Below are 230,686 nucleotides of genomic sequence, written 5' to 3' on the forward strand. Positions count from 1 at the left end.
GCGGCGTTCGCGTCGTGCGCGTCGACGAACTCGTTGTAGCGATCCACAGCCGTGCCCGTCGTCTTGCGGAACGGTGTGCAGTTGTCGGTGATCGCCTTGGCTTGCGCCGCCGCCTTTTTGGATGACGTCGCCGCCGCGGAGGAGGCGGAGGCGTCGGCCTTGTACGACGTCGCCTCGGCCTCGTTGAACGTGGCGGTACCCTCGACCGTGTTGGCGCACCCTGCGAGAACTAGCCCGGCGGACACCGCCGCGGCCGCGCACAACAACCCGAACCCACGCGGGTTCAGCAGCTTCATTGTCCTCCCCGTTCCGCCTCGGCCGGTTCCCTGGAGAACCGTACTGGATTCTCGGCTGACATGATGACCTGGGACGCACTCTCGACAAGGATGTGAGGTGCGCCCCAAACCAATCGTTACGGGTATGCCGCCCACCAGCGGCTACCCGGGGTAATGACGCCATCAGATGTCCCACCCCTGTGTACGAGGAGCAAACGTCTTGACCGACCTGATGCACCCGATTTCTTCGTCGAGTCCCACAAACGGCCCGGCACGCAACCGCCCGGCGGGGGGCCGGGTACGAGTGATTCGCGAGGGGGTGGCGTCATACCTTCCGGACATCGATCCGGAGGAAACCAGCGAATGGCTCGACTCGTTCGACGAGATGCTGGAACGAGAGGGACCGGGGCGCGCCCGCTACCTCATGCTGCGCCTGCTCGAACGCGCCGGTGAACGCCGCGTCGCGATTCCCGCCCTCACCTCGACGGATTACGTCAACACCATCCCCACCGAGAACGAGCCCTGGTTCCCCGGCGACGAGGAGACCGAGCGCCGCTACCGCGCCTACATCCGCTGGAACGCCGCGGTCATGGTGCACCGCGCGCAGCGGCCGGGAATCGGTGTCGGCGGCCATATCTCGACCTACGCGTCCTCGTCGGCGCTGTACGAGGTCGGCTTCAACCACTTCTTCCGGGGCAAGGATCACCCGGGCGGCGGTGACCAGATCTACGTGCAGGGTCACGCCTCCCCCGGCATCTACGCGCGCGCGTTCCTGGAAGGCCGGCTGACCGAAGACCAGATGGACGGCTTCCGCCAGGAGTACTCGCACGGCGGTCCGGGCCACGGCCTGTCGTCGTACCCGCACCCGCGGCTCATGCCGGACTTCTGGGAATTCCCCACGGTGTCCATGGGCCTGGGCCCGATGAACGCCATCTACCAGGCGCGTTTCAACCACTATCTGAACGACCGGGGTATCAAGGACACCTCGGATCAGCATGTGTGGGCGTTCCTCGGCGACGGCGAGATGGATGAGCCGGAGTCGCGCGGCCTGATCCAGGTCGCGGCCAACGAGGGCCTGGACAACCTGACCTTCGTCATCAACTGCAACCTGCAGCGTCTCGACGGACCAGTGCGCGGCAACGGCAAGATCGTGCAGGAGCTGGAGTCGTTCTTCCGCGGCGCCGGCTGGAATGTCATCAAGGTCGTGTGGGGCCGCGAGTGGGATTCCCTGCTGCAGGCCGACCGCGACGGCGCGCTGGTCAACCTCATGAACACCACGCCCGACGGCGACTTCCAGACCTACAAGGCCAATGACGGCGCGTACGTGCGCGAACATTTCTTCGGTCGCGATCCGCGCACCAAGGAGCTGGTCAAGGGCCTGTCCGACGGCGATATCTGGAACCTCAAGCGCGGCGGCCACGACTACCGCAAGATCTACGCGGCGTACGCGGCGGCGATGGCGCACAAGGGACAGCCGACGGTCATTCTCGCCAAGACCATCAAGGGCTACGGCCTGGGCAAGCACTTCGAGGCCCGCAATGCCACGCACCAGATGAAGAAGATGACCCTCGACGATCTGAAGGCGTTCCGCGACGTGCAGCGCATTCCGATCACCGACGAGCAGCTGGAAGCCAACCCGTACCTGCCGCCGTACTACCACCCCGGCATGGACGCCCCGGAGATCCAGTACATGATGGGCCGCCGTCAGCAGCTGGGCGGTTTCCTGCCGGAGCGCCGCACCGCCGCCAAGCCGCTGCCCCTGCCCGGTGACGAGCCCTACCGCTCGATCCGCAAGGGTTCGGGCAAGCAGAGCGTCGCCACCACCATGGCCTTCGTCCGCCTGATGAAGGAACTGTTGCGCGACAAGGAGATCGGCAAGCGCATCGTGCCGATCATCCCGGACGAGGCCCGCACCTTCGGTATGGACTCGTGGTTCCCGTCGCTGAAGATCTACAACCGCAACGGCCAGCTCTACACCTCGGTCGACGCGGAACTGATGCTCGCCTACAAGGAGTCGAGCGTCGGCCAGATCCTGCACGAGGGCATCAACGAGGCCGGTTCGACGGCGAGCTTCACCGCGGTCGGCACCTCCTACGCCACGCACGGCGAGCCGATGATCCCGCTCTACATCTTCTATTCGATGTTCGGTTTCCAGCGCACCGGCGACGGTATCTGGGCGGCGGCGGATCAGATGGCGCGCGGTTTCGTGCTCGGCGCGACGGCGGGCCGCACCACGCTGACCGGTGAGGGCTTGCAGCACAACGACGGTCACTCGCTGCTGCTGGCGTCCACCAACCCGGCGTGCGTCCCCTACGATCCGGCGTTCGCCTTCGAGATCGCCCACATCGTGCGCGACGGCATGCGCCGCATGTACGGCGGCGGCGTCACCTCGGGCGGCTACCAGGAGGCCCTGCCGGGCACCGATCCGGAAGCGCACTCGCAGCACCACGAGTTCGGTGGCGAGGACATCTTCTACTACATCACCCTCTACAACGAGCCGCAGCAGCAGCCGACCGAGCCGGACAACCTGGATGTGGAGGGCCTGCTGCAGGGCCTCTACCTCTACAAGCCCGGTGCGGCGGGCGATCTGCGCGCCCAGATCATGGTGTCGGGCGTGACAATGCCCGATGGTCTGCGCGCCCAGCAGATCCTGGCCGAGGAGTGGGGTGTGCAGGCCGATGTCTGGTCGGCGACCTCATGGGGTGAGCTTCGTAAAGAGGCTCTCGCCAAGGAGATCCAGAAGCTGCGCCACCCGGATCAGGACGCGGGCGTGCCGTACGTGACCAAGGTGCTGTCCCAGGCCCAGGGTCCGTTCGTCGCGGCGTCGGACTGGATGCGCGCCGTGCCGGATCAGATCCGCCAGTGGGTGCCGGGCGAGTACATCACCCTGGGCACGGACGGTTTCGGTTTCTCCGACACCCGTCCCGCGGCCCGCCGGGTGTTCAATGTCGACGCGCATTCCATTGTCGTCGCGGCGCTTTCGGGCCTGGCCAAGCAGGGCCGGATCGACCAGGGCAAGGTCGCCGAGGCCGCCGCCCGCTACCGCATCGACGATGTGAACGCCGCGCCGAAGGCGGCACCCGGTACCGAGGGCGGCGACGCATAACGCACGATTAACACTGTGGAACGTAAACCGCCGAGGCCGCGCCGGATCAACGAAGGCTCCTCCGAACACGAGGTCTACCTTCCGACCGGCGCACTCTCCCCGAACCGGCAGACGCGCGATCCGCTTCCGGACACGCTCCTGAAGAGGGTCAAACAGTTCTCGGGCCGCTTGTCGACCGAGGCCGTGTCGTCCATGCAGGATCGGTTGCCGTTCTTCGCCAATCTGGACGCCGCCCAGCGGGCCGGCGTCCAGATGCTGGTGCAGACGGCGGTGGTGAACTTCCTGGAGTGGCTGCAGGATCCGGAATCCGATATCCGGTTCTCCCTGGACGCCTTCCAAGTGATCCCGGACGATCTGGCGCGGCGGCTGACGCTGCGCCAGACCGTCGACATGGTCCGGGTGGCCATGGAGTTCTTCGAACAGTGGCTGCCGGCGCTGGCCCGCAACGACCGGCAGCTGGTGGCGTTGACCGAGGCGGTGCTGCGCTACGGGCGTGAGCTCGGTTTCGCGGCCGCCTCGGTGTACGCCTCGGCGGCGGAGTCGCGTGGCGCGTGGGATACCCGGCTGGAGGCGCTCGTCGTCGACGCGGTGGTGCGCGGCGATACCGGCCCGGAAATGCTCTCGCGCGCGGCCACGCTCAATTGGGATGCGACAGCACCGGCGACCGTGATGGTTGGGACTCCTCCCAAGGATCAGGTGGCCGTTGTGGGATCCGTACATTCGATCGCCGCCCGGCACGGCCGCAAAGCACTGGCCGTGGTGCAGGGTTCGCGGCTGGTAATGGTAGTCAGCGGACATCTCGGGGAGACGATGTATCCGTCTCCGTTCCTCGCCGACATCCTCGCCGAGGCTTTCTCCGATGGTCCCGTGGTGATCGGTCCGACCATGCGCACGCTGTCGGCCGCGCACTACTCCTCTATAGAGGCGATGGCCGGAATGGAGGCCGTGGTGGGCTGGCGGGGCGCGCCGCGTCCGGTGCACGCGTCGGAGTTGCTGCCCGAACGCGCCCTGCTGGGCGACCGGGCGGCCATAGACGCTCTCAACGAGCACCTCGTGCTACCGTTGGCCGCCGCCAGCGCCGATCTCTCGGACACGCTGGATGCGTATCTGGACTGTGGTGGAGCCGTCGAGACGTGCGCCCGCCTGCTGTACGTTCATCCAAATACCGTGCGTTATCGGCTGAAGAAAATCGCCGACATCACTGGCCGCGATCCGGTTAATCCGCGCGATGCCTACGTGTTACGAGTCGCTGCCACAGTAGGCCGACTGACACGAACTCGTAACGAACCTCCCTCACCTGCCACTGGAGTGACTCCCGTCACAGAGCCGAAAGATGGGATGTAACGCTTCGCGGAATCGGACGATCCGGGCGAGCGACTTGCGCTTTTGTGGACTCCCCACAAAACTGCTCCGCATGGTTCATTCGTGCCGACATCTCGAGAGACCCGCCTCACAGTGTTTTCTTAACACCGTGATCGCGTTGTTCGCCCCTGGACAGGGCTCTCAGACACCCGGCATGCTCAGCCCGTGGCTCGAACTCCCCGGTGCGGCCGACCGCATCGAGATGTGGTCGAAGGCCTCCGGACTGGACCTGCTGCGGCTGGGCACCACTGCGACCGCTGAAGAGATCGTCGATACGGCTGTCACCCAGCCGTTGGTCGTTGCGGCTGCCCTTTTGGCTTTCGCGGAAATCCCGCAGGATTCCCTTCCCTCGGATACCATCGTCGCCGGACATTCGGTCGGCGAGTTCGCCGCCGCGGCTGTCGCCGGAGTCCTCTCCGCCGACGACGCCGTGGCCCTGGCCGCCATCCGCGGAGCGGAGATGGCCAAAGCGTGCGCACTCGAGCCGACGGGCATGTCCGCGGTGCTCGGCGGTGACGAATCCGCCGTGCTCGCGCGGCTCGAGGAACTCGACCTGATCCCGGCCAACCGCAACGCGGTGGGCCAGATCGTGGCTGCGGGTAGGCTGGACGCGCTCGCGGAGCTTGCCGCGAACCCGCCCGAAAAAGCCCGCATCCGCGCACTGCCGGTTGCCGGCGCCTTCCATACTCGGTTCATGGCTCCTGCCCAGGATGCCGTGGCCGCGGCTATCGCCAAGATTGCGCCTGGCGAGCCGTCGCGGGTGCTGCTGTCGAACTTCGACGGGCAGCCGGTCGTATCCGGTAAGGATGCGGTCGAGAAGCTCGCGGCTCAGGTCACCCGGCCCGTGCGCTGGGACCTGTGCACCGAAACCGTCCGTGCGGCAGGGGTTTCCGCGGTGGCAGAGCTGCCACCGGCCGGCACCCTGGTCGGCATCGCCAAGCGGGAGCTCAAGGGCACCCCGAATCTGGCGCTGAAGACACCCGCGGATCTCCCCGCGCTGGCTGAACTGACTGTCACCAGCTAGCTTGACTCGCGGTGCTCCACCAACGGCGATGGAGCAAGCCCCGGATTTTCGGGGCACCGCAAGGCAATACAACACAATCCGACCCACAACAGCTAAGAAGGGAGCCACCAAAGTGGCCGCTCTGACCCAGGAACAGATCGTCGAAGAGCTCGGCAAGATCATCGAAGAGGTGACCGGTATCGAGCCCTCCGAGGTCACGATCGAGAAGTCCTTCGTCGACGACCTGGACATCGATTCGCTGTCGATGGTCGAGATCGCCGTCCAGACCGAGGACAAGTACGGCGTCAAGATCCCGGACGAGGATCTCGCCAGCCTGAAGACCGTCGGCGACGCGGTTGCCTACATCCAGAAGCTCGAGGCCGAGAACGCCGACGCGGCCGCTGAGCTCAAGGCCAAGTTCGACGCCGAGTAGGACCGCCACCGTGACCACTCCTTCCACCTTGAACGGGAACTTCCCCAACGTCGTCGTTACCAGCATGGCGGCGACCACGTCGATCGCCGGTGACGTCGATGCGACGTGGAAGGGCCTCCTCAACGGCGAGAGCGGTATCGACACCCTCGAGGACGACTTCGTCGAGGAGTACGACCTTCCGGTTCGTATCGGCGGACACCTGAAGGTGTCGCCGGACACCCTGCTGAGCCGTGTCGAGATCCGCCGCATGGCGTATGTCGAGCGGCTCGCGACCGTGCTCGGTCGCGAGGTGTGGAAGAACGCCGGCAGCCCGGAGGTCGACCCGCTGCGTCTGGGTGTCGCCATCGGCACCGGCCTCGGCGGCGGTGACGCGCTCATCGATTCGGTCGACAAGCTGAAGAACGGTGGCTACCGCAAGATCTCGCCGCTCGCTGTTCAGATGGTCATGCCGAATGGCCCGTCCGCGGTTGTGGGTCTCGAACTCCAGGCTCGGGCAGGAGTGATCACTCCGGTCTCGGCGTGTTCGTCGGGTTCCGAGGCCATCGCCAATGCCTGGCGGATGATCGTCATGGGTGACGCCGACATGGTTGTCACCGGTGGTGTCGAGGGCTTCATCGATTCGGTGCCGATCGCGGCCTTCTCGATGATGCGCGCCATGTCGACCCGCAACGACGATCCGAAGAGCGCTTCGCGTCCGTTCGACAAGGACCGCGACGGCTTCGTCTTCGGTGAGGCCGGCGCGCTCATGACGATCGAGACCGAGGAGCACGCCAAGGCCCGCGGTGCCACCATCCACGCGCGACTGCTGGGTGCGGGCATCACCTCGGATGGTTTCCACCTGGTTGCTCCGGACCCCGAGGGTTCCGGTGCGGCGCGCGCGATGCAGCGCGCTATGCAGACGGCGGGTCTGTCCCCCAAGGACATCACCCACGTCAACGCGCATGCGACCGCCACCCCCATCGGCGATACCGCCGAGGCCAATGCGATCCACAAGGCCGGGGTGCAGCATGCATCGGTCTACGCGCCCAAGTCCGCCCTGGGCCACTCGATCGGCGCTGTCGGCGCTCTCGAGTCGGTGCTCACGGTCCTCAGCATCCGGGACGGCATCGTCCCGCCGACGCTGAACCTGGAGAACCAGGATCCGGAGATCGATCTCGATGTGGTGCACGGCGTTGCCCGTCACCAGGACATCGAGTACGCGATCAACAACTCTTTCGGTTTCGGTGGGCACAATGTCGCGCTCGCCTTCGGCCGGTACTGATCACCGAGCAGTACCTCGTTAAACCGGTCGAAAGACAAGCGGTCCCGGCAGGGGATTTCGGATGGAGATCCCGCATCCGCCCCTGCCGGGACTTCGACATTTTCGCAGCCGCTCTGATGCGACCGCGCTTCCTTATATGAGGAGAGTTCGCGATGACCACAATGGCTCCCGCACATGCGGATACCACGACAGATCCCCGTGACCCGCTAGGTCGCCTGCAGCGTTTCTTCGATCCCGGAACCGTGCTTCCGCTGCACCCCCGTGACAAGTCCGGCGTGCTCGCCGCCATCGGTGAGGTCGACGGTGTGCGCACCGTGGCCTACTGCTCCGATGCGACCGTGATGGGCGGCGCCATGGGCGTCGAGGGGTGCAAGCACATCGTCGATGCCATCGATACGGCCATCGACTCCAAGATTCCCGTTGTCGGCCTCTGGCATTCGGGCGGCGCCCGGCTCGCGGAGGGCGTCGAGGCGCTGCACGCGGTCGGCCTGGTCTTCGAGGCCATGGTCCGCGCGTCCGGCCAGGTCCCCCAGATTTCCGTGGTGCTCGGCTTCGCCGCCGGTGGCGCCGCCTACGGTCCCGCGCTGACCGATATCGTGATCATGGCTCCCGAGGGGCGCGTCTTCGTCACCGGCCCGGACATCGTCAAGACGGTGACCGGCGAGAGCGTCGACATGGCGACCCTGGGCGGCCCGGTCACCCACGGCAAGAAGTCCGGCGTCTGCCATATCGTCGCCGATGACGAATCCGATGCCATGCATCGTGCGCGTCGCCTGGTCTCGATGTTCGCCGAACAGGGCGAATTCGACCTGGCCGCCGCCGCACACGGCGACGTGGACCTGAAGGCCATGATGCCGGAGTCCGCCAAGCGCGCCTACGACGTCAAGCCGATCATCCACGAACTGCTCGACAATGTGGACGGCGAAAGCTCTTTCGAGGAACTCCAGGGCGGCTACGCCCGCTCCATGGTGGTGGGCCTCGGCCGCCTCGGCGGCCGCACCGTCGGTGTCCTCGCCAACAACCCCATCCGCCTGGGCGGCTGCCTCAACTCCGAAAGTGCCGAGAAGGCATCGCGTTTCGTGCGCCTGTGCAACGCTTTCGGCATCCCCCTGATCGTCGTCACCGACGTGCCGGGTTACCTGCCGGGCGTCTCCCAGGAGTTCGAAGGCGTAGTCCGCCGCGGCGCAAAACTGTTGCACGCCTTCGCCGAAGCCCGCGTCCCCCGCGTAACCCTGGTGACCCGCAAGATCTACGGCGGCGCCTACATCGCCATGAACGCCCGCGCCCTCGGCGCCACCGCCGTCTACGCCTGGCCGGGTTCGGAAGTAGCGGTCATGGGCGCGAAGGCAGCCGTAGGCATCCTCCACAAGAAGGCCCTCGCGGCCGCCCCGGAGTCGGAGCGCGAAGCCATGCTCGAGCGCCTCACCGAGGAGCATGAGAAGATCGCCGGCGGCGTCCAGCGCGCCATCTCCATCGGCGTCGTCGACGAGGTCATCGACCCCGCCAAGACCCGCTCCACCATCGCGGCGGCTCTGGCAGCAGCCCCGGCCCGCCCGCAGCACAACAAGAACATCCCGCTGTAATCGGTTCAGCGGCAACGCAATAGCGGGCGGTCTCCTCCGGGAGGCCGCCCGCTTCGCCGTGCAGGGGAACGTTGTCGGCCGCACCCGATAGATTGCTCGGGACTTACCGCACGACAGCTGGGGGAGATCCGACACCATGACACATGCCGACGAAGCGTGGAATCCGCCTACTACATGGTGGGCGAAGGGCGTTCCGTCCCGGCTCTGTGGTCCGCGTCCGGCCCTGGATGGGGATCACGCGGAGGCGGATCGAGCGCTGCTGCTCACGTCGGACCTCGAGAAGTTGCGAGATGCGTTGGTGGGGGCGCTGAGTCCGTCCGCCAGATTGTTCCGGCTGCGTCGCACCCTCGTCGCGCTACCCGAGGACGAGTATCGGACCGTCGTCGCACGGCTGGCTGAGCTTCGGACGTCGGTGGGTTCCTGGTACATCAGGCTGGCGAGTTCGGTGCTGGCGGATGCCGAGCAGCAGTGGGTGGACGAGGACGTCCGCACCGAAGAATCGGTGGCCTACCAATATCCGTTGCTCGCGGCATCACTCACCACGCGCGAGCAGTTGGAGATCTTCAGCGCCCGATCGGCGTTCCCCCGAACCGGCGAGCAGGGACTCATGCTCGCCTATACCGCGGCTGTCCGAATCGGGCCGGATATCGCCTTCACCATGCGTGACAAGCCGGACTGGGAGTGGGGCGGGGACGACGAGCCGGACCTGCGCAAGTACGCGGATATGCTGGCGCACTTCGCGACCGGCGAGGCGCTCGATGTGCTGTGGTTGCATTCCACCCGGCCGTTCGTCACCGCCGCATTTCTCGCTGCCGCCGACCGCTCACCGCGCGAGGCCATGCGGGTGCTCGCCACCGCCGAGGATGATTCGGCCAAGGCGAGACGGCTGCGGGACCGGCATGCACGCCTCCATCCTGACGTGGCACGGGAATTCGGTATCGCGCCCGAGCCGATGTCTACAGCCTTCCCGGATGATCTGCCCGCGGTGTTGCGGGAGCCACCGAAGAAGACATCCGGGCGCGCCGATGCGTTGGTGCTCAGCGGATTTCACGAGCCGCAGCCGATGTCGCTGTCCTGGAAGGACGAGGAAAGAACGCAGTGGGCGAGCGCCTGCGCCGAGCAGTACCAGAGTTGGCAGGATCCCCAAACCGTCGCGGAGTGGCGGTCGGTTGCGGCCCGGACGCGTCCGAAGCGGCACGGCGGCAGCAACGGATACGAGTTCAGCCACCTTCTCGCCCTGGCTCCCGAGGAAGTCGCTCTGGAGTACCTGGGTGATCTGAACGTGGACTCGGGATTCTCCTTCGATGCGCTTACCCGGCTTGTCGCCCGGTTGGGTTCTCCGGCAGTCGATCTCCTGTTCGCCGCCGCGCGGGTTCGCTACGACGAGTCACCGGCGCTGCTCATGCCGCTCACCGGGGCGGAACCCGCGAAGCTGATGGCCCGCTGGCTCACCGGGAAGACCTTCCAGGATGACGCGTGGTCATGGTTCGACCGGCATATCGATTCCGCCGCACCGGATCTCATCGCCTTCGCGTTGGCCAAGAAGGCCGCTGATCGCAAGATCGCGAGCGCGGCACTCCGTGCCCTGGCCGCGCGTCACGGCGCAGTGATCCGAAGGGTCGCGGCCGAATTCGGCACGGAGGTGAAAGCGGCGGTCGACGCGCTGCTGGCGACTCCCGAATCCGCACAGGTCCCGATACCCACTCCCCCGCGGTGGTGCTCGGCGGCCGGGCTGCCGCCGGTCTTCCTCAGCGAAAACCGCACTGCCCTACCGGAATCAGCGGTCACCGCGGTGATCGTCCATCTGATGATGTGTGGGGGCGACGCCGCCCACCCGGGGATCACGGCGCTGCGTGATATCGCCGACCCGGCGTCGCTGGCGGAGTTCGGCTGGGCGCTGTTCGAGGATTGGCAGCTGGCCGGATATCCGATCCGGGACCGGTGGGTGCTGCACGGCCTCGGATTGTTCGGGAACGACGACACCGCCGACCGATTGACGCCGCTGCTCTGCGAGTGGCCGTTCGAGTCGGCGTACGCACGGGCGGTGTACGGGCTCGAGGCGCTCACGGCGATCGGCACCGAACGGGCACTGCTCCACCTGCATCGGTTGTCGGAGAACAGCAAGATCGGCACCCTGAGCTACGACGCCGGGAAGAAGATCGACGAGATCGCCGCACGGTTGGATCTGACCACCGACGAGCTGGCGGATCGGCTGGTGCCCGCCTTGGAGTTCGACGATGACGGAGCGCGCACTTTCGATTACGGCACAAGGGGATTCATCGTCCGCCTGGATGATCAGCTCGGGCTGACCGTCTTCGACGCCGAGCGCGGTACATCGGGCGCGTGGATAGCCTGTGCCCGCCGGAAGGGTATACCCGCGCCGGGAGTGAAAGATGACAGTGCGCTGGCTCCGGCTGCCCACGCTGTCTACCGCGCCCTGCGCAAGAATCTGAAATCCGAGACGGCGGAACAGATCCGACGTCTGGAGCACGCCATGGTGAGCGGCCGTCGCTGGACACCACCGGTGCACACCCGGCTGTTCATCGAGCATCCGCTGCTGAGCCGCCTCGCCCGTCGGCTGGTGTGGGCGACCTTCGATGCGAAAGAGCGTGTCACTCAGGCATTCCGGATCGCCGAGGACGGCAGTTACGCCGCTCTCGACGACAAGCCCGTCACCCTGCCCGCCGATGCCGCACTCGGCATCGCGCACCCGGTACATCTCACCGGCTCGGTTCCGCAGTGGGCGGAGGTGTTCGCCGACTACGAAATCCTGCAACCCTTCGAACAGCTACACCGCCGCACCTTCGTTGCCGATGCACCGGAGAATGCAGCGGGCCTGCGTCCCTTCGTCGATCGCACGGTATCGGCCGGTTCGCTCCTGGGTCTGCTGCGCCGGGGCTGGAGCGACGAACGGACGAGGGATGGTGTCGTATACCGATTCTCCCGTCATGTCGGCGGTGAGCCCTGGGTGGCGCTCGAGATCACTCCCGGCATACCGCTGGGCGTTCACGCGTCATCGTGGGAGCGCCAGACGATCACCACCGCAGCGCTTCACGGTGCGAACAAGCTGTCGAATCTGCATCCGGTCGCTGCTGCCGAACTACTGCGTGATCTCGAATCGCTGCGCTGAGTCAGGCGGATTCGGCGTGGTCGGGGGCTGGTTCGGGGGCGGCGGGGTAGAGGCGGTGCACGGTGAGGGCGGCGGCCAGGAGGCGGGAGTCGTGGGGGTCGCTGGGGTCGAGGCCGGTGAGGTCGGCTACGCGGCGGAGGCGGTAGCTGTGGGTGTTGGGGTGGACGTGCAGGATGGCGGCGGCGGCTTTGCGGTCGGAGCCGAGGCGGATGTGGGCGTCGAGGGCTTCGAAGAGGTGGGGGTGGCCGAGGATGGGGGCGATGCGTTCGGAGAGGCGGTCTCGGGCCGGGCCGGGGCGGGTGAGCTGGTATTCGAGGAGTAGGTCGTCGAGGCGGTAGACGCCGGAGGGGCGGCCGAGGAGGCGGGCAAGGTCGGCCAGGTCGGTGACGTGCCGGGCGGCGGCGGGGAGGTCGGCGCGGGCGACGGCGGAGTATTCGGCCAGGTGGACGTCGAGGCCGAACTGCTGGGCGAAGGTGGCGGCGAGGTCGTCGTAGGGTTCGCCGGATCCGGTGGGGAGCAACGCTATTCCGGTGCTGCCGTCGAAGGTGTGCAGTGGCGCGGTGCCGGTGCGGTCGGCGAGGGCGCGGTGGACCAGGCGCAGTCGGCGCCGGGCGGCCAGGGTGTCGGCGACGGGGACCAGGGGGCCGGTGCGGGCGTGGATGGCGAGGACGTCGTATTCGTCCTCCAGGGCCAGGTCGGCGCGGGCCGCGAGGTCGTCGGCGGGGGCGCCGCGGAGCAGGGCGGTACAGAGGGCGCGCCGCGATTCGCGTTCGACGGTGTAGACGGTTTCGCCGACGTCGGCGTGCACTTCGGCCATGGTGACGGTGAGGTGCATGAGGAGTTCGAGGGCGTAGCTGCCGAGGGTGATGAGTTCCTCGAGATCTTCGGGGCGGGCTTCGCTCGCCATTTCGAGCCAGCCCTGGCGGGCGCCGCCGAAGACGGAGATGAGCAGCAGTCGCAGGGGAATTCGGTCTTCGGCGTTGCGTTCCACCACCGGCACCACGAATTCGGCGACCTCTTCGGCGGTGACCGGTCGCCGCTCCTCGATGACGCGCAGGAAGGAGACGAAGCCGCTGACCATGTGCGGCAGCACCTCCTCGGCGAAGTGCTCATAGGGCAGTTCGGCGGTTTCGGGCACGGTGCGGAGCCCGGCCTGGAACACGCTCTGTGCGATATCCCCCAGTCGCGCAAGCAATCTCGTCATGATCGGCGAGTCCAGAACCGGAAGAGAATCAGTGTGCGACATAGACCGATTGTGAACAACCACTGGCGTCCGCGCCAAAGCATGTGACAGGAACACAAAGGTTCCACGGCAATCTTTGTCACGCGGGACAAATGACGCGCGCCACTTGCTTCGGAGGTAGACTATCGGCTCGCCGCCGCGGTGGCGCAGGTCATTCATCTGGTCTCGCGAATACAATTTCCGGGCGCTGCTTTGTCTCCTAAAATAAAGGTGCACAATGTAATTCGCCGTATTCGAATTTCGGGGATACGCTGCGCAAGGTGTCCGTTTCGATTACACGCCCGCTGTCCGTGGACGACCTTCCCGGCCCCGGCGGCTGGCCGGTGCTCGGCAATCTCCCGCAGATGCCGCCCGCCGCGCTGCATCGCCGATTCGATTCCTGGGCCGACGAATTCGGTCCGGTCTACCGGCTGAACGTGGCCGGGAAGCGCGTGATCGTGGTGAGCGATCCGGAGCTCAACAAGGAGATCCTGCGCAATCGGCCCGGCGGATTCCGCAGGCAGTCCTCGATCGAATCGATCATGGACGAGATGGGCTCCAACGGGCTGTTCTCCCTGGAGGGCGAGTCCTGGCGGCGACGCCGCAAACTGGCCATGCCGGCCTTCAACGCCGCACACCTGCGCGGCTTCCACCCCACCCTGGAGACCATCACCGAGCGGCTGCGCAGGCGCTGGGAACGGCAGGCCCCCGGTGATATTCGCGCCGAGCTCACCCGTTACACGGTGGATGTGACCGCGAAGCTCACCTTCGACTACGACATCAACACCATCGAGCAGTCCGGCGATGTGATCCAGCGGCACCTGGAACTCATCTTCCCGATCATGAATCGGCGGCTCGGCATGCCGTTCCCGTACTGGCGCTACGTGAAGCTGCCGCAGGATCGCGCGCTGGACAAGGCGCTGGCGGCGCTGCGGGAGGATCTGACCGGTGTGATCGCGCGGGCGCGGGCGGCGCTGCCCGAACGGCCGACGAACTTCATCGAGGCGCTGCTGCTGGCGCAGGACGGGCAGGAATCCTTCACCGACGAGGAGCTGTTCGCCGAGGCGCTGACGATCCTGATCGCGGGCCAGGACACCACCAGCAATGCCACCGCCTGGCTGCTGTACCACCTGGCGGGCAATCCCGATGTGCAGCAGCGCATTCGGGAGGAAGTGGCGGAGATTCCCTCGGTCCTGGACCGGCAGCCCTACCTGGAGGCGGTGGCCGCCGAATCCATGCGCCTGCAGCCCACCACTCCCCTGCTGGCCATGGAGGCCATCGGCGATACCGAGATCGGCGGGATCCAGATCCCGGCCGGCACCTGGGTGATCGTGAACGTGCAGCACGCCGGGGTGCAGGCACGGAACTTCAGCGACCCACTGACTTTCGATCCGGAGCGCTGGCTGGGCAACCCGCACGGCAATCACCGCCCGGACGCCTCCATCCCGTTCGGATCCGGTCCGCGCTTCTGCCCTGGTCGCGGGCTGGCCATGCTGGAGATCAAGAGTGTGGCCGCCATGGTGTGCCGCACCTTCGACATCAGCCTGCCGGCGAATGGCGAAAAGCCCAGGGACCAGTTCCATTTCGCCGTCATCCCGATCGGGATGCGGCTCGAGCTGCAACGCCGCAGCGGCGACTGATATTCGATAGCTCGAGGAGCAGTATGTCCATCAAGAGGTTGTCCGCGACCGACGGCATCTGGCTGTCGCTCGAATCCCCCGATATGCCCATGCATGTCGCGTTCCTGCTGGAGTTCAGCGCTCCCGACGGCGATGCCGCGCGCTATGTGCGGCGCTGGCGGGCGGGGCTCACCGCGCCCATCACGGTGCCGCAGCCGTGGAATCTGGCCCCGGTGGGCGGGCCGCTGACCCGGCTGGTGGCGTTGATGCGGGAGACCGAGGAGATAGACCCGCTGCAGCACATCCGGAGCTGGCAGTTGAGCCGGAGCGGGGATCGCCGGGAACTGGTGGAGCTGGCCACCCGAATCCACCGTGAGCAGCTGGATCCGGCACGCCCGCAGTGGGAGATCCACATTGTCGAGGGCCTCGCCGCCGATCGGTTCGCGGTGATCCTGAAGGTCCATCACAGCCTGTTCGACGGCGCGTCGCTCATGCGGCTTTTCACCGAGACCTACTCGGAGGATCCGCACGCGCGGGATACCCCTGATCTCTTCAGTATCGGCCGGTCGCAGCCCGATACGCCGCGTGAGGCGTCGAATCCGTGGCGGGGGCTGCTGATCGCCCTGCGCGGTGTGCTCGAACTGCTGCGCGGATTCGGTGGCGCGACCCGGGATGCGTTGCGGCGCAAGCGCGGGAGGAAGGATCTCGCCCAGCGCGCGTACCAGCAGCCACCGTCGATATTCGACGGTCCCATTACCGGGGCACGGGAATTGTCCCTGCGCCGTTACGATCTCGCGCGGTTCAAGCGGCTGGCCAAGGCAGCCGACTGCACCATCAACGACATCGTGCTGTATCTCGTCGGGTCGGCGCTGCGCGAATACCTCAGCGAGCATTCGGAATTGCCGCAGGAGTCGCTGACCGCCGGTGTGCCGGTGGATCTTCGGGACGAGGGCGATGACCGGGTCGGCACTCGCGCCGGGATGATGTTCACCGCGCTGGCCACCGAGGTAGCGGATCCGCGCGAGCGGCTGGCGGCGGTGCGCGCGTATATCGGTGCGGCCAAACAGCATATGGCCGGGCTGCCCCCGAACGCTGTCATCGGCTACGGCCTCGCGGTGACGCTGCCGTGGATCATGGGTCTGAGCTGGGGCCTGCGGCGTACGCCGTCCTCGCATCCGATGGGCATCTCCAATGTGCCGGGACCGCGTAATCCGCTGTACTGGAACGGTGCTCGCCTGGAGGCTCTGTATCCGATCTCGCTGCTCATGCACGGCAACCCGTTCAACGTCACCTGTGTCGGCTACAACGGCGCACTGCACTTCGGCGTACTGGGCGCCTCCGATTCCCTGCCGCCGATGGAATACCTGACGCAGGCCCTGGATTCGGCCCTGGACGAGCTGACCGAGCTGCTGCTGCCCGCCGAGCGGAAACCACTGCGGTCGGTGGGCTGAACGGTCCGGACAGCGGAACGCTCCCGGTCTTCCGACCGGGAGCGTTCTCGAGTCAGCGCTCAGGCGAGGAGGGCGGGCAGGCCGCCGATGGACCGTACCCAGTCGATGTACCGTTCGGTGCCCTCACGCAACGAAACCGTTGGCTCGAACCCGAAGTCGCGGCGAGCGGCCGAGGTGTCGTAGGTATTGGACACCGTCAGCGCGGCCACGGTCCAGCTGGACAACGGTGGAGCCACCCGCTCCTGCAGGCCGGGGATCTTCCAGATGGTGTCGAAGACGGCGATGGCCGTGTCCAGCACCGGTTTCGGGATGGTGCGGGTGGGCGGCGTGAGGTCGAAGGCGGTGGCCAGATCGCGGGCGAAGCCCCACAGGTCGATATCCTCGGCATCGGCGAGGAAGTACGCCTTGCCCGCCACCGCGTCCGAGCGGGACGCCTGCACGCAGGCGCGCGCGGCGTGCTCGCAGTAGGTGATCGACACCATGACCGGCTTGCCGCCCGACAGATCCGGCAGCCGTCCGGAGCGGATCTTGCTGAGCAGCAGCGTCATCCAGCCGCCCGAGCGCGGCCCCCAGATCATCCTCGGCCGCAGCGCACAGGTGGTGAAGTCACCGCTGTCGGCGGCCAGCACCTCGCGCTCGGCGACCGCTTTGGTTTCGACGTAGTAGCTCTTGGGGTTGCGCACATACGGTTCCGATTCGTCCATGCCGAACCGGTCGCGGTCGTATTCGGTGGCGACGCTGGGGCTGCTCACGAAGACGAACCGCCCGACTCCCGCGCCTCGCGCGGCATCCATGAGCCGCCGGGTGCCCAGCACGTTGGCGTCCCAGAACTGGTCGCGGCTGCCGGTCTCCTCCACCCGTCCGGCGCTGTGGTGCACCACGTCCACGCCCTTGCACGCGGCGGCCAGGGATTCCGGATCGCCGAGGTCGCCGTGCACCACCTCGATGTCGGGCAGGGTCTTCAAGTGCCCGAGATCGCTGGTGGGCCTGGCCAGTACGCGGACCTCGTCGCCGGCGGCGAGGCTGTGGTCGACGATATGGCTGCCGAGGAAGCCGGTGGCTCCGGTGACGAGGACTTTCATCGCGGGTTTCCTTCGGGGTCGTAGCCGAGCCGCTGGGCGGCCCACACCGCGAGCTGTTCCCGGCCGATCTTGGCGTTGTGCCGGATGTCGACGGGAAAGCCGGTGTGGTGCAGGAAGGTTCGGATGGGCGCGGTGAGTTCGCGGGCCGCCGCCAGCCGCCACAGTTCGCGTTCGATGCGCGGGATCTCGGCGGTGTCCACGCCGTCGCGCAGTTCGTAGCACAGCACCGGCACCTGCGCGCCGGGCCGCCCGACGCCGACGAGGGCGGTGCGGTGCACGTCCGGATGCGCGGTGAACACCTGTTCGCAGCGCACGGTGAACAGGTCGCCCGCGGCGGTGCGCACGCGCTGGGAGATGCGGCCGCAGAACCAGAGTCGGCCGGTGTCGTCGCGCCAGGCCAGGTCGCCGACGCGATGCCAGCGCCGGACGGTGCCGTCGGGCAACTGCTCGTCGATCTTGGCGCGCGCATTGGCGGCTTGGTTGTGGTGATAGGACCGGCTCACCTGCGCACCGGTGGCGACGATTTCACCGACCTCACCGGGTGCGACCTCCAGATCGTCACTCCAGGAGGGGATGTCGTCGTCGGTGATGCGGATGAGCCGAATCCTGGTGTCGCTGTCGGCTTCCGGGAGCGCGCGGCCCACGCAGGTGCCCGCGCCGTCGAGGGTGCGGGTGCGCATCTCGTCCAGCTCCGTCCACTCCAGGGTGGTGAGCGGCAGCGCCTCGGTGGCGCCGTAGGTGGTGAACACGCGCGCCTCAGGGCCGAGGGCGGCACGGATGCCGCCGAGGGCCGACAGGTTGGCGGGTGCGCCCATGGAGATCACCGTGGTGAGGTCCGGCAGCCGGGTTCCGCTGTGGCGCAGGTGTTCTCCGAGCGGTCCGAGCAGTGCCGGGGAGGCGGTCAGATCCGTCACCCGGTAGTGCTTGGCCACCGCGGCGAGCAGTGCCGGGTCGGCCTGGGAGACCCGCACCGGATCCACGGGTCCGAGGATCAGGTGCGCGCCCTGCAGCAGATCGAAGATGCCGAACAGCGGCACGGTCACCAGCGAGGTGAATCCATCGGCGCGCCCGTGCAATTCGGTGACCACGCGCAGCGATGCCGCGAATCCGGCCCGGGTGAACTCCACGCCCTTGGCCGGTCCGGTGCTGCCGGTGGTGAAGGCGATCATGAGCAGATCGCCGGGCCGGTGCGCGGGAGTCACCGGCGCACTGTACTTTCCGCGCTCGGCGAGGTCTTCGAGGCTGTATCCGCCCCAGAACGAGCGGCCCGCCGTGACGTGCATGCGGATCTCGCGGAAGGTGCGCCGCGCGGCCAGCCGGACGGCGTGGGCGCGCGGTACGCCGATGAAGGCCTGCGCCCCCACGCTCTGGAAGCAGTGCAGCATGCGCCGCACGCCCATGCCCGGATCGACCACGACCGGCACCGCCCCGACCCGGAACAGCGCGAAGATCACCGCGAACAGGTCCGGGTCGGGCCGCACCATGACAATCGTCTTGACGCCCCTGCCGATTCCGATCTCGGCGAAGGATCGTGCGTAGGCGTCGATGCGTTCGCCGAGTTCGCGGAAGGTGAGCTGCTCGACGGCGAGCGCCTCGGCGGAGGCGGCCCGGTCGGCATTGCGCACCGTCGGATAGGTCACGGCGGGCAGGTCGGCGTACTTCTCGAGCTGTCGGCGCAGCAGGACGTCGAGGTCGTCGGACACCGCCTTCACGCGGCTCCCGCCACGCGATAGGTGGCGGCGGCGGCCATGGGGCCCGACCCGGCCGCCAGCAGCACCAGCCGGGTGCCCGCGCCGAGTGCACCGCTCTCGTGCAGCTGGTGGTAGGCGATGGCGAGACCCGAGCTGCCGGCGTCGCGGTCACCGGTCATGGCCTGGTAACCGCGGGCGAATCCGAACCGCCCCGCGAGGTCGGCGGCCAGCCCGGGTACCGGGTTGTTGGTGACGAGAACGGCTTTCGCCGCGTCCAGCCCGGACCGGTCCAGGTGTGCGCGCAGGGTGTCGGCCGCGGTGTCCGCCAGCACGGTGGCGTAGTCGTCGGCCACCTGCACCGTAATGCTCTGCTGCCCGGCGTTTCCCATGGTCTTCAGGTCCAGGAATCCGGCGACGCCCGGGTTCGTCCCGGGTGCGCGCCCACGTGCGGGCGTGATGGTGATGTCGGAGAATCCGGCGTCGACGCCCTTGCTCAGCAGCCAGGCCGCGCCGACCGTCGCGTACCGGAATCCTGCTCCCGCGGCGGAGATTCCGCCCGGGTGCGCGTCGCTGCCCACGATCAGTACCCGCTGTGCGGTCCCGTTGCGCAGGAGCGCGGTGGCCGCCTGGGCGGCGTTGAGCACCCCGCACGCGCCGTTGCGCAGATCCAGCGAGAAGGTGGAGCGCCCGGATCCGGCCTCGTAGTCCAGGTGCATGCCCAGCCCGAGCTGGATGAGCGCCGAGTTGGCGGGCTCGACCACATTGCCGTCGCGGTACACGCCCACATTGATCAGCACGTCGATGTCACCGGGCTCGATTCCGGCCCGCTCCAGGCACTCTCGGCCCGCGGCGACGGCGAGGTCGATGGAGCCCGACCCCGCGGGCGCGGTGCTGATCGAGGACTGTTCGATGACTACGGACACTTCTCATCCCACCAATGCGTCGACGGTGGCCGACATGACGCCGAAAATCATTCCGGACGCGGTCGGCACGAAACAGATCTTGGAACCCTTGGGTATTTCTCCGCGCGAGATGTAGTCGTAGAGCGCGAGGAAATGCGTACTGGCCCCGGTATTCGCGTATTTGTGCACGGTGGCCAGGCGCGGCGGCATCTCGGCCTCGTGGATCTTCGCCCCGGATTCGGCGAGTTTCTCGGTGAAGGCCACGCCGAGCTGGTGGAAGACGATGAAATCGAACTTCTCGTCGGCGAATGTGCTGCCGCGCTTTTCGAGCAGATCGCGATGCAGTTTCGCCCAGGTTTCGCGGCGCGGCGCGGCCTGCATGGTGATGTTGTCGGTGAGCATGATCATGTTCTCGCTGGCGTCGCTGGGTTTGGCGATGCACAGCGGCGAGAATTCCGCGCTGCAGATCATGTCCACGTAGTGGATGCGGTCCCGCTCGTCCTCGGCGCGGTCGACCAGGATGGCCACCGCCGCGTCGGCCAGGGTGAGCGCCGGGAACTGGAGATCGCGGATGTCCTTGGCCTCGGCGAGCGCGCCCTCGGTGACCGGGGAGATGATCTCGGAGGTGACCACCATGCCGGTGCGCACGATACCCGCGCGAATCATGTTCTCCAGCAGGTAGATCGCGGTCATGGTGCCACCGCAGGCATTGACGACGTCGTAGCCGGTGGCATTGTCGGCGCCGATGCGGCGGGCGATCTCGTGCGCGGCGGCGGGCTCGAAGACCATGTGGAAGCCGTCGTGCACGGTGGTGCCGGCGCTGATGATGATGTCGAGGTCGGCGGCCTCGTACTTCGACCGGGCCAGGCAGTCGCGGGCGGCGCGCTCGCCGAGGGACAGCGTGTCCTCCCCCGCGCTCCGGTCGACCATGCGCCGGGTGCGGATGCCGGTGATCCGCTCGACGTCGAATTGCCCGCCGCTGGACATTCTTTCCAGCACTTCGTCCGTGGTGTATTCGCGCTGGGGCAGGGCGGCTCCGAGCGCACCGAGGCGTGCAGCACTCACAATCGTGACTCCCGCTTCGTGGGGTGTTAAGGGAAACGGCGATATGGCCGTCAATGGGGACTACCGAGGCGATCAATGGCTCGGGCCGTATTTCTCGGACGGTAGGAGCCGGAACCATACGGTGTCAAGGAAATCCGCGTGCGGGAGCGACCCATATCACCGTCATAGCCGGATTCGTACTCCCGCGAGAACAATTGCGGTGCCGCGTTCTGTCGCGGGAGACAAATCCCGCGCCACGGCTACGACTTCGGCGCGCACCTCAGCTAACCTGGCCCCATTCGGACTTCGTGGCCATTCGGCTATTCGCCTGTAGCGCAGCAGATTTGGAGCTTGTCGCGATGACACTCATAGGTACGGACCATTCGACGTCCACCCGCACCGCTCCCACCGCACCCGGCGCGCTGCCGCTGCTGGGCCATTGGCCGCGCTTCGGCCGCCGCCCGTACCGTTTCCTGTCGACGCTGTCGGCGGTGGGACCGGTTGTGCGGGTGCGCATCCCGGGCTACGACACCTATGTCGTGACGGACCCGGAGCTGGTGCGCGAGGCCTTCGTGGCGCTGTCCGACCAGGGCATGATGATCGAGCGGGCGGAGGCGTTGCTCGGCGAGGGCGTCACCGTGCTGCAGGGGCAGCGGCACCGGCGCGAGCGGCGCATGATCGCGCCCGCCTTCGCCAAGGCCCGCATCGCGCGGTACGCGGAGGTCATGACCCGCCTCGGCGCGCAGCGCGCCGAGTCCTGGCGGGCGGGCCAGGTGCTGGCGGTCAACGAGCAGATGCACGATCTGGCGCTGCGGACGGTCGCGGGGGCGCTGTTCACCGGTGAGCTCGGCGCGGAGACGGCCGAGCACATCCATCGGCTGCTGCCGCCGGTCATGACGCTGCTGTCGCGGCGGGTCACCCGCCCGGCCTGGATCGACCGGCTGCCGCTGCCCGGCAATCGCCGTTTCGACGCGCTGGTCGCGGAGATGAAAGCGGCCACGGGCGCGATCATCACGGCCTACCGCGCGGAACTGGCGGCCGATCCCGACCTCGATCACGGGGATCTGCTGGACACGCTGCTCAAGGCGCGCGACGAGAACGGCGACGCGCTCACCGATTCCCAGGTGCACGACGAGCTGATCAACTTCCTGGTGGGCGGCACCGAGGCCATCGGGGCCACCCTCGCCTGGGTCTTCCACGAACTGGCCGTCAATCCCGAGGTGGAGCGGGCACTGCACGCCGAACTGGACGCAGTGCTCGAGAACGGTCGCGCGGCCGAATTCACGGATCTGGCGCGGCTCGACGTCACCAAGCGCGTCGTGCTGGAAACGCTGCGCAAGTACTCGCCGTGGCTCACCGTGCGGCACGTCCCGGAAACCTATGTGCTGGGCGGGGTCGAGATACCCTCGGGCAGCATGCTTTTCGTCTGCCCGGTGGCGGTGCACCGCGATCCGGCGATACATCCCGATCCCCTGCGCTTCGACCCGGACCGGTGGCTGCCGGACCGGATGGCCGAACTGTCCAGGGGCGCGCACATCCCGTTCGGCATGGGCGCGCGCCAGTGCCCGGGCAATATCTTCGCGCTCACCGAGATCGCCCTCCAGGTCGCCACCCTCGGCGCGCGCTGGCGGCTACGACCCATGCCGGGAATTCCGGTGCGGGAGACCGTGATCGGCGCGCTGGTGCATCCGCAGCGGCTGCCCATGCAGGTGGAGGCGCGCCGACCGTGATCGACTTCGTGATGCGCCGGCACCGGCTGGTGCTGACCGTGGCGGCCGTGCTCGCCCTGCTCGCGGGCGCGGCGGGGATGACGCTGTTCGACAGGCTCCAGGGCGGCGGCTATTTCGACCCCGGCGCGGAATCCACCGCCGCGAGTGCCGCCCTGCGTGAACATTTCGCGCAGGGCGCACCGAACCTGGTCCTGCTGGTGGAAACCGGCGGCTCCGTCGACGACGCCGAAACCACCCGGGCCGCAACAGCACTCGTCGATCGACTGCGCGGCGAGGCGGATGTCTCCGGCGTGCTGTCCTACTGGACCTCCGGCAAACTGCCCGCCCTGCGCGACAAGCAGGGTGATACGGGTCTGGTGGTGGCCACCATCCTCGGCGACGAGATGCACATCGACGACCGGATCGCCGCGCTGGCACCGGCATTCGCGGGCGCGCACGACGGCCTCGACATCACCGTCGGCGGCTACGCCATGATGGCGCACGAGACGGTGAAGCAGGGCGAGAAGGACATCATCGCCGGTGAGGCCATCGCCTTCCCACTCACCCTGATCGCGCTGCTGCTGGTGTTCGGCAGTCTGGTGGGGGCGGCGCTGCCGCTGCTCATCGGCACCGTCACCACCATGCTGACCATGGGCGTGCTCTGGTTGATCGCCGCGGTCACCGATCTCGGCGCGACCGCCTCGAATGTGGCGTCACTGCTGGGCCTCGGCCTGGCCATCGACTACAGCCTGCTCATCGTCAACCGGTATCGCGAGGAGCTCGCCGGGGGTGCGGAACCGCGAGAAGCGTTGCGCACCACCATGTCCTCCGCTGGACGGACGGTGGCGTTCTCCGCGCTGACCGTGGCGGCCGCGCTGTCGTCCATGCTGTTCTTCCCGCTGCTGGCGGTGCAGTCCATCGGGTACGCGGGCATCGCCGTGGCGGTGATCGCGGCGGTGGTGTCGCTGACCGTGCTGCCCGCGGTGCTGCTGCTGGCGGGACCGCGCGTCCAGCGTTCCAGATTCGGCCGGAAGGGGTTGTCCGGCACCGAGTCCCGGGCGGTGGACGAGGGCTTCTGGCATCGGCTGGCCACCATGGTGATGCGCCGGCCGGTGCCGGTCGCCACGATCACGATCGTGGTGCTGCTGGCGCTGGGGTTGCCGTTCCTGCAGTTCAATGCCGGGTTCCCGGACTACCGGTCGATGCCGGGGGACACCTCCGCGCGGCAGGTCGCCGAAACCCTGCGGACCGATTTCGACGCGGCCGAGCTCAGCGGACTGTTCGTGGTGCTGCCCGACAGCAAGGACGGGCTCGGCGATTATGCCGCCGCCCTGTCGAAACTGGCGGGAGTGCGGCGCGTCGACACCGCGACCGGCAGCTATGCCGCGGGCGCACTGGCGATTCCGCAGGCGGCCATTCACGCACGGTTCCAGAACGACTCCGCCGCATATCTTTCCGTCATTCCGACGGAGGCGGATCCGGAGACCGTCAACGGGGTCGTGCGGGCGATCCGTGACACCCCGGCACCCACACGCGCCCTGGTCGGCGGCGTGGACGCGGCCAATCTGGATGCCATCGCGGCGCTGACGGGCAAGGCTCCGCTCGCGCTGGCCTACGTCCTGGTTCTCATGCTGGTGCTGCTGTTCCTGCTCACCGGAAGCGTTTTCGTGCCGGTGCTCGCGCTGGTGCTGAGCGCGCTGAGCCTCACCGCCACCTTCGGCGCGCTGGTGTGGATCTTCCAGCAGGGCCACCTGTCCGGGCTGCTCGGGTTCACCGTCACCGGCGACATCTCGGCGGTGGTGCCGGTCATGCTGTTCGCCATCGCCTTCGGGCTGGCCATGGACTATCAGGTGTTCCTGCTGGCCCGGATTCGTGAGGAGTATGAGCACACCGGTGATCCGGTGGGCTCGGTGGCGGTCGGGCTGGAGAAGATCGGCAGGATCGTCACGGCCGCGGCGATTCTGATTTCCATTGTGTTCCTGGGCTTTCTGGCCTCCGACATCACCTTCATGAAGGCGTTCGGCATCGGCCTGCCGCTGGCGGTGCTGGCCGACGCGACGCTCATCCGCGGCTTCCTGCTGCCCGCCGCGCTGCGGCTGGGCGGTCGGTGGACGTGGTGGGCGCCGGGGCCGCTGCGCCGCCTGCACGATCGCATCGGCATCCGCGAAGGCGGTTCGCCGCCCGCGGAAGTCGCCGTGCACGCCTGAAACACACCACCGCACACCCTGTTTCGACGAGGAGCCGCATGACCACCGCCCCCGAGCACTACGACGTCGCCATCATCGGCTCCGGTTTCAGCGGGATCGGGGTCGCGATCGAACTGCGCCGCCAGGGCATCGACAACTTCGTGATCCTGGAGCGGGCGGACGCGATCGGCGGCACCTGGCGCGACAATGTGTATCCGGGCTGCGCGGTGGACGTGCCCTCGGTGCTGTACTCGTATTCCTTCGCGCCCAACCCGAATTGGACTCGACTGTATGCCACGCAGCCGGAGCTGCGCGGCTATACCGAGGCCGTGGTGGACCGGTTCGACCTGCGCGGGCACGTGCGCTTGCGCAGTGCGGTGACCGACGCCGACTTCGACGAAGCCGCCCACCTGTGGACGGTCCGGCTCGCCGACGGCCGGGAGGTGCGGGCTCGCGCGGTGGTCATGGGCTATTTCTCACTGCACGCGGAAGCGGTGCCCGATATCCCCGGGCGCACGGATTTCGCTGGGCCGCAGATGCATTCGAGCAAGTGGGATACGACCTTCGAACCGGCGGGCAAGCGGATCGCGGTGATCGGCTCGGGTGCGAGCGCCGTGCAGATCGTCCCGGCGCTGGCCCGCACCTCCGCCCGGGTGCTGTCCTTCCAGCGGTCCGCCGCGTGGGTGCTCCCGCGTGGTGACCGCCCGATTCCGCCGGCCGTGCGGAAACTGCTCCGGCGTGTCCCGCCGGTGCGGCTGGCCGCGCGCGCCCTCGTCTTCACCTTCCTGGAGGCGCTGCACCTCGCCGAGTTCCACCCGCGCCTGGTGTCGGTGTACGAACGGATCTGCCTGGCTGCGCTGAAACGGCAGGTCCCCGATCCCGAGACGCGCCGCAAACTCACGCCGGACTACCGTTTCGGCTGCAAACGGCCCATGGTGTCGGACGAGTACTACGCGGCCTTCGCCCGCCCCACCGTGGATCTCGTCACCGAGAAGATCATCGAGATCACCGAGAACGGTGTTCGCACCGCGGACGGCGTGCACCACGAGGTCGATGCCATCGTGTGGGCCACCGGCTTCCACATCCAGGATTCCATCGCCCGCTTCCCGGACTTCCGCACCCCGGCCACCTCCACCCGCCGCAAGTTCGCACGGGACGGCTTCACCGCCTACCGGGGCATCGCCTTCGCCGGGCTGCCCAACCTCTTCGCGGTCACCGGACCCAACACCGCACTCCCGCACACCTCGCAGTTCCTGGCCATCGAGCCGACCACCCGGCTGATCGCGCGCACCATCTCGCATATGCGCGCCCACCACATCACCCGGTACACGCCCGACGCCGCCGCCGAACGCGAATGGGTCTCGCGCGCACGGACTCTGCTGAGTTCCCGGGTCTGGTCGGTCGGCGGCTGCACCAACTACTTCACCACCCCCGACGGCACCAACACCCTCACCTTCCCGGGCGGCACCTGGACGCTGCGCCGCGATCGCGGGCAACTGCGGCTCGAGGACTGGCGGCTGGGCGACGCCGTCTGACCATCCCGCACCCTCGAATCTCAGTGCGCGCCCAGTAGATTCACATCCTCCACGAAGTCGATGATGCGTCCGTTCTCCAGCAGGAAGACCCCGAGGGTGATGGGCGCGTTGCCGTACGAGTCGTCCTCATAGGTGAGGGTGACCAGCCGCTGGAACACCATGAGCTGGCGTTCGTCGAGCTCGTAGGGCACGGCGAGCAGACAGGTGCGGCGCGGCGTCGAAACCCAGAGCCGGGTGCTGTCGAGGGCGTCATGCGCACCCTGCATGGCGCGCGGGTCGAGCACCTTCTCAGCGGAGAAGTCGTGGCCGGAACAGTTCACGGTGGGGAGGCCATACAGCTCGTCGGTCTCCCAGGGGTAACGCTGCAAGCCGGACAACCTGGCAATGGCCGCGGGCAGCAGGAAGTCGTTGCCGGGCGCGTCCGGGTCATAGCTCTGCATGGCGTAGCCGTCGCCCATGTCGGCGGTCAGCACGATGAGCGGCGCGTTCCCGGAGGCGCTGGGCCAGTGCGGAATCAGGTGGCGGTGCGGCCAATCCGCGGGCTGGAGCAGCGGATAGGGGTCGAACGGCAGCTGTAGCTCGATCGGTTCGGCATCGCCGGCCGGGGGCTGGGGGGACTGGGGTGCCGCGGCGGACGGCTCGTAGGAGATATCCACGGCGGCAGTGGTTTCGGGCGGTCCGAACACCGGCTCGAATTCGTAGTAGCGCAGGCTCTTGTCCGAATCCATGACGATCAGGGTGTAGTCGACCCGCATCCGGCCCTGGGCCAGTGCCTCGGCCAGGTGCGGCCGCTGTTCCAGCACCGCTCGGAAGTCCGGATCGGCATGGATCATGGACCAGATGTAGGCGGGGTCGCCCTGCTCGACGAGGCCGCCGTCGACCTCCCGTCGCACGAGCGGAATCTCTTCCAGATCATCGAGATTGGGGAACACGTCCACGACGAGCAGGGTGTCCGGCCCCTCCAGCCCGATGAAGTCCACGGTCCGGTCGCGCACCGGCCAGGTCATATCGCTACCGGTGAGGATCTCGAGCCCCCGGTGCTGAAACAGATTGTTGCCGCAGATCATCCGGAGCTGATGTTCTGCCTCGGCACCCTGCCGGCGCGCGTCCAAACCCAGGCGGCTCATCTCCACCGCGTCGGCGATCTCCTCCGGTCCCGCGGCCCGTATCGCGGCAGCGTCGGCATCGTGGCCCAGCCCACCCGTGGACAGCACCTCGCCGGTGTCGTCGATCCATGCCCGCGCGATGAACTGGGCCGGCAACCAGACCTCGAACCGGGAGCGCAATTCCCTTGCGACATAATCCCCGACGCGGAGGTACTCCTGGTAGCGGGCGGGCCAGGGCAGTCGCTGCCTGCGCACCGCGCCCTGGTCCGCCCGGTCCGGGTCGAGCACCCATGTCAGTGCCGCACCGCCCCGCTCGAAGCGCACGACCTCCCGGTCCCGCAGGGACAGGCAGACGCATCCCTCGACCGGGAGCATGAACAGCTGCAGCGCTAATTCTTCCGAAAACACCTGCCAGGCAGTGCTTTCCACTGCCAGCCAGCGTTCGTCCGCAGCCTCCGCCGAGCCGGTCAGCCCACGACGCCACAAACTACCCAACCCCACCGAAACTCCATCCGATCCAGAACAATCGCCGCAAACTAGCACGGTTGCCTGAGGATTCCCCGTGGATCAGGAGACGAGCCGCACCTTGTCCGCGGACTCGTTCTGGCTGCCGCATTCCTGGTACGGGTTGGGGTCGCCCTGCCGCTCGCCGCAGACCCAGCGGATGTTGTCGACGGTGACCGCGATATCGCCGTCGGGCTGCTTGGCGCGGTCGGAGGCGTAGGCGGCGGCGACAGCGGTTGCGGTGGAACAGAATTCGGAGCCTTTGGCGGTGGCGACGACGACGGCGAGGCCCCAGGGACCGGGACCGCAGTGGACGATCTCGTGGCCCGCGGCGGGGAACGGTGCGGGGCTCGTCGCTGGGGTCGCTGCCGTGGAGGAGCCGGATTTCGCTGGGGCACTGGTGTTTTCGCTGTCGTCACCACACGCCGCGAGCGGGAGCAGCAACGCACCGGCAGCGAGCACGGTGAGCGGACCTCGGGTCCACCGCTTCACAGGAGACTCCTTTCGGGAACCACGGAATTCGAGTGGATGGGCTGTTCGGATCGGCGGGTTCGCCGCGACGGCGCGACAGGGATCCGGGCCGCGCGTCAGCCGACGTCGCGGCGCAGCCAGGTGACCTCCGCGCCCTCACCGCCCATGCGGTAGGGCTCGAGCGCGTCGTCCCAGGCCGTGCCGAGCGCACGGTCGATCTCGGCGGCGATGTCGGCGGCGGAGTGACGGCCGTGGGCGCGGGCCTCGGAGACGATGGTGCGCAGGCGCATCTCGCCGACCATGACATCGCCGTTGGCGCTCATGGCCCCGTTCCACAGGCCGAGGCCGGGGACGAAGCTGTAGCGTTCGCCGTCCACGCCCTCGCTGGCGTCCTCGGTGACCTCGAAGGCGAGAACCGGCCAATCCCGCAACGCATTGGCTAATCGGCTGCCGGTACCGACCGGGCCGTACCAATCGGTGGTGGCGCGCAGGCTTCCGGGGGCCGCCGGCTGGGCGGTCCACCGCAGTTTCGCGGGCGCCTTGAGGGTCGAGGTGAGCGCCCATTCGATGTGCGGGCACAGCGCGGCCGGCGACGAATGGATGTAGACGACACCCGACGTCGCGTCCGCGAACTGACTCGATGCGCGCACCACTGACACCTCCGGCTCGACGAGGGACGTCTTCCCCAACGACCCCTGACAGCCGACGATGCCCGAGTGTACTGGAGTGCCCGGTGTTACGTGTGTTACTTGCGGGCCGTGTCGGCGCGCTACGCGAACTCGGCGATCACCGCGTCACTGAGCGTCGGCCACGCCGCGCGGGCCCAATCCCCGAAATTTTCGTCCGCCAAACCGAGACACGCCATGCCGACTTCCGGGTCGACCCACAGGAAAGTTCCGGATTGCCCGAAATGCCCATAAGTCCGCGGAGAGTTCGCGCCACCGGTCCAATGCGGCAGTTTGTGATCGCGGATTTCGAAGCCCAGACCCCAGTCGTTGGGGCGCTGCGAGCCGTATCCCGGAAGTACGCCATTGCGATCCGGGAACTGCACTGTGGATGCCTTCGCATACAGCTCAGCGCTCACCAGAGTGGGATTCAGCAATTCTTCGGCGAACCGCAGCAGATCGGCGACCGAGGCACGCGCGGCATGCCCGGCGGAACCGGACAGCACCGCGGTGCCCATACCCAGCGGCTCGAAAACGGCCTCGTGCAGGTAGCGATCGAAGGCGATCTCGGTGTGCTCGGCCACGAAATCCGCGAGCACCTCGAAACCGGCGCTCGAGTAGATCCGCTTCTCGCCCGGTTTGGCCAGCACCTCGTGCGAATCGAAGGCCAGACCCGAGGTGTGCGCGAGCAGATGCCGCACCGTGGACCCGGGCGGGCCCGCGGGCTGGTCGAGCTCGACCGCGCCCTCCTCGACGGCCACCAGAACCGCGTACGCCACAAGAGGTTTCGTCACCGAGGCGAGCCGGAACACCCGGTCCACCTCACCCTCGGTATCGACGGTGCCCTTACCCGCCAGCACCACCCCACCCGCCGCATGAGGGACCGGCCACTGTCGCATCAGATCCAGCGCTCGCACGCCGTCGAGCCTACGTGGTGGGGTCGCGATGGCGGGCAAGCAGGGAGCGGCGGCGGGTCAGATCCGCGATCTCGCCGCGAGCATCAGACGGTCTCGCGCTCGGCCACGCGGTTGAGGGCCGAACGGCGACGGCCGTAGCCGAAGTACACGACCAGCCCCACCCCCGACCACAGCGCGAAGGCCAGCCAGGTGACACCCGGCAGGTGTGCGAGCAGCCAGACGCACAGTCCCACACCGAGAATCGGCACCAGCGGCACCAGGGTGCGGAAGGTGCGCGGCAGATCCGGCTTGGTGCGGCGCAGCACCAGCACGCCGATATTCACCAGCGCGAAGGAGACCAGGGTGCCGATATTGGTGGCGTTCACCAGTTCTCCGAGCGGAACGAGCGCGGAGAGCACCGCCACCACGCCGCCGACCACCAGGGTGTTGACGGTCGGCACCCGCTTGCGCCCGACGCGGGACAGCACCGAGGGCATGAGCCCGTCGCGGGACATGGAGACCAGGATGCGGGTCTGGCCGTAGAGCACGGTCAGCACCACCGAGGCGATGGCGATCACCGCGCCCGCCGCCAGAATCGTTGCGGGCCAGCCCCTTCCGGCGACCTGCTCCAGCACCGTCGCCAGCGACGCGCCCGAACTGCTCACATCGTCGACGCCGACGGCCGCCACCGCGGTCAGCGCCACCAGCACGTACACCAGCGTCACGATGCCGAGCGAGATGATGATGGCGCGCGGCAGATCCCGCTGCGGATTCTTGGCCTCCTCACCGGCGGTCGACGCGGCGTCGAAACCGATGAACGAGAAGAACACCATGGACGCCGCCGCACTGACGCCCGCCACGCCCATGGGCGCGAAGGGGTGCAGGTTGTCGGAGTTGAAGGCGGTGACCGCGACGACCACGAAGAAGATCAGCACCGCGATCTTGATCATGGTGGTGACGGTGGTGACGCGCGCGCTCTCCCGGATCCCGTCCAGCAGTACCGCGGTCGCGATGAGCACCACGACGGCCGCGGGCAGATTGATGATGCCGCCGTCACTGGGCGCACTGGACAACGCATCCGGAATCCGCCAGCCGATGGTCGAGCCGAGGAACTCGTTGAGATACGACCCCCACCCGACCGCGACCGCCGCCACCGAGACGCCGTACTCCAGCAGCAGGCACCACCCGCACACCCAGGCCACGATCTCGCCCAGGGTGGCATAGGTATAGGAGTAGGCCGATCCGGACACCGGCACGGCCCCGGCCAGTTCGGCATACGACAGCGCCGAGAACAGGGCGGCCAGCGCCGCCACCGCGAAGGAGACCACGACCGCCGGACCCGCCAGCGGGGCGGCCTCGCCGAGCACCACGAAGATGCCGGTGCCCAGGGTCGCACCCACCGAGAGGGCGATCAGCGAAATGAGACCCATGCTGCGGCGCAGCGCGGTGTGCTCACCGTCGGAGGTGAGCTGCTCCACCGGTTTGGTTCGCAGCAATGATGCGGTAATCGGTTTGAGTCCGGGCACGTACTGCGACGCTACCGGGTGAATGGGCCCTCACCGGCAAACGGGTGTCGTGTCCACCGCCGACCTCGAGACAACAGCAACGACATGGCATTCGATCGCCCGGGAGGACTGGGCGGTACGGCGTATACGATCGGGCCACCATGAGTGAGCAGGTCACTATCCACGGCGAGGTGGATGCGGGTTTCGGACCGGTGGCGGATGCCTTCCGCCGCAACTTCCGGCAGCACGGCGAGATCGGGGCGGCCGTGGCCGTCTACGCCGGGGGCGAGCCGGTGGTGGATCTGTGGGCGGGTCATCGGGATCGCACGCGCACCCGCGCCTGGGAACGCGACACCATGGCGCCGGTCTGGTCGTCCACGAAGGGTATGACCGCCTTCGTCTTCGCCGAGTTCGTCTCGCGCGGACTGCTGGATTACGAAGCGCCCGTGGCCCGGTACTGGCCGGAGTTCGCGGCCAACGGCAAGGAGTCGATCACCGTCCGGCAGCTGCTCGATCATCAGGCCGGACTGGCGGCGCTGGATCGCCCGGTGCGGCTGAAGGATATGGCCGATCTGGACGGGCTCGCGCTGATCCTCGCCGAGCAGAAACCACTGTGGCGGCCGGGAACCCGGCACGGGTACCACCCGATCACCGCGGGTCTGTTCCAGGGTGAGCTGATCCGCCGCGTCGACCCGGACCACCGCACGCTGGGCCGCGTGTTCGCCGAGGACTTCGCCGCGCCGCTGGGGCTGGACTTCTATATCGGTATGCCGGAAGAGATTTCGATGGACCGCGTCGCCACCCTGTCGGCGACCGAGGGGCTCGACATCCTGCGCTACGAGCGAGATCTGCCGCTGCGCATCGGCATTCAGCTCTACAGCAAACGCGGCCTGTCCTTCCAGGCGCTGAACAGCCCGCAGGTGGGCGCTCCCGCGCGCGCCGCGCGGCGGGAATTCGTATCGGTGGAGAGCCCGGCCGCCGGCGGTGTCGGCACGGCGCGCTCGCTGGCCCGCGTCTACGGCGCGGCGGCGGCGCAGACCGGCGAGCTTCCCATCGAGCGAGATCTCTTGGACCGCTTGGCTTCCGCGGACACCGCCGACGACGTCCCCGCCGAGGACCTGGTGCTGCTCACCCCGAGCCGCTACCACCTCGGCTTCCGCAAGTCGCGTGGCGGCTTCCGCTTCGGGACCGACAAGCGCGCCTACGGCACCACCGGGTACGGCGGATCCTTCGGATTCGCCGATCCGGCAACGGGTCTCGGCTTCGGCTATGTCATGAACCGGCTCGGCATGGCCGTGCTCGACGACGTCCGCTCCCGCAATCTGCGCGACGCGCTGCGCCGCTGCGGCTGACCCGCTACCCGAATTCCGCCGGGTTTCAGGCGTGCTCGACGTCGTGCACGTGATGCACCAGATCGTGCACGAAGTACCGGGCCAGGGTGTCCACGGTGAACTGTGATCCGTTGCTGCGCCGGGCGATCAGGCCGCGCTCGGCCACCGGCACGGATTCGAAAGCGCGCGCGGCGGATTCGGCGACGGCGACCAGGTCGGCCGCCACGGCGGTGGGCTGCTGCGCCCCGTAGTTCTCCGCCACGGCGGTCTCGTCCTGATCCCAGTTGGCGAACATGGGGATGCCGTCGGCCACCGTAACCGAGGGGTCGTAGCCGCCGATCACCGGACCGGGGCGGCCAGACGCCGTGCGGGTGATGTCCAGGCGGTGTTCGAAGATGCGGCACACGTCGCGGACGTGCGCGGCGTACTCCAGGGCCGACCAGGTCGAATCATCCGGGCGCACAGCGGCGTTCGGCGCGGTGAGGGCGACGCCCAGGCGCCGGGCGCTGCCGCGGACCAGCCCGGGGACCGCCTCGTAGGAGGTGGCCGCCGGGTCGAAACCGCATTCGGTGCAGGTGCGCTCGAGCACCCAGGTCCAGTCCTTGGCATCGGGAACGATCGACATGACCGTCAACCTATCGTGGCGAAAATTTATCTACCACAAATATTCTGCCAATAGCCGCCGAGATCGCGACAGGCCCACTCACTCCATGAGCTGATGCGCCTTCTCGAACAGCTCCAGGGTGATGGCGTGCAGGAAATCGCCGACCTGCTTGGGCGCCTTGCCCGCCGCCGCGCGGGCATGCGTGCCCTCCAGCACGATGCCCAGCTTGAAGCAGGCCAGCACCGTGTACCAGGTGACATTGCTCAGATCGCGGTCGGAGAACTTGCCGTAGTGCGCGATCATCTCCTCCGGCGTGGGCAGGCCGCCGACCTCGCCGAGCTTGCCGACCAACGCCGCGCCGACCTTGCCGGGCTCCGGGCGGGTGCAGATCTGCCAGCCCAGGTCCAGCAGCGGGTCGCCGATGGTGGACATCTCCCAGTCGACCATGGCCGCCACTTCGGGGCCGTCGAAGGAGAACATCATGTTGGCGAGGTGGCAATCACCGTGCAGGATGCCGGGTTTCCACTCGGTGGGGCGATTGCGGTCGAGCCAGTCGCCGACCTGCCGCACGCCCGGGATCTCCGGGCCGCCGTAGCCCTCGTTCGCGCTGTAGCCCTCGAGCTCCGAGAGCCAGCGCGGGACCTGACGCTCGAGGAAGCCCTCCGGCTTGCCGTAGTCGGCCAGACCCAGCGCCACATGATCGAGAGAGCCGAGGCGGGCAATGGATTCGACCGCGGACAGGCCCATCTGCCGACGGATCTCCGGATCCCCGGCGTGCAGGGCGGGCAGTTCGTTCTGCGGATTGAAACCGGTGATGGGCTCCATCAGATAGAAGGACGCACCGATGAGCGACTCGTCCGGGCAGGCCGCGATGACCTTGGGGTGCCGCACACCGGTGCCGTCCAGCGCGCCGAGGATGCGGGATTCGCGGCGGATGACATTGTTGCTGGCCGCCCGCAGATGCTTGGGGCCGCGCCGCAGCACATAGTCGCGACCACCCCGGGTGAAGCGCAGCATGATGTTCTGCGTGCCGCCGCCGAGGGGTTTGACATCGGTGAATTCACCACCGGTCAAGCCCTGTTCATCCATCCAGTTACCGACGATCGCGAAGTCCACGACCTCGCGGTCCACCTCGAGCGGCTGTGCTACAGACATGCCCCACATTGTGCCGCAGGCCGCAACCCGAACTGAAGGCATATGCCCGCAGTAGTGGCGGTGACCTCGTTCACGCAGGTCGGAGCACGGTGCACGAGACCGCGTGGCGTAATGTGCGAGCCAAATGCGCACGCTGCTGATCGACAACTACGACTCGTTCACCTACAACCTGTACCAGCTCATCAGCCAGGTGAACGGGAACGAACCCGTGGTCGTGCGCAATGACGAGGTCGACGCGCTCGCGGCCCTGGACCTGCGATCCTTCGACAACATCGTGATCTCCCCCGGACCCGGCCGCCCCGACGTCCCCCGCGACTTCGGCATCTCCGCGGCGGTCATCGCCGAAGCCGACCTCCCGCTGCTCGGCGTGTGCCTGGGCCACCAGGGCATCGTCATCGCCGCCGGCGGATCGGTCGTGCGCGCCCCCGAAGCCCGCCACGGCTACCCGGACCTGATCACCCACGACGGCCGGGAACTGTTCGCGGGCGTACCCCAGGGCTTCCAGGCCGTCCGCTACCACTCCCTGTGCGCCGCAACGCCGCTGCCGCGCGAACTGGAGATCACCGCCACCTCACCCGACGGCGTCGTCATGGGAATCCGGCACCGCACCCGGCCCCGATGGGGCGTGCAGTTCCACCCGGAATCCATTGCCAGCGAACACGGTGCGACCCTGCTGCGCAATTTCGCCGACCTGACGCGGGCGCACCGGCGGGCAGCGAATCCGCACGGCCCCACCACGACGCGCACCGATTCCAGGCGCGCGACGAGCGGCAGCAGCACGGCAGAGCTCATGTCCAGAGCACCGTCTGCGGCGGATTCGCCATCGGCCACGAGCAAGACCATGACCGTGGAATACCGCGTGGAGCACACGGTTGTGGAGCGGGCGGTGGACGCCGAGGCGGTGTTCCTGCGGCTGTATCGGTCGTCCCCGACGGCGTTCTGGCTCGACAGTGAGCATGTGGAGCCGGGGCTGGATCGGTTCTCGTTCCTGGGTGATGCGTCGGGGCCGCTGGCGGAGGTAGTGCGATACCGGGTCGGGTCGGGCGAGGTGTCGGTCGAGTCGGCGGCCGGGCGGCGCACGGTACCGGGGGGCGTGCTGGACTACCTATCCGGTGAGCTACGCCGGCGGCGGATCGAATTCCCGGCTGTGCCATTCGATTTCGTCGGCGGGTACGTGGGGTACCTGGGTTACGAGATGAAGGCCGACTGCGGGGCCGAGGCGGTGCATCGCGCGCCGACGCCCGACGCCCAGTGGGTGTTCGCGGATCGGCTGATCGTGGTGGATCACGAGGTGGGCCGCACCCATCTGCTGGCGCTGGCGGAGACGGATTCCGTTCGGGCCGCGCATGATTGGCTATCGGTCACGAAGGCCATCGTGGAAACCCTTCCCACCTGGGAGAATCCGCCGGATCTGGCGCTGCGGGCGGAGGAGCGGACGGTAGCGCCGCTGCTCACCCGCGGGCGCGAACGCTACCTCGCGGATGTCGCCGCCGCGCAGGAGCAGTTGCACGCGGGCGAGTCCTACGAGATCTGCATCACCGACAGCGCGTACCTGCCCGCCGACAGCGACGGCCTGAGCGTCTACCGCACGCTGCGCCGCTGCAACCCGGCCCCCTACGCCGCCTTCCTGCGCTTCGGCGACGTGGAGGTGGCGTGCTCCTCTCCCGAGCGCTTCCTCAAACTGGATCGCGCCCGCACCGTCGAGAGCAAGCCGATCAAGGGCACCGCCCCGCGCGGTCACACCCCCCTCGAAGACGAGCACCTGGCCGCGGAACTGGCCCGCAGCCCCAAGACTCGCGCCGAGAACCTCATGATCGTCGACCTGCTCCGCAACGACCTCGGTCGCGTCTGCGAGATCGGCACCGTCCACGTCCCCGAACTCATGGCCGTCGAGACCTACACCACCCTGCACCAGCTCGTCTCCACAGTGCGCGGCACGCTGCGCCCCGATCTGGACGTAATCGACTGCCTCCGAGCCTGTTTCCCCGGCGGCTCCATGACCGGCGCCCCCAAACTCCGCACCATGGAGATCATCGACGATCTGGAAACCGAAGCCCGGGGCATCTATTCGGGCACCATCGGCTTCCTCGGCCTCGGCGGCACCGCCGACCTCAATATCGTCATCCGCACCGCGGTCCGCCACAACGGCCGCTGGCGAGTCGGCGCGGGCGGCGCGATAGTCCTCGACTCCGACCCCGAAGACGAGTACCACGAGATGGTCTGGAAAGCCGCCGCCGCCCTGCGCGCTCTCCCCGGCATCGGCGTAGCCCCCACCGCCCCGCTTCCCTCGGCCTGACGACGGCTGAACTCATCCGAGCCCGACAACACCGCAACCGCTCGACGCGGACCCGCGTGGGGCTTCGGTCCCCGAGCCGCTACTTCTTGCGCGGGTCGCGGCGTGACTTCGGCTCGGGCGCTTCGGGTTCGGGTGTTTCGCGGCCGCCGGTGAAGCGGCCGAGCAGGCCCGCGCCGGGCAGCCGGTCGAGGCGGGCGAAGACCTGGTCGGTCAGCGCCATGACCTGTTCGATGCGGGTGAGCATGTTGTCGTAGGCGACGAAGGCGGGTTCGGCCAGCGCGAGGGTGCGGTCGAGGCGGTCGATGGTGGAGTTGAGGCGTTCCACGGCGGTGGTGAGGTTTTCGATGAGGTCGGGGAGCTGGGCGGCCAGCTGGACCGAGGCCGGCGGGAGGCGGACCGCGGTGTCGAAGGCGGCGCTGGCGGTGACCTGGGCGGAGTCCAGGGCTTGCCCGGCGGCGCTCTGGGCGGCTTCGACGGCGGCCTGGGCGGCGGCGAGGATGTCGCCGGCGGTGGGGACGCGGGGCTGGGGTTTGCCGCGCGGCGGTGGCGGGGTGGCGCGCGGCGGCTGCGGGTCGCCGCCGCGGCCCTTGGGGTTGGTCATGATTCCACTGTGCCGCAGGTTCGGCCGGATGCACAGCACGATGGAGACCGATCGGTTCGCGCGCGCGGGATCGCCGGGTCAGGGGCCCTGTCCTCGGCGAACGCTGCGTGTCGGAGTCGCGTGGCAATATTCGATCACAATGAAACTCACCAAGGGTGGCAATACGCCGGTTCCGACATCGCTTCTGACGGTTGTCCTTTCGTGGCAGTCCGATCACGAGGTCGATGCGCATGCCTTACTGCTGTCCGAGTCCGGCCGCGTGCGCTCGGACCGTGATTTCGTCTTCTTCAACGCGCCCCGCCACATCTCGCAGGCGGTGACGCTGGACCAGGAACCGGCCCCCGGCACCGCCCGCCTGTCGATCTCCCTCCCCCGCACCGAATCCGACGTCACCCGCATCGTGGTCACCGGCTCGGTCGACGCGGCCCCCTTCGCCGACATCCCCGGCCTCATCCTCACCGTCTTCGACCACAACCGCCCCGTCGCCTGGTTCGAGATCACCGACCCGGACTCGGTGCGCGCCATGATGTTCGGCGAGTTCTACCGCCGCGACGACCAGTGGCGCTTCCGCGCCGTCGGCCAGGGCTGGGCAGGCGGCCTGGCGAACATCATCACCGAATTCGGCGTCCAGATCGACGATCCCGGCGACGCCCCGTCGAGCGGGTCCGGGACCAACCCCTCACGGCGCACGGGCGACGGCCCGGCATCGCGCACCGGCAACGAGAGCGCGATGCAATCCGCGCGACGTGGCACCTCGCTCGCGCGGGAGCGCCAGGAAGCCCCGCCGCCACTGCCCCCGCCGAATCCCGACACCGCCGATTGGCATGTGGATCCCGAGCATTCGGGGCTGCTGCGATGGTGGGACGGCGAGGAGTGGACCGGCTCGACGCGGCCGGTGCCGTCGGCGGATGCGCGGCACTGTCATCGCTGCGGGCGGCCGCGCCGGTGGCGGCTGTTCGGGCGGGCGGCCACGTGCGGGGAGTGCGCGGATGAGATCGGCCACTACCTGGCCGGGTGGCGGGGGCGGGCCGAGCGGGTGCTGCGCACCACCGGCCCGCAGGGCGGCGACTGGGATGGGCTGTGGGTCGCGCTGCGGTATCAGCGGATCGAACGCGCCGCCGCCCAGGAGGTGCTGCGGCCGGTCGGGCACGACTATGTGGAGCGGCTGGTGGCCTTCGCGTTCGCGGACGGGGCCATCGAGCAGTCGGAGATGGACGCCTTCGACGCGGCCGTGGGCGATCTGGGGTTGACCGGGCCGCTCATCGAGGATCTGCGGCGGCGAATGCTGCGGGGCCGCATGCTGACTCGGCTGCGGTCGGGTGAGCTGCCCGTGATCCAGGTGGCCGGATTGCATCTGGATCCGGAGGAGCGGGTGCATCTCAATGTGCCCGCGATCCAGATCCGCCAGCTCGCGCGCGGCCCGAAGCTCACCGAGGGGCGTTTGATCTGCAGCAATAAGAAGCTGCGCTTCACCGGCGTCGACACCGGAGCCGAGATGCCCTGGGGCCGAGTGGTTTCGGTGGTGTCCGAGGGCGGCCGGGTGGTGCTGGCCGCCACCTCCGCGCGTGGCGGCGCCACCTTCGACGTGGCCGATCCGGATCTGGCGGCCGCCACCATCGAGGGCGCGCTGCGGGTCGCGAAACGCCTCGCACTCACCCCGGGCCGCCGCGACACCCGCAGCATCCCGCAGGAGGTCAAGGCCCAGGTGTGGCAGCGCGACGGCGGCAAATGCGTGGAGTGCGGCGACAGCCACTACCTGGAGTTCGACCACGTGATCCCGATCAGCCGGGGCGGCGCGACCAGTGCGGCGAATCTGCAGATCCTGTGCCGTGCCTGCAACCGCTCGAAGGGCGCCCGCATCTAACCCCATCGACACGCGGAGAACCCCGCATTGTGCGCGATCGGACACCATGCGATGAATCATGTTGAGCGCCACGGCGAACGGTCCTACCGTCCGAAGAGGAGTCGGAAAGGGGATTCGACATGCAGGTAGCGGTACTCGGCGGAACCGGAACACTGGGGACGCCGACGGTGCGGGAATTGGTGGCGCGCGGCCATACGGTGCGGGTGCTCACGCGCAGCGCCCCCGCGGACCCGGTGCCCGGCACCGTGCACCACCCGGTGGACCTCGCCACCGGCGCGGGCCTGGACGAGGCGCTGCGAGGCGCGGACACCGTGGTGGACGCCGCCAATCACCTGGGCCTGCGTCATGCGAAAGTACTGGTGGACGGTGTGCGCACCCTGCTGGCCGCCGAACAGCGCGCCGATATCGGCCATCATGTCGAGGTGTCCATCGTCGGCTGCGACCAGGTCCCGTTCGGCTACTACCGGACCAAGGTCGCCCAGGAGCAGGTGGTGACCTCCGGCCCGATCCCGTGGACCCTGTTGCGCGCCACTCAATTCCACGAACTCATCGACGAGATCTTCCGCACGGCAGCGAAATTCCGGGTGGCCCCGCGTGGCCCCCTGCGTTTCCAGCCGGTCGATGTGACGGCGGTGGCCGCCCGCCTGGCCGATGCGGTGGATGCGGGCCCGTCCGGTCGGCTGCCCGATGTGGGCGGCCCGATCGTGCAGACCCTCACCGACTTGGCCGCGGCCCGCCGCGCCTTCCTCGGAAAGACCGTCCTGCCGGTGCCGGTGCCCCCGCTCGGCCGGGCCGCCCGACGGTTGCGCGACGCTGCGCTGTGCCTCGACAACGATGGCGAGACAGTGTCGTTCGACTACACCGAGTGGTTGCACCGGCGCTATCCGAAACCGGCGTCCTGATCTGCCTCAATCTTCCGTCCGGCAGGCGATTCCGGGAATCCGGGTTCACCCCTAGAGTCTCCCGGATTCGTGGTCGCGCCCGCGTCCGTCCGAAAGGTGATTCGACTGCCCGGCATTGTCATCCGAAAGAAGGTCATCCGGTGGACGGAGGCGTCGTCAGCGGTACATGACCCGCGTGACGACGGGCTCCGCGCAGAACTTCGCGCGCGCCGCGGCCTGTGATTGCACACCGGTCGAATACAGTCCGCCGTCGTCGACCACCGTGCACTGGTTGTCGACGACCTTCTGATTGCCGTCGTAGACGAAGGTGACCTGCGCGGTGAGCAGCGGTGTGAGCGTGCCGGATTCGAAGGTCCAGAAGCTGATGTCCCAGCCCTGCGTGCCATTCTTGGCGGAGATGGCGGTGTATCCGTCCGGCGTGGACTCGATGCCGAGCCCACTCACCTCACCGGCGCGCGTGTACTCCACGCCGTCCGCGGAGTGGTAGATGGCGTAGGCGGTATTGGCGCCCGCGGCCTGCAGCGGCACGATGAGTTCGTCGCGCCCGTCGCCGTCGATATCGCGCAGTTTCGGATTGTCGGCGAGCGCCTGCGTATCCGGCTCCGAAATCGTCTGTGTCGCAGTGCCGTCCGCGTCGAACACGTCGATGGTGAGCGTGATGGCGTTGCCGATGCCGGTGCGCTTCACGTCGAAGGTGCGGCCCGTCGCGTCGTGCGATTCCAGTGTGCAGTCCGGCAGCGGCACGGCCGAGCCCAGCGCGCACAGCGGAAGCCCTTCCGCCGCACCGTCGTTCGGCTCGGGCGGCGCGGCCGGGGCGGTCGTGGGCGCGACGGCCGTGCTGGTCGACGACGCGGGCGATGCGTCCGGTACGCCGGCGACGCTGTCACAACCCGCGACGGCGATGGCGGCAGCGGCGATCATCAGGCAGACCGTGGAGTTCCTCCCCATGCCGGAGATCATAGGTGGTGCCCGCCTTTCCTTCGCTGTCGCATTCGTCGTGATCGCTACACTGGCTGCTACGGCCCGCAGGAGAGGTGAGTCATGGAGCGCAAGCGGAAAACCGAGGCGTTGCACTCCCCCAGCCTCACCCACCCGGGCGACCCCGATCAGGCCCGGCTCGAGGCCGCCACCGCGACCTTCCGCATGCTGGCCGATCCGACCCGCCTGCACCTGCTGTGGATTCTCGCCCAGGGCGAAGCGGATGTCACCGCGTTGACCGAGGCGTGCGGCGCGTCCCGCACGGCAGTGAGCCAGCATCTGGCCAAGCTGCGGTTCACCGGCCTGGTGGACACCCGGCGGGAGGGCCGGCGCATCATCTACCGCATTCGCGACGGGCATCTCTCGCGGCTGGTGCGCGAGGGCCTCAATCACGCCGATCACGTGGTGACCGGCGAGCCCGCACACGCGTAGATCTCTGCTCCTGGTCAGTGGGACCAGCGCTCGCGACCTGTCGCACGCGCCGTGACGATATGCCTAATCGAAATATCGTCAGAGGAATAGCGAGAGGTCACGCATGTACCCCAGCGCCGGGCAGGGCAGTCCCCACGATGTGATCATCATTGGCGCCGGATTCGCCGGACTCTACGGCGTCCATCAGGCCGCCCGCGCCGGGCTGAACGTGCTCGGCCTGGAGGCCGGCGAGGATGTGGGCGGCACCTGGTTCTGGAACCGCTATCCGGGCGCGCGCTGCGATGTGGAGAGCGTCGACTACTCCTACTCCTTCGACGAGAACCTGCAGCAGAGCTGGACCTGGACCGAACGCTTCGCCGCCCAGCCGGAGATCCTGTCCTACATCAATCACGTGGCCGACCGCTTCGAGCTGAAGCAGCGCTACCGGTTCAACCAGCGGGTCAGCGCGGCCCGCTTCGACGACGACACCGCGCTGTGGACGCTGCGCACCGAGCAGGGCGACGAATACCGTTCCCGCTTCGTGGTTTTCGCCACCGGCTGCCTGTCCGCTCCGATCAAGCCGAACATCCCGGGCGTGGAAACCTTTGCGGGCGAGGAACTCTTCACCGCGCGCTGGCCCGAGGAGGGCGCGGATCTCACCGGTAAGCGCGTCGGCGTGATCGGCACCGGCTCCTCCGGCATCCAGGTGTCGCCGATCATCGCGCGGGAAGCGCTGGCGCTCACCGTCTTCCAGCGCTCCCCCAATTTCAGCGTGCCCATGCCGAACCGGCCGTGGAGCGCTGCGGAGCAGGAGCAGATCCGCGCCACCTACCGGCAGCGCCGCGAGAAGTCCTACTACGCCCCGGCCGCCACCCCGCACCCCAGCATCCAGACCAAGGCCCTGGAGCTGAGCGCACAGGAGCGCGAGGCGGCCATGGAGGACCGCTGGAATCAGGGCGGCGTGCTGTTCAACAAGGTGTTCCCGGATCAGAACAGCGATCTCACCGCCAATGAGCTGGTGCGTGATTTCGCGGTGGCCAAGATCCGCGCCAAGGTCGAGAACCAGTCGGTGGCAGACGATCTCATTCCCACCGATCATCCGATCGGCACCAAGCGCATCTGCACCGACTCCGGCTACTACGAGATGTTCAATCAGCCCCATGTCGGCCTGGTGAACCTGCGGCGCGAGCCCATCGAGGAGATCACGCCCACCGGCATCCGCACCGCCGAGAAGTTCATCGAGCTCGACACCCTGGTCTACGCAACGGGATTCGACGCCATGACCGGCGCGCTGCTGCGCATCGACATCCACGGCTCGAAGGATGCGAAGCTGGGCGACACCTGGGCCGACGGACCGGTCACCTACCTGGGTTTCGGCATCCCGGGATTCCCGAACATGTTCAGCATCAACAGCGTCGGCACCCCGTCGGTGATGGCGAATATGGTGCTGCACTCCGAACAGCAGCTGGACTGGGTGCTCGACCTGGTGGAACACTGCCGCGCCCAGGGCATTTCCCGCGTCGAGGCGCGTGACGAGGCCGCGGTGAAGTGGACCGACCACCTGCTGGAGGTCGCCGAGGGCACCCTGTTCGTGCAGGCCAACTCCTGGTACATGGGCGCGAACGTCGAGGGCAAGAAGCGCGTATTCATGCCCTACATCGGCGGTTTCGGCAACTACCGCCGCTTCTGCGACGAGGAGCGCGACAACGGCTACCCGAACTTCGAGCTGACGAAGTAGGGCCCGGAATGTGAACGGCTCGCCACCCCGTCATGGTGGCGAGCCGTTCGCTCGCCTGCGCGCTTCCTCGGACGCGCAGGTGAGATCAGTTGGCGGGCAGGCCGAGTCCGGCGGCCAGCACCGGCCACGACTTCACCAGGTCATCCTGCCAGTAACCCCACGAATGGGTGCCGGTCGGCTCGAAGTCGAAGGTGGCCGGGATACCCAGCTGGTCCAGTTTGGTCGCCAGGTTGTGCGTGCAGTAGTTGGTGGCCGCTTCCAGACCGCCACCGAGCAGCACCTGATTGGCCAGGCCGCCCGGTCCGGGCAGAGCGTGCGCGCCATCGAGGGTGTCGTACCGGCCGGGCAGCCCGGATCCACTGGAGATGAACAGGTTCAGGCCGCGCAGCCCTTCGGCGTTCACATAGGGATCATTGGCCGCCCACATCGGATCGCCCTTGGGGCCGTACATGTTCTCCGCATTGCCGCCGCCCATCGCGACCACGGTATTGACGAAGTTGTAGCCGATCGGGTCACTGATCTGCGCGCAGCCGCTGTAGGCCGCCACCGACCGGTACAGTCCCGGCGCGGCGATGGGCAGCTGCAGCACCGAAGTGCCCGCCATGGACAATCCGGCAATGGCGTTGAGCCCGTTGGTGTTCAGCGCCTTGTCGACGAGCGGCGGCAGCTCCTCGGTGAGGAAGGTCTTCCACATGTTCACGCCCAGCTTGGGATCCGGTGCGCGCCAATCGGTGTAGTAGCTGAACTGCCCGCCCACCGGCTGCACCACATTGACGTTCTTGTCCTTCAGGAAGGTCAGCACATCGGTCTGCTTCTGCCAGGTCGCCGAATCCTCGCCGCCGCCCGCGCCGTTGAGCAGGTACAGCACCGGGGCGGGGCCGGAGGTGTCGGCCGCGCGCTGCACGTCGACCTCGATGTTCTTGTCCATGGCGGCCGAGTAGACCTGGAGTTTCAGCGTGCGATCGCCGGTGCTCTGGCTGGAGACGATGCGCGAGCCGTCGGCCGAGGTGCCGGACGGATTCAGCCCGCCGATGGGGGCCGCGTGGGCCGTCCCCGCCGCGATGGGTAGCAGAACAGTTGCCGCTACCGCCAGGACCGCACTGCCCCACCTCGTCGATACGCGCACGCCGGACTTCTCCTTCAAGTGATGACTTCGACTATTTCCAATCGGAACAACCCGACGATCCAGGGTGGACCAGTGCGCTGAGCGTTAGCTGGCCTGAACCTTACGAACGGCTTAGAGGGGCCGGTCAGCCGCGGGAAATTGCGGCCGGCCGACCCCGGGCCGGGCGTCGTGGATCACTACTGGACGCGCAGGAAGAGGCGTCCGGCCAGGTCGGCCCCGATGATCCGGTCGTTGTCGTCGCGGGTGAAATAACCGCGCGACCCTTTCAGCCCGCCCTCGGTGACGATGAACTCGTCGCCCGCACCCGGCAGCAGGCCCATGGCGGCGGCCGGCAGATCCGGCGGCAGCTCGACCGGCGAGGCCGCGCGGACATCGGCGTTGATCCCGGCCGCCATGGTCAGGCGTGCGCCGTCGACCGCGATCGTGACCGTCATATCGTTGACCGCGTAGTCGCCGACGATCTCCGCGGCCCGCGCGGCGTCGAAGGGCAGCGGCTCCGGATCGGGCTCGACCAGGCCCAGGTAGTGCTCCAGCGCCCAGCGCACCACCGACTGATTGAGCAGCAGACCGTTGTCCGGACCCGAGTTGGACAGCACGATCACGGCGAAGTCGTGCTCGGGAACCATGAGCAGTTCGGCGAATTGGCCGTTGCCCGAACCGCCGTGGCCGAAGGTGGCCGCACCGGCGATGTCCTCGAGGAACCAGCAGATGCCGAAGGCGTCGGCGAGATTGCTGCCGCGCAGTTCCACGGTGGGACGGCGCATACCGTGCAGGGCGGCCGTGCTCAGCAGCCGCTCCCCGTTCGCGGTGCGGCCGTCGCCGAGGTGGAATCGGGCCCAGCGCAACTGATCCGACACCGAGGAGGCCAGACCGCCACCGCCGTTGTCGGCGCGGGAGTTCTTCCAGGCGCGCGCCACCGACAGGGTGCCGTCGGCATCCACGTTGTGCCCCATGGCGAATCGCCGCGTCATGACCTCGTGGGCCAGGTAGGCACTGTGTTCCAGCCCGAGCGGCTCGAAAAGCAGTGTGGCGACGGCCTGTTCGTAGGTCTGGCCGGTGACCTTCTCCACCACCCGGGCCAGCAGGTTGTAGCCCGCCTGGCTGTAGGAGGCGCGGCCGCCGGGCTCGCCGATGAGGTCGAGTTCGGGCAGGTGCTCCACGTAGCGGGCCAGATTGTCATCGCCCTCACCGCTGTCGACGACGACGCGCACGGCCAGGCCGCCGGTGTGGTTGAGCAGGTGCATCACGGTCAGTCCGGCGGCGACCCGCTCATCGGCCAGCCGGAGTTCGGGCACGTACCGCCGCACCGGCGCGTCGAGTTCGATCCGGCCGTCCTCGACCAGTCGCATGATGGCGGTGGCCGCATAGCTCTTGGACACCGACCCCAGCACGAACAGCGTGTTCTCGTCGACCGGGACCGGATTGTCGATATTGGTGACGCCGCAGGTCGCGTAGGTCTCCCGGCCGCCGTGGTACACGCCGACCGCCACGCCGGGCACGCCCAGCTTCTCGGCCAGGCCCTCGATGAGCTGCTGCAGTTCGGTGTTCGTCATGTCCTTCACCCCTTCGGTGTTCTCGGTTGGTGAGGACAACGATGCGAGGGGCCGCTGACAGCACTCCGATAGCGTGCTGACAGCGGCCCGTCAGGGTGAATATGCCTTGGTGGAAGGGGGTTTTCAGGCTCCCACGTAGGCGGCCAGGTGCTCGCCGGTGAGTGTGGAGCGGTCGGCCACGAGATCGGCCGGGCTGCCCTCGAAGACGATCTTGCCGCCGTCATGGCCCGCGCCGGGACCGAGGTCGATGATCCAGTCCGCGTGCGCCATGACCGCCTGGTGATGCTCGATCACGATGACCGACTTGCCGGATTCCACGAGTCGATCCAGCAGGCCGAGCAGGTTCTCCACATCGGCCAGGTGCAGGCCGGTGGTGGGCTCGTCCAGCACGTAGACCCCGCCCTTGTCGGCCATGTGCGTGGCCAGCTTGAGCCGCTGCCGCTCACCGCCGGACAGCGTGGTCAGCGGCTGGCCGATGGTCAGGTAGCCCAGGCCCACATCCGCCAGACGCTCCAGGATCGCGTGCGCGGCGGGGATTTTGGCCTCACCCTCGCTGAAGAACCGCTCCGCCTCGGCCACCGACATGGTCAGCACCTCGCTGATGTCCTTGCCGCCCAGGTGATAGTCGAGCACCGAGGCGTCGAAACGCTTGCCCTCGCACACCTCACAGGTGGTTTCCATCCCGGCCATGATGCCCAGATCGGTGTAGATGACGCCCGCGCCGTTGCAGTTCGGGCACGCGCCCTCCGAATTCGCGCTGAACAGAGCGGGTTTCACGCCGTTGGCCTTGGCGAACGCCTTGCGGATGGGCTCGAGCAGGCCGGTGTAGGTGGCGGGATTACTGCGCCGCGAACCCTTGATGGGCGTCTGATCCACGGCCACAACGCCTTCCGAGGCCGGAATGGAACCGTGGATGAGCGAGCTCTTACCCGAGCCCGCGACACCGGTGATCACGCACAGCACGCCGAGCGGGACGTCGACGTTCACGTTCTGCAGATTGTGCGTGTTGGCCTTGCGGATCTTCAACGCGCCCTTGGGTTTGCGCACCACGTCCTTGACCGCGGCCCGATCGTCGAAGTGACGGCCGGTGACGGTGTCGCTCGTACGCAGGCCCGCCACATCGCCCTCGAAACAGATGGTGCCGCCGCCGGATCCGGCCCCCGGACCGAGATCCACGATGTGGTCGGCGATCACGATGGTCTCCGGCTTGTGCTCGACCACCAGCACGGTATTGCCCTTGTCCCGCAACTGCAGCAGCAGATTGTTCATGCGCTCGATATCGTGCGGGTGCAGCCCGGCGGTGGGCTCGTCGAACACATAGGTGACATCGGTGAGCGAGGACCCCAGATGCCGGATCATCTTGACGCGCTGGGCTTCACCGCCCGACAGCGTGCCCGAGGCGCGATCCAGCGAGAGGTAGCCGAGCCCGATCTCCACGAACGAGTCCAGGGTCTGGCCGAGCGCCTCCAGCAGCGGGCCCACCGACGGCTCGTTCAGCTCCCGCACCCATTCGGCGAGATCGCTGATCTGCATGGCGCAGGCGTCGGCGATGCTGATCTTCTCGATCTTCGAGGAGCGGGCCAGCTCACTGAGCCGGGTGCCCGCGCAGTCCGGACAGGTCTGGAAGGTGACCGCGCGCTCCACGAAGGCGCGCACATGCGACTGCAGCGAGTCGATGTCCTTGGCCAGCGTGGTCTTGCGCAGTTTGGTGATGACGCCCTCGTAGGTGAGGTTGATGCCGTCGACCTTGAGCTTGGTCGGCTCCTTGTAGAGCAGATCGCTGAGCTGCTTCTTGGTGAACTTCTTGATCGGCTTGTCCATGTCGAAGAAGCCGCTGCCGCTGAAGATCCGGCCGTACCAGCCGTCCATGCTGTAGCCGGGGACGGTCAGCGCGCCCTCGTTCAGCGATTTGTTCTCGTCGTAGATCTGGGTCAGATCGATGTCGTTGACCGCGCCGCGGCCCTCACAGCGCGGGCACATGCCGCCGGTGATGGAGAAACTGCGGCGCTCCTTCACCGTCTTGCCCGCGCGCTCGATGCTCACCGCGCCCGCACCGCTGATCGAGGCCACATTGAACGAAAAGGCCTGCGGGGAGCCGATATGCGGCTTGCCGAGGCGGCTGAACAGGATGCGCAGCATGGCATTGGCGTCGGTGGCGGTGCCGACCGTGGAGCGCGGGTCCGCGCCCATGCGCTGCTGGTCCACGATGATGGCGGTGGTCAGGCCGTCGAGGACGTCCACCTCGGGGCGGGCCAGCGTCGGCATGAAACCCTGCACGAAGGTGCTGTAGGTCTCGTTGATGAGCCGCTGCGATTCCGCGGCGATGGTGCTGAAGACCAGCGAACTCTTCCCCGAACCGGAGACGCCGGTGAAAACCGTGAGCCGGCGCTTCGGGATCTCGATGCTGACGTCCCTGAGGTTGTTCACGCGCGCGCCGACCACGCGGATCAGGTCGTGGCTGTCGGCGGGGGCGAGCGCCGCTCCGGCTTTCGCGGCGGTCTTCTTCTTCGCGCCGTTTCTCGTGGCCGTGGTCATCGTGTCTCCCTCTGTGTCCGCGGGGCCTGCGTGGTCTCGGTCGACGTGGCCAGGCTCGATTCAATCAGCGGCACCGGCCCCCCGGTGCGATTTGTCCGGGTGGGTCGGTGCCGGGGCTGGATTCAGAATGACCGGGATTCAGCTCGCCTGCTGGAGACGGACCATATTGCCCGCCGGATCGCGGAACGCGCAGTCCCGCACGCCGTACGGCTGGTCCGCCGGCTCCTGGATGATCTCGGTGTCGGTGGCCTGGATCTTCTCGAAGGCGGCATCCACATTCTTGGTTGCCAGCACGATGCTGGCGTAGGTGCCCTTGGCCATCATCTCGGTGATGGTCTTGCGCTCGTCATCGGTGATCCCCGGGCTGGCCTCCGGCGGATACAGCACGATATTGGTGTCGGTCTGGCCGGCCGGGCCGACGGTGATCCACCGCAGGCCGTTGTAGCCGACGTCATTGCGCACCTCGAAGCCGAGGACATCGCGGTAGAAGGCCAGGGCGGCGTCGGGATCGTCCTGCGGGAGGAAGCTCGCTTGAATAGTGAAGTCCATACAGATCAGGCTAGGTTCGCCGCCGGGGCCTGCGCTTCTCGATTTCTGATCGGTCTGGTGACCTGTTTGGCCACGCACGACGGAATGCCCTCGGTCTCCTGCGCGGCATCCTTCTTGTAGACGCTCGGCGAGACGCCCACCAGCTCGGTGAAGCGCGTGCTGAACGTGCCCAGCGACTGACAGCCGACCTCGAAACACACCTCGGTGACGCTCAGATCCCCGCGCCGCAGCAGGGCCATGGCCCGCTCGATCCGCCTGGTCATGAGATAGCTGTACGGTGACTCGCCGTATGCGGCCTTGAACTGCCGGCTCAAATGTCCCGCCGACATATGCGCATCCCGGGCCAGCCTCTCGACATCCAGGGGCTGTGCGTACTCCCGGTCGATCCGATCGCGAACCCGGCGCAACTGCGCGAGATCGCGCTTGCGCTGTTCAGCGGCGGAGTTGCTGGTCACTTCCCCGATCGTAGACCAGACCACCGACGAGGACAGTGCGCCGAGCCGGTGGCGATTCACCCCATGATCAGGCCGAACCGGCCACCGCCGCCAGGAATGCCAGGGCCTCGGAACGACTGAAACCGGCCCCGCGCGCGTATGCCGAGCGATAGCCGTCCTCGCCGAGTCGATCACCGATGGCCGCGACGAGGGCCCGCAATTCCGGCTCACCGGCATCGACTACGCCGCGTATCACCGCGGTGACGCCCATCGCGATGGCCGCCGATTCCGGATCACCGTCGAGCAGCAGCAGTTCGGCCCACAGCTCGACCGCCTTCGCCAGGGCGAGGGTGACGGCAACCGGATCGCCATTGCGGAACGCATCGCGCACGGCCGCGACCAGCAGTTCGTACCCCCGACTGCGCACCTGCCCGTCGATCCTCGCGTCGGCCGGCGGGGTTGCGTCCTGACCAGTGGCTGCGAGATCGATTCTGAGCCGCGCGACATTGATCCGGTTGGCGGCGGTGGGATCCGGGTGAATCTGGCGGCGCAGCCGGTGTTCCAGCTCGGCGAGCGTGTCGGCGGCAGGACGAAGCTCGCCGCGGCGGCGGTGAAGTTCATTCCGGCAGAAGAGCATTGCGATGGCCAGGCGGGACAGTCCGCCGTCCGCAGCCAGGCGCTGGGCCGCGTGGATGTCTCGTTCCGCACCGGCGAGGTCGCCGCCGCGCATGCGTTCGGTGGCCAGTTCGGTTCGCGCGGCGAGGATGTCGTCCTCGGTGCCGAGTTCGGAGGCCAGGGCGACCGCGCGGGCGAAGGTGGCCAGCGCCTGATCGTGGTCGCCGTGCAGGGACAGCGCGCGGCCGACCGCGATCAGCGCCATGCCCAAACCCCAACGGTCGCCGACGGTTTCGAAGCCGTGCCGGGCGGCGCGGCGGGCTTCGGCACCGGCGGGCAGTTCGCCGCGGCCCGTGAGAGCCATGTCGCGGGCCAGGTGGGCGCTGGCTCGCACCCAGGGATCGGGCCAGTCCAGGGCGGTGCGCTGCTGGCGTTGCTCCAGATCGGCGTCCCCGGAATGTCCGGCGAGCAGGGCGGTCCAGAGCGGCAGGGCGGGGTGGAACTCGAGCGCGCCGGTGCGGTCGCACTCCGCGAGCATGGCCTGCGCCGAGGGCGGGTCACCGGCCGGGTTGCCGCCCATCAGATGAATCACCCGGAAAGCCGCGCGCGCATCGGCGGGCAGGGCTTCTCCCAGCCGGAGCACATCGGCCAGCGCTGTCTCGAACTGTGTGCTCATGCCGCGAATTCCCCAGTACCAGAACAGGGATCGCACGAACCTGGCCGCCAGTACGTCACCGGCGTTCACTGTGTTCCGCAGGGCAGCCGCGATATTCGCGTGCTCGGCGTCGAAAAGCGCTATCGCGTCCAGCTGTTCGCCGGTCCGCAGCGCCGGTTCATGGGCTTCGGCGAGGTCGAGGTGATACCGCACGAACCGATCGGTGAGATCGTCACCGGATTCCGCCAGCCGGTCGGCCGCGTAGGCGCGGATGCTCTCCAGCATCCGGTAGCGCCCGTCCGCGCTCACCACGATGGACTTCTCCACCAGCGCGTCCAGCACGTACACGATATCGCAGGCGGGCAGGGCGGCGTCCGCGCAGATCCCCTCCAGCGCCTCGACCGTCGCGCCGCCCGGGAACAGCGAAAGCCGCTGGGCCAGTAGCCGTTCCTGCGTCTCGAGCAGATCCCAGCTCCATTCGACCAGGGCGAGCAGGGTGCACTGGCGGGGCAGCGCGGTGCGGCTGCCCGAGGTGAGCAGCCGGAAGCGATCGCCCAGCCGGTCCGCGATCTGATCGACCGTCAGCGAGCGGAGTTTCGCGGCGGCCAGCTCCAAAGCCAGTGGGATGCCGTCGAGTTGGCGGCAGACCTCCACCGTCGGACCGACCGTGCCGTCATCGAGGGCGAACCCGGGCCGGACGGCCGCGGCACGGTCCAGGAACAGCCGGACGGATTCGAATCCCGCGGCCCGCACCGGATCCGCGTCAGCGGGCGGCAGCCCGAGCGGCCCCAGATGGCACAGCGCCTCACCGGTGATCGCCAGCGGCTCCCGGCTGGTGGCCAGAATTCGCAGTTCGGGCAGGCTGTCGAGGAGCTGCTGCGCGAGCGCCGCGGCCGCCTCCACGACATGCTCACAGTTGTCCAGAACCAGCACCGCCGGACCGACATTCAGCAGTTCCGTGAGCCGGTTCGTGCGGTCGGGACCGTCGGTGTCGAGCGCCCCCGCGATGGCGTCGGCCAGCTGATCGGGTGTGCCCACCTCGGCCAGCGGCACGAAGAACACCGCGCCCTCGTCATAGCGATCCATCGCCTCGACCGCCAACCGGGTCTTCCCCGCCCCGCCCGGCCCGACAATCGTTACCAGCCTGGCGTTTTCGAGCTGCTCACCCACCCCGGCCAACTCGTCGTCGCGCCCGACGAACCTGGTGAGCCGCGCGGGCAGCTTCTTGGTGGCGGATTCGATGCGCACCGGCGGGATGTCGATCTCCCCGCGCAGCAACGCCAAATGCGTGTCCCGCAACTCCGCGGACGGATCGATCCCCAGCTCCTCGTCGAGCCGCGCCCGCATGTCCTCATACACGGCAAGCGCGTCCGCCTGCCGCCCGGCCGCGGCCAGCGCGCGAATCCGCAACGCCGCCACCCGCTCACTCAGCGGCTGTTCCGCCCCCGCCGTCTCCAACTCGGACAGGATCCCCACATGCCGCCCCAACCGCAGTTCGGCCTCGAACCGATCCACCTGCGCGGCGACCCGCAGATCCTCCAGCCGAGTAGCGCTGACCTGTGCGAACGGCGCATCCAACACATCACTCAGCGCCGGCCCCCGCCACAGCCCCAACGCCTGACCCAGCACCCGCGACGCGGCCTCGACCCGCCCCGCCGCCAGTTCCTTCCGCCCCTCCGCGACCATCTCCTCGAACCGCCGGGCATCGGTCTGCACCCCCGCCAGCCGATAGCCCCCTGCCACCAACTCCACGGTTCCCGTGCCCCGCAACGCTTTCCGCAACCGCGACACCAGCGCCTGCAACGCCCCCGCCGCCTCGGCGGGCGGCTCCTCCCCCCACAACCCGTCGATCAGCGTCTCCACCGGAACAGCCCCGCCCTCGGCCACCCCCAGCCGAGCCGCCAGCATCCGAACCCGCACCCCGCCGATCTCCACCAGCGATCCATCCGCCCAGACTTCCACCGGACCAAGCACACCAACCCGCACCCGCCCGAGTCTTCCAGACGCCGAACCCCCCGGTGGATACCGCATTACCCCTCAGGTAATCGACTCACCGCACCCCCTCCGGCACAGTCGATTCCATGACCGACACCGCCCTGGACCCCACCGGCGCCCAACTCTTCGCCACCATGCCCTTCACCACCAAACTGGGCATAGAAGTCCTCGAACACTCCGCCGACCTCGTCCGCACCCGCCTGGCCTGGCACGAATCCCTCTGCACCCTGGGCAACACCATCCACGGCGGCGTATTCATGTCCCTGGCCGATTCGACCGCAGCCGTCTGCGCCTACCTCAACCTCCCCGAAGGCTCCCAGGCAACCACCACCGTCGAATCCAAAACCAACTTCCTGCGCGCCATCCGCTCCGGCCACGCCACCGCCACCTCCCGCCCCCTCCACACCGGCCGCAAATTCATCATCATCGAAACCGAAATCCACGACGACGCAGGCAAACTCGCCGCCAAAGTCACCCAAACCCAAGCCGTCCTCTAACCCAGCGGACGAGCGACCAGAAATAATGCGGCAGATCGACGGTGCCGCCGGGCGATACGCACTCGGGCAACACCGAAAGATGTATCTGCCTGTGCAGATCGGAAGTACACGGCTCACGGTGATCGGGCTGGTCGCAGTCGGCAGCGGCGCACGACTCGACCTGTACGACAACGGTTTCGTCGTCTACCGCGGCCAGCGCGTGAGAACAGTGCGCTACGACACCACCTCGGTCAAGGCCATGGTCACCCGCCACACCGGAGCCCAACAGAACCACATCAGCTACGACCTCACCTTCACCGACGTGAACGGCGCGAAATTCCTTCTGCACCAAGGCTTCCACCCCCCGCCGAGTGGAGCGCCGCCACACAGGAAAGCGTGGCCCGCGCCCAACTCCCCAAGGCCGCCGCCGAGATCCAACGCGGCGGAACCGTGGACTTCGGCCGAGTGCGCCTAACCGCCCAGGCCCTCATCACCAAAAAGCGCACCGTACCCTGGTCCCAGGTAGCCCGCCTAGACATCCGCGACGGCACCCTCTACATCGACGACGCCCAGGGTCGAACCATCGAGGTCCTCATAGTCTCCGACACCCCGAACTTCTACGTCTTCCACACCCTGGCCCGACAACTACGCACCCAGTCCCAGCCGACCTCGTCATAGTCGAATCCGGGACATGAGCGGGAAGAGAAGTAGAGGAATGTGGTGCCCCCGGCCGGGCTCGAACCGGCAACCGACGGATTATGAGTCCGCAGCTCTAACCCATTGAGCTACAGGGGCGCGCCACCGGCACATTAGCAAGTGCGAACCCAACCGACAAACCCAACACTATCGGGTGGATGGACGGTTCAGGTGAGCCGCGTCGCAGGAGTAACCGACTGAGCTACCGCTGATATCGATTCGTGGCGACGAGTCGATATCCCCGGCCTTTCGGAGGGGGAGGTCCGTAACGGTGTCACCGATATCCGTAGCGGGCACGGTGTCCTGATGACGGTCTCTCGTTTCTGCCCGCTGATGCGGGGTTTCGCCGACTGCCCAGCGCTCCCTGCCGGGACGCGCACCGCGGGTCTTCTGGTCGGCTCCACGAGGCTTCGGAGCTGACGCTCCCCGGTCTCCGGCCACTCCGGTACCGGTTGGATCGTATGCGGCCGCGAGGGCGGCGAGGTTGCGGGCCGCGTTCTCATCCCGGTCCAGGCCCAGGCCGCAGGCGTCGCAGGTGAACTGTCGAATGTACAGGGGCAGCTTGGTTTTCACCGCTCCACAACGTGAACAGGTTTTCGAGGACGGATACCAGCGGTCGGCCACGATGGTGTGGCCGCCTGTCCGGTCTCCCTTGTAGGTGAGCTGGTGCCGGATTCGGCCGAAGCCGGCATCGGCGATGTGACGGGCCAGTCGGCGGTTGCGCAGCATGCCCGTGACGTTGAGATCTTCGATCACCACGGTTTCGTACTCCGCGCGGATTGCCGTGGTGAGCTTGTGCAGGGCGTCGGTGCGCAAGTTGGCGATCCTGTGGTGCACTCGGTTGCGTTCGGCATCAGCTTTCGACCAGCGACGAGACGGTTGCCGCCCGGTTCGGCGATCGGGGCCTCGACGGCGAGACACCCGACGTGAGCGCATCCTGAGCTCGGCATATGCACGGTTGAAATTGCGAGGGTTCGGTATGAGCCGAACCCTGCCCTGAGAATCTGCGATGACCGCCAGGTTTCTCACTCCGAGGTCGATCCCTGCAATCCTTCCCGCGCCTGCGGCAGGAACTGGGGAGCGTTCGACCTCGGTCTGAAATGAGACCCACCAGCGCCCGCGTTCGAATCGAACGGCCGCCGACAGGATCCGGGCGGTCCCCTTCACTATGCGCCGCTGCAGCTTTCGAGTGGATTCGTGGGTCCGAATAGCCCCCAGCCTCGGGAGGGTCACATGACGACCGTCCTCCTCGACACGAATGGCCCCGGTGGTGAACCGGCACGCTAGCGTGGTGCGACGCTTCGCCTTGAAGCGGGGCATACCTACCCGGCCCGCGCGCCGACCGGCTTTGGCCTTGGCGTAGTTGTCGAATGCGGCTGCGGCATTTGCCAATCCGGTGTTGTATGCCTCCTTGGAGTTCTCCTGCCACCAGGACGAGAAACGCGGGTCGGCCTTCTTCTCCCGGTTGAAGACCTTGCGCAGCTCGGGCAGCGACCACGGCCGCCACGGAGTCAGGTCGGCCTCGTCGATACCGTAGGACAGCTCGGCCTGTCGCTGCCGCCACGAGGCCGACACCCATTGCACGGCCCAGTTGTAAGCGGCACGGGCCGCACCGCAGTGAGATTGAAGTGCCATTGTTTGGGTGACGTTCGGGTCAAGAGCGAATTTGTACGCTTGGAGGACGCAGTTCGGTCGCGCCTGGAACGCCCTGGCCACTCGCCTCCCCCTCCGTCGACGGGCATCGATGTTAGACGACTATCGCCGTGCCCCGCGTGGTTTGAGCCGATCCGGGCCTAGGGTGGCGGATGGAGCGAATGACCAGGAGGAATGATGGCGGATCTGTTCGTGAATGTGCTTCGGGCGCATCAGTGGATTTATGAGAACAGCAAGGGGGTGGTGGGGCATCGGCTGCTGTTCGGTAACCCGACGCTGTTGCTGCGGACTGTGGGGCGGAAGACGGGGCAGGAGCGGACCAATGCGCTGACTTATGGGCGGGATGGGAAGGACTATTTGGTTACCGCTTCCAATGGGGGGTCGGCGCGGGCGCCGGGGTGGTTGGCGAATCTGAAGGCCAAGGCGGACTGTGAGATTCAGGTGGGGACTACGCTGATTCCGGTGACGGCTAGGGCTACCTATCCGGATGATCCGGAGTATGCGCGGCGGTTCGCCATCGTGGACAAAGTGAATCAGGGGCGGTATGCGGAGTATCAGAAGAAGACTTCGCGGCCGATTGCTGTGGTGGTGCTGAGTCCCCGGTAGGCGGGTGTGGAACTGGACAGGTGAGATAAGGGTCGGCTATCCTCGGCCGCAGAGGGGAGTACTTCCCACGAATCATTCCGGTCAATACGGACAGCGCCGTCGCTGATCCCCGGGTGGTTGCCCACGGATGCGGGTGAAGGAGACCTCGGCTGGTTTTCCATGTCCGAGGAGGTCCGTTGAGTTCCGCTCTGTCTTATGTCGCTGCGGGTAGCAGCATCGAATCTGTTGGTACGCCCTGGTTGTGGGGTGGGACCATCGCTGTCGTGCTGGCGCTGGTGGTGCTGGACTTCGTGTTGACGCGGAGGCCGCACGAGGTGTCCATGCGCGAGGCGGTGGGGTGGACGACGTTCTATATCGCGCTGCCGGTGGCGTTCGGCGTGTTCCTGTGGGTGAACAGCGGGGGGACGGCGGCGACGGAGTACTTCACGGGGTATCTGCTCGAGAAGTCGCTGTCGGTGGACAACCTGTTCGTGTTCATGCTGCTGCTGTCGGCGTTCGCGGTGCCGAAGGTGCTGGCGCAGCGAGTGCTGCTGTACGGGATCGTGGGCGCGCTGGTTTTGCGTGGCGTGTTCATCGCGCTGGGTGCTGCCGCACTGGCGACGCTGGACTGGGCGTTTCTGCTGTTCGGGGCGATTCTGCTGCTGACGGCGGTGAAGCTGCTGGCGGATGCGGCCGGTGGGTACGAGGCCGAGGTGGACATCTCCACGATGCGGTCGGTGCGGGTGCTGCGCCGGTTCTGGCCGGTGACCGATGACTATCGCGGTACGAAGCTGACGGTCGTCGAGAAGGGCAAGCGGGCGCTGACCCCGCTGGCGCTGGTCGTCGCGGCCGTGATGGCCACCGATCTGGTGTTCGCGGTGGATTCGGTGCCCGCCGTGTACGGCGTGACCGGGGATCCGTTCCTGGTGTTCGCGACCAACGCGTTCGCGCTACTCGGTTTGCGCGCACTGTATTTCGTGCTGCACGCGGCGCTGTCGCGGCTGGTGCACCTGGCGTACGGCCTGGCGACGATCCTGGCCTTCATCGGTGTGAAGCTGGTGCTGCACTGGGCGCACGGCGTCTGGAGCGGCGTGCCGACCATTCCGACGGCCGCCTCGCTGGTGGTGATCGTGGTGGTGCTGGCGACGGTGACGCTGACCAGCCTGTACGCCACCCGCAACAAGCAGCAGGAGCCCACGGAGCCGGAGGTCGAGGCGTCGACCAGCTGATCGGACAAGCGACAGGGGCGCTGCCGGTACCCATCGGCAGCGCCCCCTGTCGTGAACCGGTTACGTCAGCTTGACCCGCGCCGCGAAGAACCGCGCGACCGAGGGCGCGAACCGGTTGAACCGGTACTGCAGCCACGCCTCCGGCGTCACGGGAACCACGGCCTTCCCGTTCTCGACGGCCTTGACGATCTGCTCGGCCACCTTCTCCGGCCCGTAGCGCCGCGCCGCGTACAGCTTGTCGAACTTCTGCTGCTTGGCGGCTTCCTCATCGGCGGAGACGCCGGCGAAGCGGGTGGTGGCCACGATATTGGTGTGCACGATGCCGGGGCAGATGGTGTGCACGCCGATGCCCTTGCCGTTCAGCTCGGCCCGCAGGCAGTCGGAGAACATGAAGACCGCCGACTTGCTGGTGGAGTACGCGCTGAACCCGCGCTGCGGCGTGTAGGCCGCCATGCTGGACAGGTTGACGATATTGCCGCCCAGCCCGCGTTCGGCCATGGCCTTGCCGAAGGACCGGCAGCCGTTGATCACCCCGTGCAGGTTGATATCCAGCACCCGGTTGAATTCGGCTGCGGGAGTGTCGAAGAAGTCGCCCGCCTGCCCGACGCCGGCATTGTTGATGAGGATGTCGGGCACCCCGTGCGCCGCCACGACCTCGGCCGCGTGGGCATCCACGGCGTCCGCGTCGGCCACGTTCAACTGGTAGGCATGCGCCGTACCGCCTTCGCGCGCAATGAGTTCCGCGGTCTCCTTGGCGGAGTCGAGGTTGATATCGGAGAGCACCACCTCGGCCCCGCGGCGCGCGAATGCCAGCGCGGTCTCGCGCCCGATGCCGCTGCCGCCGCCGGTGATCACCAGCAGCTGATCCTCGAAAGGCCGCTGCTCCCGGCCGACTTCGGCGCGCCGCAGCGTGCGCGGGACGGCCCCGGTGCGCACGGCGTCGACGAGTTCGATGGTGGAGGTGGCGAGCAGTTCGGGATGGGAGAACGGAAGCCAGTGCCCGCCACCGACTTCGCGGCGGTACAGGTTGGGCGCGTACTCCTTGGTGTCGGCGTATCCGGCGGGCCGCACGGCCACATCCCGGCGCGCGATGATCAACTGCACCGGCACCTCGGTGCGGCGCTCGCGCGGATCGGCCATGCGCTGCGGGATGTTCGCGCGGTAGATGCGCATCCCGTCGAAGAAGTCACGCCGGAACTCGGGCCCGAATTTGATGTTCTCGGGCGAGGTGTCGTTCATGATGCCGACGAACCGCGACCAGATCTTCTCGGTGCCCAGCGGCTTGAGCACCACGCGCGGCACGCCGGGCGTCATGAACAGGCCGGTGTAGAGCGAGGAGAGCAGCTGGGTGAACGGCCCCCACACCTTGCCGCCCGACAGCTCACCGCGCACCCACGCGCCCAGGTGGTCGAGGTTGGGCCCGGAGACGGACGTGAACGACGAAATCCGTTCGGCGGCCTGCGGTTCGCACACAGCCTCCCACATCTGGACCGAGCCCCAGTCGTGCGCCAGCACGTGCACGGGCTGATCCGGGCTCACGGCGTCGGCGACGGCGAAGAAGTCCGAGGCGAAGTGCTCGAGCTTGTAGTCCTCGGTGCGCGAGGTGCGCGTGGAGCGACCGTGCCCGCGGGTGTCGTAGGTGACCACGTGGAAGCGGTCGGCGAGCAGCGGCACCACCCGATCCCACAGGTGATTGTCATCCGGCCAGCCGTGCACCAGCACAATGGTTTCCGCGGATGGCTCACCGTATTCGTAGACGGCGATATCGAATTCACCATTGCGGACGAGGCGCTCGGCGGCCGGGATGATGGTTGTCTGATCGGTCATCGATCTTCTCCTGGAAGACGGGTGCTCAGAGGTCGAGCACCAGACGGTCGCCGTCGCAACGGGATACACAGATGAGCATGTCGCCGGCCGCCCGCTCGTCAGCGGTGAGCACGGTGTCGCGGTGGTCGATGTCGCCGGTGAGCACGCGCACCTTGCAGGTGCGGCAGAAGCCCTGGCGGCACGAATACGGGCTGTCGGGGCGGGCTTTGAGCACTTCCTCGAGCACGGATTTGTCGGCGGGGACGTCGAGGGTCTCGCCGCTGCGCGCCAGGGTCACCCGGATCGGCTTCCCGTCCACCACGGGCGGCGCGGAGAACCGCTCGGAATACATTTCCACGCCCGGCATGTCGCGCACGGCGTCGGCGATGACCTTGGTCATCACCACCGGGCCGCAGCAGTACACCGAGGTGTCCGGCCCGACGCCGGACAGCAGCGCGGCCGCGTCCGGGATGCCGTGTTCGTCGTCGGTGCGCACGGTGACGCGGTCGCCGAAGCTCTCCACCTCGGAGAGGAACGGAATGGTGTCGCGGCTGCGCCCGACGTACACCATCGACCATTCGACCCCGAGCCCGTCCGCCATCCGGATCATCGGCAGGATCGGCGTGATCCCGATGCCGCCCGCCACGAAATGCACTCGGGCGGCGGAGGATCCGTGGCCGGGCAGTACGAACGGGAAGGCGTTGCGCGGCCCGCGTACGACCACCGGCGTGCCGACCTTCAGGGATTGGTGGACCTCCACGGATCCACCGAGCCCGTCCGGAATCCGCCGCACCGCAATGCGATACGCGTGCCGGTCGGCCGGGTCACCGCACAGCGAGTACTGCCGCACCCTGCCCGACGGCAGTTCGATATCCAGATGCGCGCCGGGCCGCCATTCCGGCAGCGCGCGGCCGTCCGGCGCGGTGAACAGCAGGCTGATCACGTCGGTGTCGTGCGCCTCCACGCGTCGTTCCACCAGCACCAGCGGGATCCGGCGGTCGTCCACGCGGGCAGGCGGTTCCTTGCGGTTGACCAAAGTGGTCCAGCGCAAGCGGGTTTCGGCGATGGCGTCCAGCACCCGGGTCGCGCGGTCGGCGCGACCCTTGCCGAACAGGTCCAGCGGCGGTTGCGCCGGAACCGGTCGAGTCACGTTCACGACGCCATGATCCGGGCGGCCGGGGACTGCGCCAGGTAGGCCACCGCCTGCGCGGTCGAGCCCACCGGTTCCGGGCTGTATCCGGGCTTGAAGGTGGACAGCCCGCTCCACAGCAGCGACGGGATGCCCGGCACCGAGCCCCGCCACATGGCGGCGAAGATCCGCAGGATCAGCATCGGGTACCGGTGGTTGGGCAGCGAGGGGTCCTGGTGCACAAGCCATTTGGTGCCGCGCAGCAGCAGCGTGATGAAGATCGGGAACACCAGCAGCATGAGCGCGCCGCGCCGCACGTAGCCGACGCCGAAGTATTCGGCGACATCGTGGGCGACCATGCGGTGCTCGACCTCTTCGGCCCCGTGCCAGCGGAACAGGTCCAGCATCTGCGGGTCGGAGTCGAAGCTCTCCAGGTCGGCGTTGAGGATCCAGTCGCCGAGGAAGGCGAAGAAGTGCTCGAGCGTGGCGATGACGCCGAGCCGCTCGACCAGCTGCTGCTGGCGTAGCGCCCCGGTCGCGCCCTCGCGCGGGCCGAGCGTCTTGCGGAACAGGTATTCGGCCTGCCGCACATACGGTTCCACATCGATGCCGTGGGTGGCGAGCACCTGCTCCAGGGCGTCGTTGTGGCTTTCGGCGTGCATGGATTCCTGGCCGATGAATCCGATCATGGCCTCGCGCACCTTCTCGTCGCGCACGAGTTCGAGCGCTTCGGTGTAGGTGACGATGAACATGCGTTCGCCCTCGGGCAGTAGCATGCTCAGCGCGTTGAGCACGTGGGAGGCGATCGGTTCCTTGGTCATCCAGACCGGTTTGGTCTCGGTCCAGTCGAACCGGACGTTGCGAGCCTGCAGGGCTACCTCACCGGGTTCGGTCACCGAACGGCGGCCCAGCGTCGGAAGTAGCTTCATCGATACTCCTGGTTTCGGTATGCGCGTTTGCTGCGTGAGCGTAGCAATATTCTACGCGTGTGTGAAACCTGGAGTTACATCTAAAACGTATCAACTGTCGACATGCACGTGGGGCCGCTGTGACCGGCGCGGGACGGCACGCCGCAGGATCTCCCGGGTGACCGGTGCGACCTCGCCCTCCCCGAAGAACAGGAACCGCATCAGGTTGACGATCGGATTGCCCTCGGTCCACTCGAAATAGACGTGCGGCGGCACGCCCGTGCGGTCGCGAATCGCCAGCAGAATGGCCGCGACGGAGTTCGGCACGGCCGCGGCCTCCACCGAGAGGATGTGGTACTCGCCCACGTCGACCACGGTCACCAGCAGTTCGGTGCTGAATTCGGAGGGATCCTTCACGATCACCTCGAGGAACAGGATCGGGTCGTCCGCGGGGATATGCGATTCCCGCCGCTGGTCGGCCTCCTTCTCGAAGTACTCGTGCGCCTGCCGCTGATCCACGTCGTGGGTGACGATGCGGACCTCACCGCGCGCGGCCATCTCGTCGATGAGCTGCCCGGCGCGCTCGTCGAAGGTGACCTCGATGGCCCGCAGCTCGAACGCGCGCCGGGTCCGCGAGGCGAACGACACCACCAGGATGGCGAGAATGAACAGTATCGCCAGGTGCACGCCCTCGGGCTTCTCGATGATGTTGTCGATGGTGGTGTAGACGAAGATCAGCGACACCAGCCCGAAGCCCAGCACCCGCGACCGCTGGCCCTTCTTCCACGCCGACACCGTCACCGCCACCGCCGCCGAGGTGATCAGCACCAGCACACCGGTGGCATAGGCCGCGCCCTGCGCATCGACGGAGGCGTCGAAGTACCAGGTGATCCCGAAGGACACCACCGCGAAAACCAGTACCAGCGGCCGAATCTGGCGCGCCCACTCCGGCGCCATGCCGAACCGCGGCAGATAGCGCGGCACCAAATTCAGCAGGCCCGCCATGGCCGAGGCTCCCGCGAACCACAGGATGGCGATGGTGCTCACGTCGTAGACGGTGCCGAAGGCGTTGCCCAGATGCTCGTGCGCGAGATACGCCAGCGCCCGGCCGTTGGCCGCGCCACCGGGTTCGAAGGCGGCCTGCGGGATCAGGATCGTGGTGATCAGGCTGGACACGATCAAGAAGCAGCTCATGATGAGGGCCGCCGTGGTCAGCAGTTTGCGCGCCCCGATGATGCGCCCGCGCGGGAACTCCCGGGTGTCGCCCGGCCCGCCCTTGATCTGCGGCATGACCGCCACACCGGTCTCGAACCCCGAGAGGCCCAGCGCCAGTTTGGGAAACACCAGCAGCGCCACGCCGATCATGGCGAGCGGGCTGCCGTGCTGTGTGGTGAGCAGATCGGTCCAGTCGCCGACGAGTTCGGGCTGCCGCAGCACCTGCGCGATGCCGGTCACGGCCACCACCACATTGAGCGACAGGTACACCCCGACCAGCACCACCGCGATGCCGATGGCCTCGCTGAACCCCTTGAGGAACACCGCCGCCAGCAGCGCCAGCAGCACCAGGGTGATGGCCAGGTTGTGCCCGTGCAGCGCCGCGGGCACGAACGGGTTCTCGACGATATGCGCTGCGCCGTCGGCCGCGGACAGCGTCATGGTGATGGTGAAGTCGGTGGCCGCGAACCCGAGCAGCACCAGGATGAAGATCTTGCCCCACCATGCGGGCAGGAAGTCGGCGAACATGGCGATGGATCCGCCGCCGTTGGGCGATTCCCTGGCAACCCGGCGGTACACCGGCAGCGCGCCCAGCAATGTCAGGGCTACCAGCACGATGGTGGCCAGCGGGGAGAGCACGCCGGCCGCCAGCGCGGCGATGCCGGGCTGATAGCCGAGCGTCGAGAAGTAGTCGACGCCGGTGAGGCACATGACCTTCCACCAGGGCTGCCGGTGCTCTTTGGGCCCGGGTTTGGCCATCGGCCCGGGGAGCTGCGAGTGCCGTTCCCCGGCGTCCTCGAGCAGCCAGGTGGCGAACCGCGAGCGGGACCGTTCCTCGGTGGTGGTCAAGTCCAGTCCTCCCCGGAACCGGAGCGTCCGGCTGCTCCGAAATCGGCTGTGTCGGGGCCAATGTACTCACGGCAAACCGGGCAGTTGGTAACCACGCGCCGGAGTTCTATCGGACTGTTGCGCCGATCGCGCCCCGGGATTCAGCCGACGTAGCCCGCGATCGCGTTCGTGATGGCCTCGGCGATGCGCGCCCGTCCCTCGGGAGATCGCAGGATGTCGATATCACCGGGATCGCGCATGTTGCCGCATTCCACCAGCGCCGCAGGCACTTCGGAGAAGTTCAGCCCCGCCAGATCCGGTCGCGGATTCAGCCCCTCGGACCCGACATAGGTCGACGGCACGAAGCCCGAGCGAACCAGGCTGTCGCGCAGCGAGGTGGCCAGCCGCACCGACGGCTCGCCCTGCGCGGCGTTCAGCGGCGGATTCGAGTAGGCGACATGGAACCCGTGCGCCCCCGCCGGCGCGCCGTCCGCGTGGATCGACACCACGGCCGCCGCGCCCACCCGCTGCCCGAGCGTGCCGCGGTCGTTCACGCACGGCCCGGCCCCGGCGTCGTTGTCCCGGGTCATGACCACGCGATAGCCGCGCAGGGTGAGCAGATCCCGCACCCGGGTCGCCACATCCCAGTTGAACTCGTGCTCGGTGTATCCGTCGTCGGCACTGGTGCCCGTGGTGTTGCAGGACTTGCTGCCGCCCCGCCCGTCGGGCACCGAGGCATTGATGACCTCCGGCTGTGCCGCGCCGCCGCCGTTGTGCCCGGGGTCGATGACCACCGTCCTGGCGAACGGCACCTGTGTCCGCGCGGGTTCGTCCTGTGCCGAGGCCGTCATCTGCCCGCTACCCCCGATCAACAGTGCACCGCAGATCGCCGCCATTGCTTTCCAGTGTCGCTGTCGCACCCGGCCCACCCTACGTCCGCGGCCGTGCGCTGTCGGCACACCCGGCCGAATCAGTCCTCGGGTTCGAGCTTGCGCAAAAGGTCACGCAGGGTGCGCAACTCGCTGCCGGAGAGTTCGGCGATGGGCGGCGGCGCGGGGTCGGGCACGGACTTGGCGAAGGCCAGCATCCGCTCGCCCTCCTCGGTGATGGACACCAGCTTCTGCCGCCGGTTGCGCGGGTCGATCTCGCGCACCACCAACCCGCGCTCCTCGAGATCGTTCACCGCGACGGTGGCCGCGGGCGCGTCCATGCCCGCGGAGTACGCGAGTTCCTTGAGCGTGATGGGCCCCGGCCGCAGTCGTTTCAGGACGCGAATCCGGCTGAACGGCAGTCCGGTTCGATCGGTGACCGCCCGCCGCCACGGATCGCGGCTCTCGATCACCACGTGGGTGAGCAGCCGCCAGACCTCGTCGGGTGTGGGTGTGTCAGGCATGGGCGGGTGCTTTCTGTTCGAGAAGGGGTGCGACGCGATCGCTGGAACGATAGGCCCACGCGGTGTTCGCGGCTACTCCGAGCCCGACCACGGCGAGGGCGAATCCGGTGATGGTCCACCACAACCCGGCCCCGGACAGCGCGCCGCACAGGGCGACGCCGAGGCTCACGCCGACCTGGCGGCTGGTGGAGGCCACCGCGGCCGCCGCGCCCGCGCGATCGAGCGGCATCCCGCTGACCGCGGCGGTGGTGATGGGCGCGTTGACGGTGCCGAACCCGATACCGAACAGCACGAACAAGACGATCAGCAGCCAGATCGGCGTGTCCGGCCGCAGCTGGGTCAGGCCGGCAGCGGAGAGCGCCATGAGGCTGCCGGAGATCAGCAGGGAGGGCCGGGTGCCGTAGCGGCCGACCATGCGGCCCGACAGCGGCGAGAAGATCAGCATGCCGAGCGCCATGGGCAGGTACAGCAGGCCGGTGTGTACGGCCGAGAAGCCGCGCTCGCCTTGCAGATACAGCGAGATGTCGAACAGGAACGCGCCCAGCGCCGCGAAGGCGCACACGGCGATGACGGTGGCCGAGGTGAATGGGAAGCTCCGGAAGAAGCGCAGGTCGATGAACGGCCACGGATGCCTGGACTCGTGCCGGAGGAATCCGGCCAGCGCGGCGGCGGTGAGGACGAAGATGAGCGGCTCCCGCTCGATCAGCCCGAACACCAGCGTGAACAGCACGATGACGGCGAGCACCTGCCCGACCGGGTCGATGCCGCGGAAGGTGGCCGACTTCGATTCGGGCACATAGACGGTGGTGAGAACGAGTGCGACCGCGCAGATGGGCAGGTTGATCCAGAACACCGACTGCCAGCCCAGCGAGTCGATGAGGGTGCCGCCGACGATGGGCCCGGCGGCGGTGGAGATGCCGACCACCGCACCCCAGATGCCGACCGCCCGCGCCCGTTCCACCCGGTCCACGAAGACCGTCGTAATGATGGACATGGCAATGGGATTCAGCATGGAACCGCCGACGGCCTGCAGGAACCGGGCCCCGATCAGCACGTCGACGGTGGGCGCGAGGCTGCACAGCAGCGAACCGAGCGCGAATACGACCAGTCCGATGCGGAACATGCGCTTGCGGCCGAAGCGGTCGGCGGTGGCGCCCGACAGCATGAGCAGGCTGGCCAGGGTGAGGGTGTAGACGTCGACGATCCACTGCAGGCGCGACAGCGGCGCGCCCAGATCCTGCTGGATGGTCGGGAGCGCGACATTGACGATGGTGGCGTCCATCGACGAGATGAGCAGGCTCAGGCAGCAGGTGATCAGGATGATCTGTTTGCGCCGGGCGCTCAGACCCTCAACAGTTGTATGCACACAACGATTGTGAACCTACAACTGTTCAGGGCGCAACCCCCAGCCGACAGGGCAGCGGCCACGGCAGGCAGGTCACATACAGATCCCGCAGCACCTCGGGCACGACCGCGAGCACATCCTGGGTCTGCTCCTCGGCCGTCCCGTAGGTGTGCGCGCTGACCGTGAACCCCGGCCCGACCGACGCCGACGCCACCTCCGGCACGCCCATATCCGACCAGCCCCATTTGCTCCCGGTGACGCCCGGCAGCCGCGCGGTCCCCCAGTCCTGCCGCGTGCCGTCGGCGGCCACCTCGCCCGGATTCGCCATCCACAGCAGCAGCGGAGAATCCGGGTCACTGCGCTGCTTGACGGCCAGGAAGTCGGCGACGTCCGCGGTACTGGTGGACGACATCCCCCAGCCGCCCGCCCCGGTCGTGGCCGTCAAGCCGTACTCCTGCGCGACCGCGTCGATGGCGTAGGGATACTTGGCGGCCATGGCCTCGGCCGCGCCGTCGTCGGAGTAGCGGATCATCCGCTCCCCCAGATCCCGGTCCTGCGCGGAACCGTCCCCGTGCCGCAGCGCGTAGTCGGCCAAATACAGCTTCGAAATGGACAGTCCCCCACGCGATTCCGTCTCGTTCGCGGTCCCCCACCGCACCCCCGGCACCGTCGACCGCAGTGAGATGGAGGTCCGCGACGGCACCTCCGCGGGATCCACGATCTCCCCGGCGGCGGGTCCGGCCCCGAGCGTCACCGCCGCCGCGACCACCCCGACCACGCCTGCCCGATAGCCCATCGCCACCTCCGTGTCGTGTGCGCCCAGCTCCCACCATGCCGGGCGAAACCGGCGGGAGCTGGGAGAACAGCCACGACACGCCGACCGGGATCAGACCGTGAGGATGGTGCGGCCGAAGGTTTCGCGGGCGGCGATGGCGGCATGTGCGGCGGCGGCTCCGGCGAGCGGGAAGGTGTGGCCGATCACCACCTCCAGGCGGCCCGCCGCGGCCTCGGTGAGGGCGCGATCGAACAGGGTCGTCCAATCCACCTCGGTGGCGGTCAGTTCGAACAGGGGAACCACGGTGACCCCCTGGGCGGCAGCGGATTCCACGTCGATATCGGCGAATCCTCCTGCGGCATTGCCGTATCCGATGAAACGCGCCCCCGGAACGGCCGCGCCGATCGCCGCGGCGCCGATCGAGCCGCCCGCGCCGTCGAGGATGACCCGCACGCCGCCGGTGGCCGCGCGGACCCGCTCGACCCAGTCCGGGGCCGAGTAGTCGATCACTTCGGTGGCTCCCAGGCGGCGCGCGAGGGCGAGCTTCGCCGCACCGCGCGCGGCCGCGATCACCCGTGCACCCGCCGCCCGCGCGAGCTGGGTGAGCAGGGTGCCGAGGCCGCCCGCGGCGGCGGTGACGAGAACCCATTCGCCGGGCTGGATGGCCGCGCGATCGGCGACGGCGAGGGCGGTGCGCCCGTCGTGCACCAGGGCCACCGCCCGGGTGAGGTCGAGGCTCTCGGGGACCGCGGTGAGCTGATCCGCCCTGACGAGCGCCTTCTCGGCGTAGCCGCCGATCGGGAGTCCGCCACCGACGCGGCTTGCCGCGGTGTTCGAGGCCACCCGGCGGCCGATCCACGCGGGGTCCACGCCCGGGCCGACCGATTCGACGACGCCGGCCACCGCGCCGCCGGGAACGAAGGGCGGATCGACGGGGAAGTACTCGGCGGCAACCCCGGAGCGCATCATGGTGTCCAGGAACATGACGTCGGCGGCGGCGACGGCGACGAGGGCCTCGCCGGGGCCGGGGACGGGGTCCGCGATCTCCGCGAGGGTCAGGACCTCCGGATCGCCGAATGCTGCGGCCTGTATCGCGCGCATTTCCCCGCCTGCCTTTCCTGTTCGAGGACGATCGATGTTCGATCGACTGCCCCCAGCCTCCAACCTCGAGGACTGTTGAGGTCAAGCCGGACCGACGGGATTACGCGGTGGGCGAACTCGGGAACAGCGCGGCCGCTGACGCACCCGGCACACGCTCGGTTACCGTCGCCGAAACTGCTGCGGTACACCGGGTTACAGCGCTCCCAACGACCGGGACGGCCGGTTGCCGCACGGTTCGCTCTCGGGTAGCGCCAACTTTCCCAGACGCCTATGCTGCTCCGCTAGATCCGAATCTGTTTGCCGATCCACCTATTCGACGCGGATCGGCGGGCGGGTGCGTCGATCGCATCGGGGCGTTCATCCCCGATGAACGTGAGTGCGGAAGTGCGGAGTGTCGGAGTCATCGAATCCACCGGGCGGCGAGCGCGACGCCGTCCGGAGTGTACGGCTACCGTACGAGGCCATGCTGACCTCCGCGGCGGCCGGAGTCGCGGTGGTCGGCGCGGCGGTTTTCTTCGCGCCCAGTGATTTTCGTATTCCCCTGGCGGCCGGGGCGAGCGTGCTCGCGGTGCTGTGCTGCGCCGCGGTGACGGCCGCGGCCTACTGGCGCGGGGAGGCGCTGCGGGCCCGGCGGTCCGCGGCCTCGCACGGCACCGAGACCGAGGCGCGCATCGCCGCCACCGTGCACGAGGCCAATGCGCGAATCAGCAACGCACAGGCCCATTTCGAAGCCCTGAACGCGGCGGTCGCGGCGAAGACCCAGGAGGTCAAGGCCGGAGAGAACCGGCGGGCGGCCGCACTGGCGGCCTTCGCGGGCGCGGCCGGGCGCATGCAGGCCATGAGCACCTCCATGCTGGCCGAACTGCGCGAGATGGAGCATCGGCACGCCGATCCCAAGGTGCTCGCGGATCTGCTGGAGCTGGATCACCGCACCGCGCAGGCCGGGCGGCTGGCCGACAGCATCGCGGTGCTCAGCGGCGCGCGGTCGGGCCGCCGGTGGGCGAAACCCATTGCCATGGAATCGATTCTGCGCGGCGCGATGGGCCGGGTCGCGGGCTATCAGCGGGTGCGGCTGCGGGCGGTCACCGATATCGCCATCGCCGGTCACGCGGCCGAGGGTGTCATGCACGCGCTGGCCGAGTTGCTCGACAACGCCTGCAACTTCTCCCCGCCCACCACCGAGGTGCACGTCTACGCCGCCGAGGTGCCCGCGGGCGTGGTGATCACCATCGAGGACAGCGGCCTGGTGATGAGCGAATCCGCCCTGCGCCGAGCCGAACAGACCGTCTCGAAGCAGCAGGGCAGCGCCGACCTCTCCTCGCTGTCGGGCACCCGGCTGGGCCTGGCCGTCGTCGGGCACCTGGCCCGTAAGCACGACCTCACCGTGTCCTACCGCCCGTCGGCCATCGGCGGTACCGCCGTGGTCGTGGTGGTCCCGCGCGAGCTGACCACCCGCGTCGAGCGGCAGACCGGAACCCTGGCCACGCTGAGCCCGGTGTCCTCGGGCGAGTTCGCGGCGGTAGGGACGCCGGAAGTAGCTGCGGCACAGCCTGTTCCGGAACTCGTGGCCGCACCCGCCGCGGCGCCCGAGGTCCACGAACCCGCACCCGCCGGTCTCGACGACCTCGCCCAGCGCGCGGGGGCCGCCGCGGCCGGGGGCCTGCCGCGCCGCCGCCGGGGCAGCACGCTGGCGGCGACACATCCGGGGGGCTTGAACGATCAGGTGGCCGCGCCGGTGCGCCCGGCGTCGCCGCCGTCCGCGCTGGGCGCGTTCCAGCGCGCGGTGAACGGCCGTGGGAGTTCGGCCGATCCGTCCCCGTCCCAAGGCATGGAGAGCGAGTGATGACACCGTCCGCGACACATTTGAGCTGGCTGCTGGAGCAACTGCTGGCGCGCACCCCGCACGCCCGGCATGCGCTACTGCTGTCCGGGGACGGGTTGAAGATCTGCCATACGCCGGAACTCGGTAACGACAGCGCCGATCAGCTGGCCGCCATCGCCGCCGGTATCCAGAGCCTCTCGCACGGCGCGTCGGTCGAATTCGGCGACGGGCGCGGCGGTGTGCGGCAGTCCATGACCGAGTTCTACGGCGGCATCCTGTTCATCGTGGAGGCCGGGGTGGGCGCGCACATCGCGGTGGTCGCCGCCGAGGACGCCGATGCCGGGCTGGTCGGCCACAATATGCGCGAACTCGTGGAGCAGCTCGCCGATCATCTGACCGCCCAGCCCCGAGTGCGGGGAGCGAGCGTGTCGTGACCAGGCCAGACGAGAGTCCGGACCGGCTCTACACGGTGACCGGCGGACGCAGCCGCCCGGATTCGGATGCGTTCGATCTCGTGACTCTCGTTGTCTCCGAATGTGATCCGACGCCGGGCATGCAGTCCGAGCATCGGGCCATCCTGGACATGTGCCGGGCGCCGACGGCCGTCGTGGAGATCGCGGCGGAACTGCGGCTCCCGGTCGGCATCACCACCATCCTGCTGTCGGACCTGCTGCACGCGGGCCGGATCACCGTGCGACATCCACGCCACAACCCTGGCGCGCACTGGAATTCACTGCCCGACACCACCACGCTCGAGAAGGTGCTCGTTGGACTCCGCAAGCTCTGACTTCTGGAACCCCCGGGGTCGCGACCCCCGTCCCGCCCGCGCGGATTCGCCGCTGCACGCCGACACCCGGCACGGTCTGAAGATCGTCATCGTGGGTGGCTTCGGCGTCGGCAAGACCACCATGGTGCGCTCGGTCAGCGAAATCCGGCCCCTGGACACCGAAGCCACCATGACCCAGGTCGGCGTGGGCGTCGACGATCCGGCCGGTGCGCCCGGAAAGACCACCACCACGGTGGCTTTCGACTTCGGCCGCATCACCATCGACGACGAGCACGTGCTGTACCTGTTCGGAGCGCCCGGCCAGGAACGGTTCTGGTTCCTGTGGGACCGGCTGTTCACCGGCGCGCTGGGTGCGATCGTGCTGGTGGACCAGCGCCGCATCGAGGACTCCTGGTACGCCATCGACCGTCTCGAACATCAGCGCACGCCGTTCGTGGTGGCGTGCAACAACTTCGGCGGCGACGCGGACCCGGACCAGGTGCGCGACGCGCTGGATCTGGATCCGCATGTCCCGCTGATCGATTGCGACGCGCGCAACCGCGATTCCTGCCGCGACGTCCTGATCGCCCTCGTCGAACACCTCTACACCCCGGAGACCGTCGAATGACCTCGCCCGCGCCCGGCTCGTCCGCCTGCCCGGTACCGCACGACTCCGGCGTGGTTCCGCTGAGCGGTCCCCGCTTTCACACCGACCCGCACAGCCTCTACCGCGAGATGCGCCGCGATCACGGTCCGGTGGTGGCGGTGGAGCTACCCGGCAATGTGCCCGCCTGGCTGGTGATCGGCTACCGCGAGATGCATCAGGTCACCAGTTCGCCGGAACTGTTCCCGCGTGATGTGAGCCTGTGGAACCAGTGGGGCAACATCCCGCCGGACTGGCCGCTGCTGCCCATGGTCGGGCAGCCCATGCCGTCGATCTACTTCACCGCCGGGGCCGAGCACCTGCGCCATGTGGCCATGGTGGAGCCCGCGCTCGAAGCCGCCGACCCGTTCGAATTGCGCCGCGTCTGTGAGAGTTTGGCCGACCGCCTGATCGACTCCTTCTGCGGGCGCGGCACCGCGGACCTGGTGGCCGAGTTCGCCGAACCGCTGCCGGTGCTGGTGCTGGCCTGGCTGCTGGGTTTCCCGGACGCGGAGGGCCCGGAACTGGCGCGGGCCATGAAGATCATGGCCGACGGCGGCGCGGACGCCCAGGCCGGATACATGGCCTTCATGGGTCATATGCAGAATCTGCTGGCCCGCAAACAGGCCGTGCCCGGCGACGATCTGGTGTCGCGCATGCTGGCGCATCCGGATCAGTTCACCGATACCGAGTACGTGCTGGACCTGATGGCCATCACCGCGGCCGGGCATCTGCCGACCTCGGACTGGCTGGTGAATTCGGTGCGGCTCATGCTCACCGACGACCGTTTCGCGGCCGCCCTGGGTGGCGGCCGCCGCAGTGTCGGGCAGGCCATGAACGAGGTGCTGTGGGAGGAGGCCCCGTCCTCCATCCTGGCCGGCCGCTGGGCCGCCCGGGACACCCCCCTGGGCGACAAGCTGATTCGCGCCGGTGATCTGCTGCTGCTCGGCCTGGCCGCCGCGAATACCGATCCGCATGTGCGCCAGCATGTTTCCGACAGCGCCGTGCACAACGGCAACAGCGCGCACTTCGCGTTCAGCCACGGCGAGTACCGCTGTCCGTTCCCGGCGCAGCAGATCGCCGAGACCATCGCCCGGACCGGCATCGAGGTGCTGCTGGACCGGCTGCCCGATATCGATCTGGCCGTGCCCGCCCAGAACCTGGTGCGGCGGCCGTCTCCGTTCCTGCGCGGAATGACTTCTCTACCTGTCGTTTTCACACCTGTTCGCGCCGTCGGAGGTTTTTCGTGAGTTCTGCATGCCCGCACGCCATCGCCATCGATCCGATGGTGGGTGATCTGGCCGGGGAGACCGCCCGGCTGCGCGCCGCCGGATCGCTCGCCCGTATCGAACTGCTCGGCGTCCCCGCCTGGACCGTCACCGACCACACCGTCGCGCGCCAATTGCTCACCGACGCACGGCTTGTCAAGGACATCAACCACTGGGGGCTGTGGCAGTCGGGTGCGGTGACCCGGCAGTGGCCGCTCATCGGCATGATCGATGTGGGCCGCTCCATGTTCACCGTCGACGGCCCGGAACACCGGCGGCTGCGCATCAAGACCACCCAGGCGCTGACCCCGCGCCGGCTCGAGGAGATGCGCCCGGCCATCGAGGCGATCACCGCCGTACTCCTGGACGATCTCGAGGCGGCCGGGCGCGACGGCGCGGTGGTGGACCTGAAGCAGATCTTCGCCTACCCGCTGCCCATGCGCGTGATCAGCGACCTCATGGGCGTCCCGCGCTCGGACGGCCCCATGCTGCTGGAGAGCTACAAGGCGTTCTTCTCGGTGATGACCCCGCAGGACGAAAGACTGCGCGTCATCGAGCAATTGAACGTCTACTTCGCCGAGATGGTGGCCCGCAAGACCGCCGAACCCGGTGACGATCTCACCAGCGCGCTCATCCTGGCCGACGAGGGCGGCGAACCGCTCACCCCGGAGGAGGTGGCGGGCAATCTTCAGGCGCTGGTGGCCGCGGGCCACGAGACCACGGTCAGCCTCATCCTGAATGCGGTGCGCGCACTGCTGTCCCGTCCCGAACAGCTCGACAAGATCCGTTCCGGCGATATCGAGTGGAAGCAGGCCATCGAGGAGACCCTGCGCTACGACGGTCCGGTCACCCACCTGCTCATGCGCTTCGCCGCCGACGATATTCCGCTGGGCGACACCGTGATCGAGAAGGGCGAGGGCGTGGTGATCTCCTACCGCGCCGTCGGCCGCGACACCACCGTGCACGGCGCGGACGCCGACGATTTCGATGTCACCCGCCCGACGGCGAGCCGCAATATCTCCTTCGGCTACGGTCCGCACATCTGTCCGGGCGCGGCCCTGGCCCGGCTCGAGGCGGCCATCGCCCTGCCCGCCCTGTTCGCGCGCTTCCCGGATATGAAGCTGGCCGTGGCCGCCGAGGAGATCGGCAACCTTCCGGTCATGACCCAGAACGATCTCACCGGGCTGCCGCTGCATCTGGGCTGATTCCAGAACGTCGATTCCGCTTCGCCGCCCGCCCCCTTCCCCTAGGCTGCAACACGTTACAACTCGCCAGGGGAAGGGGGCGATGGTGTCGAGGCGTATCCGCACTGCGGCCGCAGCCATCGCAGTGGCGCTGTGTGCGGGGGTCATGCCCGCCGCGACACAGGCGGAAACCTTCACTTCCATGGATATCGGCTCGACGGCCGTGCCACGGGCGGATTGCGGGCCCGGCTCGTCGCCGGAGACCGGCCTGCAGGGGGATGTGCCCACCGAGGATCGCAACAGCGGGCGCAGCACCCTGGGCTACTCGTGCAACTTGTTCCAGATCGGCGGCCTACAGGAGCAGGGTGGCGGGATCCTGTCGGTCACCTACGACCACTGCTCCTACACCAGCACCTTCTTCCCCGGAAACCTGCTCGACCCCGCCGCGCCCGGCGTGCACGTCCTCGACGTGTCCGATCCGGCGAATCCGGTGCGCACGGCGTCGCTGGACGAGCCCGCCATGCTCGGCGGCACCTGGGAGTCGTTGAAGGTCAACGAGGAACGCAAACTGCTCGCGGCGACCGCGGTGCCGGTGGCCATGGGCACGGGGTATTTCTCGGTCTACGACATCTCCGACTGCGCGCATCCGCGGCTGCTCAATGCCGGGGTGGGCACGAATCTGACCATGCCGCTGCCGTTCCTGTCGCACGAGGGCGGGTTCTCCCCGGACGGCATGACCTACTGGGTGTCCGGGGTGGGGCCGGGGGTGCTCAGCGCCATCGATCTCGCCGATCCGGCGAATCCGCGCATCATCTGGCAGAGCGTGCAGGCGCTGACCGAGCACGGGTTCGGGATCAGCCCGGACGGCAACACCATGTACCTGTCGGTGCAGACCGGCATCAATATCCTCGATATCAGCGCGATCCAGCGCCGGGATCCGTATCCCGCTGTGCCGCAACTGGCTACGCAGCTGTGGGCGGACGGGCTGTTCAATCAGCACAGCGTGCCGGTCACCTACGGCGGCAGGCCCCATATCTTCACGCCGGACGAAGCCGGTTCGGGCGGTGTGAAACTCATCGATGTGGCCGATCCGCGCAACCCGCGGATCCTGCGGACGCTCAAACTCGAGGTGAACCTGCCGGGCAATATCGACGACCAATGGCGTTCGGCCATGGGCGGTTCCGCGTACTCCTACGACTCGCACTACTGTGCGGCCGACCGGATCGACGATCCGACGGCGCTGGCCTGCTCCTGGGGGCAGGGCGGGATCCGGGTGTTCGATGTGCGCTCGCTCGCCGATATCCGCGAGATCGCCTACTACAACCCGCCCGCGCAGACGGGAAGGCAGGCGCTGCTGCCGAATTCGCCGCACGTGCTGTCGTCGAACCTCGGCGTTCCGCTGTTCGGCCTGGTGCCGCTGGTGCGGGATGCGCTGCAGGGCCGCATCGATCCGAATGTGCTGTTCGGGCCGCGTATGAGCCAGACCGTATTCGGAGATCTGTCGGCGGATTGGTGCCTGTCACCGCCGGAGTGGCACGGCAGCCAACTCTGGACCACCTGTTCCGACAACGGATTCATGGTGCTGCAACTCGATCCGGCGGTGTATTCGCCACCGGCGAACCAGGATTCGACCATTGGTTCCTAGGCTGAATACGCGGTTCACCCGCGTGGGCGCGGCCCTGCTGGCGGTGCTGGCGGTCTTCACGCTCGGGCGGTGGAGCGCGCCCGATGCCACCGACCCGGGCCTGCGGCTCACCGCGGTGGAGATCGGTTTCGCCCAGGACATGTCCACCCATCACGATCAGGTGGTGTTGCTGGCGAGCACGCTGGCGCGCGATGTCACGGCGCAGATCCGCGCGCTGGCCGACCAGATGAGCACCGCGCAGACGGCCGAGATCGCCATGATGCGCGGCTGGCTGGCGCTGTTCGACCTGCCGCGCACCGCCGAGCAGCCGATGAGCTGGATGACAGGCACACACCAGCACACCGGGGGCGCGGCCATGCCGGGCATGGCGAGCACCGGGGAGATCACCCGGCTGGCCGCGGCCCGCGGCGCCGACGCCGAAGTGCTTTTCCTGCAATTGATGATCCGGCATCATCGCGGTGGCGTGGATATGGCGCAGGCCGCCTATGCCCACGCGAGCAATGCGCAGGTGCGGCGGACCGCGATGGAAATCGTCCGGCAGCAGGTCAGCGAATTAGGGGTCATGACAACCTTGCTGACGGCACGGGAGGCGGATCCACTCCCCTATCCATAGCGATATCCGATACCTCGAATCGGCGCGATTCGCCCGCCCATTGGCCTCGCGCACAATCGAACCCCCCCGTTACCTGTCCTTGCGACCAAGCACAAGTTAGGGCATGCGAGATATGATGCGCCCAAGTATGTTTCGATGTGAGAGTCGGCGATACGAGGGGTGTGGATCGAAGCAATCTCACCGAACGCAGCACTACCGGTCCACCACCCGGGCGGGTATCGTGGGGCCCATCGGGGGGGCTACCCCCGTGTATTCGATCCAATGCGATTGAATACCAAGTTAATTCAGCACATCGAGGTGCTGTCGCACACCGATCGGCAATCCGGCGGTGTTCCATCCCAGGGGCAGTGGGATACAAATCCGTGATCCGCATTGTGGATTCGCGTTTACGCAATGACACGCGTCCGATTCCGGGGGAACGGACCGTGCGCACAGGAGGTTTGCGTGGCTGACGACGCGGCACTTCGCTCGTATCTGACGAAGGCGACCAGGGAGCTCCAGGACACGCGCAAGCGCCTCGGCGAACTCGAGGCACAGCGCAGCGAACCCATCGCCATCGTGGCCATGGGATGCCGGTATCCCGGCGGCATCGACTCCCCGGACGGATTGTGGGAGTTCGTCGCCGGAGAACGCTGCGCGGTTGCCGACCTGCCGACCGATCGCGGCTGGGATATGGCCGCACTCACCAATCCGGTCGCCGACAGTCCCGGCGCGACCTACGTGCGGCGCGGCCACTTCGTCGACACCGCAGGCGATTTCGACGCCGCCTTCTTCGGCATCAGCCCGCGCGAAGCCCTCGCCATGGATCCACAGCAGCGGCTGTTGCTCGAAACCACCTGGGAGGCACTGGAAAACGGCGGGATCGACCCCCGTTCGCTGTCCGGCTCCGATACCGGCGTGTACCTGGGCGTCGGCACCCAGGAGTACGGCGCGCGCGTCTACCGCGACGACAGCGGACTGGCCGGGCACCTCACCACCGGCACCACCGTGAGCGTGGCCTCCGGCCGCATCTCCTACGTACTCGGCCTCAACGGCCCCGCCGCCACCATCGACACCGCCTGCTCGTCCTCGCTGACGGCCATCCACCTCGCCGTCCGAGCGCTGCGCTCCGGCGAGACCGCCCTGGCCATCGCGGGCGGCGCGACCGTCACCTGCTCCCCCAGCATCTTCGTCGGCTTCTCCCGCCTGGGCGCACTCGCCCCCGACGGCGTCTGCAAACCCTTCTCCGCCGACGCCAACGGTTTCGGCGTGGCCGAGGGCGTCGGAGTCCTGGTCCTACAACGGCTATCGGATGCCCAACGCGATGGTCGCCCGATTCTCGCCGTCATCCGCGGCACCGCCATCGGCCAGGACGGCGCCTCCAACGGCCTGTCCGCCCCGAGCGGCCCCGCCCAGCAGCGCGTCATCCGCGCCGCCCTCGCCGATGCCGGTCTCACCCCCGGCGACGTCGATGTGGTCGAAGCCCACGGCACCGGCACCACCCTCGGTGACCCCATCGAAGCCGACGCTCTGCTCGCCACCTACGGCACAGCCCACACCCCCGACCGCCCCCTGCTCCTCGGCTCCATGAAGGCCAATATCGGCCACGCCCAGGCTGCTGCCGGTGTCGCCGGGGTCATCAAGATGGTCGAAGCCATGCGCCACGGCCTGGTCCCCGCCATCCCCGGCCTGAATCAGCCCACGTCCCAGGTGGATTGGTCCCCCGGCACAGTCCGTCCCGTCGGCGAATCCACCGCGTGGCCCCAGTCCCCCGCCGGCATCCGCCGCGCGGGCATCTCCGCCTTCGGCATCAGCGGCACCAATGCCCACGTGATAGTGGAACAGGCTCCGGGCGCGGCTATCGCCCGGACAGCCGAAAGCACTGTTGCCGCCATAGCGCTGCCGCTGTCGGCGCGCACGGAGAGCGCGCTCGCCGATCAGGCTGCGCGGCTGTCGAAGTGGCTGACCGAGCGGGCCGAACTGGATCCGCTGGATGTGTCCTTCTCCCTGGCCACCGGGAGGTCCGCGTTCGAGCACCGCGCTGTGGTGGTCGGACGTGACCGCGACGATGTGCGGCGGGGTCTGGACGCGCTCGCGGCCGGTGAGCCGTCCGCGCAGGTGGTCACCGGGCGGGCCGTCGACGCCATCGGCGGGCCGGTGTTCGTGTTCCCCGGACAGGGGTCGCAGTGGATCGGTATGGCTGCCGAATTACTTGACAGCGCACCGGTTTTCGCAGACCACATCGCCGAGGTCGAGCGGGCTTTCGCGGCGCATGTGGACTGGTCACTGACCGATGTGCTGCGCAATCGGGCGGGTGCCGCCGATCTGGAGCGGGTCGATGTGGTGCAGCCCGCGCTGTTCGCGGTGATGACCTCGCTGGCGAAGCTGTGGGAGTCGATGGGCGTGCGGCCCGCGGCGGTGATCGGGCATTCGCAGGGTGAGATCGCGGCGGCCTATGTGGCCGGGGCGCTGAGTCTGGCGGACGCGGCCCGCGTGGTGACGTTGCGCAGCAAGGCCATCACCGCCCTGGCCGGGCGTGGCGGCATGGTGTCGGTCGCGCTCGCGCCCGCCGAGGTGGAGGCGCTGATCGAGCCGTGGCGGGGACGACTGTCCATCGCGGCGGTGAACGGTCCTGTGGCTGTCGTTGTTTCGGGTGACTCCGCCGCCTGTGACGAGCTGGTCGCCCAGGGCGAGGAGCGCGGCCTGCGGGTGCGGCGGATCCCAGTGGACTACGCCTCCCATTCGGCGCATGTCGAATCCATCAGCGAAGCCGTGCATTCCGAGCTGGACGGCGTCCAGGCCCGCGTCGCCGACGTGGCGTTCTTCTCCACCGTGACCGGTGAGCGGATCTCCACCGGGGAACTCGGCACCGCCTACTGGTACCGGAACCTGCGTCAGCAGGTGCGATTCCACGCCGCCGTGCGGGCGGCGGGCGAACTCGGGTATCGGGCGTTCCTCGAGGTGAGCCCGCATCCGGTGCTCACCACCGCGATTCAGGACGCGCTCGACGAATCCGGTTGGGGGACCGAGGGCGCGGTGGTGGAGTCCCTGCGCCGCGACGACGGCGGACTGCGCCGATTCCTGCTGTCGGCCGGGCAGGCTCAGGTGCGCGGGCTCACCCCGGACTGGGGCACCCGCCTGGCGGCTCTGGGCGCACGCCGAATCGCCCTGCCCACCTATGCCTTCCAGCACAAGCGCTACTGGATCACCGACGACGGCGGCTCCGGTGACGGCTCCGGGTTCGGTCTCACCACGCTCACCCACCCGATGCTGGCGGCGGCACTGCAGGATCCGGAATCCGAGGCCGTCACCTTCACCGGGCGGCTCGGCCTCGACACCCATCCGTGGCTGGCCGATCACGCGGTGCACGGCGCGGTCCTGCTGCCCGGCGCCGCGCTCACCGAACTGGCCTTGTTCGCCGGCGAGCACACCGGATATCCGCGCGTCGCGGAACTGGTGCTGCGCGAACCGCTCATTCTGCCGCGCCAGGGCGCGCTGACCCTGCGTGTGGTCGTGAGCGAACCGCAGTCGACCGGCGCTCGGCCGGTGCGCGTCTATTCGCGTCCGGCGGAGGATGATTCGGCCCCGTGGAGCCGGCACGCCGAAGGCGCTCTCACCCCGGACGCCGCCACTCTCACACCCGCGGGCGCGTGGCCGCCGCCGAATGCCGAACCCATCGACATCGGCGACCACTACGACCGGCTCGCCGACGAAGGCTACGAATACGGCCCGTCCTTCCGTGGCCTGCGCGCCGCCTGGCGCACCGGGGACGCCGTCCTCGCCGAGGTCGCGATTCCCGAATCCGCGTCCGGCGCAGACCGTTTCACCCTGCACCCGGCCCTGCTCGATGCCGCCCTGCACGCGCTCGGCTTCAGCGGCCGGCTCACCACCGGCGACCCCGACCGCATCCGCCTGCCCTTCTCCTGGGAGGGCGTGACGGTCCACGCCCTGGGTGCGACGAGCCTGCGTGTCCGCATCATCCCGCGCGGCGACGAGCGGGTCGCCCTCGAATTGTTCGACGCCGCAGGCTCTCCCGTGGCCGCCGTCGACGCGCTGGTGCTGCGCTCCATCTCCCGCTCCCAGCTGGCCGCCCACACCACCACGGCCCGCGACGGCCTGCACGGCATCGACTGGCAGCCGATCCAGCTCACCGGCACGACACCCACCGCCCGCGACTGGGCCGAGCTTCCCCTCGCCGCCGACACACAAGCCCGCCGATTCAGCGTGCTCCGCTACGGGAAGCAGCCTTCCGGCGGGCATACGGCCGAAGCGGTGCACGCCGAGCTGGCCGCATTGCTCACGCAGGTCCAGGAATGGCTGGGCGACAAGCGGTTCGAGTCCTCCACGCTGGTCGTCGTGACCAGTCGCGCGGTCTCGGTGGCCGAAGGCGAGGACATCGCCGATCTCGTGCACGCCCCCGGCTGGGGTCTGCTGCGGTCGGCGCAGACCGAGAACCCGGGCCGAATCCTGCTGGTGGACACCGACGATGCCGCCGCCTGGCCCGAGGCCGTCGCGGCCGCGGTGGCCGGTGGGGAACCGCAGCTGGCGGTGCGGCGCGGGCTGGCGTTCGCGCCGCGGCTGGTGCGCGCGGACGCCGATCTGATCGGCAATATCGCCGCGATCGCCGAACCGCGCTGGCGGTTGCGGACGCGCGGGCGGGGCACGCTCGACGGGGCCGGACTCTCGATCGAGGAATGGCCCGAGGTGGATCGGGCGCTCGCACCCGGCGAGGTGCGGGTGGGAGTGCGCGCCACGGGCGTGAACTTCCGCGACGTCATGATCGCACTGGGCGTGTATGCCGATCCGCGCGCCGATATCGGCGGCGAGGGCTCGGGTGTCGTGCTCGAGGTCGCCGCGGATGTGACCGCGCTGCGGCCGGGCGACCGGGTGATGGGCATCTTCGAGGGCATCGGCCCGGAGGTGATCACCGACCACCGCTATCTGGGCCGTTTCCCGGATTCGTGGACGTTCGAGCAGGCTGCCACCACGTCGGCGGTGTTCATGACCGCCTACTTCGGTCTGCGGGATCTGGCCGGATTGCGCAGCGGTGAAACGCTTCTCGTGCACGCGGCCACCGGCGGCGTGGGCATGGCGGCCATCCAGCTGGCGCGCGCCTGGGGTGTGGAGGTCTATGTCACCGCCAGCCCGGGCAAGCAGAACACGCTGCGCGCCATGGGTTTCGACGACGAGCACATCGGCAACACCCGCACCGTCGAGTTCGAGCAGAAGTTCCTGGCCGCCACCGACGGCGCGGGCATGGATGTCGTACTCGATTCCCTCGCACGGGAGTTCGTCGACGCCTCGCTGCGGCTGCTGCCGCGCGGCGGCCGCTTCCTGGAGATGGGCAAGACCGACATCCGCGATCCGGAGCAGATCGCCGCACAGTATCCGGGCGTGCGCTACCGCGCCTTCGACCTGTTCGAGGCGGGCCCGGATCGGGTGCGGGAGATGCTCGCGGAACTCCTCGACCTGTTCGAAGACGGTACCCTGCAACCCATTCCGGTCTCGGTCTGGGATGTGCGCCGCGCACCGGAGGCGCTGCGCTACCTCAGTCAGGCCCGGCACACCGGCAAACTGGCCCTGCGCCTGCCCACCCGCCTCAACCGCGACGGCACGGCCCTGATCACCGGCGGCACCGGCGTGCTAGGCGCGCTGTTCGCGCGCCATCTGATCACCGAGCACGGCATCCGAAACCTGCTGCTGCTCAGCCGCCGTGGCCTCGCCGCCGACGGTGCGGCCGAACTGGCCGCCGAACTCGGCGCACTGGGCGCACGGGTCGAGGTCGTCGCCTGCGACACCTCCGACCGCGCCGCCCTCGACGCGGTGCTGGCCGCCATCTCCCCCGAACATCCGCTCACGGCGGTCCTGCATGCCGCGGGCGTGCTCTCGGACACCGTGCTCACGGCCATGACCCCCGAACAGCTGGCGACCGCCCTGCGCCCCAAGGTGGACGCGGCCTGGAACCTGCACCTGGCCACCGAGCATCTGGATCTCGCCGCCTTCGTGCTGTTCTCCTCGGCCGCAGGGCAACTCGGCTCCCCCGGACAGGCCAACTACGCGGCGGGCAATGTCTTCCTCGACGCCCTGGCCCAGTACCGTCGCCAGCGTTCACTGCCCGCGCTGTCCCTGGCCTGGGGCTGGTGGGCCGACGCCACCGGCATGACCGGCCACCTGGACGAGCGCGACCGCGCCCGGATGAGCCGCTCCGGCTTCGTCCCCATGACGGCCGAACAGGGCCTGGCCCTGTTCGACGCCTCGCTCACCACGGGCCGGGGCCTCACGGTCCCCGCCCGCCTGGATCTCGCGGCCCTGCGCCGCGCGGCCGACGCCGACGCGAGCGCCGTCCCGTCGGTCCTGCGCGGTCTGGTGCAGGCCACCCGGCGTGCGGCCGCCGCTGCGGCACAGTCGGATTCATCCAGTGGCCTGGCCGCTCGCCTGACCGGGCTCACCGCCGCCGAACAGCAGCACGTGGTCCTCGCGACGGTCCGCTCGGTAGCCGCGGCGGTCCTCGGCCACGACGGCCCCGAGGCCATCACCCCCTCCACCCCCTTCAAGGATCTCGGCTTCGACTCCCTGGGCGCGGTCGAATTCCGCAACCGCCTCCAGGCCGCGACCGGCCTGCAACTCACCACCACGGTCGTCTTCGACCACGCCACCCCGGTGGCCCTGGCCGACCACATCCGCACCCAGATCGCCCCGCCCCCACCGGATCCCACGGAAGCGGTGCTCGCCCAGGTCTCGGCCCTCACCGACCACCTGGATCAGGTGGGCGGCGACCTCGGCGACGTCTCCACCGACCAGCCGGAACTGGCCGAGGCCATCACCCGGCTGGCCGCCGCGCTCGGCGTCGTCGCCCCCGACCTGGTCGGCACGGCCTCCGCCCGCGCCAACGGGATCGGCTCCGACCTGAGCGACGAGGAACTGTTCGCCCTCATCGACTTCTCCGGCACGGATCCCGAAACTCCCTCTGCGGAAACGCCTCCGGCACCGGAAGCGGCTGCGGTGCGGACCTGGCCGCTGACCCGATACCAGGTGGATATCGTCGCCGTCGGGCTGCGGTATCCGGAGCTGCCGCTCACCCAGGTGGGCGGGTACCTGCGGATCAGCGGGGCGCTCGACGCGGAGCGTATGCGGGCGTGCGTGCGGCGCAGTTCCGAGCGGCACGAGGCGTTGCGGATGCGGGTGGACGCGGCCGCCATGACGCAGTGGATCAGTCCGGAGCTGCCGGAGGTCGAGATCGTCGACTTCACCGCGCAGGCCGAGCCGAAGCGGGCGGCCGAGGAGTGGATGCGGGCGCGTACCGATGCGGTGCTGCCGCTGGACGGGCCGCTGTCGGAGATCCTGATCCTGGTCGACGACGACGAATCCTTCGTGCTGTACGGGCGTTTCCATCACGCGGTGGCCGACGGCTGGTCGTCGGCGCTGGTGATCCGGCAGTTGTGCGCCGACTATCTCGGGCTCGCCGCCGCCGATCTTCCCGCTCCGGGCTACCTGGAGATCGTGAACGAGCTACAGCGGTACCGGGATTCGGCGGAGTGGGGCAAAGATCGCGACAGCCTGGCCGGGCAGCTGGACGGGGTCGAGCCCGCGCTGTTCCCGCGAGCGGCGACCGTCGCCACGCATCGGCGGCACAAGCACTGCCTGCACTTCGACAAGGCCGCCGTGGACCGCATCCGCGCCACCGGCCGCACCGTCTTCGCTTTCACCGCAACGGCTCTCGCCGCCTACCTGCGCCGGATTCACCGTGACGGCGACATCGTGCTGGGTGTTCCGATGCTGAACCGGCAGACGCCGGAGGAGTTCCTGACCGTCGCGGACATGGTGAACATGCTGCCGCTGCGGATTCCGGTCGACGAGGATCGCTCGGTGCTGGAGCTGTCGGCGGGCACCGCGAGCGCGGTGTGGGAACTGCAGGCGCACCAGCGTTTCCCGGCGGGCGACCTGTACGCCGCCCTGCGGGAGCGGGGTTTCCCGAACGGTTCGCTGTTCGACGTCACGTATTCGTATGTGGCAGTACCGGATCTGGCGGGTTCGGAGGCCATCGGCGGCGACACCTCACTGCTGTCGACCGGCTATTCCCTGGATGTCGTGAACATCGTGGTCCGCGACTACGAGCGCGACGGGTCGCTGGATGTGGACATCTTCTACGCGGACGACGTCTTCGACTCCGACCTCCCGTTCCCGGTCGCGCTGCGGCAGGTGCTTCGCCTCATCGAGACCGCGCTGACCGAACCCGAGCGCCCGGTCGGCGAGATCGCGCTGCTGTCCGCCGAGGAGCGGGAGCGGATCGAGGAGTTCGAGGCCGGGCCCGTCGCACCCCTGGACCTGGACGCCACCGTGGACCAGTTGGTCGCGGCGCAGATCGACCGGACACCCGAGCAGACCGCCCTGGTCGGGGACGGCCCGGACGGTGCCACCTGGAGTCTCTCCTACGCCGAATTCGGTTCCCGGATACGGGGTTTGGCCGCCTCCCTGCGTGGCGCGGGATTGCGTCCCGAGCAGAGCGTGCCGGTCATCCTCTCGCGCGGGGTGGATTCCGTGGTCGCCGTGCACGCCATCCTGGCGGCGGGCGGGGCCTACGTGCCGATCGGCGTCGATCATCCGGAGCAGCGCATCCGCGAGCTGGTGACCGCCTGCGGCGCTCGAGTTCTCCTCGCCGGACCCGAGTTCGACGCGCTGGCAGCGGATCTCGGCGTGCACCGCATCGATCCGGATCCGGCCCTGCACACCACGGGCACCGCTCGCACCACCACGCGCTCCAGCGATCTCGCCTACGTCATCTACACCTCCGGCTCCACCGGGGTGCCCAAGGGCGTGATGATCGAGCATCTCTCGGTCGTCAACCGCCTGGAGTGGATGCAGCGCCGCTACCGGCTGACCGCGAACGACGTTGTGCTGCACAAGACACCGGCCACCTTCGATGTCTCGGTGTGGGAACTGCTGTGGTGGTCGCTCACCGGAGCCCGCGCCGCCGTCCTGGCGCCCGGCGCGGAACGCGATCCGCGTGCCCTGACCGAGGCCATGGGCCGCCACGGCGTGACGGTGCTGCACTTCGTACCGTCCATGCTCGGCCCGTTCCTCGACCACATCGCGGAAACACCCGCCGCGGCGGCCGATCTCACGGCCCTGCGCCTGGTGGTGTGCAGTGGTGAGGCCCTCACCCCGGCCCTGGTGAACCGGTTCCGTCACGTGCTCGCCCGGCTGGGTCTGCACCGGGTACAGCTGGCCAACCTGTACGGCCCGACCGAGGCCACCGTGGATGTCTCCTACTGGGATCTGCCCGCCGGTGCCGAATGGATCGACCGGGTCCCGATCGGCCGTCCGATCGACAATCTCTCGCTCTCCGTGCTGGATTCGCGGGGCAGACGGACTCCGATCGGCGTCCCCGGGGAACTGAACATCGCCGGAATCGGCGTCGGCCGCGGTTATCTCGGCCAGCCGGAGCAGACCCTGACGGCCTTCGTCCGCGATATCTCCATGCCGGGCGGGACACGCTACCGCACCGGTGATCTGGCCCGCTGGCTGGCCGACGGCACCCTGGAGTACCTGGGCCGCCTCGACGACCAGATCAAGGTGCGCGGCAATCGGATCACCCTGGGCGAGATCGAGAATCAGCTCGGCACCTGCCCCGGCGTGACCGCCGGCGTCGTCGTCGACGAGCGCACCGCCGACGGTGGCATCACCCTGGCCGCGTACTTCGTGGGCACGGCGACGGCGGACGAGGTCGCCGCGCACCTGGCACAGCGCCTGCCCGCCTACATGATTCCGTCACGCTTCCACCTCCTGGAGGCGCTGCCGCTCAGCCGCAGCGGCAAGGTCGACCGCCGGGCGCTGCCGTCCGCCGATCGGCCCGCCGCGGGAATCGTCGCACCGCGCACCGATATCGAGCGCGAGTTCGCACAGCTGTGGGCCCGCGTGCTGGACCGCGATCCCGCCGAGATCGGCGTGCACGACGACTTCTTCACCACCGGTGGCGATTCCATTCTCGCGCTGCGCCTGCGCACGGCCGCCGAACAGCGCGGCCTGGCGGTGGATCTCGACGAGCTGTTCGCCCGCCCGACCATCGCGGACCTGGCGCGGGCGGCCACCCGCCGCACCGACTCGGGTCCGGCGGTAGCCACTGCGCTGGAGACCGTCCCCCTCATCGACCGCGCGTCACTGACCGGGGTGGCGGACGCCTTCCCGGCCACGGCACTGCAGCTCGGCATGCTGTTCCACAGTCTGGAGAACAGCGAATCCACGCTGTACCAGGATGTTTTCACCTACCACCTGCGGCTGCCCTGGCAGGAGGAGCCGTTCCGGGCGGCGTATGCCGCACTGCTGCACCGGCATCCGGCCCTGCGCTCGGATTTCGATCTCACCGGGCGCTCCATCCCGCTGCAGCTGGTGCATCACAGCGTGCCGTCCGCCCTCACCATCGGCGCGGAGGACGACCTCGATTTCGACGCCTACGTGCCGAATGCCGCACCGCTGCACCATCTGCACGTCACCCCGGGCGACGCGGGCATCACCCTGACCCTGCACTTCCACCACGCCATCCTGGACGGCTGGAGTGTGGCCACCCTGATCCGCGAACTGCTGCAGGACTACCTGCACCGCATCGGACTGCCCGTCCCGGCCGTCGAAACCGCGTCGTACACACCGGCTCTGCTGGCCGAGTACGCCCGGGACGAACGCGCCGCCGAGCAGGACGCGACCGCGCGGCGCTACTGGTCCGAGCTGCTCGCGGACGCGGTGCCCGCCACCATCGCCTCGGCTCGTCCGTACCTGCCGCGGGAGACGCGGCGCAGCGGAACCGCCACACTCGTACTGCCCACGTGGTTGCGGCGCGGGCTGCGCGATATCTCTGTCGCACAGGGCGTTTCGCCCAAGGCCGTGCTGACGGCCGCACATCTGCTGACCGTGCGGGCCATGTCGGGAGCCACCGACGTGATCACGGGCGTGGTCAGCCACGCCCGTCCGGGCCGCACCGGCGGCGATCAGATCGCCGGGTTGTTCCTCAACACCCTGCCGCTGCGGCTGCGGACCACCGACCTCCCGTCGTGGGCGGACACGGCGCGTGCGGTCGATCACCAGCTGCGCGCCTCGCACCGGTATCGCCGATTCCCGTTGCGCGCCATGATCGCCGACCACGGCGGCCCCCTGTTCGACACCGCTTTCAACTACGTCGACTATCACGGTCTCGCCGAGCTGGTCGCCGTTCCGGAGGTGGCGATCACCGAGGTGAGCATCGAGGAGCAGACGAACTTCGCCCTGCTCGTCACCGCCGCCGTCGACCCGCGCGGGGATGATCTGGTCCTGCGTGTCTCGGCGGGAGCCGACGGGATCACCGACGCCCAGTGCGACGAGTACGCGCAGCTGTACAGCGGCGTGCTGGCGGCCCTGGTTCGTACGCCCGGCGCGCCCGTGGACCTGGATACGGTGCGTTCCGGCGACGTCCTCACCCTGGTGGAGGCCGCCGCGGGCAGGCACCCCGGGCGGGCTGCCCTGGTGGACGACTCGGGCACGCGCGACTACCGCTGGCTCGCCGACACGAGTGCGCGTATCGCGAGCAGGCTCAGCGCCGGCGGCGTGCTACCGGGCGACCGGGTGGCCGTCATGCTCGACCGCTCGCCCGAGCTCATCGCCACCGTGCTGGGCGTCATGCGCGCCGGAGCCGCCTTGGTGCCGCTCGACCCGAGCTACCCCGCCGAGCGACGCGAAGCCGTACTCGCACAGGCGGAACCGGCGCGGGTCATCACCGACCTCGACGCGCTCTTCGCGGAGGACGACGCGCTGCTCGCGGACGGCACGGAACGCACGGGTGACACGGCGCCGGACGCCGACCGCCGCACCACCGGGTCCGGCGAGTGGCAACCGCCCGTCATCCATCGCGACTCGGCCGCCTATGTGCTGTTCACCTCGGGCAGCACCGGCGAGCCCAAGGGTGTCGTGATGCGGCACGGGGCCCTGGCGAATCTGATCGAATGGCAGGGGCGGGCGGCCTCGGGCGCCGGCGCGGTGACCCTGCAGTACGCGCCGCTCGGATTCGATGTGTCGCTGCAGGAGATCTTCTCGACGCTGGCGGGCGGCGGAACGCTGCGGTTGATCACCGAGGGGCACCGGACCGATCCGGTCGCGTTGCTGCGCACCGTGATCGACGGTGCGGTGCAGCGGATGTATCTGCCGTTCGTGGCCCTGCAGGCGCTGGCGGAGGCCGCGGTCGCCACCCGCACGTTCCCGTCCGCCCTCACCGCGCTGATCTCCTCGGGCGATCAGCTGCGGATCACCCCGGAGATCCGGGCACTGTGCGCGGCCAATCCCGGGCTGGTGCTGGAGAACCAGTACGGGCCGACGGAATCCCATGTCACGACCGCCTATTCGATGTCGGGCGAGCCGAATCGGTATCCGGCGCTGCCGCCCATCGGACGCCCGATCGACGGGGTGCGGGTGCTGCTGCTCGACGACCGGTTGCGGCCGGTGGCACGCGGCGTGACCGGGGAGATCTACCTCGGCGGGGCGTGCCTCGCGCAGGGGTACGAGAACCGGGCCGGGCTCACCGCGCAGCGATTCGTCGCGAGCGGGAGCGGGGAAAGGCTGTACCGCACCGGCGATCTCGGCGTCGAGCTGCCGAACGGCGAGCTGATCTGGCTGGGGCGCGGCGACACCCAGGTGAAGGTGCGCGGGTACCGGATCGAGTGCGCCGAGGTCGAATTGGCCCTGACCCGGGTCGGCGGGGTGGAGGCGGCGGCCGTGCTGCCGCTGCATCGCGATGGCGTCGATGCCGTCCTCGCGGCCTTCCTGGTCGGCGACGGTGATCGGCCCGAAGCCGCGGCGATCAGCGCGGAAATGCGAAAGACACTGCCGCACTATATGATCCCGAGCCGGTACCACTGGCTCGATGCGATACCGGTCATGCCGAACGGAAAACGCGACGACACCGCCCTGCGGGCACTGGCCGCCACTCCCCGAGCGGAGTCGCCGGCCGAAAGCCGCGCGCCCGCCGACGAACACGAACGGGCGCTCACCGAGATCCTGGCCGAATTCGCCGGGGCCGCCTCGATATCCGCCGACACCAGCTTCTTCGAGGCGGGCGGCACCTCGGTGGGAGCCATGCGGGCGGCCATGACCATCGGCAATCGCTGGGGCGTGGACATTCCGCTGGAGACCTTCATCGCCACGCCCACGGCGGCCGGACTGGCCACCGTGGTGCGGGCGGGCGGCGTGGCCCGTGCGTTCGATCCGCTGGTGCCGCTGCGCACCGGGGAGCCGGATCGCGCGCCGGTGTTCCTGGTGCATCCGATCGGCGGCAATGTGCTCTGCTATGTGGACCTCGCCGAAAGTCTCACCGGTCGAACCGTTTACGGCATCCAGGCCAGTGGTATCGAACCGGGCGGCACACCGATCGGCGATATGGCGGGACTCGCGGCTGCCTACATCGAGGCCATCCGCCGCGTGCACCCCGACGGCCCCTATCATCTGGCCGGCTGGTCCTTCGGCGGCTATGTCGCCCTGGAGATGGCCCGCCAGCTGCCGGAGACGGATCTGGCACAGGTCGTGCTGCTGGACACCATCTCCCTGGGGGACGACCCGGTGACCCCGATTCCGGAGCGGGATCTCATCGTCTGGTTCTTCACCGAACTGCTCTGGTACGCCCAGGGCCCGGAGGCGGCGGCAGCCGAATTCGACACCACCGCAGCGACACCGGAGGAGTTGTTCGAGGCCGTCCTGCGGCAGTCCGTCGCACGCGGGATCGTGGGCGCGGAGGCCTCCCCGCAGCTGATCCGCCGCCTGTACGCGGTCTTCCGCGCGAATTACGAAGCCACCGTGCACTACTCCATGACGCCGCTGGACCGCGACATCGTGGTGCTGCGGGCCGAGGACGCCCTGCCCGACGCCGCCCACGAGGCGCATCACCGGGTGGGCAGCATGTTCGACAGCCCCACCAATGGCTGGGATCGCTGGGCGGCACGGGAACTCGAGGTGATCGCGGTGCCGGGCGATCACCTGACCATGATGTCGCGCCCGCACGTCTTCGAGGTGGCCCGGCAGCTCGCCGTGGTCCTCGACCGTGCCGAAATCCGAAATGCCGAGGTGGGCAACCGATGACCACAGCCGAGGTGCACAGACCGCTCAGCCCCATGGAGCGGTGGTACTGGATCGCCGATCAGATCTCACCGCTGAATGTGATCGCCCGAGTGCGGGTGTCGGGCGCGGTGACCACCGCCGCGCTCGAGGCCGCGGCGGCGGATCTCACCGCGGAGCATCCCCTGCTCCGGGTGAGCATCGCCGCCGACAGCGACGGCAAGAACCCCGAGTTCGTGCCCGTCTACAGCGCCGAGATCCCGGTCCGCACAGTCACTCCCGCCGCCGCCGATACCGAGGCCTGGGAGCACGAGGTGGATATCACCGAGCTGGGGACCTCCCTGGACTGGCGCACCCGTCCGCTGGCCCGCATCGTCGATGTGGTGCACCGCGCCGGTGAACCCGGCGAGTACCACGACCTGATCCTGACGGTGTCCCATGTCGTCGCCGATGGCACGACGGCGCTGGCGCTGCTGCGCGACCTGGTCGATTACGCCGCCGCGCACACCGCTGGGAGCATGACGCCCGACACCGAACCCGCCGCCTACGGTGTCGTGCGACGGTTGCCGCTACCGGCTCCGGAGGACATGCTGCCCAGCCGGTTTCGCGGGATGCGCGGACTCCTGCGGGCGGTCGGCACCGCCATTGTCGATCAGGTGGTCGCCGCGGCGGCGCGCCCGCACCGACTGCTGCCCGAGGTGGCGGTGGACCCGCACGACCGGCGGACCCGACTGTGGCATCGGGAGTTGTCCGGCGAGCAGCTCGAGGCGCTGGTCCAGCGGTGCCGCGCCGAGGGCGTGACCGTACACGGGGCGCTCACCGCGGCCATGGCGCTGGCGCTGGGAAATATTGTCGCGCCGGGCGATTCGGGCCGGATCGGGATCGGGTCACCGGTGGATTTCCGGACCGAGCTGCGCCCCGTGGTGGGACCCGACGATGCCGGAGCGTACGTCTGCACGGTCCCGTCCTTCCCCCGGTTCGGCGCGGTCGACCTGTGGGAGGTGGCCCGCGATCTCAATCGTGAGCTGCTGCGGCGCAAGAACTTCCGCCAGCACCTCGCTCTCGTCACGCTGCTGCGCCTGGCCACCCCGGATTCGGTGGCCAACTCGGCGCGCACCGTGGCCCTGCTGGATCAGCGCGGCCCCGGCAATGTCTGCATCTCCAATATCGGCCGCTACGACTTCCCCGAGCGGTCCGGGGACTGGGCCCTGTCGGGGGCCCAGTTCATCGCGGGCATCTCCATCAGCGGGCATTTCGTGGCGACCGTGAACACCAGTCACGGTGTGCTGCACTGGAATTTCACCTATATCGAGGGCACGGTCTCCGACGCCCGGGCACGGCAGCTGGCCGATGACTCGCTCGAAATCCTGTCGCGTGAACTAGTCCGGCCGGAACCGGCCGTGCGGAAAGGCTGACAACGTGTCCGATACCCGTGGAGCGGTATTGATCACCGGAGCGTCGACCGGGCTGGGCCGGGAGACCGCCCTGCACCTGGCCGATCGCGGTTTCCAGGTCTTCGCCGGCGTGCGGCGCGAGGCCGACGCGCAGGAACTGCGGCAGGCGGACGACCGGGTCGAGCCCGTCATCGTCGATGTCACCGCCGCGGAGTCGATCGCCGCGGCGCACAAGCTGATCGCCGACCGCGTGGGCGCGGCCGGGCTGACGGGTCTGGTCAACAACGCGGGCGTCTGCGTGGCCGCGCCGATCGAACTGCTGCCCGCCGAGGACCTGCGCGCCCAGCTGGAGGTCACCCTGGTCGGTCCGGTGCAGCTCATCCGGACCTTCCTGCCGCTGCTGCGGATTCGCGCCGCCGGTGCGCCGACGCGCGCGCCCGCGGGCCGCATCGTGAACGTGGCCTCCGGCGTCGGCCGCCTGGCCACCCCGTACCACGGCGCGTATGCCGCAGCGCAATTCGGCAAGGTCGGGCTCTCCGACGCGCTGCGCCGGGAGCTCGCGCCCTTGCAGGTCAGCGTCTCCATCATCGAGCCCGGTGCGGTGTCGACCCCCATCTGGGGCAAGCTCGGCGAGGGCGCGGAGCGGGTGCTCGCCGCCGCCCCGGACGAGATCGCCGACCTGTACCGGGACCGGTTCCTGGCCTTCGTCACCGCGAACACCCAACGCGCACAGGCGAGTCGCACCAAGCCCGCCCAGGTGGCGACCGCCATCGAACACGCGCTCACCGCGCAGAGCCCGCGCACCCGCTACCCGGTGGGCGCGGATTCCAAGGCGGTGGCGGTGGCCACGCGCCTGCTGCCGAACCGCCTGCTGGACTTCGTCATGGAGCGCACCGGCCCGGCGATCACCGTCCCCAAGGAGGTCAGAGCGTGAAGGTCCTCGTCACGGGCGCGGGCATTGCCGGGCTGACCACCGCCGTCGCCCTGCGCAGGCACGGCTTCGATGTCGACATCCACGAGGCCACAGCGGGATTCCGGGATACCGGCACCGGGCTGGGGCTGGCCTGCAATGCCACCGCGGCACTGGCCGAACTGGGCATCGATCCCACCGACGGCCCCACCGGAAGCCCGCTGCGCCGGTTCAGCATTCACACCCCGACCGGGGCCACGGTGCGGGAGCTGCCGATCCAGCGCATCACCGCCGAGCTGAACGCGCCGATCGTGAACATCCGCCGCAACGACCTGATCGCGGTGCTGCGCGCGGCGGCCCCGGAGGTGCCGATCCACTGGAACAGTCCGCTGACCGGCTTCCGGCACGACAGCGCCGGTGTGACAGCCACTTTCGGCGACGGACAGACCGCGAGCGGTGACGTGCTCATCGGCGCGGACGGCATCCGCTCGGCGGTGCGCGCGCAGCTCGCGGGCGACGAGCCGCTCAACGAGTACGGCTATGTGTGCTGGCTGGCGGTGATCCCGTACTCCCACCCCAGCCTGACCACCGGTGCGGCCCGGCACTATTGGGGCCGCGGCACCCGCTTCGGCCTCATCGAGATCGGCGGCGGCCAGGTCTATTGGTGGGGCACCCAGAGCGTCGGGGTGGCGGCGGCTCGCGACTGGTCCGGCGGAAAGGCCGGTGTGGCAGCGGTATTCGCGGGCTGGGCGCCGGAGGTGATGGAGGTGATCGAGCAGACTCCCGAGGAGGCGATCGTGGTCGTCCCCGCGCAGGACCGGAACTTCCTGTCGCAGTGGGGCGACGGCCGGACCACCCTCATCGGCGATGCCGCCCACCCCATGCTCACCAGCCTGAGCCAGGGCGCGAGCTCCGCCATCGAGGACGCGGTGGTGCTCGGCCACGAGCTCGCTGTCGCACCGAATCCGATTACGGGACTGCGCAATTACGAGAAGGCGCGCCACGACCGCACCAAGCGGCTCGTCGCCGACTCCCGGCGGCTCAGCCGACTGGAACAGCTGCGCAACCCCGTGGCGGTGCGGTTGCGCGACCTCGCCATCCAGTACACGCCCATGAGCATTCTGCGGCGGCAGAACATGCAGCCCATGCGATTCCGGCTGCCGGGTGAGGTGAGCACGGTCTCCCGATGAGCGGCCCGGCGGGCTACACCCGCTATGCCGCCATGGCCGTGCTGTGCCTGGCCGAGCTGCTGGTGGTCATCGACAACACCATCATCAATATCGCGCTCCCGGCGATCGGCGCGCAGCTCGGCGCGGGCTTCAGCGGCCTGCAGTGGTGCGTCGACGCCTACACCCTCACCTTCGCCGGATTCCTCTTGGCGGCAGGCACTCTCGGCGACCGCTACGGCCGCCGCCTGGTGCTCTACCTGGGCATGCTGGGCTTCGCCGCCATGTCGGTGGTGGCCGCCACCTCCGATCGACTGCCCGAGCTGATCGGGGCGCGCGCGGCCATGGGCGTCTTCGCGGCCGCCATCTTCCCGGCGACGCTGGCCCTGGTCACCACCCTGTTCACCGATCGGCGCGAGCGGTCCATCGCCATCGGCGTGTGGGCGGGCGTGGCGGGTATCGCCATCGTGGGCGGGCCGCTCGTCAGCGGCTGGCTGCTGGCGCATTTCAGCTGGCATTCGGTGTTCTGGATCAATCTGCCGGTGGCCGCCATCGCCGTCGCCGGGACCGCGCTGTGGGTTCCGGAGGCCAAGGTGGCGATACCGGCCCGGCTGGACATACTCGGCGTGGTGCTGTCCATCGCCGGAATCGTGCTGCTGGTGTGGGCCATCATCGAAGCGCCCCGGCACGGCTGGACCGCGCCGATCACGGTCGCCGCCTTCGCGGGTGCCGCGCTCGCGCTGACGCTGTTCGTGCTGTGGCAGTTGCGGGTTCGGGTTCCGCTGCTGGATGTGCGGCTGTTCCGGATGCGCCGCTTCGCCATTCCGGCGCTGTCGATTTCGGTGGCGTTCTTCGCGCTGTTCGGGTTCGTCTTCTTCTTCACGCTGTATTTCCAAGCGGTGCGCGGCTATTCGGCCATGGAGACGGGTGTGCGGGCGCTGCCGTACGCGGTCGGCATCATGATCGGCGCACCGATCGGCATGACGCTGGGCCGCAGGCTCGGCACCGCGCCGACGGTGGCCGCCGGGCTGGCGGCGCTGTGCGGCGGTTTCGTGGTGGCGACCTTCCTGGACACGCACACCTCCTACGCGGCGGTGATCCTGCCGACCACCATCCTCATGGGCGCGGGTCTGGGCCTGGTGCAGGGCCCGGCCACCGAACTGCTCATGTCCAATCTCGACGAGGAGGATATGGGCGTCGGCGCGGCCATCAACGACACCACCCGCGAGGTGGGCGGCGCGCTGGGCGTGGCGGTGCTGGGTTCGGTGCTGTCCTCGATCTACGCGCACGCCATCGCACCGGCCGTCTCGACCGCGGGACTGCCGGAAAATGTTGTCCGCGAGGTTAATTCGTCCCCGTTCGCCGGACTGGCACTGGCCGAGCGGATACCGTCGCCACAGTTGCGCGAGCAGGCGATCACGGTGGTGCGCGAGGCCTTCGTGGACGGCATCTTCTGGACCGCCGGGGTGGCCGCCCTCGCCACGGGGGTCGGCGCGGTGCTCACCGCGGTACTGCTGCCGTGGCGCGAGGGCCGGCTGAGCTCCGCCGCACCCGAACCGCTCGCCGAGGAGGCCGCCTGATGTCCCTGCCGGACACACCGACCGAGATGAAGTCGATCCAGCTCTCGGCGGGGACCGTCGAGTATCTGGATTCCGGCGGTCCGGGGCCGACGCTGGTATTCCTGCACGGGGCCATGAAGGACGCACTGGTATGGCGCGAGGTGGTCGCCGGGCTGCCCGCGCGCTACCGCTGCGTCCGGCCCACCCTGCCGCTGGGCAGCCATCGCATTCCGATGGAGCCCGAGGCCGATCTGAGCATCACCGGGCTGGCGCGGCTGGTCGCGGAGTTCCTGGACGCCCTGGATCTGAGCGAGGTGACCCTGGTCCAGAACCATTGGGGCGCAGCGCAGATCATGCTGGCCGAAGGCTGCGCCGAGCGGGTGAGCCGCCTGGTGCTGTGCGCCTGCGAGGCTTTCGACAACTATCCGCCGGGCCGGCCGGGCCGGGCCTCGGCCGCCGCCGCACGGGTGCCCGGTCTGCTCGGGCTGGCCGGTCGCGCCCTGCGCAGCCCGCGCGTGCGGCACCGCTTCGCCACGGCCGATCCCAGTGCGGGACGCCGGATTCCGCCGGATCTGGTCGAACGCTGGCTGCTGCCGTTCGCCTCCGAGGCTGGGGTGCGGCGCGATCTCGCCAAGATCCTGAGCGAACGGCATACGCCCGCGACCAAACGACAGTGGGCGGCCGCCACCGACTTCCCCGGCCCGGTCCTGGTGGTGTGGGCGGCCGATGACGTCCTCATGCCGCCCGCGCACGGGCGGCTGCTGACCGACGCCTTCCCCAACGCCCGCCTGGTGATCGCCGAGCACAGCCGCACCTGTGTCCCGCTGGACCGCCCCGAGGTCCTGATCCGTGAACTGATCACGCTGCCTTCGGTCTGAGGAACCGTCGACGGCGTGACGCCGCGGCGGGACACGGGCACGCTGGTGTATTGCGACACGCTCGAACCGACCCCTCGCCCTGCTACCTTCGGAATGCGGAACCCGCGAGGCAAGGAGCATGCCATGAGCATCATCGTCATGATCATCATCGGCCTCATCGCCGGTGCCATCGCCCGTCTCCTGGTCCCCGGCAAGGACGATATGGGCTGGATCGCCACCATCGTGCTGGGCATCGTGGGCGGCTATGTCGGCGGCACCCTCGGCAGCCTGGTCTTCGCCCCCCACAAGTTCGATTTCCGGCCGCCCGTGGAGCACACCTTCATCGGCGCCATCATCGGGGCGATCATCGTCCTGCTGATCTACCGGTTCGTCCGCACCAAGGTCTGAGCCCGGCGGGCGCGCGGTTTCCTGTCACCCTCGGCCGCTACCGTGCAGGCACGATCAGGTAGCGCCGAGGAGGTCCGGTTTGAGTCCACGGGATATTCGTGCGCAGGGCTATATCCGCGGCGTCCGGCTCGCCCCCGGCACGCCGGACAGCGGCTACCCCTTCGATCTCCCCGTGATACGCGCGCTGGCGAGCGGCATCGACTTCGACCCCGGCATCACCTTCTTCGTGGGCGAGAACGGCTCCGGCAAGTCCACGCTGGTGGAGGCGCTGGCCGTGGCCTACGGGTTCAATCCCGAAGGCGGCAGCCAGAACTTCAACTTCGCCACGCGGTCCAGCGAATCCGAGCTGGGCGCGCACCTGCTGGTCGCGAAATCCGGCCGCCGTCCCCGCTCGCGCTTCTTCCTGCGCGCCGAGTCCTACTACAACGTGGCCACCGAGATCGAGGCGCTGGACCGGGAGCCGAGCTTCGGCCCGCCGCTGCTTCCGGCCTACGGCGGCGTCTCCGCGCACGAGCGCTCCCACGGGGAATCCTTCATCGACCTGATCAGCAATCGTTTCCGGCCCGGCGGGCTGTATCTGCTCGACGAGCCCGAGGCCGCGCTGTCGGTTCGCGGCTGCCTCGCGGTGCTGGCCCATGTGGCCGATCTGGCCGCTCGGGACAGTCAGCTGATCGTCGCCACGCACTCCCCCATCCTGCTGTCGCTGCCCGGGGCGATGATCTACGAGATCAGCGATACCGGCGAAATCCACCGCACCAGCTACGACGATGCCCTGCCGGTGCGCCTGACCCGGGATTTCCTCGCCGATCCCGACCGCTATCTACGCCACCTACTGGATTCCTGACCGCACCCGCAGCCCGGCGGCGAAGGCCCGCGCGGCCGTCAGGTCGTCCGCGTTCGGCCGGTTCTTGCGGATCCCGCCGACGGGTTTGAACGGCAGCCAGGTATCCCAGGCCCGGCAGGAGAAACTGCCCGCCACCTCGAAACCCTTGCGTTCCAGCTCGGTCACCAGCGGGCCGGTGAACGGTCGCACCGGCCGCTCGAATCCGCTGGTGGCGTAGACGAACGCCCGGCCGCGCTGCCCCGCCGGCAGGGCCCGCACGAATTCGCGCAGGTTCTCGTGGAAGGAGCCCAGGAAGATTCCGGACCCGAATCCCACCAGGTCGTAGTCGGCGAGGGTGGCCGCGTCGATCTGTTCGGGGGCGACGACGTCGGCGTCCAGCACCTCTGCCATGACGTCGGCGACCCGCCGGGTGTTGCCGTGGGATACGGATGTGCACACGATGATCGTCTTCATACCTCGGAGACACCGCCCGGTTCGCGATCGTGACAGCGGGTGACTGTGGCCCGCGTCACCGCCGCAGGGACCGCAGGGTCTGGGCCGATCCCAGCTTGTCGGGATTGCGCACCGCGTAGAGGTTCGCGATCCGCTCCCCGTCCAATTCGATGATGAGCACCGTATCCAGCTTCCCGTCGCTGTCGAACAGCAGCAGCGCGGGCAGGGCGTTGTATTCGCCGAACTCGAAAGTCATGCCCGCCAAGCCTTTTCGAGCCAGACCCACCAGGTAGTTCGCGACCGGCGCCGCCCCGGTGACCGGGCGGCGCGCGGCGGTCACCTTGCCGCCGCCGTCGGAGATCTGCACGACGTCGGGGGCGAGCACATCCATCAGCGCCTGGACGTCGCCGGTGCGGACCGCCGTCAGGAAGGTGCCGATCACCGCCCGGCTGGTCGCGTTGTCGGCGGCGAAGCGCCGATGCCGGGATCGCACGTGGGCGCGCGCCCGATGCGCGATCTGCCGCACCGCCGCGTCGTTCTTGTCGATCATGTCCGCGATCTCGGTAAGACTGTGCCCGAACACTTCCGAGAGCAGGAACACCGCCCGCTCGGTGGGGCCGAGGGTCTCCAGCACCAGCAGCATGGCCATCGACACCGACTCGGTGAGCAGCACATCGTGACTGGCATCGTGCTCGGTGCGAATGGGTTCGGGCAGCCAGCTGCCGACGTACTCCTCGCGGCGGCGCTGCACCGTGCGCAGATGATTGAGCGCTTGGCGGGTGACGACCTTGGTCAGGTAGGCGCGCGGATGCGCCACCTCCGCGGCCGGGACGTCGCGCCAGCGAATGTAGCTGTCCTGCAGCACATCCTCGGCGTCGGCGGCGCTGCCGAGCAGTTCGTAGGCCACGGTGAACAGCAGCGGCCGCAGCCGGTCGAAGACCTCCGGCTCCCCGCCGCCCAGCACCGCTACGCCCTCACCCATACTTCCCCCTCGATCGAATCTCGCTAGGCCCGTTTCCCGGAGAACAAGGCGCGCAACCACTTTCGGCGGCGATTTGACGGTTCCGCTGATGTGGCCGCCGTTTTCGCCGGTGGCCGCGGGACCGCTTGCGCAGCCCGAGCCGCCGCACGCTCGCTCCGCCACTGCGCGACCACGTCATCGGCGTTCACCGGACGCACCGGCACATGGGGCGGCGTCGGCATCCGCAGATACTGCACGACCCGATCATTGAGCTCGCCGACAACGGCCCGCACCTGTGCTTCCGCGGCCAGATCGCGCACCGTCTGCTGAATCCGCTCGGCATCGCGGCGCAGCACGATGGACGGCGGCAGCAGCGCCTCGCCGCCGATGCCCTCGCGCCGCAGGTAGCTGTTCAGCCACCAGTTCTCGTCGAGCGGCGCGCCCGCACCCGGCAGTGGTTCGCCCTTACCGGGCAGATCGTCGAACTCGCCCCGCTCGGTGGCCTCGCGGATCTGCTTGTCGATCCAGGATTCGAAGGTGTGCCCCGGCGGTTTCCGCTCGGTCATGACCGGCCCCGGGCTCAGCCGCGCAGACGGATACGGGCCACCACTTCCGGCCGGCGCAGCGGCGGCACGGTCTTGGGCGGCACCTTCCGCTCCGGCAGTTGCTCGAGCAAACGGGTGGTCACGGCCGCGATATCGGCCACGGCGGCCTCCACGATCGCGCGATTGGACTCGGAGACGCTGGACAGCCCTCCGACCTTCCGAACGTACTGCAGTGCGGCGGCCTGGATCTCCTCAGGCGTGGCCGCGGGCTCCAGGCCCCGTAGGGCAGTGATGTTTCGGCACATAGTCCGAGGCTAGCGCGGTTGCAGCGTGACCGGCAGGGCCGAGGGCGAGAGAACGAAGTCGCGATTGGACGGGCGCACGGTGTACCCGGGCACCGGAGTGGGCCGCCAGCGGGTGAGCAGCGCGGCGGAGGCCAGGGCGATCTCCATCATGGCGAAGTGATCGCCGAGGCAGCGGCGGCGGCCCACGCCGAAGGAGAGACTGGCCTTCCTGGCGGTGTCGTCGACACGTTCGGGCGACCAGCGGCCGGGGTCGAAGTGTTCGGGATGCGGGAAGTTCCGGGGATCGTGCTGCACCAGGTAGGGGCTGAACATGACTGCCGCACCCGCGGGCAGGGTGACCTCGCCGATGGTGAGATCCGACGCGGAATTGGCCGCGCTGATCCACGGACCCCAGAAGCGAATGGTCTCCGCCACAACCTGTTTCAGGTACGGCAGGGCGTCCAGGTGTTCGGGGCTGATGCCCTCCGCGCCGACCACGGCATCGAGTTCGGCGTAGAGCCGCTCGGCGACCTCCGGATGGCGCATGACCTCGTACCAGAGCCAACCGGCCAGGGAGGCCATGGATCCCACGCCACCGGCGAGCATGAGAATGGCCTCGTCGATGATGTGCTCGTCGGAGAGGGTGGCCCCGGTCTCCGGATCGGTGTGGCGGATGAGCGCCGACACCACATCGTTGAAATCCTCGTCGCGGCGGCGGTATTCGGCGATCACCGCACCGACGGCCGCGCGCAGATCCCGCGCCTTGGTGCGCCAGCGGTAGTTGGAGATCACGCGCAGCCGCCGGATCTGCGGTGGCATGGCGGTGCGGATGATGACCTGGGACAGCAGCCACGGAATGTTGTCGCGGATCTCGCGCCGGGCCGACGCGCTGAAATCCGCGGTGAACAGCGTGGAGGAGACGGTGTCGAGAACCAGGCCGTGCGCCTCGTCCATGAGGTTCACCCGGGTGCCGGCGGGCAGTCCGGCCGACCAGGTGTTGGCGATATCGGCCGCGGCCCTGGAGTATTCGGCCAACCTGCTCTGCTTGAGCGAGGGCGAGATCATGCGGCGGCGCAGTTTGTGCTCGGCTCCGCGCAGCACGTTCACCGATCCGCCCGCCACATCCTCGATGGCCTCGCGCAGATCCTCCCGCTCGAACTCGGCGTCGCTCACGGCGACCCGGCGGACCAGCTCGGGTGTGGTGAGGACATATCCGGTCTTGCGGCCGAAGTGGATTCGCACGATCGGCCCGAGTTCGCCCAGTGATTTCACGAAGCCGGGCGCATCGCTCAGCGCCCGCAGGCTGTGCCCGACGAGCGGCAGACCGCCCGGAGCGGTAGGGATTTCCGACAGGGTGCGCGGAAGCGCGACGGCTGTCGCCCGCGCGGCGGTGCCCACGGCGTCCTCGTAGATCGCGAGAATCGCCGCGGTGTAATGGGATTGCCGGACCGAGCCGGAGTGCTCGCCCGCGACCTCGCGCATCGCGTCGAGGGCGGTGCGATCGGCCGCCAGCTTCTCGATGCTCTCGGCGAGGGACTCCACCGACGCACCGGCGCGCAGACCCGCACCGGCCGGGACCGTCTCGTCGAGGACCGCATCGCAGTAGAGAACGGGCAGCGCCACCGCCACCGCCTCGAGCAGCACCATGCCCTGGGTCTCGGCATCACGGGACGGGAACAGCAGCGCGTCCGCCGCCGCCATGGCCGTCAGGCAGGCAGCGCGGGAAACCGTGCCGTGCAATCGGATTCGGTCCCCCAGCCGGTGTTCGCCGAGGTAGGACTCGGCGGCGGCGCGCAGATCCCCGTCACCGTAGACCTCGAGGGTGCAGTGCGGGGCCTGCCGGACGGCCGCGAGCGCCTCGAGGAACCGCTTCTCCGCCGACAACCGCCCGCACCACACCAGCCGCAGCGGTCCGTCCACCGGATGCGGCTGCGGCACAATGTCTTCCAGCAGGGCGTCGTCGACGCCATTGGAGATCACCCGGATCGGCCTGGTGAGCCCGTGCGCGACCAGGAGATCCGCGAAATGCCGGGTCGGCACGATCACCCGATCGGCGGCCTGCGCCTGCCCGCTCATGGTCCACCAGGCATGCCGCGCCGCACGGCTCTCGGCCCGATGCGGCATGTGATGGGTGTGCGGCACATACCGCCCGTGCAGCGTCCGCAGCGCCAGCGCCGCCGCGTACGGGGCGGGTGAGGTGTGCTGGATGAAGGCGTCGTCGCGGCTGTGCGCGGTGTGCACCAGCGGAATCCGGTGTCGCCGTGCGGCTTTCATGCCCGAAATGGCGACGCCGTAGGTCGAGTGGGTGTGCACGACATCGACGGGACCGCGCGCGGCGAATTCCGCGTCGATCAGCGCGTCGTTCTTCGCGCCCGGGGTCACGACGGCCAGACCGTTGACCGCCAGCGCTATCGGCCGCAATTCCACCACGTCCGGATCGTCGATCGCGGCCACGCCCCCGGCCTGCGGCGGCACGAACAGGGTCACCCGATGGCCGGCACGCTCGAGCCCCCGTCGCAGCGAGTCGACGGCGGTTTGAACTCCACCGAGCGTGTGCGGGTGATAGTCCGCGAAAAGCGCGATGTGCATCAGCCGGACTGTACCGACGCCGACCTATTGTTGGAAAGGCAACACTTCCTTGGTCTGGACGCTGTAACCGCTGACCTTGGAGGGTCGATAGGTCCTGTACCGATACAGAAAGCAGGCCCGTGCGCATTGCGATTCCGCTCACCGGAACCCGAGGGGACGTGCACCCGGTCGTCGCTCTCGGAATCGAACTGCGACGCCGCGGACACGACGTGCTGTTCGGCGCGCCCCCGAATCTGGTCGACTTCGTGAAATCGGCGGGCCTGCCCGCCCAGGCCTGCGGTCCCGACGTGCAGCAGCTCTACAGTTCGCCCGAGGGACAGCAGGCGCTGGCGGCGGGCAATACGCTGCGGCTCATGCAGCTGGTGGCCAAGCAGATGTCCGGCTACGCGGATCGGATGAACCGGGAGGTCATCGAGGTCTGCCAGGGCGCGGATCTGATCGTGGCCAGCACCGTCACCGAGGACCGCGCGAGTTCGGTGGCCGAGGCCATGGGCGTTCCGCTGGTCAGCCTGCACTACTTCCCGTGCCGCGCGAACTCCGCCTATCCGTTCCCGGGCGCGCTGCCCGCGCACTGGAGTCCGCCCGCAGCCGTCAACCGGGCCACCTGGACGGTCGCGGAGAACCTGCGGCGGGTGGCGTTCCTGCCGTACCTGAACGCACTACGGGCCGAGCTGGGATTGCGGAAGTCGTTCGCCAGCCCGGCGGGCGTACTGGCGCGAGCGCGAGTCCCCGAGCTCCAGATCTATGATCCAGCCCTGGTTCCCGGGCTGCCCCGGCAGTGGGACGCGCGGCGGCCGTTCACCGGATTCCTGACCCTCGACCACGACACTCGTGCGGCCGTCGGCGATCTCGCGGGTGATCACGACGGCATCCTGCGCTGGATCGACGCGGGCTCGCCGCCGGTGTTCTTCGGTTTCGGCAGCATGCCGATCAAGGACGCCGCCGCCGTGCTGCGGATGGTCGACGAGGTGTCGAGTCTGCTGGGCGTGCGGGCGCTGGTGAGCGCGGGCTGGAGCGATCTGGATATCGCGGCCGCGCACGCGGGCGACCATGTCCGGGTGGTCGGCGATTTCGCGCACGACGTGGTGTTCCCGCGCTGCCTCGCGGCCGTGCACCACGGCGGTATCGGCACGCTGTTCGAGAGCCTGCGCGCCGGGCTGCCGACCCTGGTGTGCTCGGTGTCGTTCGATCAGCCCATGTGGGGCGGGCAGGTCGCCAAGCTCGGCATCGGCGCGCATCTGAGGTTCACCCAGCTGACCGCCGAGCGCCTGCGGCAGGCGCTCGCGCCACTGCTGACACCGGAAAGCCGTTCCCGGGTGGCGGAATTCGCGGCGACCCTGCAGACCGAGGGCGGCGCGGCGCGGGCCGCCGACCGGGTCGAAGCCGCGGCCCGGTGAACCTCTACTTCGTGACCGACAGCGCCGTGATGTTCCGGCGCTGTGCGCGCAACACCCTGCGCAGCCCCGACACCCTGATCCTGTCCATGACCATGCCGATCCTGGTCATGCTGCTGTTCACCTACGTGTTCGGCGGGGCCATCAATGTGGGCGGGACCTACCTCGACTACGTGGTGCCCGGAATCATGCTGCTGTGCACCGGATTCGGGGCGTCGATCACGGCCACGGCGGTCTCCACGGATATGCTGCGCGGCAGCATCGACAGGTTCCGGACGCTGCCCATGTACCGGCAGGCGGTGCTGGCCGGGCACGTGGTGGAGGGGATGGCGCGCATTCTGGCGGCCATCGGCATCGCGGTGGCGGTCGCGGTGATCCTCGGTTACCGCCCGCAGGCCGGGCCGCTGGACTGGCTGGCCGCGCTGGGCGTGATGACGCTGTTCGTCCTGGCCATCTCGTGGATCTCGGTGGCGCTGGGCATGATCGCGGCCAATCCGGCGGCGGCCGGCGGGCTGACGTACGCGATCACCTTCATCCCGTACGTCAGCAGCGCGTTCGTGCGCACCACCACCATGCCCAGCTGGCTGCGGGGCTTCGCCGACAATCAGCCCGCGACCCCGATCGTGGACACCGTGCGCGCACTGCTCGACGGTGGCGGCGGCGGCCGCTGGGTGGAGGCCGTGCTGTGGTGCTCCGGCCTGGCACTGGTCGGATTCGCCGGTGCTAGTGCGTCTTTCAGCCGGTTGGCCCGAAGGTGAGGGCCTGTGCGATGAGCGCCAGGTAGAGCGTCAGGATGAACAGCACGGCGGGGATCACCGGATAGTCGGTGTCCCCGGATCTCCGGAAACGCCACGCGCCCGCCAGCGGAATCAGCAGGAGCGCCACCGGAAGCCAGCCGAACACCGCCGACGGCAGATCCTGCGCCCACGGCCGTGCCACCGCGATCTCGAATCCGACCGCCGCCACTGCCAGCAGCACGGAGGCGAGCGCACTTCCGTTCGCCCCCAGCGCATTCGAGTACAGCATCTCGCCCTCGCGATACTCCCGCGAGGTCTTGCGCGCGAACTCGAACTGCAGGAACGCACCCGCGAAGACCGCGGCCACCACCAGGATCCGCCAACTCCCCGCCACCTCACCGGTATTCATCGCCGAGATCACCGCATAGGCGGTCACCAGCAATTGCACCGGATAGGTGACGACAAGGTTGAGCAGGATATTCGTGCGCACCGTCTCCGACAGCTGCTCCAGACCCCACAGCACGAGACCGTAGGCCAGCACGGCCGCGATCAGGACCGCGGACCAGGCCGACAGGGCCAGGCTGCCCGCGATGGCGACCACCGCGATAACGCCCATAGCCGTGCGCAATTCGGGGGCGCTGACCGCACCGGTGACCAGCGGCCGATCCGGATTGTGCACCCGGTCGTACTCCAGATCCTTCTGCTCGTCGACCATGCGCAGGTACAGCAGCACGACCGCGACGATCGCAATGCGCGCGGCCGTCGCACCGGTCGGCCGCCAGGCCGTATCCGTCTGGGAGACAAGGGCGGCCGTGCCCTCCAGGGCCAGCACCCACAGCACCCCGTAGAGCAGGTAGTGCGGTTTGTACATGACCTTCGTGAACCGCGCGATGCGCCCGGCGGAGACGAGTACACCCGGGCGCACGGCGGTACCGGCCGTCACGGTGCCGCTCCTCCGTCGGCAATCCAGCCGTCCCATCCGGTGAGTTCCGCTGCGGGGGTGCGCTTCCGGGCCGGTGCGTCGTTGCCCGGCAGCAGATGCGCCACCGGCAGCAGGGCCACCTGGGTGACATCCTCCGGGATCCCCAGCAGTTCGGCGACCTCACGCTCATAGACCAGATGCGCGGTGGTCATGGTGGATCCGAGGCCCCGATCCCGCAGTGCCAGCAGGAAATTCCACACCGCCGGATAGATGGAGCCGTAGAAGCTGGCCAGCCGCAACGCCGACGGTTCGACCGGTGGGCGGCCGAGCGAGCACACCAGCACCAGGGCAGGCACCTCGTGCATATGATCGGCCAGGTACTGACCGGAGGCCAGATCGGCCAGCTGATCCGGGCGCGGCGTGCGCGCGGCAAGGTAGGCGGCGAAGCCCTTCCGGTAGTACTCGCCGATCCGCTGCTTGAGTTCCGGGTCCTGGACGACGACGAAGCGCCACGGCTGGCGGTTGGTGCCGCTGGGCGCGTGGGTGGCGATCTCCAGGCACTCCAGCAGATCCTGGCGTGCGACCGGCCGCGTCAGATCCAGCCGCCGCCGGTAGGCCCGGGTGCCGGTGAGCAGGTCGACGCCCATCAGGGGTTCACCTCCGGCTCGGAAACCGTGGCGTCGTCGGCGAATTCGAGGTCGATGCGCGCCGCCACCGCGCCGTGCTGATGAATCTCGCAGTGCACGACCGTGGGCCCGACACCCTCGTCCGCGAAACGGGCCACGCATTCCGCCGGTGCGTCCAGCTCCACGAAGTGCCCGAAGGAACTGGTCACGCTCAGCACCGGCCGCAGCTCGGGCACCATGCTGACCGCGGTCTGCCGGGCCGCCTCGATGAGCAGATTGCCCGGCACATGGTCGAGCTCATGGTCGAACAGGATGGGGTGCGTGGTGTCCGCGACCAGCGCCGCCCGGGTGCTGCCGTCCACCGAATACGGCTGTCCGACAACCACGTTCCACGGATTCACCCGGCCCACCGAGGCGGCGTCGGCACGCGCGCCGAGCGCGGCCGCGCCCTGGAACTCCCCGAGCCCCAGCTGTTTCCGGAATCCGGCCCGCATGGCCCCCCACGCGCGCGGTGACACCCAGGAGAAGGATCCGTCGACCGTCGACAGCGGCACGCCCGCGCAACTGATGTCGAGCACGAGGTCCAGGCCCTGCAGCGTCTCCTCGCGGTAGTGCTTGCGCAGGGCGCGCCCGTGCATAACCAGATCCGCGGGGGCGGAACCGATCTCCCACGCCGCGGTATCCGCGCCGGTGCTGTTGAAGGTGCGCACCAGGAACGCCCGATCGGCGGGCACCCCGTAGAACTCGTGGGTCAGGGCGATGGACGCCTGCCGGGCCGCCTCCATGACCGCGATCGGATCGAGCCGTGCGGCCAGCGCGCCCACATGATCACCGTAGTGCCCGTGCATGCGCGGCAGCTGCGCCCCGATCACGAAGGCGTCCTCGGCCACGGCGTCCAGCGAGGTCACGAAGACCTCCGACACCGATCGCCGATGCGCCAGCGTGCGGGGAATGGTGCGGACATGGCTTGCCGCCACTGTTTCGGCAGGTATCACGATCGGCCCTCCAACCAGTCGTTCGCGGTGACGGGGCGCAGCAGTTGCGACTGCGATCCGACCCGCATGGGAAACACATAGGAGCCCAGCACGATCGCCGACCAGGCGTCGACTTCCCGGCCCGCGATGAGCGCCGCGTCCAGCGCCCGAGCGCGCTCCGCATCGGATTGCGCGCCCCCGAGTACCTCGTCCAGAGCTGTCACGGCGTCGGCGCGGTCGAAGCTGCGGGCGGGGGTCTCGGCGTACAGGACGCGGGCCAGCTCCGTGGCCTCCGCGGTGCGATCCAGGTTCGAGCAGACCTCGTGCAGCAGCTCGGCGCGATCGTGCTCGTCGAAGTAGATGGCGAGTTCGCGCAGCACGTCGGCGGGATCGTCGGGCGTGTGCACCAGGTTCAGCAGGTAGTTGTCCTTGCCGACCAGATGCCGCAGCTCGCCCGGCTTGCGCTTGCGCGGGTCGGTCGGGCCCTTGGCGGCGGTCAGCCGCGCCTGCACGGGCAGTTCGCCGTCCGGGCCGTGCACGACCAGCACCAGCACCTCGGAGATGCCGACCAGCAGATCCGCCAGGCGGCGGCGTTCCGGGGAGGCGATATTCCAGGCGAAGTACCACAGCGCGCGGGCCAGATGCCGGTCCACCGCGGTCTTGCGGGCGGCGACGACACGGAACCCGTTGCCGCGCAACCAGTCCAGCGTGGGTTCGACGGCGCGGGCCACGATCGCGTCCGGCTTGAGCAGCAGCAGGGCGTGCTCGCGGGCGAATTTCGCGGCGTCGCAACCCGATCGGTCGAGATGCTCGATCGTCTCCAGGACGTAGGTGTCGCCGGTGTAGGCGTCGACCTTGGCGGGAGAGGGCGTCAGCTCCGAGAGCAGTTCGCGCACAGCATCATCGGTCATGGGTGGCCACCTCCCGTTCTGGCGAGGACCTCGGCGATCGAGGGCAGCGGTGCGCCGAGATAGCCGGACTCCAGACAGTAGTCGAGGAGAAGTCGCAGGTAGTCCTTTCCGGATTCGGGTGACGGCCTGCCCAGCAGTTCATCGGCGGCGGTGGTGTCGAATACCAGGCGGCGCTTGAAATAGCTGGTGTAGAGAATGCCGATGCGCAGGTAATACTCGCGTTCCAGCGGGTCCAGATCGTCGGCGCGGAAGGTGGATTCCGGCACGTAGGTGGCGACCTCGAAGGACGGGTATTCGGCGAGCACATCGGAGACCTCGCGCAGCGACAGGGTGTCGCGTCCCAGCGCGTGCAGGGTGCGGCCCGCGGCGGCGTCGAAATGCAGTGCCGCGGTGGTGATCACATCGGCGACATGATCGACCGGGGCCAGTGACAGGGTGGCGTCGTAGCGGCCGGGGAGCTTGCGGAGCTTGCCCTCCACCATGAGTTTGACCACGGTGTAGAGGTTCTTGTACTCGCGGATGACGCCGGTGCCCAGCGCGCCGGTGACGATGCCGGGACGCACGATCGACCAGCGCAGGCCGCGCTCACCCGCCGCGCGGACGATCCGCTCGGCGCGGAACTTGCTGTCCTCGTAGCCGTTTCCGAAATCCTGGCCCGCGTCGAGATCGTCCTCGCGAATGACGCCGCCGCGCAGGCCGCACACATAGGCGGTGCTGACGTGCACGAGCGGGACATTCCATTCGAGCGCGAGTTCCACCGCGTGCGTCGCACCCCGCACATTGAGTTCCTCGTAAGCCGTTGGCGTGGCGTCGAACGCGGTGGTCGCGGCGCAGTGCACGATCAGGCCCACCCGCCCGGCCAGATCGGCGGCCTCGGCCTCCGGTATCCCGAAACGCGGGGCGCGGATATCGCCGCGCACCCGATGCGCGACTTCCAGCGGGGAGCCGTCGTTGCGGGTGATATCCGAATTACTGTGCAGCACAGCCACAACGGTGCGCCCGGCGGCGGCCAGCCGCGCGACCACCTCGGCCCCGACCAGGCCGCTGGCTCCGGTGACGAGTACCAGTTCACGTTCGGTCATGCCTGCACCTCCTGGTCGGCCAGTGTCGCGGTCACCAGATCGACGACCTGGCCGACGCGCAGCACCCCCATCAGATCCTCCGGGCGGTACCTCGGCAACTCGAAGCTGCGCTCCAGCACCACGGTGAGCTCCATGAGCCGCAGCGAATCGAATCCGAGATCCTCTATCAGCCGATGGGCGTCGGCCAGTTTCTCCGGCGGCTGCGGGGCCATGGCCGCGACGATGCCGTGAATCCGGACGGCGACGGTGTTCTCGGCGGTCATGCGTGCTCACTTTCCCGAATGTGCGGCTGATGCCCGCCGCTGGCCAGCAGATCGCGCGTCTCGTCGAGCGGCAGATCCGTATTGAGATATCCGGCGATACGAAGCCAGTCGTAGCCGATGGACAGGGTGCGTTCCCACTGCTCGCGGGAATCGAAGGAGGCCGGGAACCCGGTCGCGGCATCCGCGCCACCGGCGACCCGGCGCACCAGATGCACGAACTCATCGAGCACCGTGAGCGGTTCGAGAGTGTCGCCACCCGCGGCGATGACCGCCGAGAACCGCACGCTCCGAGCCGCATCCAGCTGCTCGAGGATCTCCGTCCGCCGCACCGCGGACGCGGGCAGCAGCCTGCGCAGCGTCTCGGCGGGCGCGACATCCGCGGGCAGCGGGTAGATCCCGAACGCGGACACCAGCACGCGCACACTCATCGCGATGAGCCGGTGCGCGGCAATGTCGGCGACCCCGCCCTGCCCGTTCTTGACCGCCCCCACCAGGTCTTCCCTGGCATTCTCCAGAACCACGTTGGCCCACACCAGATTCAGCCCGCATTCGGTGAACCGGGTCGCGGACATCGGCACCAGCGTGGCGATCTCACTATCGAGCGCGGCCCCGGTCAACCCGAGCGCGGGCGCGGCCGCCCCCGGCACCGGCGCATACGGTTTCACCACCTTGCACATGGCGAGCGCGGGCTCGACGACTTCCCCACCGCGCCACTGCAACCCGACGAACCCGAGCCGGACGAACTCCGCCAGCTCCGCCCCGACGTCCTGGCCGGCGCGAGCGAGCACATCGCGCACCGAATGCCGGAACACCACCGAGCGCCACGCCTTCGCCGCGCGCTCGGACAGCACGAAAACCTCACTGTCGGAGCGCAGTACATGCACGCGGCCACCCAGCGACCACGTGGTCACCCCTGGTTTGCGGGCGAACAGGAGCTGATGCGCGTCATCCGCGACGTCGGTGACACCGAGCGCGAACGCCAAGTCCAGCAGTCGTTCCCAGCGCTCCCGCTCGGCGGGCGGCGGCTGCTTCACCAGGTCACCATCGCGCCGTGCCTCCGCAGGGCCGGCCTCCGGCCAGGTGGCGGCGGTGCCGACCTCGCGGTACCAGTCGATCAACTCGTGCGAGCCGATGCGGTCGAGCTGGCTGGGCAGCCATTTGGTCTCGATGTAGGTCTCGCCACGACGGGCGGCCCACCCCTTCATGGCCTGCAGCAGACCGTCGCACGCCCACTCCACGGCCTCGGCGTGTGCACCGAAGGCGCGCAGGGCAATCGCGTAGCGCAGGGCGTGTGCGGCGCGACCGGTCCACCACCGCGCGGCCAGGGCCGAGAAGCCGCCGTAGGGCATGAGTGAACGCAGCTCGGCGAGGTCGACCTCGCCCGCGCGCACCACCGTGGCGCGCAGGAAGCGCTGGCACCGGTTGAGCAGGTCCTCATCGGGGGCGGCCGCCACGGCGGTGAGCTGCCGGCGCAACTGGCCGACGGAACGGGTGCGGACCTCCACTCGGCGGCCGTCGATGAACAGCACCGTGGGGAGGGTGGGCATCGCCTCGTCGCCGGGTGACACCACCAGAAAATCGATATCCGAGCCCTCGTTGCCGAAACCCTCGGCCAGCGAACCCTCGAACAGCACGGCCGCGCCGGCGGGGACCGCCACGGCGTCGAGCGCGGATTCCAGCAGTTGGCGTACGCGTTCCGGTGCCATACCGGGTCGCGGCGTGGCCGTATCGGTCGCCTCGGCGGCGGAATCCGCCGCGGGCCCCTCCGCCTCGTGGACCACCGCACCCGCGAGCGCGCCGTCGCGCAGCAGCTGCCACATGTGGCGGCGGCGCGGTTTGCCGCTGGAGGTGCGCCGGATGAGGCCGCGCGGGCCGGTCACGATGTGCGCGGTCTGCGCCGGGCCGAGGTGTCCGCGAATTATCTTGCGGGCCTCGTGGATCCAGTCACCGGCCGCGGTTTCGGCGAACAGTGCGATGCCCTGGACTCCGGCGTCGTTGATGCCGACCGCCGCGAGTTTGCCCTTGGTGATACCGGTTTCCTGGGCCACGCGGGATTCGATGTCCTCCATGAACACCGAGCGGCCGCGCACCTTGAGGCTCGATCCCATCCTGCCGAGAACGAAAACCTCACCGTTGTAGAGGAATCCGGCGTCGCCGCTGTACAAACGGCCGTTCTCGATGCGGGTGGACGACCCGGTGCTCGGCTCGCCGGAGTACCCCAGCGCCACCGAGTCACCGACCACGACCATCTCGCCCAGAACACCGTCGGGCAGCTCATTGCCCTCGTCGTCCACCACGAGCACGGTCGACTCGGGCGTCGAATAGCCGAGTCCGGTAATCCATCCCGGGCCGTCGACCCGGCGCTTGTCATCCAGCAATGCCTGTTCCACCACCGGAACCGGTTGCCCGAAGCGCAGATTCGGATTGTCCACCCGCAGTGCCGTGATCGGCCGCTGCCGCGCTGACGAAGTCACCATGAGCGTGGCCTCCGCCAGCCCGTAGGCCAGCGTGTACGCGTTCATCGAAAACCCCTGCGGACCGGTCAGTTTCGCGAACGACTGCAGATCGGCCGTCTCCACCGGTTCCGACCCGATGGCCAGCGTTCGCAGCCCCGACAGATCCAGCTCGGCGATCTCCTCCGGCCGCACCCGGTGTGCCACATACCCGAGCGCGAACGACGGTGACGGCGAATGCTGTGCCGTCGACATGGCCCGCAGCCACCGCACGGGATCGCGCACGAACTGATCCGGGCGCATCAGGTACAGGTCACCCTGATTGGTCACGGTGGTCAGGAACGCCCCGACCAGCCCCATATCGTGGTAGAGCGGCAGCCACGACACCATCGCCTCGCCCGGCCGCCAATCCAGCAGCTGCGAGATCATGGCCACGTTGTTGGCCAGGTTCTGCCAGCTGACCCGGACCCCACGCGGCGCGCCGGTGGATCCCGAGGTGAACTGCAGCAGCGCCACCTCGTCGGCCGGTGCGAGTTCCCTCGGGGTGGCGGCGGGTTCCAGCGTGGCGGTGTCGACCACCAGCAGCCCGTCCTCGAATCCGGACTCGACGGCCGCGCGGCGCACGAACGACTCGAACTCCGGCGAGGTCACCACCAGTTTCGGCCGCGCCTGCTCGAGGATCCCCGCGATATGCGCCACGATCTGATCGAGATCCCCGAACATGGGCGGCGCGATCGGCGTGAACACCCCGCCGCACGCCCACACCGCGTAAAACGCTGCGAAACACGGGAATCCGGTCGGCATGATCACGCACGCACCGTCCCCGGTGCCGAGCCCGCGCGCCCGCATGAGCGCCGCGATGGCCCAGGCTTGATCGGCCACCTCGCCGTATCCGCGAAACTCCCACCCGTCGGCCTCGTCGGCCAGGTGTATCCCGGCGTCGGCCACCGGGTCCACCAGCCAATCACGAACCGTGCCAATGGCTTTCGCCGAATCCGCATTACTCATGCGATTCTCCTTCGGGGAGCACCGTAACCGTGCCGTTCACACCGTCTACACGAATGCGCATCCCGGTACGGATCTTCTTCGTTACGTCCTTGACCTGAACCACCGTGGGAACGCCCAGCTCGCGCGCCACAATCGCGACATGCGTCAGCGGACTGCCCCGCTCGATCACCAGCGCCGCCGCCGACGGCAGCGCGGCCACCCACCCGGGGTCGGTGCGATAGGCGATCAGGATCCCGCCCGCCACGTCGCGGGGTTCGTCCACGACGACCGCCGGACCCTCCACCACACCGGAGGCCGACGGCGTCCCTGCCAACACGGTACCGACTTCGGCGGCGGCCGTATCGGTGACCGGCACCCAGCCCTGCCGGGCCAGCTCCGCCCGCGAGAACTTCGCGCCGACGGTACGGAATCGCGGCGGGGCGACGAGCGCGGAATCCCTGGCGCGCAACGCCTTCCGAGCGGCCACGGTCGCCCGCAACTCGCCGGTGTCGGCCCCTTCGTAGCATCCGCGCAATTCGGTGACGGTCAGGTAGAACACATCCGAGAAATCGTCGATGACGCCGCGCGCCACCAGATCCCGGCCCATGACGCGAATCATCCGCTTCACCATGCCGAAAGCGCGGGTCCGGCAGAACCGCAGCCGCTCCCGATGCGCGGCGCAGCGAGAAACCTTGGCGCGCAAGCGTTCGTAGATCCGGCGGCGGGGTCCGCGCAGGTGCTGATCGAGGTAGGCGTCGGCCTCGTCGCCACGACTCGCGGTGACGCTGTCGCCCAGCCGTCCCAGCGCACTGCGCAGCATGATGAACAGGCTCGCCGGATCCTCCCGCAGGTCGGGGGTTTCCAGCTTGAGCTCATCGAGGCTGCGGTAGCCGTACTTGTCGATGTACTCATCGACCCGCCCCAGGAACTCGGCATATCCGGACTCTCTGAGACCGGGGTAGATCTGTTCCGGCGCAGCCGATTCCACCAGCGCCGTCAATTCCGGATCGGCCTTCACGATTCGCGCCAGTTCGGTCATGGCCCGCGCGGGTTCCGCCGATTCCACATCCGCGCCCGGGCCCACCACCGCGTACAGGAACCATTCCGGAGCCTTGGGCAGAAACAGTTTGGTGAGCAGGTACATGAGCCCGGTACCGGTCAGCAGAATCGCGTCCAGCACCATGAGCGGCCCCCACCGCTCCACCAGATCCCGATCCACCCTCCGGTATGCCGAATAGGCGTCCTCCCCGCTCATACCTGTGTAATCGAGGGCATCGTATTCGTCGTAAACACGGTAGAACTCGGTCATGAAGTTCTCGACCATGGTGTCGATGCCCCGCCACCGCTGCACATAGGTCTTCGTCGTCACGGCCCGCGACCACAATCGTGCGGCCCGGCTCCGAAACTCGAAGGGCCGCAGGGTCGTGGCGATCTCGTTCTCGAGCGGTTCGTCCACCCCGAGCGCCGCCTCGAGCACCTTGCGGTTCAGCGGATATCCCGGCGCGATCCCCACCATCCGGTACCAGTGCAGCAGGTTGTAGTACACCCGCCCGTGAAAGTAGCCCAGCAGCACCGGAGTCCACTCCGCCACATCACGCCGCTGCTCCGGCGGCACCCGCAGCGACGCCGCGTACCCGTCGTACACCCGCCCGTAGATATCCGCGGCGACCGTGTAGGTCAGCGGCGAGGTGATCCCACTGAAACTCTCGATGATGTTGGAGTTGTCCCAGATTCGCAGCTCCCCCTCCGGAACCTCCTCCCCCGCCCCACGCAACTCCACATCCGGCCCGGCAGTCACACCGGTTGCCGTAATGGGCCGCGCCTGCAGCAGCCACACCCCGTCGTCATCGATGGCCCACTCGATGTCCTGCGGTGCCCCCCTGTCGATTTCGATCTTCCGCCCGAGCTCGGCCAATTCCGCGACCTCGGCGTCGGTGAGCACGGCCCGCCCCCGATCCGCCCCGTCGACCTCGACGATCGCAGTCCCCTGCTCACCCACCTCGAACCGCTGATCCTTGTCCCCCACAACAAGATCCAGCACCGCACCGCTGCTCTTGTCCACGATCACCGAGTCGGCGTCCACCGCCCCCGACACCAGGCCCTCCCCGAGCCCGTACACCGCACTGATCACCACCTCATCGGCCGCGCCGGTGACAGGATTCGCGCTGAACACCACCCCGCTGGCCCGCGCCGCGATCAACCGCTGCAGCACCACCGCCGGAGCGCCCACCCGCGGCAAACCATGCGCGAACGCATACCGAACAGCCCGCTCGGAGTATGCGGAGGCCCAGCACTCCCGCACCCGAGCCACAACCTCCGCCCGCCCCCGCACATTCAAGAAGGTGTCGAACTGCCCCGCGAACGAATGCTCCGCCCCGTCCTCCCCCACCACCGACGACCGCACCGCAATCGCACCCTCCCCCACCCGATCGAGCGCGGCGTCGATCACCTCCAGAACCGAATCAGGAAGCGGCCCACCAACAATCACTTCCCGCAGCGCCGCCCCCCGAACAACAGCCGCCTCGACATCCCCGATCCCCTCGAACTCGGCCAGCGCGTCCCCCAACCCCGCCGCCGCCACGAACCCCTTGAAAACATCAACCCCCAGCGCAACCCATTCGGGAACCCGAAACCCATACTCCCCCAACGAATACAACCCCCGAGCCTTCCCACCCCCCAGCTCGCCGACCCGCACTGCTTCGGACCACGGACCAAGCACCTGCACCAGCACTCTCCCATCACCCCGGCCAGTGCCCCGGCCGGCGCCGTACAAGATCAAAGGATCTTGTCTGAATACCCCACGCTTCACTCGATAACCAGCCCAACCTTCTATGGGCTGTCCCTCCCCAAGCCGCCCTACACCCGGTAACGGCAGGTTCGCTACCCCCGATTTCCAGGGCAACAGGGATCCACGCGGCCCCCGGCGAAAGGACAGTCCCATGAATGTCATCAACGGCCTTTCCAACGCGGCCTACCAGTACATGATCGGCGCCCCACCAGAAATCTGGATGGGCTGGCTCCGCTACGCGTTCGGTCTGTAATGGACATCGTCCACCCTCACCTCACGGTTACCCACCGATCGCCCACCCGCCCTGAGACCACCCTCACACCGCCCCATCCAGCGAACTCGAAAACCCGGATTTCGCGCAACCACCCCACACCGACCCCGCGATCCGACCCTCAACCAACTCCCCGGTTGGCACCCCCTGCGGAGCCGATCCACGTCACCTTCCGCTGAGCGAAAATCGGGCCCATGGCCGAGCCGAATCCGACGGAGGACCGACGACGGGCGCTGACCGAACTACTCGAGGACGGAAGGCGGCTGCAAGCCCTGTATCCGAAGGTGGCCGACTACCTGACGACAGCGGCGATGCTCCCGGGAACCGGAGACCTGCAAGCAGAGGCCGCCTTCGACCTACGCATGGTCCACTACCTGACCGGCGGTCGATCCCCCAGTGGAACTCGGCGCGGGCCGCGGCTACTGGGCCGCACAGCTCGCCACCGCTGGATTATCAATCACCGCATACGATTCGGAGCCACCCAACAAGTCGATGAACATCTCGTTCCCCAGCACCACAGGCCTACCGGATGTGTGGCACCGAATTGATGGCCTCCCCGAGAACTCCGAACGAACCAGCAGCCACGCAGACCATGCCCTCCTCCTGATCTGGCCGCCGGGATATGATCTGCGCCATAAGCTGCGTCCCGCTCTGGGGAATCTTCGTGTGCGGGAAGCGGATACAGGTCGTCTCGATGAACACATCCAGTCGATCGTCACCGCCGGACTGAAATCGAAGGCCCGGCTGCACAAGGTCATTCTGACCGCTCGTGCTCGATGTGGCCTACCTGGTTCTCGGCTCCGGCGCGCGCCCCGGAGAAGCGCTGGCCGCATCCTGGGGTCAGTTCGACTTCGCCGCGGAGCCAGCGACATTCACCGTCTCGGCGACTGTTGTCAGGTTGAACGGGAAGGGGATCTGTCGGCAGGAGTGGACGAAATCGATGCCGGGTACCGAATTGTCGCGTTGCCCCCGTTCACCATTCAGATGCTGAAGCGGCTACGCGACGACCCGACGTACGGCCGGATGTGCAAGGTGAAGGCGCTGCGCGAGGTGGGCGGCGACGTGGTCGAGGAAGAGAACAAGGTCGCGCTTGTCTTTCCTGGCCGCGGTGGGGTGCTTCGCGATCCCCACAACTTCAATCGGACATGGCGGGCCGCCTGTGGCACGCGGTACAAGGACGTGACGCAGTGCACGTTCCGGAACGGCACTACATCGCGTCACCTGGAAATGGTTAGTCCAATGGGCGGAACAGATCGTGCCCCTGAACAGGCAAATCTGACCGGTGGCGTAACTCCGCTTCCTCATCTTGAAGCGACACCACTGCCGCGACCCACGACTTAGTCCGTAAAGTCGGCGCGAACACCGTCACTAGGAGGAGGGTCCGAGTGATCACGCCGCAACCTGATTCGCTTCGGCAGACTTAGTCGCTGGCCACGAAGTTGGACCGGTTGGCCGAGGCGCTGAGCAATGAGCGAACAGCGCTGCGAGCCGACGGCGTATATGTAGACGTCCACGCAAACGGCCATGTCCGATCCATCGTCATCGAGGACAAGATAGTTGCCGGCAGCAGTCAACTCGGCTCTCTGATCGCCGACCTGATCAACCGCGCCCGGGAGCAAGCGCAGGCGCAGGTCGAGAATCTTGTGCGTGAGGTGCAAGGAGATCCGCGGATCACGAAAGTAGTCGAGCAGATCGGAGACGCGCCCGAGCGGGCACTGCCTACTCCGGCCGCTCAGCCGCAGCCCGAGCAATGGGACGAGGATGAGGACGATCACGGGCACGGAAAGTCGAGCTGGCTCCACTGACGACGCCAGCCGTAGACGCGCAGATTCCTATCGCCGACCCATCGGATTTCATATGAAGGTTGTGCCGAACCAGGACGTCGCGTATCGGACAACCGGAACTCGGCGTCATCGCGACATTGTCGAGGACAGTGGGACGCACATGTCCGGTCACTTCCAAGTCGGTTAGAAAGTCATTCCCGCCTGGTCAAGTACAGTGTTCAGCGGCAGCCAAGATCGGCGCTGACCTGTCGAGGGGGGACCTGTAGTGAGCGATGATTTCCTATATGTGGATATCGACCGCGTACGTGGCTTGATTACGACGCTGAATACCAGCGCGGACACACTCAAGACGATTGATGTGGATCAGCAGGCCGCAGCCGTGGCGACCGCTGTCGACGGAACCGGAGTCGGCGCGGCATGTTCGGCATTAGCACAGTCGGCGGCCACCGCGATCGAGGCTGTGGTCCAGGGCGCTAGGACGATGGCCACCACCACCAATACAGGTCTGAACACAGTAATTGCGTTGGATCAGCACAACGCAGGCCAGCTCCCGCAAGGGAACTGAGTCGATGGCTGAAGCAATGATCCCGACCGTGTCCCAGGTGAGCGGCTGGCAGCTCGATACCCTCGACACTCAGGCATCCACGTGGAAGCAGCAGGCCGCCACCTTGAAGACCGAGGTCGATGGGTTTTACACCGCGGTCGGGAACTCGGCAGATTACCTGGTAGGCAAGTTCGGCAACGGGATGCGTGACAAGGGCTTGACCGTCCGCGACCAGGGCTATCAAACCGTCGGATCCCTCGAGGCGGCCAGCACAGCCATCACCATCGGCTCGCCCGGAATGCGATTCGCTCAGCAGACCGTGAAACAGACGCTGACCACACTCACCGCCGAGGGCTACCTCTGGGGCGAAGACGGCACCGTGACCCTGTCACTGTCGCAGACGGCAAATGCCCTGTCGGACAAGGACAAAGACAGCGCGACCGTCAAACTCGCAGCACTGCAGCACCAAGCCGACCAGTAAACGACTACGTTGAAAGGCGCGCTGCACGCCGCGGGAGTCGCCGCGCAAGGCGTCACCGACGGCGTAACGAATGCGTTCGCCCGACTACCCGAGGCAGCGCAGGGTGCGGTGCCCGGCTCGCTGACCGACCCGGGCATCGCGAAACAGCAAGGCATCGACGACGGACAGCTGGTTGCCAATGGCAAGGCCACCGACGCCGACCTCCAACGGATCACGACCCGGTTGGCGGCAGCGGGCATCACCACAGCCGACGTCGAGGCCATAAACGCGGGCAAGCAGGTCGAGCTGACCGAAGCACAGTGGAACTACCTCCATGCCTTCTACAACACCGCCGACCTCGACGGACTGACGTCGATGACCGACCGGCTCACCACCGCAGGCGACACCACCGCCGCATCCACTGTCGTCAACCAGTTGAACACCCTGGCCAACCCGAACGTGCGTTCCGCTGGCCCAGATCCATTGTTCGGCAGCAACTTCCACCCCCAAGGCGGACTCACTCAACTGCCCACCGATCTGCGGAACACACTGACCAAGGGCTACGAAGTCCACCAGGGCAGGCCGTACGCCAACCTCGGAGCCCAGGATCTACTACAGGTCACGCAGTTGATGGCCCAAGCCGACGGTGGGTCCGCGCCAGGCAGCGACATCAACAAGGCGCTGCTGGTGCAGGCGGCGGAGATAGCGCCGCAGCTGGATCCGAGCAGTCCCAACGTCGCCATCGGCGTCGACTACCGTCTCGGGTCAGCCGAAGGGCTGCTGCAGTCGATGATCGCGGTCGGCGGCGAGGACAGGATCGCCGTACACGACATCCTGACCGGCACCAACCTCCACAGCGACATCAGCAAAGAGCAGATCCTCGACGCGTTCACCCAACACCATTGGCCTGACGATGGCGCGCAAGTGAAACAGATGCTGTCGTGGATCGGGACTGATGCCACCTCTGCCGACGTACACATCGCTACCCGCGCGGGCGAGGCCGCTACTACGTTGGCCAAGTACGTCGGGGCGAACGGGTCAGACCTGCTTCACCTCGACGGCGGCCGGTCGCCCTCGCTCGGCGAGATCAACCCGGAGATCGTCAAAGGCATCGGTTCTGCACTGAGTCCGTACATTCCCGAGCTCGTCGGTGTTCCAGATGAGTACCTGGAGACCCGGGGTTTCGACGCGCCGGATGACGCAGAGTCGACGCAGCTCGACGCACCTGGTCGACCCGCCGCTCAGAATATTTTCGCGGTGATCGACACGAATGTCGAAGCGGCAAGGGAATTCAACGCCCAGGCATTGCTGACCGCGCAACAGTTGAATACTTTGTGGCTCGAATCGGTACTTGCCGATCCCACCAATCCGGAGACCGATCTCGCGACCCGCTCCGGCACCCTGTTCGGACTGGTGGACAAGGGGCTCGATATCGAGATCGCCGCGCAGAAGGACACCGAAATCGGCAAGGCGATCAACGGGTTCGTCGACAAGGGCAGCGCCTACGACTCGTTCAAGACCGCGATCGGTACCGGTGTGAAGTACATTCCCGTCGCGAAAGACATCTTCGGTCCGATGATCGACGCATCGAACAGCTACGCCAAAGCGAACATCGTCGGGTATTCCTACGACGTACCTTCGACACCGGACAAGCCCTTCGACACCAGCCACGATTCCACCTCAGCTCGCCAGCTGTACCAGATCGCCCAAGCGCTACAGGGCCATGACGGCACTCTTGCTCACGACCCCCGCTACGATGCCCTCTTCGATTCCAACGGCAACCTGAAAAGCTATGAGGACGCGGCACGTTCAGCCGGCGACCAGGCCGGGCTACACGGCAAACTTCAAAACATCCTCTACTCCTATCAAGGCGGGATCCTGCGAGAACCTCTGCAAGACATGGCAATCAACGTCAACAACGGCAGGACAGCGGTGACAAAATGACAACACGCATATTGCGCCCGGCTGGCAGAGCGCCGTTTCTACTCGCTGTCTCCCTGCTGATCGGCATTACCGCTGGCTGCGGGGAGGACAAGCAGCCGGAACCACCGCCCGCGCACACCCTCGGCGACTTCTGCAATCCGCTACTCGAACTCTTCCGCAACGACCTCGACATCAAGGACGCCAAGCTCGTCGGGGTCGAGGAGGACGAGCCCATCGACGACTCCACGACCACCGAAATCTGCAGTATTTCGAGCAGGACGAGTCCTATACACGGTGGCGCATGGATCACGCGGCTCAAGGACGGGGCGAAGATAGCCGATGATCCGCAGTGGTTCGAAAGCAATAAGTACACGCCCCTACCGGGCCACGCCGTCGACGTCTGGATTCGCGACAGCCGCGCCATCACGCGATCGATTCAGACAAAAGGCACAGTCGACCTCATCACCCAGATCGGAGCATGGCGGGGACACCTCGAGTTCGAAGGGGCTGTCGGCGGTCCGCTGGTCATGACTGACGAGCAGGTCGGGAAGGCCGCCGACGCCCTCATCAACGCGACAGATTCTGTGAGCGATTGACGGCGGAATAGCCGGGGCATGCTTGACACCCACGTCCCTCGAGCAGCTCACGACCTGCTGCAGGATCTGGTCACAGTGGTTGTCACCTCCCCCTGCAGCAGCTCGGCGTGCCGAGCTTCGGGAGTGGCTGGCGGGGAAGGAGATTCCAGAGCTCCGTGTATACCCCAAGCCTGACACAGGATTGGCTCCTACTCGATGTGGCCGAGCTGGTCCTTGTCTCCGAGGTACGCCCGAAGGGGCGTTAGCTGAATCACGGGCTCAGTTCGACTTCGCCACGGAGCCAGTAACGTTCACTGTCCCAGCGGCCGTCCGTCAGGCTCAACGAGAAGGGGGCCTCTCCATCAGAAGTGGACGAGATCCGATGCCCTATAGCGAATCATCGCCCTACCCGAGCCCGCCATACAGATGATGAAGCAGCTGCACGACGACCCGACACTGCCGGATGTTCAAGGTAAGGCACTGCACGAAGTACGTGGCGACCTGCTGACGAACGTTGGCACGCCGAATTCTTGGTGTTTTCTTGGAAATGGTTCAATCTACGGATGAAACAAATTGGCCCCTGACCAGTTCCACCTGGTCAGGGGCCAATTTCTGCTCCCCCATCTGGACTCGAACCAGAAACCTGCCGATTAACAGTCGGCTGCTCTGCCAATTGAGCTATAGGGGATTGTGTCTCGGTCGCCCTCTCAGGCGGCCGAGAAGAACTTTAGCGTATCGGTTGTTCACTTCCCAAATCGCGGCTCTACCTGGGGACATTGTGGAGGGGCGGGCGGTGGGGCGGGGTGACAGGGGGGTGGGGTGTCGGGCAGGATGTGGGGGCGGACTGGCCCTATGGGAGGAGCTTCTCGAGATGCTGCGGTTGATCATCGGTGTGGCGGCCGGGTATGTGCTGGGCGCCAAGGCCGGGCGGGCTCGGTATGAGCAGATCAGTAAGACGACCCGCGCGATCAGCCAGAGCCCGGTCACCAAGAAGGTGGTGTCGGTGGGGCGGCAGAAGCTGGCGGACAAGTTGAGCACTCAGCCCAAGTTGGAACCGCTGGTGCCGTTGGATGAGCGGACCACGATTTTGGTGCCGCAGGATCAGTTGCGGATCAAGTGACGGGTGGCTCGGCTGCTCTCGGATGAGAGTGGCGAGCCTTCGGCCGCCTGCGGGATCGGGGCGGGCGGGTGTGTGCGTTCGGCCGTTCACTGGGGTGGGCGGCCGAAAGCGTTGGGGGTCAGCGGAAGTCGTCTGAGGTGCCCATGGCTTGGGCTATCAGGCTTTTGCGGTATTGCTCGAGGGCTACCAGGTCGCCGAAGAGGTTCATGTACTCCTCTGGCTTTTCCGTGGAGGAGATGCGCTGGAGTTTGGACTTCAGTTGGGCTACCTGGCGGCCTACCCAGGCTTCCTGGGTGCGGGCGAGGACGCCGGTGACGAAGCGGGGGATGTCGCTGGCGGATTTGACGGGCAGGGGTTCGGCGGCCAGTTCGGAGACGAGGGCTCGCATGGTGAGGTCTTCGGTGTTGTCGGCTACCGCTGTCACCCATTCGGCGCCGCCCAAACCTGCTGCGGTGCCGCCTGCTTCGGCTATGGCGGCGCGCAGGTCTACGTAGACGGGGTGGGTGAAGGCTTCGGGTTCGAGGGAGTCGAAGACCGGGCCCGCGTAGGCGGGGTATTGGAGGGCCGCGGCGAGGGTTTGGCGCTGTGGGAGCAGGACCGGGTCGTTGGGGCGAGGTGGGGCGACCGGTTGGGGGGTGTTCGATTGGGCGGGTTCGCGTTCCGGCGTCGCCGAACGGGAGGACGCCGGGCCGCCGTTCTTGGCTTGTTTGCGGGCTTCCTCGCCTACGCGGCGGACCACCAGGGGGATGTCGTCCCAGCCGACCCAGCCGGCCAGTTTGGTGGCGTAGGCCTTGCGCAGGGCGTAGTCCTTGATCTGGGCTACCACCGGGACGGCTTCGCGCAGCGCTTGGAGTTGCTGCTCGGGGGTCATGTCCTTGGTGACGGGGTCTTCGTATTTGTCGACGATGCCCTGGATGACGAACTGGTACAGCGGGACTCGGCGGGCAACCAGGTCGCGGACGGCGCCGTCGCCGTTGCGCTGGCGGAGTTCGCACGGGTCGAGGCCGTCGGGGGCGATGGCGATATATGTTTGGCCCGCGAGCTTTTGGTCGCCGCTGAAGGCTTTCAGGGCCGCGGCCTGGCCTGCTTCGTCACCGTCGAAGGTGTAGATGATCTCGCCGCGCCAGAAGTTGTCGTCCATGAGGAGGCGGCGCAGGATCGCGAGGTGTTCCTCGCCGAAGGCCGTACCGCAGGACGCCACAGCGGTTTTCACGCCGGACAGGTGCATGGCCATGACGTCGGTGTAGCCCTCGACGACCACGGCCTGATGGCCTTTGGCGATATCGCGTTTGGCGAGGTCGAGGCCGAAGAGGACCTGAGACTTCTTGTACAGCACCGTTTCCGAGGTGTTGATGTACTTGGCGGTCATCTGGTCGTCGTCGAAGAGGCGGCGGGCGCCGAAGCCGATCACCTCGCTGCTGAGGTTGCGGATGGGCCACAGCAGGCGGCGGTGGAAGCGGTCGATGGGGCCCTGGCGGCCCTGCTTCGACAGGCCCGCCGCTTCGAGCTCCTTGAAGTCGAAACCCTTGCGCAGCAGGTGTTTTGTGAGGGTGTCCCAGCCTGCGGGGGCGTAGCCGCAGCCGAACTGATGGGCGGCGTTGTGATCGAAGTTACGGTCGGTCAGATACTTTCGGGCCATTTCGGCTTCAGGCTGACCGAGCTGCCCGATATAGAACTCGTGGGCCGCGGCATTCGCGGCCACCAGGCGGGCGCGGGTGCCGCGATCACGCTGGACCGAGGTGCCGCCGCCCTCGTAGTTGATCTTGTAGCCGATGCGGTCGGCCATCTGCTCGACCGCCTCGACGAACCCGATGTGGTCGATCTTCTGCAGGAAGGCGAAGACGTCACCGCCCTCACCGCAACCGAAACAGTGGAAGTGGCCGTGATTGGGCCGCACATGGAAGGACGGCGACTTCTCGTCGTGGAAGGGGCACAGGCCCTTCAGCGAGTCGGCGCCGGCGCGCTTCAACGCGACATACTCACCAACCACATCCTCGATCCGAACACGTTCACGAATCGCCGCGATATCGCGGTCAGGAAGTCGGCCGGCCACGCAGCGAGTCTAGCGGCGGCCCACCGACAGGTTCGACCCGGACGCACGGCTGGACACCGGACCGAGTGCGCCGGCGCCCCCATGCCAGGATCTACCGGTGCTCAGCCTCTACCACGACGCCCGGACGCCGGTGCATACCGTGCCCGCCGGGGTGAAGCTGCTGGTGCTGGCGATCACCGGGACCGCGCTGTTCTTCGTGCCGTCGATGCTGTGGCTGGCGGTCGCGCTCGCGGTGGTGCTCGGGCTGTACGCGGTGGCGGAGATTCCGTGGCGGATGACCGGGCGGTCGGTCCTGGGGCTCGCGCCGTTTCTCGCGCTGATCATGGGCGCGCAGTGGCTGTTCACCGGATGGGTGAGCGCGGTGCTCGTCGGGGAGCGCATTCTCACGCTGGTGCTGCTGGCCAATCTGGTGACCTTGACCACGCGCACCACCGCCATGATCGACACCATCGAGCAGGCGCTGCGCCCACTGAAACCGCTCGGTGTGCGACCCGAACGGGTCGGCCTGCTGGTGGCCATGACAATTCGGTTCATTCCGGTGATCAAAGAGCAGGCCGAGCTGGTCAGATCCGCGCAACGGGCACGCGGGATCGAGCGCAGCACGGTCTTCCTGATCCCGCTGCTGATCCGCACCCTGCGCATGGCCGACGGCGTCGGCGAAGCCCTGGACGCGCGTGGTCTGGACTGATCCCCGGCACACTCCCGGCAAGCGCAACTGAGGGTGCCCTTAGGATGCCCTGCGTGCGTAGTAGGGATTTGGCGCAGATCGCGCTGTTCGCGGCAATTATGGTGGTCCTCGGGTTTTTCCCGCTCATCCAGTTGCCGGGCGCGTTCGCGCCGTTCACCTCGCAGACGCTGGGTGTGATCCTCGCCGGATCCATTCTCGGCGCGAAGCGGGGTGCGCTGGCGATTCTGCTGTTCGATGTGCTGGTATTCGTCGGTCTGCCGGTGCTGCCGGGTGGGCGCGGCGGGCTCGCGGTGATCATGGGGCCGACCGGTGGCTTCGTGCTCGCCTATCCGATCGGCGCATTGGTGATCGGCCTGCTCACCGAACGTCTGTGGAAGCACTACAACCTGCCCATCGCCATCGCGATCAACTTCCTGGGCGGCGCGCTGGTCCTCTACGCCATCGGCGTGCCGTGGATGGCGGCCGCGGCGAATATTCCGCTCGGCAAGGCGATCACCACGTCGGTGGCCTTCCTGCCCGGTGACATCATCAAGGTCGTGATCGGTTCCCTCGCCGCGGTCGCGGTCCGCAAGGCCTATCCGCTGATTCCCGCGCGCGCATGATCGAACTCGACGCGGTCTCGCACCGGTTCGGCGAGCGGCAGGTGCTCGAAGACATCGACCTCACGCTCACCGAGGACCGGATCGCCGTGATCGGCGCGAACGGTTCGGGCAAGTCCACCTTCGCGCGGCTGCTCAACGGGTTGCAGGTGCCCACGGCGGGCACGGTCACCGTGGACGGTCTCGATACCCGCAAGCAGGGCAAGGCCGTTCGCAAGAAGGTCGGGTTCGTGTTCCAGGACCCGGATGTGCAGATCGTCATGCCGACCGTGGCCGAGGATGTGGCCTTCGGACTCAAGCACCACGGGCTCGGCAAGACCGAGGCGGCCGAGCGGGTCACCGAGGTGCTCACCGAATTCGGGCTGAACGACTTCCGCGATCATCCGGCGCACCTGCTCAGCGGTGGGCAGAAGCAGTTGCTCGCCATTGCCGCGGTGCTGGCGGTGCGGCCCGATTATCTGATCTTCGACGAACCGACCACGCTGTTGGATCTGCGCAACAAGCGCCGCATCACCCGGCTGCTGCACGACCTGCCACAGCAGATCGTGGTCATTTCGCACGATCTGGATCTGCTCACCGACTTCGACCGGGTGCTCGTCATCGACAGCGGCCGGGTGGTCGCGGACGGTTCCGCGCGCGACAGCATCGCCCACTACCTGGCCATGCACGAGGCATCCTGAGCCGCCACGCTATTCGGTGCGCCCGAAATACGTCCGCCGCTGATGGTCGTTGAGCCGATGCCCCGGCTTCGCATTGAACGCCATCTCCACGCTGATCCGCGGAATCAGCCCGTGCACCGCCGTCACGCGGTGCCGGGACAGCCGCCCGGCATGCAGCACCAGCGAACCGGGCACCGTCGGCAGCAACCGCACACTGCGCCGATACCTGTCGGAACGCTCCGGGAAATCCCGTGGCACCGGCATGTATTCGAAGATTCCGCCCTGCTCCGGCGCGACGATGTGCAGGATGGCCGTGTAATCCGACAGCCCGAACTGCCAGTGCAGGCCGTCCCCGGCATGCCGGATGTGCACCGTGGTCGCGCCGAGCTCATCGGCCGACCGGTACACCAGCTCCCCCACCACCCGGGAGATGAAGTCCAGCAGCGGTTCCCAGCGGTACAGCTGCTTCAGCGGCCAGGATTCCGGAATCCGATCATGCGCGACCACCCGCTCGGCCGAGAACGGGCGCTGCTCGATCACCTCGTCCCCGCTGCCGACCAGCAGTGAGGCCGCCATCTCGGTGATGCCGTCCGGGCGCAGGAATTCCGGCAGCACGGCCAGCCCGGTCTCGGCGAAATCGTTCTGGGCCAGCGTGATCACCTCGCGTAATGCGGTGACATCGCGGCGATCCAGCGGGTATCGATCGATATCGACATAACTGTCGAACCCGGCCCCCATCGCCCACCTCTCGATCTCAGGGAATCGCCGCGGCGACCCGTTCGAGACGGCTCTCGGTGTAGGAGGCGATCTGATCGACCACCACCCGCACGCGAGCCGAATCGTCGGCAGCGGTCTCCCAGCTGGGAGCCAGCATCCGGTCGAGGCCACGCGGGGCGGCTTCGAGCAGGCGGTGGGCCACCAGCAGAATGCGTTCCCGCTGCCCGGCCTGGCGCACCTGATGTATCGGGTCGGACAGCACATAGCGCAATGCCATGGTCTTGAGCACCGCCACCTCGGCGGCCACGATGCGCGGGACCTCCAGATCGGCGGCGTAGCGGGCCAGTTGGCGGCCGCCCCAGGCGGCGCGGGTGGCCTCCACGGCGGCGGTGGCGAAGCGGCCGACCAGGTCGCTGGTCAGGCGTTTCAGCGCGACCGAGGCGGGCAGGGTGCCGTCGTAGTCGGCGGCGGCCACCACCACGGGTAGTTCGGAGAGGCGTTGCGCGGCGGCGCAGAGTTCGTCGGTGGACAGCGAACGGTTCTGGGCCGCACCGAGTTCGGCCAGGGCGGACTGCTCCACCGGATCGGCCAGGGCGCGCAGGTCGATGCGGCCGGCGATGACGCCGTCCTCGACATCGTGCACCGAGTAGGCGACGTCGTCGGCCCAGTCCATGATCTGGGATTCCAGGCATTGGCGGCGTTCGGGCGCGCCTTTGCGGACCCAGGCCAGGCGTTCCATATCCACGTCGTAGGCGCCGAATTTGGAGCCGGAACCGGTTCGGCCCCACGGGTATTTGACGACGGCGTCCAGGGCGGCGCGGGTCAGGTTCAGGCCGAAGCTGTGGCCGTGCTCGTCGAAGACCTTGGGTTCCAGGCGGGTGAGGATGCGCAGGTTCTGGGCATTGCCCTCGAAACCGCCGTGGGCGTCGGCGAATTGGTCGAGGGCCTTCTCACCGTTGTGGCCGTAGGGCGGATGGCCGATATCGTGTGCGAGCCCGGCCAGGTCGACCAGGTCCGGATCGCAGCCCAGGCCGTCGGCGATACTGCGGCCGATCTGGGCGACCTCCAGCGAATGGGTGAGCCGAGTGCGCGGGGTGTCGCCGTCGCGCGGGCCCATGACCTGGGTTTTGTCGGCGAGGCGGCGCAGTGCGGCCGAATGCAGGACGCGGGCTCTGTCCCTGGCGAATTCGCTGCGGCGGGCCGGGGTCGGCGACCAGCTCAGCCCGGCGGTATGCCCGGATTCGGGCGCGGGCCGCTCCCGGTCGTGGTCGTTGTAGACCCGGTCGTAGTCGATGCGCGCGTCCATGGGTTCACTGATCCGCGGTGTACTTGAAATCGGCCGAATAGTGGGTGAGCTGATACCAGAGCAGGGCGAAGGTCTCGCGGAAGATGCCGTGCGCCTGCGACTCCCGGGTGTAGACGGCGGGGCCGGTGCGGGTGGGGGCCGTCCAGGCGTCGAGGCCGGCGTCGCGGGCCATGGTGCGGGTGCGCAGGGAGTGCCATGGATCGCTCACCAGCACCACCTTCGTTTTGCCGCGCGCCAGCAGGGCTTTGGAGACTGCCTCGACACTCTGCAGTGTGTCGGAACCGGTTTCCACCGCGAGGATCCGATCTCCGGGCACGCCACGGGATTTCAGGTAGTTCTTGCCCGAGGCCGCCTCGGTGTAATTATCGCCCACCTGCTTGCCGCCCACGGTGACAATCAGCGGGGCCACATTGTTCTTGAACAGCTTGTAGCCCTGGGCCAGCCGCGCCTCGAACACCGAGGAGGGGACGCCGTCGTACTGTGCGGCGCCCAGGACGACGATGGCGTCCGCCTGGGACCAGTCGTCGATGCGGGCCACCTGCCAGACACGCACGGCCGTGCCCGCCACCAGGAGGACGCCCAGCACCAGCGCGCCGGCAATGATCCGGCGCGTCCAGCGCAGGGTGCCCGCGACGCAGCCGCCGCGGGGTTCGTCGTCGTCGATCTCCCGAGTCAACCAGATGGGTTCGGGGTCGCGGGACCGGAGTTTCACCAACCTCGTCGCCGCCACTCGGGCAGGTTCGGGCGTTCGGCGCCGAGGGTGGTGTCGTCGCCGTGGCCGGGATAGACGACGGTGTCGTCGGGGTAGCGGCCGAACAGTTTGGACTCGACGTCGCCGAGCAGGGTGGTGAATTCCTCGTCGCCACCGGTTTTGCCCACTCCGCCGGGGAACAAGGAGTCACCGGTGAAGAGGTGGGTGCGGCCGGAGCCGTCGGTCAGCGCCAGCGCGACCGAGCCGGGGGTGTGGCCGCGCAGGTGGATGGCCTCGAGTTCGAGGTCGCCGATGCGCAGCTTGTCGCCGTCGGCGAGTAGGCGGTCGGGTGGGACGGGTAGGGCTTCGGCGTCGAGTTCGTGGGCGGCGGTGGTGGTTTCGACGGCCGAGAGAACATCCTGCAGGGCCCACCAGTGATCGGGATGTCGATGGGTGGTGACCAGCAGTTCGACTCTGCCGGGGGCCTCCTGGCCGAGCAGCTCGATAATGCGCTCGGCCTCGTTGGCGGCGTCGATGAGCAGGGCCGCGCCGGTATTCGCGCACTGCACCAGGTAGGTGTTGTTGTCCATCTGGCCGACGGACATTTTCACGATGCGGGCGCCCGGGACCTCCACCTGCTGGGGGTTGGCGCCGGGAGCGACATGACCCGTGTACGGGGAATCGATCGTGATCACGTCATCGATCGTAGCCATCGCCGCCGACACGGGTGTCGGGAAGAAACTCCTCGCACCCCCACGGGCGGATAGATTCTGAGCATGCCGCCCAGGATGCCGCTGTCGAAGCCGCTTTCGCTGATCATGACCGGCTTCCTGGTCACGCTCACGCTGTTGGGCGCGCCCGCGACGGCCGAACAGCCGCTGCGGCTGCCGAGCTACATCACCGACGAGGCGAACGCGCTACGCGGCGGTCAGACCGCGGAGGTGCAGGCGGCGATCGACGCGCTGTACGCGAAGGATCGGACCCGGCTGTGGGTCGTGTACGTGCGGGACTTCGCCGGGCTGGACGCGCAGGCGTGGGGTGAGCGCACCGCGCAGCTGTCCGGATTCCAGGATCGGGATGTGCTGCTGTCGGTCGCGGTGGGCGATCGCGCGTACGCGTTCACCGGTGATCTGCCCGACGGGGTCAGCGACAAGGAGCTCGACGCGCTGCTCGCCGACACGGTGGAGCCGAGGCTGCGCTCCGGGGACTGGGCCGGGGCCGGGGTGGCGACGGCAAACGGGTTGTCGGAGGCCATGAGTGGGTCGTCGGGCGGGGTGAGCTTCCTGACGATTCTGATCATCGCACTGGTCGTGGTGCTGGCGGTGGTCGCGCTGGTGCTGTGGTCGAAGGGGCGGCGCGGCAAGCGCTCGCGGGCCGAGGTCGAGGCGGCGCGCACGGTGGATCCCACCGACGCGCGGGCGCTGCAGGCCCTGCCGCTGCATGCGCTCGACGCCCGCTCCAAGGAGATTCTGGTCGACGCCGACAACGCGATTCGCACGAGCACCGAGGAATTGCGGTTGGCCACCGACGAATTCGGGGCGACCGCGACAGCGCCCTTCACGGCCGCGCTGGAGGCCGCGAAAACCGCTCTGGCGAAGGCGTTCTCGATTCGGCAGCAGCTCGACGACGAGATTCCGGAGACGCCGGAGCAGCAGCGGGCCATGCTGGTGGATCTGATCGGTACCTGCGGGCGCGCCGATCGCGAACTCGATACCCGGGTAACCGAATTCGACTCCATGCGCAATCTGCTCATCAATGCCGGGGAGCGACTCGACGCACTCACCCGCGACATCGTGGATCTCACCGCCCGGATGCCGGAGTCGGAATCTACGCTCGCACAGTTGGTGAGCGCCCAGCCCGCCTCGGTGATCGCGCCCGTCCGGGACAACGTCGCCATGGCGAAGGAGCGAATCACCTTCGCGGAACGCAGTATCGACGACGGCCGAACCGCCGTCGCGCGCCCTGTCGGCCAGCAGGGCGCCGCCGTCGCCGCCATCCGCGCGGCGGAATCCGCCGTGCAGGCGGCGCGCACCCTCCTCGATGCTGTCGGCACCGCCGCCACCGACATCGACCAGGCTCGCGCCGGACTGCCCGGCATGATCGAGGAGTTGCGCCGCGACCTCGCCACCGCGCAGACCCTCACCGAGCACGGCGGCCCCGACCTCGCCACCGCCACAGCATCCGCACGCACCGCCCTCGACACGGCGGTCACCTCCGGAGAATCCAACCCGCTGGGCACCTTCCAGCAGGCCGTCGCCGCCGACACCGCCCTCGACAAGGCCATCGCCGCCGCGACCGACCGCAAACAGGCCGCCGACGAACTCCGCCGCCGCCTCGACCAGGCCCTCACCGCCGCCCGCAGCCAGATCAACGCCGCCTCCGACTTCATCAGCACCCGCCGCGGCGGCGTCGACGCCGAACCCCGCACCCGCCTGGCCGAAGCCCAGCGCAACCTCGAACAGGCCCAACAACTCTCGACCACCGACCCGGCCCAGGCCCTGACCCTCGCCCAGCGCGCCACCGAACTCGGCACCCGAGCCCTGCACACCGCCCAGGCCAGCGTGCAGCAGTGGCAGACCATGCAGTCCTCGAACTCCGGCTCGAACTCTCAAACCGGCGCCATCCTCGGCGGCATCCTCATCGACGGCATGCTGCGCGGCATGGGCGGCGGATACCGCGGCGGCGGAGGCGGATTCGGCGGTGGAGGCGGCGGTAGCTACGGCCCCGGCTCCTTCGGCGGCTCCGACGGCTCCCGCCGCATCAGCCGCGGCGGCAGGTTCTGACAGCCATCCGCACCAGGCGCTCGGCCGACGGCCCCGCCGCCCCCACGCCACCTCTACGCGAGTGGAGAAGTGTCACATCTACGCAGGTGTTCAAGGGGCGCATACCGATCTGCGCCAGCGGCCGAGGCGTTGATGACCTTCCCGCCTTCGGGCAGGAAGGCACCTACTGACCTTCAACCCGTGATTGCGCCGCCGCCTTCGTCATTCCGGCAGGCACCACGCGTGGGAGTTCAGTAGGCGCGGAGTCTAGAGCCAGCCGAGGCGTTCGGCGGTGCGGACTGCTTCGGCTCGGGTTTTGGTGCCGGTTTTGCCGATGGCGGACGAAAGGTGGTTGCGGACTGTGCCTTCGGAGAGGTGGAGTTGCTTGGCTATCGCGCCTGCCGTCGCGCCGTTCACCGCTGCGGCGAGGACTTCGCGTTCGCGGGCGGTGAGGGGGGAGGTTCCGGTGGTGAGGGTTTCGGTGGCGAGGGCGGGGTCCACTACTCGCAGGCCCATGTGGACTCGGCGGACGGCGTCGGCGAGTTCCCGGGCGGGGGTGTCCTTGACTACGAAACCGCTTGCACCGGAGTCTATTGCGCGGCGGAGGTAGCCGGGGCGGCCGAAGGTGGTGACCATGAGGATGCGGACTTCGGGGTGGGCGGCGTGAAGTTGGGCGGCGGCCGCTATGCCGTCCAGGCCGGGCATTTCGACGTCCAGCAGGGCCACGTCGGGGGTGGTGCGTTCCACCGCGGCGAGGATTTCGTCGCCTCGGCCGACCTCGGCTACCACCTCGAGGTCGGGTTCCAGGCTGAGGAGGGCGGCCAGGGCGCCGCGCACCAGGGCCTGGTCGTCGGCCAGTAGTAGCTTGATCACCTTGTCTCCGTTGCCTGGTGGGGTCATCGCGTCGCCGCGGGGGTCGGGGGGAAGCTTGCCAGGACTCGTAGTCCGCCTTCGGGGCGGTTGGCGAGGGTGAGGGTGCCGCCGGCGGCCGCGACTCGTTCGTGCAGGCCGGACAGGCCGGTGCCGGTGGGGGCGTCGGCGGGCAGGCCGATGCCGTTGTCTTCGATTTCTATTGCGCCGGTGGTGATTCGGACCGTGCAGCGGGTGGCTCGGCTGTGCCGGACGATATTGGTGACGGCCTCGCGCAGGACCCAGCCGAACAGGACGCTGTGGTCGGTGGGTTGCGTGCCGGGGTCGGGGAGGTCGGCGCGGATCTCGGCGGCGGCCAGGGCGGTGCGGGCATTGGCTAGTTCGCCAGGGAGGGTGACCTCGCGCAGGCCGCCGACGGTGGTGCGGACTCCGGCGAGGGCTTCGCGGGCCAGGCGTTCCATATCGGCGAGTTCGGCTTTGGCGCGTTCCGGGTCGATATCGATGAGACGTTGCGCCAGTTGGGTTTTCACGGTGATGACGGTCAGCGAGTGGCCGAGGATGTCGTGCACGTCCCGGGCCACCCGGTTGCGTTCTTCGATGATGGCGATCTCGGCCTGCTGGCGGCGGGCCAGGGTGCGGAGTCTGCGGCCGCGCATGCCGAGTTCGCGGCCCACCCAGACGGCGGGCGGGACGAGGGCCAGGTACAGGGGGACGCCGTCCTCCATCCAGCCGGGGAGCAGGGTGGGCAGGAGCAGCGGGAGGGCGAGCATGGCCGCGCCCGTCAGCACGGCGATGACGGCGGATTGGCGGCTCGGCAGCATGAAGATCGCTGCCACGCCCACATAGATCGCGGCCGGCAGGGCCGTGCCGCCGAGCAGCAGCGTCAGGCCGAGACATAGTGCGGCGAGTGCCGCCAGCAGGACCCAGGCTGCCCGGCCCGCCGGCACCGGTTCTTCCGCGTCATCCCAGTCCGGCTGCCGGAACAGGGCGAAAACCGTCACCACCAGCACCGCGAAAATCAGCAGTCCGGCCGCCGACACCGCGGCGACCAGATGATCCCCCGCCGCCCAGCGATCCCGCAGCGGTCCGACCAGGAAGATCAGCCACAGCACCGCCAGCAATCCACCGATCCAGCTGCGCCGCGTTCCGCCCGGACCATCTCGCAGTCCATTCGGATGAGATGGAAGGCCGAATCGACTTCCCAGCGAGCCGAACGGACCACCTCGCCGACGCTCGCCTTCACCGGCCATCCCACCCGGAGCATTCAGGATTCCACCCGGACCTCTGAAAGTTCCTTCCTGATCTTCCAAAGCTCCGTTCGGACCTTCAGGCACGCAGTCGCGACCTCCGCTGATGCCACGCGAAGGCAATCCCTTCGCGCGGTACAGCCATCTCGCTGTCAGCCGCGATGCCACGCTGCCCTCCCATCTCGGCCCGGTGGTGCTCGAGCGCCATCGTGTCGGCCTCCGGACGGTACCGCAACGGCGTCCGCCGCCCGCTGATGCGGGCGGCGGGACCGGGTGGTCAGCGGGCGGTGTCACGGCGGAACAGGACTATCGAGCCGAGGGTGAAGATCGTTGCCCAGGTGGCCACGTTGAGGACCGCGAGCAGCACCGAGGCGAGGGACGGATCAGCGAAGGGTGCGCGGGCCAGGATCGCTATTCCGTTGGTGGGGAACACCTTCGAGACGGTCTCGAACCAGCCGTGCAGGGGTACGAAGAGACCACCCGCGAAGGAGAGCAGGGCCAGGGCCGGGCCGAGGAGCTGCATGACGTTCTCCGAGGGCAGGAGATAGCCCATGAACAGGCCGAAGGCGGCGAACACCAGGGAGCCGAGCCAGGCGATGAGGAAGCAGGCCGCCCAGGCCGCAGGGGGCAGATCCGCGCCGACGCCTGCGCCGACCGCGAAAACCACTGTGACGGAGAGCAATCCGAAGGTCATCGCGACCGCCATCTTGACGGCGATGTAGACCGGTGGGCGCAGTGGGGTGAGGCGGAGCTGGCGGCTCCAGCCGAGGGCGCGTTCCACCGCCACCATGGCCCCGCCGCTGGTGGTGGCGAGCATCGCGCCGTAGACGGCCATGGAGACCATGATGTAGCCGGTGACATTGCCGGTGCCGATCGACTGGGTGCGGTAGTCGCCCTGCGTTCCGAAGATGACGAAGAACAGCGGCGGCAGGACCAGGGTGAAGATCAGGGTGCGCTTGTTGCGCAGCATGCGCCGCAGCTCCAGGAGGAGGAAAGCGGGGCGGAAGCCGCCGATGACAGGGCGGGAGACGAGGGTGGTCATATCAGCGTGCTCCGGCGGCGGCCGCGGTGAGGGCGAGGAAGGCGTCCTCGAGATTGCGACCGGAGATCTCCAGGTCGACGGCGGCCGTCGCGGTGAGCAAGTGCCGCGCGATGATGTCGGAGTCCGTGGCGCGCACCAGGATTCGGTCTCCGCGCTGCTCCACCTGTTCGACGCCCGGCAGGGTGAGCAGGGCGGCCGGGTCCGCGCCGGGCAGGGTGGCGCTCACGGTGCGGCCCGCGGCGAGGTTCTTGACCTGGGCGGCGGTGCCGTCAGCGATCACCCGGCCGGCGCGCACCAGCACGATGCGGTCGGCGTAGGCGTCGGCCTCGTCCAGGTAGTGGGTGGCGAAAACGACGGTGCGGCCGCGGCCCGCGTCCTGGCGGATGGCGTTCCAGAAGTCGCGGCGGCCTTCGACATCCATGCCGGTGGTGGGTTCGTCGAGGACGATCAGGTCCGGGTCGGGCAGCAGGGCGAGGGCGAAACGGAGCCGCTGCTGTTGTCCACCTGAGCATTTGCCCACGAGGCGGTCGGCGATATCGGCGATTCCGGCGCGGGACAGCACTTCCGGGACGGGGCGGGGACACGCGTGCAGGGTGGCGATCATGCGCACGGTATCGGCGACCGTCAGATCGGGCAGCAGGCCGCCGGACTGCATGACCGCCGAAATACGGCCTGCTGCAATGGCATCGGCCGGATCGCCGCCGAAGACGGCCACGCGCCCGGAATCCGGTCGAGCGAGACCGAGCAGCAGGTCGATGGTGGTGGTCTTACCCGCGCCGTTGGGTCCGAGGAAGGCGACCACCTCGCCCGCGCCGATGGTGAGATCGAGCCCGTCCACGGCACGGACCCGGCCGCCGGGCGCGGCGAATGTCTTGACCAGGTCCCGGATTTCGATGACGGGCGCGTGACGGTCCGGCGCCGCCGTCGCGGCAGTAGCGTTCATACCTCTACTGTCGGCGTGAGCGGGCCCGCGGACCTCGGCCGACCGTCACGACCTGACCATGACAGATGTCATGGTCGCGCGGAATCCCGGCCGGAACCACGGGTACGGCGTCACACGGTGACGGTCACGGAATGGTAGCCACCCGGCCCGAGCGGGAACGGCGGGCGGACCGCGCCGTCCTGGACTTCACCCGAACGGCTGGTCACCCGAGCCTGCACGGTGTGCTCCCCGGGCGGCAGATCCACGACCGTGCGCCAGCGCCGCCATGCGGCGGGGGCCAGTTCGGCGCCGAGTTCCACCGGGAGCCAATCGGTTTCGTCGATCCGGATCTCGACGGCCGAGACTCCGTGCGGCGGAGCCCACGACACTCCGGCGATGGTGCACTTGCCGGATCCTGTCGCGCCGGTGGACGCCACATCGATGCGCGCTTGGGGACGCACCCACAGCGGCGCGCTCGGCCAGCCGCGCCGCCACCAGTAGTCGACGTGCGAGTCGTCGGTCAGTTCGAGTTCGGCCAACCACTTCGCGCCGCTGTACTGGCCGTAGATGCCGGGCACGAAAACCCTTGCGGGGAAGCCGTGTTCGGGCGGCAGCGGCTCGCCGTTCATGCCGATGACGAGATAGCCGGGCCATTCGCCGCTGCGCAGCGGTTCCAGCGGCAGGGAGATGGTGTAGCCGTCCACGGCGCGGGTCACCAGGCGGGTCGCGCCGGATTCGGGGAGCGTGTGGTCGAGCAGGCTGGTCAGTGGCACGCCGAACCAGCGGGCGTTCCCGGCGCGCCCCGAGCCGACGCGGTTGTGCACGCACACCATGACGGCGTCGAATTCGACGGCCTGCTCGGCCAGATCGCGCAGGGACAGCCGCAGCGGATGGGCCACGAGCCCGCGAATGGCCAGACGCCACTGCTCCGGGTCGATGCGCGGGGCACGTGAATTCACGTCCGCCACATAGAATTTGCCCGCCTGGGTGATCAGCGGGGAGAGGCCGGGTTCGGTGCCGAAACCGTCCTCGGGAGTGGGGACGCCGGAGCCCATCGAGCCGACGCGGCGGGCGCGTTCGCGATGCAGCCGGTCGTCGCGGCGCACCAGGGATTCCGCGGCGGCCAGCATGCCCGCGCCCGCGCCCGCCCACAGCAGACCGCCGCCCACGCCCGTGGGCTGCCTGCGCAGGCCGGCGCGCAGGATCCCGGCGGCGGCGATGCCGCCCAGCGCGCTCATGGCCGACCGGTTGGTTCCACGCAGCGCCGTGGCCGCCGCTCCCGCCCCGAAAGCCGCGATGGCGGGCCCGCGCAACCGATCCGGAAGCTGCGCCAACCCCGCCGAGGCCAGCACCGCTCCCGCCGCGACCCCGAGGCGAGTCGTCTCCTTGTCGTGTTCGCCCGCGCGTTCCACCGCCGCCTCGACCACCGGAACCGGCACGGTATCGGTCAGCAGCCGCCCGACGCCGTCGAGCACCGACCCGCCCCGGGCCGCCGCGATCAATTCCCCGGCGCCGAGCGCCCCCAACCCGACCGCCGCCGCTCCCAGCAGTCGGCCCTTCCCGAATCCCGCCACGTGCCCGAACCTTCCCTGTCGCCCGCCCGTCCCGACCCATTGTTCCCCAGCCCGGCTGCGCCTCAGCGGGATTCGCGGGAGCGGACGGTATCGGCGCAGATGAGCGCGGTAATGGGACCTGGCACCGAGCAGCACTCGGCAGTGATGAACCCGCCGCGACCGAACGGGGAAGGCTGATCGTGCGCGCGTGGTGTAAGGCACGGGTCCCGAGGTCAGTCGGCGCTGCCCAGGTGTTCGTCGAGGATGCGGGCTATGGCGGCGAGGGCGTGTGGAGAGGTGAGCTCCTCGTGGTTGGCCTCTATGTCGTGGTTGGTGATGGTGCCGGTGATGTAGGGCCGCCAGCCGTCAGGGCCTGCGCCCTCGAGGCGGTCGATGGCGGCGCTGAAATACAGTGCGTCGCCGGGGAATACCGGGCGCTGGTAGCCGGTGCGGACGCGGCCGGAGGCGTTGTAGGAGGCGGCCATGCGTTCGAGGGTGGCGGCGTCGATGAGGGAGATGCCGCCCATGTGCTCGCGGATCAGGGCGGCGGCCTGGTCGGCGGTGGCGTCGGCGGGGACGTCGGGGAGGCCGAAGATGGAACCGAAGGCGGCCACGAAGGAGCCGGCGGTGAGGGTGTCGTGGTCGGCGGCGTCGACATCGGTGCTGTCGGCGTCCAGGAGGGCGAGGATGCCTGTTTCCGCGCCCTGTTCGCGGAGTTCGGTGGCGACGGCGTGCGCGATGAGGCCGCCGAAGGACCAGCCGAGCAGGTGGTACGGGCCCTCCGGTTGCAGGCGGCGGATCTCCCGGACGTAGCGGTCGACCAGGTCGGCCATGGTTTCGGCGTGCGGTGCGCCGGACAGGTCCGGGGATTGCAGGCCGTAGATCGGGCGGCCGGAGCGCAGCAGGTCGGACAGGCCGAGGTAGGTCCAGGCGATGCCCGAGGACGGGTGGATGCAGAACAGGGCCGGTTCCCGGCCGCCGGTGCGGATGGGCAGGACCACGTCGAGCCCGAGGCCGGGCGCCGAATCCGCGGCCGCCGCAGCGTGTGTCGCGGCCTGTCGGCGGGCCTCGAGGTAGCGGGACTCTTCTTCGGCTGCCGCGCGGGCCGCCGGGGTCGTCGCGAATTCGGCTGCGGCGGAGAGGGCCTCGCTCCATAGCCGGGCGAGTTCCGCGACGTCCGTCTGCGGCAGCAGCGTTTCGGGGAAGTTGAGGTTGGCGCGCAACCGATCGTGCACGACCACCGCATTGATCTCGATCTCGGCACTCACCGGCACCTCGGGGTGCTCGGGGGCGTGCAGATCACCGAACTCGTCGCTCGGCAGCCAGCCGAGACCCTCCAGGCCCGCCGGAAGATCGGCGTGGGCGTAGCGGCCGAGATAGTTGAAGCCGATTCGTCCCGGAATACGCTGCGGCAGCAGCTGTCTCGTCTCCTCGTTGAGATAGCGCAGCAGACCGAAGCCGATACCCTTGTCCGGGACCGCCAGCAGTTGGTGTTTGACCGCTCGAATGACCGCGCCCATGGCCGGACCACCCGCGAGCGCGTCGTCCACATCGATGCCAGGAAGATCCAGGCGGACCGGGTACATGGTGGTGAACCAGCCGATGGTGCGGGACAGATCCGCGCCGGGGATGACCTCCTGTTGCCGCCCATGCCCTTCCAGACGGATCACCACCGAGGAGTCGGCGGCGGCCCGCCTGCGCAGAACCGCCAGTGCGAGGGTGGCCAGCAAGGCGTCCTCCACCGTGCCGTCGAACAAGCCGGGCAGCGTGGTGAGCAGCGCGTTGGTGACCTCGGCGGAGACTTCGATCTCCACGGCCCGGCGTGCGCCGACGCGATCGACAGCCGGGTCCAGGTCACGTGGTCCGATGAGCGGATCGGACGCCTCCGCGATATCGCGCCAGTAGTCGAATTCCGCTGTGCGGGAGGCACTGTGCGCTTCGTCGTGCAGCGCGTACGCCCAGCGCCGCACCGACGTGCCGGATTCGATGAGAGCCGGGGTCGCGCCGGTCGCGATCTGCCCCCACGCCGCGATCAGATCCGGGACCAGGATGCGCCAGGACACCCCGTCCACGACCAGATGGTGGGCGATGAGAATCAAACGGCCTGCGGCACCGGAGGTTCCGGACGCACCCGCCCGGGATCCCGGCGATTCGGTGGCCTGGTCCGGCTTCGGATCGAACCAGATCAGCTGCAGCATGGTTCCATTCGCCGGATCGAGACGGTCGAGAGCCGAATCCAGTTCGGCCGCAGCACGATCACGCAGGCCGGAGGTGTCGGCGGGATCGAACTCCAGGCGACGCAGCAGCGCGTCCACATCGACGGCACCGGGTTCGCCGGTGCGCAGACGCCATTCGCCGTCGGTCCGGGTGAGCCGCGAGCGCAGCATGTCGTGGTGATCGACCACCGCGGTGACGGTGGCGACCAGCTGCTCCCTGGTGATCCCCCGGGGAAGCTCCAGCACGGCCGATTGCGCGAAACGGCGGTAGTCGCCGCCGCGTTCGAGCATCCAGCGCACGATCGGGGTGAGCGGCAGGTCGCCCACTCCCCCGCCCGGGAGCTCCTCGAGCACGACCGCCGCACCCGCCGCGTCGGCCTGCGCGGCGAGAGCGGCCACGGTGCGGTGCTCGAACACCTGGAGCGGGCTGAGTTCGATACCGCGCAGCCGGGCCCGCGATACCAGCTGGATGGCCAGAATACTGTCGCCGCCCAGTGCGAAGAAGGAGTCGTGCACACCGACCTGTTCGCGGCCCAGCAGTTCGGCGACCACCTCGGCGAGCGCCGTCTCGGTCGGGGTGCCGGGGGCGACGTATTCGGCCTCGGCGTCGAAGACCGGCTGCGGCAGGGCTTTCCGGTCGAGTTTGCCGACCGCGTTCACCGGGATCTCGTCCAGCACCACGTAGGCCGCGGGCAGCATGGCCCCCGGCAGCGCGGCGGCGGCGTGCGCGCGCAGGGCTGTCAGATCGAGCGTAACGCCCGGCTCCGGCAGCAGGTAGGCGGCCAGCGTCATCGCGCCGCCCGGACCCGGAACACCCAGGGTGACAGCGAATTCCACGCCGTCGGCTCGGGTCAGCGCGGCGTCGATCTCACCGAGCTCGATTCGCTGCCCGCGCACCTTCACCTGGAAATCGGTGCGGCCCAGGTATTCCAGGCTCGGTGCGCCGAGGGTTCCGACCCAGCGCACCAGATCACCGGTGCGGTACATCCGCTGCCCCGGCCGGCCGTACGGATCGGGGACGAACCGGGCCGAGGTGAGGCCCGGCTGTGCGTGATAGCCGCGTGCCAGGGCGGGTCCGGCCAGATACAGTTCCCCGGCAACGCCCAGGGGCACCGGTTGCAGGCGATCGTCGAGCACCAGGGTGGTGGTGCCCCGGATCGGGCCGCCGATGGTGATCGGAGCGTCGATGCTCAGCTCGGAAATCGTTGCCCAGACCGTGAATTCGGTCGGACCGTAGACGTTCACCAGGGTGCGTCCCGGCGACCAGCGCTCCACCAGCTCCGGCCCGATGGCCTCACCGCCCACACCGACCACGCGCACACCGGGAACCGATGCGGGATCCACGGTCGCCAGCGCCGACGGGGTGATCGCCATATGCGAAACCCGCTGGGCGACCAGAAGTTCCCGCAACGCGTCGCCGCCGAAGACCTCGGGCGGCGCGATCACCACCGCGCCACCGGATCCGAAGGCCATCAGCATCTCGAACAGCGAGGCGTCGAAACTCGGTGAGGCGACCTGCAATACGCGCGAGTCCGGGTCCAGGTCGAGGGTGTCCCGCAGTGCCTGAACGAAATCGGCGAGGCCGCGGTGGGATACCGCGACGCCCTTCGGGGTACCGGTGGACCCGGAGGTGTAGATCAGCCAGGCCGGTTGGTCCGGGTGGGTTGTGATCCGGTCGCCGACGCCGACCGCGCTCGGCTGCGCCGCGTCGTGCCCCAGCACCATCCACCTCGTGGTGTCCGGCAGCTGTGCACGGTGCGCGGGACCGGTGATGCCGAGCAGAGCACCCGAGTCGGACAGCATGTGATCGATACGGTCGAGCGGGTGGCGGGGGTCGACGGGCAGGAAGACGGCTCCAGCCTTGGCTGTCGCCCAGATCGCGGTCACCAGGTCGGCACCGCGCGGAAGTGCCAGTGCGACTACGGTTTCGGCGCCCGCACCGGCGGCGGACAGGCGTGCCGCCAAGGCGTCGGAGGCGTGATCGAGCTCGCGATAGGTGAGACACAGGTTGTCCGCCACCACCGCCGTGCGGTCCGGATGGGCGGCAGCGGTCGCGGTCAGAATGTCCGCCAGCGTGGCGAATTCGCTGTCGCGTTCGGGACGGCCGGGGAGCAGGGCGGCACGTTCGGCGGGATCGAGCAGGTCGATACCGGAGAGCGGGGCCTCGGGGTCGGCGGTGGCGGCGTCCAGGAGCCGCACGAAACGCTCGGTCATGGCCCGCACGGTGGCGCTCTCGAACAGGTCGCTGGTGTAGACGAGTTTGCCGACGATCCCGGCCGGTGCGCCCGTGACGTCGAACTGTTCCACGAACAGCCACTCGAGGTCGAACTTGGAACCCGGCGCCGGGGCTTCGAGGGGCCGAATCGTCATGCCGGGCAGCGTGGTTCGCTCGGTCTGCAGGTTCTGGAAGGCCAGCAGCACCTGGAACAGCGGATGGTGGGCGGTCGATCGGACCGGGGCCAGGGCATCCACGAGCCGTTCGAACGGCACGTCCACATGCTCGTAGACGGCCAGGTCGGCGGTGCGGACGGCATCGAGGGTAGCGGCGAAACCGGCATCGCGATCCAGGCGCGAGCGCAGCACGACCGTGTTCACGAACATGCCCACGAGATCGTCGAGCAGGCCGTCACCACGTCCGGCAACCACCGATCCGAGGGCGATGTCGGTCTCGCCGGACAGTCGGCCCAGCAGCACCGCCAGCGCGGCGTGCACGACCATGAAAGGGCTCGCGCCATGGGCTCGGGCCAGCGTCCCCACCCGCCCGTGCACCGCTGCGGGGATGGTGAATTCGATCTGGCCGCCGCGGCCGGAGGGCTTGGTCGGCCGGGGCCGGTCCGTGGGCAGGCTGTGCGCCTCGGGCAGCCCAGCGAGTGTGGTGCGCCAGAACTCCAGCTGACGGTGTGCGAGACTCGCCGGATCGTCATCCGTTCCGAGGAGTTCCCGCTGCCACAGTGCGTAATCCGCGTACTGCAGCGGGAGCGGCACGAATTCCGGCGCACTGCCCGCCGCGCGGGCGATGTAGGCGCGCACGACATCTCGTGCCAGCGGGGTCATCGACCAGCCGTCGGCGGCGATGTGATGCACGGCCAGACCGAGCACCGTGCGGTTGCGAGCGACGCGAATCACGCAGACGCGCAACGGGGTTTCACGAGTCACATCGAAGCCGCGCGCCAGCTGCGTCGTCAGTGCGGCCACCACCTCGTCGGGGTCGGCGGTGAGTTCCGCGACCGGGGTGGAACCCGGTACGGCGGGCAAGATCTGCTGATACGGCGCACCGGCCGGATCGACGGGGTACACGGTCCGCAGCGTCTCGTGCCTGGCCACGACATCGTCCAGAGCCGCGCGCAGCACCGAGATATCCAGGGCGCCTTCGATTTCGAGCGCGCCGGGAATGTTGTAGACCGCAGACTCCGGCTCGAGCCTGTTGAGGAACCACATCCGCCGCTGCGCCGCCGACAACGGCACCCGCTCGGGTCGCGGACGCGGCGTGAGCCGGGGGCGGCCCGCGTACGCACTCGACGCGAGCGACACCGCCAACTCCGCCACGGTCGGCGCGTCGAACAGCGCCCGGACCGGAACATCGATATCCAGCGCGGCCGCCAACCGCGCCACCACCCGCGTGGCGATCAGCGAATTGCCGCCCAAGGTGAAGAAATCGTCCTCGCGCCACACCCGTTCGACACCGAGCACCTCGGCGAATACTCGCGCCACCGCCTCCTCGACAGGACCGTTCGGCGGTTCCCCGCGCAGGGTCGTCTGTTCCGGTGCGGGCAGCGCGGCCCGATCCAGCTTCCCGTTCGACGTCCGCGGCAGCGCGTCCAGCACCAGAACGGCAGTCGGCACCATGTACGACGGCAAGCGTTGCGCCACCGCCTTCTTCAACGCGGCAGGATCGAGCCGCACCCCTGGCGCGGGAACCACGTAAGCCACGAGCATGCCTGCCCGCCCGAGATCCGGTACCGCCCGTACGGTGGCGGCTCCGGCGTGGTGGTGGTCCGTGCCGCCCGCCACGGGCACACTCGGCCCGGCGCCCGCACCGCGGGAATCCGCAACTCCCGGTGCATCAGTGCGAGCATCGTTCGCGGCAGGCGGCGCATCGGTGCCGTGGACGCTTGCTCCGGGGAGATCTGTCCGCGGGCCTCCCGCGTCTTCGCGAATCAGAGCGACCGCGTGGGCGACGGTCGGCTCGGCGGTCAGCGCGGCTTCCACCTCTCCGAGTTCGATGCGCAGGCCGCGCAGCTTCACCTGGGTGTCGGTGCGGCCCAGGTACTCCAGGTCACCGTGGCGGCGGCGGACGAGGTCGCCGGTACGGTACATGCGACGGCCGGGAGTGTGCGGGTCGGCGACGAATCGGGTCGCGGTCAGGCCGGTGCGGCCGTGATAGCCACGGGCCAAGGCGATTCCGGCAAGGTAGAGCTCACCGACGACGCCGTCGGGGACCGGACGCAGGCGATCGTCCAGGACCATGGCCCGGACGCCGGGTGCGGGGGTGCCGATCGTGATCGGGTCGCCGGGGTGCAGCGGGGCGCTGCCGGTCGCCCAGACCGTGGTTTCGGTCGGTCCGTAGTCGTTGAAGTGCGTGCGACCCGGGGCGGACCAGGCGGTCACGAGTTCCGGCGGGCAGGGTTCGCCGCCGGTGATCACCGTGGCGACCGCGGGCAGGTTGGTCGCGTCCACCGTCGCCAGGGCGGACGGCGTGATGGCGAGATGCGAAACCTGCTCGCGGGCCAGCAGTTCCGCGAGTTCGGGACCGGCGAAGACATCGGGGGGCGCGATCACCAGCGTGCCCGCGGCCCCCGCCGCCATTACCAGTTCCAGGACTGAGGCGTCGAAACTCGGTGAGGCGACGTGCAATACCCGGGAGTCGGCCGTCATACGGTTCCGTTCCCCCTGTGCCGCTGCGAGATTCGCGAGGCCACTGTGCGTGACAACCACGCCCTTCGGTGCGCCCGTGGAGCCGGAGGTGAAGATGACGTACGCCGGGTTGTCCGAGCGAATCGGCCTGATCGACGGTGAAGTGCGCTCCGGGTCGGCGGTATTCGAGTGTGCCGGGGTCGGCGGGGTGTCCAGGCACCACCAGTCGAGGGTGCCCGGCAGCCGATCGCGCTGGGCCGTCACGGTCAACCCCAGCGCCACACCCGAGACCTCGACGATACGGGCGATACGCTCGGGTGGGTACGCGGGATCCACCGGCACGAACGCCGCACCGGACCGGGCCACCGCCCACACCGCGAGCACCGATTCGATGGATCGTGGAATACCCACGGCCACCAGTGTTTCCGGTCCCGCTCCGGCGGAGACCAGTCGCCGGGCCAGCTGCTCGGCCCGATAGTCGAGCTCGCGATAGGTCAGTCGCCGATCACCGCAGACAACCGCCACGCCGTCGGGGTTGGTGGCGACGGCTTCGGCCATGAGGTCGGCCAGGGTGCGCGGTGCCGCGACGGGTGGAGAAATCTCGTGCAACCGTGCGTATTCGGCCGCCGTGAGCAGATCGAGGTCGCCGACCGAGCGGGCGGGCTCGCCGGTCACCTCGGTGAGCAGCCGCAGCAGTCGATCGCCGAACCCGGCGACCGTGGTCCGGTCGAACAGGTCGGTGGCATAGCAGTAGCGCAGTTCCATGCCGTTCGCATCGGCGACCACGGTGAGGCTCAGATCGAATCTGCTGGTGGTCTGCGGCATTTCGAGGGGGACGACGGTCAGCTCCGGCAGCCGCAACTCCGGAATCTCCAGGTTCTGGAAGACCAGCATCACCTGGACGAGGGGATGCCGGGCCTCCGACCGCGCCGGGGCCAGGACGTCGACCAGGCGCTCGAAGGGCACATCGGAGTGCTCGAAGGCGGCCAGATCGCGATCGCGGACACGCTCCAGCAGTCCGCCGAAACCCTCCTCCGGTCGAATTCCGGTGCGCAGCACCAGCGTATTCACGAACATGCCGACCAGATCGTCGAGTTCGCGGCGACCGCGCCCGGCGACCGGGGTGCCGACAACCACATCCGTACTGCCGCTCAACCGGCCGAGCAGCACCGCCAGGGCCGCGTGCACCACCATGAACGGTGTGGCTCGATGGGCGCGAGCACACCGTTCGATGGCGGCCGACAGCTCGCTGTCGACGCGAGCCGTCAGCTCCCCCGCCCGATGCGAGGCGCGCACCGGACGCGGGCGATCCGTGGGCAGCTCGAGATGATCCGGCAGCGCCGCCAGCGTCTCCGTCCAATACCCGATCTGCTTCGACAGCAACGATTCCGGGTCCTCCGCACTGCCGAGCCGCGCATGCTGCCACAGCGTGTAATCGGCATAGTGCACCGGCAGCGGCTCCCAGCCGGGGGCCTGCCCGGCGGCACGGGCCGCGTAGGCGGCGGCCACATCTCGGGTCAGCGGGGCCATGGAGAAACCGTCGGTCGCGATGTGGTGCGCGACGAGCACGATCACGTACTCACCGTCGGCCTTCGACCACTCGGCATACGCGGCAGCATCGCTCGGCACCCCAGCACGATTCGGTGCAGCAATCCCGGACGGCGCGAACGCGTTCTGCGGCGCGGCACCATGATTCGGTGCGGCAATCCCGGACGGCGCGAACGCGTTCTGCGGCGCGGCACCATGATTCGGTGCGACAGGTCCCGTCTGCGTGAAAGCACTGTTCGGCTCGGCAGCGGGATCGGTCGTGGCATCACCGACGATGCGGAACAGTCGCACTCGCAGCGGCACCGCCGCCGTCACGTCGAAACCCGTTGTCACCGTGCGTACAACCGCCACCGGGAGGTCCGCCGCGGACACCGGGATCGGGGCAAGCTCCAGCGGAACCTCGCCCGCCGAGAGCACGCGTTGCACGCCGGTGCCGTCGATATCGGGGTACACCGTGCGCAGCGACTCGTGCCGCTCGATCACCTCGGACAGTGCGGTGCGCAGCGCCGCATGGTCCAGTCGGCCTGAAAGCCGCAGTGCCACTGGGATGTTGTATGCCGGGGATGCCGGATCGAACCGGTTCACGAACCACATGCGCTGCTGTGCCGGGGACAGCGGCACCAGCTCCGGGCGCGGTCCGCGCACCAGCGCCGGACCTGATGCCTCGGCATCCACAGCGGCCAGTTCACGGGCCAGATCCGCCACCACGGACGCTTCGAACAGCAGCCGCACCGGCACCCGCGCCAGCAGCGATGCACTCAGGCGGGCCGAAACCTGGGTCGCGACAAGGGAATCGCCGCCGAGAGCGAAGAAGTCGTCCCGTGCGCCCACCCGCGCGACGCCGAGCACCTCAGCGTAGGTCTTCGCGACCAGCACCTCGAGTCCTACCGGCTCGACGTACTCCCGCTGCGCCACTTCGGGTTCCGGCAACGCACGCAGGTCGATCTTGCCGCTGGACGTGCGCGGCAGCTCCGCGAGCACCTGGACGCTCGCGGGCACCAGGTACCTTGGCAGCCGCTCCGCCGCCCAGCTCAGCAGCTCACGCGCTTCGAGACGCGAATCGCCCTGCGGTGTGACGTATGTGCACAGTGCGGTCACTCCGGCGGGGGTGCGGTGGGCGATGGTCACCGCCGATTCCACCCGCGGATGGCGCGACAGCATGGCGTCGACCTCACCGGGCTCCACCCGGATACCGCGCACCTTCACCTGGTGGTCGCCACGACCGACATACTCGAATCCGGTTGCGGTGCAGCGGACGAGGTCGCCGGTGCGGTACATGCGCTGCCCGGCGGCGAACGGGTCGGCGACGAAGCGTGCGGCGGTCAGCCCGGCTCGGCCGCTGTACCCGCGCGCGAGACCCGGTCCGCGTACATACAACTCGCCGACGACGCCCGCCGGAACGGGCCGCAGCCAGCCGTCCAGCACCAGCAGGGTCGCACCGGTGACAGGGGCTCCCAGCACCGTCGCGGTCTCCGGGGTCATCGGATCGCTGTAGGTGACGGCCACCGTGGTTTCCGCGGGGCCGTAGGCGTTCACGAGAATCCGGCCCGCGCTCATCCGCGTCACAAGCGCCGGCGGGCAGGCTTCGCCACCGAGGGTGACCGCGCGCAGTCCCGCCACATCAGCCGTGTCGAGGGTCGCCAGCATCGACGGGGTGCAGATCATGTGCGTGACCGCGCCGTCCGCAATGGCGGCGGCCAGCTCCGCCCCCGCATTCGACTCGGGTGGGGAGACGACCAGGGTCGCTCCGGAGGCGAAGGTGGACAGCCAGACCGAAATCGCCGCGTCGAAAGCAGGATTCAGGCAGTAGAGCACTCGGGAGTCACAATCGAACCAGGAATGCGCCGCGGTGGCGGCCACCAGATTCGCCAGCCCGGTGTGGGTGACGACCACACCCTTGGGCGTGCCCGTCGAACCGGAGGTGAACACCACGTAGGCGGCATGCTCGGGGTGCAGGGGGGCCAGACGGTCAGCATCGGTGACCGATTCGGCGGGCATCGTGTCGATGCGCGCGGCGAAGGCCGGATCATCCAGGACGATCCACCCGATATCGGGCGCGGGGGCGGCGGACGGATCCGACGGGGCGACGGCCCCCGCGACCGGCTCGACAATGGTCTCGCCGGGCACTGCCCGTGCCCCGATACTCAATTCGATCTCGGTGCCGATCGGCTCGCGCTCCGGTTCGATCTCGGTGCCGATCGGCTCGCGCTCCGATTCGACCTCGGTGCCGATCGGCTCGCGCTCCGGTTCGACCTCGGTGCCGATCGGCGCACGCGCCGACGCGGCGCGGCCGCGCTCGATCGTCGAGGACGCGGTAATACCCAGCACCGCACCACATTCGGCCGCGATCGCGGCGGTGCGGGCGGCAGGCTGCGAGGTGTCGACCGGAACGAAAGCCGCGCCCGTCTTGGCGATGGCCCACACCGCCACCATGGCCTCCACCGACCTCGGCAGGGCCAGCAGCACCGAGCGCTCGGGCCCCGCGCCCGCGGCGATCAGCAAGCGCGCCAGCTGGTTCGAGCGAGCATCCAACTCGCCGTAGCTGACCGAAGTACTCACGCGAATGCCCGCTGCGGCGGGGGCCGGTGCACCGGAAACTTCGGCGTCAGAGACACTTCCGCGCTCGGCGGCGGCCTCCGGGACGGTAGCGGCTGCTGCGATCGCGGGGCCGACGACCGCATGCGCATCCGGGAATCGGGTGCCCGCGTGCAAGAGATCGGGGAGCAGGCGCACGGGATGGCTCGAGGGGCCGTGGACGATCGCGGGCGATGCGCCGGGATCGCCGCTCGAGAGACTCGCGGTATGACGGTGTGGGTCTGCGGTGAGAGCCGACAGCAGCTTCGCCAGCGAGTCGGCGAACGAATCCGCTTGGGCCGCGTCGAAATACCGGGGCGAACGGGTGATCTCCAGGCGGAGGCCGTCGGTGGAATAGGCGGCCAGGGAGAGGGGGTAGTGGGTGCCGTCGTGGCCTCGGATCCCGGTCACCGCGAGTTGGGCCTGACGGGTGGCGGCGGTCAGGGAGGCGGCGTCCACCGGGTAGGACTCGAAAACCGTAGCGGTGTCGAACAGGGGGCCGAGACCGGTGGCGGCGTGGATTTCGTCGAGGCCGAGGTACTGGTGTTCGGCCAGGGCGGCCTGTTCGCGCTGGATGCGGGCGAGCAGGGCGGCGACGGATTCGGCGGGGTCGAGGGTGATGCGGACGGGGACGGTGTTCACCAGCATGCCGACCATGCGATCGGTCCCGGGCAGCTCCGGCGGGCGACCGGAGACGGTGGCGCCGAAGACGATGTCGGTGCGGCCGGTGCGCTCGGCCAGGGTGAGCGCCCAGGCCACCTGGACCAGGGTGTTCAGGGTGACCTGACGGTCGGCGGCAGTGGCGCGCAGGCGGTCCACGAGACCGGGTGGCAGGGTGACCTCGTGCGCGACGGGGGCGGTGGCGGTTTCGGCGCGCGGGGCGGTGGGGGCCACCAGGGTGGGGCCGTCCATACCGGCCAGGGCGTGGGACCAGGCGTCACGGGCGCGGCCGGCATCTCGGGCGGACAGCCATTCGAGATAGCGGCGGAACGGCACGGGTTCGGCGAAACCGCCTGCGTCACCGCCGGTCTCGTACAGGGCGATGAGCTCCGCGAACAGCAGCGGCATGGACCAGCCGTCGAGGATCAGGTGGTGGTTGGTGATGACGAGCCGGAACTGCCGCTCCCCCACCGCGATACACAGGAAGCGGAGTAGCGGCGGGCGTGTGACGTCGAAGGGGCGCGCGAGTTCCGCCGCCGCCATGGCGTCGAGTTCGGCTTCGGTCGCGTCGAGAGCTTCACGGTATGCCCACGGCACCCGCACCTCGCTCGCGATCACCTGGACCGCGCGATCACCCGGTACGAATCCCGCGCGCAGCACCTCGTGCCTGCGCACCAGGGCGCGAGCGGCCGCGTTCAACCGCTCCAGGTCGAGATCCGCTTCGACATCGATCACGGCCTGCACCGAATAGCCATCCGTGCCGCCTGCGGCCAGCTGCGACTGGAACAGCAGGCCGCGCTGGAGCGGCGTCAACGGCAGGACATCGTCGATGCGGCCGTAATCCCGCTCCCACGAATCGATTTCGGCCTGCGTAGTGGTCAGCAGCGGCAGGTCACTGGGGGTGAACCCACCGGCCTCGTCGGCGCTGACCAGTGCCGCGATCTCCGTCACCGCCGAAACCCATTCCGAGGCCAGCGTTTCCACGTCGAGGCGATCGATGATGCCACCGGCGAACTGCCATACGGCCCGGATCCGCTGTCCGCGCTCGGACTCCAGCACCGCGGTATCCACCGAAATCACCGCTGCCAGCGGCATATCCGGGTGGACGTGCCCGCCGAGACGTCGCGCCATGCCCACCGGCAGCCAGTCGCCCTCGGACTCGATGTCCGGCACCAGACCGAGGTAGTTGAATCCGACCTGCGGCTCCGGCAGGGCCGCGAGCTCCCGGGCGGTCGCCGGATTCAGGTATCGCAGCAGACCGAATCCGAAGCCGCCACGCGGTACCGCCCGCGACTGCTCCTTGACCGACTTCAACGCCATGGCCGCAGCACGCTTCGGGGTGAGCGCGTCGGAACCCGAATCGCTGCGGGAAAGGCGTTCCGAGGCAACAGGTCCCAACCGAATAGGCACCTGCGCGGTGAACCAGCCGACCGTCCTCGACAGATCCGCACCCGGGACCGCGTCCTCGTCCCGCCCGTGCCGCTCGACAGCCACCACGATCGGGGACTCCCCGGCCGCACCGCGACCGGCCCGCCACCGTGTGATCGCCAGACCCAGCGCCGCCAGCAGCGCGTCCTCCACGCCGCACCGGAACGCTGCGGCGATGCGGCCCACCAGAGCGGCCGAAACATCTTCTGCTACTTCGACATCGAGCCGCCCGGCGGTGCGCTGAGTATCCAGCACGGGATCGAGCCGACGGCTTCCCAGGACCGCATCGGGCGTCAGCACGTCACGCCAGTATTCGAGCTCACTCACCGGCCACAGCGGTGCACCCGCGTCTTCGCGCGACCTCACATCAGCCGGAGCAGGATGCTCCTCGCCGATCCCGTCGGCCGGGATGTCGAGATGCTCCTCGCCGGTCCCGTCGGCGGGGATGTGGTGACGCTCTCCGATCGCGAGGTCGCGCAGGGCGTGGGCCCAGGTCCGCATCGACGTGCCGCCCGCAGCCTCCAAAGACGGCGCGACGCCCGTAGAAGCCTGTTCGAAAGCGGACACCAGGTCGGGGAGCAGAATGCGCCAGGACACCGCGTCGCACGCCAGATGATGCACCGCGATCAGCAACCGCCCGGCACTGTCCGGTCCGGCATCGAGCCAGGTCATCGCCACCATCCGCCCGGCTCGCGGGTTCAAACGCGCCACCGCGTCCGCGAGCTCCCGCTCGATGGCCCCTGCCGTGAGGATTTTCGCACCTTCGGTCAAATCCGCAGCGGTGCCGTGGATTCGGTTGAGCACCGCCGATCCGGAGCGCGGATCGGCTGGGGCGACCTCGAATTGGGTGCCGTCTTCCGTGTCGACCACACGGGCGCGCAGCATGTCGTGACGGGCGACCAGGGCGTCCAGTGTCTGTGCGAGGGTGTGCTCTTCGAGGCCCAGCGGGAGGCGGACCACCATGGACTGGGCGAAATGCTCCCAGCCCGGCCTGGACAGCAGCCAGGCGGCGACGGGGGTGAGCGGGAGGCGGCCGATGCCGCCGCCGGGGAGTTCCGGCAGGGTTCGGACGTGGTCCTCGGTGCGGGACGCGATGATTGCCAGGGCGGCGGGGGTGCGGTGTTCGAAGACCTCGCGGGCGGAGAAGACCAGGCCCTCGGCGCGGGCGCGGGAGACCAGGGTAATGGCCATGATCGAATCGCCGCCGAGGGCGAAGAACGAAGTGTCGGGGGAGATTTCGGGGAGGCCGAGGATCTCCGCGTAGAGGGCGCACAGTCGGCGTTCGGTGTCGGTGGACGCCTCGCGCTGCCGGACCGGCTGGGCGACAGCGGGTTCGGGGAGGGCGCGGCGGTCCACCTTGCCGTTGGCGGTGAGCGGCAGGGAACCGAGCACGGTCACGGTGGCCGGGACCATGTAGGGCGGCAGGCGGTGGGTGGCGTGGTCGAGAAGTTCCGCCTCGCGCACCGAGGCACCGGCATGCGGGACCACGTAGGCGGCGAGGACGGTACCGCCGCTGGGACCGGGACGGGCCACCGTGACCGCGATCTCCACGGCGGCATGGGAGTTCAGCACCGTGTCGATCTCGCCCAGTTCGACGCGCATGCCGCGCAGCTTCACCTGGAAGTCGCCGCGGCCGACGTACTCCAGCACGCCGTCGCCGGTCCAGCGGACGAGGTCGCCGGTGCGATACATGCGGCTGCCGGGAGCACCCGACGGTGCGGGCACGAAACGCTCGGCGGAGAGCCCGGGACGCCCGATGTATCCGCGCGCCACCCCCGGCCCCGTCACATACAGCTCACCCGCGACGCCGATCGGCACCGGCCGTAACCAGCGGTCCAGCACCAGCATTCCGGCTCCGGGCACCGGATCGCCGATACCGGCGTTTTCCCCCGGCACGAGCGGCTTCGTATACGTCACCGCGACGGTGTTCTCACTGGGTCCGTACGAGTTGACCAGATCACGTCCGATACCGAAGCGCGCCACCAGATCCGGCGGGCATGGCTCGCCACCGGTGGACACCGCCCGGATCCCGTCCAGCGCGCCCGGCTCGAGCGTCGCCAGCACCGCGGGTGTGGAGCACAGCTGCGTGATCCCGTATTCCCGGACCAGTGTGGCCAATTCCGCGCCGATCACCGGATCCGACTCGGCGACAACGAGTGTCGCACCCGCGGCGAAGGCCTGCAGCCACTCCAGCACGGCCGCGTCGAAACTCGGATTCAGGCACTGCAGTACCCGGCTACCGGGCTCGGTCCGATACGCCCGCACGATCGCTTCGGCCAGCCCCGCCAGCCCACTGTGGCTGACCACCACCCCCTTGGGAGTCCCGGTGGACCCGGAGGTGAAGACGACATACGCCGGATTCGCCAACCGCGCCGGGCGGGGCAACTCACCCGAAGACAGTGGCGCGAACCCGTTTCCGCCGACCCCGGATGCGTCCAGCGCCGACCCATCCAGCCCAATCTCGGTGGCGACCTCGTCGACCGCCACCCACCGCAGCGCATCCGGCAGCCCCGCCAGGCTTTCGGCGAATGCCAGCCCGACCGTGGCCCCGCATTCGCGGGCGATGCGCTCCACCCGCTCAGCTGGCATCCCCGTACCCACGGGCACGAATGCCGCCCCTGTCTTCGCGACCGCCCACAGCGCCACCACAGCCTCGAGCGAACGTGGCAGGGCAAGCAGCACAGCGGATTCCGGGCCGAGAATCAGCAGCCCCTCCCCCACAGCGGAACCACTCGCCGCACCCGGCGCACTCACCACGCCCGGCGCACTCGCCGCCCACGGCTCACCTGCCGGACCCGACTCGACTACCCGGACCCCGTCGCCCAGCGACCTCTCACCACTCGCGCCGAGGCTGTCAGCATGGTCGCCTGCGCGCGGGTTCACCTCGGGGCCTGAGGTATCAGCAGTCTCCAGCCGAAGCAGCCTGCGCGCCAAGCGGTTCGATAGTGCGTCCAGCTGCCCATAGGTCAGCTCTCGGTCACCCGCCACCACGGCGACTGCGCCGCGCCCGGCCCGGCGGATGCCCTCCTCGAGGATTTCCGACAGGAGGCGCGGGGCCGGGGCGGCGGGGCCGTGCGCGCCGCCCAGCAGTGGTTTCTCCTCCGCCGTCCAGTATTCGAGCTCGGCCACGGGCGTCCGGGCCTGCGCGCCCAGCAGCGAATCGAGCAGTGTGAGGAAGCGCCGATGGTGCCGTGCGAGCGAATCCTCTTCGTAGAGGCGGGGGTTCGCGGCGAAGTCGACGTGGATCGGAGCGTCCGAGCCGTGCTGGTAGAAGTTGACGAAGAGGTCGTCGATCGGGCCGGAGGTGACCACGTGCAGGCTGGATTCCACGTCGGCGAAGTCGATTCCGGTGGGGAACAGCATGATGTTGACGACCGGGCCGACGATGCCGCGGCCGAATTCGGGCTGCTGCGTGACGTTCTCGGCCGCGTGCGGGTCGGCGTCGTCTCGGGAGTGGCCGGGCTGCGGCGATGGCTGGGGTGGTTGCGCGGCGTCGTCCTCGAACCGCATGTCCTCGTAGCGGAAGCGCTGGTGGCGAAGAGCACCCGAGGCGGCCACCCGGACCGCGTCGACCACGTCGCCGACGCGGGCGTCTCGGGCGACGCGCAGACGCAGGGGGACGACGTTGGCGATATTGCCTCCGGAGCGGCGCAGGATCGCCGTGGTGCGGCCGGAGACGGCCAGGCTCAGGACCACGTCATCGGTGGCGGTCAGGCGGGCGTAGTAGAGGGCCAGCGCGGCCATCACGAGGGTGGCGGTGCTGGTGTTGTAGGTGCGGGCTACGGTGTCCAGCCGGTCGGCCGTGGTTTCGGGCAGTTGGGCGCGCGCCTCGCGGGCGAGCGCGCAGGCGGGGGCGGTCGCGGCGACCAGGCTGCAGCGCTCCGGCATACCGGCGGTGATCTCGCGCCAGTACTGCTGGTCGGACTGGAAGCGGGACGACTCCCGGTAGGCCATTTCGGCCTCGTGCACCTCCAGCAGGGGCGCGGCCGCGCTGGGCGGTGCGGGCTCACCGCGGACGGCGGCGTTGTAGAGCTCGGCGATGCGGGCGATCATGGTGGCCGAGCCGAAGCCGTCCAGCACCACGTGGTGGACGCGGGAGTAGCACAGGTGATGGTCGTCCCCGATGCGGATGACGGCCGATACCGCCGTCCGGGTGCCCAGCAGGTCGATGGGGGTCTCGACGTCGGCGCGCATCCAATCCAGGGCTGCCGCAAGGGGATCGGGGCGGTCGCCGAAGTCCAGGATCTCCACGACCGGTCGCAGGTTCGGGTCGACCACCTGGTAGGGCCGTCCTTCGATCTCCGTCAAACGCAGTACGCCGGAACCGAATTCGCGGGCCGCGAGCGAACCGACCCGGCACAGCGTGTCGATGTCGAGCGGCCCGCGCATCTCGATGTACTGGGCCTCCGACAGCGGCACGCTCGGATCCAGTTGCTGCGCATACCACATCCCGAGCTGAGCCGGGGAGAGCGGGAAAACGGTGGCTGATCTATCCGCCGCGATCTCTCGCGTCATGACGCCCCCCTACTACCTGATGGTGGAACAGTCTTCGGCTTGTTCTTGATACGCGGGCACGAAGGTGTCGGGGCGAGAGGTCAAGCGCCCCACCATGACCTGGCGTACATGCGCGGGCAGCATCGGTGCGAACTTGCGCACATAGGAGTTCATCCATTCCGGCTTTCCGAGCAGGAACGGGAAATCGGTGGTCATCATTGTACGCACTACGAGCATCGGCAGTGGTGCGTCCAATGGCCGAAAATCCTTGTTCCACAACCCCGGTTGATCGCAACCCGGATAGAACTGTCCCAGCATGTTGCCCTGTTCCACGAATTTGGTCTTGAATTCCGCATGGATCTCATCGATCAGCGAATAATCCTGCAAATTCGGAAACACGGTGATCATCGCGCGGAGTACCGATGTGGAACTGCCGTTCCCCGTGGGCAGTCCGGGATACATCTCCAGTGCGTCCTCGATGATCGCCCGCACCCACATGGGGCGCGGTTCCGCGGCGGGCACCTGTGCCAGCCACAGCAGATCCCGTCGCATGGACGGGCGTACATACGGGCATACGGGCCCGTCGCGTCCCAGTTCGTCACTGGGCTGGGTCAGAAAAGATTCTGCCCAAGATCGAAAACCCGCCACCGTGGAACGGGCGGCGGGGCACGATGATCCGGTGTCCCCCAATGAGACCCATTGCAGCCCCGAGCGGGGCCCGATAACACGCTCGCTCATGACTTCACCTCGGCAGATCGAGCACAGCAGCAGGCGCCGTTGCCCATACTCTATAAATAGTGCGCCGGTCATGGGCTGTTAACACGAGTAGCGTGATACCTGAATTCGCATACTGCGCCCCAAATTTCGGGGGCACGGAAATAAAGAAAAGACCGGTCAGCCATTGACCGGTCTTTCTTCGTTACCTAGTTGTACGAATTGATCATGAACCGATCAGCCGTGCGGCCAGGTAGCCCTCTACTTGATCAAGGGCGATCCGCTCCTGCGCCATCGAGTCGCGCTCACGCACCGTCACGGCCTGATCCTCGAGGGTGTCGAAGTCGACCGTGATGCAGAACGGGGTGCCGATCTCGTCCTGACGGCGGTAGCGGCGGCCGATCGCACCCGAATCGTCGAAGTCGACATTCCAGTTGCGCCGCAGCTGGGCGGCCAGATCGCGGGCCTTGGGCGACAGATCGGCATTGCGCGACAGCGGCAGCACCGCGGCCTTCACCGGCGCCAGACGGCGGTCCAGGCGCAGCACCGTGCGCTTCTCCAGCTCGCCCTTGGCATTCGGGGCCTCGTCCTCGGTGTAGGCGTCCACCAGGAACGCCATCAGCGAACGGGTCAGACCGGCCGCGGGCTCGATCACGTACGGGGTGTACCGCTCGCCCGACTGCTGATCGATGTAGACCAGATCCTTGCCCGAATGCTCGGAGTGGGTCTTCAGGTCGAAGTCGGTGCGGTTGGCCACGCCCTCGAGCTCACCCCACTCGCTGCCCTGGAACTGGAAGCGGTACTCGATATCCACCGTGCGGGTGGAGTAGTGCGAGAGCTTCTCCTTCGGGTGCTCGTACAGGCGCAGGTTGTCCGGGTTCACGCCGAGATCGGTGTACCAGGCCAGCCGGGTGTCGATCCAGTACTGGTGCCACTGCTCGTCCTCGCCCGGCTTGACGAAGAACTCCATCTCCATCTGCTCGAACTCGCGGGTGCGGAAGATGAAGTTGCCCGGCGTGATCTCGTTGCGGAACGACTTGCCGATCTGCGCGATGCCGAACGGCGGCTTCTTGCGCGCGGTGGTGGCGACGTTGTCGTAGTTCACGAAGATGCCCTGCGCGGTCTCCGGGCGCAGGTAGTGCATGCCCTCTTCGGACTCGACCGGGCCGAGGTAGGTCTTCAGCATCATGTTGAAGTCCTTGGGCTCGGTCCACTTGCCGACGGTGCCGCAGTCGGGGCACGCGATGAGCTCCATGGCCACGGCGTCGGGATCGTCGAGCTTGTGCTTCTCGGCGTAGGCCTCCTGCAGGTGGTCCTGCCGGTGCCGCTTGTGGCAGTTGAGGCATTCCACCAGCGGATCGTTGAACACCGCGACATGGCCCGAGGCCACCCACACCTGGCGGGGCAGGATGATCGACGAGTCGAGGCCGACCACGTCGTCACGGCTGGTGACCATGGACCGCCACCACTGCCGCTTGATGTTCTCCTTGAGCTCGACTCCCAGCGGGCCGTAATCCCACGCCGATCGTGTGCCGCCGTAGATCTCACCGCTCGGGTAGACGAGACCCCGACGCTTGGCAAGGTTGGCGACGGTGTCCACCTTCGACTTGGGTGCCACTGAAGATATCTCCATCCGTGTTCTCGGAAACGATGCAGCCGGAAGATTGCAAGGATTCACTCCAGCCTATCGGTACCGGGCCAGCGGATTTTCACCGGTTCAGACCGGCCTTCGGGCGCGTCCGTTTGACATGCGCACACGTGCATAGGAAAGATGGCATTGGTTTCCAATAAGGAGTTGGTACTGATGACCACCGACAGCGGTGCACCCTTGCGGCGATCCGTCGCAACCGAGGCTCCAACCGCGATTCCGCACGACCCGTACCCGTACCGGTCCCCCATGCCACCTGCGGTTCCGCCGCGCGGAATCCTGGACTCGGCCGGCGAGCTGCTGCGCGCGCTGGCCGCGCCGGTGCGCATCGCTATCGTGCTGCAACTACGCGAGTCGCCGCGCTGCGTGCACGAGCTGGTCGACACCCTCGGGGTGACCCAGCCGCTGATCAGCCAGCACCTGCGCATCCTCAAGTCGGCCGGCGTGGTGCGCGGCGAACGCACCGGCCGCGAAGTCATCTACGAGCTCGTGGACGAGCATCTCGCGCACATCGTCATCGACGCGGTGGCGCACGCCGAGGAAGGGTGATCGTGGGCACAGGTGAGAAGACGGTCGGCGTGCGCAGCACCCGCCAGCGCAGCGCCATCTCCGCGCTGCTGGCGGATATCGACGAATTCAGATCCGCGCAGGAGCTTCACGATGAACTCCGTAAGCGCGGCGAAGGAATCGGGCTGACCACGGTGTACCGGACCCTCCAGTCGCTGGCCGACGCCGGGCTGGTGGATGTGCTGCGCACCGACTCGGGGGAATCGGTGTATCGGCAGTGCTCCACCGGGCACCACCACCATCTGGTGTGCCGGCATTGCGGGCGCACTGTCGAGGTCGAGGGACCGACCGTCGAGGCGTGGGCGGATTCCATTGCGGCGGAACACGGTTTCACCGATATCAGCCACACCATGGAGATCTTCGGCAGTTGCCGATCCTGCTCCAACGGTAAGGGCTGAGCACCGGAACAGCAGCGTGCCCCTTGCGACTTCGCAAGGGGCACGCTGTTTTTCGGGCTGCTACGCGGGCACCAACTCGGAGGCGGGCGCGGTTTCCGGGCGGCCGGTGCGAAGCGCCGCGACGCCGAGCAGGACGACCGCGGCACCGGCCCAGACCAGCAGGACCGTCAAAGGCATTGCGGCACCGGCTCCGTCGAAGAAGGCGACCGAGCGGAGCAGGGAGGCGGCGGCGCCGGGCGGGAGCAGCTGGCCGATGGCTCCCCAGGGCTGCGGGAGCAGTTCCGGCGCGGATGTGGCCGCCGAGAACGGGTTACCGATGAGCAGCATGGTCAGGGCGCCGAGCCCGATTCCGGCGCGGCCGAGCACACTCGCCAGGCCGACGATGGTTCCGGCCACCGCGAAGGACACCAGAGCGGCGATGGCGGCCAGGGTCGGGTAGGAACCGGGCAGCAGCGACAGCCAGCCCTGCACGATCGCCATGCTCAGCAGCCCACCGGCGACGGCGAAGGTCACCAGGCCGATGCCGCGGGCGGCGATCGACGGGATCAACAGGGTGAGCAGGACTCCGGCGGCGATGCCGGACATCACCAGCGGCAGCACCATGGCCCCGAAGCCCGCGCCGCGCGGGTCGTCCGGATCAGCGGCCACCACATCCTGCACGGACGCGGCGGCGGTACCCGACATCTGCTGGGCGATGGCCGAAAGCTGTTGCGCCACCATCGGACTGGCGGCGGAGGCGACGAGGACCTGCGGCGCGCCGCCGCCGGTCACGATGGCCCCGTAGACCTCTCGGTCGCCGATGAGCGCGCGGGCCTCGGATTCGTCGGTGACAGTGCGGATTTCGAAGGCTTCACCATCCTGCGCGGTGAGCTTCTGCGCGACGGTGGCGGCCTGCGGCCCGGCGACGGCGACCGGCAGATCGCGCGGCCCGACGTTCGCGGCGGGCCAGGCGAAGGCGATGAGCATGACGGCTTGGATGACAGTCGCGGCGAGTCCGAGCGCCACAGCGCGTTTGATGATCTCGTTCGGACGGGACGTGGTCTCCACGGGGCTCTCCCAAGAAAAGCGAAGGTTCGTTCTTTTTGTTGGGACAAGGCTGACACCCCACTGTCAGCTTGTCAAGAACGGATATTCGTTTTACTTTGAGTCCATGCCCCGAGTCAGCGAAGAACACCTGGAACGCCGCAGGCAGCAGATCCTCGACGCCGCACAGACGTGCTTCGCCCGCAGGGGCCTGCATACCACCACCATGCAGGACGTTTTCGCCGAATCAGGTCTGTCCGCCGGCGCGGTCTACCGCTACTTCAAGAGCAAGGACGACATCATCGCGGCCCTCACCACCGAGGCCACCACCGAACTGCGCGCCATCCTGTATGAGGCGGTTTACAGCGATCCGCTGCCCACTCCCCCGGACCTCATCCGCACCGTCGCCGAGGCCATCGTGCGGCTCGCCGCCCCCGGCGGGCCGGTGCGGCTCATCCCGCAGGCCTGGTCCATGGCGCTGACCGACCCGAATATCGCCGACTACGTACGCACCAGCATGGGCGGCATCCGCCGACTCTGGCACGACTACACCAAGCGCATGGTCGAACACGGCTGGCTACCGGCCGACACCGACACCGACGCGGTGGGCAAGGCGTTCGTCGGGCTGATGCCGGGCTTCATGCTGCAGCACCTGATCCTCGGCGACACCGACCCCGACACCTACGCCCGCGGCGTCGAACAGCTGCTGGCCACCTACGAGTACGCCGCACCGGCCGCCGGGTAGGCCCGGTGCGCGGTCACGGCGCGAGCAGACCCTTGCGGGCCTCGCCCGCGCCGGACAGCACCAGCAGCAGCATGGCGGTGAGGGCGTCATCCGACAGCCCCGCCGCCGGAAATGTGTAGCGCAGCACCACATCCGCGAGTTTGTCATGCGCGATGACGGTGATCGACCCGAACTGCAGCGAGGCGTTACGCTCGGCAACCCGCTTGTGCAGCTGCGGTTTCAGGGTGCGATCCCACGCCAGCACGCAGGTCAGGGTGAGCACGTCCAGGCCCGGGGTCAGCGTGACGGCGCGCAGCGAGCACAGCCCGCCCTCGAATTCGAAACCGAGCGCGCCGTCCTCGACCCGGACGTCCACCTCGTAGCGGATCAGCACCGCGGCGGCGCGGGTGAGCAGTTCCTCCGCCGAGGTCAGCTCGTCGTCGGCCCGGGTCACTTGACGCCGCCGAACCGGCGATCCCGCTTGGCGTACTCCAGGCAGGCATCCCACAGGTTGCGGCGATCGAAATCGGGGAAAAGCGTTTCCTGGAACACGAATTCGGCGTACGCCGCCTGCCACAGCATGAAGTTGGAGGTGCGCAGCTCACCCGACGGCCGCAGGAACAGGTCTACGTCCGGCATATCCGGCTCGTCCAGGTACTGCGCGATGGTGGCCTCGGTGACCTTCTCCGGATCGATCTCCCCGGCCGCCACCCGGCGCGCGATTTCCCGTGCGGCATCGGCGATCTCGGCCCGGCCGCCGTAGTTGACGCACATGGTCAGAGTCATCACCGTATTGTCCTTGGTGAGCTCCTCGGCGACCTCCAATTCCTTGATCACGCTGCGCCACAGGCGCGGTCGCCGCCCCGCCCAGCGCACCCGCACACCCATCTCGTGCATCTCGTCACGACGCCGCCGGATCACATCCCGGTTGAAGCCCATGAGGAAACGCACCTCCTCGGGGCTGCGCCGCCAGTTCTCGGTGGAGAACGCGTACGCCGACAACCACTTCACGCCGATCTCGATACAGCCCTCGACGGTGTCCATCAGCACGGCCTCACCGCGCTCGTGCCCCGCGGTGCGCGGCAGCCCCCGCTCCTGCGCCCACCGGCCGTTGCCGTCCATCACCAGCGCCACATGCCGGGGCACGAACTCCGCCGGGATGGCGGGCGGCGTGGCGCCGGAGGGATGCTTCGACGGCGGACGCACCGTGCGCTGGATGGTGGAAGGCTTGCGGTTACCGATCACGCCCACCATCCTGCCCGACGGCCCCGGGCCGCCGATCGGGACCACGGCATTCGCGCACGATCTCCACGAAACCGCCACGAACAGGGTCCCGGATCCGGGCGGTGTCACTGCTCGGGCGCAGGTCAGGGCACGACGCGGATCTGCTGCATCATGTCGTGATCGGCGTGGTCGAGGTTGTGGCAGTGCCAGACGTAGCCGCGGATCTCCTCATGACCCGAGACGTGATCGGCGCCGTGATGGCCCGTCGGGGAGATGGTCTCCGCGCCGTGCGGGACGGTGAGCGGCGCGTCCGGGTCGAAGCCGAGTTCCTCGATGGTGGGCCAGCGGACCATGATGCGGGTGATGTGGTCGGTGGGGCATTCGACGGTGTCCTTCCAGCCCAGTTCCCAAGCGGGAGGCCACAGTTCGGGGCCTGCGGCGAAGGCCTCGGCCGGGGGCGCCCAGCGGGTGCCGAAAGCCGGGGGCGGGTTGGCGTTCCAGTACTCGGCGGCATGGATCGGGCGGCGGCTCAGCACCCGCATGCGCGCCAGGTGGATGTGCACGGGATGGTCGAAGGCGGTGGTGTTGATGATGTCCCAGCGCTCGGTGGTCCCGGCCTTCGCGATATCGATGTCGGTGCCCTGGAACGGCAGGTTGTTGAGGACGGCCATGGCGGGAAAGATCGCGGCCGAGCGGTCGGGATCGTTGTAGCCGATCAGGGTCATGGTGCGGACGGCATCCGGCCAGTAGGGCTGTTCCAGCAGGTCGGGCAGGCCGGGTTCGCCGCGCAGCATGGGCGGGACGGCGGCCGCCGGACCCGCGCCCGCCACCGTGAAACGCATGATGTTGCGGACCTCGGGGACCATGAAGATGGTGTTGCCCGCGTCGTTGAGCGCCACATTGATCAGGTCCACCACATCGCCGTCGCGGTAGGTGCTGAAATCCACCAGCAGATCGGCGCGCTCACCGGGGCTCAGACGGATGGCGGGGGTGAGTACGGGGGCGTCCAGCAGGCCCAGATCACTGCCGATCGCCCAGAACGGCATGTTGTTCGTGAAGGCGAAAACGTAAGGGCGCGAGTTGGATCCGTTCAGCACCCGGAAGCGGTAGAGGGTGCGGCGCACCGAAAGCCGCGGCCACACCTTGCCGTTCACGCACGCCACGTCACCCAGCTGGCCCGCCTGGTTGTACCCCTCGGGCAGGTACCAGGCGACCATCGGCTGAATGGTGCCGTCCGCGTTGAAGGTTCGGTCCTGCACGATGAGCGGGATCTCGAACTCGCCGCTCGGCAGGCCCAGCGGGTTGTCGGGCGCGCCGGTATCGAATTCGTCCCGCACGTAATACATTCCGACGAGTCCGGCCTGAATGTTGAGGCGGGTGATGCCCATCGCGTGGTCGTGGTACCAGAGCGTCGCGGCCTCCTGGCGATTCGAGTAGGCGTAGCTCGCCATGCCGCCGTTGCGCCAGGCCAGCAGCGGATGGCCGTCCGCGTCCGGGGAATTCGCGCCGCCGTGCAGGTGCACGGTGAAACGCGGATCGGTGCGGTCCAGGTCGGTGACGCCGTGCATGGTGAGGTCCACGTGCTGGGCCAGTACGTGGGCGCCGAGCTCGTTGCGGAAGGTGATGTGCGCCAACTCGTCCCGGCGCGCCTCCAGATTGGGGCCGAGCACCGGGCGGGAGTAGCCCCAGCTGCGGGCTTCGGGCAGATCCCGGTGGTAGCGGTGCATGCCGGAACCCGCGACCAGTTCGCCTGTGGCCGCGATGGTTTCGGGGATCGGCAGGTCGTCCACGAACGGCATCAGGGGCGGTGTGTGAAAGTTCAGCGGTGTGACGGGCAGGGCGGGCAGTGAGGGCAGTGGAATCGCGGGCGGGGGCACGGCGACCGGATCGGCGTGCGCGGTCGCGGCGAGGCCCGCCGCGCCCAGCGCGCCCAGGAGAAAACCCCGGCGGGGTAACCTCTCGCTCGTCATCGGTCGCTCCACCCCCGGTCAGCGCCGGACTTTGTCCGCTTTGTCCATCTGCAACCTCTCCGATTCTGCGCTGGACCACCCACACGGATTTGGCACGTGAGCTTTTCGTTATCCAACTGCTTCATCGGCCGACGATCACCGGATGCTTCAACACGTCTGCGGCGGCCCACCCGACCAGGCCGCGATCAGCCGGGAACAGCGGCGGTTTCGACGGGCGCGGCGGCCTCGTGCGGGCGGGTGCGCTCGATGAGCGGGAGGGTGCGGAGCTGACGCTCCAGATGCCACTGCAGATGCGCGGCGATCAGACCGCTGGCCTGACGGCGCAGATTGTCCGGAACGCCGTTCACCCCGGACCAGTCGCCACGATTCAGGGCGCTCATATGATCGAGCACCCCCACCATCGGCGTAGCCGCGCCGGGCGGGCGGCAGTGCACGCACACCGCACCGCCGGCGGCCACGTGGAAGGCGCGATGCGGACCCGGCGTCGCACACCGGGCGCAGTCGTCCAGCGCCGGGGCCCAGCCCGCGAAACCCATGGCCCGCAACAGGAACGCGTCCAGAATCATCTCGTGCGGACGCTGCGCGAGAGCGATGGCCCGCAGCGCGCCCGCGGTGAGGGTATGTAGTCGAGGAGCCGGAGCGCGCTCCTCGCCCGCCAGCCGCTCGGCCGTCTCGAGCACCGCGCAGGCCGTGGTGTAGCGGCCGTAGTCGGCGACGATATCGGCGGCGAAGGACTCCACCGTGTGCACCTGGGTCACCACATCGAGCGTGCGGCCGGGATGCAACTGCACATCGACGTAGGCGAAAGGCTCCAACCGGGCACCGAATTTCGAGCGGGTCCGGCGCACCCCCTTGGCCACGGCGCGCACCAGACCGTGCTGGCGGGTCAGCAGCGTGACGATGCGGTCGGCCTCGCCCAGCTTGTGCTGGCGCACCACCACCGCGTGATCCCGATACAGCTGACTCATCGCGCTACACCGTAGCCGACCTGCCGGGAAGCGCTCACGACGACAACCCTAGCCGGAGCCTGTGACAGTGTCGCGGACGTTCGCACCACCTGATCCCCGGTCATCGTCCGCATAGTCCCCCACGGTACGGCCCACGCGGGCACAGTGCCGCCTCCTCGACGGCGAGTCTTCCAGCGGGAAGCCCCGGCCCCGGAATACGGGACCGGCGCATCACCTCCTCCGGTCAGTGCCGGCTCTGCAGATACGCAGAACCGGCACTCGCCACTCCCATTCCCTTCCAGAACATGGTGACGAGGAGCTGGATGATTTCCATTGAAGCCTGTTCCCAACTGCTGATGAGTGACCGATCGATTCCCCGACGGCAACAGCGATACCACAGCCCGCCCCTCGGCCGCATCCCTGCACGTCGAACGGTCCGGCCACCTCTGGGAACGACGTGTCCGAATTCCGCCGGTCATGGGCTGCCGGGTGGGGCAGATTCGAGAGGAGGAACGAGCGAGAAGGAGACGAACAGATGACCGTCTACACGACGATGGACAGCCCGCTCGGCGAACTGCTGCTGGTCGGCGAACCGTCGCGGACCGCGCCCGGCGGGGTCGCACTGACCTCGCTGTCCATGCCCGGACAGCGAGGCGCGGTGGCGATCCGGGACGAATGGGTCTCGGACGCAGCGGCATTCGCCGCGATCGGCGCGCAGCTGCGGGCGTACTTCGCGGGAGAGTCCACCCCGTTCGATATCGAATTCACCAGCGCCGGATCGGAATTCCAGCAGCGGGTGTGGCGGGCGCTCGACGCGATCCCCTACGGCGAGACTGTCAGCTACGGCGAGCTCACCGCCCGGATCGGCGCGCCCCGCGAGCGGGTGCGGGCCGTCGCGGGAGCCATCGGAGCGAATCCCCTTCTGGTGGTTCGGCCTTGCCACCGGGTGATCGGCGCCAATGGCGCACTCACCGGCTACGCGGGCGGTCTCGAGCGTAAGCAGAAGCTGCTCGAGCTCGAGAACGTCCTGCTGGCGGTATGACATCCGGCTGCCGCGCCCACCCGCGGCAGCCGGTCACCCGCCACGACGACACCCGAGAAAGGAGCGCCCCATGACCACCGCGCCCGGCACCCTGTCGACCGGCTCCGCCGAAGAGCTTGTCGCGCGGCAGGATTGGCCGGCCCTCACCGCCGAGCTGGACGAGTACGGCAGCGCTCTCACCGGGCCGCTGCTGACACCCGAGGAATGCCGCTCACTCGTCGCGCTCTACGGTCACGACCGGTATTTCCGCAGCACCGTGAATATGGCGCGGCACCGATTCGGCTCCGGCGAGTACCGGTACTTCACCCACGACCTGCCCGAGATCGTGCGCGACTTGCGTGCGGCGTTCTACCCGAAACTGCTTCCCATAGCCCGGGATTGGGCGGCCCGCCTGGGGCGGCCGGGCAGCTGGCCGGACAGCTTCGACGAATGGATCGCCCGCTGCCATCGCGGCGGCCAGACGCGCTCGGCCCAGATCCTGCTGCGCTACGGCCCCGGCGACTGGAATGCCCTGCACCGAGACCTCTTCGGCGACCTGGTCTTTCCCCTCCAGGTGGTGATCGGCCTCAACACCCCGGGCACCGATTACACCGGCGGCGAATTCCTCCTGGTGGAACAGCGCCCGCGCGCCCAATCGCGCGGCTCGGCCACCACGCTGCCGCAGGGCCACGGCCTGCTCTTCACGACCCGCGACCGCCCCGTGGCGAGCACCCGAGGATGGTCGGCGGGGCCGATGCGCCACGGCGTCAGCACCGTCCGCTCCGGGCAGCGCCACTCCCTCGGCCTGGTCTTCCACGATGCGTCATGACCTACACCCTGCTGGGCGCGGACGGTTCCCCCTACCCCAGCGAAACCCCCGGCACGCTGGGTGGACACCGCCGCGCTCGGATCTACGGCCGCCTCGACTGCCCGTCGGCGCTGCGTGCTCTGGCGCGCGGGCACTACGTCCGGTATCGCGTGTTCTTCGCCGATGAGGCCACCGCCGTCGCGGCCGGATATCGGCCGTGCGCGACCTGTCTGCGGGATCGCTACCGTGGTTGGAAGGCACGACGCTGACTCGGGAAGGGCTCGGCGTGGGCACGGAATCGAGCCGGTCGCGGTGGTGCGATGCGATCCACCGAGAATGCGCGATGACTCTGGCGGGATGTGCCATCACGGCGGGTGGCGCGAGCGAAGGCGATGCTGGACGTGTGACCAGAATCGCGCTACGTTACCCCTGGGTACAACTTGGGAGACAGATCACATGACGACGGCGTCGGTTGGGGAACTCGGGCTCGTTGAACTCGCGAAGGCACTCGCGGACGGGACGGTCAGCTCGGTCGCGGCGACCGCGGCGGTGCTGGATCGTGTCGAAGCCAGTCAGGCGGGGCTGAACGCCTTCCGGATCGTGCGACGCGAACAGGCCCTGGCCGAAGCCGCGGCGGCGGACGAGAAGCTCGCGGCGGGGCAGCGCGCGCCGCTGCTCGGGGTGCCGCTGGCCATCAAGGACGACACCGACTTGGCCGGGACGCCAACGGCTTTCGGGTGCGGCGGGGATTTCCCGGTGAAGACCGAGGACGCGGAATCGGTACGGCGGCTGCGTGCGGCCGGGGCCGTCATCGTGGGGAAGACGAATACCTGCGAACTCGGGCAGCTGCCGTTCACCAGCGGAAACGCGTTCGGGCACACCAGGAATCCGTGGCATGCGGGGCATACGCCGGGCGGATCGTCCGGCGGATCGGCGGCGGCGGTCGCGGCCGGATTGGTGCCCGCCGCACTGGGTTCCGATGGCGCGGGCTCGGTGCGCATTCCGGCGTCGTGGAACAACCTGGTGGGGATCAAGCCGCAGCGTGGACGCATCTCGACATGGCCGCTGCCGGAAGCGTTCCACGGGCTCACCGTGAACGGACCACTGGCACGCACCGTCGCGGATGCCGCACTCCTGCTGGACGCGGCGTCCGGGCCGCACGCCGGGGACCTGCACACCCCGCCCGTGCTGACGGTGTCGGACGCGGTGGGCCGGGATCCGGGGCGACTGCGCATCGCGCTCTCCCTGCGAATTCCGTTCACCGCCACCAGAACCGCGCTCGATCGCGAGGTGGAGGCCCGTGTCCGCGACACCGCCGGCACCCTGCGCAAGCTCGGGCACGAGGTGACCGTCGCCAACGTGCACTACGGCGTACTGTCGGGAGCCACCTTCCTGCCGCGCTCCATGGTCGGCATCCGTGAGGCCCTCGATCGCCTGCCCGGTGCGACCGTGGACCCCCGCACCAGGCACAACGCCGTCACCGGCCGTATCCTCGGCCCGCTGCTCCACGCGGCCCGGCAGGCGGAACCGTTGCTGCACAGGCAGATCGGCGGCATCTTCAAGAACTTCGACGTGGTGCTCGCCCCGACCACCGCCACCCCACCCCCGGGGGTGCACGAGATCGACGGCATCGGCTCCTGGGCCACCGACGCCCTGATCACCGCGGCCTGCCCGTACACCTGGCCGTGGAATGTCCTCGGCTGGCCCGCCGTCAACGTCCCGGCGGGCTTCACCGCCTCCGGCCTGCCGGTGGGCGCTCAGCTCATGGGGCCCGCCAACTCCGAACCCCGGCTGGTTTCCCTTGCCGCCCAACTGGAATCGGAACTCCAGTGGCACAAGCAGCGGCCCGAGATCTGGTGGGAGCCTGCCGCCGCCTAGGGTTCGCGCCCACCTGTGTGGATCGCGGCCACAACCATGCCGGGACGACGCGGGTGCTTGCCGCCGAGAGTGCTCAGCTCTCGGCGCTGCCCCGGCTGCCGGTGAAGCGGCTGCCGAGGAAGGCCACGTAGGCGAAGAGGCCGATGGCTCCGAGGGCGCGGGTGCGGCGGAAGGTGATGGCCAGGCCGAGCAGGAGTTCGGTGAGGCCGTTGCTGTAGGTCCAGCGGCGGGTGTCGCGGGGGAAGGCCAGTTTGGTCAGGGGTTCGAAGGCGCCGGGGGCCGTGAAGTGGGCCGCGCCGGCGCCGGCCAGGCCGAGGCCGAAGAGGCGGGCGGGGACGCTGTCCGGGGTGCGGGCATTGATCACGACCGGGTTCTTCGGGGTCTTGCCCGCTACCAGGGCCTGGCCCGCCTGCTTCGTGCGCTTGCGCTCACCCATGTACCCACTCCTAGTCCACATCGACTTTGTCTGGGACAGTCTGGCACAGGAAAGATCAGAAACCCAGCTTGCCCAGCTGCTTGGGGTCGCGCTGCCAATCCTTGGCCACCTTCACGTGCAGGTGCAGGTAGATGCGCACACCGAGGATGTGCTCGATCTGCTTGCGGGCGTTGGTGCCGACCTCTTTCAGGCGAGCGCCGCCCTTGCCGATGATGATGGCCTTCTGGCTCGGGCGTTCCACGTAGAGCAGGGCGTGGACGTCGAGCATTTCCTGCGCGGAGCGACGGCGATCGGACTCCGACTCGTCCTCCTCGCGCGGGAGCACCTCCTCGATGACCACGGCCAGCGAGTGCGGGAGCTCGTCGCGCACGCCCTCGAGCGCGGCCTCGCGGATGAGCTCGGCCATGAGGGTTTCCTCGGGCTCGTCGGTGAGCTCACCGTCCGGGTAGAAGGCCGGGCCCTCGGGCATCTGCGAGGCGATGACATCGACGAGCACCTCGACCTGTTCGCCCTTGACCGCCGACACCGGCACCACCTCGGCCTCGGGGCCGAGCAGCGCCGAGACCGCCATGAGCTGGTGCGCGACCTGGTCGCGGGACACCTTGTCGATCTTGGTGACCACGCCGAGCAGCGTCGTCTTCGGGGCCATCGTCTTGATCTGATCGACGATCCACCGGTCACCGGGGCCGATCTTCTCGTCCGCCGGAATGCAGACGGCGATCACATCGACCTCGGAATACGTATCGCGCACCAGATCGTTCAGCCGCTGGCCGAGCAGGGTGCGCGGCCGATGCAGACCCGGCGTGTCCACCAGGATCAACTGCGCGTGCTCACGATGCACGATGCCGCGAATGGTGTGCCGCGTGGTCTGCGGCCGAGAGGAGGTGATGGCGATCTTCTGCCCCACCATGGCATTGGTGAGCGTGGACTTGCCGGTGTTCGGCCGCCCCACGAAACAGACGAAACCAGAACGGAATTCGGAATCCTTGCCGGTCATTCGAATGCCTCCGATTCGGTGTCGAGGTCGAAGCCTTCCGGAACAGCGCGCACGCCCGCCGCATCACCGGCCTCGGAACGTTGTGCGGCGATGGGGTTCTCGACCCCGTACGGGTCACGGGCGTCCTCGATGGTGTCGTACACCACGCCCTTGCGATCGGTGAAGACGATCCGCGCGGAGGAGGAGACCTCCCGCACCGCACCGACACCCGGATCGGAGAATTTGCCGCCGACCACGACCGCGGCCTCGAAACCCTCTGCGCCACTGGAGATGGCGGCCGCCACGGCCGACTGCAACGCGGTCAGCTTGAGGGTGCTCAGCGCCACCTCCCCGGCCGCGTAGGTGCGCCCGTCCGAATCACGCACGGCCGCACCGCCGTTGCCGCCGGTCCGGCCCATGGCCCCGCGCGCCAGGACCAGCAGCTTGTTGTCCTCGGCATCCAGTTCAGTCATCGGCCTCTCCGTCCTCGTGTGCGCCGATGCCCGGCTCGGCTTCGCCCGCTTCGGTTTTCGTCTTCTCCGGGGCGCGCTTCACCACGACCGTGTGCACCCGCACCCGGCCGCGCGCGTCCGCGCCGCCCTCACCCTTGAGTTGCAGTCCGTGGATCACGGCCTTGGAGCCGGGCAGCGGCACGCGGCCCAGCGCGTGCGCGAGCAAGCCGCCGACGGTGTCGACGTCCTCGTCCTCGATCTGCATGCCGAACACATCGCCGAGATCCTCGACCGGAAGTCGCGCGGACACCCGGTATTTGCCGTGCCCGATGTCCTCGACGGGGGCGATCTCGTCCTTGTCGTATTCGTCGGCGATCTCACCGACGATCTCCTCGAGCACATCCTCGATGGTGACCAGCCCGGCGATACCGCCGTATTCGTCCACCAGCACCGCCATATGGTTTCTGCGCCGCTGCATTTCGTCGAGCAGCGCGTCCAGGGGCTTGGAGTCGGGGATGAACACGGCCGGGCGCATCACCTCGTGCACCCGCACCTTGCGGCTGCGATCCGCGTACGGCACAAGGTCTTTCAGGTACACGATGCCGACGATGTCGTCGACGTTCTCGCCGATCACCGGGATCCGCGAATGCCCGGACCGCACAGCCAGATTCATGGCCTGCGCCGCGGTCTTGCCGGATTCGATCCACACCATCTCGGTGCGCGGCACCATGACCGCGCGGGCGGCCGTCTCGCCGAGCTCGAACACCGACTGGATCATGCGGCGTTCCTCGTCGTCCACCACGCCGCGCTCACCCGCGAGATCCACCACCTCACGCAGTTCGATCTCGGAGGCGAAGGGGCCGTTGCGGAAACCCTTACCAGGGGTGATGGCATTACCGACCAGAATGAGCAGCTTGCTGATCGGGCCCAGCAGCGAGCCGATGGCCTGCAGCGGCAGCGACGCGCCCAGCGCCAGCGAGTAGGCGTGTTGACGGCCCAGCGTGCGCGGCCCGACACCGATGACCAGGTAGTCCACCAGCACCATGACGGCCGCCGTGATGACCAGCGCCTGCACTTCGCTGAGCCAGTCCATGAGCACCGCGGCCAGCAGCACCGTCGCGGTGATCTCGCACAGCACGCGCAGCAGCACCATGAGGTTCACATAGCGCGGCCGGTCGGCGATGATGCGGGCCAGCCGGGCCGCACCCGGGCGTTCGGCGCGCACCATATCGTCAACGCGCGCAGCGGAAATGGTGTTCAGCGCCGAATCGAGCGCCGCGAAAACGCCGCCGGCGGGGACCAATACGATCGCGAGCAGCAGTAGAACTATCGAATTCACGCGGGATCCAACGGATCACCGGCATCGGTGAAACCGGTCTTGCCCAGCAGACGGCGATCACGTTCGGCGAGGGCGGCGCGGCGCTGTTCCTCGCGCACGCTCTCGTACCAGCCCTCCAGCAGGGAGGCCTGGAGCGCGAACATCTCCTTCTCCTCCTCCGGCTCGGCATGGTCGTAGCCGAGCAGGTGCAGGACGCCGTGCACGGTGAGCAGGGCGAGCTCGTGATCCATGGAGTGCCCGGCCTTCTCGGCCTGCTGGGCCGCGAACTCCGGGCACAGCACGATATCGCCCAGCATGGACGGGCCGGGCTCGGCGGCGTCGGGACGCCCGCCGGGCTCCAGCTCGTCCATGGGGAACGACATCACGTCGGTCGGACCGGGCAGGTCCATCCAGCGCATGTGCAGATCGGCCATGGTGTCGAGATCGACCAGCACCATCGACAGCTCGGCAGCCGGATGGACGTCCATCTGACCGATCGCGAAGCGTGCGACGCTGACCAGTTCTTCTTCGGATACCTCGATACCCGATTCGTTGGCGATCTCGATGCTCACCCGATAAGGGTACGGGCCGAGGTCAGCGCCGCTCGCCTCGGCTCGCGGCACGCCGCTGTGCCCGATTGCCCGTGTAGTGCACGGTGGCCGGAGGCCGCGTCTCGTTCTCGTACCGGTCATAGGCGTCGACGATCGCCCCGACCAGGCGGTGACGCACCACATCCGCGCTGGTGAGCTCGGAAATATGGATGTCGTCGATACCGGTCAGGATCTCCGTCGCCGCCCGCAGGCCGGAACGCGAGTTGTTGGGCAGGTCGACCTGGGTGATGTCACCCGTCACCACGATCTTGGAACCGAAGCCCAGACGGGTGAGGAACATCTTCATCTGCTCGGCCGTGGTGTTCTGCGCCTCGTCGAGAATGATGAACGAATCGTTCAGCGTGCGACCGCGCATATACGCCAGCGGCGCGACCTCGATGACACCCGCCGCCATGAGCTTCGGAATGGCTTCCGGATCCATCATGTCGTGCAGGGCGTCGTAGAGCGGGCGCAGATACGGGTCGATCTTCTCGTTGAGGGTGCCCGGCAGGAAGCCGAGCCGCTCACCCGCCTCCACCGCCGGACGCGTCAGGATGATGCGGGTGACCTGCTTGGTCTGCAACGCCTGCACGGCCTTCGCCATGGCCAGATAGGTTTTGCCGGTACCGGCCGGGCCCACACCGAACACGATGGTGTGCGCGTCGATGGCGTCGACATAGCGCTTCTGGTTGAGCGTCTTGGGGCGGATGGTCTTGCCGCGCCGGGACAGGATGTCCAGGCTCAGCACCTCGGCCGGGGAATCCGAGGAACCCTCGGTGAGCATGGAGTACGTGTGCCGCACCGCCTCCGGCGTCACCACGCGATTGCGCGCGGTCAATGCCACAAGCTGCGCAACCACCCGTTCCGCGAGCGCGACGTCGGCGGGCTTGCCGGTGAGCGTCACGGAATTGCCGCGGACATGGATGTCGGCAATGAGAAGGCGCTCGAGTTCACGCAGGTTCTCATCAGCCGAACCCAGGAATCCGAACACCGACTCCGGTGCCAATTCGATGCTGGAACGAACGGTCCGCCCCGCCGGTCCGGACCCGTTGCCACCGGCCCCGATGCCGGCGGTGGGCGTGTTCTGGTCGCCGATTTCGCCTGGTGTTCTCAAAAGTGGCTATAGCCTGCTTTCCGGTCTCGAGCGTCACAATCTTTGACCAAAGTTTACCGCCGACCACCGACAGCGCCCAGTGAATAAGCCGCTACCACCAGGTGTGAAGCGAGATCGCCGCCACGCTGCGGCCGGGGTGTTATCGGGACAGACCGGGCGTGCCGCCGAAAGTCATTCCGGGGCAAGCGGGTCCGGGCCGAACGCACCCGCCCAGGCCACGGTGAAGTCGCGGAAGCGGCGGACGGCCTCCGAATGCGCGGTATTGACCGACCAGATCAGGCCGACATCGCGGGTCGCGTGCGGGTCGGCGAGGGGTATCAGGGCGGGACCCGGCTGCGGGCCGCCCATCGGCTCCTCCAGCGGCACCACCGACACGCCCAGGCCCACCGCCACCAGACCGGCGATGGTGCCCAGATTGCTGCACTCGAAGGTGATGCGGGGGCGGAAATCGGCTGCGGCACAGAGATCGTCGAGCACATGACGCATACCGAACCCCGGATGCATGGCGATGAAATCGGCGTCGGCCACCTCTCCGAGGCGCACCTGCCTACGGCCCGCGAGCCGATGATCGGCGGGTACCGCCAGTGCCAGGCGCTGCCGCAGCAGCGGCCGCCAGCCCAGCCCCGCCGCCGACGGTTTCGGGGAGACGAGGCCCAGGTCGGCGTTTCCGGTGCGGACCGCCGCCGTCACCACGTCGGCGGCATCCTGATCGAGGGTGAAGGTGACGCGGCCCGAGGTGCGCCGGAATCCGGCGATGAGTTCCGGGATCACGCGCGCGCCCAGGGAATGCTGGAACGCCAGCCGCACCACACCCAGTGCCGGATTCGCCAGATCGGCCAGTTGCCGTGCGGCGGCATCGAGTTCGGATTGGGCACGGCGGACGTGCTCGTAGTAGATCCGGCCGGACTCGTTGAGCGTCAACCGTTTCCCGTGCCGATCGAAAAGCTCTACTCCCAAACGCCTTTCGAGCCGGGCCAGCATGCGCGACAGGGTCGGCTGCGTGAGGTGCAGACGCTCGGCGGCCGCTCCGACCCGCTCCAGCTCGGCGAGGGTGAGGAACCAGTGCAGATCGTCACTCGACATGGTCGGCCTCCCGCCGGTAGCTCCACTAATGCCTCAGATGCATGAAGATGCCAGTCATTATGCATTTCCTTTCCCAGCGGCCCGCGCCCACGCTCGGAGGATGACCCCGCCGACCACCCCGGACACCGACTCCACCCCGCCGCCGTCCGCAGGCGGAGCACCCGAACGACCGCAACCGCCGGTAGACCGGGCACATGATCGGCGAATCACGCTGGCGCTCTTCGCCGCCGGGCTCACCACCTTCGCGTCCATGTACAGCGCGCAGGCCCTGCTGCCGAGCCTGTCGACGGCGTTCGGGGCCACGCCCGCCCACGCCGCCCTCGCGGTCTCGCTGACGACCGGGCTGCTCGCGGTGGCGATCGTGCCGGTGAGCGTGCTGTCGAACCGCTTCGGCCGTACCCGCGTCATGCAGGTCTCGGCGGTGACGACCTGCGTGATCGGCCTGCTGCTGCCGTTCAGCCCCAGCCTGGACATGCTGCTGGCGGGCCGGGCATTGCAGGGGATCGCGCTGGCGGGTGTGCCCGCGGTGGCCATGGCCTATCTGGCAGAGGAGCTCGGCACCGCCGGACTCGGCGCCGCCATGGGCATCTACATCTCCGGCACCAGCATCGGAGGGCTTGCGGGACGACTGATTCCGGCACTCACCCTGGAGGCGGCAACATGGCGATGGGCGGCGCTGGCGGTCGCGATCGTCGCGGCCGGATGCACGGCCTGGTTCATCCGCGCCCTACCCGAATCCCGCCGATTCACCCCGAGCCCACTCCAATTCCGCACCCTCACAACAGATCTGACAGGGCACCTCCGAGATCGCACCCTACTCCCCCTCTTCGCCCTAGCCTTCCTCCTGGCGGGCGGCTTCACCGCCACCTACAACTTCCTGGGCTTCCGCCTGACCTCCACCCCCTTCGAATTATCCGAAGCCACAGCGGGTTCGGTCTTCCTCATGTACCTGGCGGGCACCGCCTCCGCCACCCTGTCCGGCCGTCTGGCCGATCGCATCGGCCGCACCCGCGTCCTGGCCTTCGCCATCGCGACCATGTCGACCGGCCTCCTGCTCACCCTCCCCGACCACCTCCCCACCCTCCTCCTCGGCATATTCCTCTGCACGGCAGGCTTCTTCGCAGGCCACGCGGTAGCAAGCGGCTGGGTCAGCGCAGCAGCCGAAGGCAACCGCGCCGCCGCCTCCTCCCTCTACGTCTTCGCCTACTACCTGGGCAACTCTGTTCTCGGCGCCACCGCCGGCCTCGCCTTCGGCCACCTGGGCTGGCCCGGCCTGACCACATCCGTGGCCACCCTCCTCGCCCTCGCAGCCGCCCTCACTACAATCCTGTCGCTACGCTCGCGCCACCCGGCCCGGCACCGACCGGCGCTGGTATCGGGCGGTTAGGTGAGCCCGAACTCCGCGATCAGGTCGCGGTAGCGGGTGTAGGCCGGTTTGGGCGTGTAGTCGTCGGTCGTGATGGCTAGCTGGGTGAGGGGTTCGTTGCGGGCGGAATCGGCGTCGCGGAGGCCGAAGAGTTCGTAGACGGTGATATTGGCCTCGGCGGCGCGGGCGGCGATGGTTCGGATCATGGATTCGAGGCGGGTGGCCTGGTCGGCGGGTGAGCGGTCGGGGGTCGTGGGGGTTCCGTTCTCGAAGATGTGGATTGGGATCTCGCGGCCGAGATGGGCTGCGGGGAGGCGGGTTTCGCGGAGGTGGTGGATCGCTTCGCGGGTGCGGGCGGGCAGGGCTGCGGCGGGGACCGGGGAGAAGGCGTCGGGGTACAGGGCCAGGCCGATGTAGTCGATGTGGGTGGCGAAGTCGGCGGGTGGGATGGCGGCCAGTGCGGTCCAGAAGGGGTCGTCGCCGCCCAGCCATTCCGCGGGTTCGGCTACCGAGAAGCCCACTGCCACATCGGGGTAGCCGGCGGCGTCCAGGGTGCGGCGGGCGTGGGGGATGCCGTGGACCAGGGCGTCGAGGACGCCGGGTGAGATGCCGTCGATCCAGGGGATGGGGAAGTTGGGTTCGAGGGTGATCTGGAGGTAGCGGGCCAGGTGGCCGTAGCGGGCGATCACCCGGTCGATGAAGGCCAGCCAGCCGGGGAGGTCAGCGGTCTCGGGGAGGTAGCAGAGCACTAGGTCGAGGTGGCGGCGGTCGGTGTACCAGGGGTCGGGCATGGTGAGGGCGTGCAGGCGGGCTTCGGGGCGGAGTACCCGCGACTTGTCCGGATCTGCGGGGTCGCCGAGGTAGGACAGGTATTCGCGAATGATGAACGAGCCGGGGCCCTGGAGTTCTCGGACCAGGCGGTCGATGGCGGCGGGATCGTCGGGTTTGCCGGTGTCGCGGCCGACCTGGCTTGCGGCGTAGATGCCGAAATCTAGGGGCATGGAATCGACCCTAACGCGAATTTTGGTGTGACACCATATTTGGTGTGACACGGTATTATGCTTCGATCGAAAGGATGGTCGTGGCCCTACGGGAAGAGAAGAAGCGGGCGACTCGGATCGCACTGGCCGATACGGCCATGATGCTGTTCGCCGAGCGCGGGTTCGACAGGGTGACTGTCGCGGAGGTGGCGCGGGCGGCGAATGTGTCGGTCAACACCGCGTTCAACTACTTCCCGACGAAGGAGGATCTGTTCTTCGACCGGCAGGAGGAGGCGGTCGACCGGCTGGCGCGAGCGGTCCGCGAACGCGAGGTGGGTGAATCACCGGCGGCGGCGATACACCGCATGTTCCTGGACGAGGTGCGGCGGGAAGATCCGACGCTCGGATTGTCCACGGACGCAGTGCATTTCTGGCGAATGATCGATGCGAGCCCCGCATTGCAGGCCCGGTTGCGCCGGATCGTCGAGGAGAGCGAGGACGCGCTGACCGATGCCCTGCGGGCCTCGATGGAGGCGACCGCGGAGGATCCCATGCCGCGACTGGCCGCGGCCGTGCTCACCGGCATCGACCGCGCATTGCACGCGGAGATCCGGCGCGGAATTCTCGCGGGCGAGCAGCCCGCAGTCGTCCGCACCCGCATCGTGGCGGCCGCCGCGCGCGGATTCGGCGCAGTAACAACGGGATTCACCGATCAGCGGTGAACTGGTGAACGGCTACCAGCGGGGCGTGAGCGCGCCGAGCGCGCCCAGCGCGACAGCGGCCGCCGTCGAGGTGCGCAGGACCGTCGGGCCGAGCAGGACGATATCCGCGCCCGCGTCCGCGAGGGCGGTGAGTTCCGAATCGTCCAGGCCGCCTTCGGGTCCCACGATGAGGACGACTTCCGGGACGCCCTCGAAGGGCAGTTCGGTGAAGCGGCCCGCGCCGGATTCGTGCAAGGCCGCCACGATCGCGCCACCGGCCTTGGCAGTCCGCACCAGTTCCACCAGTTCGCGCGTGGTGTGCAGGTCCAGGACATCCGGGATGTAGGGGCGGCGGGATTGCCGGGCGGCCTGTTTGGCGGCGCCACGCCATTTCTCGACGCCCTTGCGGGCCTTCGCTTCCCAGTTGGAGACGCAGCGGGATGCCTGCCAGGGGACGATGGCGTCCGCGCCCGCCTCGGTCATGAGTTCCACCGCCAGTTCGGAGCGGTCGGACTTCGGCAGTGCCTGGACCACGGTGACCTGCGGGGTCACCGGGTCGGCCATCCGGCGGGCCAGGACTTTCAGCTCCAGGCGATCCTTTTGCGCCGCAACCACTTCGGACTCGGCGAGGACCCCGTGCCCGTCGGAGAGCGTGATGGGCTCACCGACGCGAATACGGCGCACGGTCGCGGCGTGGCGGCCCTCGGGGCCGTCCAGGACCGCGGTCGCACCCGGTTCGGGAACCTCGTCGAGGTAGAAGACGGTGGCGGCCAAGGGATCAGCGTCCGCTGAAGGAGGCGCGCAGGCGGGCGAACAGTCCGGAGTTGTGCTCGGACTGGGCCGTCATGACCTCGGTGCGCTCGTTGGGCCGCAGGCCCTTGTACTTGCGCAGCAGGTCGGCCTGCTTGCTGTCCAGCTTCGAGGGAACCACGATGTCGAGGTGCGCGATGAGGTCGCCGCGCGTGCTGGCCCGCAGCTTCGGCATGCCGTGGCCGCGCAGGACCGAGGCTTCGCCGGGCTGGGTGCCCGCGGGGATGTTCAGCTCGACCGGGCCGTCGAGGATGGTGTCGATGACGACCGTCGCCCCGAGGGCCGCGTCCACCATGGGGACGCGAATCGTGCAGTGCAGGTCGTCGCCGTCGCGTACGAAGGTGTCGTGCGGCTGCTCCACGATCTCGACGTAGAGGTCGCCGGCCGGACCGCCGCCGGGTCCGACCTCGCCCTGTGCGGCCAGGCGCACCCGCATGCCGCTGGCCACGCCCGCCGGGATCGGTGCCGCGATCTCGCGGCGCGAGCGCACCCGGCCGTCGCCGCCACACTTGCGGCAGGGATCGGGAATGGTCTCGCCCGCGCCCCGGCAGGTGGGGCACGGCCGCGAGGTCATGACCTGGCCGAGGAAGGAGCGCTGGACGGTCTGCACTTCGCCTGCGCCGCCACAGGTTTCGCAGCGCACCGGCTTGGAGTTGCCGTTGGTGCCCGCGCCCTGGCAGAGGTCGCAGAGGATGGCGGTGTCGACGGTCAGATGTTTGGTGACGCCGACCGCGCACTCCTGCAGCGAGAGCCGGGTGCGCACCAGCGAATCCGCGCCGGGCTGCACGCGGCCGCGCGGCTTGCGCGGGCTGTTGCCGCTCATGCCGCCGAAGAAGGCCTCGAAGACGTCGCCGAGCCCGCCGAAGCCGGCTCCGGCTCCGGAGAAGCCGCCGCCCATGCCGCCGGATTCCAGCGGGTCGCCGCCCAGATCGACGATGCGGCGCTTCTCGGGATCGGTCAGCACCTCGTAGGCGCTCGACACCTCCCGGAACTTCTCCTGCGCCGCAGGATCCGGGTTGACGTCGGGATGCAGTTCACGCGCCAGCTTGCGATAGGCGCGCTTGATCTCCTGGTCGGTCGCGTTCCGTGCGACGCCGAGCAGTGCGTAATAGTCCCGTGCCACTTGCGCTCTCTAGTCCTGTTTCGTCTCCGCTGCGCTCACCGTTCGGAGAGCACCTCACCGATGTATCGGGCGACGGCCGCTACCGAGGCGATAGTGCCCGGGTAGTCCATGCGCGTCGGACCGAGTACCCCCATGCCACCGAGAACGGTACCGGGCATCCCGTATCCGGTGGACACCACGGCCGTGCCGCGCATTTGCTCCAGCTTCGTTTCCTCGCCGATCTGCACGGTCACCGTACCCGGCTGCTGTGCCGCGGCCAGCAGCTTCAGCACGATCACCTGCTCCTCGAGCGCCTCGAGGACGGTGCGCAGCGAACCCGGGAAACCGTTGCCGGGGAAGTCCGAGGCATTGCGGGTGAGGTTGGCGGTGCCGCCGAGAACGAGGCGCTCCTCGGGATGTTCGACGAGCGTCTCCACGAGCACGGTGGAGACCCGGATGAGGACGTCGCGGAGTTTGGCGGGCGAATGCTCGGGCAACTCGGCCACCGAGGCCGAGGCCGAGGCGAGCCGCTTGCCCTCCATGGCCTTGCCGAGCATGCCGCGCAGGGCGGCCAGATCGTCCTCGCTGATGAGATTGCCCAGATCGACCAGGCGCTGGTCGACGCGGCCGGTGTCGGTGATCACGACCAGCAGCAGCCGGGCCGGATTCAGCGCGACCACCTCGATGTGCCGGACCGTGGAGGCCGACACCGTCGGGTACTGGACCATGGCGACCTGGCGGGTCAGCTGGGCCAGCAGCCGGACGCCGCGGCGCAGCACATCGTCGAGATCGACGCCGCTCTCCAGGAACTCCATGATGGCCCGGCGTTCGGCGTTCGAGAGCGGCTTGACCTCGGAGATGTGGTCGACGAACTGCCGGTAGCCCTTGTCGGTGGGAATGCGCCCGGAACTGGTGTGCGGCTGCGTGATGTAGCCCTCGGCCTCCAGCACGGCCATGTCGTTGCGCACGGTCGCGCTGGAGACACCCAGGTTGTGGCGTTCCACCAGCGTCTTGGAACCGATGGGCTCCTTGGTCGAGATGTAGTCGGCGACGATCGCGCGTAGCACCTCGAGACGTCGCTGCTCGGTAGTCGACATGGGCCCCACCTCCTCGATTCACCTCGGGCCGGCCGAACACCAGTTTAATTGCAGATGAGCAACATGCCTGCGCACCCGCCTGGCCCGGCTCACAGGAGGGTGGCGCGGGGCTCGTTGCCGGGCTTCCATTTGATGCCGCAGCCGATGCTGGGCGTATGCGGTTCGGGGACCGGTTGGTTGGCGAGGACCAGGTCGATGGCGCGGCGCAGGGTGGAGCCGTCGGCGGGGACGTCGTTGCGGGGGCGGGCGCCGTCGAATTCGCCGCGGTAGGCCAGGGTGCGGTCGGCGTCGTAGAGGAACAGGTCGGGGGTGCAGGCCGCGCGGTAGGCGCGGGCGGTCTCCTGGGACTCGTCGATCAGGTAGGGGAAGGTGAACCCGGCCCGCAGCACCTGTTCACGCAGGCGTTCGGGGCCGTCGTCGGGATAGTTCGCGATGTCGTTGGCGCTGATGGCGACCGTGGCCAGGCCGCGCTCGTGCAGTTCGGCGGTGAGCGCGCCGAGGGCCAACTCGATGCGCCGCACATACGGGCAGTGATTCGACAGGAAGGCCACCAGCAGCGCGGGCTGTCCCTTGAAGTTGTCGAGCGACACCACCTCGCCGGTGAGCCCGGGCAGGGCGAAATCCGGTGCGGGCGTGCCGAGCTTGACCATGAGCGATTCGAGAGCCATGGTCCCAGTCTGCGCCGCCCGCCACCGGAGCGGGATCGTTGCGATCGACGGATTCAGCGCATGTCGCGGAAGAAGGCGCGAATATCGGCCACCAGTTCCGCGGGCGCTTCCATGGCGGCGAAGTGGCCGCCGGTGTCGAGGTCGGTCCAGCGGACGATGGTGTTCACCTGCTCGGCGTAGCGGCGGATGGCCACGTCACCGGTGAAACAGGCTACGGCCGTGGGGGTTCGGGACGGGGTCGGATAGCTGCCCGAGTGCAGGGACTCGTAGTACATCTGCGCCGAACAGCTGCCGGTATTGGTGAACCAGTAGATGGAGATATCGGCGAGCATGTGATCGCGGACCACGGATTCCTCTGGGAGACCGGGCTTTCCGGTCCACTCCTGGAATTTCTCGGCGATCCAGGCCAGCTGGCCGGCGGGTGAGTCGGCGAGGGCGAAGCCGAGGGTGTGCGGGCGGGTGCCCTGCAGGCGGAAGTAGCCGCTGCCCTCGGCCATGAAGCGTTCCAGTCCGGCGAGGCGGACGCGTTCCAGATCGGTCATGCCGGCGGCCTCCTCCTCGGGGACGCCGCCGTAGGGGATGAAGCCGAAGGTGGCGGCGTTCACGTGCACGCCGAGTACCCGGTCGGCGTCGATGCGGCCGAGTTCGGGGGCGATGGCCGCGCCGAAGTCGCCGCCCTGCGCGGCGTAGCGCGGATAGCCCAGGCGCGTCATGAGTTCGGCGTAGGCGCGGGCGATGCGGGTGGTGTCCCAGCCGGGATCCGGTGCGGGACCGGAGAATCCGAAGTTCGGATGGGAGGGGATGACCAGATCGAAGGCGTCGGCGGGATCGTCGGGGTCGATGAGCGGTTCGATCACCTCCAGGAATTCGATCACCGAACCGGGCCAGCCGTGCAACAGCAGCAGCGGCATGGCGTCCGCGTGCGGGGAGCGCACATGCAGGAAATGCACTCGGGCGCCGTCGATTTCGGTGAGGAACTGGGGGTATTCGTTGAGCCGTTTCTCCCACAGCCGCCAGTCGAAGCGCTGCTTCCAGTGCGCGGCCAGATCCTTCAGATAGTCGAGCGGGACGCCCCGATCCCACCCGACGCCGGGAACCTGTGCGGGCCAACGGGTTTCGGAGAGCCTGCGACGCAGGTCGGTGAGTTCCCGCTCGGGGATCTCGACGCGGAACGGAACGATATCGGATTCGATCATGCGAAAACCTCGCGATCGGAGCGCCGATCGGCGGACCAGCAACTCGCATTGCACCTGATATCCGCAGCCTAACCCCGCCCGCCGCGAGCCGTGCCCGATTCGAGCCGTCCGTCCCCGTCCGCTGGTCAGCCGGGGCGCGGCGCGGCGACACCCCTCACGACGGCGGGGCGGTGGTTATGTGAGGAGGGTGCGGACTACGGCGTCGGCCAGGAGGCGGCCGCGGTCGGTGAGGACGAGCAGGTCGCCGGTGCGCTCGGCCAGGCCGTCGGCGATGACGCGATCCGCGGCCGCGCGGCCGTCGGCGTCGAGGTCGTCGAGCGGGAGGCCGGCGCGGAGGCGGACGGTGAGCATGACGCGTTCGGTGTAGCGCTCCTCGTCGGTGAGCAGTTCCCAACCGGCGGCGGGCAGGCCGCCCGCGATCACGCTGTCCGCGTAGCGCGCCGGGTGTTTCACGTTCCACCAGCGCACGCCGCCGAGGTGGCTGTGCGCGCCCGGACCCGCGCCGAGCCAGTCGCCGCCATCCCAGTAGCCGAGGTTGTGACGGCAGCGCGCGGCATCGTTCGCGGCCCAATTGGAGACCTCGTACCAGTCCAGCCCGGCGGCGCGCAGGCGCGTGTCGATGCGCTCGTAGCGGTCGGCGAGCACATCGCCGTCAGGGGCGGGCAGTTCGCCGCGGCGGACCCGACGGGCCAGCGCGGTGCCGTCCTCGACGATGAGCGAGTACGCCGAGACGTGGTCGACGCCCGCCGACAGCACGGCGTCGAGGCTGGCGTCGAGATCGGCGTCCGTCTCCCCCGGCGTGCCGTAGATGAGATCCAGATTCACGTGCTCGAATCCGGCGGCCCGCGCCTCCTGGGCGGCGGCCACCGCTCGGCCGGGCGTATGCGTCCGGTCCAGGATCTTCAGCACATGCGCGGCAGCGGACTGCATACCGAGTGAGATACGGGTGTAGCCGCCCGCCCGCAGCCGGTCGAAGAACTCGGGCGAGGTGGATTCCGGGTTCGACTCGGTGGTCACCTCGGCGCCGGCCGCCAGGGTGAAGTTGGCGCGGATGGCGTCGAGGACGCCGGCGAGACCGTCACCCCCGAGCAGCGAGGGCGTACCCCCACCCACGAAGACCGTTTCGACCGGCGGCGTATCCGACGGCAGCGCCTCGAATTCCCGTGCCGCCGTCTCCAATTCACCCTTCAGCGCCTCGAACCACGACTGCGGCGAGGACGAGCTCCCCAGCTCACCCGCCGTATAGGTGTTGAAGTCGCAGTACCCGCACCGCGTAGCGCAGAACGGCACATGCACGTAGATCCCGAACGGACCGCCGCCGAAATCGCGCAGCACCGGTACGGGCTGGTCTGCGGTGGTCCGGGCGGCCGAAGTCATCCCACCAGTGTGACGGGTCGCGCACGTCACACCGCAGCCGCCTCGAACAATCAGCGCGCGAACCACACTCCTCGGTGCGACCTCGCCCGGTGGTGTGCCGCGGATGTCCGGCGGCGAGTAGCGGAAAGCAGGCGAAAAGCAGTAGTACCGAACGGAATCGGGGCGGGACGTCGTAGATTCTGCGTAGTCTCACTGTTTGGAGGCGGCCGTGACCGCAGCATCCCACTCCGCAGCCGATTTCGATCCGCTCGATTCGCGGACTCTGCAGTGCCCGTATCCGTGGCATCGTGCGCTGCGCGCCCAGGCCCCGGTGCACTATGTGGCGAGCCGGGACATGTGGTTCGTCAGCTCGCGGGAGCTGGTGGCCGAGGCGCTGGCGAATCCGGCCGTCTACTCGTCGGCGTTCGGGTCGCCGCAGTTGCCCGCTCCGGAATCGATCGCGGCACAGGTGGCCGAGATCCAGGCGCAGGGGTGGCCGGTGGTGTCGACCCTGCTGACGGCGGATCCGCCGCAGCACCACTACTACCGGCGGATGGTGGCGCTGGCGTTCACGCCCAGGCTGGTGGCGCGGCTGGAACCCGAGATCCGGCGCATCACGAGGTCGGTGGCGGACGGCCTGGTCCTGGGCGCGCCAACCGATTTCGTGGCCGGGTTCGCGAATCCGCTGCCGCTGCAGGTGATCGCGCACGTGCTCAATGTTCCGGCCGAGCGCATCGATGATTTCAAACGGTGGTCGGATCAGTTCACCGCGTCGGTGGGCGCGGAACTCGACGACGAGGGCCGTCTGGAGCAGGCGCGGGCACTGCTGGAGTTCCAGCGGTACTTCGCCGGTGAGCTCGACGATCGGCGGGAACGACCGCGCGACGATCTGCTGAGCGGTCTGGTGGCCGCGCCGAGTGCCGAATCCCGGGACGAACCGCTCGGCACCGCAGCGTGTTTGGGCATCATCCATCAACTGCTGGTAGCGGGGAACGAGACCACCACCACGCTGCTGTCGGGGATCATGCATCGGCTCGCGCTCGCGCCCGAATGGTGGGAGTGGCTGCGCGCGGACCCACACAGCCGGGCCGCCGCCGTGGTCGAGGAGGGGCTGCGGTTCGTCACCCCGGTGCAGAGCATGTTCCGAATCACCAAGGCGCAGAGCCGATTGGGCGGGCAGACCATTCCGGCCGGGGCGCGGGTCGTGTTGTTGTTCGCCTCGGCCAATCGTGACGAGCAGCTGTTCGAGAGCTCCGACGAGTTCGATCCCACCCGGTCGAATGCCAAGCTGCACCTGGCATTCGGCTACGGCATCCACGTCTGCCTGGGCGCTCCGCTGGCCCGGCTGGAGACCCGGATCGCAGTCGAGGAACTGGCGCGGCGCATCTCCACGGTGGAGTGCGCGCCCGGGTTCTCCGTCGAGTACGAGCCCAGTTTCATTCTGCGCGGCATGCGGGAGCTGTCGCTGATCCTCGCCGCCGAGGCCGGGTAGTTCACCCGGCGGCGAGGTCGACGGACGTCAGTGATCGACGACCGGGGTGTTCTGGCAGAAGGTGAGCAGCCAGCGGCCGTCCTCCTTGGTCATGCCGTAGAGCGGCGAGCCCTGGGACTGCAGTTCGTCGGCATGGTTGAAGTACTGCTGACGCACCTTCACCGCGGCCACGTCCGGGCGGATGAAACGGACGAAGAACGGCTCGTAGGTGGCGTAGCCGTCCTTGGTCGCGCCGGGCAGCACCGCGCGGGTGAACTCGGAGATCTCGTCGCGGCCGTTGAGGAACTTGCCGCCGCCGGTGGTCCAGATGGCGTCGGGGTGGAACAGGGCGAGGAAGGCGTCGGCGTCCTCGGCGCGCTGCGCCTTCTGTACCGCGGCCACCACGGCGTGGATGGCTTCGATCTCGGCGGCGGTGTCGATTGATTCGGTTGTCATGCGGACATCCTGCAACCTCGACGATGGTTCAGGTCAATCGGACAGATGCCCTGTTCCGGGTTTGCCGCAGGTGAACTGCATCACGTCGATGATGCCGCCGCGGAACAGTTCGGCGCAGCCGGTCAGGTAGCGCATATAGGTGCCATAGGTTTCGAGACTGCTCAATTCGACTGCCCGGGAACGGTTCTCGCGCAGGGCTTCGGCCCAGTGGTCGAGGGTTTTCGCGTAGTGCATCTGCAGCGGGTGGATTCGGCTGACCTCGAATCCGGCCTGCTCGGCGTATTCGCGCACACCACGGGGCGCCTGTCCGGTCGGCAGCGGTAGCTGGCCGCCGGGGAAGATCTCGGTCAGCATGAAGCGCATGAAGGCGAAGTCGTCCTTGGTGAGCCGGATGCCGTTCTGGCGCAGATGATTCAGGCCGTAGATGACGATGGTGTGCAGCAGCATGATGCCGTCGGCGGGCAGGGTGCGGTAGGCGAAGTCGAAGAACTGCTCGTAGCGCTCCTGGCGGAAATGTTCGAACGCGCCGATGCTGACAATGCGGTCCACCGGCTCGTCGAATTCCTCCCAGCCCTGCAGGCGCACCTCGGCGCGGGGGCCGCCGGTGCGCGCGGCCAGGCGAGCCTGGACGTGGTGGAACTGGTTGCGGCTCAAGGTCAGACCGATGACATTCACCTGATGGCGCTGCAGCGCCCGCAGCATGGTCGAGCCCCAGCCGCAGCCGATGTCCAGCAGCGTCATTCCCGGCCGCAGATCGCATTTGCCCAGCGCCAGATCGATTTTCGCGAGCTGCGCCTGTTCCAGGGTGATACCCGGGCGATCCCAGTAGGCGCAACTGTAGGTGCGCGACGGGTCCAGGAACAGCGCGAAGAAATCGTCGGACAGGTCGTAATGCGTTTGCACATCGGAATAGAAGGGCGTCAGACGGCTCACCAGGCAACCTCCGGAGGTGTCGTGCGCGGCACGAGGCGGGTTGGGGATCGGTCACCTCGGAGTCGCAACGAAACCCCTCGCGGATGGGTCCGGCCTTCCCTCGATGCCCGGAACCTCGTGCGGGAGCACTCAGGTGAGGTTCAGGGCGGCGATCGGTGTGGTCGTCGGCTGGGTCGAGCCTCCCGCTGGTTCGAGGGTGAGGGCCAGGGTGTCCTGGGTGCCGAAGCGGATGACCAGGGCGGAACCCGAGGGCGGGACCGTGGCGACCACCCCGGCGGATACCGGGGTGCCGCCGATCGGGACCAGCCACAGCTGGTACGCCCGACCCGGAGGCGGTGCCGCGACATCTTGGAAAGCCACTGCGGCAGCGGCTATTCCGGCCGAGCTGTAGACGATGAGTTCCCCTCCGGAGGCGACGGGCGCCGTGCGGGTGCGGGTATCCGCCTGCGCCTGGATCGACTGCGCCGTCACGGCGGCCGGACCGGCGGGCGGACGGTGGGCGAGGACCGCCGCGCCCGCGCCGATCGCCACGACGACCGCGGCGGCTGCCGCGACCATCCGCCAACGGCGAGAACGCCATCCGCCCGCGTGTCCCGCGAGCCTTCCCTGCTCGCGGGTCTGCGCGGCGACCAGGTCGTCGATCGCCCGCTGTATTGCTTCCTCGAGCTCGGGCGGCGCTGGTACCGCGTCGAAAACCGTGAGCAGCGAGAGGGTTTCGCGGATGTCGCGAACGGTGGCGGTGAAGGCGGCGCGGGTGCCGGGATCCGTTGCGGCCAGCTGATTCTCGAGGTTTCGGCGTTCGAAGGCGGTGAGGGCGTCGAGGGCGTAGGGGTGCGCGCGGTCGAGGAGTGCGGGGTCGGCGGGGGCGGTCATCGGATATCACTGCCCGCCAGGCATTTTCCGAGGCGGCGCAGGCCGTCCCGGATGCGGCTCTTGACGGTGGAGAGCGAGACCTGAAGGCATTCGGCCACTTCGTGATACGTGCGGCCGCTGTAATAGGCGAGGGCGACCGCTTCGCGCTGGACGGCGGTGAGGGTTTCGAGGCAGACGACCACCGCCTGTTCGTCGCTGCGCTGGTCGACCTCCTCGACGACGACGTCGTGGTCGCGGCCCAAATGGGCGTGGCCGTAGACGATGTCGCGATGGGTGGCCGAGCGCTCACGCCGCACCCGGTCCACCGCGCGCCGGTGGGTGAGGGTCATCAACCAGCCCATGGGACTGGCGAATTCGCGGTCGTAGCGTTCGGCCAGGGTCCACACCTGGAGGTACACCTCCTGGGTGACCTCCTCGGCCGCGGTGTGGCTGATCAGGATGCGCAGTGCCAGGCCGTACACGCGGTGGCTGGTGGCGCGGTAGAGCTCGGTGAAAGCGCCGCGGTCTCCGCCGGCCACGGCGGTGAGCAGTTCACCGAGCCACTGGGTGTGCGCCGCCCCGTCGGGGTGGCGGCGCACCGGGCAGAACGCTGTGCCGGGTGGCCCGTCGGAGTCCCCGTTGTGGCTCGCGGGTACCTGGGAGGGCATCTGCAACTGCGACACGACGAGTTCGACTCCTGACGAGGTCGGCGACTATCGATCAGCGAGTGGTGCGGCTGCCTCAGGCAGCGGGCGGCATGAGCACGGTGTCGATCATGTAGACGGTCGCGTTGGCGGTTTTCACGCCACCGCAGATCACCGATGCCGTCGTGTTGACCTTGATGTCGTCTCCGGTGCGCGTCACATCCACCTTGGCGCCCTGGACGGTGGCATGCTCACCGGCAATGCGATCGGGCGCGATCTGCCCGGGAACCACATGGTAGGTGAGCACACCGGTGAGCGCGGCGGAATCGGTCTTCAGCGATTCGAGCACCGCCGGATCGACCTTCTGGAAGGCCGCGTCGGTCGGCGCGAAGACGGTGAACTGTCCGCCGTTGAGCGTGTCGACCAGGTTCACCTGCGGATTGAGCTGGCCGGAGACGGCCGCCACCAGGGTGGTGAGCATCGGATTGTTGGAGGCCGCGGTGGCCACCGGATCCTGGGCCATGCCGCTCACCGAGCCCGCGCCCGTGGGCACCTGTTCCGCATAGGACTTGCAGCCCGCGCCGACCAGGTCGGCGGCCGCCGCGGCCGTGGTCGCCATGGAGGTCGAGCTCGCCGTGCTGTCGGATTTGTCGTCCGAGCAGGCCGGTGCCGCGAGTACCGCCGCGAGGATGGTCGCCACCGCCGCCGAACGCCGCATGACTGTCATGTGTGTGGATCCCGCTTCCGTGTCAGGGCCCGCCGGGCCGTGCTGTCGATTGGGCGGAACGGAGTTCGCCTTGCCTCCCGGCGCGGACGGGTGCGGGCTGGAAAAGCGTGTGCGGATCTCGCCGCGGCAGGGACTCCCGGCGGACCTAGGTCAACTGACCAAGATTTTTCGGAGCTGATCTATGACACCTGTCACAAATGGGGTGGTCTATGCAGGGGATTTCCCTCGAAACTGCGGAAAATATTGTCCGACGGTCGGAACGACCCGTCTGACGTGGCACAATAAGCTCCATGACTGGACTTGGAGTACGACTCGTGGCGCGTCGCCACGTCGACTTCAAGCGTGTCTGCAGCGCGAGCTGTCTGCCGGGAAGCCTCCGGTAGCTCGGCTCCCCCTTCCAGGACTCCGGCGTTCATCTGACGCCGTACGAGCCGTTTCGCTGATATCGGAGGCGTGAGCCAGCCCCTCCCGCCTGCCCGCAAGACCTTCAGGAGCGACCCCCATGACGTCGAGTACCGACGCCGGTCCCACCAGTTCCGAAAACTCCCGCCCCGCCCGGCCCGAACGGCCCGTGGCGGAGCGGCGCGTGCGGCCGGACCGTCCCCGCTCGGAGGCGCCCGTCGCCCCGCGTGAACGCACCGGCAAGCCGGTCCGGCGCAAGTCGGAGGGACAGTGGGCGCTCGGCTACCGGGAGCCGCTCAACGCCAACGAGCAGTCCAAGAAGGACGACAACCCGCTCAACGTGCGCGCGCGCATCGAGAACATCTACTCCAAGCAGGGTTTCGACTCCATCGACAAGAGCGACCTGCGCGGCCGCATGCGCTGGTGGGGCCTCTACACCCAGCGCGAGCAGGGGTACGACGGCACCTTCACCGGCGACGAGAACATCGACATTCTCGAGGCCAAGTACTTCATGATGCGCGTGCGCTGTGACGCCGGCGCGCTGAACGTGCGCCAGCTGCGCACCCTCGGCCAGCTCTCCACCGAATTCGGCCGCGACACCGCCGATCTCTCGGACCGCGAGAACGTGCAGTACCACTGGATCGAGATCGAGAACGTGCCGGAGATCTGGCGTCGCCTCGAAGAGGTCGGCCTGCAGACCACCGAGGCGTGCGGCGACTGCCCGCGCGTGGTGCTCGGATCGCCGTTGGCCGGCGAGTCCTTCGGTGAGGTGCTGGACCCGACCTGGGCCATCGACGAGATCGTCAAGCGCTACATCGGCGACAAGAAGTACTCCAACCTGCCGCGCAAGTTCAAGACCGCGATCTCCGGTCAGCAGGATGTGGTGCACGAGATCAACGATGTGGCGTTCATCGGCGTCGAGCACCCGGAACACGGTCCGGGCCTTGATGTCTGGGTCGGCGGCGGCCTGTCCACCAACCCGATGCTCGCGCAGCGCCTCGGCGCGTTCGTCCCGCTGGAGGAGGTGCCGGATGTGTGGGAGGCGATCGTCTCGCTGTACCGCGACTACGGTTACCGCCGCCTGCGCACCAAGGCGCGCATCAAGTTCCTGGTCAAGGACTGGGGTATCGAGAAGTTCCGCGAGGTGCTCGAGACCGAGTACCTGAAGCGCAAGCTGATCGACGGCCCGGCTCCCGAAAAGCCCACGCGCCCTATCGATCACATCGGTGTGCAGAAGCTGCGCAACGGGCTCAACGCGGTGGGCTTCTCCCCCATCGCCGGTCGTGTCTCCGGCACGATCCTGCAGCAGGTGGCCGACGCGGTGGAGGCCATCGGCTCCGACCGCATCCGGTTCACCCCGTACCAGAAGCTCATCGTCCTCGACGTCGCCGACGACAAGGTCGAGGAGCTCATCGACGCGCTGCAGCCGCTGGGCCTGCACGCGCGACCCTCGCACTGGCGGCGAAACCTCCTCGCCTGCAGTGGTATCGAGTTCTGCAAGCTGTCCTTCGTGGAGACGCGCAAGCGCTCCCAGGTGCTGGCTCCCGAGCTGGAGCAGCGCCTCGCGGACATCAATGCCGACCTGGATGTGCCGATCACTATCAATATCAACGGCTGCCCGAACTCGTGCGGTCGTTCCCAGATCGCCGATATCGGCTTCAAGGGCCAGCTCGTCGACGACGGCGAGGGGAATCAGGTGGAGGGCTTCCAGGTTCACCTCGGTGGCAGCCTCGGGCTCGACAGCGCCTTCGGGCGCAAGCTGCGTCAGCACAAGGTGACCAGCGAGGAGCTCGGCGACTACATCGAGCGTGTGGTGCGCAACTTCGTCAAGAACCGGGACGGCGCAGAGCGTTTCGCGCAGTGGGCTGTCCGCGCCGACGAGGCCGACCTGCGGTAGTTGGGAGAAATAGCAATGAGCACAGCATCGCACAGCGATTCCGTGGGGGGTGGCGGTCGGGTGACGGGTGGGCCAACGAAACTCGCCGAAGCCGAACTGCGGGCCATCGCGGAGAAGGGCGCGGCCGAACTCGGACCGAACGCCACCGCGCAGGAACTGCTGCAGTGGACCGAGGACACCTTCGGAACCAACTACATCGTCGCCTCCAATATGCAGGACGCGGTGCTGGTGCAGCTGGCCGCGCAGGTGCATGCCGGAGTGGACGTGCTGTTCCTCGACACCGGCTACCACTTCGCCGAAACCATCGGTACGCGTGACGCGGTCGAGCTGGTGTACGGCGTGAACATCGTGAACGTGCAGCCGGAAAACACTGTGGCCGAACAGGATCAGCTGCTCGGCAAGGATCTGTTCGCCCGTGACGCCGCCGAATGCTGCCGGCTGCGCAAGGTGGTGCCGCTGCAGAAGTCGCTCGCCGGCTACAACGCCTGGGTGACCGGCATCCGCCGCGTGGAGGCGCCGACCCGCGCCAACGCCCCCCTGATTTCCTTCGACGAGGGCTTCGGCCTGGTGAAGATCAATCCGATCGCCGCCTGGTCCGACGACGAGATGGCCGCCTACATCGAGGCCAACGGCATTCTCGTCAATCCCCTTGTGGAGGAGGGATATCCGTCCATCGGTTGCGCTCCGTGCACGCGGAAGCCGGAACCGGGATCCGATCCGCGATCCGGCCGCTGGGCCGGGCTCGCCAAGACCGAATGCGGGTTGCACGCGTCATGACGACTACCGAGACCGAATTCGACACGCTCGCCGCGCTCGAGTCCGAATCCATCCACATCTTCCGCGAGGTGGCGGGCGAGTTCGAGCGGCCGGTGATCCTGTTCTCCGGCGGCAAGGACTCCACGGTGCTGCTGCACCTGGCGATCAAGGCCTTCTGGCCCGCGCCGCTGCCGTTCACGCTGCTGCACGTGGACACCGGGCACAACCTGCCCGAGGTGCTCGACTTCCGCGACCATGTGGTCGAGAAGTACGGCCTGCGACTGCATGTCGCCTCCGTCGAGGAGTACCTCGCCGACGGGCGGCTGCAGGAGCGCCCGGACGGCATCCGCAATCCGCTGCAGACCGTGCCGCTGCTGGACGCCATCAACGAGAACCGCTTCGACGCGGTCTTCGGTGGCGGCCGCCGCGACGAAGAGCGTTCGCGCGCCAAGGAACGCATCTTCTCGCTGCGCGACGCCTTCGGACGCTGGGATCCCAAGCGGCAGCGGCCCGAACTGTGGAACCTGTACAACGGCCGGCACGCTCCCGGCGAGCACGTGCGCGTGTTCCCCATCTCCAACTGGACCGAACTCGACATCTGGCGCTACATCGCCCGCGAGAACGTGGAACTGGCCAGCATCTACTACGCCCACGAGCGCCCGGTGTACCAGCGCGACGGCATGTGGATGACCCCCGGCTCCTGGGGCGGTCCCGCCGAAGGTGAAGAGCTGCTGGTGAAGTCGGTGCGCTACCGCACCGTCGGCGACGGATCCACCACCGGCGCAATCATTTCCGACGCCGCCGACAACGAGGCGATCCTCGCCGAGGTGGCCGCGTCCCGACTGACCGAACGTGGCGCCACCCGGGGAGACGACCGTGTCTCCGAGGCAGCCATGGAAGACCGTAAGCGAGAGGGCTACTTCTGATGTCCGACCTACTCCGACTGGCCACCGCCGGATCGGTCGACGACGGCAAGTCCACCTTGGTCGGACGGCTTCTGTACGACACGAAATCGGTGCTGGCGGACCAGATCGACGCGGTGACCCGCGCCTCGGTCGACAAGGGTCTGGCCACGCCGGATCTGTCGCTGCTCGTGGACGGCCTGCGCGCCGAGCGCGAGCAGGGCATCACCATCGATGTGGCGTACCGCTACTTCGCCACGCCCGCACGGTCTTTCGTGCTCGCCGACACCCCGGGACATGTGCAGTACACCCGCAATACGGTGTCCGGCGCGTCCACCGCGCAGCTGGTGATCCTGCTGGTGGACGCCCGTAAGGGCGTCATCGAGCAGACTCGCCGCCATGCCGCCGTGATGGCGCTGCTGGGTGTGCCGAAGCTGGTGCTCGCGGTCAACAAGATCGACCTGGTCGACGACCCGGCCGGTGTGTTCGACAAGATCCGCACCGAATTCGCCGTGCTGACAGCCAAACTCGGCTGGTCGGCCGACGATGTGCAGGAGATTCCGGTCTCCGCGCTGCACGGCGACAATGTTGCCTCGCGGTCGGAGAACACCCCCTACTACGACGGGCCGTCGCTCATCGAGCACCTGGAATCGGTACCCGTCGACGCCGACGCGCACGGCCGCCACGAAGTGGGCCTGCGCTTCCCCGTGCAGTACGTGATCCGCCCGCGCACCGCCGAATACCCGGACTACCGCGGCTACGCGGGCCAGGTCGCGGCCGGTGTGGTCAGCAAGGGCGACGAGGTCGTGGTGCTGCCGTCCGGCACCCGCACCACCGTCGAGCGCATCGACACCGCCAACGGCGAACTGGCCTCCGCACAGCCGGGCCGCAGCGTCACGCTGATCCTGGCCGATGATGTCGACGTCTCGCGCGGCGATGTCATCGCCGCCGCCACCGGCGCTCCCGAGCCGATCGACGCCTTCGACGCGACGGTCTGCTGGCTCGGCGACAAGCCGCTGCGCCCGGGCGCGCGCCTGCTGCTCAAGCACGGCACCCGCACCACCCAGGCCATCGTGGGCTCGCTGCTGGAGCGCTTCGACGAACAGCACCTGGCGGCGGATCCGAACCCGGAAACCCTGGCGCTCAACGACATCGGCCGCATCTCCATCCGGGTCGCCGACCCGATCGTGGCCGACGACTACAGCGTCAACCGGCACACCGGCTCCTTCCTGCTCATCGACCCGGCGGGCGGCAACACCCTCGCCGCCGGTCTGGTGGGCGACGCGCTGACCGCCGTCGAGGTCGGCACGGAAGCCGGAGTCTGAGCATGAACGCCCCTGCCCGCGGTGTCGCTGCGGCGGCGCCGGCGGGCGGGCTCGGGCCGCGCACGCGGCCCGAGCCGCACGTCGGACCGGCGGGCGGCCGGCCACGCTCCGGAAAGCCCAGCGGCCCAGTGCTTGTCGCGGTGGCACACGGCAGCCGCGATCCGCGCTCGGCAGCGACCATGCGCGATGTGGTGGAGCAGCTCGCCGCCGCCCATCCGGACACCGATGTGCGCCTGGCCTTCCTGGACCTGAGCACACCATCGGTCGACGAGGTCCTCGATGCCGTTGCGGCCGAAGGCCATTCACAGGCCATCGTGGTTCCGCTGCTGCTCGGCAGCGCCTTCCACGCCCGGGTGGACCTGCCCGGACTGCTGGAGGCGGCGAGCGCCCGCAACCCGCGCCTGCGCCTCACCCAGGCCGATGTGCTCGGACCCGATCCGCGACTGATCGTCGCACTGCGAGATCGCGTGCACGACAGCCTGATCGGTGCGCATTCGGCCAGCACCGGAATCGGCGCGACAGGGTTCTCCGATCAGCACGATCACTCGTACCCGGGAACATCGGACCGCGGCGGCCGCATAGGCATCGCGGTCGCGGCCGTCGGCTCCTCGTCGGCATCCGCCAACGCCGCCACCGCCCGGGTCGCGACGCGGCTCACGGAGATCACCGGCTGGGATACCGAGATCTGCTTCGCCACCACCGAACCCACAGTGCTCGAGGCTGTTTCACGCCTTCGGGCGCGCGGGGCCGAGCAGGTGCTGGTGGCCCCGTGGTTCCTCGCCCCCGGCCTGCTCACCGATCGGCTGCTCGGCGCCGCACCCGATCTGATCCATGCCGAGGTGATCGGTCCGCACCCGGCACTCACCGAAATCATTTGGGACCGGTACGCTTTCGCGGCCACGACGCCGCTCCCGCTGTCCGCCTGACCTGGTGCGCCACCGGCCCTGACAGGACCGGGCGGTTGTGGCGGAGCGGACCGGGTAGGCGTTGATATGGCCTATCAACCTCGAAAACTGTTCAGAATCACGACACTATGCGGCGCGCTGGTGATCACGCCGGTGATGGTCGCCGCCGGTGCGGCGGGCGCTCCGGAGCCGCAGCCCGACCCCAGCGCGGCCATCCGCTGTATCGACGAGGTGACCAGCGACGACTCCTTCTACGGCGGGCCACGGGCATCCGATGTGTACGACAATCGGTTCCGGGGCAGCCATGCCGTGCCGCATCTGAGCACGCATGTGCCGCAGGGCACCGCCACCTGGTCGAACTGGAAGGGCGAAGACGATCTGATCCTGATCGCCTCGTATGTTCCTGACAGCAAGGACAATTCGATCATCAGTGCGCTGGATGCCCGCAGCGGCGAGCTCGTCGGCACCGCGGAGATCGACAACGCGCACGTCGGCGGGATCGCGGTCTTCGAAGAGCAGGGGTGGATGTTCGTCGCGGGGGCCGAGGCGAAAACGCTGCGCAAGTATCCGCTCGACCGGCTGCGGCAGGCGATCGAGAACTCCTCGCATATCGCGCAGGAGGGCGGGGATATCGAGGTCGCGGGCGGATCCTCCTTCCTCACCAGCCATGGGCCGAGCGACACCCTGTGGACGGGATCGTTCGAATCCGACAGGCGCGGAGTCATGTACTCGTACCGGGTCGGCGAGAACGGGGACCTCTCCGGGCGCGAAGGACCGTGGCAGGTGCCGACGAAGACGCAGGGGCTGGTCGTCACCGACGACCTGTTCATCTACAGCACCTCGTTCACCCGGCCGAATCGCAGCAATATCTATGTGGTCCGGCGCGGTGAGGGCTCCACCGATCTCGACAAGGCGCGACTGCGGTGCGTGCGCGCGCCGAGCATGTCCGAGGGGCTGACCGTCTTCGGCGACGACGTCTACCTGGCCTTCGAATCCGGGGCCGCGTACTACCGCTCGGACCCGGACAACCAACCCCGCAACATCATCGAACACCTGCACCGGGTCCCACTGGCGGAGCTCGACGAACTCGCACCGCGCAGCGGCCCCACCGGGTGAGCTCGGGCCCAGCCGATACGCTGGGCGAATGATCCGGGCTGTGGTGTTCGATGTGGGCGAGACGTTGATCGACGAGACGCGGATTTGGACGCGGTGGGCGGATCGGCTGGGGGTGCCGCGGTTCGCGTTCATGGGGGTGATCGGGGGGATGGCGGCGACCGGACGGCCGTTGACGGATGCGTTCGGGATGGTGCGGCCGGGGCTGGACTGGGCCGTCGAAGAAGCGGACTGGGCTGCCGAGGAACCGGATTCGCTGCGGAACAACTTCGACGGCGACGATCTGTATCCGGATGTGCGGGGTGCGCTCACCGAACTGCGGCGGCGCGGGCTGACGGTGATCATCGCGGGGAATCAGCCGCCGCAGGCCAAGGCCGCGCTGGAGCGGATGGGGCTGCCGGTGGATGCGATCTACACCTCGGCGGAGTGGGGGCTGGAGAAGCCGGATCCGGCGTTCTTTCTGAAAGTGGCCGAGGTGGCGGGGTTTTCGGCCGGGGAGATCTGCTATGTGGGCGATCGGGTCGACAATGACGTGCTGCCGGTGCACGAGGCGGGCATGATGCCGGTGCTGATCCGGCGCGGGCCGTGGGGGTATCTGAGCGCGGAGACGCCGGAGGCGGCCTGGTACGGGACGGTCGTGAACAGCCTCGACGAACTGCCCGGCCTGCTGTCGCCCGCCTGAGGACGGCGGTCGGCCGACCCGCCTCCGCATACCCCGCTCGGACGGGCGTGACGGTGAATCCGCTTCTCCCGCAACGTTTCGCAGTTAGTTGACACATCAAATGCAACGGCGAATTTCCGCCAGCCCCACCTCTCGCGACAGCGTTGAATATGACGTGTCAACGAAATTGCCGACGCGAGGAAGTACAGCCATGAACGCACGCTTCGAATCCAAGGTCGCCGTCATCACCGGAGCCACGTCGGGAGTCGGCGCGGCGGTCGCCCGCCGCATCGCCGCCGAGGGCGGAGCCGTCGTCCTCGGCGCCCGCGGCAAGCAGGCCGGTGACCGCATGGCCGAGGAGATCCGCTCCGCGGGCGGGCGCGCCCTGTTCGTCCCCACCGATGTCACGGTCGAAGCCGATGTCGCCCGCCTGACCGAGGCCGCCGTCAGCGAATTCGGCCGCCTGGACGCCGCTTTCAACAACGCGGGCGCGGTGAACGCCTTCGGCCCCGTCCAGGACATCGACGAGTCCGGCTGGCGCGCCGACCTCGAACTGAACCTCACCTCCGTCTACTACGGCCTGCGCCACCAGGTTCCGGCCATGATCGCCACCGGCGGCGGCGCCATCCTCAACAACGCCTCCAACCTCGGCGTGGTCGGCATGGCCTCGGTCGCCCCCTACGTCGCGGCCAAACACGGCGTCATCGGCCTCACCCGCGCCGTCGCCCTCGAGAACGCGGACCTTCCCATCCGAGTGAACGCCCTGGTCTCCGGCGCGGTGGACACCCCCGCCTTCCGAAACTCCATGGGCGCCACCCCAGAAGGCGAAGCCGCCATCGCCGCCCTCCACCCCCTCGGCCGCATCGCCACCCCCGCGGAGATCGCCGCCTTCTGCGCCTACCTGCTCAGCGACGAAGCCTCCTTCATCACCGGCGCGGCCCTGGCCGCCGACGGCGGCTTCACCGCCCGTTGATCAGCTCGCGGAAAGCCGAAACCCGGCCTGGGCGAACACTTTTCCGGTGATCGTCGTTCCCGCGAGAGCCTGAACGCCGGAGGAGTGATGCCTAGGCCGGGCAACCGCTGACAGCGGCGACCGAGCCCACCCACGCGCTGGGCACTGGAGGCGCGGGGGTGGGCCGGTCGCGGCCGACTCCGGTCAGGTGGTGGACCCTTCCGCCTGACCGGGCCGTTCTGGGTGCGGAGGCCGGGTAGCACCTCCGCCTGGAGTGGGAGCCTTTGCGGGAGTGGGAGATTGCGGATACGGATGTCGGATCGTTCGACGCAGAGATTCGGATGTCGGATCGTTCCGCGCAGGATCGGTGGGGTCAGAGGAAGGATCGGTGCGGTCAGCGGGAGGATCGGTGCGGTCCACAGGAGAATCGGTGCGGTCCACAGGAGAATCGGCGGGGTCAGCGGGAGCCACCACCGCCACCGCCTCCTCCCCCACCGGATCCACCGGATCCACCGGAGCCGCCGGACCCTCCGGATCCACCCGAGCCGCCAGACCCTCCGGAAGCACCTGAGCCGCCGGAGTTGGACCCGCCGGAGTTTCCGCGTCCGCCGGAGTTCGAACCGCCGGTGCCGCCTGCGCCCGAGCCGCCCCGGGAGCCGCCGCCCGACATGCTGCCGCCCGAGGTGGAGCCGCCGCCGGAACCTCCGGATGTCGAACCGCCGCCGGTGCTTCCGCCGGAGCCGCCGGTGTTGCCGCTGCCGCCGGTGTTTCCGCCGCCTCCCGTGCTGCCGCCGGAATTGCCTGCGCCGGAACCGCCCGCACCGGTTCCACCGGAACCGCCTGCACCGGTACCGCCGCCCGCGGAGTCGCTTCCGCCGGAACCGCCCGTACCGCCGGTACCACCACCGGAATTGCTGCCACCGGTATTGCCGCCGCCACCGGTGCCGCCGCCGGAATCACCACTGCCGCCCGTGCCGCCGCCCGATGGGTCACTACCGCCGGTGCCGCCACCGCCACCGGTGGACGTGTCGCCGCCAGGTGTGCCGCCGCCGGTGCCGCCCGGGTCGCCTGCACCGGGTGTGCCGCCGGTGGAACCATCCGAGGGGGTACCGCCCGGGGTGCCACCCGCAGCTGGATCACCGGAAGGGGTTCCGCCGCCGGGAGTTCCGCCGCCCGCGGGGTCGCCGGTGCCGGGGTTGCCGGTGCCGGGAGTGCCGGGAGTTGTTCCGCCGCCCGGGGTTTCGGCGCCCGGCGTGCCGGGGGTGCCGCCCGCTACGGGATCGGCGGGGGTTGTTCCGGGATCGGGGGTGGTACCCGGGGCGGGGGCAGTCGGGCCCTCACCGGAAATCGGTCCGCCGCCGGGGGTTTCGGAGCCGGGGGTGCCGGGGGTTTCAGCGCCCGGCGTGCCGGGACCGGGCTGCTGGGGCTGGTTGACCACTCGGCCGGGGAGGCTGATGGAGGGCAGGGTGCCGAAGGTCCGGGGGAAGCGGGAGGACACCGTGAGGAAGGGGATGGGGTTGGTGAAGTCGGCCGGGTTGGCGTAGGTGCCGCCGGAGTCGTCGCGTGGTTCACAGCGGCTGCCGGGGCCGGCGCTGGTAATCCGGTTGGTGCCGCCGGAGTGCGTGGGGGCGGTGCCGGGGGTGTAGGGGCCGTAGGTGCGGGTGGAGACCGCGGCGTTGGTGATCGCGTGGGGGCGGGTGCCGGGGGTCGCGACATCGTCGAAGACGAGGACGTCGCCGGGGCCGGCGCTCGGGGGGTTGGGGATGGGGGCGGCCTGGAGGCCGGGCGGGATGCCCGCGGGGCCGCCGAGAACCGTGGCGGCGGACATGGCGAGGGCGGAAGCCACTGCGGCGCCGGAGAATACGGCCGCGCGCGGAGCGTAGCGGCCGATGGCCGAGCCGGTGTCGACACTGCGGTAGGCGGCGATGGCCGCGCCGACCGCGACGGTGTGCGCCGGGTCGGGCGACATGACGACCGGGCGGCCGAGGTCGGACAGGACGCGCGCCACCTCGCCGGGGCGGGCCGCGCCGCCGATGAGCAGGACGCGGTCGATATCGTCCAGTTCCAGGCCGGTGCGGTGCACGCAGGCGCGGACGAGCCGTAGCGAATTGCGAATGTGCCAGCAGCGCAGGCGATTCGTGTCGGAGGCCGGGACGACGGCTGAAACGGGTTGCGGCGCACCGGGTGCGATGCTGCGGGCGTACCGCGCCAGCAGTGCGCCGAGGTGCCGCCCGCCGTATTCGTGGGAGCGTTCGGCCCTACCGAGAATGCCGCGTTCGTCGCGATCGGCCTCGGTGCGCACCACCGCGATGTCGAGGCTGTTGCCGCCCAGGTCGTAGACGAGGGTGAGGCCGCCCTCGGAGATCCCGTGTTCGTGATCCAGCCACTCCACCGCCGCGACGGGTTCGGGCATGAGCAGCACGTCGGCCGCGCCGGACCAGTCCAGCGCCCGCCGCAACCGGGTGACGTGCTTGTCGGAATAGCAAGCGGGATAGGTGGTTACGGCCGGATCCTCGGGCGCGTTGGCGGCGATGAGCCCGTTCACCACGGCGGCCACCAGATCTGCGGGCGACCAGATGCGCCCGCCGACGACCACCGGATCCGGTTCGGCGGTGAGGTCGGCGAAATCGGTGACCACGGGGGCGAATCGGGGGATGCCGCCGATGCGCGGCCCGCCGGCGCTGTCGAAGGTGACGGCGGTGCGCCGTACGCGCACGCCCGGCCGGGTCCGATCACCGGAGGTCGTGGCCCACACGGAGTTCACTGTGCCGATGCTCATACCAAAGCCAACAGTCATCGCTATCCCGTCAACGCACCGAGACCACGGCCTCACGGCATCACAACCCTGTGGTCGCGGTCGTTTACCAAACAGCGCGTTCAGGTTAACTGGCTCATGCCGGACATGAATATCGAATTAACAGAAAAGATTTCGCGTCCAGTAGCGAAGGTAGCGAATCCACTGGTCAGGCAACTGTCACTGCAAGATCGAATCGAACTGGACGCCAAGACACATGACCGAATGCGCTCGCGTGGCAACAGCACAGCGAACGACTTATTAAAACCAACCGGTATGTGAGAAGTGTCCGAAAAAGAAAACCGCAACGTCCGTACGCCGCAGTCGATTACCGTCGCTGGTAGGTAGCTCACCAAGGTTTCCCTTATCGGGATAACCGTTCAGCTCCCAGCGACACCGAATTCAACCTCCACACAGGGGAAGTCGCACAATGCCCGCGCGGCATTACACCGCGCTCTACGCAACCCACACATGATGGACTCGCGTACAACGGATTCGCAGCCGCACTGCGGGCGGATACCCCTGACAGCTGCCCTGAAACGTCAACCGCCGCATGCGAACCGGTTCGCATGCGGCGGTTTGTGCCGTTTGTACGGAATTGTGCGCGTTATCGACTGCGCACCAACAGCTTCAGCGCACGTCGCGGCCTGTTCACCGCACCGCCGCGCACGGCGTGCGGCTGACGCTCGCCGACCAGTCGGTCGAAATCCCGTGCGTCCCCCGCGGGTTCGGCCAGGCGACCGGCATTGAAGTCGTCCACCAGTTGCCGCACCGTCTGCTGAGCGCAGGACTTGTTCGTGCCGATAAAACCGGTCGGTCCCCGCTTGATCCAGCCGGTGACATACGTACCGGAAACCACGGAACCGCCCGCCGTTTCGAGCACCCGGCCATCCAGGTTCGGAATGATCCCGGCCCGCTCGTCGAACGGCAGCCCCGCCAGCGGAACACCGCGGTAGCCCACCGAAGCCAGCACCAGACCGGCCTCCAGGGTCTCCACCTCGCCGGTCGCGACCGCCCGCACCACGCCATCGGCATCGGTGACGAGCTCGTTGCGCGCCACCACGACACCGGTCACCCGATCGTCGCCCGCGAGGGCGGTCGGCGCGGACAGGTACCGGAAGACGATCCGCTTGCGCCCGCCCACCGGCCGATCCGCCAAGCCGCGCAACAACTTCAGCTTGTGCTCGATCTTCTGCGGCATATCCGGCGTGTACTCCGGAATCTCGCCCTCGACGACGATATCCACGTCCGCGCCCAGCAGGCCCACGAATTCCGGCACGGTGAAAGCGGATTCGGCCGGACCGCGACGACCCAGCACCACCACTTCCTCGATCCGGCTGCGCCGCAACGCCGCCAGCGCGCGCGGCGCGACATCGGTGCCGGTCAGCAGTTCCGGATCGGTGGTGAGAATGCGCGCCACATCCAGCGCCACATTGCCGTTGCCGACGATCACGGCGCGGCGCTGCGACAGGTCGAAGTGCCGGCCGGCCTGATCGGGATGCCCGTTGTACCAGGCCACGAACTCGGTGGCGGAGACGCTGCCCGGCAGCCCCTCCCCCTCGATATCCAGCTTGCGGTCGGCGGACGCGCCCACGGCGTAGATCACGGCGTGATGCGAGGCCAGCAGCTCGGCATGCGAAACATGCTCGCCCACAGCCACATTCAGGTACGAGCCGAATCCCGGCTGCGCCGAGATCACGTCGAACAGCTTGCTCACCTGACGGGTCTTGGTGTGATCGGGCGCCACGCCGAAGCGCGCCAGACCGTACGGCGTGGACAACCGGTCGAGCACCGTCACCGAAACGCCGTGCTGCGTGAGCAATTCGTCGGCCGCGTACATGGCCGACGGACCCGAACCCACGATGGCCACCCGCAGCGGCTCGCGTCCGGGCTTGACCTCCGGGGCCGGGATCGGCCGGGCCAGCAGCGGCCGCGGCCGCTCGTGCCGGTAGAAATCAGCGTTGATCTCGATGAACGGCTTCTGTTCCGCGGTCAGCTTCTTCGAGGACACGATGGCGTCCACCGGGCAGGCGGTGGCGCAGGCGCCGCAGTCCACGCAGGCCTGCGGATCCACGTACAGCATTTCGGCCGTGCGGAAGTCCGGTTCGTCCGGGGTGGGGTGGATGCAGTTGACCGGGCAGGCGTACACGCAGGAGGCATCACTGCAGCACGACTGGGTGACAACGTACGGCACTGTACGAATCCCCTCGTTCTCAGGCGGCCGAGTGCGAAGCGCCGCGGATCGGCTCGGAGCGGTAGCGCGAAGCGGGGCCGTCGATGCCGAGGACCTTCCACACGCGCTTGGCGATCGGGTTCATCAGGCCGATCTCGTGGGCCAGGGCCCGCACGTCGATGAAGTAGTCGGCGAAGACCTGCTTGGCTTCCTTGGAGCCGTAGAACAGTTCCTTGCGCACCTTCTCCGGGATGTCGAACTCCTGGAAGAACTTCTTGGGCGGGGTCGCGATGGAACGGCCCAGGATGAACATGACGATCGGCATGGCGATCGAGAGCACGAAGCGCTGCGGGGCGCCCTGCTCCGGCACGTGATGCTTGAGGAACTCGTGCGCGAAGGAGATGTGGCGCGCCTCCTCGGCGACGTGGATGGACATGACGCCGCGCATGATCGGGTGCACCTCCTCACCCGAACGCAGGATCTGCTTCTGGATGTGGTCGATCGGCTCCTCGCCGGCGAGCACGGCCATGAAGAACAGGTTGGGGAACATGACCGCGACGGGCACGCCCAGGTGACGAAGCTGGCGGACCAGCGGGCCCATGCCGGGAACGTCGGCGCCGATGCGGTTCACCATCTCCTGGAACATCAGGGTGTGGTTGAGCTCTTCGGCCATCTCGTGGGTGCAGTACCGGAACTCCGGGTCACCGTTGGCCAGGGAGAAGGTGTGGTTGACCATGCCGGAGATCAGGATCGACTCGAACTGCAGGCCGACCTTGGCGACATTGGCCTGGCGGTACTTGCCGATCTCGATCTTCTGCTCGTCGGTGAGGGCCATGTACCAGGGGTGGCGGCCCAGCGGGTCGGCGGAGCCGGGGAGGATCCAGCGCTCGGGCTTGGTGTTGGCGTCGAAGTCCGGGTTTTCCCAGTCGATGTCCTCGTAGGGGTCGAAGCTACGGTTCACCGAGCCTTCCGACAGCAGCAGGAGCTTGTTCGCGTACTCCAGCGCTTCGGCAACCACAGGGTCGTCGGTCGGGGTGGTGGTCGGAGACATCGTCGTCACCTCTCCAGTCAGTGGCGGTATCTGTTTCCCATGGTTACACCAAACCGGAGTTACGTCAACAAGTGCTAGCAAGATGCTTGCACGTGTCAGCGACGAGCGCCCTATTAATAGGGCATATACCGACTGGTAGCCGGTTTCAGAGGGCCGCGACGCGGGTGACGCGGCGGAGGAAGCCGGTCAGCGAGTGGTGGCGGTGGGTCGCCGAGTCGTGGGCGATGACCGCGCGACGGGCGGCGATGGCCGCGCCGTCGGCGATGGTGCGTTCGGGGTCGGGGGCCACGATGACGGGACGGGCCAACTGTTTGGCCAGGACCTCGGCCACTTCCGGCGGGCGAGCCGCGCCCCCGACCACGAGGACCCGGTCGACATCGGCCATGGTGACATCGGCGATGCGCAGGGATTCGTAGACCAGGTCGAGGGATTGCCGGATGTGCTCGGCGCGCAGCTCCCCCGTATCGGAATCGGACATGACGCGGGAGATGACCGGGGCGTCGGGGCCGCGGCGCAGGCGCTTGGCCACCAGGGCGCCGAAGGCGCGGCCGCCGAAATCGGCCGAGTGCAAGGGCAATCCGACGATGGGGTTGCTCGGGGCGCCCGCGCCGACCCGGACCAGGGTGACGTTCAAGCCGGAGCCGCCGAGATCGTAGATGAGGGCGAGACCGGGCATGAGGGGACCGCGGTTGGCCTCGAGCCAGGTGGCGGCGGCGATGGGTTCGGCGAGCAGTTCGGCGGCGGTGAGGCCGACGCCCTCGAGCGCGGTGCGCAGGTCGGTCACCAGATTCACGGAGTACCCGGCCGGATGGGTCACCACGATGCCGGTGTCCCCACTGAGCCCCGCCGGAGCCTTCCCCAGCACCTCCTTGATGACGCTGTCCGCCACGGTCGCAACGAGATCCGCGGCGGACAGTGCCCGGTGACCGACCCGCGCGACCGGCCCCCCACGCTGGGTCAGATCGGCGAATTCGGTGATGACCCGCCCGTGCCGGGGAATGCGCCCGACCCGGGCCGTCCCGGAACTGTCGAAGGTGAGTGTGGTGCGCCAGGTGGTGGGCGGTGCGCCCCGTTTCCCCTGCGGATTCTTACCGGATCGATCGGCCGCTGTCGCGCACACCGTATTGACCGTGCCGATACTCAAGCCCACACCGAACGCCATCTCATCCACCTCGATCGACGAGCCGTTTTGCGCCAGCCACCCTGACCCGACCCGCAATTCATGCAACTCCTGCGCCGGATGCTTGCCAAGGAGCGGACACCCGGTTGTCCGCACGTGCGCCTCCCCCGCCCGACAACCGCACTGTCCAGGCAGGCAACCCCGGACACCTCCCCCGCCCCCGCCGATCGCGACATGTTTGCCCGAGATAACCCAAAAGACCGGTCCGTCGACAATGGGTCACAGGTGGCGGCCCGGACGAGAATCGCCCCCGCTCCGGAGGTTTCCGGGCGGGGGCGATGTCGGAGCGGGACTATTTCGCGGAGCTCATGAGGACGGAGACGACGCTGTAGGCCAGGTTGACCAGATCCGCGGCGATGCCGTTCTGGCCGGTGAGCATTTTGGCCAGGGGGTTGAGGAACTTGACCGCGAGCTGAACCAGGGTGCCCATGGATTGGAGATCCGGGTTCTCACTCTTGGGGTTCGTGTCGGCGGTGGACGGCGACTGCGAGCCCGGATGCCCCTTGGGGCCCTGGTTGGCCTGCGGGGAAACCGCCGGATTCTGTTGCGGAGCGGCGGCATTGGGCTGCGCGGCACCGGCGTTCGGAATCTGGGCACCGGCATTCGGCTGGGCCGCACCGGCATTCGGGATCGCCGCACCCGCATTCGGCTGGGCCGCACCCGGATTCGCCTGCGGTTCGGCCGGAGCGGAGACGGGCCTGATATCCGACAGCAGCGGGAAACTCAGGACGGCGTTGCCGAGTTGCGGCTCACCGGCCGGAGCCTGCGCCGGAAGCACCGGCTGCGCCGCCTGCGGCAGCGGAGCGCCCGGCTGCCCCGCCGGTTGCTGCTGAGCCTGCGGAGCCGGGGCGCCGGCAGCCTGGGGCTGCGCGGCCTGCGCCTGGCCGTCCGCCTGCGGGGCGGCCGGTTGCCCGCCCTGCGGCTGCCCGGCAGCCTGCGGATTGGCTTGTGGCTGAGGCACTTCCGCCGGTGCGGCCGCGTTCGGCGGAGCCGGCGCGGCGGCCTGCGGCTGGGCGTCCACCTTCACATCGGCCTGGGGCTGGGCGGCTTGCGGCTGCGCCGCTTGCGGTTGCGCGGCCTGTGGTTGCGCGGCTTGCGGCTGCGCGGCCTGTGGTTCCGTCCCCTGCTGCGCCTGCGGCGCCGCCGGGGCGGGGTCCACCGCGGGGGCCGGAGCGGCGGCATGGGGCTGCGGGGCCGGAGCGGCGGGTTGTGCGCCACCGTTGGTCTGTGGTGCCGCGGCCCCGGAATCCGTTGCGGGCTTTTCGGATTCGACGGCAGGCTGGCCCGGTGCCGCCTGGGCGTCGAGTTCGGTCGGCGGAACCGACAGCCCGAGCAGGTAGGACACCAGCCCGGTGGTGATGGTCACGGCGTGCCGCAGCTGCCCCTCGGGGGTTTCCAGCTGCTGGGCGTCCTCGGCGTTCGCGCCGTTGCCCATCTCCAGGAAGATGTCGGGCACCTGGGTGAGCGCCGGACCCGCCACGTCGTTGCGGATCTGGATGCCGTCGACCGCCCCGTTGTAGCCGGCGGCGGGAAAACCGGCCTGCGCGTACGCGTCTCGCATGGCGCGGCTCGCGGACAACCCCGCGCCGGACTGCACCTCGTTCGCCTTGGCGTCCGGTATCGGCAGTTGCGGGACGATCAGGTGGTAACCGCGCTGACCTGGATCCGCGCTGTCGGCGTGGATGCTGAGCGCGACATCGGCCCCGGATTCGTTGGCGGCACGGGCGCGGTCGTCGATGCAGCCGCCCCAACCGGTGTCGTCGGGGCGGCTCATGACGACCCTCGCGCCGAGGCCCTCCAGCGAGGTACGCACCAACTGCGCGACATTCCAGTTGATGGTGTGCTCGGGGATGCCGTGCAGGGAGGTCATGCCGGAGGTCTGGCAGGCTTTGCTGCCGCCGCGACCGTCGCTGACCTGTTTCGCGACATCGATGTTGTGGTTGGGCCCCTGATGACCGGGGTCGAGGAAGACCGTCTTGCCCTGCAGTTTCTGGGGCATGTCCGGCAGTGCGGGTGCAGCCTGCGCGGCGACCGGAATGAGCCCGGTCACCGTCGAGAATGCCGCGGCCGTGACGGCGGTGTAGATGCCGGCCTTGATATTGCTCGGCTTCATAAGCGGACGGCGCTCGCGGGAGGAGCGCCCCTCCCTTCCCACTAGTAACACCAAACCCAGCTGTTTACTCTGGCAACACTAGTTACCATCTAGCAAGCCCTGCGATCGAACTGTTACACGTGGTCAGACAGCTAAACGTTGTCCGACACCGAAGAACTCGCGGACACGAGCAAATCGAATCGGCCCGGTCCTTGCGAGAATCCCGCACGCAGCGGAACACACCGGCCATACGCCGTACGGCCTGGCGTGTCAGCAACGAAGAATCCGGCCGGTCCACACGAACCAGCCGGACTCGCCCCGAGGGAAACAGCCGCTACGCCGAGAAGATGCGGTCCCCCTCGACCCGGATGCCACGACTGTCCAGTGGCCGCCCGGCCGGACCGCTCTGCACCGACCCGTCGAGCCCGAAAACACTGTTGTGGCACGGGCACACCATCGTGCCGTCGGCCGGCGCGTTCACCTTGCAGCCGAGATGCGTGCACACATTCGAGAAAGCCTGGAAGTTCCCCGCGGTGGCCTGCGTGATGATGGTGTCGCCCTTGACGACACCGCCACCCACCGGCACCTCCGAGGTGGTGGCGAGTTCACCGGATTGCTGCTGGCCCGGCCCGCCGCCCTGGGGAGCGGTCGAGGCGGCCTCGTTCGTCCCGTAGCTGTCACAGGCGGCGACGGTGAGTGCGGTGGCGGCGGCTCCGGTGACGACCAGCGCGGTGCGCCGGTCCAGACGGAGGCCGGGGATATCTGCGGTCATGGGCTGTACTCCTGGATCCAGGCAGACCGGTGCGGTCGGCCACGTATTTCTCGACGAGCGCTTACATATTCGACGTGTCAGGCCGCCGCGGGGTTCACCGCCCGTGCGGCGAGGCGGGGCCGGATGCTCCGGGTCACGATTCGCGGGCGTTCAGGCCGTGAACCCTTTGACCCGGAAGAACCAGACCGCCGAGGTGAACCACAGCCCCACGAATCCGGTGAACAGCAGCCCGCCGGCCACCGGAATCACCCAACCCGGCAGCCCCGTGCGGGTGAGCAGCAGCATCTTGGTGACGAAGATGCCGTAGACCAGGCAGCCGAGCAGCGAGTGCACCAGCACCCGGGTGGTGTAGGACTCGAACCCGAAGGCGTAGAGGCAGTGCACCGCGACCGGCAGGCTGATCAGCACGGCCAGCCGCCCCGACCAGATGTGCCACACCGAGGCCCAGCGTCCGCCGCGGACTCCCGGCAGCAGCCGGTACATGATCAGCGCGCTCACGTCCTGACTCGCGGCCAGCAGCACCACCACCGTGGCGAGCCAGGATTTCACCGCGCCGGGACTGGAGAATCCGGCCAGGCTGACGGCGTATCCGCGCGGCTGGTGCACCGCGCCGTAGACGCCCAGCGACAGCGCGATGCCCGCGCCCGCCAGCACGATCAGCAGGATGGCCCCGGTGGTCGCGCGCTGCGCCGAACCGCCCTGCGCCGAATTGCCCTGCGGCGGTTGGGATGCCGGGTTAGAAATCGTCGTCATCGCCGTCGACCTTCCGTGCGTTCGGCGCGAGATCCGGTGCGGGCGAGGTACTTCCGTCGGGCGCGCGGCGGACTCCGGTGACCGAGCCGTCCGGGCCGACGATCCAGCTGTCCCGCCCGTTCGCGGTCTGCGCGAGGTAGAGCCCGGCGGGCGGCTGCACGGGTGGCGCGAGGAAGTCGTAGGTGCGCTCCCCCAGCGTCAGCGTGCCTTTCAGCGCGTCCCCGACCAGGGTGCCTTCGAGCTGAGAGTTGTTGCCTTTCAAAACCATTCGACCGGCTTCGGCCGCGCCGCGCATCCAGTTCTCCACCGAGGCCCCGTCGCAGGCGTAGCCGACGGCCTTCACCCCGGTGACGGTCAGCGACAGGGTGATGGGCCGGGAATCCGTGGCGATCTCGGTGACGTAGTCGGCGTCCTGCGGGAAGTTCACCACCGTGCTCGCGCCCGGCGACGCCGGGGCGGTGGCGGTGCCCGCGGTGTTCGCGTCCCGGTTCAGCCCGGTGAGAGTATTGGTGACCAGCAGTCCGCCGCCGAGAACGGCCGCGGCGGCTAGCGTGAGATAAGGCCCGGCGCGTTTCATCGGTTACTCCTGCTCGGATCGGATTCAAGTATCGGGGAATTCGGCGCTGACGACCCTGGAAAGCACGGGCTGTCGCGGCGCGGGACCGTAAGGCCCGTTGACGGCATACATAACGGTTGGTGCGGGATTCGAATCTCACGGGAGGGTGTCGGCGCTACTGCCCTAGCGCCGCGTCGTCGAATGCTCTTACGCGCTGATCGGAAGCTGGCGTAGCGAGCGGAGTGCGTAGTGCACACGGGTTTTCACGGTGCCCACCGGGATGCCCAGGTCCTGGGCGACGTCATGGTAGGCGCGGTCGCGCAGGATCACCTGGACGACGGCGTCCCGCTGCGGGTCGGGAAGGTGGGCGAGGAGTTCGTCGACCAGCAGGCCGTCGGTGATGGATTCGGCGAAATCGGGCCGGGCATTGCGCCCCTCGGTGAGTTCGCTGATCTCGTCCCAGTTGGTGTCGCCGGGCCGGGTGGCGCGCACCCGGGCGATATCGGTGAGGACATTGCGCTCGATGGTGAGCAGCCAGGTGCGGACGCTGCCGCGGTCGGGGTTGTAGGTGGCGCAGGCTTTCCAGGCCCGCAGCAGGGTTTCCTGAACGGCGTGTTCGGCGATGCCGGTATCACCGAGGCGGCGCATGGCCCGCCAGTGCAGCAGGGCTTTGTCGGCGGCGAGCACATCGGCCAGGCCGTCGTTCGTGCACAGGCGGGCACAGCGTTCGGTGCAGGTGGGCGGGCCGGTGGAGGTGCTGGCCCCGAGGGGTCGGAGTCTTCTCATGCCCTGAATATCGTCGGGGCGGCCGAAAAGAGCATCGGTGATCATTGCCCATTTCCGTAACGGTGGAAACGCCGTACCGGTCGGCATGAATTTCTCCGTTCTGCCCGAAATCACGGACGATTTCTGATAGACCCCTCCCGGGAGATGCGGGGATCACCCACGCCGCCCGTGACGGGACGCCGGGCGGAAAATACGCAAGGGAGGACACTGTGCGTGCACGCGCGCTCGCGATCACGGGGGCCATGGCTTCCGCGCTGACTCTGACGGCGACCGGCCTCGCCGCCGCCGACCCCGCCGCCGAAATCTCCGGCGACGGGCTCTACCTGGTCAATATCGACATCCGGCCGGGCACCTACGAATCGGCCGGGACGCCGAACGAACAGGGCTGCTGGTGGCGGCGACTGTGGAAAGTCCAGACCGATACCGATATCCCCAAGGATCCGAACTACTACATCATCGCCAGCGATTACACCCGTCAGCATCCGACGCGGGTGGAGATCAAATCGACCGATGTCGCATTCAGCACCGAGAACTGCGGGACGTGGCGTATGGTGCCGCCGGTATCCACCGGTTCCTTCGGTTGATGACACGTCCAATTCCATTGGGGTAAACGGAATTCGCTGTAGGCATCGCCGAATTGGGTACTCAGCGACGGGATCACCGCATTCGTGCGGCGATCCCTCCGGCAACGACGCCGTACCACCTACAGCGCTACCGAAGGTGCGAACATGACCAATCCTGAACCGTCCCCGCGACATACATCCGTCCAATGGCGTAAGAGCAGCTACAGCGGCCCCAACGGCGAATGCGTCGAACTGGCGGTGCTGCCCGACGGCACGGTCGCCGTTCGGGACAGCAAGAACGTGACGGCGGGCGCACTGGTGTTCCGCCGGACCGAGATGGCCGCGTGGATCGCCGGGTGCAAGGCCGGAGAATTCGACGATCTGGGCTAGCCGTCGAGGCCGCCGCACCCGCTAGGGTGACGGCATGACGCGGCGCAAGATCCTCATCACGGGTGCGAGTTCGGGACTGGGCGCGGGCATGGCCCGCGAGTTCGCGCGGCGCGGCCGCGACCTGGCCCTGTGCGCGCGGCGGGTGTCCAACCTGGAGGAGTTGCGCGCCGAACTGCTCGCCGCCCACCCGGGCATCACGGTGGCGGTGCGGGCGCTCGATGTCGACGATCACGCGGCGATCCCGAAGGTGTTCGCCGAGCTGAAGGAGGAGCTCGGCGGGCTCGACCGGGTCATCGTGAACGCGGGAATCGGTAAGGGCGCGCGCATCGGCACCGGGCGCGCGGATGCCAATATCGCCACGGCCACCACGAATTTCGTGAGCGCGCTGGCGCAGGCCGAAGCCGCCATGAGTATTTTCCGGGAGCAGAATTCCGGGCATCTGGTGCTGATTTCGTCCATGAGCGCGGTGCGCGGGCTGCCCGGGAAGAAGGCCGCGTATTCGGCCAGCAAAGCCGGGCTGTCGGCACTCGGCGAAGGGCTGGCGATCGAACTGCGCGGCACCCCGCTGAAGGTCAGCACCGTGCAACCGGGATTCATCGCCACCGATATGTCCGCCAAGGCGGGGGACGCGAAACTCGTCGCGCCACTGGACAAGGGCGTGAATTCCATGGTCGCCGCCATCGAACGCGAGGCCGTTCGCGCCTGCGTGCCCGAATGGCCTTGGCGGGTACTGGATTTCGTCATGCCGCGACTGCCGCGCGCGGTCATGGCACGGATGGGCTGAGCTGCGCCCCGGCACCCCTCGCAGGCGGGACCGCTACAGCGGATTCCGGCCGAACCCTGCCGCAACGACGATGCACGCGGCTAGGATCGGCGCGATGGCGAAGTTCACCACCTGGGACGGCTTGGAGCTCAACTACACGGTGTGGGAGGGCGAGGGGACGCCGGTCGTGCTGCAGCACGGCATCGTCGCCGATACGAATGCCAACTGGATGAGCGTGGGCGTGGTCGCCGCGCTGCAGGCCGCCGGGCACCACATCATCTCCCTCGACGCGCGCGGCCACGGCCGCTCCGAGAAACCGCACGATCCAGCCCGCTACTCCTGGGGCGCGATGGCCTCGGATGTGCGCGCGCTGTTCGACGAGCTCGGCCTGGAAGAGGTTGCGCTGGTGGGCTATTCGATGGGCGCGATCATCTCCCTGCTGGTCGCCGACGCCGACGAACGGGTCCGCCGCCTGGTCGTGAGCGGTGTCGGGTCCGGCGTGGTGGACTGCGGCGGCATCGACTGGCGCGTGATCGACGCCGAGGACATCAGCACGGTCATGCGCGGCGACGGCTCGGCCGCCACCAACCCGCACGCCGCCCAGTTCCGGGTGCTGGCCGACGCCGTCGGCGCGGACCGCGACGCCATCGCGGTGATCGCCAGGGGCCTCAATGCCGCGCCCGTCGACACCGTCGCGGGCGTCACCGTGCCGACCCTGGTCCTGGCGGGCACCGAGGACCCCTTCGCCGCCGAACCCGAACGCCTGGCCCAAGCCTTCCCGGACGCCCGCCTCGCCCTGGTCCCGGGCGATCACCTCGCCGCCACCATGGACCCCGGCTTCGCCGCCGCCCTGGTCGAATTCCTGAAATAGCGGCGGCGGCCGGACCGAAGCCGCCCGCCGTCAGTGCTCGCGGCGGTGCGGGACGAATTCCAGGGTGAGCAGTGCGGCGGCGGCGATCAGGACCTCGCGCCAGCGGATGAGCACGAAGCGCTGGTCGGCGAAGGCGTGGAATTTGCGCAGGAAGCGGTACAGCGACTCCAGGCGGATGAGTGGATCGCCCACGCGCACGGCGACATACACCAGTTGGCCGAGCCGGGAGCGCTGCTTGTCGGCGAAGAGTTCGGGGAAGGCGGCGAAGGCCAGGGAGATTCGCGTGATGCCGTGTGCGCGTGCGTAATCCACCAGATCGAGGATCATGCGCTCGTCCAGGCCGTTGGGGGCGTCATGGCGACGCCAGGGCACGTCCAGGCTGAGTTCCCGTCCGCCACCGGAGATTCCGTACCGTTGGAAGCCCACGACACGGCCGTGGACATCGCGCGCCAGCACCACCAGCATGCCGGGATTCCGGCCGTCCAGCAGGTGGTCGAGAATCATGGAGAAGCCGCGCGTCTGGCGGCCGCTCCCCCATTCGTCGACGATGCCGAGCAGGGTTTCACGCTGCGGTTCGGTGAGCGCGGCCTCCGGCAGCACCTCGGTGGTGACGCCGAAATTATGTGTGCGGCTGACGGCTTGGCGCAGATTGCGATACCGGCGGCCCACCAGGTCGAAGGTGTTCACCTCGAGCACCACGTCCCGCCCCACCGCGACCGGGCGCAGCCCGCGATGGTCGAGGGCGCGCCACTGCCACATCTCGCTCAGTTCCGGGCCCGCGCCCAGCACCGCGATGCGCCACCCGTGCTCCCCCGCGAAAGCCGAGAATTCGGTGAGCAATTCGGGGAAGGCGCGCCGGTCGCCCACGGGATCCCCAGCGACGACGGCGATCCCGAAGCGAGCCCGGTAGGCGATGGCCGCCGACCCGTCACCGTTGAGGTAGTAGCTCTTCATCGAATGCAGGGCGAACGGTGCGAGCGGATCGGTTTCGGTGCGGCGCACCAGTTCCGCGATGCGCGGCAGTTGCTCCGGCTGCGGGCGGCTGGCCTGCGGCAGCACCAGCACGAATCCGGTGAGGGCCAGGAAGACGAAGCCCATGACCTCGTGTTCGGCCCGATAGCTGAAGTTGGCCACCACCAGCACCATGGCCGCCGCGCTGAGATGCGGCAGCGTGATCGGCCGCCGCAGGTACAGTCCGCGCGCAAGGAGTAGTCCGGCGATGGAGACGGCGACGAACCAGCCGTGGTGGGCCGCGCCGTCGCGGGGTGAGCGTTCGGCGGCCCACACCAGGATCACGCTCGCCAGCACCAGTACGCCGATGAGGCCGACCCGGGTGTTCTGCCCGGCGGTGAAGACGGTGTCGCGATAGGTGCCGAGTGTGCCGCCACGAACCACGGTGCGCTCCTCACTCATGAGAAACCCCAATTTTCATGTCCGCAACGCTCATCAGCCAGTGCCCCACGAGGATCCTCCATCCCGTCCCACTCGAACTCACTATGCAGGACAGCCCCTTGCGGGTGCACTCCTATTCCGCCCACCCCGGGATCGGCGTGGACAGCAGCGGATCGGTGATGCCGCCCGGACAGGACAGGTCGCGGGTATCCCAGCCGGCCAGCCGGGCCCCGGCGCTGTAGGCGGATTGGAAGAAGTCCAGGGTCGCGCCGACCGGGTCGGCGGTGGCGCGCACCGCGTCGTAGTCGAGGTAGGCGCTGTGCCCGGAGCCGGAGGACACCCAGTGCGCGGCGGCGGGCAGCAGCGGAAGTTCGCTCAACCCTTCGGGTTCGGGGGCGGTGTAGGAGTAGAAGGTGGGCGCGGGCACCTTGTCGTCGCCGAACCAGAATCCGGCGCTGATCACCTCGCGGGAATAGGCTTCGCGGGTGGGCGAATTCACGCTGCCGGGCATATCGATGTGCCGGTCGGAGAAGCGCTGCACCGCGAGATCGAAGCTGTGCCAGAACAACTGGACCGGGCTGATCTTGCCGGAGAAGGTGGCGCTGAACTCCTCCAGGATGCGCCCGACCTGACTGGTCACCCGGAAGGCGTGCCGGGCGGCGGCCGGGTCGTAGTGGTGGTGTTCGGTGTCCTCGGCGTAGGGCCGATCGTGGTCGGGCAGGTCGTAGGGGACCGGGTTGGCGATGGTGACGTCGATGCCCAGATTGCGCAGGGCGTCGGTGACCTCGCCGTAGAAGCTCGCCACGGACTGGTTCTCCAGCGGGATCTCCTCGCGGCTGCCCCGGTCGGTGGCGATCCGCAGAACGTGATCGAAGAAGTCGAAGGAGCAGGTGAAGACCGGTCCGTCGGTGGCCGAGCCGAGCGGGACGGTGGTCCAGCCGCGGGCGGTGAGCCGGTAGGTCATATGCCACCAGTGGTTGCGGCGGATGCCCTTGGCGAGAGCGATCTTGCCGATGATCTGCGCGTATCGGTGCAGGGTCTCCTTGGTGGGCCGCCAGGCGTCCAGGGGCAGCGCGGGCAGCACCTCCCCCGGATCGGTTCCGAGGTGCCGCACATTCGTGGTTTCGGCCATGTTCGTGCCCACTTTCGCTGGTGACGGTCTTTTTCCTGCCAGGCGGTGGTTCGTTTCGTATGCTACTCAGCTACCCTCCAGGAGCCCGCAACCTACCTGCGACAACGGCGAAATACTCAGTAGTGCAATATCTTTCGAAGTATCCTGAACATTCCCCGCGCAACGCCGGACAACACCGGACCGGGGATGCGCCGAGACAATGCGCCGCATCGCGGCGGCCATGACCATGGACAGGGGGTTGATCCGCATGGCGGACGTCACCGTGGGTACGGCATACGCCGTCGTAGTCACCGCGGTCCCCGACCCCACCCAGGTGGACGGCCTCGAATGGGAGGATGCCGTCGAATTCCTGCCGAGTATCGACTCGCGCACCATGCAGACCTGGGTGCGCGCCCAGGAGGGCGCCACCCGCAGGCACGGGGTGGTGATACCGGGACCGCGGCATCGGGTGTCGCCGCGGCATCCGTATCGGGAGGTGTGCGTGCCCGCGGCGGAATTCCAGTTGTTCACCAAGGCGGTGCGCACCCGGCCGCGGTGCCCGGCGGCGGAAACGATTCGCCCGGAGGAGGACTCGCGCCGCCGAGCCGCGCTGGTCTCGCGCTGACGCCTGGCCGGGGGCAGGCCGGAAAACGGGAAACCCCCTGTGAGAGGGGGACTCTCACAGGGGGCAATACGGAGAAGGTACGGGACAGGCGGCCGGCGCGATGACGGGTCGATTTCATCGCTTCTCAGGCGAGTCACTTCTTCGTTTGGGACGAAGCTGATTTCCGTCGTGCCCGGCTCAGTTCCCGTACTTCCCATGGTGGCCGGTATTCGATTGTGGTGCAACCTATTTACGCGGCGGCGAACAGCGAGGCGTAGACGAGACGCTCGTGCTCGCCGACCAGCTGGCCGGCGAGCTCGCCACCGGTGACGGTGTGCAGGCGCAGGTCGAGATACCGCTCCTCCTCGGTGGTGCGCACCTCGGCGGGGGCGGGCATCCAGGACAGCACCCGCTCGGTGGCGCGGGCGCGCTCACGCTCGAGTTCGGCGCGCAGCTCGGCCAGGCTGCTCGCCGCGAACGGCTCGGCCGCGACCTGCTCCGGCTCCTGCTGCCAGGCGGCGACGCCGTAGGCGAAGCACACCAGCGGCATCCACATCTCGGCGAAGTAGCGCGGATCGGGCGCGATCTCCAGGCCCGCGAACCGCTCGCCGACGAAGAACAGCGCACCCAGCTGGCCGGGCAGCAGTTCGAGGCGGCTGCGGAACCGGGTGAGCACCGCGCGCTGCCGGGTGAGAATCTGCTCCAGATGACCCCGCGCGGGCAGCCGGTAGCGGCTGTTCACCGTCGAGATGTCCTGCCACAGCTTGGAATACCCTTCCCGCCCGCGCAGCTCCAGCGCCTTGGCGCGCAGCTCCAGCGGCAGCACGAAGAACCACTGATCCCGGCCCTCCAGATAGCCGCCCTGCGCGGCCTGCACGCAGCAGGCATCGCGGAACATGCGGGTCTCCCCCGCGCCCATGAGCGCGGCCGAGCACAGCGCGTGATTCTGCGCGCCCTCCTGGATGTAGCCGATATGCAGCGGCACGATGGCGACCCCGGAGGGCGCGCCGTTGTGCAGCTCCACATTGCCGTATCCGGCAACGCGATTCAGCTTCAGCCCGGAACGCGGCGGCACGATCCCGGGCCGCTCGGGACCGTGTACGGGCACCATGGTGAGCGCCCCCGCCCGCTGCGGCGCACCGAGCCGGTAACCGCTGAGGTCCACCGGCGCGCGAACGAAAGTGTCCAGTCTGGTCATGAGGTAGCTCCTTCGAGTCGGCGATCGAGGAATCGCGTCGCGGCGGCGGCGATCCAGTCACGCCCGGACGCGGTATGCGCGAACAGCCAGGGCAGCAGCGCACCGAAATCGTCCTGGTGCCAGAAGATCTGGTGCGGCAGCCCGGGGGCCGGATCCCGCAGCCCGCGATTGTCACTGGCGGTGAAGGTGGCCAGGCACAGCAGAATCGGCGTCTCGACACCGATCCGCGGCAGCGTGGCCGCCACCCGCGCCAGATCCCCGGGCAGCCGGTTCTCATATCCGTCGGTCACCACGACGACGAGATCCGGGGCACCGCCCGGCGCGACCGGGCCACCCGCCCCGCCCGGCGCGGCCGAACCAACCGCCCCGCCCGGCGCGGCCGAACCAACCGCCCCGCCCGGCGCGGCCGGGCCAACCGCCCTGCCTGGCGTGGCGGTCGGGACAACGCCCGCCGCGACTCCCTCGCGGTCGCCGAAGTCGTCACGGGCGGTCTGCGCGCCGGGATCGCCTGTGGCGCTGCGTGGTCCGGTGTCGAGGGCGTTCAGTACGCCGGTGGCGAGGTCGGTGGGTGCGGTCTGGGCCGCGCCCGCCTCGATGACGGTGAGGTGGTCGCAGATCTCGCCCAGCACCAGGCGCAGGGCCTCGGCCTGGGAGAGCAGTGCCCACTCGCGATCGCCGTAGCCGCGCATGGACTCCGAGGTGTCCAGGACCAGCGCCACGCGCGCGGACACCCGCGGGAGGTCGCGGGTGGCCGCGGCCACGTATCCGGCCAGCGCGGAGCGCAATTCGGCGACGGGGCCGCCGCGGTAGACGTGCACCAGGGTGGCCGCGATGTCACCACGATTGGTGACGGAGACGATCGGCTCGCGCGTGCGCGGGGGCTCGAGCGGGGCCACCGGGTCGGCCAGCGTGGGGATGCCGTGCGTGCCGGGGGCGTAGAGCTGGGCGACGCGGGCCGGGGCCGTCGCCGGATTCGTGGTGTAGCGCAGCAGCTTTCGGCGCAGCTCCGGGGAGTCGGTGTCGCCTTCGGCGATACGGCGCGCGAGACCGCGGGCGGTGGCCTTGCCGAGGGCGTGCTCGAAGGCGTCGCGCAGCGAGGGGCGGCGGGCGGCGATGAGCAGTTCGGCATCGGGGTGATCGAGGACGAAGGTGAGGACGGCCCGGGTGGTGTGCTTGTGGTTGGCGCGCAGGCGGCGCAGTGCGAGCAGCACCGTGACGACCGTATTCGGCGCGATACCGAAAAGCAGGGCGCGCGTGGCCTTGTCGAGAATTGCGCGAGTTTCGGCGGGCAATTCCGTTCGCGAAACGCTCAGCGTTTGCAGCAGTACGCGGGCGCGCTGCGCGTCGCGGACGCCGGGAACCAGCGCGAGCAGGGCATATTCCTGTGGATCAGAAATATATGCGGCATGGTGGAATTCCGCATCGTCCCACGCCACGGCACCGGCCCGAGACAGCGTCAGAGGCGCGCCGTGGGTGCGGAAGTGTCGGAGGATTTCGGCGGTGTTCACCATCGAAGTGTAGGAATCACACCCCGCCGGAATCCATTGATTTTCCCTGCGCCGCAGTCCGTTTCGATGTCGATTTCACTGTCGACGCGGAAATTGGGAAACCGGCCCTCCGTGGGCTCCACAACCACGGACGGCCGGTTTCGGGCAGCGGCGGGATGAGGTCCGCCGCTGGTATCAGGGGGTGACGATGGCGAAATTCGGGTCGGGCTTGGTCACCAGGCCCTTGAACTGCACCAGTACCGCCGCGTTACCGTCGATCTTGACGTCGCCCTTGGCCACGGCATCCTGCATATTGCCGCCCGCCAGCATGTTCTGCAGGAACGCCCCGCGCGTGATGGTGACGGTGGCGTCGGGCGCGGGCAGCCCGTCGTCGGGCCAGCGGTCGTAGTGCACCAGCACGCCGTTGCGCAGTTCGGCGCGGTGCACGCGATTGTTGTCGTCGCTGAACCGCCAGTCGGTGGTGATCTTCACGTCCCAGGCCTTGGGTCCGTCGATGAACAGCGAGATGGCGTCGAAGGCCTGCTCCACCGTGAGCGCCGCCAGCAGCCCCTTGGAGTTGGCCGCGGTGGGCGTGCCGAAGGATCCGTTGCGCAGTTCGTATGCGCCGGAGAGGTAGAAGTTGCGCCAGGTGGCGCATTCGGAGCCGTAGCCCAGCTGTTCGAAGGCACTGGCCTCCAGGTCCTTCGCCTTCTTGTTGTCCGGGTCGGCGAAGATCACGTAGTTGGTGACCTGCACCGCCCACCGGAAATCGCCGTCGTCGTACGCCTTTTGGGCCGTTTTCAGCGCACTGTCGGCCCCGCCCATGGCGTCCACGTGCCGCTTGGCGGAATCCACCGGCGGATGCTCCCACAGGTGTGCGGGGTTGCCGTCGAACCAGCCCATGTAGCGCTGGTAGATGGCCTTCACATTGTGCGAGACGGACCCGTAGTAGCCGTGCGTGAACCACGCCTGCTGGATATTGGGCGGCACCTGCATCATCTCGGCGATCTCGCTGCCGACGTAGCCCTGGTTGAGCAGGCGCAGCGACTGATCGTTGAGGTAGCCGTACAGATCCCGTTGCAGCGAAAGATATTCCACGATCTTGTCGGTGCCCCAGATCGGCCAGTGGTGCGAGGAGAACACCACATCCGATTGGCGCGCATACAGATTGATGGATTCGGTGAGGTACTTGGACCACACGTGCGGGTCGCGCACCAGCGCGCCGCGCAGGGTCAGCACATTGTGCAGGGTGTGCACAGCGTTTTCGGCCATGCACAGGATGCGGCGGTCGGGGAAGTAGAAGTTCATCTCCGACGGCGCTTCGGTGCCCGGGGTCATCTGGAACACCATGCGCACCCCGTCGATCACTTCTTCCTGACCGGTGGTGGTGATGTCGATGGTCGGGTCGATGAGGGTGACGGTGCCGGTGGAGGTGGTCTGGCCCAGTCCCGCGCCGATCTGGCCCTTCTCGCCGCGCGGCAGGGCGGCCCCGTACATGTAGGCGGCGCGCCGCGCCATGGCCGTGCCGGCGTAGATGTTCTCGGCGACGGCGTGCTCGAGGAAGCCGACGGGCGCGAGCACCGGAACGCGCCCGGATTCGACGTCCTCGCGGCTGACGACGCCGAGGGTGCCGCCGAAGTGGTCGACATGCGAGTGGGTGTAGATCAGACCGGTAACCGGTCGATTGCCACGATGGTCGCGGTAGAGCTGCAGCCCGGCCGCGGCGGTTTCGGTGGAGATGAGCGGATCGATGACGACGATGCCCTTCTCGCCCTCGATGATGGTCATGTTCGACAGGTCCAGGCCGCGCACCTGATAGAAGCCGGGTGCCACCTCGTAGAGACCCTGCTTGACCACCAGCTGCGACTGCCGCCACAGGCTGGGGTTGGCCGAGGACGGGCAGGTGCCCCGCAGGAAGCCGTAGGAGTCGTTGTCCCACACCACCTTCCCGCTGGAGTCCTTGACCACGCCCGGCTTCAGGTCCGCCAGGAAACCGCGGTCGGCGTCGGCGAAGTCGGTGGTGTCCGAGAACGGCATGGTCTCGGCGATCTTCTTGTTGGCGTCGACGATGTGATCGGTGGGGTCGGTCTGGGTCGACGACGGGTTCACCTCGTCGGAGGAGCTGCATCCGCTCACCGCGACGCCGACGCCGACCGCGGCCAGTGCGGCCGCGCCGACGCCGAAGACGCCTCGTCGTGATACCCCGGAACGGCCGTTGCTGCCCGGATTCGCCGTGTCGCCGACCTTGCCGCCGTCAACCACTTCGATCTCCTGTCTCTCATCCGTTCGAACGTCCGTGACCAGAGCAAACCATGATTAGCCACGCATTCGCTGCATTGCCGACCTTACCGTTATTGCAGTCAGACTGCAATAAGCTGTTCCCATGACCGGAACCGGCCCACCCGCTACGACAGCCCACCCCGCACTGTGATCGGATGCAGCTATGAGTGAGGGCACCACCGCACGACGCCGCCGGCGCAATCCGGAGCAGACGCGCAGCGCGATCGTCGACGCACTGCTCGCGGCCATCAAGGAGGGCAGCTTCATTCCGACGGCCAAGGACATCGCCGAGCGCGCGGGCGTCTCCGAACGCAGTATCTTCGTGCATTTCCCGGGGCGGGACGAGTTGCTGCTGGCAGCACTGGAAACGCAGTCCGAATACGTGGAATCACTGGTGGCACAACCCGATCCCGGAGCGGCACTGGACGAGCGGATCGCGGCGGTCACCGCACAGAGCGCCGCCATCTTCGCGGCCCAGCGCAATCCACGACTGCTGGGACTGCTGGGCTCCCCGACGATCCCGGCGATGGATGAGCGAATGCGCTTGGCCGACAAGCGGATCCGGGACGGCCTGGCACGCACGTTCGCACCCGAACTCACCCGCGACGGCACCGTCGATCAGGAACTGCTGGACCTGGTCGAGGCCACCGCGGGCTGGGCGTACCGGCATCAGCTGATGGACCGGCGCGGACTCTCCCAGGACGAAGCCTCGCACGCCATCGGCCGCGCCCTGCGGGCCCTGTTCGCCACCCAGCCCTAGCCGCTCCACCGATACCCCTTCCACGGGCCGGTACCGCTACAGTGCGTCGCCGAAGGCGATGATCTGGCGGACGGCGTTGCCGTCGGCGAGTTCGTCCATGGCCTCGTTGATGTGGTCGAGGGGGATGCGCGCGGAGATCAGCTGTTCCACCGGCAGACGACCCTCGCGCCACATCCGCTCGTAGCGCGGGATGTCGCGGGCGGGGACGGCGGAACCCAAGTAGCTGCCGACGACCGTGCGGGCTTCGGCGGTGATGCCGAGTGGCGACAGGGTGACCGTGGCGTGCGGGGCGGGGAGGCCGACGGTGATGGTCATGCCGCCGGGAGCCGTTGCGGCGTAGGCGGTTTCGAAGGCGGCGGGGTGACCCGCGCATTCGATCACGTAGCGCGCCCGGACGCGCTCGGCACCGACCTGATCGGAGGTGCAGGTCTCGGTCGCGCCCAGGGCGCGGGCCAGGGCCAGTTTTCCCGGAAGCCGGTCCACCGCGATGATGCGTTCCACGCCGATGGCGCGGGCGGTGAGTACGGCGGCCATGCCGACCCCGCCCAGGCCGACGACCATGACGCTGTCCTGCGGGCGGGGGTTCGCCACGTTCAGGACCGCGCCGCCGCCGGTCAGGACGGCGCAGCCGAACAGGGCCGCGACCTCGGCGGGGACATCGGAGCCGACCGGCACCACCGAAGCGCGGTCGACCACGGCGTGCGTGGCGAATCCGGATACGCCGAGGTGATGGCGGACCGCCTCGCCACCGCGGGACAGATGTCCGGGGTGGTGCAGCAGTTCGCCCGCCGTATTGGTGCGCGTGCCCTCCGCACAGGGCAGTTGCCCGTCCCGGTCGCAGGCGTCGCAGTTCTCGCACCGGGGCAGGAAGGACATGACCACCCGCCGGCCGGGTCGCACATCCCACACCCGCTCGCCCACCGCGACCACGGTGCCCGCCGCCTCGTGCCCGAGCAGCATGGGCAGCGGTCGCGGCCGATTGCCGTCCACCACACTGAGATCCGAGTGGCACAGCCCGGCCGCCTCGATGGCGACCAGCACTTCGGTGGGTCCCGGATCACCGAGTTCCAGTTCGCACACGGTGATCGGGCGGGAATCGGCGAAGGGCCGCGGGCGGCCGCTCTGCTCGAGCACCGCCCCGGTGATGCGCATCAGATCTCGACCATCTGGTGGTCGCCGACGGTGCGGCCGAGGTAGCGCAGGTGGTCGGAGGAGTCGCCGAGGCTGTGCTCGATGGCGGTGAGCCGCGCGGTGTAGTGGCCGACCGGATATTCGGCGGTCATGCCGATACCGCCGTGCATCTGAATGGCCTCCTGCCCGATATGCCTGGCGGAGCGGCCGATTCGCAGCTTGGCCCGCGAGGCGACGACCGGATCGGCGACCCCGTCGGCCAGCGACATGGAGGCGTACATGCTCATCCCCCGCGCCAGCTCCAGCGAGACGTACATGTCGGCCGCCCGCTGCGTCAGCGTCTGGAAGGCCCGCAGCGGCACGCCGAACTGCTTGCGCGTCTTCAGATATTCGGTGGTGAGCCGCAGCGACTCCTCCATGGCGCCGATCGCCTCGGCGCACAGCGCGGCCTGCGCGCCCGCCACGGCGGCGGTCACGATCTCGGCGGCGTCCTTGGGCTCACCGAGCAATTCGGCGGCGACACCGTCGAATTCGATGGTCGCGCCGCGCACACCGTCGTGGCCGAGGTAATCGGTGCGCCGCACCCCGGCCGCCGCCGGGTCGACCAGGAACAGCCCCGCCGCCACGCCGCCTGGATGACCGGGGCCGGCCTCTTCGAGGAGGTCCGGGTAGGCAGCCGCAGGCTCTGTGCCCGCCTCCTGGAAGGAGCCCACCGGCAGGGCCGCGCTGACGATCAGCAGATCCGCGCTGTCACCGTGCGAGACAGGGTGTTTGGCACCGGTGAGATTCCAGCCGGTGGCGGTGCGGACCGCGCGGGTGGTGAGTTCGGTGGCGGGCCAGCGCACGCCCGGCTCGCCATGTGCGAAGACCGGGCGCAGGTCGCCCTCGGCGATGCGGGGCAGCAGGTCCTTGCGCTGGGTGTCGGTGCCCGCGCGGGCGATCAGACCGCCGGGGAGCAGGGCGCAATCCAGCAGGGGTTCGGGGGCGAGGCGGCGGCCGAGTTCAGTGAGCACCAGCATGGCCTCGATGGGGCCCGCGCCCATGCCGCCGTCCTCTTCGGCGAAAGTCAGTCCGAGCAGGCCGATTTCGGCGAAGGTGCGCCAGATCTGGGGGTCCCAGCCGAGTTCGGTGGCGACGATTTCGGTGCGGCGTTCTGGGGTGTAGGCGCGTTCGAGCACGTCACGGACGGTGTCGCGCAACATTTCCTGTTCGGGTGTGAGATCGAAATCCATTGTGCTGCCTTACAGTCCGAGAATGGTCGAAGCGATGATGGTGCGCTGCACCTCGTTGGATCCGCCGTAGATCGAGGTCTTGCGGTAGTTCAGGTAGGTGGCGGTGGAGCGGCGGGCCCAATCCGGTTCCGCGCCTTCGCGGGCCAGGGAATCGGGTCCGGCGATGTCCACCAGCAGTTCGGTGACGGCCTGCTGCAGTTCGGTGCCGCGCAGCTTGAGAATGGAGGACACCGGGTTGGGCTTGCCGTCGGCGGAACCCGCGGCCACCCGCAGCTGCACCAATTCCAGTGCGACCAGCTCGTTTTCGAGTTCGGCCAGCCGGGTGGCGAAGATCGGGTCGTCGAGCAGGGTGCCCTGACCCAGCCGGGTCTGCCGGGCGTGCTCCTTGGCCAGCCACAGCCGCACCTTGGTCTGGCCGACCGCGGCGATGCCGGTGCGCTCGTTGCCGAGCAGGAACTTGGCGTAGGTCCAGCCCTGATTCTCTTCGCCGACAAGGTTTTCCGCGGGCACCCGGACGTTCTCCAGGAACACCTCGTTGACCTCGTGGCAGCCGTCGATGAGTTCGATGGGCCGCACGGTCACGCCCGGAGTGTCGAGCGGGAACAGCAGCAGGGAGATGCCGGCCTGCTTCTTGGGCGCGTGGGGGTCGGTGCGCACCAGGCAGAAAATCCAGTCGGCGGACTGCGCGGCGGTGGTCCAGGTCTTCTGGCCGTTCACGATGTAGTGGTCGCCGTCGCGGACGGCGGTGGTGCGCAGCGAGGCGAGGTCGGATCCGGCCTCGGGCTCGGAAAAGCCCTGGCACCACCAGATGTCGAGGTTGGCGGTGGCGGGCAGGAAGCGTTCCTTCAGCTTCTGCGAGCCGAAGTGCGCGATCACCGGGCCGATCATGTTGGCGTTGAAGGTGAGTGGCTCGGGCACCGACGCGAGCTGCATCTCGTCGTGCCAGATGTGGCGCTGGATGGGCGTCCAGTCGCGGCCGCCGAATTCCACCGGCCAGTTCGGCGTGGCCAGCCCGTGCGCGTTGAGGATGCGCTGGGTGGTGACGATGTCGTCCTTGCTCAGTTCCTGGCCGTGCCGGGCGCGATTGCGGATGTCGGCCGGGATCTCGGTGCGGTAGAACGCGCGCAGCTCGTCGCGGAAGGCGAGCTCGTCGTCGGTGAGTGCCAATTGCATGGTCGAGTATGATACACAGACTATCGAATGTCTCAAATGGATCGGTTGACAGGGAAGGGATCGCGAGTGAACGACTCCACGCTGGGGGTGGCCGAACTCCTCGCCGCCCGGCATCGTGCCGCGAGCCTGCCGGGGCAACGCACCGACCGGCACCGGCTCGCCCTGGTCATCGAGGGCGGATCCTCGCGCGGCGCGTACTCGCACGGCATGGCCATGGCCATCGAGGACCTCGGGATACTCCCCTGCTTCGACGCGATCTACGGCGCGTCGGCCGGTGCCCTCAATGCCGCCTGGCTGCTGTGCGGCCGCGCCGTACACGCCCGCCGGGCCTGGAATCCGGAGGTGATCAACCGGGTGATCTCGCCGGTGCGCGCCCTGCGCGGCGGTCCGGTGGTGGATACCGGATACCTGGTGCACACCGTGTACGAGCGGCTGGTGCCGATGGATTTCCCGGCCATCCTCGCCAATCCGGTGACGTTCCATCCGATCGCCACCGACGCCGACACCGGCGAGGCCGTGGATCTGCACGACGGCCTGACCGACCCGGCCTCGGTGCAGGCCGCCCTGCGCGCCTCCACCTGCCTGCCGCTGCTGGCCGGGAAGCCGGTGCGCATCGGCGACCGCCGCTACGTCGACGCCGGGCTCTCCGAATCCGTGCCCATCCGAACGGCTTTGGCGCAGGGCGCGACCCGCGTGCTAGTGTTGCGCACCCGCCGCGACGACGAGAACGTCTCTGCCCCATCGCCCCTGGAGACCAGGGTGGTGGCGCGCTTCCTGTCCCGGCACGCACCCGGCACCGTCGGCCCGTGGCTGTCGCGGGTGCGCCGTCACCATCGCGACGAGGCCGATTTCGGCAGCGATCCCGCGGTCATGCAGATCCGCCCGCCCCGCGACGCCCCGGATGTCGGCCGCATCACCCGCGATCCGGACCTGCTGCGCCAAGCCCTGGACCTGGGTCGCACCGTGACCGTGCGGACGCTGTCCCCGCACCTGGCCCCTATGCTTTCCGCGTGACGCGCAGCGAGGGAACCAGGGCTCCGGGGCGGCCGGCCTCGGCCAGCCGCGAGGATGTGCTGCGTGCGGCCATCGGTATGTTCCTCTCCGGGAAACGCCTGGATGTGAATGCCATTGCCGCGCAACTCGGCGTCGGCCGGGCCAGCATCTATCGCTGGTTCGGGTCCCGGGACGGCCTGCTCGGCGCGGCCATCGCCCATCAGCTGGACCGGCTGGTGGCCCGGATCGAGCGGGACTGCACGGCCACCGGGGGCGCGCGCCTGGAGGAGATTCTGGACCGCACCATCGCCCTGCTGGTCGAGGACGATTCGCTGCGCAGGTACTTCGACAATGAATCGACGGCCGCCCTGCGCCTGGTCACCCGCAGTGACGGGCCGGTGCACAGCGCGGCGGTGGCGACCGTGGAACGGGTCATCGAGCGCGCCCAGCGGGAGGGCTATCGCCCGCCCATCGAGCGCGACACGCTCGCCTACGCGCTGGTCCGGCTGTGGGAGGCGTTTCTCTACAACGACGCGGTGGCCGGATTCCGCGGTGACGGCGAGCGGCTGCGCCAGGTGCAGACGGCGCTGTTACGCGCCTGAGCCGCAAGACTATTGCGCGGGCGCGTGCAGTGAGCGCCGCACCCACAGCCAGGTGCCCGCGAGCATGAGCACCAGGGCCGGTTTGCCGAGAACCAGTGCGACCGAACCCAAGAGCACCACCTTGTTCGCCAGGTAGAGCGGCACCATGATCACCAGGTGCGCGGCCCAGAAGCCGAACCAGACCAGGGTTATCCTGCGGTGCAGCAGGTTTCGCGCGTCGGGGTCGGCGGGCTCGGCGGGTTCCAGGCCGATCTTGCGGCACGCCCACCCGCTGAGCGGACGCCCGGTGAGCAGCGTGAGACCGAAGGCCACGGTGCAGACCACGCAGATGATGAGGTCGGGAAGATAGAACCCGCGCCCCTCGCCGGTGATGCCCACGAAGAGCGAGAACACCACCACCGTAATGAGCGAGACGGAGACGACCCGGATCGAGTCACCCTTCAGCAATCGGTACACCGCGACCGCGCCCGCCGTCCCGAGGGCGAACAGGACGCCCATCTTGGCGTCGATGGTCGCGTAGGCGAGGAGGAAGGCGACGGCCGGGGCGGCGCCGTCGACGATGTGCTGCGGCCCGCCCATGGCACGGAACTTTCCCCACATCTCGGCCGCTCCGGACCGAGGTCGCTCGATGGTCTGCACTGCCATTCCTCTCCTCGCCCTCCCTCGTCGTGGCCGGTTTCTACATCGGCAGTGGAGTCTTATTGCAGTCCGACTGTAATAAGACTCGTACGTGCCGGGCAAGGGTTCCGTGCCCTACCTCGCTGAACCCGGATCCGGTGACATGGCACACAGTCGGCTACCCGGGAAAAGCGGAACGCCCGCCATTCCGGACGGAATGACGGGCGTTCGGTGCTCGCGAAATCAGGCCAGGCCCCAGGCCTTCAACAGGTAGGTGATGTTGGCGGCCAGCGAGGTCACGGAGTTGGCCAGGTCGAGCGCAGCGGAACCGAGATTGATAAGCGGCATGAAAATCTACTTTCGAGTGGAGACCGTGGATCGGCATCCAGGGTAGAGAAATGAAACGTGTTCGGCATCATGGTTTTTCCCACGACCGCTTTCCGGCTGTGAAGCAGAACACGAACTTTCGCGCGCCTAGTGCGGCACCGGGACCGGCGCCCGGCGCCGTTCCCGAGGTACCAGCAGCGCCAGCAGCGCGAGCGCCACGCCGCCGCCGAACAGGTACAGGCCCCAGGTGCCCGACAGCAGCGCGCGATAGTCGTCACGCAGCAGATCGTCGAAGCGCTCGTCCAGACGCCAGATCAGCACGCCCAGGCAGGCCAGCCCGCCCAGCACACCGATCCAGCCCAGCACCCGCGACCCGACCAGGGCCGCGATCAGCACCACCAGGGCCGCCCCGAGCATGATGATGCCCAGTGACATCGGCAGCGCGGCCGACTGCCCGCCGACCTGGTCCAGGGTGAGGCCGGTATCGAAGCCCTCCCGCAGATCGGAGAATCGGACATCACGCGCGTCGACCGATCCGACCAGCGGACCGAGCACCCCCACCGCCATCGCGACAGCGCACGCGAACAACAGCAGATGAACGTAAGTTCGCATACCTCCAAGGTATCCGCTCGGCGAGCCCGCGCCACCGCGGCGATCCGGCGCGCGACCCGAGCGCGGACTCAGCTGGACGGGGGCGTGAAGATGCCGAACCGGTTGCCCGAGGTGTCGAGCAGGTAGGCGAACACCAGGCCGTTCGGCGTGGTGGTGGGCGGCTGGATCACCTTGCCACCCAGGCGTTCGGTCTCGGCGGCGGTGGCGGCGACGTCGGGCACCAGCACCAGGAAGACGGCGTGGTTGTCCGAGGCGTCGGCCGAATGGGCCACGCCGCCGCTGGGCATCTCGCTGTCGGGGTAGCTGATGAGGTCGTAGTCGCCGCTGCCCGGATCGGGGACGAAGTTCCAGCCGAACAGGTCACCGTAGAACCGCTTCACCTCTTCGGGCTTGTCGCTGCCGATCTGGAACCACGACACGGTGTTGAAGGTGAGGGTGGACATATGCACTCCGATCGGGTCGGTGGAAACGTTGCCCGATCACGATCACCCGCTCCGGCGACAACCCCCTGTCGGTGTTTCGCGGCGAGATCCGCCGGATTCTCACGGAAACCGATCCGCCCCTCCGGAATTCACCGCACCCGGCGGTTCAGAGCGCGAGCGCCCGCACCTCGTACGCCGCGGGCCCGCACGGATACCCGTCGCGCGCCCGCACCGGCGCGACCAGATCGGTCAGCGTGAGCGCCCGCATACGATCCAGCCGGAAGACCCGGAACCCCTCGCGCAGCCGACACCAGCCGATGAGATACCAGCCGAAACCGCCGTGCAGGAACTCCACCGGCTCGACCTCGCGTTCGCTGGCCTTCCCGTGCCGATCCAGATAGCCCATGCGCAGTACCCGCCGGCTCTCGATGGCCTGCCCGATCAACGGCGGCACCTCCGGTACCTCGGGCTGCCCCTGCGGCTCGGCCAGCCGCACCCGCGCGGCCAGATCGCGGGCGGCCTCGGCATTGCGTTCGGGCATGGCGGCCACCACCTTGGCCAGCGCGCTGCGCCCGGCGTGGTCGAAGGGCCCGCCGCGATTGCGGGCCAGTGCCACCGCCAGCGCGACGGTTTCGGCCGCGGTGAAATTGAGCGGCGGCAGCGACATGCTCTTCTCGAGCGCGTAGCCGCCGCGCCTGCCGACATCGGCGTAGACGGGGATGCCCGCCTGCTGGAGCGCGGCGATATCGCGTTCGATGGTGCGCGGGCTGACCTCGTAGCGCAGCGCCAGCTCGCGGGCTGTGCGCAGGCGCGGCGAGATCGCCCGGAGCTCTTCGACGATCGCGTACAACCGATCCGTCCGGTTCACGCCGACACCGTAGTCCGGGGCACCGACAAACTCCGCCCACGGACGGTCCGGCTCTCCTGCCACGGGTGGTTCCGGTGGTCCCGGCCCTCGAATTATGGTGAGCGCATGCTGGATACGACCGCCACCGCATCCGAGCCACCGGCCATCCCCGGTGTGCGCCGATCCTTCGTCCAGGCGCGCGGTGTGCGCTTCCATGTCACCGAGGCCGGACCGGCGGACGGCCGTCCGGTGCTGCTGCTGCACGGGTGGCCGCAGCATCATTACGCGTGGCGGGATCTGCTGGCCGATCCGCCGGAGGGCCTGCGGATCATCGCCCCCGATCTGCCGGGGTACGGGTGGTCGGGACCCGCACCGCATCGGTGGGAGAAGGAGGAGGTCGCCTCGGATGTGCTTGCGCTGCTGGACGAACTGCGGATTTCGCGGGCGCTGCTGGCCGGGCACGACTGGGGCGGCTATGTCGGATATCGGATGCTGCTGCGCGCGCAGGCGCGCTTCGACGGCTACCTGGTGATCAATATGTCGCATCCGTGGGTACCGCCGGGCGATGTGGCGAAGCAGATGTGGCGATTCCTGGCCTATCAGCCGGTCGTCGCCGCGTTCGGCATGCCGCTGCAGCAGCGCACGGGCCTGCTGAACTGGCTGCTGAGTTCGGCTTTCACCGACAAGTCGGCGGTGGATGCCGAGACCGTGCGGATCTTCGCCGATCGGTTCCGGGATCCGGTGGGCGCCCGCGCGGCCACCGACACCTACCGCACCTTCTGGCTGCGCGAGATTCCCCGGCTCGCGCGCACGCCCGAACGGCAGCGGCTGAGTGTGCCGATCCGGGCGCTGTTCGGCATGGACGATTTCGCCGTGCATCATTCGCTGGCCGCCGCCGAGACCGCACGCGCCGACGACTACACCTTCGAAGCCGTCCGGGACTGCGGGCATTTCGTCCCCGACGAACGCCCGGATCTGGTGCGGGCCCGGCTGCTGGAGCTGGCCGCGCAGACCGCCTAGGTCAGCGCCTCGAGCGCGCGGTCGACATCGTCCTCGGTGTTGTAGAGGTGGCAGGCGAGCCGAAGCCGCCCGGCGCGCATGGAGCCGATGACCGCGGCCGCGCGCAGCCGGTCGATGGTCCCCGGTGCGACCGCCAGCGACACCACCGCCGAATCACCCTCGGGCAGACCGAGTCCCGCGCGCAGCCGGTTGGCCAGCGCCACATCGTGCCGGTGGATGGCGTCGATGCCGACCGATTCGATCAGGTCGAAGGCGACGCGCTGCCCACGGAAGGCCGGCCAGGTCGGCGCGACATCCAGCCGCCGCGCGCCGGTCGCCAGCCGCAGCGGCGCGTCGTACACGCTCTGCCACGGATCGCCGCCCGCGTACCACCCGGCGGCGAGCGGGCGCAGTGTGTCCAGCGCCTCGGGCGTCCCCGCGAGATAGGCCGACCCCTTGGGCCCGAGCAGCCACTTGTAGCCGACGCTGACCACGAAGTCGGCTCCGCTGTCGTGCACGGGTAGCCATCCGGCGGCCTGGCTCACGTCGAACAGCACCCGCGCGCCGCAGGCCCGCGCGGCCGCGACCACAGCGGGTATATCGGCCACCCGGCCGTCCGCGGACTGCACCACCGCGGCGGCCACCAGATCATCGCCCGGCCGCACCGCGTCGGCGAGATCCTCGAAAGGCACGGTGCGCACCCGCAATCCGGGCCGGGCGAGGAAGGGCCAGATCACCGAGGTGAACTCGTTCTCCGGCAGCACGACACTCGCGGTGTCCGGCAGGCTCTCCGCGATCAGCCCGACCAGCTGCGATACTTGCGAACCGATCGCCACCTGCGAGCCGTCGAATCCGGTCAGCCGCCCGAACGACGCGCGGCACGCGTCGACGATCGCATCCACCGCCGGAATATCGAACTCACCGCGGACGCGCTCCTGCTCGGCCGCGGTCACCTCCGCTGCCACGGCGCGGGGCAGCAGACCATAACTGGCCGCATTGAGATAGGTGACCGACGGCGCGAAAGCCTCGCGCACGGACGCAGGGAGCAGCGTGGACTTCGAAACAGCTGTCATCCCACCAGTGTTCGCGCGCCCGGACGGCCGCGGCAAGATCCAACTCCCCGGAACTGGTCCCTGTTC

Annotated in this window: 182 protein-coding genes, 2 tRNA genes and 1 pseudogene (1 of these 185 cut by a window edge); 80 read left to right on the plus strand and 105 right to left on the minus strand. The window is 68.6% G+C overall.

Annotated features, from left to right (window positions below):
- Positions 1 to 296, minus strand: the 5' portion of a protein-coding gene (locus JK358_RS08710) for an Rv2240c family protein (RefSeq protein WP_201945354.1). 262 nt of this gene lie to the left of the window's left edge; the window shows 296 of its 558 coding nt (coding positions 1–296); the start codon lies at positions 294 to 296; its stop codon lies off the left edge, out of view.
- Between the two features lie 211 nt (positions 297 to 507).
- Between JK358_RS08710 and aceE the strand changes: the two genes are divergently transcribed.
- From aceE to JK358_RS08745, 7 genes are all read left to right on the plus strand, one after another.
- Positions 508 to 3,381 (plus strand): pyruvate dehydrogenase (acetyl-transferring), homodimeric type, encoded by a 2,874-nt coding sequence (gene aceE, locus JK358_RS08715; RefSeq protein ID WP_201946219.1) that lies wholly within the window; start codon positions 508 to 510, stop codon positions 3,379 to 3,381.
- 45 nt (positions 3,382 to 3,426) lie between these two features.
- Positions 3,427 to 4,725, plus strand: coding sequence for a PucR family transcriptional regulator (locus tag JK358_RS08720; protein WP_201946220.1), 1,299 nt, complete (start codon positions 3,427 to 3,429; stop codon positions 4,723 to 4,725).
- Between the two features lie 127 nt (positions 4,726 to 4,852).
- Entirely contained in the window at positions 4,853 to 5,767 is a 915-nt protein-coding gene (locus JK358_RS08725; RefSeq protein ID WP_201945355.1) for an ACP S-malonyltransferase, read from the plus strand.
- 112 nt (positions 5,768 to 5,879) lie between these two features.
- On the plus strand, positions 5,880 to 6,179 hold the full coding sequence (gene acpM, locus JK358_RS08730) for a meromycolate extension acyl carrier protein AcpM (RefSeq protein WP_014982996.1): 300 nt from the start codon (positions 5,880 to 5,882) through the stop codon (positions 6,177 to 6,179).
- Positions 6,180 to 6,189: 10 nt separating this feature from the next.
- Positions 6,190 to 7,440: a KasA/KasB family beta-ketoacyl-ACP synthase gene (locus JK358_RS08735; protein ID WP_201945356.1), complete on the plus strand. Its 1,251-nt coding sequence runs from the start codon at positions 6,190 to 6,192 to the stop codon at positions 7,438 to 7,440.
- A gap of 152 nt (positions 7,441 to 7,592) precedes the next feature.
- Positions 7,593 to 9,023 carry an acyl-CoA carboxylase subunit beta gene (locus tag JK358_RS08740; protein ID WP_201945357.1) on the plus strand — a complete coding sequence of 477 codons (1,431 nt, stop codon included), beginning with the start codon at positions 7,593 to 7,595 and terminating at the stop codon, positions 9,021 to 9,023.
- A gap of 136 nt (positions 9,024 to 9,159) precedes the next feature.
- Positions 9,160 to 12,153, plus strand: a complete 2,994-nt coding sequence (locus JK358_RS08745; RefSeq protein ID WP_201945358.1) for a DUF4132 domain-containing protein — start codon at positions 9,160 to 9,162, stop codon at positions 12,151 to 12,153.
- A 1-nt stretch (position 12,154) separates the two neighbouring features.
- Here the strand turns inward: JK358_RS08745 and JK358_RS39920 are convergent, their stop codons facing one another.
- The gene (locus JK358_RS39920; RefSeq protein ID WP_201945359.1) at positions 12,155 to 13,357 is read right to left on the minus strand and encodes a PucR family transcriptional regulator; all 1,203 of its coding nucleotides are present in this window, start codon (positions 13,355 to 13,357) and stop codon (positions 12,155 to 12,157) included.
- Positions 13,358 to 13,656: 299 nt separating this feature from the next.
- On the opposite strand from JK358_RS39920, the gene JK358_RS08755 reads away from it, so the two are divergent.
- Together JK358_RS08755 and JK358_RS08760 are read left to right on the plus strand one after the other, a co-directional pair.
- Entirely contained in the window at positions 13,657 to 15,015 is a 1,359-nt protein-coding gene (locus JK358_RS08755) for a cytochrome P450 (protein ID WP_201945360.1), read from the plus strand.
- A 23-nt stretch (positions 15,016 to 15,038) separates the two neighbouring features.
- A complete protein-coding gene (locus JK358_RS08760) occupies positions 15,039 to 16,445 on the plus strand; it encodes a wax ester/triacylglycerol synthase family O-acyltransferase (RefSeq protein WP_201945361.1) in 1,407 nt (468 codons plus the stop codon).
- A 59-nt stretch (positions 16,446 to 16,504) separates the two neighbouring features.
- Here JK358_RS08760 and JK358_RS08765 read toward each other — a convergent pair whose 3' ends face one another.
- The 4 genes from JK358_RS08765 to JK358_RS39080 are packed head-to-tail and all read right to left on the minus strand — an operon-like array spanning position 16,505 to position 21,185.
- Positions 16,505 to 17,527, minus strand: a complete 1,023-nt coding sequence (locus JK358_RS08765) for an NAD-dependent epimerase/dehydratase family protein (protein WP_201945362.1) — start codon at positions 17,525 to 17,527, stop codon at positions 16,505 to 16,507.
- Positions 17,524 to 19,239, minus strand: coding sequence for a fatty acid CoA ligase family protein (locus JK358_RS08770; RefSeq protein ID WP_201945363.1), 1,716 nt, complete (start codon positions 19,237 to 19,239; stop codon positions 17,524 to 17,526). Before JK358_RS08770 ends, JK358_RS08765 begins: the two co-directional genes overlap by 4 nt.
- Positions 19,236 to 20,141, minus strand: a complete 906-nt coding sequence (locus JK358_RS08775; RefSeq protein WP_201945364.1) for a beta-ketoacyl-[acyl-carrier-protein] synthase family protein — start codon at positions 20,139 to 20,141, stop codon at positions 19,236 to 19,238. Before JK358_RS08775 ends, JK358_RS08770 begins: the two co-directional genes overlap by 4 nt.
- 3 nt (positions 20,142 to 20,144) lie before the next feature.
- Entirely contained in the window at positions 20,145 to 21,185 is a 1,041-nt protein-coding gene (locus JK358_RS39080) for a 3-oxoacyl-ACP synthase III family protein (RefSeq protein ID WP_201945365.1), read from the minus strand.
- Positions 21,186 to 21,523: 338 nt separating this feature from the next.
- Here JK358_RS39080 and JK358_RS08785 point away from each other — a divergent pair, with 338 nt between their 5' ends.
- Genes JK358_RS08785 through JK358_RS08795 form a run of 3 tightly spaced genes read left to right on the plus strand, consistent with a single transcriptional unit; the run spans position 21,524 to position 26,594 of the window.
- The gene (locus tag JK358_RS08785) at positions 21,524 to 22,894 is read left to right on the plus strand and encodes a cytochrome P450 (protein ID WP_201945366.1); all 1,371 of its coding nucleotides are present in this window, start codon (positions 21,524 to 21,526) and stop codon (positions 22,892 to 22,894) included.
- A complete protein-coding gene (locus JK358_RS08790) occupies positions 22,891 to 25,080 on the plus strand; it encodes an MMPL family transporter (protein WP_307817399.1) in 2,190 nt (729 codons plus the stop codon). Before JK358_RS08785 ends, JK358_RS08790 begins: the two co-directional genes overlap by 4 nt.
- A 38-nt stretch (positions 25,081 to 25,118) precedes the next feature.
- Positions 25,119 to 26,594, plus strand: a complete 1,476-nt coding sequence (locus JK358_RS08795) for a flavin-containing monooxygenase (RefSeq protein WP_201945367.1) — start codon at positions 25,119 to 25,121, stop codon at positions 26,592 to 26,594.
- Between the two features lie 20 nt (positions 26,595 to 26,614).
- On the opposite strand, the gene JK358_RS08800 is transcribed toward JK358_RS08795, so the two are convergent.
- The 5 genes from JK358_RS08800 to JK358_RS08820 all read right to left on the minus strand — a co-directional run bounded on the left by JK358_RS08800 (position 26,615) and on the right by JK358_RS08820 (position 31,762).
- The gene (locus tag JK358_RS08800; protein WP_201945368.1) at positions 26,615 to 28,201 is read right to left on the minus strand and encodes a hypothetical protein; all 1,587 of its coding nucleotides are present in this window, start codon (positions 28,199 to 28,201) and stop codon (positions 26,615 to 26,617) included.
- A 66-nt stretch (positions 28,202 to 28,267) separates the two neighbouring features.
- Complete coding sequence (locus JK358_RS08805) at positions 28,268 to 28,696, minus strand: hypothetical protein (RefSeq protein ID WP_201945369.1); 429 nt, start codon at positions 28,694 to 28,696, stop codon at positions 28,268 to 28,270.
- 95 nt (positions 28,697 to 28,791) lie between these two features.
- On the minus strand, positions 28,792 to 29,325 hold the full coding sequence (locus JK358_RS08810) for a DUF3145 domain-containing protein (protein WP_201945370.1): 534 nt from the start codon (positions 29,323 to 29,325) through the stop codon (positions 28,792 to 28,794).
- Between the two features lie 119 nt (positions 29,326 to 29,444).
- Complete coding sequence (locus JK358_RS08815) at positions 29,445 to 30,257, minus strand: serine hydrolase domain-containing protein (protein WP_201945371.1); 813 nt, start codon at positions 30,255 to 30,257, stop codon at positions 29,445 to 29,447.
- A gap of 83 nt (positions 30,258 to 30,340) precedes the next feature.
- A complete protein-coding gene (locus JK358_RS08820; RefSeq protein ID WP_372440645.1) occupies positions 30,341 to 31,762 on the minus strand; it encodes an amino acid permease in 1,422 nt (473 codons plus the stop codon).
- A gap of 140 nt (positions 31,763 to 31,902) precedes the next feature.
- Here JK358_RS08820 and JK358_RS08825 point away from each other — a divergent pair, with 140 nt between their 5' ends.
- Positions 31,903 to 33,093: a serine hydrolase domain-containing protein gene (locus tag JK358_RS08825; RefSeq protein WP_201945372.1), complete on the plus strand. Its 1,191-nt coding sequence runs from the start codon at positions 31,903 to 31,905 to the stop codon at positions 33,091 to 33,093.
- A 25-nt stretch (positions 33,094 to 33,118) separates the two neighbouring features.
- On the opposite strand, the gene JK358_RS08830 is transcribed toward JK358_RS08825, so the two are convergent.
- Entirely contained in the window at positions 33,119 to 33,697 is a 579-nt protein-coding gene (locus JK358_RS08830) for a DinB family protein (protein ID WP_201945373.1), read from the minus strand.
- 78 nt (positions 33,698 to 33,775) lie between these two features.
- Entirely contained in the window at positions 33,776 to 34,840 is a 1,065-nt protein-coding gene (locus JK358_RS08835; RefSeq protein ID WP_201946225.1) for a phosphotransferase family protein, read from the minus strand.
- A gap of 115 nt (positions 34,841 to 34,955) precedes the next feature.
- Between JK358_RS08835 and pabB the strand changes: the two genes are divergently transcribed.
- Positions 34,956 to 37,127: an aminodeoxychorismate synthase gene (gene pabB, locus JK358_RS08840; RefSeq protein ID WP_201945374.1), complete on the plus strand. Its 2,172-nt coding sequence runs from the start codon at positions 34,956 to 34,958 to the stop codon at positions 37,125 to 37,127.
- Between the two features lie 79 nt (positions 37,128 to 37,206).
- Here pabB and JK358_RS08845 read toward each other — a convergent pair whose 3' ends face one another.
- On the minus strand, positions 37,207 to 37,728 hold the full coding sequence (locus JK358_RS08845) for a hypothetical protein (RefSeq protein ID WP_201945375.1): 522 nt from the start codon (positions 37,726 to 37,728) through the stop codon (positions 37,207 to 37,209).
- Between the two features lie 139 nt (positions 37,729 to 37,867).
- On the opposite strand from JK358_RS08845, the gene JK358_RS08850 reads away from it, so the two are divergent.
- Positions 37,868 to 39,592: a TerD family protein gene (locus tag JK358_RS08850; protein WP_201945376.1), complete on the plus strand. Its 1,725-nt coding sequence runs from the start codon at positions 37,868 to 37,870 to the stop codon at positions 39,590 to 39,592.
- A 119-nt stretch (positions 39,593 to 39,711) separates the two neighbouring features.
- On the plus strand, positions 39,712 to 40,494 hold the full coding sequence (locus JK358_RS08855) for an SDR family oxidoreductase (RefSeq protein WP_201945377.1): 783 nt from the start codon (positions 39,712 to 39,714) through the stop codon (positions 40,492 to 40,494).
- Between the two features lie 156 nt (positions 40,495 to 40,650).
- On the opposite strand, the gene JK358_RS08860 is transcribed toward JK358_RS08855, so the two are convergent.
- Positions 40,651 to 41,442, minus strand: a complete 792-nt coding sequence (locus tag JK358_RS08860; RefSeq protein WP_201945378.1) for a hypothetical protein — start codon at positions 41,440 to 41,442, stop codon at positions 40,651 to 40,653.
- A gap of 93 nt (positions 41,443 to 41,535) precedes the next feature.
- Between JK358_RS08860 and JK358_RS08865 the strand changes: the two genes are divergently transcribed.
- Positions 41,536 to 41,904: an ArsR/SmtB family transcription factor gene (locus JK358_RS08865; RefSeq protein WP_201945379.1), complete on the plus strand. Its 369-nt coding sequence runs from the start codon at positions 41,536 to 41,538 to the stop codon at positions 41,902 to 41,904.
- Positions 41,905 to 42,007: 103 nt separating this feature from the next.
- A complete protein-coding gene (locus tag JK358_RS08870) occupies positions 42,008 to 43,621 on the plus strand; it encodes a flavin-containing monooxygenase (RefSeq protein WP_201945380.1) in 1,614 nt (537 codons plus the stop codon).
- An 85-nt stretch (positions 43,622 to 43,706) separates the two neighbouring features.
- Here the strand turns inward: JK358_RS08870 and JK358_RS08875 are convergent, their stop codons facing one another.
- The 6 genes from JK358_RS08875 to JK358_RS08900 all read right to left on the minus strand — a co-directional run bounded on the left by JK358_RS08875 (position 43,707) and on the right by JK358_RS08900 (position 53,074).
- Positions 43,707 to 44,747 carry an alpha/beta hydrolase gene (locus tag JK358_RS08875; RefSeq protein WP_201945381.1) on the minus strand — a complete coding sequence of 347 codons (1,041 nt, stop codon included), beginning with the start codon at positions 44,745 to 44,747 and terminating at the stop codon, positions 43,707 to 43,709.
- 176 nt (positions 44,748 to 44,923) lie between these two features.
- Positions 44,924 to 46,300 carry a serine hydrolase domain-containing protein gene (locus tag JK358_RS08880; RefSeq protein ID WP_201945382.1) on the minus strand — a complete coding sequence of 459 codons (1,377 nt, stop codon included), beginning with the start codon at positions 46,298 to 46,300 and terminating at the stop codon, positions 44,924 to 44,926.
- Between the two features lie 123 nt (positions 46,301 to 46,423).
- Positions 46,424 to 48,835 carry an ATP-binding cassette domain-containing protein gene (locus JK358_RS08885; RefSeq protein ID WP_201945383.1) on the minus strand — a complete coding sequence of 804 codons (2,412 nt, stop codon included), beginning with the start codon at positions 48,833 to 48,835 and terminating at the stop codon, positions 46,424 to 46,426.
- 138 nt (positions 48,836 to 48,973) lie between these two features.
- Complete coding sequence (locus JK358_RS08890) at positions 48,974 to 49,384, minus strand: VOC family protein (RefSeq protein WP_201945384.1); 411 nt, start codon at positions 49,382 to 49,384, stop codon at positions 48,974 to 48,976.
- Between the two features lie 5 nt (positions 49,385 to 49,389).
- Entirely contained in the window at positions 49,390 to 49,839 is a 450-nt protein-coding gene (locus JK358_RS08895; protein WP_201945385.1) for a helix-turn-helix transcriptional regulator, read from the minus strand.
- 67 nt (positions 49,840 to 49,906) lie between these two features.
- Positions 49,907 to 53,074 carry an AfsR/SARP family transcriptional regulator gene (locus tag JK358_RS08900; RefSeq protein ID WP_201945386.1) on the minus strand — a complete coding sequence of 1,056 codons (3,168 nt, stop codon included), beginning with the start codon at positions 53,072 to 53,074 and terminating at the stop codon, positions 49,907 to 49,909.
- Positions 53,075 to 53,169: 95 nt separating this feature from the next.
- Here JK358_RS08900 and JK358_RS08905 point away from each other — a divergent pair, with 95 nt between their 5' ends.
- The 3 genes from JK358_RS08905 (at position 53,170) to JK358_RS08915 (ending at position 54,237) form a co-directional block, all read left to right on the plus strand.
- A complete protein-coding gene (locus JK358_RS08905) occupies positions 53,170 to 53,580 on the plus strand; it encodes a PaaI family thioesterase (protein WP_201945387.1) in 411 nt (136 codons plus the stop codon).
- 79 nt (positions 53,581 to 53,659) lie between these two features.
- Positions 53,660 to 54,034 (plus strand): hypothetical protein, encoded by a 375-nt coding sequence (locus JK358_RS08910; protein WP_201945388.1) that lies wholly within the window; start codon positions 53,660 to 53,662, stop codon positions 54,032 to 54,034.
- Complete coding sequence (locus tag JK358_RS08915; protein WP_307817400.1) at positions 53,956 to 54,237, plus strand: DUF6585 family protein; 282 nt, start codon at positions 53,956 to 53,958, stop codon at positions 54,235 to 54,237. The genes JK358_RS08910 and JK358_RS08915 overlap by 79 nt, the downstream gene beginning before the upstream one ends.
- Before the next feature lie 40 nt (positions 54,238 to 54,277).
- Here the strand turns inward: JK358_RS08915 and JK358_RS08920 are convergent.
- Positions 54,278 to 54,354 (minus strand) — tRNA-Ile (locus tag JK358_RS08920).
- A gap of 48 nt (positions 54,355 to 54,402) precedes the next feature.
- Positions 54,403 to 55,971, minus strand: coding sequence for an IS607 family element RNA-guided endonuclease TnpB (gene tnpB / locus JK358_RS08925; RefSeq protein ID WP_201945390.1), 1,569 nt, complete (start codon positions 55,969 to 55,971; stop codon positions 54,403 to 54,405).
- 114 nt (positions 55,972 to 56,085) lie between these two features.
- Here tnpB and JK358_RS08930 point away from each other — a divergent pair, with 114 nt between their 5' ends.
- Together JK358_RS08930 and JK358_RS08935 are read left to right on the plus strand one after the other, a co-directional pair.
- Complete coding sequence (locus JK358_RS08930; protein WP_201945391.1) at positions 56,086 to 56,514, plus strand: nitroreductase family deazaflavin-dependent oxidoreductase; 429 nt, start codon at positions 56,086 to 56,088, stop codon at positions 56,512 to 56,514.
- A 176-nt stretch (positions 56,515 to 56,690) separates the two neighbouring features.
- Entirely contained in the window at positions 56,691 to 57,722 is a 1,032-nt protein-coding gene (locus JK358_RS08935) for a TerC/Alx family metal homeostasis membrane protein (protein ID WP_232851013.1), read from the plus strand.
- A gap of 60 nt (positions 57,723 to 57,782) precedes the next feature.
- Here JK358_RS08935 and JK358_RS08940 read toward each other — a convergent pair whose 3' ends face one another.
- From JK358_RS08940 to JK358_RS08980, 9 genes are all read right to left on the minus strand, one after another.
- Complete coding sequence (locus tag JK358_RS08940) at positions 57,783 to 59,549, minus strand: SDR family oxidoreductase (RefSeq protein ID WP_201945392.1); 1,767 nt, start codon at positions 59,547 to 59,549, stop codon at positions 57,783 to 57,785.
- Positions 59,550 to 59,574: 25 nt separating this feature from the next.
- Positions 59,575 to 60,684, minus strand: a complete 1,110-nt coding sequence (locus tag JK358_RS08945) for a PDR/VanB family oxidoreductase (RefSeq protein ID WP_201945393.1) — start codon at positions 60,682 to 60,684, stop codon at positions 59,575 to 59,577.
- On the minus strand, positions 60,681 to 61,586 hold the full coding sequence (locus JK358_RS08950) for a metal-dependent hydrolase (protein ID WP_201945394.1): 906 nt from the start codon (positions 61,584 to 61,586) through the stop codon (positions 60,681 to 60,683). The genes JK358_RS08945 and JK358_RS08950 overlap by 4 nt, the downstream gene beginning before the upstream one ends.
- A gap of 90 nt (positions 61,587 to 61,676) precedes the next feature.
- Entirely contained in the window at positions 61,677 to 63,539 is a 1,863-nt protein-coding gene (locus JK358_RS08955) for an APC family permease (protein ID WP_232851073.1), read from the minus strand.
- 230 nt (positions 63,540 to 63,769) lie between these two features.
- Entirely contained in the window at positions 63,770 to 64,528 is a 759-nt protein-coding gene (locus JK358_RS08960) for an N-acetylmuramoyl-L-alanine amidase (RefSeq protein ID WP_307817401.1), read from the minus strand.
- A 50-nt stretch (positions 64,529 to 64,578) separates the two neighbouring features.
- Positions 64,579 to 65,001 carry a MarR family winged helix-turn-helix transcriptional regulator gene (locus JK358_RS08965; RefSeq protein WP_201945396.1) on the minus strand — a complete coding sequence of 141 codons (423 nt, stop codon included), beginning with the start codon at positions 64,999 to 65,001 and terminating at the stop codon, positions 64,579 to 64,581.
- A complete protein-coding gene (locus JK358_RS08970; protein WP_201945398.1) occupies positions 64,994 to 66,367 on the minus strand; it encodes an MFS transporter in 1,374 nt (457 codons plus the stop codon). Before JK358_RS08970 ends, JK358_RS08965 begins: the two co-directional genes overlap by 8 nt.
- Before the next feature lie 25 nt (positions 66,368 to 66,392).
- A complete protein-coding gene (locus tag JK358_RS08975) occupies positions 66,393 to 67,142 on the minus strand; it encodes a hypothetical protein (protein WP_201945400.1) in 750 nt (249 codons plus the stop codon).
- Between the two features lie 90 nt (positions 67,143 to 67,232).
- On the minus strand, positions 67,233 to 68,222 hold the full coding sequence (locus JK358_RS08980) for a zinc-binding dehydrogenase (RefSeq protein WP_201945402.1): 990 nt from the start codon (positions 68,220 to 68,222) through the stop codon (positions 67,233 to 67,235).
- Between the two features lie 463 nt (positions 68,223 to 68,685).
- On the opposite strand from JK358_RS08980, the gene JK358_RS08985 reads away from it, so the two are divergent.
- The 16 genes from JK358_RS08985 to JK358_RS09060 all read left to right on the plus strand — a co-directional run bounded on the left by JK358_RS08985 (position 68,686) and on the right by JK358_RS09060 (position 97,344).
- Positions 68,686 to 70,065, plus strand: coding sequence for a sensor histidine kinase (locus JK358_RS08985; RefSeq protein ID WP_201945404.1), 1,380 nt, complete (start codon positions 68,686 to 68,688; stop codon positions 70,063 to 70,065).
- Positions 70,065 to 70,478, plus strand: coding sequence for a roadblock/LC7 domain-containing protein (locus JK358_RS08990; protein ID WP_201945405.1), 414 nt, complete (start codon positions 70,065 to 70,067; stop codon positions 70,476 to 70,478). Before JK358_RS08985 ends, JK358_RS08990 begins: the two co-directional genes overlap by 1 nt.
- Positions 70,475 to 70,831, plus strand: a complete 357-nt coding sequence (locus JK358_RS08995; protein WP_201945407.1) for a DUF742 domain-containing protein — start codon at positions 70,475 to 70,477, stop codon at positions 70,829 to 70,831. The genes JK358_RS08990 and JK358_RS08995 overlap by 4 nt, the downstream gene beginning before the upstream one ends.
- 76 nt (positions 70,832 to 70,907) lie before the next feature.
- On the plus strand, positions 70,908 to 71,438 hold the full coding sequence (locus JK358_RS09000) for a GTP-binding protein (RefSeq protein ID WP_201946234.1): 531 nt from the start codon (positions 70,908 to 70,910) through the stop codon (positions 71,436 to 71,438).
- On the plus strand, positions 71,435 to 72,703 hold the full coding sequence (locus JK358_RS09005; protein ID WP_201945409.1) for a cytochrome P450: 1,269 nt from the start codon (positions 71,435 to 71,437) through the stop codon (positions 72,701 to 72,703). Before JK358_RS09000 ends, JK358_RS09005 begins: the two co-directional genes overlap by 4 nt.
- Positions 72,700 to 73,926: a cytochrome P450 family protein gene (locus tag JK358_RS09010; RefSeq protein WP_307817402.1), complete on the plus strand. Its 1,227-nt coding sequence runs from the start codon at positions 72,700 to 72,702 to the stop codon at positions 73,924 to 73,926. The genes JK358_RS09005 and JK358_RS09010 overlap by 4 nt, the downstream gene beginning before the upstream one ends.
- Before the next feature lie 82 nt (positions 73,927 to 74,008).
- Positions 74,009 to 75,550 carry an LVIVD repeat-containing protein gene (locus JK358_RS09015; protein ID WP_201945410.1) on the plus strand — a complete coding sequence of 514 codons (1,542 nt, stop codon included), beginning with the start codon at positions 74,009 to 74,011 and terminating at the stop codon, positions 75,548 to 75,550.
- Positions 75,540 to 76,163: a DUF305 domain-containing protein gene (locus JK358_RS09020; protein WP_232851014.1), complete on the plus strand. Its 624-nt coding sequence runs from the start codon at positions 75,540 to 75,542 to the stop codon at positions 76,161 to 76,163. Before JK358_RS09015 ends, JK358_RS09020 begins: the two co-directional genes overlap by 11 nt.
- A gap of 444 nt (positions 76,164 to 76,607) precedes the next feature.
- The gene (locus tag JK358_RS09025; protein WP_201945416.1) at positions 76,608 to 90,230 is read left to right on the plus strand and encodes a non-ribosomal peptide synthetase/type I polyketide synthase; all 13,623 of its coding nucleotides are present in this window, start codon (positions 76,608 to 76,610) and stop codon (positions 90,228 to 90,230) included.
- Positions 90,227 to 91,621 (plus strand): phthiocerol/phthiodiolone dimycocerosyl transferase family protein, encoded by a 1,395-nt coding sequence (locus JK358_RS09030; RefSeq protein ID WP_201945417.1) that lies wholly within the window; start codon positions 90,227 to 90,229, stop codon positions 91,619 to 91,621. The genes JK358_RS09025 and JK358_RS09030 overlap by 4 nt, the downstream gene beginning before the upstream one ends.
- Before the next feature lie 4 nt (positions 91,622 to 91,625).
- Entirely contained in the window at positions 91,626 to 92,534 is a 909-nt protein-coding gene (locus JK358_RS09035; protein WP_201945421.1) for an SDR family NAD(P)-dependent oxidoreductase, read from the plus strand.
- On the plus strand, positions 92,531 to 93,700 hold the full coding sequence (locus tag JK358_RS09040; protein WP_201945423.1) for an FAD-dependent monooxygenase: 1,170 nt from the start codon (positions 92,531 to 92,533) through the stop codon (positions 93,698 to 93,700). The genes JK358_RS09035 and JK358_RS09040 overlap by 4 nt, the downstream gene beginning before the upstream one ends.
- Positions 93,697 to 95,256, plus strand: coding sequence for an MFS transporter (locus JK358_RS09045; RefSeq protein ID WP_201945424.1), 1,560 nt, complete (start codon positions 93,697 to 93,699; stop codon positions 95,254 to 95,256). The genes JK358_RS09040 and JK358_RS09045 overlap by 4 nt, the downstream gene beginning before the upstream one ends.
- Entirely contained in the window at positions 95,256 to 96,113 is an 858-nt protein-coding gene (locus tag JK358_RS09050; protein WP_232851015.1) for an alpha/beta fold hydrolase, read from the plus strand. Before JK358_RS09045 ends, JK358_RS09050 begins: the two co-directional genes overlap by 1 nt.
- Positions 96,114 to 96,236: 123 nt before the next feature.
- Entirely contained in the window at positions 96,237 to 96,500 is a 264-nt protein-coding gene (locus tag JK358_RS09055; protein WP_201945426.1) for a GlsB/YeaQ/YmgE family stress response membrane protein, read from the plus strand.
- Positions 96,501 to 96,579: 79 nt separating this feature from the next.
- Positions 96,580 to 97,344 carry an AAA family ATPase gene (locus JK358_RS09060; protein WP_232851016.1) on the plus strand — a complete coding sequence of 255 codons (765 nt, stop codon included), beginning with the start codon at positions 96,580 to 96,582 and terminating at the stop codon, positions 97,342 to 97,344.
- Here JK358_RS09060 and JK358_RS09065 read toward each other — a convergent pair.
- From JK358_RS09065 to JK358_RS09085, 5 genes are read right to left on the minus strand one after another with little or no spacing between them, the layout of a single operon-like run.
- Entirely contained in the window at positions 97,330 to 97,797 is a 468-nt protein-coding gene (locus tag JK358_RS09065; RefSeq protein WP_201945428.1) for a flavodoxin family protein, read from the minus strand. The genes JK358_RS09060 and JK358_RS09065 overlap by 15 nt on opposite strands.
- 55 nt (positions 97,798 to 97,852) lie before the next feature.
- Positions 97,853 to 98,740, minus strand: coding sequence for an RNA polymerase sigma-70 factor (locus JK358_RS09070; protein WP_372440655.1), 888 nt, complete (start codon positions 98,738 to 98,740; stop codon positions 97,853 to 97,855).
- A 41-nt stretch (positions 98,741 to 98,781) separates the two neighbouring features.
- On the minus strand, positions 98,782 to 99,303 hold the full coding sequence (locus tag JK358_RS09075) for a DnaJ family domain-containing protein (protein ID WP_201945432.1): 522 nt from the start codon (positions 99,301 to 99,303) through the stop codon (positions 98,782 to 98,784).
- A gap of 14 nt (positions 99,304 to 99,317) precedes the next feature.
- Positions 99,318 to 99,587: a DUF2277 domain-containing protein gene (locus tag JK358_RS09080; RefSeq protein ID WP_201945442.1), complete on the minus strand. Its 270-nt coding sequence runs from the start codon at positions 99,585 to 99,587 to the stop codon at positions 99,318 to 99,320.
- A 9-nt stretch (positions 99,588 to 99,596) separates the two neighbouring features.
- Positions 99,597 to 102,155, minus strand: coding sequence for a cytochrome P450 (locus tag JK358_RS09085; protein WP_201945449.1), 2,559 nt, complete (start codon positions 102,153 to 102,155; stop codon positions 99,597 to 99,599).
- Positions 102,156 to 102,274: 119 nt separating this feature from the next.
- On the opposite strand from JK358_RS09085, the gene JK358_RS09090 reads away from it, so the two are divergent.
- On the plus strand, positions 102,275 to 103,552 hold the full coding sequence (locus tag JK358_RS09090; RefSeq protein WP_201945452.1) for a glycosyltransferase: 1,278 nt from the start codon (positions 102,275 to 102,277) through the stop codon (positions 103,550 to 103,552).
- A 29-nt stretch (positions 103,553 to 103,581) separates the two neighbouring features.
- Positions 103,582 to 104,307, plus strand: coding sequence for an ABC transporter permease (locus JK358_RS09095; RefSeq protein WP_201946245.1), 726 nt, complete (start codon positions 103,582 to 103,584; stop codon positions 104,305 to 104,307).
- Here the strand turns inward: JK358_RS09095 and JK358_RS09100 are convergent.
- Genes JK358_RS09100 through JK358_RS09135 form a run of 8 tightly spaced genes read right to left on the minus strand, consistent with a single transcriptional unit; the run spans position 104,285 to position 115,235 of the window.
- Positions 104,285 to 105,229, minus strand: coding sequence for a UbiA prenyltransferase family protein (locus JK358_RS09100; protein ID WP_307817405.1), 945 nt, complete (start codon positions 105,227 to 105,229; stop codon positions 104,285 to 104,287). The two genes, JK358_RS09095 and JK358_RS09100, sit on opposite strands and share 23 nt — an antisense overlap.
- Positions 105,226 to 105,855, minus strand: a complete 630-nt coding sequence (locus tag JK358_RS09105) for a nitroreductase family protein (RefSeq protein ID WP_201945454.1) — start codon at positions 105,853 to 105,855, stop codon at positions 105,226 to 105,228. Before JK358_RS09105 ends, JK358_RS09100 begins: the two co-directional genes overlap by 4 nt.
- Entirely contained in the window at positions 105,855 to 106,829 is a 975-nt protein-coding gene (locus JK358_RS09110; RefSeq protein WP_307817406.1) for a ScbA/BarX family gamma-butyrolactone biosynthesis protein, read from the minus strand. The genes JK358_RS09105 and JK358_RS09110 overlap by 1 nt, the downstream gene beginning before the upstream one ends.
- Complete coding sequence (locus tag JK358_RS09115; protein ID WP_201945457.1) at positions 106,826 to 107,719, minus strand: nucleoside-diphosphate kinase; 894 nt, start codon at positions 107,717 to 107,719, stop codon at positions 106,826 to 106,828. The genes JK358_RS09110 and JK358_RS09115 overlap by 4 nt, the downstream gene beginning before the upstream one ends.
- On the minus strand, positions 107,716 to 108,801 hold the full coding sequence (locus JK358_RS09120; RefSeq protein ID WP_201945464.1) for an SDR family oxidoreductase: 1,086 nt from the start codon (positions 108,799 to 108,801) through the stop codon (positions 107,716 to 107,718). The genes JK358_RS09115 and JK358_RS09120 overlap by 4 nt, the downstream gene beginning before the upstream one ends.
- Positions 108,798 to 109,064, minus strand: a complete 267-nt coding sequence (locus tag JK358_RS09125) for an acyl carrier protein (RefSeq protein WP_201945466.1) — start codon at positions 109,062 to 109,064, stop codon at positions 108,798 to 108,800. The genes JK358_RS09120 and JK358_RS09125 overlap by 4 nt, the downstream gene beginning before the upstream one ends.
- Positions 109,061 to 112,525: an AMP-binding protein gene (locus tag JK358_RS09130; RefSeq protein WP_201945468.1), complete on the minus strand. Its 3,465-nt coding sequence runs from the start codon at positions 112,523 to 112,525 to the stop codon at positions 109,061 to 109,063. Before JK358_RS09130 ends, JK358_RS09125 begins: the two co-directional genes overlap by 4 nt.
- Positions 112,518 to 115,235: a phosphoenolpyruvate synthase gene (locus JK358_RS09135; protein ID WP_307817407.1), complete on the minus strand. Its 2,718-nt coding sequence runs from the start codon at positions 115,233 to 115,235 to the stop codon at positions 112,518 to 112,520. The genes JK358_RS09130 and JK358_RS09135 overlap by 8 nt, the downstream gene beginning before the upstream one ends.
- Positions 115,236 to 115,959: 724 nt before the next feature.
- On the opposite strand from JK358_RS09135, the gene JK358_RS09140 reads away from it, so the two are divergent.
- The 6 genes from JK358_RS09140 (at position 115,960) to JK358_RS09165 (ending at position 120,870) form a co-directional block, all read left to right on the plus strand.
- Positions 115,960 to 116,904 carry a hypothetical protein gene (locus JK358_RS09140; protein ID WP_201945476.1) on the plus strand — a complete coding sequence of 315 codons (945 nt, stop codon included), beginning with the start codon at positions 115,960 to 115,962 and terminating at the stop codon, positions 116,902 to 116,904.
- Positions 116,905 to 117,002: 98 nt separating this feature from the next.
- A complete protein-coding gene (locus JK358_RS09145) occupies positions 117,003 to 117,368 on the plus strand; it encodes a YbaB/EbfC family nucleoid-associated protein (RefSeq protein WP_269811774.1) in 366 nt (121 codons plus the stop codon).
- 244 nt (positions 117,369 to 117,612) lie between these two features.
- Positions 117,613 to 117,912 (plus strand): hypothetical protein, encoded by a 300-nt coding sequence (locus tag JK358_RS09150; protein WP_201945485.1) that lies wholly within the window; start codon positions 117,613 to 117,615, stop codon positions 117,910 to 117,912.
- A 4-nt stretch (positions 117,913 to 117,916) separates the two neighbouring features.
- Positions 117,917 to 118,372 (plus strand): hypothetical protein, encoded by a 456-nt coding sequence (locus JK358_RS09155; protein ID WP_201945486.1) that lies wholly within the window; start codon positions 117,917 to 117,919, stop codon positions 118,370 to 118,372.
- Between the two features lie 9 nt (positions 118,373 to 118,381).
- On the plus strand, positions 118,382 to 120,295 hold the full coding sequence (locus tag JK358_RS09160) for a TPR repeat domain-containing protein (protein WP_201945488.1): 1,914 nt from the start codon (positions 118,382 to 118,384) through the stop codon (positions 120,293 to 120,295).
- Positions 120,292 to 120,870, plus strand: coding sequence for a hypothetical protein (locus JK358_RS09165; RefSeq protein ID WP_201945490.1), 579 nt, complete (start codon positions 120,292 to 120,294; stop codon positions 120,868 to 120,870). The genes JK358_RS09160 and JK358_RS09165 overlap by 4 nt, the downstream gene beginning before the upstream one ends.
- A gap of 594 nt (positions 120,871 to 121,464) precedes the next feature.
- Here JK358_RS09165 and JK358_RS09170 read toward each other — a convergent pair.
- Positions 121,465 to 121,537, minus strand: a tRNA-Asn gene (locus JK358_RS09170).
- A gap of 183 nt (positions 121,538 to 121,720) precedes the next feature.
- Here JK358_RS09170 and JK358_RS09175 point away from each other — a divergent pair.
- A complete protein-coding gene (locus JK358_RS09175; RefSeq protein ID WP_201945492.1) occupies positions 121,721 to 121,969 on the plus strand; it encodes a hypothetical protein in 249 nt (82 codons plus the stop codon).
- A 118-nt stretch (positions 121,970 to 122,087) separates the two neighbouring features.
- Here the strand turns inward: JK358_RS09175 and dnaG are convergent, their stop codons facing one another.
- Entirely contained in the window at positions 122,088 to 124,022 is a 1,935-nt protein-coding gene (gene dnaG / locus JK358_RS09180) for a DNA primase (RefSeq protein ID WP_201945500.1), read from the minus strand.
- Between the two features lie 97 nt (positions 124,023 to 124,119).
- On the opposite strand from dnaG, the gene JK358_RS09185 reads away from it, so the two are divergent.
- Genes JK358_RS09185 through JK358_RS09195 form a run of 3 tightly spaced genes read left to right on the plus strand, consistent with a single transcriptional unit; the run spans position 124,120 to position 125,989 of the window.
- On the plus strand, positions 124,120 to 124,710 hold the full coding sequence (locus tag JK358_RS09185) for an energy-coupling factor transporter transmembrane component T family protein (protein WP_201945502.1): 591 nt from the start codon (positions 124,120 to 124,122) through the stop codon (positions 124,708 to 124,710).
- A gap of 53 nt (positions 124,711 to 124,763) precedes the next feature.
- Positions 124,764 to 125,312, plus strand: a complete 549-nt coding sequence (locus JK358_RS09190; protein ID WP_201945504.1) for a biotin transporter BioY — start codon at positions 124,764 to 124,766, stop codon at positions 125,310 to 125,312.
- Positions 125,309 to 125,989: an energy-coupling factor ABC transporter ATP-binding protein gene (locus JK358_RS09195; RefSeq protein ID WP_201945506.1), complete on the plus strand. Its 681-nt coding sequence runs from the start codon at positions 125,309 to 125,311 to the stop codon at positions 125,987 to 125,989. Before JK358_RS09190 ends, JK358_RS09195 begins: the two co-directional genes overlap by 4 nt.
- 9 nt (positions 125,990 to 125,998) lie before the next feature.
- Here the strand turns inward: JK358_RS09195 and JK358_RS09200 are convergent, their stop codons facing one another.
- Genes JK358_RS09200 through JK358_RS09215 form a run of 4 tightly spaced genes read right to left on the minus strand, consistent with a single transcriptional unit; the run spans position 125,999 to position 129,395 of the window.
- On the minus strand, positions 125,999 to 126,706 hold the full coding sequence (locus JK358_RS09200; RefSeq protein ID WP_201945508.1) for a 2OG-Fe(II) oxygenase family protein: 708 nt from the start codon (positions 126,704 to 126,706) through the stop codon (positions 125,999 to 126,001).
- A gap of 16 nt (positions 126,707 to 126,722) precedes the next feature.
- Positions 126,723 to 127,991 carry a deoxyguanosinetriphosphate triphosphohydrolase gene (locus tag JK358_RS09205; protein WP_201945510.1) on the minus strand — a complete coding sequence of 423 codons (1,269 nt, stop codon included), beginning with the start codon at positions 127,989 to 127,991 and terminating at the stop codon, positions 126,723 to 126,725.
- Between the two features lie 4 nt (positions 127,992 to 127,995).
- Positions 127,996 to 128,673: a YdcF family protein gene (locus JK358_RS09210; protein ID WP_201946250.1), complete on the minus strand. Its 678-nt coding sequence runs from the start codon at positions 128,671 to 128,673 to the stop codon at positions 127,996 to 127,998.
- A gap of 26 nt (positions 128,674 to 128,699) precedes the next feature.
- Positions 128,700 to 129,395 carry an MBL fold metallo-hydrolase gene (locus tag JK358_RS09215; protein ID WP_201945512.1) on the minus strand — a complete coding sequence of 232 codons (696 nt, stop codon included), beginning with the start codon at positions 129,393 to 129,395 and terminating at the stop codon, positions 128,700 to 128,702.
- Positions 129,396 to 129,458: 63 nt separating this feature from the next.
- On the opposite strand from JK358_RS09215, the gene JK358_RS09220 reads away from it, so the two are divergent.
- Positions 129,459 to 131,465 carry a TPM domain-containing protein gene (locus tag JK358_RS09220; protein WP_201945520.1) on the plus strand — a complete coding sequence of 669 codons (2,007 nt, stop codon included), beginning with the start codon at positions 129,459 to 129,461 and terminating at the stop codon, positions 131,463 to 131,465.
- Between the two features lie 246 nt (positions 131,466 to 131,711).
- Here the strand turns inward: JK358_RS09220 and JK358_RS09225 are convergent, their stop codons facing one another.
- From JK358_RS09225 to JK358_RS09260, 8 genes are all read right to left on the minus strand, one after another.
- Positions 131,712 to 132,344, minus strand: coding sequence for a response regulator transcription factor (locus tag JK358_RS09225; RefSeq protein ID WP_201945522.1), 633 nt, complete (start codon positions 132,342 to 132,344; stop codon positions 131,712 to 131,714).
- Positions 132,341 to 133,426 (minus strand): sensor histidine kinase, encoded by a 1,086-nt coding sequence (locus JK358_RS09230; RefSeq protein WP_307817449.1) that lies wholly within the window; start codon positions 133,424 to 133,426, stop codon positions 132,341 to 132,343. Before JK358_RS09230 ends, JK358_RS09225 begins: the two co-directional genes overlap by 4 nt.
- A gap of 412 nt (positions 133,427 to 133,838) precedes the next feature.
- Positions 133,839 to 134,603, minus strand: a complete 765-nt coding sequence (locus tag JK358_RS09235) for an ABC transporter permease (RefSeq protein ID WP_201945528.1) — start codon at positions 134,601 to 134,603, stop codon at positions 133,839 to 133,841.
- 1 nt (position 134,604) lies between these two features.
- On the minus strand, positions 134,605 to 135,546 hold the full coding sequence (locus JK358_RS09240) for an ABC transporter ATP-binding protein (RefSeq protein WP_201945531.1): 942 nt from the start codon (positions 135,544 to 135,546) through the stop codon (positions 134,605 to 134,607).
- Positions 135,547 to 135,656: 110 nt separating this feature from the next.
- Positions 135,657 to 137,099 carry a molybdopterin-dependent oxidoreductase gene (locus tag JK358_RS40295; protein WP_201945542.1) on the minus strand — a complete coding sequence of 481 codons (1,443 nt, stop codon included), beginning with the start codon at positions 137,097 to 137,099 and terminating at the stop codon, positions 135,657 to 135,659.
- Positions 137,100 to 137,311: 212 nt separating this feature from the next.
- The gene (locus JK358_RS09250) at positions 137,312 to 154,873 is read right to left on the minus strand and encodes a non-ribosomal peptide synthetase (RefSeq protein ID WP_201945552.1); all 17,562 of its coding nucleotides are present in this window, start codon (positions 154,871 to 154,873) and stop codon (positions 137,312 to 137,314) included.
- A 12-nt stretch (positions 154,874 to 154,885) separates the two neighbouring features.
- Positions 154,886 to 155,590: a DUF6875 domain-containing protein gene (locus tag JK358_RS09255; protein ID WP_232851019.1), complete on the minus strand. Its 705-nt coding sequence runs from the start codon at positions 155,588 to 155,590 to the stop codon at positions 154,886 to 154,888.
- Positions 155,591 to 155,792: 202 nt separating this feature from the next.
- Positions 155,793 to 157,184, minus strand: coding sequence for a glycine--tRNA ligase (locus tag JK358_RS09260; RefSeq protein WP_307817408.1), 1,392 nt, complete (start codon positions 157,182 to 157,184; stop codon positions 155,793 to 155,795).
- A 279-nt stretch (positions 157,185 to 157,463) separates the two neighbouring features.
- On the opposite strand from JK358_RS09260, the gene JK358_RS09265 reads away from it, so the two are divergent.
- Both JK358_RS09265 and JK358_RS09270 read left to right on the plus strand, forming a co-directional pair.
- Positions 157,464 to 157,763 (plus strand): ArsR/SmtB family transcription factor, encoded by a 300-nt coding sequence (locus tag JK358_RS09265; protein WP_231087106.1) that lies wholly within the window; start codon positions 157,464 to 157,466, stop codon positions 157,761 to 157,763.
- Positions 157,764 to 157,765: 2 nt separating this feature from the next.
- Entirely contained in the window at positions 157,766 to 158,179 is a 414-nt protein-coding gene (locus JK358_RS09270) for a Fur family transcriptional regulator (protein WP_372440647.1), read from the plus strand.
- Positions 158,180 to 158,239: 60 nt separating this feature from the next.
- Here JK358_RS09270 and JK358_RS09275 read toward each other — a convergent pair whose 3' ends face one another.
- Positions 158,240 to 159,226 (minus strand): hypothetical protein, encoded by a 987-nt coding sequence (locus JK358_RS09275; RefSeq protein ID WP_307817410.1) that lies wholly within the window; start codon positions 159,224 to 159,226, stop codon positions 158,240 to 158,242.
- A 103-nt stretch (positions 159,227 to 159,329) separates the two neighbouring features.
- Between JK358_RS09275 and JK358_RS09280 the strand changes: the two genes are divergently transcribed.
- A complete protein-coding gene (locus JK358_RS09280; protein WP_201945565.1) occupies positions 159,330 to 159,947 on the plus strand; it encodes a TetR/AcrR family transcriptional regulator in 618 nt (205 codons plus the stop codon).
- Positions 159,948 to 159,960: 13 nt separating this feature from the next.
- On the opposite strand, the gene JK358_RS09285 is transcribed toward JK358_RS09280, so the two are convergent.
- The 4 genes from JK358_RS09285 to recO all read right to left on the minus strand — a co-directional run bounded on the left by JK358_RS09285 (position 159,961) and on the right by recO (position 164,088).
- Positions 159,961 to 160,380, minus strand: coding sequence for a YbjN domain-containing protein (locus tag JK358_RS09285; RefSeq protein WP_201945568.1), 420 nt, complete (start codon positions 160,378 to 160,380; stop codon positions 159,961 to 159,963).
- Positions 160,377 to 161,180, minus strand: coding sequence for an isoprenyl transferase (locus JK358_RS09290; RefSeq protein WP_201945572.1), 804 nt, complete (start codon positions 161,178 to 161,180; stop codon positions 160,377 to 160,379). The genes JK358_RS09285 and JK358_RS09290 overlap by 4 nt, the downstream gene beginning before the upstream one ends.
- Positions 161,181 to 161,293: 113 nt before the next feature.
- Positions 161,294 to 163,120, minus strand: a complete 1,827-nt coding sequence (locus JK358_RS09295) for a multicopper oxidase family protein (protein WP_201945581.1) — start codon at positions 163,118 to 163,120, stop codon at positions 161,294 to 161,296.
- A 185-nt stretch (positions 163,121 to 163,305) separates the two neighbouring features.
- The gene (gene recO, locus JK358_RS09300) at positions 163,306 to 164,088 is read right to left on the minus strand and encodes a DNA repair protein RecO (protein ID WP_201945584.1); all 783 of its coding nucleotides are present in this window, start codon (positions 164,086 to 164,088) and stop codon (positions 163,306 to 163,308) included.
- Between the two features lie 514 nt (positions 164,089 to 164,602).
- Between recO and JK358_RS09305 the strand changes: the two genes are divergently transcribed.
- From JK358_RS09305 to JK358_RS09320, 4 genes are all read left to right on the plus strand, one after another.
- Positions 164,603 to 165,109 (plus strand): methylated-DNA--[protein]-cysteine S-methyltransferase, encoded by a 507-nt coding sequence (locus tag JK358_RS09305; protein ID WP_201945589.1) that lies wholly within the window; start codon positions 164,603 to 164,605, stop codon positions 165,107 to 165,109.
- A 70-nt stretch (positions 165,110 to 165,179) separates the two neighbouring features.
- Entirely contained in the window at positions 165,180 to 165,917 is a 738-nt protein-coding gene (locus JK358_RS09310) for a 2OG-Fe(II) oxygenase (RefSeq protein WP_201945592.1), read from the plus strand.
- Positions 165,914 to 166,165, plus strand: a complete 252-nt coding sequence (locus tag JK358_RS09315; protein WP_201945594.1) for an Ada metal-binding domain-containing protein — start codon at positions 165,914 to 165,916, stop codon at positions 166,163 to 166,165. The genes JK358_RS09310 and JK358_RS09315 overlap by 4 nt, the downstream gene beginning before the upstream one ends.
- A 187-nt stretch (positions 166,166 to 166,352) precedes the next feature.
- Complete coding sequence (locus JK358_RS09320) at positions 166,353 to 167,774, plus strand: amidase (protein ID WP_201945595.1); 1,422 nt, start codon at positions 166,353 to 166,355, stop codon at positions 167,772 to 167,774.
- Positions 167,775 to 167,847: 73 nt separating this feature from the next.
- Here JK358_RS09320 and JK358_RS09325 read toward each other — a convergent pair whose 3' ends face one another.
- The 7 genes and pseudogenes from JK358_RS09325 to JK358_RS09355 form a co-directional block, all read right to left on the minus strand.
- Positions 167,848 to 168,210, minus strand: coding sequence for a DoxX-related protein (locus JK358_RS09325; protein WP_201945596.1), 363 nt, complete (start codon positions 168,208 to 168,210; stop codon positions 167,848 to 167,850).
- Between the two features lie 55 nt (positions 168,211 to 168,265).
- Complete coding sequence (gene era, locus JK358_RS09330; protein WP_201945602.1) at positions 168,266 to 169,207, minus strand: GTPase Era; 942 nt, start codon at positions 169,205 to 169,207, stop codon at positions 168,266 to 168,268.
- Positions 169,208 to 169,350: 143 nt separating this feature from the next.
- Positions 169,351 to 169,659: pseudogene (locus tag JK358_RS09335) on the minus strand (cytidine deaminase-like protein); the annotation flags it as partial.
- Positions 169,652 to 170,977, minus strand: a complete 1,326-nt coding sequence (locus JK358_RS09340) for a hemolysin family protein (protein WP_201945604.1) — start codon at positions 170,975 to 170,977, stop codon at positions 169,652 to 169,654. The pseudogene JK358_RS09335 and the gene JK358_RS09340, both read right to left, overlap by 8 nt.
- Entirely contained in the window at positions 170,974 to 171,528 is a 555-nt protein-coding gene (gene ybeY / locus JK358_RS09345) for an rRNA maturation RNase YbeY (protein ID WP_201945606.1), read from the minus strand. Before ybeY ends, JK358_RS09340 begins: the two co-directional genes overlap by 4 nt.
- Positions 171,529 to 171,550: 22 nt before the next feature.
- Positions 171,551 to 172,642 carry a PhoH family protein gene (locus JK358_RS09350; RefSeq protein ID WP_443677902.1) on the minus strand — a complete coding sequence of 364 codons (1,092 nt, stop codon included), beginning with the start codon at positions 172,640 to 172,642 and terminating at the stop codon, positions 171,551 to 171,553.
- Between the two features lie 189 nt (positions 172,643 to 172,831).
- Positions 172,832 to 173,743: a LysR family transcriptional regulator gene (locus JK358_RS09355; RefSeq protein WP_201945610.1), complete on the minus strand. Its 912-nt coding sequence runs from the start codon at positions 173,741 to 173,743 to the stop codon at positions 172,832 to 172,834.
- Positions 173,744 to 173,843: 100 nt separating this feature from the next.
- Here JK358_RS09355 and JK358_RS09360 point away from each other — a divergent pair, with 100 nt between their 5' ends.
- Positions 173,844 to 175,130 (plus strand): MFS transporter, encoded by a 1,287-nt coding sequence (locus JK358_RS09360; protein ID WP_201945612.1) that lies wholly within the window; start codon positions 173,844 to 173,846, stop codon positions 175,128 to 175,130.
- Here the strand turns inward: JK358_RS09360 and JK358_RS09365 are convergent.
- On the minus strand, positions 175,127 to 176,110 hold the full coding sequence (locus JK358_RS09365) for a glycoside hydrolase family protein (RefSeq protein WP_201945613.1): 984 nt from the start codon (positions 176,108 to 176,110) through the stop codon (positions 175,127 to 175,129). The two genes, JK358_RS09360 and JK358_RS09365, sit on opposite strands and share 4 nt — an antisense overlap.
- A gap of 80 nt (positions 176,111 to 176,190) precedes the next feature.
- Between JK358_RS09365 and JK358_RS09370 the strand changes: the two genes are divergently transcribed.
- Complete coding sequence (locus JK358_RS09370; RefSeq protein WP_201945614.1) at positions 176,191 to 176,811, plus strand: TetR/AcrR family transcriptional regulator; 621 nt, start codon at positions 176,191 to 176,193, stop codon at positions 176,809 to 176,811.
- Positions 176,812 to 176,823: 12 nt separating this feature from the next.
- Here the strand turns inward: JK358_RS09370 and JK358_RS09375 are convergent, their stop codons facing one another.
- The 6 genes from JK358_RS09375 to hemW form a co-directional block, all read right to left on the minus strand.
- Positions 176,824 to 177,564 carry a 16S rRNA (uracil(1498)-N(3))-methyltransferase gene (locus JK358_RS09375; protein ID WP_201945615.1) on the minus strand — a complete coding sequence of 247 codons (741 nt, stop codon included), beginning with the start codon at positions 177,562 to 177,564 and terminating at the stop codon, positions 176,824 to 176,826.
- Positions 177,565 to 177,568: 4 nt separating this feature from the next.
- Entirely contained in the window at positions 177,569 to 178,723 is a 1,155-nt protein-coding gene (gene dnaJ, locus JK358_RS09380) for a molecular chaperone DnaJ (RefSeq protein WP_201945617.1), read from the minus strand.
- Positions 178,724 to 178,758: 35 nt separating this feature from the next.
- The gene (gene hrcA / locus JK358_RS09385; protein ID WP_201945619.1) at positions 178,759 to 179,799 is read right to left on the minus strand and encodes a heat-inducible transcriptional repressor HrcA; all 1,041 of its coding nucleotides are present in this window, start codon (positions 179,797 to 179,799) and stop codon (positions 178,759 to 178,761) included.
- Positions 179,800 to 179,888: 89 nt separating this feature from the next.
- Complete coding sequence (locus tag JK358_RS09390) at positions 179,889 to 180,467, minus strand: thioredoxin family protein (RefSeq protein ID WP_201945621.1); 579 nt, start codon at positions 180,465 to 180,467, stop codon at positions 179,889 to 179,891.
- Positions 180,468 to 180,520: 53 nt separating this feature from the next.
- Positions 180,521 to 181,663, minus strand: coding sequence for an epoxide hydrolase family protein (locus JK358_RS09395; protein WP_201945627.1), 1,143 nt, complete (start codon positions 181,661 to 181,663; stop codon positions 180,521 to 180,523).
- 174 nt (positions 181,664 to 181,837) lie between these two features.
- Entirely contained in the window at positions 181,838 to 183,040 is a 1,203-nt protein-coding gene (gene hemW / locus JK358_RS09400; protein ID WP_201945629.1) for a radical SAM family heme chaperone HemW, read from the minus strand.
- A gap of 208 nt (positions 183,041 to 183,248) precedes the next feature.
- On the opposite strand from hemW, the gene JK358_RS40300 reads away from it, so the two are divergent.
- A complete protein-coding gene (locus JK358_RS40300; RefSeq protein WP_201945631.1) occupies positions 183,249 to 184,511 on the plus strand; it encodes a cytochrome P450 in 1,263 nt (420 codons plus the stop codon).
- A gap of 27 nt (positions 184,512 to 184,538) precedes the next feature.
- Here the strand turns inward: JK358_RS40300 and JK358_RS09410 are convergent, their stop codons facing one another.
- The 5 genes from JK358_RS09410 to JK358_RS09430 form a co-directional block, all read right to left on the minus strand.
- Complete coding sequence (locus JK358_RS09410; RefSeq protein WP_201945638.1) at positions 184,539 to 184,946, minus strand: SgcJ/EcaC family oxidoreductase; 408 nt, start codon at positions 184,944 to 184,946, stop codon at positions 184,539 to 184,541.
- A 33-nt stretch (positions 184,947 to 184,979) separates the two neighbouring features.
- Positions 184,980 to 185,879 (minus strand): cyclopropane mycolic acid synthase family methyltransferase, encoded by a 900-nt coding sequence (locus tag JK358_RS09415; RefSeq protein WP_307817413.1) that lies wholly within the window; start codon positions 185,877 to 185,879, stop codon positions 184,980 to 184,982.
- Positions 185,880 to 186,008: 129 nt separating this feature from the next.
- A complete protein-coding gene (locus JK358_RS09420) occupies positions 186,009 to 186,752 on the minus strand; it encodes an anti-sigma factor (RefSeq protein ID WP_201945639.1) in 744 nt (247 codons plus the stop codon).
- Positions 186,749 to 187,414: an ECF RNA polymerase sigma factor SigK gene (sigK, locus tag JK358_RS09425; protein ID WP_307817414.1), complete on the minus strand. Its 666-nt coding sequence runs from the start codon at positions 187,412 to 187,414 to the stop codon at positions 186,749 to 186,751. Before sigK ends, JK358_RS09420 begins: the two co-directional genes overlap by 4 nt.
- A 58-nt stretch (positions 187,415 to 187,472) precedes the next feature.
- On the minus strand, positions 187,473 to 188,102 hold the full coding sequence (locus tag JK358_RS09430) for a fasciclin domain-containing protein (protein WP_201945640.1): 630 nt from the start codon (positions 188,100 to 188,102) through the stop codon (positions 187,473 to 187,475).
- A 290-nt stretch (positions 188,103 to 188,392) separates the two neighbouring features.
- Between JK358_RS09430 and JK358_RS40605 the strand changes: the two genes are divergently transcribed.
- From JK358_RS40605 to JK358_RS09470, 9 genes are all read left to right on the plus strand, one after another.
- Positions 188,393 to 188,485, plus strand: a complete 93-nt coding sequence (locus JK358_RS40605) for an Ms4527A family Cys-rich leader peptide (RefSeq protein WP_354835468.1) — start codon at positions 188,393 to 188,395, stop codon at positions 188,483 to 188,485.
- Positions 188,486 to 188,604: 119 nt separating this feature from the next.
- Complete coding sequence (locus tag JK358_RS09435) at positions 188,605 to 190,401, plus strand: nitrite/sulfite reductase (RefSeq protein WP_232851021.1); 1,797 nt, start codon at positions 188,605 to 188,607, stop codon at positions 190,399 to 190,401.
- 15 nt (positions 190,402 to 190,416) lie between these two features.
- Positions 190,417 to 191,178, plus strand: coding sequence for a phosphoadenylyl-sulfate reductase (locus JK358_RS09440; RefSeq protein ID WP_201945641.1), 762 nt, complete (start codon positions 190,417 to 190,419; stop codon positions 191,176 to 191,178).
- Positions 191,157 to 192,083, plus strand: a complete 927-nt coding sequence (cysD, locus tag JK358_RS09445) for a sulfate adenylyltransferase subunit CysD (RefSeq protein WP_201945642.1) — start codon at positions 191,157 to 191,159, stop codon at positions 192,081 to 192,083. Before JK358_RS09440 ends, cysD begins: the two co-directional genes overlap by 22 nt.
- Positions 192,083 to 193,384, plus strand: coding sequence for a sulfate adenylyltransferase subunit 1 (locus JK358_RS09450; RefSeq protein WP_201945643.1), 1,302 nt, complete (start codon positions 192,083 to 192,085; stop codon positions 193,382 to 193,384). Before cysD ends, JK358_RS09450 begins: the two co-directional genes overlap by 1 nt.
- A gap of 2 nt (positions 193,385 to 193,386) precedes the next feature.
- A complete protein-coding gene (locus tag JK358_RS09455) occupies positions 193,387 to 194,310 on the plus strand; it encodes a sirohydrochlorin chelatase (RefSeq protein ID WP_201945644.1) in 924 nt (307 codons plus the stop codon).
- A 120-nt stretch (positions 194,311 to 194,430) separates the two neighbouring features.
- On the plus strand, positions 194,431 to 195,405 hold the full coding sequence (locus JK358_RS09460) for a hypothetical protein (RefSeq protein ID WP_201945647.1): 975 nt from the start codon (positions 194,431 to 194,433) through the stop codon (positions 195,403 to 195,405).
- 28 nt (positions 195,406 to 195,433) lie between these two features.
- Complete coding sequence (locus tag JK358_RS09465; protein ID WP_201945650.1) at positions 195,434 to 196,084, plus strand: HAD family hydrolase; 651 nt, start codon at positions 195,434 to 195,436, stop codon at positions 196,082 to 196,084.
- Between the two features lie 190 nt (positions 196,085 to 196,274).
- A complete protein-coding gene (locus JK358_RS09470) occupies positions 196,275 to 197,036 on the plus strand; it encodes an SDR family NAD(P)-dependent oxidoreductase (protein ID WP_201945653.1) in 762 nt (253 codons plus the stop codon).
- 436 nt (positions 197,037 to 197,472) lie between these two features.
- Here the strand turns inward: JK358_RS09470 and JK358_RS09475 are convergent, their stop codons facing one another.
- The 9 genes from JK358_RS09475 to JK358_RS09515 all read right to left on the minus strand — a co-directional run bounded on the left by JK358_RS09475 (position 197,473) and on the right by JK358_RS09515 (position 209,172).
- Positions 197,473 to 199,794, minus strand: a complete 2,322-nt coding sequence (locus JK358_RS09475; RefSeq protein ID WP_201945656.1) for an Hsp70 family protein — start codon at positions 199,792 to 199,794, stop codon at positions 197,473 to 197,475.
- A gap of 622 nt (positions 199,795 to 200,416) precedes the next feature.
- Complete coding sequence (locus tag JK358_RS09480) at positions 200,417 to 202,003, minus strand: FAD-dependent oxidoreductase (RefSeq protein ID WP_201945658.1); 1,587 nt, start codon at positions 202,001 to 202,003, stop codon at positions 200,417 to 200,419.
- Between the two features lie 19 nt (positions 202,004 to 202,022).
- Positions 202,023 to 203,033 carry an AurF N-oxygenase family protein gene (locus JK358_RS09485; RefSeq protein WP_201945660.1) on the minus strand — a complete coding sequence of 337 codons (1,011 nt, stop codon included), beginning with the start codon at positions 203,031 to 203,033 and terminating at the stop codon, positions 202,023 to 202,025.
- 145 nt (positions 203,034 to 203,178) lie between these two features.
- A complete protein-coding gene (locus JK358_RS09490) occupies positions 203,179 to 204,195 on the minus strand; it encodes a DUF7159 family protein (protein ID WP_201945663.1) in 1,017 nt (338 codons plus the stop codon).
- Positions 204,196 to 204,505: 310 nt separating this feature from the next.
- Entirely contained in the window at positions 204,506 to 206,326 is a 1,821-nt protein-coding gene (locus tag JK358_RS40610; protein ID WP_201945670.1) for an N-acetylmuramoyl-L-alanine amidase, read from the minus strand.
- A gap of 313 nt (positions 206,327 to 206,639) precedes the next feature.
- Positions 206,640 to 207,077 (minus strand): QcrA and Rieske domain-containing protein, encoded by a 438-nt coding sequence (locus tag JK358_RS09500; RefSeq protein ID WP_201945673.1) that lies wholly within the window; start codon positions 207,075 to 207,077, stop codon positions 206,640 to 206,642.
- A gap of 150 nt (positions 207,078 to 207,227) precedes the next feature.
- The gene (locus JK358_RS09505) at positions 207,228 to 207,830 is read right to left on the minus strand and encodes a DUF6529 family protein (RefSeq protein ID WP_232851023.1); all 603 of its coding nucleotides are present in this window, start codon (positions 207,828 to 207,830) and stop codon (positions 207,228 to 207,230) included.
- On the minus strand, positions 207,814 to 208,407 hold the full coding sequence (locus JK358_RS09510; RefSeq protein WP_201945675.1) for a hypothetical protein: 594 nt from the start codon (positions 208,405 to 208,407) through the stop codon (positions 207,814 to 207,816). Before JK358_RS09510 ends, JK358_RS09505 begins: the two co-directional genes overlap by 17 nt.
- 186 nt (positions 208,408 to 208,593) lie before the next feature.
- Positions 208,594 to 209,172 carry a sigma-70 family RNA polymerase sigma factor gene (locus JK358_RS09515; protein ID WP_201945678.1) on the minus strand — a complete coding sequence of 193 codons (579 nt, stop codon included), beginning with the start codon at positions 209,170 to 209,172 and terminating at the stop codon, positions 208,594 to 208,596.
- A 209-nt stretch (positions 209,173 to 209,381) separates the two neighbouring features.
- Between JK358_RS09515 and JK358_RS09520 the strand changes: the two genes are divergently transcribed.
- The 4 genes from JK358_RS09520 to JK358_RS09535 all read left to right on the plus strand — a co-directional run bounded on the left by JK358_RS09520 (position 209,382) and on the right by JK358_RS09535 (position 211,759).
- Positions 209,382 to 209,756, plus strand: a complete 375-nt coding sequence (locus JK358_RS09520) for an Rv1352/Rv1906c domain-containing protein (RefSeq protein WP_307817415.1) — start codon at positions 209,382 to 209,384, stop codon at positions 209,754 to 209,756.
- 144 nt (positions 209,757 to 209,900) lie between these two features.
- Positions 209,901 to 210,125 (plus strand): DUF397 domain-containing protein, encoded by a 225-nt coding sequence (locus JK358_RS09525; RefSeq protein WP_201945679.1) that lies wholly within the window; start codon positions 209,901 to 209,903, stop codon positions 210,123 to 210,125.
- 34 nt (positions 210,126 to 210,159) lie between these two features.
- Positions 210,160 to 210,909 (plus strand): SDR family oxidoreductase, encoded by a 750-nt coding sequence (locus JK358_RS09530; RefSeq protein ID WP_201945681.1) that lies wholly within the window; start codon positions 210,160 to 210,162, stop codon positions 210,907 to 210,909.
- A gap of 94 nt (positions 210,910 to 211,003) precedes the next feature.
- Positions 211,004 to 211,759 carry an alpha/beta fold hydrolase gene (locus tag JK358_RS09535; RefSeq protein ID WP_201945689.1) on the plus strand — a complete coding sequence of 252 codons (756 nt, stop codon included), beginning with the start codon at positions 211,004 to 211,006 and terminating at the stop codon, positions 211,757 to 211,759.
- A 30-nt stretch (positions 211,760 to 211,789) separates the two neighbouring features.
- On the opposite strand, the gene JK358_RS09540 is transcribed toward JK358_RS09535, so the two are convergent.
- Both JK358_RS09540 and JK358_RS09545 read right to left on the minus strand, forming a co-directional pair.
- Positions 211,790 to 213,172: a bifunctional lysylphosphatidylglycerol flippase/synthetase MprF gene (locus JK358_RS09540; protein WP_201945691.1), complete on the minus strand. Its 1,383-nt coding sequence runs from the start codon at positions 213,170 to 213,172 to the stop codon at positions 211,790 to 211,792.
- 112 nt (positions 213,173 to 213,284) lie between these two features.
- Positions 213,285 to 214,283, minus strand: coding sequence for a DUF5996 family protein (locus JK358_RS09545; RefSeq protein ID WP_201945693.1), 999 nt, complete (start codon positions 214,281 to 214,283; stop codon positions 213,285 to 213,287).
- 199 nt (positions 214,284 to 214,482) lie between these two features.
- Here JK358_RS09545 and JK358_RS09550 point away from each other — a divergent pair, with 199 nt between their 5' ends.
- Positions 214,483 to 214,887 carry a hypothetical protein gene (locus tag JK358_RS09550; RefSeq protein ID WP_201945696.1) on the plus strand — a complete coding sequence of 135 codons (405 nt, stop codon included), beginning with the start codon at positions 214,483 to 214,485 and terminating at the stop codon, positions 214,885 to 214,887.
- A 229-nt stretch (positions 214,888 to 215,116) separates the two neighbouring features.
- Here JK358_RS09550 and JK358_RS09555 read toward each other — a convergent pair whose 3' ends face one another.
- The 3 genes from JK358_RS09555 to JK358_RS09565 form a co-directional block, all read right to left on the minus strand.
- Positions 215,117 to 216,064, minus strand: coding sequence for an ARPP-1 family domain-containing protein (locus JK358_RS09555; protein ID WP_201945698.1), 948 nt, complete (start codon positions 216,062 to 216,064; stop codon positions 215,117 to 215,119).
- Positions 216,061 to 217,572, minus strand: coding sequence for a serine/threonine-protein kinase (locus JK358_RS09560; RefSeq protein ID WP_201945701.1), 1,512 nt, complete (start codon positions 217,570 to 217,572; stop codon positions 216,061 to 216,063). The genes JK358_RS09555 and JK358_RS09560 overlap by 4 nt, the downstream gene beginning before the upstream one ends.
- A 174-nt stretch (positions 217,573 to 217,746) precedes the next feature.
- Positions 217,747 to 219,588, minus strand: a complete 1,842-nt coding sequence (locus JK358_RS09565; RefSeq protein ID WP_201946268.1) for an alkyl/aryl-sulfatase — start codon at positions 219,586 to 219,588, stop codon at positions 217,747 to 217,749.
- A 406-nt stretch (positions 219,589 to 219,994) separates the two neighbouring features.
- Here JK358_RS09565 and JK358_RS09570 point away from each other — a divergent pair, with 406 nt between their 5' ends.
- The gene (locus JK358_RS09570; RefSeq protein WP_201945703.1) at positions 219,995 to 220,591 is read left to right on the plus strand and encodes a TetR/AcrR family transcriptional regulator; all 597 of its coding nucleotides are present in this window, start codon (positions 219,995 to 219,997) and stop codon (positions 220,589 to 220,591) included.
- Between the two features lie 36 nt (positions 220,592 to 220,627).
- Here JK358_RS09570 and JK358_RS09575 read toward each other — a convergent pair whose 3' ends face one another.
- The 3 genes from JK358_RS09575 to JK358_RS09585 are packed head-to-tail and all read right to left on the minus strand — an operon-like array spanning position 220,628 to position 224,127.
- On the minus strand, positions 220,628 to 221,743 hold the full coding sequence (locus JK358_RS09575) for an alcohol dehydrogenase catalytic domain-containing protein (RefSeq protein ID WP_201945714.1): 1,116 nt from the start codon (positions 221,741 to 221,743) through the stop codon (positions 220,628 to 220,630).
- Positions 221,743 to 222,954, minus strand: a complete 1,212-nt coding sequence (locus JK358_RS09580) for an acyl-CoA dehydrogenase family protein (RefSeq protein WP_201945718.1) — start codon at positions 222,952 to 222,954, stop codon at positions 221,743 to 221,745. Before JK358_RS09580 ends, JK358_RS09575 begins: the two co-directional genes overlap by 1 nt.
- Positions 222,955 to 222,963: 9 nt before the next feature.
- Complete coding sequence (locus tag JK358_RS09585) at positions 222,964 to 224,127, minus strand: acyl-CoA dehydrogenase family protein (protein ID WP_201945723.1); 1,164 nt, start codon at positions 224,125 to 224,127, stop codon at positions 222,964 to 222,966.
- 66 nt (positions 224,128 to 224,193) lie between these two features.
- On the opposite strand from JK358_RS09585, the gene JK358_RS09590 reads away from it, so the two are divergent.
- Both JK358_RS09590 and JK358_RS09595 read left to right on the plus strand, forming a co-directional pair.
- A complete protein-coding gene (locus tag JK358_RS09590; RefSeq protein ID WP_307817416.1) occupies positions 224,194 to 225,141 on the plus strand; it encodes a patatin-like phospholipase family protein in 948 nt (315 codons plus the stop codon).
- Positions 225,138 to 225,722 carry a TetR/AcrR family transcriptional regulator gene (locus JK358_RS09595; RefSeq protein ID WP_307817417.1) on the plus strand — a complete coding sequence of 195 codons (585 nt, stop codon included), beginning with the start codon at positions 225,138 to 225,140 and terminating at the stop codon, positions 225,720 to 225,722. The genes JK358_RS09590 and JK358_RS09595 overlap by 4 nt, the downstream gene beginning before the upstream one ends.
- Positions 225,723 to 225,731: 9 nt before the next feature.
- Here the strand turns inward: JK358_RS09595 and JK358_RS09600 are convergent, their stop codons facing one another.
- The 4 genes from JK358_RS09600 to JK358_RS09615 form a co-directional block, all read right to left on the minus strand.
- Positions 225,732 to 226,367, minus strand: coding sequence for a DUF3159 domain-containing protein (locus JK358_RS09600; RefSeq protein WP_201945728.1), 636 nt, complete (start codon positions 226,365 to 226,367; stop codon positions 225,732 to 225,734).
- A gap of 447 nt (positions 226,368 to 226,814) precedes the next feature.
- Entirely contained in the window at positions 226,815 to 227,279 is a 465-nt protein-coding gene (locus tag JK358_RS09605) for a hypothetical protein (RefSeq protein WP_201945736.1), read from the minus strand.
- Between the two features lie 68 nt (positions 227,280 to 227,347).
- Positions 227,348 to 227,722 (minus strand): VOC family protein, encoded by a 375-nt coding sequence (locus tag JK358_RS09610; RefSeq protein WP_201945737.1) that lies wholly within the window; start codon positions 227,720 to 227,722, stop codon positions 227,348 to 227,350.
- Between the two features lie 145 nt (positions 227,723 to 227,867).
- Positions 227,868 to 228,569 (minus strand): helix-turn-helix transcriptional regulator, encoded by a 702-nt coding sequence (locus tag JK358_RS09615; RefSeq protein WP_201945740.1) that lies wholly within the window; start codon positions 228,567 to 228,569, stop codon positions 227,868 to 227,870.
- 105 nt (positions 228,570 to 228,674) lie between these two features.
- Between JK358_RS09615 and JK358_RS09620 the strand changes: the two genes are divergently transcribed.
- On the plus strand, positions 228,675 to 229,568 hold the full coding sequence (locus tag JK358_RS09620) for an alpha/beta fold hydrolase (protein ID WP_201945742.1): 894 nt from the start codon (positions 228,675 to 228,677) through the stop codon (positions 229,566 to 229,568).
- Here JK358_RS09620 and JK358_RS09625 read toward each other — a convergent pair.
- Complete coding sequence (locus tag JK358_RS09625) at positions 229,565 to 230,620, minus strand: aminotransferase class V-fold PLP-dependent enzyme (RefSeq protein WP_201945744.1); 1,056 nt, start codon at positions 230,618 to 230,620, stop codon at positions 229,565 to 229,567. The two genes, JK358_RS09620 and JK358_RS09625, sit on opposite strands and share 4 nt — an antisense overlap.
- Between the last annotated feature and the right edge of the window lie 66 nt (positions 230,621 to 230,686).

This window comes from Nocardia acididurans, assembly GCF_016741815.1.
In the GTDB taxonomy this organism is placed as follows: domain Bacteria; phylum Actinomycetota; class Actinomycetes; order Mycobacteriales; family Mycobacteriaceae; genus Nocardia; species Nocardia acididurans.

Excerpts from the sequence above, each read along its gene's own strand:
- recO (WP_201945584.1), bottom strand. The coding sequence starts at position 164,088 with ATGAGTCAGCTGTATCGGGATCACGCGGTGGTGGTGCGCCAGCACAAG.
- JK358_RS09125 (WP_201945466.1), bottom strand. The coding sequence starts at position 109,064 with ATGACCGCCGAGAACACCGTCGCCGTCCGGATTCACGGCATCGTCGCG.
- JK358_RS09165 (WP_201945490.1), top strand. The coding sequence starts at position 120,292 with ATGACAACACGCATATTGCGCCCGGCTGGCAGAGCGCCGTTTCTACTC.
- JK358_RS09565 (WP_201946268.1), bottom strand. The coding sequence starts at position 219,588 with ATGCCGTTCTCGGACACCACCGACTTCGCCGACGCCGACCGCGGTTTC.
- JK358_RS09455 (WP_201945644.1), top strand. The coding sequence starts at position 193,387 with ATGAACGCCCCTGCCCGCGGTGTCGCTGCGGCGGCGCCGGCGGGCGGG.
- JK358_RS09215 (WP_201945512.1), bottom strand. The coding sequence starts at position 129,395 with ATGGCTACGATCGATGACGTGATCACGATCGATTCCCCGTACACGGGT.
- JK358_RS09610 (WP_201945737.1), bottom strand. The coding sequence starts at position 227,722 with ATGTCCACCCTCACCTTCAACACCGTGTCGTGGTTCCAGATCGGCAGC.
- JK358_RS09430 (WP_201945640.1), bottom strand. The coding sequence starts at position 188,102 with ATGACAGTCATGCGGCGTTCGGCGGCGGTGGCGACCATCCTCGCGGCG.
- JK358_RS08975 (WP_201945400.1), bottom strand. The coding sequence starts at position 67,142 with ATGGGCTATCGGGCAGGCGTGGTCGGGGTGGTCGCGGCGGCGGTGACG.
- JK358_RS09355 (WP_201945610.1), bottom strand. The coding sequence starts at position 173,743 with ATGTCGAGTGACGATCTGCACTGGTTCCTCACCCTCGCCGAGCTGGAG.
- JK358_RS09315 (WP_201945594.1), top strand. The coding sequence starts at position 165,914 with ATGACCTACACCCTGCTGGGCGCGGACGGTTCCCCCTACCCCAGCGAA.
- hemW (WP_201945629.1), bottom strand. The coding sequence starts at position 183,040 with ATGACTTCGGCCGCCCGGACCACCGCAGACCAGCCCGTACCGGTGCTG.
- JK358_RS09545 (WP_201945693.1), bottom strand. The coding sequence starts at position 214,283 with ATGGCCGAAACCACGAATGTGCGGCACCTCGGAACCGATCCGGGGGAG.
- aceE (WP_201946219.1), top strand. The coding sequence starts at position 508 with ATGCACCCGATTTCTTCGTCGAGTCCCACAAACGGCCCGGCACGCAAC.
- JK358_RS09585 (WP_201945723.1), bottom strand. The coding sequence starts at position 224,127 with ATGCAATTGGCACTCACCGACGACGAGCTCGCCTTCCGCGACGAGCTG.
- JK358_RS08850 (WP_201945376.1), top strand. The coding sequence starts at position 37,868 with ATGAAACTCACCAAGGGTGGCAATACGCCGGTTCCGACATCGCTTCTG.
- JK358_RS08940 (WP_201945392.1), bottom strand. The coding sequence starts at position 59,549 with ATGACCGATCAGACAACCATCATCCCGGCCGCCGAGCGCCTCGTCCGC.
- JK358_RS09225 (WP_201945522.1), bottom strand. The coding sequence starts at position 132,344 with ATGACCCCACCAGGCAACGGAGACAAGGTGATCAAGCTACTACTGGCC.
- JK358_RS08865 (WP_201945379.1), top strand. The coding sequence starts at position 41,536 with ATGGAGCGCAAGCGGAAAACCGAGGCGTTGCACTCCCCCAGCCTCACC.
- JK358_RS09535 (WP_201945689.1), top strand. The coding sequence starts at position 211,004 with ATGGCGAAGTTCACCACCTGGGACGGCTTGGAGCTCAACTACACGGTG.
- JK358_RS09105 (WP_201945454.1), bottom strand. The coding sequence starts at position 105,855 with ATGGGCGTCGACCTGCTCACCGGCACCCGGGCCTACCGGCGGCGGCTG.
- JK358_RS09420 (WP_201945639.1), bottom strand. The coding sequence starts at position 186,752 with ATGACCGCCCCCGCCGACCCCGCACTCCTCGACCGCGCGCACCCCTAC.
- JK358_RS09625 (WP_201945744.1), bottom strand. The coding sequence starts at position 230,620 with ATGACAGCTGTTTCGAAGTCCACGCTGCTCCCTGCGTCCGTGCGCGAG.
- JK358_RS09320 (WP_201945595.1), top strand. The coding sequence starts at position 166,353 with ATGACGACGGCGTCGGTTGGGGAACTCGGGCTCGTTGAACTCGCGAAG.
- JK358_RS08880 (WP_201945382.1), bottom strand. The coding sequence starts at position 46,300 with ATGACGAACACCGAACTGCAGCAGCTCATCGAGGGCCTGGCCGAGAAG.
- JK358_RS09045 (WP_201945424.1), top strand. The coding sequence starts at position 93,697 with ATGAGCGGCCCGGCGGGCTACACCCGCTATGCCGCCATGGCCGTGCTG.
- JK358_RS08870 (WP_201945380.1), top strand. The coding sequence starts at position 42,008 with ATGTACCCCAGCGCCGGGCAGGGCAGTCCCCACGATGTGATCATCATT.
- JK358_RS09255 (WP_232851019.1), bottom strand. The coding sequence starts at position 155,590 with ATGAGCGAGCGTGTTATCGGGCCCCGCTCGGGGCTGCAATGGGTCTCA.
- JK358_RS09505 (WP_232851023.1), bottom strand. The coding sequence starts at position 207,830 with ATGACGACGATTTCTAACCCGGCATCCCAACCGCCGCAGGGCAATTCG.
- JK358_RS09555 (WP_201945698.1), bottom strand. The coding sequence starts at position 216,064 with ATGACCAGACTGGACACTTTCGTTCGCGCGCCGGTGGACCTCAGCGGT.
- JK358_RS09605 (WP_201945736.1), bottom strand. The coding sequence starts at position 227,279 with ATGCGAACTTACGTTCATCTGCTGTTGTTCGCGTGCGCTGTCGCGATG.
- JK358_RS09195 (WP_201945506.1), top strand. The coding sequence starts at position 125,309 with ATGATCGAACTCGACGCGGTCTCGCACCGGTTCGGCGAGCGGCAGGTG.
- JK358_RS09395 (WP_201945627.1), bottom strand. The coding sequence starts at position 181,663 with ATGATCGAATCCGATATCGTTCCGTTCCGCGTCGAGATCCCCGAGCGG.
- JK358_RS09005 (WP_201945409.1), top strand. The coding sequence starts at position 71,435 with ATGACCTCGCCCGCGCCCGGCTCGTCCGCCTGCCCGGTACCGCACGAC.
- JK358_RS09485 (WP_201945660.1), bottom strand. The coding sequence starts at position 203,033 with ATGTCTCCGACCACCACCCCGACCGACGACCCTGTGGTTGCCGAAGCG.
- JK358_RS09530 (WP_201945681.1), top strand. The coding sequence starts at position 210,160 with ATGACGCGGCGCAAGATCCTCATCACGGGTGCGAGTTCGGGACTGGGC.
- JK358_RS08910 (WP_201945388.1), top strand. The coding sequence starts at position 53,660 with ATGTATCTGCCTGTGCAGATCGGAAGTACACGGCTCACGGTGATCGGG.
- era (WP_201945602.1), bottom strand. The coding sequence starts at position 169,207 with ATGACCGGCAAGGATTCCGAATTCCGTTCTGGTTTCGTCTGTTTCGTG.
- JK358_RS09280 (WP_201945565.1), top strand. The coding sequence starts at position 159,330 with ATGCCCCGAGTCAGCGAAGAACACCTGGAACGCCGCAGGCAGCAGATC.
- JK358_RS09465 (WP_201945650.1), top strand. The coding sequence starts at position 195,434 with ATGATCCGGGCTGTGGTGTTCGATGTGGGCGAGACGTTGATCGACGAG.
- JK358_RS08965 (WP_201945396.1), bottom strand. The coding sequence starts at position 65,001 with ATGCCTGACACACCCACACCCGACGAGGTCTGGCGGCTGCTCACCCAC.
- JK358_RS08890 (WP_201945384.1), bottom strand. The coding sequence starts at position 49,384 with ATGGACTTCACTATTCAAGCGAGCTTCCTCCCGCAGGACGATCCCGAC.
- JK358_RS09155 (WP_201945486.1), top strand. The coding sequence starts at position 117,917 with ATGGCTGAAGCAATGATCCCGACCGTGTCCCAGGTGAGCGGCTGGCAG.
- JK358_RS08985 (WP_201945404.1), top strand. The coding sequence starts at position 68,686 with ATGCTGACCTCCGCGGCGGCCGGAGTCGCGGTGGTCGGCGCGGCGGTT.
- JK358_RS09250 (WP_201945552.1), bottom strand. The coding sequence starts at position 154,873 with ATGACGCGAGAGATCGCGGCGGATAGATCAGCCACCGTTTTCCCGCTC.
- JK358_RS08845 (WP_201945375.1), bottom strand. The coding sequence starts at position 37,728 with ATGACCAACCCCAAGGGCCGCGGCGGCGACCCGCAGCCGCCGCGCGCC.
- JK358_RS40605 (WP_354835468.1), top strand. The coding sequence starts at position 188,393 with ATGACTGGACTTGGAGTACGACTCGTGGCGCGTCGCCACGTCGACTTC.
- JK358_RS09390 (WP_201945621.1), bottom strand. The coding sequence starts at position 180,467 with ATGGCTCTCGAATCGCTCATGGTCAAGCTCGGCACGCCCGCACCGGAT.
- JK358_RS09200 (WP_201945508.1), bottom strand. The coding sequence starts at position 126,706 with ATGGGGGCCGGGTTCGACAGTTATGTCGATATCGATCGATACCCGCTG.
- JK358_RS08860 (WP_201945378.1), bottom strand. The coding sequence starts at position 41,442 with ATGGGGAGGAACTCCACGGTCTGCCTGATGATCGCCGCTGCCGCCATC.
- JK358_RS09030 (WP_201945417.1), top strand. The coding sequence starts at position 90,227 with ATGACCACAGCCGAGGTGCACAGACCGCTCAGCCCCATGGAGCGGTGG.
- JK358_RS09500 (WP_201945673.1), bottom strand. The coding sequence starts at position 207,077 with ATGACCGCAGATATCCCCGGCCTCCGTCTGGACCGGCGCACCGCGCTG.
- JK358_RS09510 (WP_201945675.1), bottom strand. The coding sequence starts at position 208,407 with ATGAAACGCGCCGGGCCTTATCTCACGCTAGCCGCCGCGGCCGTTCTC.
- JK358_RS09515 (WP_201945678.1), bottom strand. The coding sequence starts at position 209,172 with ATGAGAAGACTCCGACCCCTCGGGGCCAGCACCTCCACCGGCCCGCCC.
- JK358_RS09365 (WP_201945613.1), bottom strand. The coding sequence starts at position 176,110 with ATGCCCCTAGATTTCGGCATCTACGCCGCAAGCCAGGTCGGCCGCGAC.
- JK358_RS40610 (WP_201945670.1), bottom strand. The coding sequence starts at position 206,326 with ATGAAGCCGAGCAATATCAAGGCCGGCATCTACACCGCCGTCACGGCC.
- JK358_RS08930 (WP_201945391.1), top strand. The coding sequence starts at position 56,086 with ATGGCGGATCTGTTCGTGAATGTGCTTCGGGCGCATCAGTGGATTTAT.
- JK358_RS08825 (WP_201945372.1), top strand. The coding sequence starts at position 31,903 with ATGAGTGAGCAGGTCACTATCCACGGCGAGGTGGATGCGGGTTTCGGA.
- JK358_RS09540 (WP_201945691.1), bottom strand. The coding sequence starts at position 213,172 with ATGAGTGAGGAGCGCACCGTGGTTCGTGGCGGCACACTCGGCACCTAT.
- JK358_RS09205 (WP_201945510.1), bottom strand. The coding sequence starts at position 127,991 with ATGGACGCGCGCATCGACTACGACCGGGTCTACAACGACCACGACCGG.
- JK358_RS08765 (WP_201945362.1), bottom strand. The coding sequence starts at position 17,527 with ATGAAAGTCCTCGTCACCGGAGCCACCGGCTTCCTCGGCAGCCATATC.
- JK358_RS09435 (WP_232851021.1), top strand. The coding sequence starts at position 188,605 with ATGACGTCGAGTACCGACGCCGGTCCCACCAGTTCCGAAAACTCCCGC.
- JK358_RS09575 (WP_201945714.1), bottom strand. The coding sequence starts at position 221,743 with ATGCGCATCACCGGGGCGGTGCTCGAGCAGAGCGGCCGCCCGCGGCCC.
- JK358_RS09235 (WP_201945528.1), bottom strand. The coding sequence starts at position 134,603 with ATGACCACCCTCGTCTCCCGCCCTGTCATCGGCGGCTTCCGCCCCGCT.
- JK358_RS09475 (WP_201945656.1), bottom strand. The coding sequence starts at position 199,794 with ATGAGCATCGGCACAGTGAACTCCGTGTGGGCCACGACCTCCGGTGAT.
- JK358_RS09055 (WP_201945426.1), top strand. The coding sequence starts at position 96,237 with ATGAGCATCATCGTCATGATCATCATCGGCCTCATCGCCGGTGCCATC.
- JK358_RS09080 (WP_201945442.1), bottom strand. The coding sequence starts at position 99,587 with ATGTGCCGAAACATCACTGCCCTACGGGGCCTGGAGCCCGCGGCCACG.
- JK358_RS09085 (WP_201945449.1), bottom strand. The coding sequence starts at position 102,155 with ATGCACATCGCGCTTTTCGCGGACTATCACCCGCACACGCTCGGTGGA.
- JK358_RS08855 (WP_201945377.1), top strand. The coding sequence starts at position 39,712 with ATGCAGGTAGCGGTACTCGGCGGAACCGGAACACTGGGGACGCCGACG.
- JK358_RS09310 (WP_201945592.1), top strand. The coding sequence starts at position 165,180 with ATGACCACCGCGCCCGGCACCCTGTCGACCGGCTCCGCCGAAGAGCTT.
- JK358_RS09525 (WP_201945679.1), top strand. The coding sequence starts at position 209,901 with ATGACCAATCCTGAACCGTCCCCGCGACATACATCCGTCCAATGGCGT.
- JK358_RS08885 (WP_201945383.1), bottom strand. The coding sequence starts at position 48,835 with ATGACCACGGCCACGAGAAACGGCGCGAAGAAGAAGACCGCCGCGAAA.
- JK358_RS09220 (WP_201945520.1), top strand. The coding sequence starts at position 129,459 with ATGCCGCCCAGGATGCCGCTGTCGAAGCCGCTTTCGCTGATCATGACC.
- JK358_RS09305 (WP_201945589.1), top strand. The coding sequence starts at position 164,603 with ATGACCGTCTACACGACGATGGACAGCCCGCTCGGCGAACTGCTGCTG.
- JK358_RS09550 (WP_201945696.1), top strand. The coding sequence starts at position 214,483 with ATGCGCCGCATCGCGGCGGCCATGACCATGGACAGGGGGTTGATCCGC.
- JK358_RS08990 (WP_201945405.1), top strand. The coding sequence starts at position 70,065 with ATGACACCGTCCGCGACACATTTGAGCTGGCTGCTGGAGCAACTGCTG.
- JK358_RS09015 (WP_201945410.1), top strand. The coding sequence starts at position 74,009 with ATGGTGTCGAGGCGTATCCGCACTGCGGCCGCAGCCATCGCAGTGGCG.
- JK358_RS09470 (WP_201945653.1), top strand. The coding sequence starts at position 196,275 with ATGAACGCACGCTTCGAATCCAAGGTCGCCGTCATCACCGGAGCCACG.
- JK358_RS08950 (WP_201945394.1), bottom strand. The coding sequence starts at position 61,586 with ATGAAGCTACTTCCGACGCTGGGCCGCCGTTCGGTGACCGAACCCGGT.
- JK358_RS08835 (WP_201946225.1), bottom strand. The coding sequence starts at position 34,840 with ATGTGGGGCATGTCTGTAGCACAGCCGCTCGAGGTGGACCGCGAGGTC.
- JK358_RS09295 (WP_201945581.1), bottom strand. The coding sequence starts at position 163,120 with ATGACGAGCGAGAGGTTACCCCGCCGGGGTTTTCTCCTGGGCGCGCTG.
- JK358_RS09115 (WP_201945457.1), bottom strand. The coding sequence starts at position 107,719 with ATGACCGATGATGCTGTGCGCGAACTGCTCTCGGAGCTGACGCCCTCT.
- JK358_RS09050 (WP_232851015.1), top strand. The coding sequence starts at position 95,256 with ATGTCCCTGCCGGACACACCGACCGAGATGAAGTCGATCCAGCTCTCG.
- JK358_RS08785 (WP_201945366.1), top strand. The coding sequence starts at position 21,524 with ATGACACTCATAGGTACGGACCATTCGACGTCCACCCGCACCGCTCCC.
- JK358_RS08955 (WP_232851073.1), bottom strand. The coding sequence starts at position 63,539 with ATGGCCAAACCCGGGCCCAAAGAGCACCGGCAGCCCTGGTGGAAGGTC.
- JK358_RS09065 (WP_201945428.1), bottom strand. The coding sequence starts at position 97,797 with ATGAAGACGATCATCGTGTGCACATCCGTATCCCACGGCAACACCCGG.
- JK358_RS08795 (WP_201945367.1), top strand. The coding sequence starts at position 25,119 with ATGACCACCGCCCCCGAGCACTACGACGTCGCCATCATCGGCTCCGGT.
- JK358_RS09580 (WP_201945718.1), bottom strand. The coding sequence starts at position 222,954 with ATGGATTTCGATCTCACACCCGAACAGGAAATGTTGCGCGACACCGTC.
- JK358_RS09265 (WP_231087106.1), top strand. The coding sequence starts at position 157,464 with ATGCCACCTGCGGTTCCGCCGCGCGGAATCCTGGACTCGGCCGGCGAG.
- pabB (WP_201945374.1), top strand. The coding sequence starts at position 34,956 with ATGCGCACGCTGCTGATCGACAACTACGACTCGTTCACCTACAACCTG.
- JK358_RS09440 (WP_201945641.1), top strand. The coding sequence starts at position 190,417 with ATGAGCACAGCATCGCACAGCGATTCCGTGGGGGGTGGCGGTCGGGTG.
- JK358_RS39920 (WP_201945359.1), bottom strand. The coding sequence starts at position 13,357 with ATGACGAGATTGCTTGCGCGACTGGGGGATATCGCACAGAGCGTGTTC.
- JK358_RS09175 (WP_201945492.1), top strand. The coding sequence starts at position 121,721 with ATGCTGCGGTTGATCATCGGTGTGGCGGCCGGGTATGTGCTGGGCGCC.
- JK358_RS08905 (WP_201945387.1), top strand. The coding sequence starts at position 53,170 with ATGACCGACACCGCCCTGGACCCCACCGGCGCCCAACTCTTCGCCACC.
- JK358_RS08745 (WP_201945358.1), top strand. The coding sequence starts at position 9,160 with ATGACACATGCCGACGAAGCGTGGAATCCGCCTACTACATGGTGGGCG.
- JK358_RS09240 (WP_201945531.1), bottom strand. The coding sequence starts at position 135,546 with ATGAACGCTACTGCCGCGACGGCGGCGCCGGACCGTCACGCGCCCGTC.
- cysD (WP_201945642.1), top strand. The coding sequence starts at position 191,157 with ATGCGGGTTGCACGCGTCATGACGACTACCGAGACCGAATTCGACACG.
- JK358_RS09325 (WP_201945596.1), bottom strand. The coding sequence starts at position 168,210 with ATGGGTGAGCGCAAGCGCACGAAGCAGGCGGGCCAGGCCCTGGTAGCG.
- JK358_RS09095 (WP_201946245.1), top strand. The coding sequence starts at position 103,582 with ATGTTCCGGCGCTGTGCGCGCAACACCCTGCGCAGCCCCGACACCCTG.
- JK358_RS08830 (WP_201945373.1), bottom strand. The coding sequence starts at position 33,697 with ATGTCGATCGTTCCCGATGCCAAGGACTGGACCTGGGTGCTCGAGCGC.
- JK358_RS09290 (WP_201945572.1), bottom strand. The coding sequence starts at position 161,180 with ATGGTGGGCGTGATCGGTAACCGCAAGCCTTCCACCATCCAGCGCACG.
- JK358_RS09360 (WP_201945612.1), top strand. The coding sequence starts at position 173,844 with ATGACCCCGCCGACCACCCCGGACACCGACTCCACCCCGCCGCCGTCC.
- JK358_RS09620 (WP_201945742.1), top strand. The coding sequence starts at position 228,675 with ATGCTGGATACGACCGCCACCGCATCCGAGCCACCGGCCATCCCCGGT.
- JK358_RS09570 (WP_201945703.1), top strand. The coding sequence starts at position 219,995 with ATGAGTGAGGGCACCACCGCACGACGCCGCCGGCGCAATCCGGAGCAG.
- JK358_RS09600 (WP_201945728.1), bottom strand. The coding sequence starts at position 226,367 with ATGGCAGTGCAGACCATCGAGCGACCTCGGTCCGGAGCGGCCGAGATG.
- JK358_RS08740 (WP_201945357.1), top strand. The coding sequence starts at position 7,593 with ATGACCACAATGGCTCCCGCACATGCGGATACCACGACAGATCCCCGT.
- JK358_RS08980 (WP_201945402.1), bottom strand. The coding sequence starts at position 68,222 with ATGCGCGCGATACAGGCCGCAGCATTCGGCGATCCGGAGGTCCTGACC.
- JK358_RS09410 (WP_201945638.1), bottom strand. The coding sequence starts at position 184,946 with ATGACAACCGAATCAATCGACACCGCCGCCGAGATCGAAGCCATCCAC.
- JK358_RS09130 (WP_201945468.1), bottom strand. The coding sequence starts at position 112,525 with ATGAGTAATGCGGATTCGGCGAAAGCCATTGGCACGGTTCGTGATTGG.
- JK358_RS09490 (WP_201945663.1), bottom strand. The coding sequence starts at position 204,195 with ATGGCGTTCGGTGTGGGCTTGAGTATCGGCACGGTCAATACGGTGTGC.
- hrcA (WP_201945619.1), bottom strand. The coding sequence starts at position 179,799 with ATGTCGACTACCGAGCAGCGACGTCTCGAGGTGCTACGCGCGATCGTC.
- JK358_RS09075 (WP_201945432.1), bottom strand. The coding sequence starts at position 99,303 with ATGACCGAGCGGAAACCGCCGGGGCACACCTTCGAATCCTGGATCGAC.
- JK358_RS09120 (WP_201945464.1), bottom strand. The coding sequence starts at position 108,801 with ATGACCGAACGTGAACTGGTACTCGTCACCGGAGCCAGCGGCCTGGTC.
- JK358_RS08760 (WP_201945361.1), top strand. The coding sequence starts at position 15,039 with ATGTCCATCAAGAGGTTGTCCGCGACCGACGGCATCTGGCTGTCGCTC.
- JK358_RS09450 (WP_201945643.1), top strand. The coding sequence starts at position 192,083 with ATGTCCGACCTACTCCGACTGGCCACCGCCGGATCGGTCGACGACGGC.